The following is a 226,114-nucleotide window of genomic DNA, read 5'->3' as shown; positions in this document are numbered from 1 at the left end:
GCACCGCCGTAGGTTTTAGCCAGTACGGTGGTGATTGCAGCGGTCAGGGTAGTTTTACCGTGGTCAACGTGGCCGATGGTGCCGACGTTAACGTGCGGTTTTGTACGTTCAAATTTTTCTTTAGACACGGCTATATTCCTTACTATAGTGCTCTCCCCTATGGAGAGAGCACGGGACTTAGGTTTTAATCCTGTGGCTTATTTACCACGGGCTTCAATAACGGCCTGAGCAACGTTGTTCGGCGCATCGTCGTACTTCAGGAACTCCATGGAGTAAGAAGCACGGCCTTTGGTCAGAGAACGCAGCTGGGTTGCATATCCGAACATTTCAGACAGCGGAACTTCAGCATGGATAACAACGCCAGTGACGTTGGATTCCTGACCACGAAGCATACCACGACGGCGGCTCAAGTCACCGATAACGTCACCGGTGTTCTCTTCCGGAGTCTCTACTTCAACCTTCATGATAGGCTCAAGCAGAACTGGTTTCGCTTTCTTAAAGCCATCTTTGAAGGCGATAGAAGCGGCCAGTTTAAACGCCAGCTCAGAGGAGTCAACGTCATGGTAAGAACCGAAGTGCAGACGCACGCCCAGATCAACAACCGGGTAACCAGCCAGCGGGCCAGATTTCAGCTGTTCCTGGATGCCTTTATCAACGGCCGGGATGTATTCGCCAGGAATTACACCACCTTTGATGTCGTTGATGAACTCGTAGCCTTTCGGGTTTGAACCCGGCTCCAGCGGGTACATGTCGATAACAACATGACCGTACTGACCGCGACCACCAGACTGCTTAGCGTGTTTACCTTCGATATCGGTAACTTTCGCGCGAATCGCTTCGCGGTAAGCAACCTGAGGTTTACCGACGTTCGCTTCAACGTTGAATTCACGCTTCATACGGTCAACGATGATGTCGAGGTGCAACTCACCCATACCAGCGATAATAGTCTGGTTAGATTCTTCGTCAGTCCATACGCGGAAAGACGGGTCTTCTTTAGCCAGACGGCCCAGAGCCAGACCCATTTTTTCCTGGTCAGCTTTGGTTTTCGGTTCTACCGCGATGGAGATTACCGGCTCAGGGAATTCCATACGTTCCAGAATGATCGGGTGATCCGGGTCACACAGAGTGTCACCAGTGGTCACGTCTTTCAGACCGATTGCAGCAGCGATATCGCCCGCGCGAACTTCTTTGATCTCTTCACGTTTGTTGGCGTGCATCTGAACGATACGGCCAAAACGCTCACGTGCAGTTTTCACGGAGTTCAGGATGGTGTCACCGGAGTTAACCACACCAGAGTACACACGGAAGAAGGTCAGGTTACCCACGAACGGGTCGGTAGCGATTTTGAATGCCAGAGCAGCAAACGGCTCATCATCGCTAGCGTGACGCTCAGCCGGAGTATCTTTACCGTCGTCCAGAATACCGTTGATCGCAGGTACGTCGACTGGGGATGGCAGGTAATCAATTACCGCATCCAGCATCGCCTGAACACCTTTGTTCTTAAACGCAGAACCACAGGTTACCAGGATGATTTCGTTGTTCAGAACGCGCTGACGCAGAGCTTTTTTGATCTCTTCTTCAGTCAGTTCTTCACCACCCAGGTATTTCTCCATCAGCTCTTCTGAAGCTTCCGCTGCGGACTCGATCAGGTTCTGGTGCCATTCGTCAGCCAGTTCCTGCATGTCAGCCGGGATATCTTCATAAGTGAAGGTTACGCCTGCATCTTCTTCGTTCCAGTTGATGGCTTTCATTTTCACCAGGTCAACAACACCGGTGAACGCTTCTTCAGCGCCAATCGCCAGCTGCAGCGGAACAGGGTTCGCGCCCAGACGGGTTTTGATCTGACCAACAACTTTCAGGAAGTTCGCACCCATACGGTCCATTTTGTTAACGAACGCAATGCGCGGAACTTTATATTTGTTTGCCTGACGCCATACGGTTTCAGACTGAGGCTGAACACCACCAACTGCGCAGTAAACCATTACTGCACCATCAAGCACACGCATGGAACGTTCTACTTCGATAGTGAAGTCAACGTGCCCCGGGGTGTCGATGATGTTTACGCGATGCGGTTCATACTGCTTAGCCATACCAGACCAGAATGCAGTAGTCGCTGCGGAGGTGATAGTAATACCACGCTCCTGCTCCTGCTCCATCCAGTCCATGGTGGCTGCGCCGTCATGAACTTCACCGATTTTATGGTTTACACCGGTGTAGAACAGAATACGTTCGGTAGTAGTGGTTTTACCGGCGTCGATGTGCGCACTGATACCGATGTTACGGTAGCGCGCGATGGGTGTTGTACGAGCCATTTGATTCCTCGTTTATCTTTTAGGCGTTCAATTTAAGTAGCCCAAAGCGGGCTGCTTACTGGAAGCGCCCGCCTGGTGACTAAAACTCCGAAGGGATTACCAACGGTAGTGTGCGAACGCCTTGTTGGCTTCTGCCATACGGTGAACGTCTTCACGTTTCTTAACTGCAGTACCTTTGTTTTCTGCAGCATCAGAAAGTTCGTTCGCCAGGCGCAGAGCCATGGATTTATCACCGCGTTTACGAGCAGCTTCAACGATCCAACGCATTGCCAGGGCATTACGACGGACCGGACGGACTTCAACTGGTACCTGATAAGTAGAACCACCAACGCGGCGAGACTTAACTTCGACAGTCGGGCGCACGTTTTCGAGAGCTACTTCGAAAGCTTCCAGTTCGTTTTTACCAGAACGCTGAGCCAGGGTCTCCAGCGCGCTGTATACGATAGTTTCGGCAGTAGATTTTTTACCATCTACCATCAGGATATTTACAAATTTAGCCAGCAGTTCTGATCCGAACTTCGGATCCGGCAGAATTTTACGCTGACCAATGACGCGACGACGTGGCATGGAAATACTCCGTTGTTAATTCAGGATTGTCCAAAACTCTACGAGTTTAGTTTGACATTAATATAAAACGTTTGGCCTTACTTAACGGAGAACCATTAAGCCTTAGGACGTTTCACGCCATACTTGGAGCGTGATTGCTTACGGTCTTTAACGCCGGAGCAGTCAAGCGCACCACGAACGGTGTGGTAACGAACACCCGGGAGGTCTTTTACACGACCGCCACGGATCAGGATCACGGAGTGCTCCTGCAGGTTGTGACCTTCACCACCGATGTAGGAAGTCACTTCAAAACCGTTAGTCAGACGAACACGGCAAACTTTACGCAGTGCGGAGTTCGGTTTTTTAGGGGTGGTAGTATATACACGAGTACATACGCCACGTTTCTGCGGGCATGCTTCCAGCGCAGGCACGTTGCTTTTTGCAACTTTGCGTGCACGTGGTTTGCGTACCAGCTGGTTAACTGTTGCCATTAAATAGCTCCTGGTTTTAGCTTTTGCTTCGTAAACACGTAATAAAACGACCTCATACAATATGAGGACGCAGAATTTTAGGTCGGTGTCGAAAAGGTGTCAAGAAATATACAACGATCCCGCAATTACCAGGACATCTGGTTGGGATGCTTCACCGTAAGTCTGACGAAGTCAGTATAGCTAACCCTGACGACACTGTCTGAAATTTGACCATCTAACCCGCGAGCTTTAATGTCTTCTTCCAGTACAGAGACCTTAATGGAGGCATTTTGCAGACTTTCAAGGAAACGGCTTCCTTCTATTGCGGCAGTCACGCCATCCTGGAGCAGTAAAAGCTCATCGTCTTTTTCAATCAAGCGAAGAAGAGAGGAGAAATCAGTAAGCCACGCGGAGCGGTGTAGTGTGTGCAGCATGAGAGTCTCAAAATCTTAAAATGACGTCATAATTGCCTAGCTCACGGCGCAAATCTTCAGGTTCCAACGGCGTGGCATCAACCACAAAATTAACACCCTGCTGAAGACCCCGCTCACGTAATGAGGCGGCACAAAGCCAACATTGATCGATATCGTACAACTCCAACAGCTTGAACGTTGCGATATAGTTGCGAGCCAGAACGACATCCGGTTGTTGACCCTGGAGGATCTGAAACACGCCATCGCCGATAAAAAACACGCCGAGACCTTCCGTTAGCGCAGATGTCGCCAGTAAGGCATCTAACCCTTCACGGCCGGATGCGCTGCCGTGCGGCACGGTAGAAAAGACAAAAGCAACCCGTTTCATTAAAACTGCACCACGCGATCGCAGGTCAGGGACGCCTCAGCCAGCGAACCCAGCCCGCTGAGATTGAAACCTGATTGTAGATTAGCACCTGCCAGCCCAAGCCGCTTTGCTTCAACTTCATCAACAACGCCGCGGCGCAACGCCGCTGCAACGCAGATATTTAGCGTCACGCCATGTTGTTGGTTCAGCTGCTGCCAGGCTCGTACCAGATCATACTCATCGCTGGCGGGCGAAGTCAGGAAGTTGGCGTTATACACCCCTTCACGATAGAAAAATACGCTGCTTAACTCATGCCCTTCCTTGAGTAGCGCGTGGGCAAATTGCAACGCGCTACTCGCCTGCTGTGTACCATAAGCAGGTCCTGTCACCATGATGGTAAAGCGCATTACTTGTCTTGCCCCTGGAAATCGCCGCTTTTGAACTGGCGAATATAGAGGTAGACCGTGTGCTTGGAGATATTCAGCCGATCGGCGACCTGGTTAATCGCATCTTTAATATCGAAGATACCTTTCTCATACAGATTCAGGACAATCTGGCGGTTTTTCGCATTGTTGGATACATTGCGATCGGCATTCACTTCTTCGATCGTGAATTCCAGCGTCTGGGTGACCAGATCTTCGACTGAAGAAGCAAAGTTCACGGCAGAGCCCACTTCCGGGGTTTCCGGTGGGATAAAGGTATTCATTATCTGCGAGAATGGCACATCGAGGTTCATGTTGATGCACAGCAGACCAATCACGCGATGCTCTCGGTTACGAATGGCAATCGTCACCGACTTCATCAAGACACCGCTTTTCGCACGTGTGAAGTAACACTTCGACACGCTGCTATCCGCACCCGTCATATCATGCAGCATACGCAAAGCAAGGTCGGTTATCGGTGAGCCAATTTTACGGCCCGTGTGTTCACCGTTCGCAATGCGGATAGCTGAGCATTTCAAATCCTGCAAAGAGTGCAATACGATTTCACAATGGGAACCAATGAGCATCGCCAACCCGTCCACTACCGCTTCATAGGATTTAAGGATATCGAAGTCAGTTTGATCGAAAGGACGTTGATCCAGTAAATCTAGCTCACTGGTTTCGTTGGTTAAAAGCGACCTGGACATGAAAAAAAGCACTCCTTTTCAGGAGCCTGTCGTTATGTTGTCAGGGCAGGCTCATCACTATTATAGGGGCATCTAAAGTAATACAGCGCACAAGGCGCTTTCCAGTATTAAAAAACCCGCCGCCCTGTGGGCGGCGGTTACTGTTCGCTTACTTTTTGCTGCTATCTGCAGCTTTATCGGCCGGTGCAGCATCTGGCTGCGCCTCGGCTTTCGGTGCCGGTTTGACGTCTAACAGTTCAACATCAAAGACCAGCGTAGAGTTGGCCGGAATACCCGGAACCCCGGTTTTGCCGTAAGCCAGATCCGGTGGGATAACCAACTGAATTTTACCGCCTTTCTTGATGTTTTTCAGACCTTCGGTCCAGCCAGGGATAACACCATCAAGACGGAAAGAGAGCGGCTCGCCACGGGTGTAGGAGTTGTCAAACTCTTTACCATCAATCAGCGTACCTTTGTAGTTTACAACCACGGTATCGCTGTCTTTCGGCGCAGCGCCGGTACCTTCTTTCTCTACTTTGTAGATCAAGCCGGTGGAAGAGGTTTTAACGCCTTTCTCTTTAGCAAATTTCTCGCGGTAAACTTTACCTTTGGCTTCATTGTCAGCCGCGTCTTTTTCCATTTTCGCCTGAGCGGAGCTCTTCACGCGCGCTTCAAACGCCTGCAGAGTTTGTTCGATTTCCTGGTCAGAGAGCTTGCTCTTGTCAGCAAACGCATCCTGAACGCCAGCGATCAGCTGATCTTTATCCAGTTTGATGCCCAGCTTTTCCTGCTCTTTCAGGGAGTTTTCCATATAACGACCCAGTGACGCGCCCAGCGCGTAAGCGGATTTTTGGTCGTCATTCTTGAATGCTGCTTTGCTGTCAGCAGTAGCGGCTGGTTTCGCAGCATCAGCAGCGAAGGTGATCGGGGCATGCAGAGCAACAGCCATTGTGGTCGCCAGCAGCGTTACTTTAAACAGTGATTTCATCCATATCTCCAGGGCCGGGGCATCTCACCCCAGGGTTATCTAACATAAAAATGTACTATAAAGCGTTGCAGAACAAATCAACATACAGGCACGCCCTATTATCACCACTTTTCAGACTCTTTTTGTTTAAATTAGTTTCGTTGCCGAAGATTGAGTGCTGTGCAAACAGGCAAAGTTAAGTAGAATTCGCCGCAGTCCGCGATCTGCCGGAGAAAAAAGAAAGAGGTGAATCATGCAGGATACAACATTGGAAACTCGCCTGGCCGAGCTGGAAAGCCGCCTGGCATTTCAGGAAATCACCATTGAAGAGCTCAACGTGACGGTAACTGCGCATGAACTGGAAATGGCTAAACTACGCGATCATCTGCGTCTGCTGACTGAGAAGCTGAAAGCCACGCAGCCGTCCCACATCGCGTCGCAGTCCGAAGAGACCCCACCGCCGCATTATTAAGACGTAAAAAAAGCGGGGATATCCCGCTTTTTTGTGCCCGATGGCGCGAACGCTTAGCAGGCCTACTCACATATACCCAAAGGATTTCAAATCACAGCAAGGCGGCAAGCTTGAGGAAGTCCCGGGAGCATAGATAACTATGTGACCGGGATTTGAAAGCGCAGCCAACACCGCTGTGGGTTGAAAGACGAAGGGTATTAGTGGCAACCGCAGCCGCCGTTACCTTTACCGCCACCGCCGCAGCAGCCTTCGCCACCGTGCTCGTGACCATGGTCGTGGCCGTGACCACCGCAGCAACCATCGTGACCGTGGTCATGATCGTGGTCGTGACCGTGCGCGCCGTGAACGTGACCATGAGCCAGTTCTTCTTCGGTCGCTTCACGAATCGCTACAACTTCTACGTTGAATTTCAGGTTCTGGCCAGCCAGCATGTGGTTACCGTCAACCACAACGTGGTCGTCTTCCACTTCGGTAATTTCTACCGGTACTGGACCCTGGTCAGTTTCAGCCAGGAAACGCATGCCAACCTGCAGTTCGTCAACGCCCATGAAGACGTCTTTAGGAACGCGCTGCACCAGGTTTTCGTCGTACTGACCGTAAGCGTCGTTTGCGCCAACAGCAACGTCGAATTTGTCGCCAACTTCATGACCGTCCAGCGCTGTTTCCAGGCCAGAAATCAGGGAACCGTGACCATGCAGGTAGTCCAGCGGTGCACTCACCGGAGACTCATCAACCAATACACCGTCTTCTGTACGTACCTGATAGGCCAGGCTGACCACCAGGTCCTTTGCTACTTTCATGATATCTCCTGAGCATGGAAAGAATAGTGGCGCAGATTGTAGCGGAATTCTGCACCCGTGTACCCTCTAGCTTAAAAAAAGCTGCGCCATATCGCTAGTCCGGATGAAAAATCCCGATCACTTGCTCTTCTTTGCGAACATGTTCGCGCGCCTCTTTATCGGCTTCCCGCATCTGATGCCCGCACTTAACACACTCAACAATATCGATATTATTTTCGCGCCACATCGCCAGCGTATCCTGCGCCTGGCAGGACGGACATTTTGCGCCTGCAATAAAACGTTTACGAATTGCCATGATTACCTCTACTCAAATTCATCCCAGCCATCCAGCTGACGCCGCTCTTGCTGCATCTCACGTTGGAAAATTTCCTCCAGTTCACGCCGGGCTTCCCTGGCTCGCGAGATTTGTACCGTGTCTGTATGCATGGGAATCAGTTCCCGCAACATGCGCATATCGAGCCGCCGAAAATGCAGCTGAGCGCGCTGAGCCTGGTGCGGATGCATCCCCAACGTGACCAGCGTTTTACGCCCCAACTCCAGCGCACTGGAGAACGTTTCGCGGGAAAACTGCGTCACTCCGGCCTGTAATAACTCATGCGCCTCTACACGTCCGCGCGCTCGCGCAAGAATATGCAAATGCGGAAAGTATTGTTGGCAAAGCTCCACCAGTCTCATGGTGTCTTCGGGTTCATTACAGGTAATGACGATGGATTGCGCCGCCTCTGCCCCCGCAGAACGCAACAGATCCACTTGGGTGGCATCTCCGTAATAGACCTTATAACCATATTTGCGCATCAGATTCACAGCGCTGATATCTCGCTCCAGGACGGTAATACGCATTTTATTGGCCATCAGTAAGCGACCAATAACCTGACCAAAGCGTCCAAACCCCACGACAATGACCTGCGGTTTATCATCCTCCACCCAGGGTTTTTCATCTTCTTCATCCGGGCCGTTAAACTGGCGGGAGAGCCATTTATCAATCAGCTTCATCACCAGCGGCGTGGTCATCATCGACAACGTGACGGTCACCAGTAGTAGCGCCATTTGATCGCCCTGAAACAATCGTTGCGAGGATGCCGTTGAAAACAGCACGAAAGCAAATTCACCGCCCTGGCTTAACACGCCGGCAAACTGCATTCGTTCAGAGCTTCTCATGCCGTTCAGTCGTGCCAGCACATACAGCACCAGCATCTTCACAAGCACCAGCACGATTACGCTCGCCGCTACCCACAGAATATGGGTATAGAGCACGCCGAGATTGAGCGACATGCCGACGGAGATAAAAAACAGTCCGAGCAACAGGCCTTTAAAGGGATCGATTGCCGTTTCCAACTCATGGCGGTATTCGCTTTCCGCCAGCAGCACGCCCGCGATAAACGTTCCCAGCGCCATCGACAATCCCAGCGCATCCATAAATAGCGCGGAACCCAGTACCAGCAGCAGCGTAGCGGCGGTGAACACTTCCCGCACGCCAGAACCCGCAATGAAGCGGAAAACAGGGCGCAGCAAATAGCGTCCGCCAATCAACATGCCGGCGAAAGCCAACACCTTCATGCCCACTTTGATCCAGTCAAAATGTTCATCAGCAGACCCCGCCAGCAGTGGAACCAGCGCCAGTGCGGGGATCACTGCCAAATCCTGGAACAGCAGCACCGAAAAACCCAGTTGCCCGGATTCGCTGCGGTTCATGCCTTTTTCGCGCATCAACTGTAGCGCCATGGCGGTCGATGACATCGCCAGACCAATGCCGCCGACCACTGCCGCTTGCCAGGAGAATGCGGTAAGCATCAGCAAACCAGCCAGTACCACTGCGCTCAACATCACCTGCGCGGCACCGACGCCAAAAATTGAACGCCGCAATTGCCATAACTTGGCCGGGTTAAGTTCCAGCCCAATGATGAACATCAAAAAGACGACGCCCAGTTCGGAAAAGTGCAGGATTTCATCTACATCGCTAATGAATCCTAATCCCCACGGACCGATAGCGATCCCCGCCAGCAAGTATCCTAATACCGGGCCAATACCCAGCCGCGATGCCAGCGGCACCGCAGCGACCGCCGCGAAGAGGAACAACACTCCCGCGGTCAATAAATCAGAACCTTCCATCAGCGGCCTCCCACAGGAATCGGATTCGCCAGCCAGTCACCGTACGCTTTAGCATGGCTGTCCAGCTCCTGCTTCGTTTGCCGCCTTGCCCAGTAAACGATGATTGGGCTCATCCAGTGCATGCGGCACATACCGGCCGTTAGCTCAAAAGGGCGCAGTACATCGCTCATCGGATAACGGTTCAGCGCGTCATAACGGTACGCGCTTTCCGGTTCACCGGTGGTGATGACGCTTCGCCAGTACTTTCCCGCCAGTTGATTCCCTCCGGGACCGCTGGCAAATCCGCGGCTCAGTACACGGTCAAGCCACTCCTTTAACAGCGCCGGGCAGCTATAGGTGTAGAGAGGATGCTGAAAAACAATCACATCATGCTCACGCAACAGCGCCTGCTCATGCGGAATGTCGATGAAAAAATCAGGATAGTGCGCGTAAAGATCGTGCACGGTCACATTACTGAGCTGCATGGCCGGTTTAAGCAGAACCCGGTTCGCGACCGAGTCCTGAGATTCCGGATGGGCATACAGCAGCAACACTTTCGCTGGCTGGAACATCATCCCCCTCCCGGTTTTGTCTTTTGTCTATTTTCGACGTTTTGGGCTACCATGGCGCCTCAGTGCGGCAAACAGCCCACACATTACATTATCATAATGATAAATTAACATAGTCTGAACATACGGCGCCTTATGATTGTTTTCTCATCGTTACAAATTCGTCGCGGCGTGCGCGTCTTGCTGGACAATGCCACGGCCACCATTAATCCAGGGCAGAAAGTTGGCCTGGTGGGCAAAAATGGCTGCGGTAAATCTACTCTGCTGGCATTGCTGAAAAATGAACTCAGCGCTGACGCCGGAGGATTTACCTATCCGGGAAACTGGCAGCTCGCCTGGGTGAATCAGGAAACGCCAGCGTTGCCACAGCCCGCGCTGGAGTACGTGATTGACGGCGACCGCGAGTATCGTCAACTGGAAGCGCAGTTGAACGATGCCAACGAACGTAACGATGGACACGCCATTGCCACCGTCCATGGCAAGCTGGATGCCATTGACGCCTGGACCGTACGCTCACGCACGGCAAGCCTGCTGCATGGCCTCGGCTTCTCCAATGAACAGCTTGAACGTCCGGTCAGCGATTTTTCCGGCGGCTGGCGTATGCGTCTTAACCTGGCGCAGGCGCTGATTTGCCGTTCAGACCTGCTGCTGCTTGATGAACCGACCAACCACCTCGATCTTGACGCGGTGATCTGGCTGGAAAGATGGCTGAAAAGCTATCAGGGCACGCTGATTCTGATTTCCCATGACCGCGACTTCCTCGACCCGGTGGTGGACAAAATTATTCATATCGAACAGCAAACCATGTTCGAGTACACCGGCAACTACAGCGCGTTTGAAATCCAGCGTGCGACCCGCCTCGCGCAGCAACAGGCGATGTACGAAAGTCAGCAGGAGCGTGTGGCGCACCTGCAAAGCTATATCGATCGTTTCCGCGCTAAAGCAACCAAAGCAAAGCAAGCGCAGAGCCGTATCAAAATGCTGGAACGTATGGAGCTCATTGCCCCGGCGCACGTGGACAACCCGTTCCACTTCAGCTTCCGTCAACCGGAAAGCCTGCCAAACCCGCTATTGAAGATGGAGAAGGTCAGCGCCGGCTATGGCGATCGCGTCATTCTCGATTCGATCAAACTGAATCTGGTGCCGGGTTCACGCATTGGCCTGCTCGGTCGTAACGGTGCGGGTAAATCAACCCTGATTAAGCTGCTGGCGGGTGAACTGGCCCCCATCAGCGGTGAAATTGGTCTCGCCAAAGGCATTAAACTGGGTTACTTCGCGCAGCATCAACTGGAGTTTTTACGTGCCGATGAATCGCCCATCCAGCACCTGGCGCGCATGGCGCCGCAGGAACTGGAGCAGAAACTGCGCGACTACCTCGGCGGATTCGGCTTTCAGGGCGATAAAGTCAGCGAACAGACCGCCCGCTTCTCCGGTGGTGAAAAGGCGCGTCTGGTGCTGGCATTGATCGTCTGGCAGCGCCCGAACCTGCTGCTGCTTGATGAACCGACTAACCACCTGGATTTGGATATGCGTCAGGCGCTGACCGAAGCGCTGATCGATTTCGAAGGCGCGCTGGTCGTGGTCTCGCACGACCGTCATCTGATTCGCTCCACTACCGACGACCTCTATCTGGTGCACGACAAGAAAGTCGAGCCGTTTGACGGCGATCTGGAAGATTATCAACAGTGGCTGAGCGATGTGCAGAAACAGGAGAACCAGAGCGACGAACCGGCGAAGGAGAGCGTGAACAGCGCCCAGGCGCGTAAGGATCAGAAGCGTCGCGAAGCTGAACTCCGCACCCTGACGCAGCCGCTGCGCAAAGAGATCACCCGTCTGGAAAAAGAGATGGAGAAACTACAGGCGCAGTTGGCGCAGGCGGAAGAGAAACTCGGTGATAGCGAACTCTACGATCAAAGTCGCAAAGCCGAACTCACTGCCTGTTTGCAGCAGCAAGCGAATGCAAAATCCGGGCTGGAAGAGTGTGAAATGGCCTGGCTGGATGCGCAGGAACAACTCGAACAGATGCTGGCCGACTAACGATGGGAAGACGATGATGAATCAGCTGACGACCAACGATATTACCTTCCGCAAGCTGAGCATCTTCATGACCTTTATGGAGAAGGGTAACATCGCCCGCACCGCCGAGGCGCTGAACATCAGCGGCGTTAGCGTTCACCGGGCGTTACACACGCTGGAAGAGAACGTTCGTTGCCCGCTGTTCGTTCACAAAGGGCGTAATCTTATCGCCCAGCCCGCAGCGTGGACGTTGCTGGAGTACTGCCAGGAAGTCACCCAATTGATGGAACGCGGGCTGGAAGAGGCGCGCAAAACGGCAGGCGTGGGTCAGGGCCGCCTGCGCGTGGGTACGCTCTACTCACTGACGCTGGAGACGGTACCGCACCTGATTATGGGCATGAAGCTGCGCCGACCTGACCTGGAGCTGGATCTCACCATGGGCTCCAACGAAGCGCTGCTGAAGATGCTGGAAGACGGCGTGCTGGACGCCATCCTCATCTCCATTTCCGAAAGCGAAATCGACCGCAACAGCCTCGAAGTGCTGCCCCTGTTCCACGACGATATCTACCTCGCCGCACCGATGTCAGCTACGCTGGACGCCACCATGAAGGCGGACCTGCGCCACTATCGCAATGAGAAATTTGTCTCGCTGGCGGAAGGATTTGCCACCTACGCCGGTTTTCAGGAAGCATTCCATATCGCCGGGTTTGAGCCTGAAATCGTTACCCGCGTCAACGACATCTTCTCCATGCTCAGTCTGGTACAGGCAGGGGTGGGTTTCTGTTTAATGCCGGGGCGAATGAAGAAAATGTATGAGAATACCGTGAAGCTGCAAAAACTGGCTGAGCCCTATCAGATGCAGCAGCTTATCGCGATTGTCTTTGCCCGCAACCGCGAGCGCGACCCAAGCCTGTTAGCGCTGGCCGCCGAAGGGCGCATGTACGCCAGGACGCTGAACCAGAACGTCTGAATCGCCAGATGGCGACGCTTCGCGTCTTATCCGGCCTACATCAGGTGCGCGCCGTAGGCCCGATAAGCGCAGCGCCATCGGGCAATCACATCACGCACGAAGGCGTTTCGCCAGATGCACGGCAACATCGACGCCGCTGCGCTCCAGAGAAATAGACTCCCCTTCCCACGCCGCCTGACGCGTTAAGCAGGTCAGTACGCCACCGGGCGGCATTTCAATCGCCAGCCGCGCTTCACGTTCGTTAGCGGAAATCACCGCCTCCTGCCAACGCACCGTGCGCGCCATATTCATCGCCAGGTCATCAGCAATGCGTTCCGGCTGCCACAGCACGCGTCCGGTACTGCCGCTCAGGTAGGCATAGCGCGGACGGGAAAGCGTCACGCGGCTGAACGCTTCAACCAGCTTTTGCGCGGGCTCGGCCAGCAGTTCACAGTGCGACGGCACGCTCACCGCCAGACGAGAAGCCTTACTGGCCCCTTTGGCCATCGCGCGTTTTGCCACTTCCGCCATCGCTTCATCGGTACCCGCAATCACAATCTGCGTTTCGGCATTCAGGTTGGCAATATAGGTTTCGCTGTCTGCCACCAGGCTTTCCACCTGATTTAACGTTAGCCCCATAATCGCCGTCAGGCCGTAACCATGTGGGTATGCTTGCTCCATTAAGTCACCGCGCAGCGCCACCAGCGTCAGCGCATCGGCAAAATCGAGCGCACCGGCAACCACCGCCGCCGGGTACGCGCCAATGGAGAGTCCACTGAGGATATCGGGCGCGACACCACGACGTTCCAGCTCACGCGCCCAGGCAACGCCGGCAATCAGCAGAGACAGTTGAACGGCTCGGGTATGTTTCAACGCTTCAGGGCTATCCAGCGTATCCACCTCTGCGCCCAGCACTTCACGCGCCTGAGCGAGCTCCGCCCCCGGAAGGTTTTGCAGCATACCTTCGTGCTGTGTCCCCTGCCCCGGGAAGGTAAACAGAATTTTCATGACTCCTCCCTGCCCCACGGTTCGCGCACCAGTTGCGGCCCCTTTGAGGTTTTTAACAGCGCTTTTCCATCACGCAGCCATTCATTGAGGGCAAAGCCGCCGCGCGGAGTATCCACTTGAGTATCTGCCCGGCACAGTTCGCCCGTCAGCTGCTGCTGCCACTTCTCCAGCGCTTGTCGGGAGAGCGGCTGAGGCGCGCGGATCAGCAGATCCAGATCGCTTGCCGCATGGATCACCGGGATCCCGGTCGCCAGCGCATAGCCGGTACTCCCGGTAATGCCCCACGTCCACGGCCACGACTGCTGGGCCAATAATAAAGCCACCTGAAGCGGCGGCTGAGAGATAAAGGGCGAACGCAGCAGCGTCTGCGGGTCCACCAGCGATTCCGGCGAGCAGACGCGAACGACCGCCTCCGCTTTCACCCAACCGGCGGCGCGCTGGTCGCGCTTCATCCCGCGGACGCCCACGGGAATACGCCCCTGCGCATCAACATCACGCCGCACGACCACCGGCAGACCGCTATGCCAGACGGTATCCACCCAGGATTCCGTGACATCCTCGAGCGCGTCGCGTGCGTTCAGCCAGATAAGATCGTGTGGACGTAATGTTGTGCTCATGATTTAGATTCCTGAAGTCAGCGAGATAAACAGCGGCAGCGACAGGATACACAGTACAGAGCTCAACAGCAGCACGGCTTCTGCATCTGGAGACTGCACGCCAAAGCGGTTACCGAACACCACGCCGAAGAAGCCCGCGGACAGTGCAATCATCAGGATGGCAGTGATAGCCACGGAACCATGCAGGCCGAAAATCAGCACGATACCCCAGGCAATGGCCGGTTGAATCAGCAACTTAGCGATGGTGGAAGTAATCACCACGGTATTGATCTGCAGTTTACGCGCAGAGAGGATCACACCGGTCAGGAACAGCGCCGCCGCAGTAGCAGACAGACCCAGCGGTTTGATCGCCGCCAGCACCAGCTCCGGCATTTTAATACCAATGGCGGAAAGGATAACCCCCAACAGCGGGCCCATTACGATTGGCTTTTTAATCGAACGCCACATCAGTACCGGCAGCATAGAGAGCGTAGAACCGGTGTTACCGCCTTCAGCACGTGCTTTTTCACGTTCGAGGATCAGCAGGCAGAACGGTGTCATCAGTACGGAACCGCAGGCAATGGAAACGGCAACGGAAAGCGAGGTGGAAGAGGTTTCACCCAGCACGCTACCCAGAATCGGCAGACCCAGCGCGGCATAGTTTGGCAGCGCAACGGTCAGGGTCAGCACGGCGGCATCCTGTGGAGATTTCTTGAAAACTTTGGTCGCCATAAAGTAGATAGCGGCATAGGTAATCCACATCGCCAGCGTCAACACCACAATCAGCGGTGACTGAGCCACGATACCGGCCCACGGCGTTTGTACCGTGGCGCTAAACAGCGCTGCGGGTAACGCAAAGTCCATCACGAAAATATTGAGCAGGGAGACATTCTTGTTGTCGACCATTTTGGCCTTCCCGGCCCAGAATCCCAGCAACATGATGACGAAAATCGGAGCAAGAGCATGAACAATTACGTAAGTCATATTTCACCTGTAATCTTAAAAGAAGTAGCACTGACGCGATGATTGTTATTTTTCGGATGCAGCGACCCACGCGGGTGCAGTCACTGCACCCGCGGAGCCGTACATCCGGCAGGTCTCTTTTTTTACTTACCAGCTTGCTCGCATGCGTTCGCGTACGAGGGCAGAGCTGCGGCGATTGTCGGCACCCAGACGGCTTTTAAGCGTAGGGTCCTGACGCGCGTCGTTGATGGCCTGTTGCAGGGTGTTTTTCACCAGCGCCAGGTCTTGTGCGGATGGGGCATCCGGGTTGCTGATATCCAGCAGATTTTCCAGCAGGCCCAGGGTGGCGTAGTTGCTGATGTCATAGGCCATCGGCGGAATAGTTGCCGCCAGTTTTTCCAGCGCCTCAACGGTACGCAGGGTAATGCGCGCCGCGGACTCTTTGCCCATCGCGTGAATCAGTACGCCTTTATCGTTGAAGGCGATCAGACGGTTTGCCTGGTAGCCGTGCGCCAGAAATGCCCCGGACATCGCTTTACCGACGATAAGACCAATCACCGGGTGGCCTGCCAGACGCGCATTGGCATACGCCGCAGCTGCGCCAGCCAGCGCCTGATGAATGCCAAAGCCTTCTTCACGACGACCATAGGCCTGGCTGGCGACGTCAATCACCGCCACAATCGGGCGCTTGACGGCTTTATCGGCATCGGCGGCGATGGTTTCACTGACAACTTTCGCAAGCCACCAGCCTTCCAGCAGACCGACTTCACCTTTAGTGGCGCGCGGATAGTGGTTATGGGCATCCGGAACGACGGCGATAAAGCGCACGTTTTCACCGTTCAGCTCGCCATCAGCGGCCTGTACGGACGGGCACAGCCCTGCAATACGTTTGGCGCCTGGCGCCAGCGTTTCCAGCCATAATTCGCCACGGCTAATTACGTTACTCATCATTTCACCTCCCGGGCGAAGAGCGCTCTAATTTGTTCTGAATCGGCCTGTTTGCGGGTATCAAAATGGCTCAGGCGGTCGAGATACCAGTCGTAATTATCGGTGCGATGTTTTGCCGGAACGCCTTTCGCCAGCGCCTCGTTCATGGCGGCTTTCACCGCGTTCACACCGTCGTTGACCAGTGCTTCTACCAGCCCGCTTTCGTAGCGAACTTCACCACCGGTCATGCTCCAGATGAACGGACGGTCGCGGGAGTCATACTCTTCAATCCCGGCTTCCTGTTCGATTACCTGCGGGCCGTTCAGGCCGAGACGCGCTTCGCGGGTCACAATTAGATAGCTACACAGCGCCGCCGCGATGGACATCCCACCAAAGCAGCCCACGGTACCAGCGACAATGCCGACCACCGGGGTATAACGACGCAGGTCAACTATCGCCGCGTGAATATCGGCAATCGCCGCCAGACCGAGGTTCGCTTCTTGTAAACGAACCCCGCCGGTTTCCAGGCTCAGTACCGCCTGAGTAGGAATGCCGTTACGGTTATCTTCCGCCGCCAGCTCCAGCGCCGCTGCCATTTTGGCACCGGACACTTCGCCCATGCTGCCGCCCTGGAACGCGCCTTCAATCGCTACAACAACGGCCGGTTTACCATTGATGGTGCCTTTTGCCACGACCATGCCGTCATCGGCCTGTGGAACAATGCCCTGTGCGCCGAGCCACGGCGACATCACGCCTTCAAACGGGTCGAGCAGTTCACGGTAGCTGCCTTCATCCAGCAGCGCATGCGCACGCTGGCGTGCTTTTAATTCGATAAAACTGCGGTCATCACGCATAGCTCACCTCTTCAAAAACCTGTTCGATACGGATGCGCGCCACGCCCGGCGTCGCGCCGAAGTCATGGATGGTCAGTTTGCCCGCAGGCAGGCTGCTGACCGTCTGCAGACGGTTGAACAGCGCTTCCCAGCGGCGGGTGCTGTTATCGACAGAAGTGGTGATATCAATGGTTAACGTCTGGCCCTGGTCGGCGGTGAATAACACCTCCATATCCCCGGAGCCCACAACGCCTGCCAGCGCTTTGCCGCTTAAGGTGCGGCTGGCCGGTACGGTTAACGTAATGTGTTCCATAACATCCTCTTAATGCTTTAAATACGGCGATTCGACGTAATTTCGACGCGATCGAGAAATAGCGTGGCGGCGAGCAGGTCAGCCGCGCCGCCCGGCGAGGCGTTTAGCGCCAGCATCTGGCTATCCAGTTCCGCTAATGCCGCCTGACCCGCCGGGTGCGCGCTGCCGCCTGCATTCAATACGGCGCGCGCGCCGTCCTGCATGGCATCAAGCCCTTCCAGCCCGGCACGAGAAAGTACGCAGGTATCGGTCAGCGAGGTCATGATGGCCATCAGCGCATCCAGCCTCGCGTGCGTCTCGCTACTACCACGCAGGCGGCTTAAACGCAGCTGCGGCAGCGCGCGCTGCATCACGTGCGGAAACGCCTGCTGCGCTTCTTCACGAGCGCCCGGGACACGATAACGATGCGTCGCGCGAAGCCCTTTGCTGAACACCTTCGGCGCTGCGTCATCCGGCAGCTTCGCCAGTTCCGCTGCGGTAGCGGCTATCTGCTGCGCGCCACCGGCACCACCGTGCATCGCAACGGCGCTCACCAACAACCCCAGCGCCCAAATCGCGCCGCGGTGGGTATTCACGCCGTGGGTCGCGGCCATCATCTGCTGCTCGCCCTCACGGCCGAGTCGCCCTATGGTTTGTCTGAGCGCAATATCCGCTGGACGCTGCCAGCTTTGCTGCGCCAGCGCCTGAAACGTGGGGGTCAGGCTATGTGCGGAGCGCTCCATTAGCGAAAGCGTAAGATCGTGGTGCGCGCCGTTCCCCCGACTGTCCACCAGACCGGGTTTCGGGCTTAATCGTGCTTCGTCAATCAGACACTGCGTGGCGGTTCGCGCCAGCCACTCGGCACCTCCTTCAACCTGAATCTGGGGCAGAAGTTTCATTACCAGCTCCGGAATTTCGCAGGTGGGTTGTAAAGACCGCCGGACCATTCCACCAGGTCAGCGACGCTACCGGCTGCCAGCAGCGAACGGGTGGCATCGGTACGACGAATGCCCATATCTTCCGGATAGACCACCTTGCCGCTCTGACGCAGTTCGGCAACGCGTTTAGCGTCAACGCCCAGGCCGATATCGGTGATACCCGCGACCGCAGCTACCATCGCACGGCGCTCTTCAAGATCTTTGGCGCGGTAGAGGTAGGCGATACCTTCTTCTGTCAGCACGTGGGTTACGTCATCGCCGTAGATCATTACCGGTGCCAGCGGCATGCCGGAGGCTTTCGCCACGTCAACCGCGTCCAGTTTTTCGACGAAGGTTGGCTTCACGCCCGCCTGGAAAGTTTCGACCATCTGCACCACCAGTTTTTTACCGCGCTGCATTGGGTCTGGTTCGGTGATCATATTCAGCCAGGCTGGCGTTGCATGACGACGACCGTGCGGGTCGTGACCCATGTTTGGCGCGCCGCCGAAGCCAGAAAGACGGCCGCGGGTCACGGTGGAGGAGTTGGCGTAGCCATCAACCTGCAGGGTGGAGCCGATAAACATATCTACCGCGTACTGGCCAGCCAACTGGCAGAAGGCGCGGTTAGAACGCATCGAGCCGTCGGAACCGGTAAAGAAGATGTCTGGGCGGGCGCGGATATACTCTTCCATCCCCAACTCGCCGCCGAAGCAGTGCACGCTTTCTACCCAGCCGCTCTCAATTGCCGGAATCAGCGTTGGATGCGGGTTCAGGGTCCAGTGCTTACAGATTTTGCCTTTCAGACCGAGCTGTTCACCGTAGGTTGGCAGCAACAGTTCAATCGCCGCGGTGTTGAAGCCGATACCGTGGTTCAGCGACTGTACCTGATGTTCCGCGTAGATGCCTTTAATCGCCATCATCGCCATCAGGATGTGTTCCTGTTTGATCAGGCGCGGGTCGCGGGTAAACAGCGGTTCGATAAAGAACGGTTTGTCAGCCACCACGACGTAGTCAATCCAGGAACCCGGAATATCCACGCGCGGCAGGTCGCATTCGTCGTCCACCAGCTCGTTCACCTGTGCGATGACGATACCGTCGTGGAATGCAGCAGCTTCCACCAGCGCCGGGGTATCTTCGGTACTCGGCCCGGTGTAGAGGTTACCTTTACGGTCAGCTTTATAACCGGCAATCAGCGCCACGTTCGGGGCCAGGTCAACATAAAGACGGGAATAGAGTTCGATGTAGGTGTGGATGGCGCCGATTTCCAGTTGGCCATCTTCCAGTAGCTGCGAAATACGCAGGCTTTGGGTACCGGAGAAGGAGAAGTCCAGCTTGCGGGCGATCCCTTTTTCAAAGATATCCAGATGCTCGCTGCGCCCGACGCTTGGCATAATCATATGCAGGTCGTGCACAATCTGCGGATTGACTTCAGCCAGCATGCGGGACAGGAAATCTGCCTGCTTCTGGTTATTCCCTTCTAATACCACGCGGTCACCCGGCGCGATCAGTTTTTCCAGCATCGCGGTCAGGTCTGCGGTCGGCAGCACCTTACCCTGCACCGGAACGGAAGCCAGACGGCGCTGTTTTTCCGTGCGGCGGGTGTTCCAGACTCGTGCTGGCGTTTGCCCAGATAACATTATTAACCTCCTGATTCAGCTAATCATTTTGATTGCTTAACACTGGAAAGAGTGTGCACCCTGGTGAGAAAGTCATCAATTAAGCGTAGGAAAGAATCATTAGCTTGAGAGTAATAATTGAAGTAACCATTTGTGACGATGATCAATTCACGCCGGGAGGGAGGAGGAAGCGGGTAACGCAACCCGCTTGCGGAAAACTAGCTTTGTGCCGCCAGGCGCTGGCGGATCTGTTCGAAGTGCTCATGGTTAATCAACTTCCCGTTGAGAAAACGGGTTTTCAGCTCTCCTTCCTGCTCTTGCTCCCAGGTTTGTTCATCATGCAGACGCAATTCTCCTTGCTCATCACGTACTACGCGAAGCAAACCTCGGGCCGAGCGCTTCAAGCCGTTATCGGTTTTCGGCTCTTTAAAAATCGTCCGCCCCTTGTCGTCGACTTCGCCCCACGTTGCCTTCATCGCAAAACCGAAGGTGTCACGCGTGTTGTACTGATAGGTAAAAGAACCCACGCCAAACACCACATTTGAACTGGCAAATCCTTTCGCTTCCAGGCGGCGCAGGATCTCATTCGCCCGCTCAAGAGTGATGGAATCGCCATAAATTAGCCCCACATGTGGGTCGAGCACCTTGTAGCCTTTGGCGTTAACCGTGCCGCCAAATATCTCCCACAGCACCTCCACAGAGCCTTTCTCCTGTGCCGTACGATCGGCTCGTGTATCCTCATCCGCGCCAGTACCGCACAGGATCTCAACCGGATTACCACTGTCCGGGCGGAAAACCACCCGTCCCTCGCGCGCCAGAATGATGTTCTTCAGCTCGCGGGTGTACTCCGTCAGTACCTGCCAGTAATCCCACGTATCAGAGACAATCGACACAAATCCGTGCGGGTAGAGATCGGCAATCAGGCGGCGGAAGGTTTCGATCTCATGTTCACGTTCCCCCATACACATCACGCTGTGCTCGGTCGCCGGAATACTGGCGCCGATAAAATAGGGCTCGCCGTCGGTATAATAATCCCGGGCGTAGAGAAGCGACGGAATACTGTCAGTGCCTTTAAAACTCAACAAGTGGCCGCTGCCCGCCTGCATGGTGTCCTGCAATCCGGCCATACCGCGAAATGAAAAGTCATGGCACTGGAAGTCGAGGTGTGACAGGTCGCTACAGGTTTTCTGTGCCCAGCGCGCGCAAATTTTACGATAGTGATGAGCAATGGTGGCGTTTGTTGACGCCTTCCACAGTTCTGCCGACAGCACGGTCTCCAGGTAATTCACCAGCCAGAAAAACTCAGGTTGGGTGTTGATGATAGTTAAAACAGGCACCGCCATCGGCACCTTGCTGCCTTCATCCAGCGCTTTGATGTGCAACGGCAGATAGCCCAACTGATGCAGGGCGCGGATATGATCAACCGCTACCGCATCTTTGCCGAGATAGCTGTCCATGACCTGTTTGTATTCGCTGACCACCTCGTCTTCCGGACGGGCAAAGAATGCCTCGTTAAACAAATCAACCAGAAACCACTGCAGAAAACCTTGCAGGCCAAAAAACACCAGTTTGCCATCCGCCAACGGCGAGGAGAAAAAGCGATCGCTGCGCGGGGTAAAGTTGGAATACACGCGGCTGGTTCCTTGCGGATACTGTACGCGGTGAGAAACTTTGTAGCCGTCGATAGCCAGAATCGGGTTCATTTTCATAATCAGTATCTCCCTCAGGCGCGGTAAATCGCGTCAATGTCGATAAGCTCAAGCTGCGGATGTTCCAGCGTCGGGGCAGCGAAAGAGGTGGTGGTGTAGATAGCATCAATACCGTTCGCAAACAGGTGTTCGACGCCTTTAGAGAAAATACCGTGGGTGATATACAGGTTGACGCTACGGGCACCTGCATCACGGAGTACCTGCGCAGAACCAATGAACGTACCGCCAGCGTCACACAGGTCGTCAACAATCAGCATATCCCGGCCCCTGACGTCTCCGGCGACTAAAGCAAATCCCGTCAGCTTGCCGCTTGCCACATCGCGTTTTTTGCTCAGGACGGCGTATTCCGCTACACCGACCGCTCTGGCAACGGCATCAATTTTCTTCAGCGATCCGGCATCGGGGGCGACCAGCATTAGCGCTTTTTGTCGGAACTGCCGCTGCAAGGTCGCGCTGTGCAGCAGGCAAGTCTCTTGTGAAATCGCCACAAAATTATTGATAGCTGCCGCCGCCGCGTCACTGTGCGGATCGAGCACCTTCACCCTATCGAATTGCAGCGTATTAAGCTGGCTGGCAAAGACTTTCAGCGCAAAGCTATCACCCACCACCATATGGCGATCCTGACGAGCCCATGGTAACCAGGGAAGTTCGAGATGACTGACCAGCACATCCGTTTGATGGCGAACCGCCTCCACCAGTTGCGCCAACAGCATAAAGTCGTTCATATCGCGCATCGCCGTCGCACGAATGCGCATCAGGCGAGCAAAGGGTGGTAATGCTTCAGTAACCTTCAACCAGACGGCGCCATCAGGAAAAACACCGTGTGTCATTCCGTAGCTCTGGTCGTCCAACGTTAGTGTCAGTTTTATGTTCATCACGCTCACCCTTAATTGTGTCCCTTCGACACAATTAATAATGTCCTTAGGACACATATAAAGCAAGCAAAAATGCATTATTTTTAGGCCATCGCATAATCCACTGATAAATAATAAGAAAAAACGAACCTTGCCCCCCGGTATTGGGCTGGTACACTTGTGGGCGTTGCAAATCATCGTGAGTACCTTATGACCACCGAAGCCGACTACCTGAATCAATACGATGCCCGCCGCTTTCCCACACCACTGGTGACGGTCGATAGCGTGCTGTTTACCCTGCATCAACAGGCGCTGTGCGTATTACTGGTTGAACGAGCAAACCAGCCGCAAAAAGGGCGTTGGGGATTACCAGGTGGCTTCATTGATATCGCGCGCGATGACTCCACTCGCGCCACAGCGCTGCGCAAGCTCACTGAAAAAACAGGGGTTTTGCCTTCGTGGCTGGAACAACTGGATACTTTTTCCGGCCCGGATCGCGACCCGCGCGGCTGGAGTCTGACAGTCGCCTGGTTTGCGCTAATCGCCTGGGTAGACTGTGCGCCGCACATCGCCAGCGTCAGCAATGCCCGTTGGGTGCCGGTTGATGAGCTGAAAAATTATTCACTCGCGTTCGACCACGGAGACATCATTACGGCGGCCCTGCATCGCTTGCGGCAAAAAACGATGTACTCGCTACTGCCCGTATACTGCTTGCCGGAGACATTTACCCATGGGCAACTGCTCGAAGCCACCGAGGTGATCCTCGGTCAGTCGATCCAGCGTAAAAGTCTGATTCGCCGCTTTGAAGCGTCAGGAATGTTTGAAGATACCGGAGAAAGCGTGGCGACAGGGACGCGGAAAGCTCGCCTGTGGCGACGAAAGCCCGACGTCGATTTTCATTTTTTCTCGCGTAACCTGCTGACTGACTAGCGACAAAATCACATATTGGCTAACCCGCAAGCGCTGCGCGCGGTATAGTTATTCTTTCCGATTATTAATTGCTCTGGTGTTATGGTTGAAATCACGTCCACAGAAATGATCCCACCTACTGATGATTCGCGAGAATTCCGCCCTATGCGCGGTATCAGTAACCGCCATTTGCAGACAATGCTGCCGCGTTTAATTCGCCGCAAGGTGAAGTTCGACGCCCATTGGCAGCGTCTGGAATTACCCGACGGTGACTTTGTCGATCTGGCATGGAGTGAAGATCCGCAACAGGCGAAGCACAAACCGCGCCTGGTGGTTTTTCACGGTCTGGAAGGCAGTCTGAACAGCCCGTACGCACATGGCCTGATTGAAGCAGCGCAAAAGCGCGGCTGGCTGGGCGTGGTGATGCATTTTCGCGGCTGCAGCGGCGAACCAAATCGTCTCAACCGTATTTATCATTCTGGTGAAACAGAAGATGGCACCTGGTTTTTACATTGGCTGGAACGCGAGCTTGGTCGTGTGCCGACCGCGGCGGTCGGCTATTCACTCGGCGGGAACATGCTTGCCTGCCTGCTGGCCAAAGAAGGCAACGATATTCCCATTGATGCAGCGGTTATTGTCTCTGCGCCTTTCGTGCTGGAAGCCTGTAGTTACCATATGGAGAAGGGGTTCTCACGCGTCTACCAGCGCTATCTGCTCAATCTGTTGAAAGCTAACGCCTCGCGTAAGCTACAGGCCTATCCGGGTTCGTTGCCGGTGAGTCTGACCCAGTTGAAATCCCTGCGTCGCATTCGTGATTTTGACGATCTCATCACTGCCAAAATCCACGGTTTTGCCGATGCTATAGACTATTACCGCCAGTGTAGCGCCATGCCATTGCTTAATCAGATCGCCAAACCGACGCTGATTATCCATGCCAAGGACGATCCGTTTATGGATCATCACGTGATCCCTGAACCGGAAAACCTGCCCTCACAGGTGGAGTATCAGTTGACTGAACACGGCGGACACGTCGGATTTATTGGCGGCACAGTGCGCCGCCCTGAGATGTGGCTGGAATCCAGAATTCCCGACTGGCTGACAACGTATCTGGAGGCGTCATCATGATTATCCCCTGGCAAGACATCTCCCCGGACGCGCTGGACAATCTGATTGAAAGCTTTGTCTTGCGCGAAGGTACCGATTATGGTGAACATGAACGTTCGCTCGAACAAAAAGTCGCCGACGTCAAACGCCAACTACAATCAGGTGAAGCCGTCCTGGTGTGGTCCGAACTGCATGAAACGGTCAACATCATGCCGAGGAAGCAGATTCACCAGTAATTCGTAGCCGACGGCCGACTATAATAAAAAATCAACCTATTCATGGAGTTGTTATGTCTGCCAAACATCCGGTGATTGCGGTAACAGGATCCAGCGGCGCGGGGACCACCACCACCAGCCTCGCGTTTCGTAAAATTTTCGCGCAGCTAAATCTGCGCGCCGCCGAGGTGGAAGGTGACAGTTTTCATCGCTATACCCGTCCGGAAATGGATATGGCGATTCGCAAAGCGCGCGATGCCGGGCGACATATCAGTTATTTCGGGCCCGAAGCCAATGACTTTGGTCTGCTGGAACAAACCTTCATTGAATACGGCCAGACGGGAAAAGGTCAGTCGCGTAAATATCTGCACACCTACGATGAAGCCGTACCGTGGAACCAGGTCCCGGGAACGTTTACCCCCTGGCAGCCATTGCCTGAACCGACGGATGTCCTGTTCTATGAAGGGCTACACGGCGGCGTCGTCACCCCACAGCAAAATGTGGCCCGGCATGTCGACCTTCTGGTCGGTGTGGTGCCGATCGTTAACCTGGAATGGATCCAGAAACTGACCCGCGATACCAGCGAGCGTGGACACTCGCGTGAAGCGGTGATGGACTCGGTTGTGCGCTCAATGGACGATTACATCAATTACATCACGCCGCAGTTTTCCCGTACGCACATCAACTTTCAGCGCGTACCCACCGTCGATACCTCAAACCCCTTTGCCGCCAAGAGCATTCCGTCGCTGGATGAAAGCTTTGTGGTCATTCATTTTCGTAATCTGGAAGGGATCGACTTTCCGTGGCTTCTGGCCATGCTGCAAGGCTCATTCATTTCCCACATCAATACATTAGTCGTACCTGGCGGCAAAATGGGTCTGGCGATGGAATTGATTATGCTGCCGCTGGTCCAGCGACTGATGGAAGGTAAAAAGATAGAATGATGTACGGGATGTGCCCGATGGCGCTACGCTTATCGGGCCTACGAATCGGTATCGTCCTGTAGGCCCGATAAGGCCAAGCCGCCATCCGGCATCACGTATTACGCAGCAACCACTTCATAGGAGTGGGTAATATTCACTGCCTTTTCCAGCATCAATGCCACAGAGCAATATTTTTCCGCCGAGAGATCAACAGCACGGGAGACCGACGCCTCTTTCAGATCGTTGCCGGTGACGATGAAATGCAGATTGATGTGGGTAAACAAACGCGGCGCTTCTTCACGGCGCTCAGAGGTGAGCTTCACTTCGCAGTTGGTCACATCCTGACGACCCTTTTGCAGGATCGACACCACATCGATAGCGCTACAACCGCCTGCAGCCATTAATACCATTTCCATCGGGCTCGGCGCTTTATCACCGGAGTTACCGTCCATCAAAATTTGGTGGCCAGAGGCGGACTCACCGAGGAAGGTTAACCCCTCAACCCACTTTACACGCGCTTGCATATTTCGTAACTCCAATGTTTCAATTTTCCTGACAGATTACGCGTACATAACAATTCTCGCAACGGAAGGCGACCTGCGTCATGCTGAAGCGAGACACCAGGAGACACACGGCGAAAGCTATGCTAAAACAGTCGGGATGCTACAGTAATACATTGACGTACTGCATGTATGCAGAGGACATCACATTACAGGCTGCAGTATATTTTTAGTAGCCCCCTTCCCAGGTAGCGGGAAGCACATTTTTGCAAACCCAGAGGCAGCGTCGTTTTCTGGCTCTGGAGACAGCTTATAACAGAGGATAACCGCGCATGGTGCTTGGCAAACCGCAAACAGACCCGACTCTCGAATGGTTCTTGTCTCATTGCCATATTCATAAGTACCCATCGAAGAGCACGCTGATTCACCAGGGTGAAAAAGCGGAAACGTTGTATTACATCGTTAAAGGCTCAGTGGCAGTGCTGATCAAAGATGAAGAAGGGAAAGAAATGATCCTTTCTTATCTGAATCAGGGCGATTTTATTGGTGAATTAGGCCTCTTCGAAGAAGGCCAGGAACGTAGCGCTTGGGTACGGGCCAAAACCGCATGTGAAGTCGCTGAAATTTCCTACAAAAAATTTCGCCAATTAATCCAGGTCAACCCGGATATTCTGATGCGCCTGTCTTCTCAGATGGCTCGTCGCCTGCAGGTCACGTCTGAAAAAGTAGGCAACCTTGCCTTCCTCGACGTCACCGGCCGTATTGCCCAGACTCTGCTGAATCTGGCAAAACAGCCTGACGCGATGACTCACCCGGACGGTATGCAGATTAAAATCACCCGCCAGGAAATCGGCCAGATCGTTGGCTGCTCCCGTGAGACCGTTGGTCGTATTCTGAAGATGCTGGAAGATCAGAACCTGATCTCCGCTCACGGTAAGACCATTGTCGTTTACGGCACACGTTAATCCCATCGAAATGGCGCGTTACCCGGTAGCGCGCCATTTTTGTTTGTTCCGATGTGGCGAAGACTGATTTATCACCCCGAGATCAACTACGCACTACGGCAGACGCTGGTGCTGTGTTTACCTGTGGCCGTCGGTCTTATCATTGGTCAGCTTCATCTGGGGCTTCTGTTTTCCCTCGTCCCTGCCTGTTGCAACATTGCCGGTCTTGATACCCCGCATAAACGCTTTTTTAAACGTTTAGTTATTGGCGCATCGCTGTTTGCCGGTTGCAGCCTGATCATGCAGTTACTGCTGGCGCAAAATATACCACTGCCGCTCATCCTCACCGGCCTGACGCTAATTCTTGGCGTAACCGCCGAGCTAAGCCCGTTGCATGCGCGACTGCTGCCAGCCTCACTCATCGCGGCAATTTTCACGCTAAGCCTTGCCGGGAACATGCCCGTCTGGGAGCCATTGCTGATCTATGCACTGGGTACGTTGTGGTACGGTCTGTTCAACTGGTTCTGGTTCTGGATGTGGCGTGAGCAGCCACTGCGTGAATCGCTCAGCCTGTTGTACCGCGAATTAGCCGATTACTGTGAGGCCAAGTACAGTCTGCTGACCCAGCATGCCGATCCAGAAAAAGCGCTGCCTCCGTTACTGGTTCGTCAACAAAAAGCGGTGGATTTGATTACCCAGTGCTACCAGCAAATGCACATGCTGTCGGCGCATCACAATAATGAATACAAGCGACTGTTGCGTGCCTTTCAGGAAGCGCTCGATTTGCAGGAACATATTTCAGTTAGCCTGCATCAGCCGGAAGAGGTGCAAAAGCTGGTCGAGCGAAGCCACGCGGAACAGGTGATTCGCTGGAACGCGCGCACCGTCGCCGCCCGCCTGCGCGTCCTGGCCGATGATATCTTGTATCACCGCTTACCGACCCGTTTCTCAATGGAAAAGCAGATTGGCTCGCTGGAGAAAATCGCCAACCAGCATCCGGATAATCCGGTAGGACAGTTTTGCTACTGGCACTTCAGCCGTATCGCCCGCGTGCTACGGACCCAGCGCCCGCTGTATGCCCGAGATTTGATGGCGGACAAACAGCGGCGGTTGCCGTTGATCCCGGCGCTGAAAAACTATCTGTCGTTGAAATCCCCGGCGCTGCGTAACGCCGGGCGCATCAGCGTCATGCTGAGTATTGCCAGCCTGATGGGCAGCGCCTTACATCTGCCTAAACCTTACTGGATTTTGATGACGATCCTGTTCGTCACGCAAAATGGCTATGGGGCGACCCGGGTGCGTATTTTGCATCGTTCGGTGGGTACGCTCGTCGGACTGGTGATTGCGGGCGTTACATTGCACTTTCATATTCAGGAAGGTTTCACGCTGGCAGGCATGTTGCTGATCACGTTAGGCAGCTATCTGATCATTCGCAAAAACTACGGCTGGGCCACCGTCGGCTTTACGGTTACGGCGGTGTACACCCTGCAACTGCTGACGCTGAACGGGGAACAATTTATCGTGCCGCGGTTTGTCGACACGGTGATTGGCTGCTTAATCGCCTTTGGCGGCACGCTCTGGCTGTGGCCACAGTGGCAGAGTGGTCTGTTGCGTAAGAACGCCCACGATGCGTTAGAAGCCGACCAGGAGGCTATTCGCCTGATCCTCAGCAACGATCCGCAGGCCACGCCGCTGGCGTATCAACGCATGCGGGTCAACCAGGCGCATAACACGCTGTTTAACTCACTGAATCAGGCAATGCAGGAGCCGGGATTCAACGCGCACTATCTGGCGGATATGAAACTGTGGGTCACGCACAGCCAGTTTATTGTCGAACACATCAACGCGATGACCACACTGGCAAGGGAACATACGATGCTGACGCCGGATTTGGCGCAGCGGTATCTGGAGTCCTGCGAAATTGCGCTCCAGCGCTGTCAGCAGCGGCTGGAGTATGACGGACCGGGAAGCTCGGGCGATGTGAATATTCTCGAAGCGCCTGAAATGCTGTCCCACGGCCCATTAAGCACCCTGGAGCAGCATCTGCAGCGAATATTGGGGCATCTGAACACCATGCACACCATTTCGTCGGTAGCATGGCGTCAACGCCCCCACCACGGGATCTGGCTTAGCCGTCGGTTGCGGGACATGAAAGGCTAAGATCGGCTGCCGGATGCGCTACGCTTATCCGGCCTACGAATCACACCTTACCCTGTAGGCCGGATAAGGCGCTCGCGCCGCCATCAGGCAATCAACCAATCAGCCCACCACCTTCGCTACCGCCTGCGCGAAACGCTGCATCCCTTCCTCGATATCCGCGTCTTCCACCACCAGCGACGGCGCGAAACGCATCACGTCCGGCCCGGCATTCAGCACCATCACCCCATCGTGCGCGGCGGCGTAGAGGAAATCGCGCGCCCGGCTTTTAAACTGCGGCTTCAGCTCGGCGCCAATCAGCAGCCCCATGCCGCGAATATCGCTGAAAATATCGAACTGCTGATTAATTTTCTGCAAATGATGCACAAACGTCTGACGTTTGCCCTGAATACCTTCCAGCACTTCCGGGGTGTTGATGATATCAAACGCGGCATCTGCAACCGCACAGGCCAGCGGATTACCGCCGTAAGTGGAACCGTGCGAACCCACGTGGAACGCGGAGGCAATTTCCTGAGTGGTCAGCATGGCGCTCACCGGGAAACCGCCGCCGAGCGCCTTGGCGCTGGTGAGGATATCCGGCGTCACGCCGTAGTGCATATAGGCAAATAAATCGCCGGTACGCCCCATCCCACACTGCACCTCATCAAAGACCAGCAGCGCCTGGTGCTGGTCGCAAAGTTCACGCAGACCTTGCAGGAATGCCGGGGTTGCCGCAGTGACGCCGCCTTCTCCCTGAATGGGCTCCACCACCACCGCGCAGGTGTGATCGTCCATCACCGCTTTTACCGCATGCAGATCGTTAAACGGCACATGGATGATATCCGCCGGTTTTGGTCCAAAGCCGTCGGAATATTTCGGTTGCCCACCAACAGATACGGTAAACAGCGAACGACCGTGAAACGCATTATGAAAGGCGATGATTTTGGTTTTGAACGGGCTGTGGCGTACGCAGGCATAATGACGCGCCAGCTTAAAGGCGGTTTCGTTAGCTTCGGTGCCGGAGTTCATAAACAGCACGCGTTCAGCAAAGGTCGCATCAATGATTTTACGACCTAAGCGCAACGCTGGTTCGTTGGTGAAAACGTTACTGGTGTGCCACAGGGTTTCACCCTGGGTTTTTAACGCCTCAACCAGCGCCGGATGGCAATGCCCTAACGCGGTAACTGCAATGCCGCCCGCAAAATCAACATACTCTTTGCCCTGTTGATCCCAGACCCGACTCCCTTTTCCTTTTACCGGGATAAACTCAGCCGGTGCATAAATCGGCAGAATTACTTCATCGAATGTCGCGCGCGTAATCGCAGTTTGTTCAGTTGCCATGTCATTACCACCCTGTTAAGCAGAAATGCTAGTGAAATTATAATCACAAAATATGAATAAAAAATCACTGAATAGCAACCATAAATCACCGTTGGAGGAAATTATCCAGCAGCTGATGCCCCTGTTCGCTGAGAATACTCTCCGGGTGAAACTGCACACCTTCCAGATCCCACTCGCGGTGGCGAATGCCCATTATCTCTTGTGTTTCACTCCAGGCCGTCACTTCAAAGCAGTCAGGAAGCGTTTCGGGGGCAACCACCAGAGAATGGTAGCGTGTCACGGTTAATGGGTTGGCGAGTCCCTGAAAAACCCCCTGCCCGTTATGCGTAATCGGCGAGGTTTTACCATGCATCACTTTTGCTGCCCGAACCACGGTCGCGCCAAACGCCTGCGCCATCGCCTGGTGACCAAGACATACACCCAGCAGGGGAATTTTGCCCGCAAAATGGCGAATCACATCCAGCGAGATACCGGCATCATCCGGCGTGCATGGGCCTGGGGAAATCACGATTTTTTGCGGATTCAGCGCGTCGATTTGCGACAGCGTCAGCTCGTCGTTACGCCTGACGAGGACATCAGCACCCAATTCGCAGAAGTATTGGTACAGGTTCCAGGTAAAAGAATCATAGTTATCGATAAGCAGGATCATGGCGGCTCCGGTACATAAGAACCGCGCTATTCTACTCAGTTTCCGGGGCTTCGCTTACCACTTTACGAAATATCGCCCGCAGAGCGGTCAGGTCGCCCATCGCCCCGCTCTGGTTCGCCTGGTTCCACTCCTCAACCTGAATGTCATCCCAGCTCAGCATATACCCGGCATGGATCGCTAGCTGTTCGAAGAAAATACGCTGCGCGAGACCGCTACCAATACGAAACGGATGCAGCACATTGATTTCGCAATAATAGTGCGCAAGGCGGTCGACGAATTTTTCTTCCGGCAATCCCACCAGCCAGGACTCCTCTTCCAGGTCCTGCATCAGCGCATTGCCCTCTTTCTCGATATAGGCGAAATGGCAAAAGCGAGTATCGCCCTGGTAGATATCAACTTCCCGCAGTTGTCCCGCCCAGTCGAAAATATCCTGGTATAACTGGCGATGAATGGCGCACAGGTGTGGCAGGCCACGCTTTAAAGGCCCCAACTCAACCGTCGCGGCGCGCAGTGCTGTTAATTCGTATGCCGCTTGTGCCAGACGCTGGGCCTGATGAATCCCCAGGCGGTTACGCATCACATTCAGACCGGGGTACAGATAAGGGTCGCGTCCATCACCGAATTTATCGCTCATAGTGCCTCCTCAACTCATCCAGACGCGCCAGGGCGTCTTCCGCACTCAGAGTAATCCGTGGAATATCCACGCCTTCCAGTCGTCGACTTCCCTGGAAATTGACATTACGCCGTTGCTCCCAGAGCCTGGACTTTTGTTTATCGGTGAGTTTTTTCACGTGACCTCCCTGAATGTAAGCGGCACTTGCCACAAGTATAAGCAGCAATTTCGGGTTACGCAGAGAAGGGAGAGAACGCGGGCAGGAACTGCCCGCGCAAAATACGATTACGGCAGGACTTTAGCAGAAAGGATAACAATCGGTTTTGACGGGACATTCTGGTAAGGACCAACATCATGGGTCTGTACCTGAGAGATCTTATCTGCAACATCCATACCTTTCACAACTTTACCGAACACAGCATAGCCAAAGTCGCGTTGGCCATGATCGAGAAAAGCGTTGTCTGCAATGTTGATAAAGAACTGGCTGGTCGCGCTGTCTTTATCCGCTGTACGCGCCATCGCAATCGTACCGCGGGTGTTACGCAGACCGTTATCGGCTTCATTCTTGATTGGCGGGTTAGGTTTCTTCTGCTGCATCTGCTCGGTGAAGCCGCCGCCCTGTACCATAAAGCCTGGGATCACACGGTGGAACGTGGTGTTGTTATAAAAACCACTGTTCACATAATCGACAAAGTTTTGCACTGAAACCGGGGCTTTCTGGCTGTTCAGCTCCAGCTCGATGTTACCAGCAGAGGTGGTCAGCAGGACATGTGGGTCACCTTTTGCTGCCAGTGCTGCAGGAGAGAGCGCGGAAAGAGCGAGAACAGCTGCAACAGCCGCCAGAGTCGATTTGAGCATGAGAAGTCCTTAACAAGAGCAGAAATGAAGCAAGTGAAGTGATTCTAAAGAGCCTTCAAGGACAAGGCCATCCCTTTACTTAATTTTACGTATCTGAAACAAATGTAACTGCATAACCGGAACACTCATTGTGATCCAGCTCACATACAAAAATGTAACGGAGCAAGTTATTGCCATTAAATATTTAAATACGTCACTAAAACGCCTAAAATCTGCCCGCTCACGGCGCAATCAATGCGTCTTACACTTCTATACAGGCCAGTCATGACTAACAGCAATCGCATTAAGCTCACATGGATTAGCTTTCTCTCCTACGCCCTGACAGGCGCGTTGGTAATTGTCACCGGGATGGTGATGGGAAATATCGCAGATTACTTCCATTTGCCCGTTTCCAGTATGAGTAACACCTTCACCTTCCTGAATGCCGGCATCCTGATTTCTATCTTTTTGAATGCCTGGCTGATGGAAATTGTGCCCCTGAAAACCCAGTTGCGCTTTGGCTTTATCCTGATGGTTCTGGCGGTCGCCGGACTGATGCTCAGCCATAGCCTGGCCTTGTTCTCAGCAGCAATGTTTGTACTGGGGCTGGTGAGCGGTATCACCATGTCGATTGGTACGTTCCTGGTCACGCAGATGTATGAAGGTCGCCAGCGCGGTTCCCGCCTGCTGTTTACGGACTCCTTCTTCAGCATGGCTGGCATGATCTTCCCGATGGTGGCGGCATTTCTGTTAGCGCGCAGCATCGAATGGTACTGGGTTTATGCCTGCATCGGCCTGGTATATGTTGCCATTTTCCTGCTGACCTTCGGTTGCGAATTCCCGGCGCTGGGCAAACACGCGCAGCAGTCAGACGCACCGGTAGTAAAAGAAAAATGGGGCATTGGCGTACTGTTCCTGTCCATTGCGGCTCTGTGCTACATCCTCGGCCAGCTTGGTTTTATCTCGTGGGTGCCGGAATATGCCAAAAGCCTGGGCATGAGCCTGGGTGATGCGGGTAAACTGGTCAGCGACTTCTGGATGTCTTACATGGTTGGCATGTGGGCGTTTAGCTTTATTCTGCGTTTCTTCGATTTGCAGCGCATCCTGACGGTACTGGCGGGTTTGGCCACCGTCCTGATGTATCTGTTTATCACCGGTACGCCGGAGCATATGCCGTGGTTCATTCTGACGCTGGGCTTCTTCTCCAGCGCGATTTATACCACCATTATTACCCTCGGTTCCCAGCAGACGAAGGTCGCCTCACCTAAACTGGTTAACTTCATTCTGACCTGCGGCACCATCGGTACCATGCTTACTTTCGTCGTCACTGGCCCGATCGTCGCTCATAGCGGTCCAATGGCGGCACTGCAAACAGCTAACGGCTTGTATGCCGTTGTGTTCGTAATGTGCTTTATCCTTGGGTTTGTTACGCGCCATCGCCAGCATAACGCGCCGGCCACGCATTAATCTCACGGCCGGATGGTGTCCTCACCATCCGGCATATCCCTGGCGTCCCTTCCTCCATTGGTGATGTAGGCCAATTCATACAAAAACCCCTTAATTTGTGCGCTTTTTATACAAACACGAAAAGCCAGTCAATTCCGTAACTTATAAAAATGTAGGTAAATCAGTTATATACCTCTTAAGGAGTATATGAGGGCGAATTTGATTTGTATCAATAAGCGGGGTAGCTGAATCGTTAAGGTAGGCGGTAATAGAAAAGAAATCGAGGCAAAAATGAGCAAAGTCAGACTCGCTATTATCGGTAATGGTATGGTCGGCCATCGCTTTATTGAGGATCTTCTTGATAAATCCGACGCTGCCAATTTTGATATTACCGTCTTCTGTGAAGAACCCCGCAAAGCGTACGACCGCGTACACCTGTCTTCCTACTTCTCCCACCACACCGCCGAAGAGCTTTCTCTGGTGCGTGAAGGATTCTACGAGAAGCACGGCGTTAAGGTATTAGTCGGCGAGCGCGCAATTACCATCAACCGCCAGGAGAAGGTGATCCACTCCAGCGCGGGTCGTACGGTTTATTACGATAAGCTGATCATGGCGACTGGCTCTTATCCGTGGATCCCGCCGATTAAAGGTTCGGAAACTCAGGACTGCTTCGTTTACCGCACCATTGAAGACCTCAACGCCATTGAGTCTTGCGCGCGCCGTAGCAAACGCGGTGCTGTCGTCGGCGGTGGCCTGCTGGGCCTGGAAGCCGCCGGTGCGCTGAAAAACCTCGGCGTTGAAACCCACGTGATTGAATTCGCTCCGATGCTGATGGCTGAACAGCTGGATCATATGGGTGGCGAGCAGTTACGTCGCAAAATTGAAAGCATGGGCGTGCGTGTGCACACCAGCAAAAACACGAAAGAGATTGTCCAGGAAGGCGTCGAAGCGCGCAAAACCATGCGTTTTGCCGATGGTAGCGAACTGGAAGTCGACTTTATCGTTTTCTCTACCGGTATTCGTCCACGCGACAAACTGGCTACCCAGTGCGGTCTGGACGTCGCTCCGCGCGGTGGGATCGTGATTAACGACACCTGCCAGACTTCTGACCCGGACATCTATGCCATCGGCGAATGCGCCAGCTGGAACAACCGTGTATATGGTCTGGTGGCTCCCGGCTACAAAATGGCGCAGGTCGCCGTTGACCATATCCTCGAAACCGAAAACGCCTTCGAAGGCGCAGATTTAAGCGCCAAGCTGAAGCTACTCGGCGTTGACGTTGGCGGGATTGGCGACGCGCATGGCCGCACACCGGGCGCGCGCAGCTACGTTTACCTCGACGAGAGCAAAGAAGTCTACAAACGCCTCATTGTCAGCAAAGATAACAAAACGCTGCTCGGCGCGGTTCTGGTGGGCGACACCAGCGATTACGGCAATCTGCTGCAACTGGTGCTGAACGCTATCGAACTGCCGGAAAACCCGGACTCATTGATCCTGCCTGCGCACGCGGGCAGCGGTAAACCCTCTATCGGCGTCGATAAACTGCCGGACAGCGCGCAGATTTGTTCCTGCTTCGACGTCACCAAAGGCATGCTGGTTGCTGCTATCAATAAAGGTTGCCACACCGTTGCGGCGCTGAAAGCTGAAACCAAAGCCGGTACCGGCTGCGGCGGGTGTATCCCGCTGGTAACGCAGGTCCTGAACGCTGAACTGGCGAAACAGGGTATTGAAGTTAACAACAACCTGTGTGAACACTTCCCGTACTCGCGTCAGGAACTGTTCCATCTCATTCGCGTAGAAGGCATTAAAACCTTCGAAGAGTTGCTGGCAAAACACGGGAAAGGCTACGGCTGTGAAGTGTGTAAACCTACCGTCGGTTCCCTGCTGGCCTCGTGCTGGAATGAGTACATTCTCAAACCTCAGCACACGCCGCTGCAAGACACCAACGACAACTTCCTGGCGAATATCCAGAAAGACGGCACCTACTCCGTGATCCCGCGCTCCGCTGGCGGTGAAATCACACCGGAAGGTCTGGTGGCCGTGGGTCGTATCGCACGTGAATTTAACCTGTATACCAAAATCACCGGTTCTCAGCGTATTGGCCTGTTCGGCGCGCAGAAAGATGACCTGCCGGAAATCTGGCGTCAGTTGATTGAAGCTGGTTTCGAAACCGGTCATGCCTATGCTAAAGCGTTGCGTATGGCGAAAACCTGCGTGGGCAGCACCTGGTGCCGTTACGGCGTGGGCGACAGCGTCGGTTTCGGCGTCGAGCTGGAAAACCGCTACAAAGGCATCCGTACGCCGCACAAGATGAAGTTCGGTGTCTCTGGCTGTACCCGTGAATGCGCGGAAGCCCAGGGCAAAGACGTGGGTATCATCGCCACTGAAAAAGGCTGGAACCTGTACGTTTGCGGTAACGGCGGGATGAAACCTCGTCACGCCGATCTGCTGGCGGCAGATATCGATCGTGAAACGCTGCTGAAGTATCTCGATCGCTTCATGATGTTCTACATCCGCACTGCCGACAAACTGACCCGTACCGCACCGTGGTTAGACAACCTGGAAGGCGGCATTGAGTATCTGAAATCGGTCATCATCGACGACAAGCTGGGCCTGAACGAGCATCTGGAAGAAGAGATGGCCCGTCTGCGTGAAGCGGTGGTATGCGAGTGGACAGAAACCGTTAACACCCCATCCGCGCAGGTTCGCTTCAAGCACTTCATCAACAGCGACAAACGCGACCCGAACGTCCAGGTTGTGCCTGAACGTGAACAACATCGTCCGGCAACGCCTTATGAGCGTATCCCGGTGACTCTGGTGGAGGAGAACGCATGAGCCAGTGGCAAAACATCTGCAAAATCGATGACATTCTGCCTGCAACAGGCGTCTGCGCCCTGTTAGGTACTGAACAGGTCGCAATTTTCCGCCCGTATCACAGTGACCAGGTGTTTGCGATCAGCAACATCGACCCGTTCTTTGAGTCCAGCGTGCTTTCTCGTGGCTTGATCGCTGAGCATCAGGGCGAACTGTGGGTCGCCAGCCCGCTGAAAAAACAGCGCTTTCGTTTAAGCGATGGACTGTGCATGGAAGACGAACAGTTCTCCGTGAAACATTACGAAGCGCGGGTGAAAGACGGCACGGTGCAGTTGCGCGGTTAATTAATTTTGGGAGGCGCAACGCCTCCCCTTTTTTGTATTTTTTTCATTTTAATTGTTATCACAAAATCATTTGTACTGCATCGCGGCGGCAACCGAGCAAATCCCCAGGAGCATAGTTCACTATGTGACTGGGGTGAGCGAGGGCAGCCAACAAAGAGGCAGTGCAAAGGATGAAGTGAGAAAAGGATAATCAAATGTTTACTGACACTATTAATAAGTGTGCGGCTAATGCCGCGCGCATCACACGCCTGTCGGCTAATAACCCGCTCGGATTCTGGGTCAGTTCGGCAATGGCAGGGGCCTATGTCGGTCTCGGCATCATTCTTATTTTCACCCTCGGCAATCTGCTCGACCCGTCCGTACGTCCTTTGGTAATGGGTGCAACCTTTGGTATCGCCTTAACGCTGGTCATTATCGCGGGTTCTGAACTGTTTACCGGTCACACCATGTTCCTGACGCTCGGCGTCAAAGCGGGCACCATCAGTCACGGTCAAATGTGGGCAATTTTACCGCAAACCTGGCTGGGTAATCTGGTCGGTTCCGTGTTTGTCGCTCTGCTTTACAGTTGGGGTGGCGGCAGCTTGTTGCCGGTAGATACCAGCATCGTCCATTCGGTTGCACTGGCGAAAACTACCGCGCCTGCGACGGTACTGTTCTTCAAGGGCGCACTGTGTAACTGGTTGGTTTGTCTGGCAATCTGGATGGCAATCCGTACCGAAGGCGCAGCAAAATTCCTCGCTATCTGGTGGTGTCTGCTGGCGTTTATTGCTTCCGGCTACGAACACTCGGTTGCCAACATGACGCTGTTTGCCCTCTCCTGGTTCGGCCACCACAGCGAAGCTTATACCCTGGCCGGAATTGGTCATAACCTGCTGTGGGTGACACTCGGTAATACTTTGTCCGGTGTCGTATTCATGGGATTGGGTTATTGGTATGCTACGCCAAAATCGGAGCGTCCGGCTCCGGCAAAAATCAATCAGCCAGAGGCTGCTGCCAATAATTAAGGGGTAATGTCGTGGATCATTTGCCTATATTTTGTCAACTACGTGACCGTGACTGCTTGATCGTCGGCGGTGGTGATGTCGCAGAACGCAAAGCGCGGTTATTGCTGGAAGCGGGCGCCCGTTTAACGGTTAATGCGCTGGCGTTTATTCCGCAGTTCACCGTATGGGCAAATGAAGGCATGTTGACGCTTGTTGAGGGACCGTTCGATGAATCCCTGCTCGATCCTTGCTGGCTGGTTATCGCCGCCACCGATGACGATGTCGTCAACCAAAGCGTCAGCACCGCCGCAGAATCACGCCGTATTTTCTGCAACGTGGTCGATGCGCCAAAAGCAGCCAGTTTTATCATGCCCTCCATTATCGACCGCTCGCCGCTGATGGTGGCGGTCTCCTCTGGCGGCACTTCGCCGGTGCTGGCCCGTCTGCTGCGTGAAAGACTCGAATCCATACTGCCTCAGCATCTTGGCCAGGTCGCACAGTATGCGGGCAAGCTGCGTTCCCGGGTTAAAAACCAGTTTGCCAGTATGGGTGAACGTCGCCGCTTCTGGGAAAAATTGTTCATTAATGACCGCCTGGCGCAGTCGCTGGCAAACAACGATCGGAAAGCTGTCGAGGAAACCACCGAGCAGTTGCTCAGCGAACCACTGGATCACCGTGGTGAAGTGGTGCTGGTTGGCGCCGGTCCTGGCGATGCCGGGTTACTAACGCTGAAAGGGCTGCAGCAGATCCAGCAAGCCGACGTAGTGGTTTATGACCGTCTGGTTTCCGACGATATTATGAACCTCGTGCGCCGCGATGCGGACCGGGTATTTGTCGGTAAACGCGCGGGTTACCACTGCGTACCGCAGGAAGAAATCAACCAGATCCTGCTGCGTGAAGCGCAACAAGGCAAGCGCGTGGTACGACTAAAAGGTGGCGACCCGTTCATCTTTGGCCGCGGTGGTGAAGAGCTGGAAACGCTTTGCCACGCCGGTATTCCATTCTCCGTCGTACCGGGTATTACCGCAGCTTCCGGTTGCTCCGCTTATTCTGGTATTCCACTGACCCATCGCGATTACGCGCAAAGTGTTCGTCTGGTTACCGGACACCTGAAAACCGGCGGCGAGCTGGACTGGAAAAATCTGGCGGCAGAGAAACAGACGCTGGTGTTCTATATGGGACTGAATCAGGCGGCCACAATTCAGGAAAAACTGATCGAATTTGGCATGCAGGCCAATATGCCGGTTGCGCTGGTAGAAAACGGTACCTCCGTGAAGCAACGCGTCGTCAACGGTGTGCTGACGCAGCTCGGGGAATTAGCGCAACAGGTTGAAAGCCCAGCGCTGATTATCGTCGGTCGCGTGGTTGGACTACGCGATAAGCTGAACTGGTTCTCGAATCATTAATTGAATGTAAATACATGCCCTGATATTCAGGGCATGTATTTATCATCCTGCAGGAATAAATAATAAACGAAATACGCTACATACTCACTTCAGCAAACCAATTATTAATTAAAATATAACCACCCAGTAATCCAATTCATTAATTATATAATTTACATAAAGCTTGTTATGTCCTTATCCGGACTACTTAAATTTTATTTAAGTTGATATCTTAACCGTCGAGAAATGGATTTCATCCATTTTAAAAATAGGTATCTTACAAGGATTTTAACATGCTGAAATTTGCAAAAATCACCATTGTCGCTGGGGTTCTGGCTACACTGACCGCATGTACGGGTCATATTGAAAACAAAAAAAATAACTGCAGCTACGATTATTTCCTGCATCCAGCAATTTCAATTTCTAAAATTATTGGTGGCTGTGGTCCGGCTGCAGACCAGTAATAGACGTTATTGCGCAGATACAAAAAAACCGGGGATTCCCCGGTTTTTTTGCAACGCAGAAAATATTACGGTCTGGCGACAAAACCAATCGCTTCGTAAACGGCTTTCAGCGTAACAGACGCGCGTGCGCTGGCTTTTTCCGCACCGTCTTTCATTACTTTCTGCAGGAAAGCTTCATCGTTACGGAAACGGTGATAACGTTCCTGAAGCTCGGTCAGCATGCCGGAAACGGCCTCCGCGACTTCACCTTTCAGATGACCATACATTTTGCCTTCGAAGTGCTGTTCCAGCTCGGGAATACTCTGGCCGGTGACGGCAGAAAGGATATCCAGCAGGTTCGAAACGCCCGCTTTTTCTTTCACGTCGTAACGAACAACAGGCGGCTCTTCCGAGTCAGTCATCGCTCGTTTGATTTTTTTGACCACAGATTTTGGATCTTCCAGCAGACCGATCACGTTGTTGCGGTTGTCATCCGACTTGGACATTTTTTTCGTCGGCTCCAGCAGCGACATCACGCGCGCGCCGGATTTAGGGATGAACGGTTCCGGTACTTTGAAGATGTCGCCATACAGCGCGTTGAAGCGCTGAGCGATATCGCGGCTCAGTTCAAGATGCTGTTTCTGATCTTCGCCAACCGGTACCTGATTGGTCTGATACAGCAGAATGTCTGCCGCCATCAGTACCGGATAATCAAACAGACCGGCGTTGATGTTCTCTGCGTAACGCGCAGATTTATCTTTGAACTGGGTCATACGGCTCAGCTCGCCGAAATAGGTGTAGCAGTTCAGCGCCCAGCCTAACTGTGCGTGTTCCGGTACGTGCGACTGAACGAAAATGGTGCTTTTTTCAGGATCGATCCCGCATGCCAGATACAGCGCCAGCGTATCCAGCGTTGCTTTACGCAGTTGCTGAGCATCCTGACGAACGGTAATGGCATGTTGGTCAACGATGCAGTAGATGCAATGGTAGTCATCCTGCATGTTCACCCACTGACGCAGCGCACCCATATAGTTGCCAATGGTCAATTCACCTGAGGGCTGTGCGCCACTAAAAACGATGGGCTTAGTCATTTTTCGATTCCTGATTTTCGCTATGCGGAAGCCCGAGAGCGGGCAGTAGTTCATTAATGCGGTTGTACATGACATCGGGCTCGCTCAATGCGATAGACTCACCGTAGTTGTAGCCATACGTCAGACCAACGGACGGACAACCAGCAGCCTTAGCCGCCTGAATATCATTACGAGAATCCCCTACGAAGAGCATTTGCTCAGGCTTGATGCCAAGCTTACTTGCCACCAGCAGCAACGGATCCGGGTGTGGTTTTTTATTCTGCACGTCGTCACCACCGATGACCACGCTGAAGTATTTGGCGATATCTAACGCCTCGAGCAATGGCGCGACAAACGGGGTTGGTTTGTTGGTCACCAGACCCAGCGGCAAACCTTTAGCATGCAACGCGCCCAGCGTGTCGGCAACATCAGGGAACAGGAATGTCCCCTCTTCTGCGACATCGCCGTAGTACCTGTCGAACAGCTTACGCAAAATACGTACCTGTTCCTCAGCAGGAATATCATCATCAATGGGGGGTTTACCCATCGTTTTACGTAATGTCGCGCGCTCCTGACGAGACCACGCCAGCGCGCGCTCCATCAGTACATCTGCACCATTACCAATCCAGGTGATTACACGTTCTTCACCAGCAACCGGCAGTTCCAGCGCATACAGCGCCATATCCACCGCTGCGGCTAATCCCGGCGCGCTGTCGACCAGCGTGCCGTCGAGGTCAAAAGCGGCGCCCCGAATATCCTGAAACTTATCCATGACTTACCTTCGCCAGTTCATTGCGCATTTCATCAATGACTTTTTTGTAGTCTGGTTGGTCGAAAATAGCGGAGCCTGCAACAAACATATCTGCACCCGCCGCCGCGATTTCACCGATGTTGTTCACCTTGACGCCACCATCAACTTCCAGGCGGATGTCATAGCCAGATTCATCAATACGACGACGCACTTCACGCAGCTTATCCAGCGTTTGCGGGATGAAAGACTGTCCGCCAAAGCCTGGGTTAACGGACATCAGCAGGATCACATCCAGCTTATCCATGACGTAGTCCAGGTAGCTCAAAGGCGTTGCCGGGTTAAACACCAGGCCCGCTTTACAGCCATGCTCTTTGATCAGTTGCAAGGTACGATCAACGTGCTCGGAGGCTTCCGGATGGAAAGTAATGATGCTGGCGCCAGCGGCGGCGAAGTCAGGGACAATACGATCGACCGGTTTCACCATCAGGTGAACATCAATCGGGGCGGTGATGCCATATTTACGCAGCGATTTCAGAACCATCGGTCCGATGGTCAGGTTCGGTACGTAGTGATTGTCCATGACGTCGAAGTGTACTACATCGGCACCGGCAGTCAGCGCTCTCGCGGTGTCTTCGCCCAGGCGGGCAAAATCAGCCGACAGAATTGAGGGGGCGATCAAATACTGTTTCATCCGCTTCTCCTTGAGAATTATTTTTTCGCAGGCGTTGCGACTCCTGGTTTATACAGCGCCAGCAGTTCGTTCACCTTTTTACGCGTGCCGCCATTGCTGCTGATGCTGCGCCGCACTTTGACCTGAAAATGTTTCGCTGCCCGGTACCACTCACGAGTATCGGGCGTGTCATGGTTCGAAATTAACACCGGAATCTGCTTACTGACCAGCTTTTCTGCCATCTCGGCCAAATGCGCCTGCTCTTTCGGGCTAAAGCTGTTGGTGTGATACGCGGTGAAATTTGCCGTCGCCGAAAGCGGTGCATAAGGCGGGTCACAATAGACTACGGAGTTGGTATCCGCACGGTCCATGCACTCTTCATAGGAAAGGCAATGGAACTCCGCATTCTGCGCTTTTTCAGCAAAATGGTATAACTCGGCTTCCGGAAAATAAGGTTTTTTATAACGACCAAACGGTACGTTAAACTCACCGCGCAGGTTATAACGGCACAACCCGTTGTAACCAAAGCGGTTCAGATACAGGAATAGCACTGCGCGGCGGAACGGGTCCTGGCAGGTATTAAATTCTTCCCGGAACTGGTAGTACACCTCAGCCTGATTAGTTTCAGGCATAAACAGCTCGCGCGAAGCCTGCACGTACTCATCGGTACGGGTCTTCACGATGTTATAGAGACTGATGAGGTCGCTGTTGATATCGGCAAGAATATAACGAGAAAAGTCGGTGTTGAGAAACACCGACCCGGCCCCTACGAAGGGTTCAATCAGACACTCACCCTGGGGTAAATGCCGTTTGATATCATCAAGCAGGGGGTATTTTCCCCCTGCCCATTTCAAAAAAGCGCGATTTTTTTTCATGCTGACTAACTAATTACACCTTCTCCGGCTGTGGAGAAAGCTCCGACAGCATCCTGCGCTTTAGTCTTTGTCCCGCAATTGGGCGAAACAGCAAACCATTGCAGAACATATCCTATCTTACTTCAAATCGGCCTGAACCTGGTGCAGCGGTTTTGCCCACGGATTTTTCGCCTGAATATCGGCGGGTAACGTAGACACTGCACGTTTCGCATCTTCTTTAGACGCATACACGCCCGTCACCAGAACATACCACGGTTGACCGTTACGCGTCGTCTGATACACCACGTAGTTCTTCAGGTTTTCTTTCTTCGCCCAACCGTTCAGGTTGTCGTAGTTAGAAGAACTGCTGAGCTGCAGCGTGTAATGGCCGGACGGCGCAGATTTTAACGCGCCAACATTTCCTGTACTTTTCGCTCCGCCAGCCACAGGCGTTGCCGTCGCGGTTGGCGCAGGTGTTGCAGTTTGTGCAGGCGTCGTCGTCGCGGTTGCTTTCGGTTCTGCTGTCGCTTTTGGCGCAGCGGTTACCACAGGCGCTTTGGTTGTAGTCGTCGGCGCAGTCGCGGTTGGTTTTGCCTGAGCAACAGGTTTCGGCTCTGTCGTCGTCGCTTTCACCGTGGTCTGCGGTTTGCTCTTCGGCTCAATGACGGCCTGTTTACGTTCCTGGTGCGTAGCAGCAGGACGTTCAACCGTTTCCGTTTTGGCAGTCTGGCGCGCAGCAGTACCATTACGAACGGGTGCGACGGTCGCGGGTTCGGTCGGCAGCGTAGAGTTCACCACGACGTTGTTAACCTGCTCCTGACCTTGCGGTTGCGTCAGCGCATTGTTCAGATCGCCCTGCACTTCAACACGCTGCTGACCTTCAGTTGCCGCAGGCGTCTGGCCTTGAGTTGGGGTAGAGGAAATCGGCGGCAGGGAAACATCCTGCTGGGTATTGCCCGCAGTCTGCTCAGCGCCCGTTGCAGGCGTATTCGTGTTCGCCTGATCCGTCGCATTGCTGCCAGAAAGATCGATGCTCTTCTCGCCAGACGCCGTCTGTTCACTGGAAGAAGATGAGGGGGCTTTCAGCGCAGAACCAATACCGATGATCAACAGCAGCAGCACCAGCACGCCCACACCCATCATCATATACTGACGAGAGGCAGGTTTACTGACCGCTTTCTTACGCTTGCGCGGACGACGTTCTACACGCTCTTCATCCACCGCATCGTCATCAGATTCATAGTCTTCTTCGATGTCCCGCTCTTCTTCACGCTCTTTACGTGCGCGCGCAGGACGGCGATCGTCAGCATCCAGATCAACATCATCAAAATTGATTTGCGGCTCATTATCGCGTTCAGACGATTGACGAGAACGACCAGTACGACGATCGCTGGGATCGGGTTTCAGCTCGTCTTCTGGTTTGAATTCATCCATTTAACACCCCACTCAAAGGTTAATGCTTACAACTTTGCACGTAACCTGAAGCTAAAAGACCTACGTTTCGCAACGTACGTCGGACCTTTCTTGTTGTTACGCCTGCTGGCAATTAGCAATAGCGTTAAGAACCACCTCGTGCGACACTCCGCCGCGCACTTCACTCTTCCCTATTGCCTGCGGAAGCACTAAACGAATCTCTCCCGCTAACACTTTTTTATCTCGCAGCATATGCGGCAAATAGGCCTCGGTGGACATTTCACGTGGCCCATTAACCGGTAAGCCTGCTCGCTGTAGCAGCGTAATGATGCGCTGCGTATCCGCAGAGCTAAACTGACCCAGACGTTCTGACGTACGAGCAGCCATTACCATACCTGCTGCGACGGCTTCACCATGTAACCAATTGCCATAACCCATTTCAGCTTCGATCGCATGGCCGAACGTGTGTCCCAGATTCAGTAAAGCACGTAAGCCCATTTCGCGCTCGTCTGCTGCGACAACTTCTGCTTTCAGCTCACAACAACGGCGAATACAGTACGCCATTGCCGGACCGTCCAGACGCAATAACGCGTCCAGATTGTCTTCCAGCCAGTTGAAAAACTCACCGTCAAGAATGATGCCGTATTTGATGACTTCCGCCAGCCCCGATGCCAGCTCACGCGCAGGAAGCGTTTTCAGACAATCGAGATCCACCACCACGGAGGCTGGTTGGTAAAACGCGCCAATCATGTTTTTACCGAGGGGATGGTTTACGGCGGTTTTGCCGCCGACGGAGGAGTCGACCTGCGACAACAGAGTTGTCGGAACTTGAATGAAACGAACACCGCGCTGGTAGCTGGCTGCCGCGAAACCGGTCAGGTCGCCAATCACGCCGCCGCCAAGTGCGACCAACGTGGTATCGCGACCGTGCGGTTTTTGCAGTAATGCGGTGAAAACCGTATCCAGAACCGTCAGGCTTTTATACTGTTCGCCATCGGGAAGGATAACGCTATCAACGTTAACACCCGCCTGTTCAAGTACGCCGCGAACCTTATCGAGATACAGGGGAGCCAGGGTTTCGTTGGTCACCAACATAACCTGATCGCCCGATTTCAGCGGTAAGAATGAAGCTGGCTCATTGAACAAACCAGCCGCGATAGTGATAGGGTAACTACGTTCCCCGAGAGTGACTGTGATCCTCTCCATTACGCGACATCCACCTTAGTTACTTGTACCCGCAGACGAGTGTGTATTCGGCCAGAATTAGTTGCTTTCCAACATATGAATAATCTGGTTTGCTACGACTTTTGCGCTCTGATCGTCGGTGCGAATGGTCACGTCGGCAATCTCTTCGTACAGAGGATTGCGTTCGTCAGCCAACGCTTCCAGAACTTCACGAGGCGGTGATTCTACCTGCAGCAGCGGGCGTTTCTTGTCACGTTGAGTACGCGCAAGTTGTTTTTCAATTGTCGTTTCAAGATAGACCACGACGCCACGCGCGGAGAGACGGTTACGTGTTTCACGTGATTTTACAGAGCCACCGCCAGTTGCCAGCACAATACCCTGTTTTTCCGTCAACTCGTTGATGACTTTTTCTTCGCGATCACGGAAGCCGTCTTCACCTTCTACATCGAAGACCCAGCCCACATCAGCTCCGGTTCGTTTCTCAATCTCTTGATCAGAATCGTAAAATTCCATATTGAGTTGTTGAGCTAACTGCCGCCCAATAGTGCTTTTTCCGGCACCCATAGGCCCAACCAGAAAGATATTGCGTTTCTCTGCCATTTTTTCGGTACTACTAAGACTATTCGTTAATGGTAAACCCGCTTCGCAGACACCCAGCGCAGCAGGACATGAACTGAAACCTCATAAGATATTGCGAGAGTCAGACTGAAAATTATCTCAATACTCAAGCGGGTTTGGCAACTGAATAAATCACCAAACCCTACGCATTTCTGGTCGTGGCAGGCATGCAGCCCTGCAAACATCAGACATGGCGACGTATCGCGTAGTCCAATGACGGCAAAATAAGCCTATGACACACCACCAGAAAGGCAAAGCGTATTCATTGCCGCATAAGTAAAGAAAAGTACCGACGCTCAAATCGGTACTCCTTGTATGCTAAATACACCCCCACGTCAAATCCCTGAAACGTGTTCAGTGCAAAAACAACGGTTTTTCATGCATAAGTTATTCCGTTGACACCAGTCTGGGCGTAATAAAGACCACTAACTCACGACGCTCATCTTCTTTTCCATCGTGACGAAAAAGAGAGCCAAGCCAGGGGATGTCGCCTAACAACGGCACGCTGTCAGCCGCAGATTTATTTTTATGTGAAAAAATGCCGCCCAACGCAATCGTCTCTCCGCTTTTTACCTCAACCTGCGTTTCAATTTCCTGCTTATCGATAGCCAGAACTTCACCATCAGCTTGTTGTAGCACCTGCCCGGGGACATTCTGGCTGATATGCAGTTTCAGCCTGATTCGCCCTTTCTGCAAAACAGTGGGCGTAACCTCCATCCCCAGTACCGCTTCTTTAAACTCGACGGATGTCGCCCCGCTTTCTCCGCTGGAGACCTGATACGGGATCTCGCTGCCCTGCTTAATACTGGCAGGTTGCAGGTGAGAAGCCAGTAATCGCGGACTGGCGATGATATCTAGCTGCTGTTTTTGCTCCAGTGCCGACAGCTCCAGTTCCAGTAACCGACCGTTAATACGACCAATATTAAATCCCACACGGGATGTTGCTGCGGGCACCGACAGATCGCTGGCAAGCGTAGTGACATTCCCCACCGCCCCCGGTTGTTGCGCGTCGGCCAGCGACCATTTAACCCCCAGCTCGCGCAAACTTTTTTCATTAATCGTGACGATATGCGCCGCCAGTTCGACCTGTTCAACGGGTAAATCCATTTGCGCCACCCACTTTTCCAGCGCGTTAAGCACAACGCTATTATCACGTAGCAGTAAGCGGTTGGTTCGTTTATCAACCGTCATGCTGCCTTTAGCGCTCAGCAACTTCTCTCCGGCTTTTGCCAGCTCGGCGGCGTCAGCGTATTGCAAAATGATGCTGCGATGTTCCAGAGGCAGGCTGGCCTGCATTCGTGCCTGCTCATTTTCCTGGCGGGCCGCATTTTCACTCTGCCATTGCATGGAATGCACATGCAGAATGTTGCCCTCCTGGCGTAGCACTAATCCGGCGCTTTTCACGACCGTTTGCAACGCCTGCTTCCAGGGCACATCTGTCAGATGCAGTGACAGCACCCCGCCGACATCCGGTGAAACCACCAGGTTTTTCTTTTCTTGTTCCGCCAGAGCCTGCAAAACCTGCACAACAGGCACATCATCCACCACCAGCGTTACGTTTTGCGGTTTTCCCGCCTGCCCGCTGGACGCCGCGACCAGCAGCATCATGGCTATCCATCTCATCCATCGCTTCATTTACCGCTCCCTGTCGTTGCCACTGCCATTGAGCAGGCTCGCAGCTTTTCTCTGTATTGAGGGTTAAGCTTTCGGCCGTTATCTGCGAAATCGTCCAACCATTTTTCAGGACGTCATTTCGCTCAACTCGCCGCCATTTGTGCTGCCCATCCTGCACGATGCCGATCGGTCGCTCACCCACGCTCACCATCCCCTGATAACGCCACGTCGACCACTCAGCTATCTGGCAAGGGTCTTCCGGCGGTAAGAAGGGATTACGCATACCGGTCAGGATCAGCACGCTGATGCATGCCAACAGCCATCGTTCAACCGTCATTCAGATGTTCCAGTTGTAGCGTTAACAGCAGTTCAGCGCCTTCTACACTGAGAGAAAACCGGCTGACGCTCATCCCTTGTTCCGCCAGTTGGACAAACACCGGCGGGATAGCCTCCCACGCAGGCCTCAGCGTCATCTCCCCGCCCTGAATGGCGGGTTGCCAGTGGACAAGACGTACAAGGGGCGTCTGAAACAGCAACGGAGAGAATGGAATAAACGTCTCTTCAGCCTCTCCTGACGATGACGCCAGCAGATACAGGTTTCGCCATTGCGTCTGAATGGCAGCACGTTGCTGGTTTAGCGCCTCTTGTTGCATATCCCGCTGCCTGGCGGCGGGGTAAAGACATAGCGCTACCATCATAAGCAGCCCTAAAATCCAGCCGCATGCGCACACAAAACGAAAGCGCTGCGACTGCGCGAGCCAGGCATCACAGAGCGTTATCATGCGTGTCACTCCGCGTCAGACGATAGTGGAATTGCCAACGCCCTTGGGCATCCTGCTGCGTTTCGCCGGGACGATTTAGCGTAAACAACGGCTGCTGGCGTAATTGCGTTTCCAGCGCCTTAAGGGCGGCAAAGTTCAGCGTATTTCCCGTCAGTTCCAGCGTCCCTTGCTGCCAGGTCATTTTGGTTAACCACGCCTGCTCCGGGAGTAATTCCGCCAGCTGTTGCAGAATCTGTTGCCAGCTTTGGGTCTGGTCACGCTGTTTGTTTCGCGCTTGTACCTGTTGCCATTGTTGCAGGCGCTGCTGCAAGCGGGGCTTTAGCGCCGTCAGCGCCGCTATGCGCTTATTTTCAGCCTCTACCAGCAGGAGTTCGACCCGGTTTTCCACGCTAAAAACGCTGTTATAGATTAACGTCACGCCAATGCTCAGCAGTAGAGCAGCGCTAAAGAAGACGGCCCAGAAACGCAAACAGGTATACCGCCGAGTCTGACGCCAGGGCAGAAGATTGATGGTCGCTATCATCAATACGTTCCTCCCATGGCCAGTCCTAATGCAATGGTAAAGCGGTAGCTTTGTGGTGGAATTGGCGGCTGGCGAACGGACACGACGTTTAAAGGATCGAATCCGCTGGTGTCGCATAGCGCAATAGCTGTCGGGGAAAGAGATAACGTTGCGGCAAGTTCGTCGAGACGGCCAATATCGCCCGTCAATTTTCGCCCCCATGACGAGCGGGTCGCCCATAGCCACTGGGTCTCATCACGCCATACCAGACACTGTTGATGTTCGGGTAAATAAGGAATAAATCGTTGCAAGGCGCTAGCGTCCGGCGTAATCGCTTTAACCTGTACTTTCAGCGCTTGTATTAACGTCAGTAGCGTTGAAATCTCTTTGCTTTGCGCGGCAGTGACGTTAAACGCCGGGCTCAACGTGTCTTCGCTATAATCAAAATGCAGCGCATCCTGCGACATATCCAGTTCACGAGCCATCAAACCGGACAACCATGCGGTTTGCTCTGGCTCTCGCAAGGTCATTGCCGGACGAGGAAACTTTTTTTGTAACGTCCTGTTGGCGGGAAAGGAGAGATAAATATGATGTCGGCGAGGAAGCTCACGGCTCCACGGCAGTAGCGTTGCGACAAGCTGTTCTGGCTCGCGAATGTGACCATCAACGATAACCTGAGGTGCCAACGGCATACGCCACCAGCGCTGTAGAAACCAACCGGTCGCGTCGCGAACGACAGCGACAGCCAGCGCTTCATGTTGCTGAATATGCAGACCAATTTTCCAGATATTAAAAGCCATTGCTGATGATCTCCGTATCACCCGTTGCTTTAACGGGTATATCAATGCGTCTGGCTTGCCTTTATACTACCGCGCGTTTGTTTATAAACTGCCCAAATGCCACTAAATGGGAAATCTCCAGTGAAGTTCGTAAAGTATTTATTAATCCTTGCAGTATGTTGCATCCTGCTGGGAGCAGGCTCGATTTATGGCCTCTATCGCTATATTGAGCCGCAATTACCTGACGTCGCGACGCTCAAAGATGTGCGTTTACAGATCCCGATGCAGGTTTACAGCGCTGACGGCGAGCTGATCGCGCAATATGGCGAGAAACGTCGAATCCCGGTCACGCTGGATCAGATGCCGCCAGTGATGGTCAAAGCTTTTATCGCCACAGAAGACAGCCGCTTTTATGAGCACCACGGGGTCGACCCGGTGGGGATCTTCCGTGCAGCCAGCGTCGCATTGTTCTCCGGTCACGCCTCACAAGGGGCGAGTACCATTACCCAACAGTTGGCGAGAAACTTCTTCCTGAGCCCGGAACGTACGCTGATGCGTAAGATCAAAGAGGTTTTCCTGGCGATCCGCATTGAACAACTGCTGAGTAAAGATGAAATCCTCGAGCTGTATCTGAACAAGATTTACCTGGGATATCGCGCCTATGGCGTGGGGGCGGCCGCGCAGGTCTATTTCGGCAAGACGGTCGATCAGCTCAGCTTAAGTGAGATTGCGGTGATTGCCGGTCTGCCAAAAGCGCCGTCAACCTTCAACCCCCTCTATTCGATGGACCGGGCCACCGCGCGACGTAACGTCGTGCTGTCGCGTATGCTGAGTGAAAATTACATTACGCAGGCCCAGTACGATCAGGCGCGCGGCGAGGCCATTGACGCCAACTATCACGCGCCGGAAATCGCCTTCTCTGCGCCGTATCTGTCTGAGATGGTGCGCCAGGAGATGTATAACCGCTATGGCGAGAAAGCCTATGAAGACGGGTATCGCATCACCACCACCATTACGCGCAAAGTGCAGCAGGCGGCCCAGCAGGCAGTACGTAACAACGTGATGGATTACGACATGCGCCACGGCTACCGCGGCCCGTCAAACGTGCTGTGGAAAGTGGGCGAAAGCAGTTGGGACAGCAAGAAAATCACCGATACGCTGAAAGCGCTGCCAACATATGGACCACTGCTGCCGGCGGTTGTCACCAGCGCCAATCCGCAGGAAGCTATTGCCGCGCTGGCGGATGGCACATCAGTTTCATTACGGATGGATGGCATGCGCTGGGCGCGTCCTTACCGCTCGGATACTCAGCAAGGTCCGACGCCGCGTAAAGTGACAGATGTGGTACAGACCGGGCAGCAAATCTGGGTGCGCCAGGTTGGCGATGCCTGGTGGCTGGCGCAAGTGCCGGATGTTAACTCCGCACTGGTTTCTATTAATCCGCAAAACGGCGCGGTGTTGGCGCTGGTAGGGGGTTTTGACTTCAACCAGAGCAAGTTTAACCGTGCGACCCAGGCGCTACGCCAGGTAGGTTCCAACATCAAACCATTCCTCTATACCGCCGCAATGGATAAAGGTCTGACGCTGGCGAGCATGCTCAACGATGTGCCGATCTCCCGCTGGGATGCCGGTGCCGGTTCTGACTGGCAGCCGAAGAACTCACCGCCGCAGTATGCTGGTCCTATCCGTTTACGTCAGGGGCTGGGCCAGTCGAAAAACGTAGTGATGGTACGCGCCATGCGTGCTATGGGCGTGGATTACGCAGCAGAGTATCTGCAACGTTTCGGCTTCCCGGCACAGAACATTGTGCACACTGAATCGCTGGCGCTGGGCTCCGCCTCGTTCACGCCATTGCAGGTGGCGCGCGGCTACGCAGTGATGGCGAACGGCGGCTTCCTGGTCGATCCGTATTTCATCAGTAAGATCGAAAGCGATATGGGCGGCGTTATCTTCGAAGCGAAGCCAAAAATTGCCTGCCCGGATTGTGATATTCCGGTGATTTATGGCGATACTCAGAAATCTAACGTGCTGGAAAACAGTAATGTAGAAGATGTCGCCGTCTCGCAGGAGCAGCAGAATGCCGCCGTGCCTATGCCACAGCTTGAGCAGGCCAACCAGGCGTTGGTCGCGCAGAGTGGAACGCAGGAGTACGCTCCGCACGTGATCAACACGCCGCTGGCGTTCCTGATTAAAAGCGCGCTGAACACCAATATCTTTGGGGAACCAGGCTGGATGGGGACCGGCTGGCGTGCGGGCCGCGACCTGAAACGTCACGATATCGGCGGAAAAACCGGGACTACCAACAGTTCTAAAGATGCGTGGTTCTCCGGTTACGGACCAGGCGTAGTGACATCAGTATGGATCGGCTTTGACGATCATCGCCGCAATCTGGGTCACACGACTGCTTCCGGGGCGATCAAAGATCAAATCTCCGGCTATGAAGGCGGCGCGAAGAGCGCGCAGCCTGCGTGGGATGCTTACATGAAATCCGTGCTGGAAGGTGTGCCCGAGCAGCCGCTGACGCCGCCGCCGGGTATCGTGACGGTCAATATCGATCGCAGTACCGGTCAACTTGCGAGCGGCGGTAACAGCCGCGAAGAGTATTTCATTGAAGGTACTCAGCCAACGCAACAGGCGGTACACGAGGTGGGGACAACCATTATCGATAATGGTGAGACACACGAACTGTTCTGATCAAAAAAGGCGCTTCGGCGCCTTTTTTATTGTTTGCGTATTAGTGGGATAGATATTAAAGCCGTCCCTGCCCTTTCAGCCATTCACGTACGAGGAACAACGCGCTCACATTACGCGCTTCATGGAAATCAGGGTCTTCCAGCAAATCCATCATATGCGCGAGCGGCCAGCGTACCTGTGGTAATGGCTCAGGTTCATCCCCTTCCAGCGATTCAGGATAAAGATCCTCTGCCACCACAATGTTCATTTTGCTGGAGAAATAAGACGGCGCCATGCTGAGTTTCTTCAAAAACGTCAGATCTTTCGCGCCAAATCCCACCTCTTCTTTCAGTTCCCGATTCGCCGCCTCAAATACGCTTTCACCGGGATCGATTAATCCTTTGGAAAAACCCAGTTCGTAGGACTCGGTCCCGACCGCGTATTCGCGGATAAGGATCAGATGGTCATCCACAATCGGCACAATCATTACCGCTTCACGCGTGGAGGGCCGCATACGTTCATAAACGCGGCGTACGCCGTTGCTGAACTCAAGGTCCACGCTTTCGACCTTAAACAGCCGGGATTGGGCGACGGTTTCCACTTTCAAAATCGTGGGTTTTTGTAATGATTTGCTCATTGTGAGGGTCTTTGCTGTGAAATCTGGGGTCATTGTGCGATATACCGCACGGTTTCGGCAACGTGAATTGCCGTTTATTTACATTTATGTAACGTACTAAAAGTTAATCCCTATTTCAAATTAAAAGTCAATAGGTTGAAATAACTCCAGGAATTTGCTGATATTCCATTTTTAGTGATTTTGCTATGATTCGCATTTACTGGGCTGCGCTTTAAGATGCTCAAGTTCAACTCCACACTTGCCGATAGCCAACTAAAGAATCACGAATATTGAACAGGGTGCGACTGACCACGCCTGACAGACTAAGTAAGATGGGGAAAGCATGAGCACCATTCTGATTTTTTTAGCTGCTTTGCTGGCCTGCTCATTGCTTGCAGGGTGGCGACTCAGAACGAAATCCAGACGGAAAAATTTACCTTTGAGCAACGTCTTTTCAGACGCCTCTAAGCGTAAGCTTACGCCTGAAGAACGCAGCGCTGTCGAAAACTATCTCGAAAACCTTAGTCAAATTCAGCAAGTACCAGGTCCAACTGGCGCCAGTTCTGCGCCAGTATCGTTAACACTTAATGCCCAAAGTAACAGCGTTATTGTGCTTACGCACGCGATTACACGTTACGGTATTACCACCGACGATCCTAACAAATGGCGCTATTATCTTGATTCCGTTGAGGTGCATTTGCCGCCTTTTTGGGAACAATACATCAATGACGAAAACAGCGTTGAGTTGATTCACACCAATACGTTACCGCTGGTTATTTCGCTAAACGGCCACACCCTGCAGGAATATATGCAGGAAGCGCGTGGCTATGCGTTACAGCATACCGCCTCTACCCAGGCGTCCATTCGCGGTGAAGAAAGCGAACAAATCGAACTGCTGAATATTCGTCAGGAAACCCATGAAGAATATGCGCTCAGCCGCCCTTCTGGATTACGCGAAGCGTTACTGATCGCCGCATCATTCCTGCTGTTCTTTTTATGTTTAATCATCCCGGATACGTTTGTTCCGTGGGCAGTCGGTGGCGCGGTGCTGTTGCTCGGTGCAGGTCTGTGGGGGCTGTTCGCTCCGCCATCTAAAACCGCCCTGCGAGAAATTCATTGTCTGCGCGGGACGCCGCGTCGCTGGGGTTTGTTTGGCGAGAACGACCAGGAGCAAATTAACAATATTTCTCTGGGTATTATTGATCTGATCTATCCCCCTCACTGGCAGCCTTACATTGCGCAGGATCTTGGTCAGCAAACGGATATCGATATTTATCTCGATCGCCACGTTGTACGCCAGGGGCGTTTTTTATCCCTGCGCGACGAGGTTAAAAATTTCCCGTTGCAACACTGGCTACGCAATGCCGTTATCGCAGGCGGTTCGCTGTTAGTGCTGCTGATGCTGCTGTTCTGGATCCCGTTGGATATGCCGATAAAATTCACCCTTTCCTGGATGAAAGGCGCGCAGACTATCGAAGCCACCAGCGTGAAACAGCTTGAGAACGCGGGCGTCCGCGTGGGGGACACACTACACCTGAGCGGCACAGGTATGTGTAACATTCATACCCAGGGGAGCTGGAATACACAGCCCGCCACGCCGTTCATGCCTTTTGATTGCACGCAAATTATCTGGAATGACGCGCGCGCGCTACCGCTTCCTGAATCCGCTCTCGTGAACAAAGCCACCGCGCTCACGCAGGCCGTAAGCCGCCAGTTGCACCCCAAACCAGATGATGATTCCCGCGTCAGCGCGTCATTACGTTCGGCAATCCAAAAGTCCGGCATGGTGTTACTGGACGATTTTGGTGAAATTGTCCTGAAAACAGCCGATCTGTGCGCAGCCAAAGATGAATGCGTGCGCTTAAAAAATGCGCTGGTTAACCTCGGTAACAGTAAAGACTGGGCCGCCCTGGTGAAACGCGCTAACGCCGGAAAACTGGATGGCGTAAATGTGCTGCTGCGTCCGGTAAGCGCCGAGTCGCTGGATAATCTGGTCAATACCTCTACGGCGCCGTTTATTTCACGCGAGACGGCGCGAGCGGCCCAGGCGCTAAATAGCCCTGCCCCCGGCGGTTTTCTGATTATCAGCGACGAGGGCAGCGATCTGGTCGATCAGCCCTGGCCGTCGACCTCTCTGTATGACTACCCGCCGCAAGAACAGTGGAACGCCTTCCAGCGTCTGGCCCAGATGCTAATGCAAACACCATTTCGCGCGGAGGGGATCGTCACCAATATCTCTACCGACGCCAACGGTACCCAGCACATTGGCCTGCACCGAATCCCGGATCGTTCAGGATTATGGCGCTACCTTGGCACGACGCTGCTGATGCTCTCCATGCTCGGATGCGCTATCTATAACAGCGTTCAGGCATTCAGACGCTACCAGCGTCATCGTTCGCGCATCGCGGAAATTCAAAGCTATTACGAAAGTTGCCTCAACCCAACGCTGATTGACGACCCGGAAAGCCTGATTCGATAACACGCTCGCGCGCCAGGATATGCTACCCTGTCGCGCATCATGTTTTCTTCTGGGGGGTTTCCATGCATATCAATATTGCCTGGCAGGATGTCGACACCGTGTTGTTAGATATGGACGGCACGCTGCTCGATCTGGCATTCGATAACTATTTCTGGCAAAAACTGGTGCCGGAAACCTACGGCGCGAAGCAGGGCATCTCTCCCCAGGAAGCCCAGGACTATATTCGCCAGCAGTATCATGCCGTGCAGCATACGCTAAACTGGTACTGCCTGGATTACTGGAGCGAGCGCCTGGATCTGGATATTTGCGCTATGACAACGGAACAAGGAACACGCGCCGTTTTGCGTGAAGATACCGTACCGTTTCTTGATGCCTTAAAAGCCAGCGGCAAGCGCCGTATTTTGCTCACCAACGCGCATCCGCATAACCTCGCGGTGAAGCTGGAGCATACCGGCCTGGCCTCGCACCTTGATTTATTACTTTCCACCCACACATTTGGTTATCCCAAAGAGGATCAGCGGTTATGGCACGCTGTGGCTGAAGAAACGGGAATGAGTGCAGAGAAGACGCTGTTTATTGACGATAGCGAACCCATTCTCGACGCCGCTGCTCTGTTCGGCATTCGTTACTGTCTCGGCGTAACCAATCCCGACTCAGGTATTGCGGAAAAACAGTACGCACGCCATCCGTCATTGAATGACTACCGCCGACTGATCCCCTCACTGATGTGAAGGAGACGCCATGAAAGAAAAGCCCTCTGCTGAAGTCAGGTTGGATAAATGGCTATGGGCTGCGCGCTTTTATAAAACGCGTGCGCTGGCCCGTGAAATGGTTGAAGGCGGTAAGGTGCATTACAACGGCCAACGTAGTAAGCCGAGCAAGATTGTCGAGCTGAACGCCACCCTCACCCTGCGCCAGGGAAATGACGAGCGGACGGTCATTATCAAGGCCATTACCGAGCAGCGTCGCCCGGCCACGGAAGCCGTTACGCTGTATGAAGAAACCGCGGAAAGCGTAGAAAAACGCGAAAAAATGGCGCTGGCGCGTAAACTTAACGCGTTAACCATGCCGCACCCGGACAGACGACCGGACAAGAAAGAACGCCGCGACCTGTTACGATTTAAACACGGCGACAGCGAGTGACTGTCACCTGCAAGAGAGATGATTATGCCGCAACATGACCAATTACATCGTTATCTGTTTGAAAACTTTGCCGTGCGCGGCGAGCTGGTGACCGTTTCGGAAACCCTGCAACAGATCCTCGAAAACCATACTTACCCGCAGCCGGTTAAAAACGTGCTGGCTGAACTGCTGGTCGCCACCAGCCTGCTTACCGCTACGCTGAAGTTTGCTGGTGATATCACCGTACAGTTGCAGGGCGATGGTCCGCTGAGCCTGGCCGTCATCAACGGCAACAACAATCAGCAGATGCGCGGCGTGGCCCGCATGCAGGGTGATATTCCTGAAGGCGCGGATCTGAAAACGCTGGTAGGCAACGGCTACCTGGTGATTACCATTACGCCGGAAGAAGGCGAGCGTTATCAGGGTGTGGTCGGTCTGGAAGGCGACACGCTGGCCGCCTGTCTGGAAGATTACTTCATGCGTTCTGAACAGCTGCCGACACGTCTGTTTATCCGAACTGGCGACGTCGATGGCAAACCCGCAGCTGGCGGAATGCTGCTGCAGGTGATGCCGGCGCAAAACGCGCAGGCAGATGATTTTGATCACCTGACCGCCCTGACCGAAACCATCAAAACTGAAGAGCTGTTGACGCTGCCAGCCAACGAAGTACTGTGGCGTTTGTACCACGAAGAAGAAGTTACCCTCTACGATCCGCAGGACGTTGAGTTCAAATGCACCTGTTCACGCGAACGCTGCGCAGGCGCACTGAAAACGCTGCCGGACGAAGAAGTGGACAGCATTCTGGCGGAAGAAGGCGAGATCGATATGCACTGCGATTACTGCGGTAGCCACTATCTGTTTAACGCAATGGATATTGCCGAGATCCGCAGCAACGCTTCCCCGGCAGACCCACAGGTCCATTAAGTTTATCAGCCCGGTAGTGTCCTCTGCCGGGCTAACTCCCGCTTACTCAGCGTAATAATGCCTCTTTAGCCGTTCGCCAAGAATCACGATAACCCGCCACATTCTGGGCGCTGAATCCAGTGACTGATTCGCTACCGCCTGCCGCAGGCCAATAGATTCCATGCCCCAGCGAGTAGTTTGTGAACGTTCAACACTAACCATGTCGTCATTCAGCATCAACAGAAAGCCTCATATCGCATCAACTTCACAATTTTGAATATTGACTGACCTTTTTCGGGCCATGACGACGGGAAGTGAATCGATATTGTTTATGTATGAGTTACGTATTTTTCTTACATGAATGCGATTACACTCACAAGATTTCCGCCAAAAACACTCTCCATTAACGTTTTAAGAACATTTTCCACAACAAAAAAGGGTTTCCTGCCATAATATCTGCCTCTTTGTGACAGGAGTCGCAGCGCATTCGGTCACCTGTGATTTTGCCCGATGCGTAAATCTATGAGCCTTGTCGCGGTTAGCAATCCCAAAAAAACCTTACTATTCCAGGTAATACATATTGGCTAAGGAGCAGTGAAATGCGTGTGAACAACAGTTTAACCCCGCAAGATCTCAAGGCTTATGGTATCAATGACGTTCAGGATATCGTTTACAATCCAGACTACGACACGCTTTTCCAGGAAGAACTTGATCCTTCCCTTCAAGGTTATGAGCGTGGCGTATTGACGAATCTGGGCGCCGTTGCAGTTGATACCGGTATCTTTACCGGACGTTCGCCAAAGGATAAGTACATTGTCCGTGACGACACGACGCGTGATACGCTGTGGTGGTCCGACAAAGGTAAGGGTAAGAACGACAACAAACCGCTTTCCCCGGAAACCTGGCAACATCTGAAAGGGTTAGTCACCCAGCAACTTTCCGGCAAGCGCCTGTTTATTATTGATGCTTTCTGTGGCGCAAACGCCGATACCCGTCTTTCCGTGCGCTTCATTACCGAAGTTGCCTGGCAGGCGCATTTTGTCAAAAACATGTTCATCCGCCCAAGCGACGAAGAACTGGTTGATTTTAAACCTGATTTTATCGTGATGAACGGCGCTAAATGCACCAACCCGCAATGGAAAGAGCAGGGTCTGAACTCAGAAAACTTCGTGGCATTCAACCTGACTGAACGTATTCAGTTGATTGGTGGTACCTGGTACGGCGGCGAGATGAAAAAAGGTATGTTCTCCGTCATGAACTACCTGCTGCCGCTGAAGGGCATCGCCTCCATGCACTGCTCGGCAAACGTCGGGGAAAAAGGTGATGTGGCGGTCTTCTTTGGCTTGTCCGGCACCGGTAAAACCACGCTGTCCACCGACCCTAAACGCCGCCTGATCGGTGATGATGAACACGGTTGGGATGATGATGGCGTGTTTAACTTCGAAGGCGGTTGCTACGCTAAGACCATCAAGCTGTCTAAAGATGCCGAGCCGGAGATCTACAACGCGATCCGTCGTGACGCGCTGCTGGAAAACGTCACCGTGCGCGAAGATGGTTCTATCGACTTCGATGACGGTTCCAAAACCGAAAACACCCGAGTTTCCTACCCGATTTATCACATCGAGAATATCGTTAAGCCGGTGTCAAAAGCGGGTCATGCCACCAAAGTGATCTTCCTGACCGCTGACGCGTTTGGCGTGCTGCCACCGGTGTCTCGCCTGACGGCAGATCAAACGCAGTACCACTTCCTGTCTGGCTTCACTGCCAAACTGGCCGGTACCGAACGTGGCGTTACTGAACCTACCCCAACCTTCTCTGCCTGCTTTGGCGCAGCATTCCTGACGCTGCACCCAACGCAGTACGCTGAGGTGCTGGTGAAACGTATGCAGGCGGCAGGTGCGCAAGCGTATCTGGTTAACACCGGCTGGAACGGTACTGGTAAGCGTATCTCCATCAAAGATACCCGCGCGATTATCGACGCCATTCTGAACGGTTCACTGGACGACGCAGAAACATTCCGTCTGCCGATGTTTGACCTGGCTATCCCAACCGAACTGCCGGGCGTGGATACTCGCATTCTCGATCCGCGTAACACCTACGCGTCACCGGAGCAATGGCAGGAAAAAGCCAACGCACTGGCGAAACTGTTTATCGAGAACTTCGAGAAGTACACCGACACCCCAGCAGGTGAAGCGCTGGTTAGCGCCGGGCCGAAGCTGTAATTGACGTTGCCGGAGGGCGGTTTCGCCTTATCCGGCCTGCAACAACAAAAAGGGAGGCATTTCGCCTCCCTTTCTTATGCGTCTTTCGTGGTGCCCTGCGCACGAGTGAAGGGAACCGGAAGCCAGGCGCGAATCGACAACCCACCCCGCTCGCTGGTGCCAATTTCCAGCATACCGTTATGGTTATCAATAATACGCTGCACAATCGCCAGCCCCAGGCCCGTACCACTGGTACTACGCGCGCTGTCGCCGCGGACAAACGGCTGGAACAGATGTTTACGCTGTTCCGGCTTGATGCCCGGACCATCATCTTCCACCTGGAACCAGGCGCGATGCGGCTCCATACCGCTACTGACCTTAATCCAACCGTTACCATAGCGGGCGGCATTAACCACCATATTGGCAACCGCACGCTTGATCGACAGCGGATGCATCTTCACCTGAATGTTGCCCGGCAGCAGCGCAGTCTCAATTTCCCGCTCATAGCCGCTTTCCGCCGCGACCACTTCGCCTAACACCGAGTTCAGATCCGCCATCTCCATCGGCATCTCCTGACCGGTACGCAGGTAATCGATAAACTGCTCGATAATAGCGTTACACTCTTCGATGTCCTTATTGATGGACTCTGCGAGATAACCGTCTTCCTCGCCCATCATTTCCGTCGCCAGACGGATACGCGTCAGTGGAGTACGTAGATCGTGACTCACCCCCGCCATCAGCAGCGTACGGTCATCGGCCAGTTGCTTCACGCCTGCCGCCATATGGTTAAAGGCACGGGTAACGGAACGCACCTCAGAAGCGCCATACTCACGCAACGGCGGCGGAATAATACCCTTCCCCACCTGCAACGCCGCATGTTCAAGATCCACCAGCGGTCGGTTCTGAATACGAATAAACAGCCATGCGCCGCCGATGGCCAGCAGCATGATCGCCAACGTATAGCGGAACAGCGGCGAAAAATCACCCTGATGGATCTCAGTCAGCGGCACACGTACCCAGATATTGGGCGACAGCCAGGTTTTCAACCACACGACCGGCGAGCTTTTGTTGACCTCAACGCGGACTTCGGTCGGACCACCCAACTGCTGCGCCATCTGGTGGCTTAAGAATTCATAGTGTTGCGCCCAACGCAGTCCGGCCTCTTCAGCGGCCTCGTTGGAATAGAGGGAAATACCCAACTCACGATAAATTTCCCGGCGGAACGCGGGCGGCACCACCAGTTGCGTGCCGTCCTCCAGTTGCAGTTTATCGGTCATCAGCATACGAACTTCGTAAGCCAGGACCTTATTAAACTGCTGGAGGCTCGGCAAAATCGCGAAGTTCAGCACGACCAGGTAAGTCGTCACCAGGCTGGCAAACAGCAAGGTGACGATGAGCAATAATGTGCGGGCAAACGAACTTCGTGGTGAGAAGCGCATTCGCCTCATGCTTTAGAACCGTCCGGAACAAAAACGTAACCCAGACCCCATACGGTCTGGATATAACGCGGATGCGCCGGATCTTCTTCCACCATACGGCGCAGACGAGAAATCTGTACGTCGATGGAACGTTCCATCGCCGAGTATTCACGACCACGAGCCAGGTTCATCAGCTTGTCGCGAGACAGCGGCTCACGCGGGTGGCTTACCAGCGCTTTCAGTACCGCAAATTCCCCGCTGGTGAGCGGCATCGGTTCATCTTCGCGGAACATTTCACGCGTACCGAGGTTCAGTTTGAACTTACCAAAGGCAATAACCGCTTCTTCCTGAGAAGGTGCGCCCGGCAGTTCGTTCGCCTGACGACGCAGTACGGCACGAATACGCGCCAGCAGTTCACGCGGGTTAAACGGTTTCGGAATGTAATCGTCAGCGCCGATTTCCAGCCCTACGATACGATCAACTTCTTCACCCTTCGCGGTCACCATAATGATCGGCATCGGGTTGCTTTGGCTGCGCAGGCGACGGCAAATAGACAGGCCGTCTTCACCCGGCAGCATTAAATCCAGCACCATCAGGTGGAAGGACTCACGGGTCAGCAGACGATCCATCTGCTCAGCGTTTGCGACGCTTCGAACCTGGAAGCCCTGCTCGGTCAGATAACGTTCCAGAAGCGCACGTAAGCGCATGTCGTCATCGACCACCAGAATCTTATAGTTCTCTTGCATTGTTATTACTCCCAAAGGTTCGCAACAATTAAGTGTATATTCTTAAGAAAGCTCACGTGAGTCACCAGCGAATTCTGGTATGAATTCCAGGCTAAATTGTTACAAAGCATATTAAACAGCAGCTTAAGTATACAATGTTTCTCGCAATACATTATTTATTCTGTTGATATGCTCACGTAATACTAATTGTGCGCATCATCACAGAGTCGAAGGTAAAACAATAAGATGAAAACGCCCCTGATAACCCGTGAAGGGTATGAAAAACTCAAACAAGAGCTGAATTATCTCTGGCGTGAAGAGCGCCCGGAAGTCACCAAAAAGGTCACCTGGGCCGCAAGTCTGGGTGACCGCAGCGAAAATGCCGACTACCAGTATAATAAAAAGCGCCTGCGCGAGATCGACCGCCGCGTCCGTTATTTGACCAAGTGCATGGAAAATCTGAAAATCGTCGATTACTCCCCGCAACAGGAAGGGAAAGTCTTCTTTGGCGCATGGGTCGAGATTGAAAATGACGATGGCGACATCCGCAAATTCCGCATTGTCGGTTACGATGAGATCTTCGGTCGTAAAGATTACATCTCTATCGATTCGCCAATGGCGCGGGCGCTGCTGAAAAAAGAGGTCGGCGATCTCGCGGTAGTAAACACCCCAGGCGGCGAAGCCAGTTGGTACGTAAACGAGATCGAATACGTTAAGTGAGACCGGAACAATCCGAAGCCCCCGTAGATGACTGGCATTTTTGCCAGTCAATCCGTATAACTATCCCCTGATTTTTTATCCTATAGACGAAGCTATCCATGATGAATGATTCTTTCTGCCGCATTATCGCAGGTGAAATTCAGGCTCGTGCTGAACAGGTAGAAGCTGCCGTTCGCCTGCTTGATGAAGGGAACACCGTGCCGTTTATCGCACGTTATCGTAAGGAAATCACCGGCGGTCTGGACGATACGCAATTGCGTAATCTGGAGACCCGTCTGGGATATCTGCGTGAACTGGAAGACCGCCGTCAGGCGATCCTGAAATCTATCGGCGAGCAAGGCAAACTGACCGACGATCTGGCGAATGCGATCAACGGTACGTTAAGTAAGACCGAACTCGAAGATCTCTATCTGCCGTACAAACCCAAGCGCCGCACTCGTGGGCAAATCGCCATTGAAGCCGGGCTGGAGCCGCTGGCTGACCTGCTGTGGAACGAACCCTCCCACGACCCGGAAACGGAAGCCGCCAAATACCTCAACGCCGAAAACGGCGTGGCGGACACCAAAGCCGCTCTCGACGGCGCGCGCTACATTCTGATGGAGCGTTTCGCAGAAGACGCCGCGCTGCTGGCAAAAGTTCGTGATTACCTGTGGAAAAACGCGCATTTGGTTTCTACCGTGGTCAGCGGTAAAGAAGAGGAAGGGGCGAAGTTCCGTGACTACTTCGACCACCACGAACCGATTTCTACCGTGCCATCCCACCGCGCGCTGGCCATGTTCCGTGGTCGTAACGAAGGCATGTTACAGCTTTCATTGAATGCCGATCCGCAATTCGATGAGCCGCCAAAAGAGAGCCACGGCGAGCAGATTATCCAGGAACATCTGGGACTGCGCCTGAATAACGCACCTGCCGACAGCTGGCGTAAAGGCGTGGTGAGCTGGACGTGGCGCATCAAGGTGCTGATGCACCTTGAAACCGAGCTGATGGGTACCGTGCGCGAACGTGCGGAAGATGAAGCGATTAACGTCTTTGCCCGCAACCTGCATGACCTGCTGATGGCCGCCCCAGCCGGACTGCGCGCCACAATGGGCCTCGATCCGGGTCTGCGTACCGGGGTAAAAGTGGCTGTGGTTGATGGTACCGGCAAACTGGTCGCTACCGATACCATTTACCCGCATACCGGTCAGGCCGCCAAAGCCGCCGTCGCCGTTGCGGCGTTGTGTGAAAAATACAACGTTGAGCTGGTGGCGATTGGTAATGGTACGGCGTCGCGCGAAACCGAGCGTTTCTTCCTCGACGTACAGAAACAGTTCCCGCAAGTCACCGCGCAGAAAGTAATCGTCAGCGAAGCCGGGGCGTCAGTGTACTCCGCTTCTGAGCTGGCGGCGCTGGAGTTCCCGGACCTTGATGTTTCGCTGCGTGGGGCGGTGTCTATCGCCCGTCGTCTGCAGGATCCGCTGGCTGAGCTGGTGAAAATCGATCCGAAATCTATCGGCGTAGGCCAGTATCAGCACGACGTAAGCCAGACGCAACTGGCGCGTAAGCTGGATGCGGTAGTGGAAGACTGCGTAAACGCCGTCGGCGTGGATCTGAACACCGCCTCCGTACCGCTGCTGACCCGCGTGGCGGGCCTGACGCGCATGATGGCGCAGAACATCGTGGCCTGGCGTGACGAGAACGGCCAGTTCCAGAACCGTCAGCAACTGCTCAAAGTCAGCCGTCTGGGCCCTAAAGCCTTTGAACAGTGCGCGGGCTTCTTGCGTATCAATCACGGCGATAATCCGCTGGATGCCTCCACCGTTCACCCGGAAGCCTATCCGATTGTGGAACGCATTCTGGCCGCCACCGAGCAATCGCTGCGCGATCTGATGGGCAACAGCAGCGAACTGCGCAATCTGAAAGCCGCCGATTTTACTGACGAGCGCTTCGGGGTACCGACCGTCACCGACATCATCAAAGAGCTGGAAAAACCGGGTCGCGACCCGCGCCCTGAATTCAAAACCGCACAGTTTGCTGATGGCGTAGAAACCATGAACGATCTGCAACCGGGGATGATTCTGGAAGGGGCCGTCACCAACGTCACCAACTTCGGCGCGTTTGTCGATATCGGCGTACACCAGGACGGTCTGGTGCATATCTCTTCACTGTCGAATAAGTTCGTCGAAGATCCCCACACCGTGGTGAAAGCGGGCGATATTGTGAAGGTGAAAGTGCTGGAAGTAGACCTGCAGCGTAAGCGTATCGCGCTGACTATGCGTCTGGATGAGCAGCCAGGTGAAACCAACGCGCGTCGCAGTGGTGGAAATAACGATCGTACTCAGGGCAATCGCCCGGCTCCAAAAGCCGCGAAACCTCGTGGGCGTGACGCTCAGCCTGCGGGCAACAGCGCGATGATGGATGCGCTGGCAGCGGCAATGGGTAAAAAGCGCTAAGTTTAAACCATATGCCGGATAGCGGTGTAAATACCGTATCCGGCATATTTACTATATTAACTTCTCTCTTCCTCATTATATTTATCACTTCATTAACAGATGAAACCTTAATTAAACATTAAGGATTTCAATAATTGCTAGCGCGAATCATTCGTCCCCAACCAGAATAAATATTGAGGAATATCAAAATTGGCTCAAATTATTATCTAATTGTACATTCCGTCACACTTATTCTATTGATGATAGAAACCATTCTCATTATCATTGGTTTGTTGATTATTTACTCTTTCCTTACGTTGGCTAATCATCTGGTCTCATGCCGCCCTGTCGCCCCATGAGGTAATCACCCAGTTAGCGAGATATAAGTAGGTCCCTATGCAATTCACTCCTGACAGTGCGTGGAAAATTACCGGTTTTGCCCGTGAAATCAGCCCGGCTTATCGTCAGAAACTGTTGTCACTTGGCATGCTACCCGGCTCATCCTTCAACGTGGTTCGCGTCGCCCCGCTCGGCGATCCTATCCATATTGAAACGCGTCGCGTAAGTCTGGTATTGCGTAAAAAGGATTTGGCGTTATTAGAAGTGGAAGCGGTGTCCTGTTAATACAGTGAGTCTATAAAAATGAAAAAACTAACCATTGGTTTAATTGGTAATCCTAATTCCGGCAAGACAACCTTATTCAACCAGCTCACCGGCGCGCGTCAGCGTGTAGGCAACTGGGCTGGCGTTACCGTTGAGCGTAAAGAAGGTCATTTCGCCACGACGGACCATCAGGTCACGCTGGTCGACTTACCCGGCACCTATTCACTGACGACAATCTCATCGCAGACCTCTCTTGATGAGCAAATCGCCTGCCACTACATTTTAAGCGGCGACGCGGATCTGTTGATCAACGTGGTCGATGCCTCAAACCTTGAGCGCAACCTCTACCTGACGTTGCAACTGCTTGAGCTGGGCATTCCCTGTATCGTCGCTCTGAACATGCTGGATATTGCTGAGAAACAGCAAATCCGTATCGATATCGACGCCCTCTCCGCCCGTCTTGGCTGCCCGGTGGTTCCGCTGGTCTCCACCCGCGCCCGCGGCATTGAAGCGTTGAAGCTGGCGATCGATCGCTACAAGGAAAACGACACCGTCGAACTGGTGCATTATGCCCAGCCGCTGCTGCAGGAAGCCGATTCCCTCGCCGATGCGATGGCCAAAGATATGCCGCTAAAACAACGCCGCTGGCTGGGCCTGCAAATGCTGGAAGGCGATATCTACAGCCGTGCCTACGCCGGTGAGGCCGCGCAAAACCTCGATGCCGCCATTGCGCGTCTGAGTGAAACAATGGACGATCCGGCGCTGCATATCGCCGATGCGCGTTACCAATGCATCGCCGCAATCTGCGATACCGTCAGTAATACCCTGACGGCAGAGCCGAGCCGTTTCACCACCGCGGTGGATAAAATCGTCCTTAACCGCTTCCTCGGGTTGCCGATTTTCCTGTTCGTGATGTACCTGATGTTCCTGCTCGCCATTAACATTGGCGGCGCACTGCAGCCGTTATTCGATGTGGGTTCCGTGGCGCTGTTTATTCATGGTATTCAATGGATTGGCTATACGCTGCACTTCCCGGACTGGCTCACTATCTTCCTGGCGCAAGGTCTTGGCGGCGGGATTAACACCGTGCTGCCGTTGGTGCCGCAAATCGGCATGATGTACTTGTTCCTCTCTTTCCTTGAAGACTCCGGTTACATGGCGCGCGCTGCGTTTGTGATGGACCGTCTGATGCAGGCACTGGGACTGCCGGGCAAATCGTTTGTCCCGCTGATAGTCGGCTTTGGCTGCAACGTACCGTCGGTGATGGGCGCCCGTACGCTGGATGCGCCACGTGAACGTCTGATGACCATCATGATGGCGCCGTTTATGTCCTGCGGCGCACGTCTGGCGATTTTCGCCGTCTTTGCCGCGGCTTTCTTTGGTCAGAACGGCGCGCTGGCGGTCTTCTCGTTGTACGTACTGGGTATCATCATGGCGGTGCTGACCGGCCTGATGCTCAAACACACCATCATGCGTGGCGAAGCAACACCGTTCGTCATGGAGCTGCCGGTGTACCATGTGCCGCACATCAAGAGCCTGATTATTCAGACCTGGCAACGTCTGAAAGGCTTCGTGCTGCGTGCCGGTAAAGTGATTATCATCGTCAGTATTTTCCTCAGCGCCTTTAACAGCTTCTCGCTAAGCGGGAAAATCGTCGATAACATCAACGACTCTGCTCTGGCTTCCGTCAGCCGCGTCATCACCCCAGTCTTCAAGCCGATTGGCGTCCACGAAGATAACTGGCAGGCAACCGTCGGTCTGTTCACCGGTGCGATGGCAAAAGAGGTGGTTGTCGGTACGCTGAACACGCTTTACACCGCAGAAAACATTCAGGAAGAAGAATTCAATCCGGCAGATTTCCACCTCGGTGACGAGCTGTTCAGTGCGGTGGATGAAACCTGGCAAAGCCTGAAAGACACCTTCAGCCTGAGCGTGCTGGCCAACCCTATTGAAGCCAGCAAAGGCGACGGCGAGATGGCTACAGGCGCAATGGGCGTGATGGGCGAGAAATTTGGCAGCGCCGCCGCCGCGTACAGCTACCTGATTTTCGTGCTGCTGTATGTCCCGTGCATTTCAGTGATGGGGGCTATCGCACGTGAATCCAGCCGTGGTTGGATGGGCTTCTCGATCCTGTGGGGCCTGAACATCGCCTATTCACTGTCAACGCTGTTTTATCAGACCGTCAGTTACAAAGCGCATCCGACTTACAGTCTGGTCTGCATCTTAGCCGTCATTCTGTTTAACATCGTGTTGCTGGGTCTGCTGCGCCGTGCCCGCAGCCGGGTGGATCTCTCACTGCTGTCAACCAACAGAACGGCTAGCTCCTGCTGTTCCAGTACCACTGGCGATTGCCATTAAGGTCGTCAACGATGGCATCGCTTATTCAGGTTCGTGATTTACTGGCGCTGCGGGGGCGTTTGGAGGCAAAGCAAATTAGCCACACGCTGCATACCCCGCAGCCAATGATTGACGCCATGCTGAATCAGTTAGAAAAGATGGGCAAAGCGGTGCGGATTCAGGAAGATGCCGATGGGTGTCTGTCCGGAAGCTGCAAGAGTTGCCCGGAAGGTAAAGCCTGCCTGCGCGAGTGGTGGGCTTTGCGCTAGTTTGCCGCTCCTGCCGGATGGCGCTACGCTTATCCGGCCTACAAATGGCAGCAAACATCCAGGCCATATTTTGGCTGCGGGCCATAAGAAACTACCGTTGGTGATCCCCATACTTTTTTATCATGGCACCGTCAGCCCATATCCATATTCACTCTGCTGGCTGGACGAATTTGACGACCCGGAGGCAGCCAGACCACTTTATGCCACAGCATTTCCATTGGTCGATATCACCGTTGTGCCCGATGACGAGATCATGCAGCACCGCCGGATGGCGCTGTTGGAGCTCATCCAAAAGCATATTCGTAAACGCGATTTGATGGGGTTAGTTGAAAAACTCGCCATCCTGCTTGTTAAAGGACATGCTAATGACAACCAGTTGAAAGCCCTGTTTAATTACCTGATGCAGGCCGGTGACACCGCGCGTTTTAGCGAATTTATTCACCAGGTCGCCGAACGTTTACCTCAACATAAGGAAAAGTTGATGACTATTGCCGAAAGATTACGTCAGGAAGGGCACCTTAATGGTCTTCAGGAAGGTCACAGGAAAGGGTTACGAGAGGGTTTGCAACAAGGCAAACGAGAGGAAGCTCTACGCATTGCAACAACCATGTTGGCTGATGGCACAGACCCGCTGACCATCTGCAGAATCACCGGCCTGACCGCTGAGGATCTGGCTACGTGCAGCCATTAATCACCAGCCCGGCAGTATGATTCCACCGGGCAAAACAGCGGATTTATAGCCGCTGTTTTAACGCCACCAGCACCGAGCAGAACTCCGTCGGATGTGAGATAAACGGCGCATGCGCCGCTTTGGCAAACACCAACGACTCGCTCTGTGGCCACAGGGTATCCAGCATCGGGACGACTTTGCGCGGAACCAAACCATCAAGATAACCGTACATCCGCAGGAAAGGTATATCCACAGAACATAACGGCTCACGCAGATCGACCGTTTTCAGAATCTCCAGCCCGCCGTTGAGCACATCGACGTCCGGCATGGGTAAAGCCAGCACCGTTTTCTTCAACGCTCGCGCATCCTGACGCGCGGTTTCCGTACCCATCGTTTGTAACGCCAGAAAACGTTCCACCGTCCGCTGGAAATCTTCGCTCAACTGTTGCTGGAAACCGGCCAGTACTTCCGGCTTAATGCCCGGCCATTCGTCGCGCGCGCTAAAACAAGGTGAGGATGCCACGGTAACCAGCGCCTGAACACGCTCAGGATGCGTTAACGCCACCTGACTGGCGACCAGCCCCCCGAGACTCCAGCCGAGCCAGATGGCTTTCTCCGGCGCCTGTTTTAATACCCGCCCGGCCATCTCTTCCAGCGACATTGCGCCGAACCCCTGGCTGCGACCAAATCCCGGCAAGTCGACAAGATGCAGCGTGAAATGCGAGCTCAGTTCCTCACTTATGCAATGCCATACTTCCGCGTTCAGTCCCCATCCGTGCAGCAGCACAAGATGGCAATTTCCCGAACCCTGAGTCTGCCACCAGATGTCATTCATCAGTTATTGTTCTCTTTTAGCCTGAAAGGATGCATCTATGCTAACAGTACCAGGATTGTGCTGGCTATGCCGAATGCCGTTGACGTTGGGGCACTGGGGGATCTGTTCGGTTTGCACGCGGGCAACGCGTCAACCTCTCTGCCGGTGTCCTCAATGCGGACTCCCCGCCGCACATCCTTCGCTTCCCTGCGGTCGTTGCCTGCAAAACCCCCCGCCGTGGCAGCGTCTGATCGCCGTCAGCGACTATATTCCTCCGCTGAGCGGACTTATCCACCAGTTTAAGTTTTCACGCCGCAGCGAAATGGCCAGTGCTCTTTCACGTTTACTGTTGCTGGAGGTATTACAGGCCCGGCGCGTCAGCGCTCTTCCTCTGCCGGACAGAATAGTTAGCGTCCCGCTCTGGCAACGCCGACACTGGCGCAGAGGATTTAATCAGAGTGATTTACTGTGTCGCCCTTTGGCGCGCTGGCTTGGATGCGACTGGGACAGGCAGGCCATCACACGGGTTCGGGCCACCGCCACACAACACTATCTCAGCGCCAGATTACGCAAACGTAACCTGAAAAATGCCTTTCGCCTTGAATTGCCGGTGCAGGGACTCCATATGGTTATTGTGGATGATGTCGTCACTACCGGAAGTACCGTCGCGGAAATCGCGCAGCTGCTTTTACGCAACGGCGCGGCGACTGTCCAGGTATGGTGCCTGTGTCGAACCTTGTAGAGCCTCGATGATGGGCGTATTATAACCAAGTAAAATAGTCAACTATTAGGCCATTACTATGATCCATATTTCCGATGCTGCACAAGCGCACTTTGCCAAACTGCTGGCAAATCAGGAAGAAGGGACACAAATTCGCGTATTTGTGATTAATCCCGGCACGCCTAACGCTGAATGCGGCGTTTCTTATTGCCCGCCCGACGCCGTGGAAGCAACCGACACCGCCATTAAATTTGACCTGCTGACCGCATATGTTGATGAACTAAGCGCACCGTATCTGGAAGATGCAGAAATCGATTTCGTTACCGACCAGTTAGGCTCCCAGCTGACGCTGAAAGCGCCAAACGCCAAAATGCGTAAAGTTGCCGATGATGCGCCGCTGATGGAACGCGTAGAGTACATGCTGCAATCGCAGATCAACCCACAGTTGGCAGGCCATGGTGGCCGCGTCTCTCTGATGGAGATCACCGATGAAGGCTACGCCATTCTGCAATTTGGCGGCGGCTGTAACGGCTGTTCAATGGTAGATGTAACGCTGAAAGAAGGTATCGAGAAACAGCTGCTGGCTGAATTCCCTGAACTGAAAGGCGTTCGCGATTTAACCGAACACCAGCGTGGTGAGCACTCTTACTACTAACGACCAGACCTGCAAGGCCCGATCAGGCGCATCCGCGTCGCCATCGGGCATTGATGCCGGATGGCAGCGTAAACGCTTTATCCGGCCTGCACCCTTACATTTCTCTGCATGTCCCCTGCAACAACGCCGCTATAATTTGACCCGCCTCTCATAATTTAAATTTTGCCTGCTCAGGTGATTTTCAAGCGCCGCATGTTACCCGTATCATTCATATCAGCACCTAACACACCCATAACAGCCAGCTAAACTAATTAGTTTTGACGGTAATCAGCATTGGTGCTGTGAATACTCGGTTCCCGGTCGGGACAATCGGAATTTGTCATCTAAACACTGACGTTACCCATAACAAAGTAAAGGCCAGGTAAATCATGCCATTAGTCATCGTTGCTATCGGTGTAATCTTGTTACTTCTCCTGATGATCCGTTTCAAAATGAACGGTTTCATCGCTCTCGTCCTGGTGGCGCTTGCTGTCGGATTGATGCAAGGGATGCCGCTGGATAAAGTCATCGGTTCTATTAAAGCCGGCGTCGGCGGAACCCTTGGCAGCCTAGCCCTGATTATGGGTTTTGGCGCCATGTTGGGCAAAATGCTGGCGGACTGCGGCGGCGCACAGCGCATCGCCACCACGCTGATTGCTAAATTCGGCAAAAAACACATTCAGTGGGCGGTAGTATTAACCGGTTTCACCGTCGGTTTTGCCCTGTTCTACGAAGTCGGCTTCGTACTGATGCTGCCGCTGGTGTTCACGATTGCCGCGGCGGCAAACATCCCGCTGCTGTACGTTGGTGTCCCGATGGCTGCTGCGCTGTCCGTCACGCACGGTTTCCTGCCGCCTCACCCGGGTCCGACTGCTATCGCCACCATTTTCCACGCAGATATGGGTAAAACCCTGCTGTTTGGTACGATTCTGGCCATCCCGACCGTTATTCTCGCCGGTCCGGTGTACGCGCGCTTCCTGAAAGGCATCGATAAGCCAATCCCGGAAGGTTTGTACAGCGCAAAAACCTTCACCGAAGAAGAGATGCCAGGCTTTGGCGTCAGCGTCTGGACCTCTTTGGTTCCGGTTATCCTGATGGCGATGCGCGCCGTCGCGGAGATGATTCTGCCTAAAGGTCATGCTTTCCTGACGGTTGCAGAATTCCTTGGCGACCCGGTCATGGCTACGCTTATCGCGGTGCTGATTGCGATGTTCACGTTTGGTCTGAACCGTGGACGTTCGATGGATCAGATTAACGACACGCTGGTGTCCTCAATCAAAATCATCGCGATGATGCTGTTGATCATCGGTGGTGGCGGTGCCTTCAAACAGGTTCTGGTTGATAGCGGCGTGGACAAATACATCGCCTCCATGATGCACGGCTCGAACGTTTCTCCGCTGCTGATGGCATGGTCTATCGCTGCGGTCTTGCGTATCGCGCTGGGTTCCGCAACCGTTGCAGCTATCACCGCAGGTGGGATAGTGGCGCCGCTGATTGCGACGACCGGCGTAAGCCCTGAGCTGATGGTTATTGCAGTCGGTTCCGGCTCCGTCATTTTCTCCCACGTGAACGATCCAGGCTTCTGGCTGTTCAAGGAGTACTTCAACCTGACTATCGGTGAGACCATCAAGTCATGGTCAATGCTGGAGACCATTATCTCCGTCTGCGGTCTGGTAGGTTGTCTGCTGCTGGGCATGGTGGTCTGATAAAACGGTGCCGGGTGGCGCTTCGCTTACCCGGCCTACCGCAGTCATTGTAGGCCGGATAAGACGCATTCTGCGTCGCCATCCGGCCAACTAACACTATTTCTTCTTCGCAGCGGCTTTTCGGCGTTTATCCAAATCCTTAATCAGCTTGTTCACCCCGTCATCGGCGAACATCTGCTCCAACGTAGCGGTGAGCTTACGCCGCCAGTTTTTGTACTGGTCGCTGGTCCCCGGGATGTTGACCGGATCCGCCATTCCTAACCAGTCCTCCGGTTGCAGGCCCAGCAGCGCACTGTTGCTGTCAGCGATGTAGCGTTGCATGCCACGATTAAGCATCGGCGTCATCGACATCAGCGAGGCCTTGTGACCCGCGCGTTTTGGCAGACAGCCATATTTGTGCAGCGCGTCCAGCAGCCCTTGTTTCGCCAACTCCCGGTCCTGATATAACCCTCGTAGCACAACCTCATCCGGGTACAGACCCAGCGCTCTACCCAGCGTCAGATCGCCGCTATCCCAATAACCTTTAAGCGTAGGAAGGTCATGCGTCGCCGCGACTGCCATTGATTGTTCCGGGTACGCTTTCGGCGCACGGAAGTTTTTCTCATGGTCATTCTCAAAATAAAGCACTTTGTAGGAGTACACGCCGCTATCGCGCAGCTTGCTAACGATCTCCACCGGCACCGTACCCAAATCTTCACCAATCACCATGCAGTGATGACGTTTACTTTCCAGCGCCAGAATTGAAAGAAGATCGTCGACCGGATAATGCACGTAGGCGCCGTGATCGGCCGTTTCACCGTAGGGGATCCACCACAGACGCAGCATCGACATAACATGATCGATACGCAATGCGCCGCAGTTCTGCATATTGGCGCGCAGCAGCTCGATAAACGGTTCGTAAGCGCGGGCTGTGATGATGTGCGGATCCATCGGCGGCAGCCCCCAGTTCTGACCCAGCGGACCGAGAATATCCGGCGGCGCGCCAACCGAGGCTTTCAGGCAGTACAGCTCACGGTCGCACCAGGTTTCCGCCCCCCCTTCTGCCACGCCGACCGCCAGATCGCGATACAGCCCGACAGGCATCGCAAAACCCTGACTCGTTTCCCAGCAGTCAGCGAACTGGGTATACGCCAGCCACTGAAGCCACAGGTAGAAGTCCACGTCATCACGATGCGCTTCGCAGAACTGTTTGACCTCTGGCGAGTCCACCGACTGGAAAGCCTCTGGCCACACCGGCCAGCCCCAGCGCAATGCGTCTTCTTTCACCTGATGCGCATGCAGGGCGTCAAAGGCCGCCTGCCAGTACAGGCTATCGCCTTCCTGAGCCACAAACTGGCGAAATGCCGCCATCTGCTCATCATCACGCGCAGAGAAGCTTTTCCACGCCATACGTAGAGCCGTCATCTTCAGTGTGGTAACGGTAGAGTAATCCACCCATACGGCATCTCGCGCCTTTTGCAGGGCTTGCTGAGTCGTGGGTTTCTGCCACCAGGCCTGTGCCTCTTTACTGTGGTGGAAATCGTCTACTGCGTTGACATCAATATAAATAATATTCAGCCAGCGACGTGACGACGGGCTGTATGGACTTGCACTTTCCGGGTTCGCCGGATACAGCGCATGAATAGGATTCAGGCCGATAAACGCGCCGCCGCGTTGTGCCACATCCACCAACATGGCGCGGAGATCGCCAAAGTCGCCAATCCCCCAGTTTTTTTCTGAACGTAGGGTGTAAAGCTGAACGCATGCCCCCCACAGCTTCTGCCCGGCCAACAACGCCTGCGGTTCGTAACAGCGCTTCGGCGCCACGATGATACGGCAATGTGTACGCAACTCCCCCTGAGTCAGGGTAAGCGTGTGATACCCCTCCGGCAGCTTCGCCGGAAGGTTGAAAGATTTACCGCCGACGGCATGCCCTTTGTGCTGCACACCCTCTTCGGTGGTTAGCAGCCAGGTAAACTCTCCACTTCCCTCAACCGCCAACGGCATTTTTTTGCCCGCGGTATAAACCATGACGTTCGGCACCGGGGTCACCGCCACCTTCGTGGCGGCGGTGGTGCGATGCATGGCGTCAAGCAAACGCCGCTTGGTTTCGGCGCCAATAGACTGCGGTTTACCGTGGGCATTAATGTAATGTGGGCTGATCCCCGCCGCCAGCGCGGCATTATCCAGACGTTTGCTTTCCATCGCGCTTCCTTAACGTTCCGCCTGCCAGATACGAGCCTGATAATCGCGAATAGAGCGATCTGAACTGAACATGCCGCAACGTGCGGTATTCAGAATTGCCGCCCGGGTCCAGGCGTCCTGGTCACGGTACAACACGTCAACCTGCTTCTGGGCTGCAACGTAGGCCGCGAAGTCCGCCATGACCAGATACGGATCACCGCCCTGCTTACCAATACTGTGCAGCATCTGGTCAAAGGCATGTTTATCGCCGTCGCTGAATTTTCCGCTTTCCAACTCCTTCAGAACAGCATCCAGCACCTTATCTTTCTTACGCCATTTCACCGGGTCATAGCCTTTCGCTTTCAGGGCTTTCACCTCTTCCACGGTATGACCAAAGATAAAGATATTTTCGTCGCCCACCTTCTCGGCAATTTCGACGTTGGCGCCATCCAGCGTACCGACGGTTAACGCGCCGTTCAGCGCCAGTTTCATGTTACCGGTGCCGGAAGCCTCTTTGCCCGCGGTTGAGATCTGCTCAGAGATATCCGCCGCCGGAATCAGCATTTCCGCTGCCGAGACACAATAATCCGGCAGGAAGACGACTTTCAGCTTGTCGCCGATTTTCGGGTCGTTATTGATGATTTCCGCCACCTTGTTGATAGCGAAGATAATATTTTTCGCCAGGTAGTAACCCGGAGCGGCTTTCGCGCCAAACAGGAAGACGCGCGGCACGCGATCCGCCTGCGGGTTTTCACGAATTTCTTTGTACAGCGCCAGAATATGCAGCAAGTTCAGATGCTGACGCTTGTACTCATGCAGACGTTTGATCTGAATATCAAAGATTGCCTGCGGATTGATTTCAATACCTGTCCGTACTTTCACAAACTCTGCCAGGCGCTTTTTATTCGCCAGCTTAATGTCACGATAAGTCTGACGGAACTTCGCGTCTTCGGCGTATTTTTCCAGGTTAATCAACTGGTCGAGGTCGTTGGCCCACTCTTTTTTCAGCGATTTATCCAGCAGCGCGGCAAGCGCCGGGTTGCACTGTTTGATCCAGCGACGCGGGGTAATCCCGTTGGTGACGTTATGGAATTTGTTAGGCCAGAGCTGGTGATATTCCGGGAACAGATCTTTCACCACCAGATCGGAGTGCAGCGCCGCCACGCCGTTAACTGCAAAACCGCTGACCACGCACATATTGGCCATACGTACCTGTTTATTATGCACCACCGCCAGTTTCGCCCACACTTCAGCATTACCCGGCCAGGTTTTATCGACCAGTTTCTTAAAGCGATCGTTAATCTCTTTGATGATTTGCATATGGCGCGGCAGTAGCGCTTTCACCAACTTCTCATCCCAACACTCCAACGCCTCCGGCATCAGGGTATGGTTGGTGTACGCAAAGGTTTTGCTGGTAATGGCCCACGCATCGTCCCAGCTCATCTGATGCTCATCAATCAGCACACGCAGCAGCTCAGGGATCGCGATGGTCGGGTGAGTATCGTTCAGCTGAATCACTTCGAAATCGGCCAGCTCATGCAGTTTACGCCCGGCCAGATGATGGCGGCGCAGAATGTCGGCTACGGAGCAGGCGCACTGGAAGTACTGCTGCATCAGGCGCAGCTTTTTACCCGCGGTGTGGTTGTCGTTCGGGTACAGCACCTTGGTTAGTTTCGCAGCGTCGATACCCTGCTGCTCAGCGCGCAGGAAATCACCGTCATTAAATTTGGTCAGGTTAAACGGATGCGCGTGGCTGGCCTGCCACAGACGCAGCGGTTGCGCCACGCCGTTACGGTAGCCGAGAACCGGCAGATCCCAGGCCTGACCGGTGATGACAAATCCCGGCTCCCAGTGTCCCTCTTTGGTGACTTTACCGCCAATGCCTACCTGCACATCTAACGCCTCGTTGTGACGGAACCACGGATAGCTACCGCGATGCCAGTCATCCGGGGCTTCCATCTGCTGACCGTCGGCAAAAGACTGGCGGAACAGGCCGTACTGGTAGTTGAGACCATAGCCCGTCGCCGACTGACCGACCGTCGCCATCGAATCCAGGAAGCAGGCCGCCAGACGCCCCAATCCACCGTTACCTAACGCCGGATCGATCTCTTCTTCCAGCAGATCGGTCAGGTTGACGTCGTGCGCTTTCAGTTCATCGCTCACCGCCTGATACCAGCCCAGATTGAGTAAGTTGTTGCCGGTCAGACGACCAATCAAAAATTCCATCGAGATGTAGTTAACATGGCGCTGATTTTTTGCCGGTTTCACCGCTGGCTGGGCGCTGAGTAACTCAGCCAACGCCCCACTCACTGCCTGCCACCACTGGCGCGACGTCATTTCGTGAGCCGACAGTAAACCGAAACGCTGCCACTGACGCGTCAGGGCTGCCTGAAATTGATCTTTGTTGAAGGTTGGCTGTGACATAGGGATTCCAGGTCCTTAGGTAATAAAACAACGTTATCGCTAGTTTGCCAGGCTCGTTGTTGACCTTCCTCATCCTGGCACGGATTAGGGAGGGAGGAGGAGCGGGGATGAGCATAAAAGTGTGATCGCCGCCACTTAAAGCAGAGAGGCATTGCCGGTCAATACGTAGGTTTCCCCCGCATCCCCCTGAAATGCATCACGGTTTCGCATTAACCTAAAGAGATTAGCCAGACAATATCAAACAGTAAGATGATATTTAGAAAAAATATGTAAACAGAGAAATAGTTTCTCACCTGAAATACGCATTCTGCTTGAGTTATTTCACATGAAAGTTTTAAGTCGAGCACAAAACTCATCGTCTTTTTATTAAACGTTACAGTAACAACATAAAAAAGTGGAATCTTTCCGCTGGGTGAAAGTCACGCTGGATCCAGTCGCCACGCCTGTTGCGACTCTTTAAAGAAATTATTGCAATAGATGTATAGATTTGTGACATAGTGCAAAATCAGACACACAAAAAGCCCGCTTAGCTTGCATAAAATACCAATCTGGCCGACCTTATATCTATTAATTACGAAGCGCAAAAAAAATCATTCTTCCCCATTTTCACACAGTGAAGTGACTAACTTATGTTGATTCCGTCTAAATTAAGTCGTCCGGTTCGTCTCGACCATACGGTGGTTCGTGAGCGCCTGTTGGCTAAACTTTCCGGCGCGAACAATTTCAGGCTCGCCCTGATCACAAGTCCTGCTGGTTATGGAAAAACAACGCTTGTTTCACAATGGGCGGCGGGGAAGACCGAGTTAGGTTGGTACTCTCTGGATGAAGGCGATAACCAGCAGGAGCGCTTTGCCAGCTATCTGATTGCCGCGATCCAGCAGGCAACCGCTGGGCATTGCACCACCAGCGAAGCGATGGTGCAGAAACGCCAGTATGCCAGCCTGACCTCACTGTTTGCGCAGCTTTTTATTGAACTGGCCGAGTGGCATCGTCCACTCTACCTAGTGGTGGATGATTATCACCTGATCTCCAATCCAGCCATTCACGAGGCAATGCGCTTTTTTCTGCGTCACCAGCCTGAAAATCTCACACTGGTCGTTCTGTCGCGTAATCTGCCGCAGTTGGGCATTGCCAACCTGCGGGTGCGCGATCAGTTGCTGGAAATCGGCAGCCAACAACTGGCCTTCAACCATCAGGAAGCGAAACAATTTTTTGATCGGCGTTTATCCTCCCCGATTGAGGCGGCTGAAAGCAGCCGAATGTGCGATGACGTTGCGGGCTGGGCCACAGCGTTACAACTGATCGCCCTTTCCGCCCGCCAGAACAATAACTCTGCGCACCAGTCGGCACGACGCCTCGCGGGGATCAACGCCAGCCATTTATCCGACTACCTGGTAGATGAAGTGCTGGATAGCGTTGACCTCGGCACCCGTCACTTTCTGCTCAAAAGCGCCATCCTGCGTTCGATGAACGATGCGCTGATCGTTCGGGTCACCGGCGAAGAAAACGGGCAAATGCGACTTGAGGAAATTGAGCGTCAGGGGTTATTTCTGCAGCGGATGGATGACGTCGGCGAGTGGTTCAGCTATCACCCGCTGTTTGGCAGCTTTTTACGCCAGCGTTGTCAGTGGGAACTGGCGAGCGAGCTGCCTGAAATACACCGCGCGGCCGCAGAAAGCTGGATGGCGCAGGGTTTCCCTAGCGAAGCTATCCACCACGCTCTGGCGGCAGGCGACGCCCATATGCTGCGCGATATCCTACTTAATCATGCGTGGGGCCTGTTTAACCACAGCGAACTGGCGCTATTGGAAGAGTCGCTGAAAGCCCTGCCGTGGGAAAGCCTACTGGAAAATCCGCGTCTGGTTCTGCTGCAAGCCTGGCTGATGCAAAGCCAGCACCGCTACAGCGAGGTTAATACCCTGCTGGCCCGTGCGGAACAAGAGATGAAAGGCGACATGGAGCCGACGCTGCACGCTGAATTTAACGCGCTGCGTGCGCAGGTAGCGATTAACGACGGTAACCCTGACGAAGCAGAACGTCTGGCAAAACTGGCGCTGGATGAATTACCCATCGCCTGGTTCTATAGCCGTATCGTTGCCACCTCGGTGCATGGTGAAGTCCTGCATTGTAAGGGTGATCTCACGCGTTCACTGGCGTTGATGCAGCAAACCGAGCAAATGGCGCGCCATCATGATGTCTGGCATTACGCGCTGTGGAGTCTGATCCAGCAAAGCGAAATTTTATTTGCCCAGGGCTTTTTGCAGGCCGCCTGGGAGACGCAGGAAAAAGCGTTCCAGCTGATCAAAGAGCAGCACCTGGAACAGCTGCCGATGCATGAGTTCCTGGTACGTATCCGCGCGCAGTTACTGTGGGCATGGGCACGTTTGGACGAAGCTGAAGCGTCTGCCCGCATGGGCATTGAGTTGCTTTCCACATTCCAGCCGCAGCAACAGCTACAGTGCCTGGCGCTGCTAATTCAGTGTTCGCTGGCCCGGGGCGATTTAGACAACGCGCGTAGCCTGCTCAACCGTCTGGAAAACTTATTGGGCAACGGTCGCTATCACAGCGACTGGATCTCAAACGCCGATAAAGTCCGGGTGATTTACTGGCAAATGGTGGGTGACAAAAACTCGGCCGCCAACTGGCTACGCCACACGCCGAAGCCGGAGTTCGCTAATAACCACTTCCTGCAAAGTCAGTGGCGCAACATCGCCCGCGCGCAGATCCTGCTGGGTGAGTTTGAACCGGCGGAAATCGTACTGGAAGAGTTAAATGAAAATGCGCGTAACCTGCGCCTGATGAGCGATCTGAACCGTAACCTGTTGCTACTTAATCAGTTGTACTGGCAGGCAGGACGCAAAAATGACGCGCAGCGCGTCTTACTCGAAGCGCTGCAACTGGCGAACCGTACCGGATTTATCAGCCACTTTGTTATCGAAGGTGAGGCGATGGCGCAGCAGTTGCGCCAACTGATTCAGCTCAATACGCTGCCAGAACTCGACCAGCACCGCGCCCAGCGCGTTTTGCGGGAGATTAACCAGCACCACCGCCACAAATTCGCCCACTTTGATGAAGGATTCGTTGAGCGACTGCTTACCCATCCGGAAGTGCCGGAGCTTATCCGCACCAGCCCGCTGACCCAGCGCGAATGGCAGGTTCTGGGGCTGATTTATTCAGGTTACAGCAACGAGCAGATCGCCGGTGAGCTGGCCGTTGCAGCCACGACCATTAAGACGCACATCCGCAATTTGTACCAAAAACTCGGCGTCGCCCACCGCCAGGATGCGGTGCAGCATGCGCAGAAACTGCTGAAGATGATGGGCTATGGGGTATAGTTAATGCCTGATGCGCTACGCTTATCAGGCCTGGAGTTAACTTAACACAGCTCTAACTGAATATGGTGGTCGGCAATAACCTGCATCACGCCAGTTGGCGGCAGCGTGTCGGTATAAACCGCATCCACCATGCTAATGCTGCCCATATTCACCATCGCGTTACGTCCGAACTTCGAGTGATCCACCACCAGCATGACGTGACGTGAATTCTCAATGATCGCGCGTTTGGTGCGCACTTCGTGGTAATCAAACTCCAGCAGGGAGCCATCGCTGTCGATACCGCTGATCCCCAGGATGCCGAAGTCCAGACGGAACTGGGAAATAAAGTCGAGGGTCGCTTCGCCCATAATGCCGCCGTCACGGCTACGCAGTTCGCCCCCGGCCAGAATAATGCGGAAATCCCCTTTCGCCATCAGCGTGTTTGCCACATTGAGATTATTGGTCACAATACGTAAGTTGCTGTGATTAAGCAGCGCATGCGCCACCGCTTCCGGTGTGGTGCCGATATCAATAAACAGCGTTGAACCGTTAGGGATCTGCGTGGCAACTTTGCGCGCAATGCGCTCTTTCTCCGCCGTCTGCGTCGCTTTACGGTCATGCCATGGGGTATTGACCGAGCTGGATGGCAACGCCGCGCCGCCGTGGTGACGCAAAATCATATTTTGATCGGCCAGGTCATTCAGATCCCGGCGAATCGTCTGCGGGCTGACGGAGAAATGCTCCACCAGCTCCTCGGTACTGACGTATCCCTGTTTTTTTACCAGCTCAATGATCGCGTCATGTCGTTGTGTTTGCTTCATTATTGTTCCCTGGAATTTTGCCGGATGCGCTGACGCTTACCCGGCCTACAAATTGGTCCAAACGCACACCGCCTTCCGGCACCACAAAACTTGAGTCAAGTTCGTTTTCGCACATGAATAGTATCGGCAAACGCCATTGCCAGACCCACGGCCAGCCCGGCGATATGTGCGCCGTTCGCCATCGACATGCCGAACAGATCAAACCAGCCGGCAACAATCCAGATCAAGGCAAAGATAATCAAACCACGCTGCAGGAAAATACCGCTTTGCGGATCGCGCTCACCGCGCAACCACACGTAGCCCATCAGCGCATATACCACGCCAGACAGCCCGCCAAACCACGGGCCGCTAAATTTCTGCTGAACATAACCGCTCAGCAAGGCGCTGATCACAGTAATGACAATCAGCTTTCCGCTGCCCAGGCGCTTTTCAACCGCGCCGCCGAGATACCACCACCACAGCAGGTTGAACAAAATGTGCATGAGCGAGAAATGCATAAACGCGTGGGTGAAATAACGCCAAAACTCAAATTTCAGCGAAGGATCGAACGGCCAGGCCAGCCAGAGCATTACCGCCTGGTCGCCCAGCACATTCATCGCGATAAACACCAACACACACGCCGCCATTACCGCCCAGGTCACCGGGCCGGCACGTTCGCGCAATGTGGCCAGAAACGGATAACGTTGATAGCGCAGACCGCTGTCGGTATGACCTGACTGCCAACTGGCCGCGAGGTAACGCGGATCGCCCGGGTTATCGAGAAATCGTGCCAGTTCAGCACGCACGCGTTCAGCCTGGGACTCATCCGCCAGCCAGACATCCGTTTGCTGATGTTGTTGAATCGTCAGGATAACGCCCTGCGTCGCCATATAATCAACAAATGCCTGCGCCACGCGGGGGTTAGCAAAAGAGGTAATCATCAACATTATTGCTGTCGCTTATTCCACACAAAAGAGGACAGTATATATATCCTGTCCGTTTCAGGCTGCATCTTTGTTAGCTTACGAACCGTATGTCACTTCTGCAGGAAAATGTCGATGCCAGGCATCGAAGCCGCCGTCAACGCTGTAAACCGCATCATAGCCCTGCTGAAGAAGATACTGCGCCGCGCCTTTACTGCTATTGCCGTGGTAACACATCACCATCACGGCAGTATCAAAATCATGCTCACGCATAAACGTCCCCAACGTGTCGTTCGTCAGATGAAAGGCCTGCGGCGCGTGGCCCATCGCATAGCTTTGCGGATCGCGGATGTCCACCAGCACCGCCATTCCGTGCAGGAGTTTCTGATGGGCTTCTTCGACATTAATACACTCAAACTGATCCATGGCGTTCTCTTGTTAAGTTCTACTTATATTCTGGCAGGTAACCAATACTACCCTCCAGTGTACGTTGCCTGCGCAGGTAAACGCCATAATGTTATATGTATCACTGTAAATTGTTTATCCAATGTTACCAATGGCGCAATTCTTTGCTATTATGCTCGATAACGAACATTAATGAGCTATAACGAAAGTGCGAGAGGCCAGCATGGAAACCAAAGATCTGATTGTGATAGGTGGAGGCATCAACGGTGCCGGTATCGCGGCAGATGCCGCTGGACGCGGTTTATCCGTGCTGATGCTGGAGGCACAGGATTTAGCCTGCGCCACCTCCTCCGCCAGCTCCAAACTCATCCACGGTGGCCTGCGCTACCTGGAACACTACGAATTCCGCCTGGTGAGCGAGGCGCTGGCAGAACGTGAAGTGCTGTTGAAAATGGCACCGCATATCGCCTTCCCGATGCGCTTTCGTCTGCCCCATCGCCCGCACCTGCGTCCGGCATGGATGATCCGTATTGGTTTGTTTATGTACGATCATCTGGGCAAACGCACCAGTTTGCCGGGTTCTACTGGTTTGCGTTTTGGCGCGGATTCCGTAATGAAACCTGAGATTGTGCGCGGTTTCGAATATTCTGACTGCTGGGTAGACGATGCGCGTCTGGTTTTGGCAAACGCCCAAATGGTCGTACGCAAAGGCGGTGAAGTATTAACCCGCACCCGTGCCACCTCCGCTCGCCGTGAAAACGGCCTGTGGATTGTTGAAGCCGAAGATATCGATACCGGTAAAAAGCACACCTGGCAGGCCCGTGGTCTGGTCAACGCCACCGGACCGTGGGTGAAAGAGTTCTTTGATGACGGCATGCATCTGCCTTCGCCGTACGGTATTCGTCTGATTAAAGGTAGCCACATCGTGGTGCCGCGCGTACATACCCAGAAGCAAGCGTATATTCTGCAAAATGAAGATAAACGTATTGTGTTTGTTATCCCATGGATGGACGAATTCTCGATCATCGGGACGACTGACGTCGAATACAAAGGCGACCCGAAAGCAGTGAAAATTGATGAAAGCGAAATCAATTATCTGCTGAAGGTCTACAACGCGCACTTTAAGAAACAGCTTGGCCGTGACGATATCGTCTGGACTTACTCGGGCGTGCGTCCACTATGTGATGACGAGTCCGACTCGCCGCAGGCTATTACCCGTGATTACACGCTGGATATCCACGACGAAAACGGCAAAGCGCCGCTGTTGTCGGTCTTTGGCGGTAAGCTGACAACCTACCGTAAGCTGGCCGAGCACGCGATGGAAAAACTGTCGTCGTACTATCAGGGCATTGGCCCGGCATGGACCAAAGAGTGCATCCTGCCTGGCGGTGATATTGGCGGCGATCGCGAAGATTACGCGGCAAAACTGCGCCGTCGCTATCCGTTCCTGACCGAATCGCTGGCGCGCCACTATTCGCGTACCTATGGCAGCAATACTGAATGGATTATCGGCGACGCCACGTCAATCGCCGAGTTAGGCGAAGACTTCGGCCATGAGTTCTATGAGGCCGAGCTGAAGTATCTGGTTGAGCATGAGTGGGTGCGTCGCGCAGAAGATGCGCTGTGGCGTCGTACGAAAGAAGGCATGTGGCTGAATGCCGAACAGCAGTCCCGCATGACCCAATGGCTGACGGAGTATGTCGAGAAGCACCAGCTGTCGCTGGCCTCCTGATAAAAATGCCGGATGGCGGCTAACGCCTTATCCGGCCTACAAGAGTGCATAAACATAGGCCGGGCAAGCGAAGCGCCCCCGGCCTCGGATGTTACAACCGCACCGAATCAATATGCCAGATGTTCTCGGCATACTCTTTGATCGTCCTGTCCGAAGAGAAGTACCCCATATTGGCGATGTTTATCATCGACTTCGTGGTCCACTCTTCCGGATGGCGATACAGCTCATCAACCTTATCCTGGCAATCGACATAGCTGCGATAATCCGCCAGCACCTGATAGTGGTCGCCAAAGTTAATCAGCGAATCGACCAGATCACGATAACGTCCAGGCTCCTCAGGGCTGAACACGCCGCTGCCAATCTGCGTCAGCACCTGATGCAACTCTTCATCTTTCTCGTAATACTCACGCGGCTTGTAGCCCTGAATGCGTAAAGCCTCAACCTCTTCCGCCGTATTACCAAAGATAAAGATATTCTCCGCACCCACATGTTCCAGCATCTCAACGTTGGCGCCATCCAGTGTCCCGATGGTCAGCGCGCCGTTGAGCGCGAATTTCATATTACTGGTTCCGGAGGCTTCGGTCCCGGCCAGAGAAATCTGCTCAGACAAGTCGGCGGCAGGAATAATCACCTGCGCCAGACTGACGCTGTAGTTGGGGATAAACACGACCTTCAATTTATCGCCAATCTGCGGATCGTTGTTGATCACCTTCGCGACATCGTTGATCAAATGAATGATGTGCTTCGCCATGTAATAGGCTGAAGCCGCTTTACCCGCGAAGATATTCACGCGCGGCACCCACTCGGCGTCTGGATCGGCTTTGATGCGGTTGTAGCGGGTGATCACATGCAGCACATTCATTAGCTGACGTTTGTACTCGTGAATACGCTTGATCTGCACATCAAACAGCGATTTCGGGTTCACTACCACGTTCAGCTGCTGGGCGATGAGCGTTGCCAGTCGCTTTTTGTTCTCCAGCTTCGCACGACGCACAGCCTGATTCACTAACGGGAAATCACAGTGCTGCTCAAGCTCGCTGAGCTGGCTGAGATCGGTACGCCAGGTGCGGCCAATGTTCTCATCCAGTACGTCAGAAAGCGATGGGTTCGCCAGCGCCAGCCAGCGACGCGGCGTCACACCGTTGGTCACGTTGCAGAAGCGAGTCGGGAAAATCTTCGCAAAGTCAGCAAACAGCGACTGCACCATCAGGTTGGAGTGCAGTTCAGACACACCGTTAACCTTGTGGCTCACCACCACCGCCAGCCATGCCATACGCACACGACGACCGTTTGATTCATCGATAATCGACGTCCGTCCCAGCAGAGCGGTATCGTTCGGATACTGCTCCTGCAGCGTCTTCAGGAAGTAGTCGTTAATCTCAAAAATGATTTGCAAATGGCGCGGCAGGATTTTGCCCAGCATATCCACCGGCCAGGTTTCCAGCGCTTCACTCATCAAGGTGTGGTTGGTATACGAGAAGACCTGACAGCACACCTCAAACGCGTCGTCCCAACTGAACTTGTGTTCATCGATCAGCAGGCGCATCAGCTCAGGGATCGACAGCACCGGGTGGGTGTCGTTAAGGTGAATGGCGATTTTATCGGCCAGGTTGTCGTAGGTTTTATGCAGTTGATAATGGCGGTTCAGGATGTCCTGCACCGTTGAGGAGACGAGGAAATACTCCTGGCGCAACCGCAGTTCGCGTCCCGAATAGGTAGAGTCATCCGGATACAGTACGCGGGAGACGTTCTCGGAGTGGTTTTTATCTTCCACCGCCGCAAAGTAGTCGCCCTGGTTAAATTTACCGAGGTTGATTTCGCTGCTGGCCTGGGCATTCCACAGGCGCAGCGTGTTGGTGGCGTCAGTGTCATAACCGGGGATAATCTGGTCGTAGGCCACTGCGAGGATCTCTTCGGTCTCAATCCAACGCGTTTTCTTGCCTTCCATCTGTACGCGGCCGCCAAAGCGCACTTTGTAGCGCGTGTTGTGGCGTTTGAATTCCCACGGGTTACCGTATTCCAGCCAATAGTCCGGGGACTCTTTTTGTCGACCATCGACAATGTTCTGTTTAAACATGCCATAGTCATAACGAATACCGTAACCACGTCCGGGCAGACCCAGCGTTGCCAGTGAGTCGAGGAAGCAGGCTGCCAGGCGTCCGAGGCCACCGTTACCGAGACCGGGGTCATTCTCTTCGTCGATCAGATCTTCCAGATCTAATCCCATACCTTCCAGCGCACTTTTAACATCGTCGTAAATCCCCAACGATAACAGCGCATTGGAAAGCGTGCGCCCAATCAGAAACTCCATTGACAGATAATAAACCTGACGGGTTTCCTGGGATAATTGCGCACGGTTAGAACGCAGCCAGCGCTCCACGAGACGATCGCGCACCGCGAATAACGTGGCGTTCAGCCACTCATGTTTGTTGGCAATGACCGGGTCCTTACCAATCGTGAACATCAGTTTGTAGGCAATAGAATGCTTAAGTGCCTCGACGCTGAGTGTGGGCGATGCATAAGTAAATGGAGCGTTCATATAGGTGATTCCTGGATATCTATTTCAAGCGGTAGTAAAGCTCGCGGTAAGACTTCGCCGCGACTTGCCAGCTAAAATCCATGGTCATGGCCTGGCGTTGTACAAACCGCCAAAGCGAAGGCCGGGACCACAATACGAAAGCACGCCGGATCGCGCGTAGCAGCGACCAGGCATTACTGTCTTCAAAGACAAACCCACTGGCGATACCGTCCGCCAGGTTTTCCAGCGAACTGTCAGAGACCGTATCCGCCAGCCCACCGGTACGCCGCACCAGCGGCAGCGTGCCATACTTCAGCCCATACAACTGCGTTAAGCCGCACGGTTCAAAACGGCTGGGTACCAGAATGACGTCGGCCCCGCCCATGATGCGGTGCGAGAAGGCTTCGTGATAACCAATTTGCACCCCTACCTGTCCGGGATGTTCCGCCGCAGCGGCCAGGAAGCCTTCCTGTAATACTGGGTCGCCCGCGCCAAGCAGCGCCAGTTGCCCCCCCTGCTCTAACAGACCCGGCAGAGCCTCCAACACCAGATCCAGCCCTTTCTGACTGGTCAGACGGCTCACGACAGCAAACAGCGGCACTTTATCGTTAACCTTAAGTCCCATCGCAATTTGTAGCTGACGTTTGTTCTCCGCCTTCTCATCCAGCGTGTCGCGCGTATAGCGCGAGGCCAGTAGCAGATCGGTTTCCGGGCTCCAGATTTTTTCATCAACGCCGTTCAGCACGCCGGAAAGTCGCCCTTCCCGATGACGCTGTTGCAACAGACCTTCCATGCCGTAGGCAAACTGCGGCTCGGTAATCTCCCGCGCGTAGGTCGGACTCACCGCCGTGATGTGGTCGGCGTAGTACAACCCGGCCTTCAGGAACGAAATCTGCCCGTTAAACTCCAGCCCGTGCACATTAAAGAACGACCATGGCAATTGGATGTCATCCATATGCTTTGCATAAAACATGCCTTGATACGCCAGGTTGTGGACGGTGAACACCGATTTCGCCGGATGGCCGCGGGCCGCCAGATACGCCGGGGCCAGACCGGCATGCCAGTCGTGCGCATGCACCACATCCGGGCGCCAGAATGGGTCAAGGCCGCAGGCCATTTCACATCCGGCCCAGCCGAGCAACGCAAAACGCAGGACGTTATCGGTATAAGCGAACAGGTTGGTGTCGTGATACGGACTACCCGGACGGTCATAGAGATGCGGCGCGTCCACGAGGTAAATGCCGACGCCGTTGTAATGCCCGAACAGCAGCGTAATTCTGCCTGCAAAGGTATCGCGACGCGTCACCACCTGAGCATCAGGAATGCCGCGACGGATATCCGGAAACGCCGGGAGCAGCACGCGGGCATCTACACCGTCGGCAATTTGCGCGGCCGGTAACGCCCCAAGAACATCCGCCAGTCCCCCGGTTTTAAGCAGGGGGAACATCTCTGAACATACGTGTAAAACCTGCATTATCGCTCCTGTTTGATTTGCAGTTTGCGCAGCATTTCACGCGTGACCAGCACAATGCCTTCTTCTGAGCGGTAGAAGCGACGAGCATCCTCTTCCGCATTTTCACCAATCACCATGCCTTCAGGGATAACGCAGGCGCGGTCAATGATACAACGACGTAACCGGCATGAGCGTCCTACCCATACTTCAGGCAACAACACTGCCGAATCAATGTTACAGAATGAATTCACCCGCACTCGCGGGAACAGAACGGACTGCACCACCACCGAACCAGAAATAATACAGCCGCCGGAGACCAGCGAGTTCAGCGTCATTCCGTGGCTACCGGAACGGTCCTGCACAAATTTCGCCGGCGGCAGAGACTCCATATGCGTACGGATTGGCCAGTCCTGGTCGTACATATCCAGTTCAGGCGTCACCGAGGCCAGATCGAGGTTGGCCTTCCAGTAAGCTTCCAGCGTTCCCACATCGCGCCAGTACGGCTCGGATTCCGGGTCAGACTGTACGCAGGACAATGGGAAGGGATGTGCATACGCCATGCCAGCTTCGGTGATTTTTGGGATGATGTCTTTACCGAAATCGTGACTGGAGTTTTCATCGAGGTCATCTTCCGCCAGTAATTCATACAGGTAATCGGCGTTAAAAACGTAGATCCCCATGCTGGCAAGAGATTTGGTCGGGTCACCCGGCATGGCTGGCGGGTTGGCAGGTTTTTCAACGAACTCGATAATTTTGTCGCTGTCGTCCACGTCCATCACACCAAACGCGCTGGCCTCTTCGATAGGCACCGGCATACAGGCCACGGTGCAACGCGCCCCCTTCTCGACGTGGTCGATCAGCATACGCGAGTAGTCCTGCTTATAAATATGATCGCCTGCAAGGATCACTACATATTCCGCTTTGTAGCGGCGAATGATGTCCAGGTTTTGGGTTACCGCATCCGCCGTGCCGCGATACCAGTTTTCACCCTGCATTCTCTGCTGCGCAGGCAGCAGATCGACAAACTCGTTCATCTCTTCGCTAAAGAACGACCAGCCGCGCTGAATATGCTGTACCAGCGTGTGCGACTGGTATTGCGTGATCACGCCGATACGGCGGATGCCGGAGTTAATACAGTTGGATAAAGCAAAATCGATAATGCGGAATTTACCGCCAAAGTGCACGGCCGGCTTGGCACGTTTATTGGTCAAATCTTTCAGGCGGGTACCGCGGCCACCGGCCAGGATCAGGGCAACAGATTTTAATGGCAGCTGGCGCGCCAACATAACACGATCGTTCTTCTCTAAACTCACCATGACTAACTCCTTTTTTATCCTCTATGGAACACACACAGTCCGTGCGCAGGTCCCTGCCAGACAGCCGTAAGCACCGGATTGTCCTCTCCGGCAAATGGGGGAATAGCTCGCCATTCCCCTTCAGGTAAAACGATATCTGTCACCTCAAGCGTGGCGTTTATTGCAATCAGGAAACGGTCGGAAAGCAGGATTTGCATCTGCCTCGGGCCGTTTTGCCACTCATCCGCACTTAAGGGTTGTGCGTACTTATTCAGCCAATGAACATTGCCATCGCCCTCTTCCCACCAGCAATCGCCCGTTACTGCGGGAATTTGCTGGCGAAGATGAATCAACGCGGCGGTAAAGGTGGTTAGCCCACCGTTTGCCTGCTGCCAGTCCAGCCAGGTTAAGGCGTTATCCTGACAGTAAGCGTTATTGTTGCCGTGCTGGCTATGGCCATGCTCGTCACCGGCCAGCAGCATCGGCGTCCCTTGAGAGAGCAACAGCGTACTCAACAGCGCATGAATGCTGTCGCGCCGCCGTTCAATCAGGTCCAGCGAACCGCCTAACCCTTCTTTACCATGATTATCACTGTAGTTATTGCTAGTGCCGTCGCGATTTTCCTCACCATTCGCTTCATTGTGCTTATTTGTGAAGCACACACAGTCACGTAGGGTAAAACCGTCGTGCGCGGTCACCAGATTGACCGTGGCGCTGGGTTTGCGGCCATTGCGTTTAAACACGTCGCTGGATGCGGCAAAACGCCCGGCGAATTCTCCTAAAGAGAGATTACGCTGGAGCCAGAAACGTCGCGTCGCATCGCGAAAATGGTCATTCCACTCGGCAAACGGCGGTGGAAAGTTCCCCACCTGATACCCGCCTTCACCGATATCCCACGGTTCCGCAATCAGTTTGACGTGTGAGAGCAGCGGACAGTTTTGGATTGCAGTGAACAACGGCGCATCCTGACGAAACGTAGGCGTACGTCCCATAACCGACGCTAAATCAAAACGAAAACCATCCACGTGGCAAGTTTCAACCCAGTAACGCAGGCATTCACACGCATACTCGACAACGCCGGGATGGCTCAGATTGAGGGTGTTCCCACAACCCGTCCAGTTGTAGTAATCGCCATCATCCCTGATCCAATAATAGCTACGGTTATCGATTCCGCGCAGCGAGAAGACGGGTCCTTCGAGATCCAGCTCGGCGCTGTGGTTCAAAACGATGTCGAGAATGACCTCAATCCCCGCTTTGTGCAGCGCTTTCACCGCATCACGGAACTCATCCAACGCGCTCTCCGGCGAGCAGGCGTAAGCCGGATGCAACGCGAACATAGCGACCGGGTTGTAGCCCCAGTAGTTCGACAAGCCCAGCCGCTGCAGACGCGGTTCGCTGGCGAAATGCGCCACCGGTAGCAGCTCAAGCGCAGTAATGCCAAGGCGCTTGAAATAGTCGATCATCACCGGATGACCCAGCGCTTTATAGGTCCCGCGAAGTTCTTCCGGCAGCTCAGGATGCAGATACGTCAGTCCTTTCACATGCGCTTCGTAAATCACGGTATTGCCCCACGGCGTGCGCGGCGCGGCATCGTCTTCCCAGTCATAATGGTCAGACACCACCACGCCCTTCAGCGCGATGGCGGCATTATCATGATGATCAGGTTCATTTAGCCCGCCGTGCAGCAGCGGGTTATCTTTTAACGCGCCATCCACCCGGCGCGCATAAGGATCGAGCAGCAGTTTCGCCGGGTTAAACCGGTGGCCCTTCTCTGGTTGCCACGGACCATGTACGCGATAGCCATAGCGCAGGCCCGGACGGGCGTTGGCCAGATAACCGTGCCAGACATCGCCGCTACGTCCCGGCAGGTCGTAGCGGAGTTCACAGCCTTGCTCATCGAATACACATAATTCAACGCGCTCGGCGTGGGCCGAGAAAAGCGTGAAATTAACGCCATGGCCGTCATACGTTGCACCATGCGGGGTGGCGTTGCCGGTTGCCAGATGCGTCATTACCCCTCCCGAACCAGCCAGATCGTCGCCAACGGCGGCAACGTCAGGCTCAGTGAGTGCTGGCGGCCATGACTGGCGATTTCATCGCTATGCACCGCGCCGCCGTTACCGGTATTGCTACCGTGGTAATGCATCGAATCGGTATTGAGGATTTCACGCCATTTGCCCGGCTGATTGATACCGAAGCGATAGCCGTGGCGAGGTACTGGCGTAAAATTGCTGATAACGATAATTTCGTTGCCGGCCTTGTCACGACGAACAAAAATCAGCACCGAACGTTCTTTATCGTCAACTACCAGCCATTCAAAACCATAGCTGTCAAAGTCGAGCTCATGCAGCGCCTTGTGATGGCGATAAGTATGGTTCAGGTCACGCACCAGACGTTGCACCCCGTGGTGCCAGTTATCGCCGCCTTCCAGTAAGTGCCAGTCCAGACTGACGTCGTGATTCCATTCACGCCCCTGAGCAAACTCGTTGCCCATAAACAGCAGTTTCTTACCCGGGAAGGCCCACATCCAGCCGTAGTAAGCGCGCAGGTTGGCAAACTTCTGCCATGCGTCTCCCGGCATGCGGTCGAGAATGGATTTTTTACCGTGCACCACTTCATCGTGCGACAGCGGCAGCACAAAGTTTTCGGTGTAGTTGTACAGCATGCCGAAGGTCAGCTTGTCGTGATGATACTGACGATAAACCGGATCCAGTTTCATGTAGTCCAGCGTGTCGTGCATCCAGCCGAGGTTCCACTTATACCAGAACCCTAAACCGCCCATGTCCTGCGGTCTTGATACGCCGGCAAAGTCGGTTGACTCTTCCGCCATGCTTACGGCGCCGGGCACCTGCTCGCCAAGAATACGATTGGTATTGCGTAAAAATTCAATCGCTTCGAGGTTCTCACGACCACCAAATTCATTCGGGACCCATTCCCCTTCTTTGCGGCTGTAGTCGCGATAAATCATCGACGCCACGGCATCCACGCGCAGCGCGTCAATCCCAAAACGTTCAATCCAGTACAGGGCGTTACCCACCAGATAGTTGCTGACCTCACGGCGGCCGTAGTTGTAGATCAGCGTATTCCAGTCCTGGTGATACCCTTCACGCGGGTCACTGTGCTCATACAACCTGGTGCCATCAAACTCCGCCAGACCAAAATCATCTGACGGGAAATGGCCCGGAACCCAGTCCAGAATGACGTTCAGCCCCGCCTGATGCGCGGCATTCACAAAATAGCGGAAATCATCACGCGTCCCGAAACGACGGGTCGGCGCATACATGCCGGTTGGCTGGTAGCCCCAACTGCCGTCGAACGGATGCTCGTTAATCGGCAACAGTTCGAGATGAGTAAAGCCCATCCACTTGGCGTAAGGAATCAGTTGATCCGCTAGTTCGCGGTAGCTCAGCCAGAAGTTGTTATCAGTATGACGACGCCATGAACCCAGGTGCACCTCGTAGATAGAGATCGGCGCATCAAACTGGTTGGCTTTTTTGCGCTCCTCGCTTTGCACCACTTTTTCGGGCAGGCCGCAGATAAGCGACGCGGTTTCCGGGCGCATCTGCGCTTCGAAGGCGTAAGGGTCGGCTTTAATGCGCAGCTTACCGTTAGCATCGATCATCTCGTACTTATACAGCTGACCATGCTGTGCGCCGGGGATAAACAACTCCCAGATACCGCTCTCTTTACGCAGACGCATCGGGTGGCGACGGCCATCCCAGTAGTTGAACTGCCCGACCACCGAAACACGTTGGGCGTTGGGCGCCCAGACTGAGAAACGCGTACCGGTTACGCCATCCATGGTATCCGCATGCGCGCCCAGCGTTTCGTAAGGACGCAGGTGCGTACCTTCAGATAACAGCCAGGCATCCATATCCTGGATTAGCGGACCAAAACGATAAGGGTCATCAATAAGATTCTGCTGGCCATGCCAGACAACGGCTAACTGATAACGAAAGAAATTTTTACGGCGGGGAAGTACAGCACAGAAAAAACCGCGAGAGTCGAGGCAGTCCAGCTTGCCGACTTTACGTCCGGTTTTGGGTTCGATCACCCACACTTCTGTGGCGTCTGGAAGTAAGGCGCGGACTTCAAGTCCCGCGTCAGTTTGATGCATACCGAGTACGGAAAAAGGATCCGCAAAATGGCCTGCAATTAGCGCATTAATCACGTCTCTATCGATACGAACGGACATGGTTGTCATCCTGTTTTATGGTGTCACGCCTTCCAACTGATTTTCGACATCAGGTAGTGACACTTTTTTTGACCTGAACGGCGCAGCACAATTGTGCATCCTCTCTGCGTCGTCCCACCTTCAGGCAACAACTTAATACCTCCGGTATTAAGTCACCCTTAAAGAATAGCCAATGCTTTATCTTACTCCTGGTAAAAAATGAAACATCTGCGCTTACTCCTGTATTACGCAAAAAAATGGGTGACTCAGCACCCATTGATAAAACACGGAACCACTGTGCCGGATGGCGGCATTGCCCGATCCGGCCTGGCGGTTCGCGTCGTTTGTAGGCCTGATAAGCGTCGCGTCATCAGGCAGTCCAACATTACGCCAACTGGCGCAGCATGCGGCGCAATGGCTCCGCAGCACCCCACAGCAACTGGTCGCCCACGGTAAAGGCAGACAGAAACTCCGGTCCCATATTCAGCTTACGCAGACGGCCTACTGGCGTGGTCAGCGTACCGGTAACGGCCGCCGGGGTTAACTCACGCATGGTGATCTCCCGATCGTTTGGCACCACTTTGGCCCACGGATTGTGCGCCGCCAGCAGCTCTTCCACGGTCGGAATAGACACATCTTTTTTCAGTTTAATGGTGAACGCCTGGCTGTGGCAGCGCAGCGCGCCGACGCGCACACACAGACCATCAACTGGGATCACGGCAGACGTGTTGAGAATTTTGTTGGTTTCCGCCTGTCCCTTCCACTCTTCACGGCTCTGGCCGTTATCGAGCTGTTTGTCGATCCACGGAATCAGGCTCCCGGCCAGCGGTACGCCAAAGTTATCAACCGGCAGTTCGCCGCTGCGGGACAGGGTCGTCACTTTACGTTCGATATCGAGAATAGCAGAAGAAGGGGTCGCCAGTTCATCGGCCACATGGCCATACAGATGGCCCATCTGGGACAGCAGTTCACGCATGTGGCGCGCGCCGCCGCCGGAAGCCGCCTGATAGGTCGCCACGGAAACCCAGTCGACCAGGTCGTTGGCAAACAGGCCGCCGAGGGACATCAGCATCAGGCTAACGGTACAGTTACCGCCGACAAAAGTCTTAATACCTTTGTTCAGACCGTCGGTAATCACATCCTGGTTAACCGGATCGAGAATGATGATGGCATCGTCTTTCATGCGCAGCGAAGAGGCCGCGTCAATCCAGTAACCCTGCCAACCGCTTTCACGAAGCTTTGGATAGATTTCGTTGGTATAATCGCCGCCCTGACAGGTCACGATGATATCGAGCGCCTTCAGCGCGTCCAGATCAAAAGCGTCCTGAAGCGTGCCGGTCGCGGTTCCACCAAACGTCGGTGCCGCCTGCCCGAGCTGGGAAGTAGAAAAGAAAACAGGGCGAATGGCGTCGAAGTCACGCTCCTCAACCATGCGTTGCATGAGAACAGAGCCGACCATACCGCGCCAGCCGATAAAACCAACATTTTTCATAGCGTTTTTTTCCTGCGAAGATGTGTGCTGTGTATGTATGCCAGTGTCCTGGTGGCATATCCTTCACCATACAAAATGCAGCCAAAGTCGCAAGTGAAATTAATCAATGATAGCGAAGCCATCAGTAATGCGACTTATCCCGCTGCGCAAGCAAGCAGAAAGTCCGCGGTAATTATCAGGGAATTTGAGTTATGAATGAAATCATTTCAGCGGCAGTTTTATTGATCCTGATTATGGATCCGCTCGGAAATCTGCCCATTTTCATGTCCGTATTGAAACATACCGAACCAAAACGCCGCCGCGCGATTATGATTCGCGAGCTGTTCATTGCGCTGTTGGTGATGCTGATATTCCTGTTTGCGGGCGAGAAAATTCTGGCATTTCTTAACCTGCGCGCAGAAACCGTCTCGATCTCCGGGGGCATCATTTTGTTCCTGATCGCCATTAAGATGATTTTCCCCAGCGCCACCGGGAACAGCACCGGCCTTCCGGCAGGCGAAGAGCCGTTTATCGTACCGCTGGCAATCCCGCTGGTGGCCGGGCCGACAATCCTGGCCTCGTTGATGCTGTTATCACATCAGTACCCAAATCAGATGGGGCATCTGGTGATTGCGCTGCTGATCGCCTGGGGCGGGACATTTGTGATTCTGCTGCAGTCGTCGCTGTTTTTACGCCTGCTGGGCGAGAAAGGGGTGAACGCGCTGGAGCGTCTGATGGGATTGATTCTGGTGATGATGGCAACCCAGATGTTCCTCGATGGCGTACGGATGTGGATGAAGGGGTAATTTCTCTTTATTTGGATCAAATAGCATGTTACCCGGAGAACAGTTCCGTTCACGTTATGTTCATTGCTTCTCTGAGATCTCGTCACCAGTGAACGTGTTAAGGGGGCTACGCAGCCCCCTTAACAATCCCGGCTCTCCGGCAGGAAAATCACCGCGTCGCGGTTCCCTCGCCTTATTCCTCCAGGCTACCCGGCCTACGATGTGGTTCTGTGCCCGTTTCCAGGCCCGGTAAGCGCAGCGCCACCGGGCAACAAGACTCAGCTCAGCAGTTGGAAAGCAATCATACCGACAATCGCGCCGACCGTACCGAGGATGGTTTCCATCATCGTCCAAGTCTTCAGCGTTTGCGCTTCGGTCGCGCCGGTGAATTTCCCGAACAGCCAGAAACCGGCGTCGTTAACGTGGCTGACGACGATTGAGCCGCCTGCGATACAGATAGACAGCGCCGCCATCTGCGCGCCGGAGTAGTTCAGTTGCTCAATCACCGGCATGACCAGACCGACCGCCGTTAAGCAGGCCACGGTCGCGGACCCCTGAATGATACGTACTGCCGCCGCCAGCACGAAGCAGGTAATGGCAATGGGCAGCCCCATACCGGTTAACGCTTCACCCAGGGCCGGGCCAACGCCGGAATCAACCAGCACCTGCTTGAACACGCCGCCCGCACCAATCACCAGCAGAATAATCCCCGCCGGTTGCAGCGCGTGACCACAAATCTCCATCACCCGATCTTTTGCCATGCCCTGGCGCACTGCCAGGCCGTAAATCGCCACCAGGCAGGCAACCAGAATCGCGGTAAACGGGTGACCGATAAACTCGAACCATTCGTAGGTTGAAGAACCGACCGGCACAAAGCGCGCGGCGATAGTTTTCAGGCCAACCAGTACTAACGGCAACAGGATCAGCGCCAGACTGAAGCCAAAGGAGGGCATTTTGCCTTCACCCAGATGCGGCTCGGTAATGTCTTCTGGCACATGCAGTTCAACGTAACGGCTGATGAAATTGCCCCACAGCGGCCCGGCAATAATCATGCCCGGAATGGCTGCGCACAGGCCAATCAGGATCATCCAGCCAAAGTCAGCGTGCATTTGGGATGCCAGCAGCATCGGCGCAGGTCCCGGCAGCAGGAACGCCGCAGCGGCCGCCACCCCCGCAAACAGCGGAATAACCAGCTTCACCAGGTTCGTTCCGGTGTGACGCGCCATTGAGAACGCCACGCTTATCAGCAGCACAATCGCCACTTCAAAGAACAGCGGTAGCGCGCAAATCAGGCCGGCCAGACCAATCGCATAATGCGCGCGGCTGTGACCGAAAGATTTCAGCATCTTGACGGCAATCTGATCGACCGCGCCGGTCTCATGCAGAATCTTGCCAAACATCGCTCCCAGCGCCACCACAATCGCCAGAAAGCCGAGCGTGCCTCCCATCCCTTTTTCCATGGTCGCCGCGATTTTATCAAGCGGCATACCGGAAAAGAGACCTGCACCAATAGACACCACCATCAAAGCAACAAAGGCATGCATACGCGCCTTCATCACCAAAAACAGCAGTAATAAAACAGACCCTACTGCTGTTAAAACAAGCGTTAATGTAGTCACTACTTACTGCCCTGGTTAATCACTTCAATGGTGCTAGCTACCACACCGTCCAGCGGCTGATCGATATCAACCACCAGAACATCTTTTTCATTCGCATCCGGTTCTTCCAGCGCTTCGAACTGGGTTACCAGCATTTGCGTTTTGAAGAAGTGCCCTTTACGTGCCTTCAGGCGGCTTTCGATTACGTCAAAATCGCCCTTCAGGTAAATGAATGAGAGGTTCGGGTTACCGTCACGCAACTGATCGCGATAGACTTTCTTCAGCGCGGAACAGACGATCAGCGACACCTTATTGGTACGCTGCATCGCAAAGGCGGCGTCATTCAGCGCCTGTAACCACGGTTTACGGTCGTCATCGTTGAGTGGCTCACCGGAAGCCATTTTCATGATGTTGCTGCGCGGATGGAGAAAATCGCCATCAAGAAACGCGGCCTGCAGTTGATGCGCCACTTCACTTGCGACAGCAGATTTACCGCTGCCTGATACGCCCATCAGAACGTAAACGTGGTGATCATGATTAGTCGTGCTCAAAGCGTTGCCCCCACTGGTACAAGAATCAGGAAATTGTTACGGGTAACTGTTATCGGTAACATTGTCCAGCCGGATAAATAGAGAAGCAATATCCATTCGTGCCCGAAGTGTATAAGTGTGAGCTACTTCAAAGTTGTTGGCTTAAATAGATCCACCCGGTGACAAGGTGAAACCTAAATCTAACATTTTAGGTGTGACTGCTTCACCTCGGATGCGCGCCAGCAGGCGTTCTGCGCCAATGCTGCCCATTCGTTCACGCGGCGTGAGCACACTCGCCAGACGCGGTTCCATTACCTGACCGATATCATGGCCGTGGAAACCGGCAATCGCCATATCGTCAGGGATTCTCAGCCCTAAACGCTGACATTCAAATGCCGCCCCTACCGCCAAGTCATCGTTGGTACAGAACACACCATCCAGTTGCGGATATTCACGCCGCGCCTGACGGATAAGTTCAATACCGGATGAGTAAGATGAAGACTGCTCCACCATCACGCTGTACGGCACCAGATTGGCATCGCGCATAGCCTGTTCGTAGCCCCTCTGTTTGATGATAGTACGTTCATCAAGACGCGCGCCAAGATAAGCAACATGACGGTGTCCACGGGCGATGATAGCGGCGGTCATCTGACGTGCGGCTTCGAAGTTATCAAAACCGACGGCGATATCCAGACACGGGGACTGACTGTCCATCAGCTCGACGACCGGGATACCCGCGACTTCGATCATTTTCAGCGTACGGGGTGTATGGCTACGTTCAGTGAGGATCAGACCATCGATATTCCACGACAGCATCGACTCCAGACGCTCTTGCTCCATTTCGGGCTTATAGCCGTAGTGCGCCAGCATGGTTTGATAACCATGCGCGTCGGTGACGGCCTCAATGCCGCGTAACACTTCCGCAAAAACCTGGTTGGTGAGAGACGGTAACAGCACGCCGATAGCGCGACTGGTGGCGTTAGACAGGATATCAGGTGCGCGATTGGGAATATAACCCAGCTCATCAAGTGCAGCGGCAATTTTTCCCCGCAGCGCCACGGAGACCTGCTCCGGGTTACGCAAAAAGCGACTGACCGTCATTTTGGTCACGCCCACGCGGTCGGCTACATCCTGAAGTACGGGTCTTTTCTTTTTCATCGTCCTGAAGCGTTAAAAAGGGATAGATTTTCCCAGTTTACCACGGACGTGCGTGAACCTTCGCAGAGAAAAAAGGAGTTTTTGATTGTGAGAAATACACAAAATCATTCGAGTTGCATCAAGGCGGCGACGCAGTGAATCCCCGGGAGCGTACATTAAGTACGCTCCCGGGGTGAGCGAGGAAAGCCAACACAGATGCGGCTTGAAGGATGACGTGTATTTTTAGACTGGCGGCAGGTCAAACAACAACACTTCGCTGTCGCTATCGGCATGAATCGAAATTGCCTGCTCATCCCAGATTGCCAGACCATCGCTGGTGGTGGCTTTAGTTCCGTTAATGGTGACATTGCCTTTTACCACCTGGATCCAGACGCGGCGCTCGGCGGCAATCTGATGCACCGACTGCTCATCTTTGAGCAGCGCCCAGCGGTACAACTCCATATCCTGGTACACTTTCAGCGAACCATCGCGGGCATCCGGCGACAGCACCAGCTGTTTGCCCTGCACCGCATCGAAACGGCGCTGTTCATAGCGTGGCGTAATCCCGTTTTCCTGCGGCATGATCCAGATTTGATACAGGTGTAGTTTCTCAGTATTGCTCGGGTTGTACTCCGAGTGTCGGATCCCCGTCCCGGCGCTCATAATCTGGAATTCACCGGCCGGAACCTGCTCTTTGTTGCCCATGCTGTCCTGATGCTCCACCACGCCTTCCAGTACGTAGGTCAGGATTTCCATGTCTTTATGGGGGTGAGTGCCAAAGCCCTGACCTGCGTCGATCACGTCATCGTTAATCACGCGCAGTGCCGAAAACCCCATAAAGTTCGGGTCATAGTAGTTAGCAAAAGAAAAGGTATGCCAGGAATCGAGCCAGCCATGATTCGCATGACCACGGTCGTTCGCTTTGCGTAAATAGATCATTATGTTCACCCCCAGATGTTTTCGATGGAGTAAGTGTGGACCCAATCCGTCTGGGATCATAGAGGGTGAAAATTGACTCCTCTGTTCAAAAAATATGAACAACCTCAGAGGAGTCGGTAAGAGCTATTTGGCGAGGGTTATCGTCGCGGGAGACGCCTGTTCGAAGGCCCGTTCGAGGATTTCCAGGTTAGTAAGAACTTCAGATTCCTTGACGTAATTAGGCGTACCGACGGTCAGCGTCTGGTACAGCGCATCATAGACGCGACCGTAGTCCCCCACTTCCGGTTTCACCTCTTCTTTCACCGTAACGCCATCATCATTGACATACTCCAGCACACCAACAGAATCGTCAGCGGCGAAACCGGGTTCGCCGGGCATAATATTGGCCTTCAAGCTGGTTTCCTGCTGGTCGATACCGTACTTCACAAACGAGCCTTTGGTGCCGTGAACAATAAACTTCGGATAGTCGATTTTCACCAGATGGCTGGTTTTCACAATGGCTTTCAGGTCACCGTAGAACAACTGCGCTTCAAAGGTATCATCCGGGTTCGCCTTGTTGCGCAGACTGCGAATGTCATAGGCTACATGGTCGGGACGCCCGAACAGCGAGATAATCTGATCCATGGTGTGTACGCCCAAACCATAGAATGCGCCGTCCTGCGGCAGGCCCGGTTTGGTTTCCGCCACGGGTCGGTAGTAGTCAAAATGGCTTTCAACTTCCACTATTTCACCCAGTTTGCCGCTCTCAATCGCTTTTTTAGCCGTGAGAAAACAGGAATCAAAACGACGATTCTGATACGGAGTGACGGTCAGTCCTTTGCTTCGCGCCAGTTCGAACAACACTTTTGCTTCCGCCAGCGTCGGCGTGAACGGTTTCTCAACCAGCACGCTTTTACCCGCCTCCAGCGCGCGTTTGGCATATTCAAAATGGCTATCAGCATGTGTACAGACGATCACCAGTTTTACCTGTGGATCGCCCAGCACCTCATCCAGATCGCTGGTGAAGTGAATGTGGGAATAGATCGGCGCCTGCTCTTCCGGTTTAGCGTGACGACGGAAAATATGCGCGACATGCCAGGTATCTTTACGATTCAGAACGTAAGGGAGATGGTAACGGGTGGTGCTTTTACCGAATCCAATAAATGCGCAGTGTAAGGTCATGAGACGATCCTTTTGAAGGTGATTGTTTACACCATAGCGCAAAGCGTGAGGAGACTGAATGTTGGATTCTTTGCCGGGGACAAAATGGCAAGTAAGCCAGGCTGAAACAAAACCCAAAAAAAAGCCAGCAAAAGCTGGCTAAAATAATACTGGAAGCAATGTGAGCAATGTCGTGCTTTCAGGTTCTCCGTAGGGGTTCCCCTGAACGCAGAGCAATAATAATCATTCTCATTCGCACTTGTCTACTTCTTTTTGCAAAAAAATGCAGTTGACGGAGTTTTCTTTCTCAGCGAGTGTAAATGCTTAATTAACCCTGCAGGAGATAAGGAATGAGTGAGATAGTGATACGCCACGCTGAACCGAAAGATTACGACGCCATTCGTCAGATTCACGCCCAGCCGGAGGTGTACCACAACACGCTACAGGTTCCTCATCCTTCCATGGAGATGTGGCAAACGCGACTTGCCGATCAACCGGGGATCAAACAGTTGGTGGCCTGCATCGATGATATCGTCGTGGGACATCTTTCCATTGCAGTTGCCCAGCGCCCGCGCCGCAGCCACGTCGCTGATTTCGGTATTTGCGTTGACGCTCGTTGGCAAAACCGCGGCGTCGCCAGCGCGCTGATCCGCACCATGATCGATATGTGCGACAACTGGCTGCGCGTTGACCGCATTGAGCTAACGGTATTTGTTGATAATGAGCCCGCCGTGGCGGTCTATAAGAAGTACGGCTTTGAAATCGAAGGCACTGGTAAGAAATACGGCCTGCGCAACGGTGAGTATGTTGATGCCTACTTTATGGCGCGCGTGAAATAAATCTCAGGGCGAATTTTTCGCCTTGCTTATTGAAAGGACGCAATAGTGAAAAAGTACCTTCTCCTGGTTTTGCTGGCCTCGCTCTCCCCTGCTTTTGCCACTACCGTACAAAATCTCGATTCCGTACCCAGTGCAATCCAACATCCTGAAGGTAAACAAATTTTCGCTGAGCAAATGGCGGGAGCAACACCAGCGAAAGGATTTGGCGAGCTTCCACAGGGATTATCTGAGAACCAGTGGATTGCCTGGGTTGCGCCGAATGAAGATCCTGGCAACCTGATCCTCACGGGTGCCAAAGCCTGGGGCAAAGACGGCAAATATATTGGCGTCGCCTGTTTCGCTGACAATCAGGCCGATGCCGGGCAGGCAAAGAAATACGCAGATAACAACTGCCCGGAAAACTACAGCAACGGACGCGCTAATAAATTATATCTCGGCGTTTTTTCCTGGCAGAACCAACGGCTAACACCGATTGCTCGTTCGGAAAAACCGTTAAACCAACTCTCGGGGTGGAATAAAGCCGCCGAAAAAGAGAGCGATGATGAGTCCGCCAGACCGCTGGCTTATTATACAAAACTGGATCTGGCACCGTACCGGATAGCACCCGATACACTGGCATTCGGGGTGCGGGGTGGATACTCTGATGCGTATTCCGGCGGTGGCGCATTTTATGAAGTACTGGAACTCTATGCGATCAAAGACAACAGGATAATCAACATATTTTCTGACCTTGTTTATCAATATACGGACATCGCTGGAGACTGGAATAAAGATGGCACAAGGCAGCATGACATCGACGAAAGTAAGTACATTCTCAAAATGCGCTCGGCAAAGACGCACGGATTTTATGATTTAGAACGCGTTAACCTGCAGGATAAAAGCAGCCAAATATTCCACTGGTCTGAATCACTTCAGGGATATGTGCCATAACCACTCCACCTGGCCTACATCATTCAGAATACTGTAGGCCGTTATTCTTAATTTCCCGCCGTTAAATCCAGAAACGGAAGCGCCACCCTGTCCTGAAATAAAGTTATTGATTGCTGCCCATCTTCTCACCGCCGTCATGCTCAGGCCCAACAACCCTCTGAATTATATGGCTATTCACTTTTTATCTTCATCTCTATTTTTCGTAACCTTAATAAAATTAATATTACATTTTTGTTTTTTTTTGGTTTCTGCCGTCACTTTATGGTGACAATCACAACAATATACTTCCCCTGGGACTAACTTAACCACGGTGAGGTAAAAAATGAAATTTGAACGCCATCATAGAATATTGAAGGAACTCAGTATTTCGGGAGCTGTAAAAGTTTCAAATCTGGCGAAATGTCTCAAGGTAACAAAGGAAACTATTCGTTCAGATCTCAATGAACTTGCCGGACAGGGATATCTTACTCGCTGTCATGGTGGTGCATTTATTACCCTTGATTCTCTTGATAACGTCGCAAAAAATGAAATTGCTTATGTGCTAGAAAAATATGAATCAGCACAGAAAATAAAAAAAGGTCTCTCTGCCATGAAAAATAATGTATGTGTTATTGGCTCGTTCAATGTTGATATTATCAGTTATCTACCGAGATTACCCTCAACGGGAGAATCATTGCTTGCCGATAAATTTATTTTTTCACCCGGCGGTAAGGGATGTAATCAGGCATTAGCCGCGAGCTATGCCGATTCTGATGTGCATTTTATTACTAAAGTAGGTTCAGACCATTTTAGTGATTACGCCATTAATTTTATAAACTCATCAAAAATCCATAAAAGTGTTATCTACCAGACCAAAGAAACACAAACAGGTACAGCAACCATCATGGTGAATGGAGATACCGGAGATAATGTCATCGCTATCTACCCTGGCGCCAACATGACAATTTCCCCTGATGAAATCACCATTCAGAAAGAAGCCATTGTTCATTCAGATATTGTTCTTGTACAACTGGAGACGAATTACGAAGCACTGCAGCAAACAATTCGTCTCGCACAAAAAAATGACATACCAGTCATTATCAATCCAGCGCCATACAATGACATGGTTAACACCATCATTGATAACATTGACTATATTACGCCGAATGAAACGGAAGCGGGCCTGCTGGCCAATATGGCGGTTAATGATATCGAATCAGCCAAATGCGCAGCCAAAATTATTCATCAGAAAGGCGTCAAAAATACCATTATTACGTTAGGTAGCAAAGGTTCTCTCGCTTATGACGGAACACAATTCATCTATTCCCCGGCATTTCCGGCAGTAGTAAAAAACACCGCTGGCGCTGGCGACGCTTTCAATGGTGCTCTCGCCTCTGGGCTTGCTAAAGGAAAATCACTGGCATCCGCATTGTGCTACGCCAGCGCATTTGCCTCGCTTGCGGTTGAAACACCGAATGCGTCTGATATGCCGGAAAACGAATCCGTTCTTCATCGCATTCAGGGTTCACATTACAAACAAACTATCTCTACTCACTAAATCAAGGGGCAGACTATGAACAATACGCAGAAAAAACTAAATGTGCTCTTTATTGGAGAATCCTGGCATATTCACATGATTCATTCAAAAGGTTATGACAGCTTCACTTCCAGTAAATATGAAGAAGGCGCCACATGGTTACTGGAATGCTTGAGGAAAGGCGGCGTTGAAATTGATTACATGCCTGCCCACACGGTACAAATTTCATTTCCAGAGAACATTGATGAGTTAAACCGTTACGATGTTATTGTTATTAGCGACATTGGTAGCAATACCTTCCTGTTGCAAAATGAGACATTTTATCAGCTAAAAATAAAGCCAAATGCCCTGGAATTAATTAAAGAGTACGTCAAAAATGGCGGTGGACTACTCATGATTGGCGGCTATCTGTCATTTATGGGTATTGAGGCAAAAGCCAATTATAAGAACACCGTTCTTGCTGAGGTTCTGCCAGTTATTATGCTTGATGGCGATGACCGGGTAGAAAAGCCAGAGGGTATCTATGCTGAGGCCGCCTCACCTGAACATCCTGTTGTTAACGGATTCTCAGATTATCCGGTATTTCTGGGATATAACCAGGTCGTCGCCAGAGACGATGCCGATGTTGTCTTAACAATAAATAATGACCCATTGTTAGTGTTCGGTGAATACCAACAGGGTAAAACCGCCTGCTTTATGAGTGACTGCTCCCCACACTGGGGAACCCAGCAGTTTATGTCATGGCCATTTTATACCGACCTGTGGGTCAACACGCTTCAATTCATCGCCAGAAAATAAAAAACAATGGAGTAACGAAAGTTACTCCTTTTATAAAATATAAGGATTGATGTATGAACAAGAATAAGTACTCAACCCCCTTACTGATGCTTGCCACCATCTTAGCCGGTATGCTTTCCCCGATGCAGTCTGCCGTTAATGGGCAGTTAGGACACTGGTTACAAGACGGTAATGCTTGCGCAGTAATCTCGTTTGCCAGCGGTCTGGTTGTCATGTTTTTTATTATTATTGCGCGCAAAGAAACACGCCAGCAATTCGCCTCAATACCCACTCTGATTAAAAAGAGAAAAATCCCGCTATGGAATTGGTTTGCAGGATTATGCGGGGCGATGGTCGTATTTTCTGAAGGCGCATCCGCCAGCGCGCTGGGCGTTGCCACCTTTCAAACGGCATTAATTTCCGCCCTGCTCCTTTCCGGCCTGCTGTGCGACCGTTTTGGCGTCGGTGTGGATGAGAAGAAATATTTTACGCCATGGCGCATTACTGGCGCATTGTTCGCAGTTATCGCCACAGTTTTTGTCGTGTCGCCACAGTGGCACTCCACCTCGTTTATCCTGCTCGCTATCCTTCCCTTTTTGGCAGGGTTACTCGCTGGCTGGCAGCCTGCGGGGAATGCTAAGGTCGCCGAGGCAACAGGCTCCATGCTGGTGTCCATTACATGGAACTTCATTGTCGGCTTTTGTGTCCTGGGCGCGGCGCTGGCGATCCGTATCGCATTAGGCCATGTCACCGTCCAGTTACCCGATACATGGTGGATGTATCTCGGTGGTCCTCTCGGTCTGCTGTCCATCGGGCTAATGGCGATTCTGGTGAGAGGCTTAGGGCTATTGATGCTGGGCGTAGCGTCAACAGCGGGCCAACTGCTTGGCTCTGTGCTAATTGATGAATTGATCCCTTCATTAGGCAATACGGTCTATCTGGTCACCATCATCGGTACGCTGTTCGCGTTAGTCGGTGCGATTGTTACCACCATACCTGAATACAGAGCATCCAAAATGGCGCAAAAAATGGAGGTGTCAGGATGAAAGGTTTCCTGCAAACCGTAACTGGCCCGGTGGCGAATACTGATATGGGTCTGACGCTACCGCATGAACATCTGTTTAACGATCTGTCATCGGTCGTTGACGAGCCACATTATGCTTTTTCACAGCAACTGGTGGGAAAGAAAGTCAGTGCTGACCTGCAGTGGGGGCTGAAACACGACCCCTACTGCTGCGCCGATAACATGGACCGAAAAGAGATTGATGATGTTATCTTTGAAATCAATAACTTTATGTCCCTGGGCGGCAGGACGATTGTCGACGCCACGGGATCAGAATCCATTGGGCGGGACGCCTCAGCGCTACGAGAAGTTGCCTTAAAAACGGGTTTGAATATCGTTGCGTCATCGGGGCCTTATCTGGAGAAATTTGAAAGCACCCGGATCCATAAACCTGTCGAGCTGTTAGCCTCACTCATTGATAAAGAACTGAATCAGGGTATTGGCGAGACGGATATTCGTGCTGGCATGATCGGTGAAATCGGCGTATCACCTGCTTTTACCCAAGCGGAGCGTAACAGCCTGCGAGCAGCGTCTCTGGCACAATGTAACAACCCCCACACGGCGATGAATATCCATATGCCGGGGTGGCTGAGACTGGGGGATGAGGTGCTGGATATTGTGCTGGAAGAAATGAACGTCTCTCCGGCAAAAGTCTCGCTGGCGCATTCGGACCCTTCAGGAAAAGATGTCATCTATCAACGTAAAATGCTCGACCGCGGCGTATGGCTTGAATTTGATATGATTGGTCTGGACATTACCTTCCCAAAAGAAGGTGTCGCGCCGGGCGTTCAGGAGACAGCTGATGCGGTAGCACATCTGATTGAGTTAGGTTATGCCGACCAAATCGTTTTAAGCCATGACGTTTTTCTCAAACAGATGTGGGCGAAAAATGGCGGAAATGGCTGGGGGTTTGTACCGAATGTCTTCCTCGCCTATCTGGCTGCCCGTGGAGTAGACAAAGATACTCTTCGCAAACTCTGTATTGATAATCCAGCTCGATTACTCACGGCATAATCTGCAAATAGCCCGGTGCCTGACACCGGGCCTGGTAGTAAAAATCAGTACCCCGCCGTTAAATCATCTACGGAACGCGGGTCGGACGCGCCATACAGGGCGCCATCCGGCCCAACCATAATACTTTGCGTGCTGCCCATCGCCTCTTTCAGCGCCACTTTCTGTCCTTTTTGCTCCAGCAACTTAAGCGTGTCCGGGCTGAAGCCCTTCTCGACGCGAAGCTCATCCGGCAACCACTGATGATGGAAGCGCGGCGCGTTGGTCGCTTCGGCGACGTTCATTCCGAAATCAATGCTGTTCACTACCATTTGCAGCACGGTAGTGATGATTCGACTCCCGCCTGGGCTGCCGGTCACCAGCCAGGTTTTCCCGTCTTTTACCACGATAGTCGGCGACATCGACGACAGAGGACGCTTCTTCGGCCCGACCGCGTTGGCATCGCCGCCCACCAGTCCGTATACGTTCGGCACGCCCGGCTTGGCAGAGAAATCGTCCATTTCATTATTGAGCAGAATACCGGTATTACCCGCCACAATCCCGGTGCCGAAGGTTGTATTCAAGGTATAGGTCACCGCCACGGCATTGCCGTCTTTATCCACCACCGAGAAGTGGGTGGTCTGGTTGCTTTCATACGGGGCGAGCTTGCCCGGTTTTATCTGGCTGGAAGGTTTGGCCTTGTTGATATCAATTTGATCGGCCAGTGTTTTCGCATAGGCTTTGTTGGTCAGCGCCTGCCACGGCACTTTCACAAAGTCCGGGTCACCCAGATACTCTGAACGGTCGGCATAGGCGTATTTTTCCGCTTCCGCCATGATTTGCATAGCATCGGCGCTGCCAAAGCCGTACTTCTTCATGTCGAAGTTTTCAAGAATATTGAGAATTTGCACGATGTGAATACCGCCCGAGGATGGCGGCGGCATGGAGAAGACCTGATATCCGCGATAGTCACCACTGATTGGCGTACGCTCAACGGCTTTATAGCTGGCTAAATCCTCTTTGGTCATCAGACCGCCGTTCTTCTGCATTTCCCCGGCAATCTGGTCGGCAATCGCCCCTTTATAAAACGCATCCGGGCCGTTTTCGGCAATCATTTCCAGGCTTTTCGCCAGATCCTTCTGGACCAGCTTATCGCCCTTCTTCAGCGGCTCGCCGTCTTTCCAGAAAATGGCTTTGCTGTTCTCATGATTAGGGATCACTTCGCTGCCGTAAGTTTTTAAGTCGTCGGCCAGCGCATCGTTAACCACAAAACCCTCTTCCGCCAGCTTCATCGCCGGACGCACTACTTTATTCAGCGGCATCGTGCCGTATTTCTCCAGCGCCAGCGAGAAACCCGCCACGGTACCCGGCGTACCGGATGCCAGATGCGACGTCAGCGACTTTTTCGCATCGGCGTTACCCTGATCGTCGAGGAACATATCACGGGTCGCGGCAGCAGGCGCCATTTCACGAAAATCAATCGCCGTAGTGTTACCGTCTTTGGTGCGCAGCAGCATAAAACCACCGCCGCCCAGGTTCCCCGCCTGCGGATGCGTCACCGCCAGCGCGTAACCAACGGCGACGGCGGCATCAACGGCATTGCCCCCCTGTTTGAGGATATCCACCCCGACCTGGGTGGCTAACGCATCCACCGAGGCCACCATTCCCTGCTGCGCACGCACGGGATGGAACACATCTTCCTCGACACCGTAGGATACCGGCGGTGGCGCTGCCGGCGCGGCAACAACGCTAAAACAACTTCCTGAGAGCAGAGCAGCAATGGCTACCCGGCGTAAAAACGTCGGTTTTATCATCGTTATTCTCCAGATGTATGGGGTCGGCCCCCACTAAGCCTGGTGCATAACTCTGAAATAATCATCGTAACGGCGAGAAAGGAGTAAACTTAAGCGATCCCCGAGAGGAGAAAAGCGATGAAACGACTCTTACTTTTAGCCATGCTATTGCCGTTTGCAGGCTTTGCACAGCCCATCAACACCATGAATAACCCGAATCAACCGGGTTACCAGATCCCGAGCCAGCAGCGTATGCAAACCCAAATGCAAACGCAGCAAATTCAGCAAAAAGGGATGCTCAACCAGCAGTTGCAAACGCAAACCCGCATGCAGCAACAGCATATGGAAAACCAAATCAACACCAATTCCCAGCGAGTCCTTCAGTCCCAGCCTGGAGAGTTGAATTCGGGTCAACAGCAGATGCTGCCCAACAGCAACGGTGGCATGTTGAACGGAACCCGCAACCCGGACAGTTCGCTGAATAAACAGCAACATATGCTGTCAGAGAAAAAGAACGGCGACATGCTGAAGCCCTCCAGCACGCCGCAGCCTAACGTTCCGTTAAAAACGATTGGGCCTTAATAGGGTTGAAAATCCGGTCCTATCGTATCAATAGCATCGGTACAGATGCAGTCCACTCCCCAGCGCAGCAGCTCTGCCGCGCGCTGGGGTCGGTTGACGGTATAAACCAAAATACGTAGCCCCGCGTCGCGCAACGCATCCACGCGCGCTTCATCCAGCAGCTTATGATTAAGATGAATCGAGACGCAGCCGAGCCGGGTAGTGAGTTCGCGCCAGTCGTCACGCCATTCATCAAGCAGTAAACCGCGCGGCAGTTCAGGAACCGCCTGCTGCGCCGCTTCAAGCGCGTCAATTTCAAAAGACGACAACAGCGGCGGCGTCATTCCCGCCCACAGTTCACGCGCGGCCAGCGCCACGACTTTGCCGGTTAGCGTTCCGGTGCCGGTAGTGGGTTTAATTTCAATATTCGCCATCATGCCGTGCTGACGGCAGCGCGCGGCCACTTGCGAGAGCAGCGGCAGCGGTTCGCCTTTAAACTCGCCGCTAAACCAACCGCCTGCGTCCACGCGTAATAGATCCTGCCAGTTCAGTTCACCCGCCACGCCCCAGCCGTTACTGGTCCGTTCGAGATTGTCGTCGTGCAGCAAAAAGATCTCGCCGTCTTTCGACAACTTAGCGTCAAACTCAATCATGGTATGCCCGTATCGCGCCCCCACGTCGATCGCCGCCAGGGTGTTTTCCGGAGCCAGCTTACCGCCGCCGCGATGGGCGACAATGTGGGGATAAGGCCAGTTACTCATACGCGTTGTCCTGTTTCGCCATCAAAAAGATGCAAATGATTTTCTGGCAGATGCAGCCACAGCGTGCTGCCTGCCGTCGGGCGATGCTGATGCGCCAGTCGCACCACCAGCTTTTGCTCGCCCCAGCGCCCGTGCGCGAGGTTATCCGCACCCAGCATTTCCAGCGTGTCGACAACCAACGGCACACCGCCATCGGCCTGCGAGCTTAACGCAATATGCTCCGGGCGGATACCCAGCGTCATGTTACGCCCAATACACTCCCGGACGCTCCTGCCGATGGGCAAAGCCATGCCGTCATCCAGTTCAAAATGCGTACCCGAAGCGCTAATACGCCCATCCAGCAGGTTCATCGCCGGGCTGCCGATAAAGCTCGCCACAAAGCGGCTGGCAGGTTTCTCGTACACTTCAACCGGCGTACCGATCTGCTCGGCAATGCCTTTGTTCATCACCATCACCCGCTGGGCAAGGGTCATCGCTTCAACCTGATCGTGCGTCACATACAGCGAGGTGGTTTTCAGTCGGCGATGCAGATGTTGTAACTCCAGACGCATCTGGACGCGCAGCTTGGCATCGAGGTTAGAAAGCGGCTCATCGAACAGGAATACCGCCGGATCGCGAACAATCGCCCGTCCCATCGCCACGCGCTGACGCTGGCCGCCGGAAAGTTCGCGTGGGCGACGTTTGAGCAGTTCACCCAGTTCGAGAATACGTGCCGCCTCTTTCACCCGCTCAGCAATATGCTCCTTACCCATTCCACGGATCTTCAGCCCCCAGGCCATGTTTTCTTCTACGCTCATATGCGGGTAGAGGGCATAGTTCTGGAACACCATCGCAATGCCGCGATCTTTCGGCTCCATCTCGGTGACGCGCTTATTATCGATCCAGATATCGCCGTCGCTGACCCGCTCCAGCCCGGCCACCATCCGCAGCAGCGTAGACTTGCCGCAGCCGGATGGCCCGACCATCACGATAAACTCCCCGTCCGCAACGTCCAGCGTCAGCGGTTTAATCACCTGGGTTTTGCCGTCCCAGCTTTTGGTTACTGCCTGTAGTTTGAGTCCTGCCATTTTATTTCTCACTGTCCACTAAACCACGCACAAAGGCACGCTGCATGGCTAACACGATGATTACCGGAGGGATGAGCGTCAGCAGCATGGCTGCCATCACCTGATTCCATTGGGTGGTACCTTCGCCGGTGGCGATCATGCCTTTGATGCCCGCTACCGCAGTGCCCAGGTTGACATCGGTAATAATTAACAACGGCCACAAATACTGGTTCCAGCCGTAAATAAAGGTGATCACGAACAGCGCCGCCAGATTGGTTTTTGACAGCGGTAGCACGATATCGCGGAAAAAGCGCATCGGTGACGCGCCGTCAATACGCGCCGCTTCAACCAGCTCATCCGGCAGGGTCATAAAGAACTGACGGAACAGGAAGGTCGCGGTAGCCGACGCCATCAGCGGCAGCGTCAGGCCCGCGTAGCTGTCGAGCATTTTCAGGTTGGCGATCACTTCTACCGTCGGGAAAATACGCACCTCAACCGGCAGCATCAGGGTGATAAAAATCATCCAGAAGAACAGATTGCGCAGCGGAAAGCGAAACCAGACGATGGCGAATGCGGAGAGTATAGATACGGTGATTTTCCCCACCGTAATACTGAACGCCATGATGAAACTGTTGAGCATCATCAGCCAGAACGGCGCACTGTTGACGCCCACGCCGTTGACCCAGATGTATTTCATGTTTTCCAGCAACTGCGTGCCGGGAATCAGCGTCATCGGCGTTTCAAATACCGCTTTGTTGTCCAGCGTCGCCGCGACAAACGCGACGTACAACGGGAACAGGATCACCATGATTCCCAGCATCAGCATGGTATGGCTGAATATTGTCAGCCCACGACGGTTCTCAATCATTGGTAACGCACCTTACTTTCCACATAGCGGAACTGCACCACCGTCAAAATAATGACCAGGAACATCAGCACCACCGACTGCGCGGCTGACGCAGAGAGATCCAGGCCGACAAAGCCTTCACGATAGATCTTATAAATCAACGTCGTGGTCGCCTGTACCGGCCCACCTGCCGTGGCGGCGTCGATCACCGGGAAGGTGTCAAAGAAGGCATACACCAGATTCACCACCAGCAAAAAGAAACTGACCGGCGCAATCAGCGGCAGCGCTAATTTAAAGAAGCGGCGAACCGGTCCTGCGCCATCAATCGCGGCGGCTTCGATCAACGACCGGGGAATAGATTGCAGTGCGGCAAAGAAGAACAGGAAGTTGTAACTAATCTGCTTCCAGACCGACGCGAACACCACCAGAAACATGGCCTGACCGCTGTTTTGCGCGTGATTCCAGTCATAGCCAAACTCAGCGAGCAAATGGGTGATCAGCCCGCGACCCGGGTTAAACAGGAAGATCCACAGTACGGCGGCAACGGCGGGCGCAACAGCGTAAGGCAACAGCATCAACGTCTGGTAAAAACGGCTACCGCGCACGACATAATTCACCAGCGCAGCAAAAAACAGCGACACCAGCAGGCCGCTTACCGTAACCAGCGTACTGAACTTTATCGTCGTCCAGAACGAATCAAGGTAGTACGGGTCATGAAACAGCGCGACAAAGTTTTCCAGTCCGACAAACTGGCTGGAAAGGCCAAAAGGATCAACGCTTTGTAGCGAGTACCACAGCGCTTCACCGGCGGGCCAGATAAAGAAAATAACGGTGATAACCAACTGCGGGGCCACCAGTAAATAGGGAAGCCAGCGCGAGCGAAACACCGGACGGGATGAGGACATTGAGGTTTGATTCCTGAACAGCGCCAGATGGCGCTACGCTTATCCGACCTACGCGCATTTGTAGGCCGGGTAAGGCGCAGCCGCCACCCGGCATTTCACATTACGATTTGGTCGATTGCTCAAAGCGGCGCAGTAACTGATTGCCACGCTCAACCGCGGCATCCAACGCCTGCTGTGGGGTTTTCTTTCCAGTCCACACGCTTTCCAGCTCTTCATCCACGATGGTACGGATCTGCGGCATGTTGCCCAGACGCAGCCCTTTAGTGAACGGCAACGGCGGTTTGTTCAGCATCTGACGGGTGGCGATATCGGCCCCGGGGTTCTTATCATAGAAGCCCTGCTCGCGAGTCAGATCGTACGCGGCGGTGGTGATCGGCAGATAGCCGGTCTTCTGGTGCCATTCGGCAGCAATCTCTGGTTTCGCGAGGAAGTTAAGGAATTGCGCCACGCCTTCGTAGGTGGCTTTGTCTTTGCCCTGCATCACCCACAGACTGGCTCCACCGATAATCGCGTTCTGCGGTGCGCCCTTCACATCGGCATCGTACGGCATCATGCCAACGCCATAGTTGAATTTGGCGTAGTGGCGGATGTCGGCCAGAGAACCTGAAGAAGCGGTGGTAATGGCGCAATCCCCGTTGTAGAACTTCTCGGTGGATTCATCTTTACGTCCAAAGTAGCTGAAGTCGCCCTTTTTATTCAGCTCTTCCAGTAGTGCAATGTGTTTCACCTGCTCCGGTTTATTGAACTCCAGCACCGCATCAGTACCGTCAAAACCGTTGTTTTTGGTGGCGACCGGCAGGCCGTTCCAGGCGCTGAAGTTTTCAATCTGGATCCAGCCCTGCCAACCGCTGGCATAGCCACACTTCATACCTGCGGCTTTCAGCTTCGCGGTGTATTCCGCCAGATCCTGCCAGGTTTTTGGCGGCTGCTCAGGATCTAAACCGGCTTTTTTGAAGGCATCTTTGTTGTAATACAGCACCGGCGTGGAGCTGTTAAACGGCTGGGAGAGTAAATGTCCGCTTTTCGAGTCAGTGTAATAACCGGAAACCGTCGGCACGAACTGAGATTCATCAAAGTTAATACCGGCCTCTTTGAATACTTCATAGACCGGTTTAATGGCTTTCGAGGCCATCATCGTTGCCGTCCCCACTTCATAAACCTGCAGCAGCGCAGGCGCGTTTCCGGTACGGAAGGCGGCAATACCTGCGCTCAGGCTTTGCTCATAGTTGCCTTTATACTGTGGAACAATTTTGTAGTCGGGATTGGCGGCATTAAAACGTTGCGCCAGTGAATCAACTTCTTTACCCAGTTCGCCTTCCATTGAGTGCCAGAACGGGATGGTGGTGACTGCCAGCGCCTGACCTGCAAATGCCAGGCTAAGTGCCAGTCCTAAAGCTGTATGTCGTAACGATATCATCGGTTATCTCTCTTGTTGTGCCGGATGCGCGATATCACGCGTTTTATGCTCGCGGGGGTAACATGACATGCTCGAATGACAGAAAAATAACTTTTTTATTACAAAAAAAAGATAGTAAGGCGACAAACAGATGGCAAGGCGGTGAAAGCGGAGTGACAGGAAAATGCGGGGTGGAGCACAACAAAGCCGGGGAGGTGCCTTACCCGGCCCATAAAAAGATTTGCCGTACAGATGAGATCACTCAGGCTGTGCGAACGTAAACTCCAGCGCCAGTCCCAGGACCTGCATACCGTGGATATTATCTTCCGGCGATATCGCCGCCAGACTTTCCAGAAACTTGAGCCGTCGCGACTGGGCGTTAATGATGAGCTTTCCTCGTAACGCAGGAAGCTTCAGCGAAGTGATGGGATAAACCACACGGCCAACGACTTCAACCGGCAGCTTGCGTAAGTCGACCTGCTGCAGCACACCAACAGAAGAGTACAGCAATGCAACAGGCGTAACGGCAAGCAACGGCGCGCTACTGATACTCACGAAATCCAGAAGTAGCTCGGGGCGCAGATAGTGCAGTCCATTAAAAGAGACCGTAACACCGTCTATTGCGGGCATGGGCAGCACGTCAGTTTGACGCGGTAAATCATTCATTCAATTACCATTGACTCAAGATATACATCAAGCCGTTGATTATGCAGCAAATAACCTATACTTGCTGGGACAAGGCTCGCAATACCTGCAGATTTAGCTAGCGACGTTACCTGACACGCTGCCCATTGACTCCGGTAACGTTAATCCCGACGCCAGCGTCGCTCAAATTCATTCTGTAAACGCTGCTGTTCCCGCCGCTCACGTTCACGTTGGATATCTGATTTTTCATCTTCCCAGCCAGGGCATACCGAGCTGGTGAATACTTCGCAGGGCGAGCTGGATTGTGCCAACGGGTTGGCCGGTTTCTCTTCCCAGATAGATGGATCGCGCGGGTCGAACGTTTGCGGTTCCAGTGCCTGAACACCAGATGCAAACGCCAATAACAGAGTTCCAATCATCATGCAGGTACCTGAACGTATCATCCTTTCTCCATGTTCATGTTATTATTGATAACCATTCTCAATAATAACATAACGCGATAAAAAGGGGCCATCAGGCCCCTTAGCTCTTAAGAGAAATCTTAACCGCCCAGATAAGCGCTACGCACCGCTTCATTCGCCAGTAGCGCATCGCCGGTGTCTTCCAGTACCACATGACCGTTTTCCAGCACGTAGCCGCGGTCGGCGAGTTTCAGCGCCTGGTTGGCGTTCTGCTCGACGAGGAAGATGGTCATCCCCTGCTCGCGCAACTGCTCGATGGTATTAAAGATCTGCTGGATGATAATCGGCGCCAGACCCAGCGACGGCTCATCAAGCAACAATAGCCGGGGCTGGCTCATCAGCGCACGACCTATCGCCAGCATCTGCTGTTCACCGCCGGACATGGTACCCGCACGCTGAATGCGACGCTCATGCAGGCGCGGAAACAGGTCATACACCCATTTGATACGTTCCTGAAACTGGTCCTTCTCGGCAAAGAAACCGCCCATCGCCAGGTTCTCTTCCACCGTCATGCGCGAAAACACACGACGCCCTTCCGGGACGATCGCCACCGCTTCACGCATGATTTTAGCCGTTTGCCAGTCGGTAATGTCTTTACCATCAAAGACAATGCGTCCGCTGGTCGCGCGTGGGTCGCCGCATAACGTACCGAGCAGGGTGGTTTTCCCCGCGCCGTTGGCACCGATAAGCGTTACGATTTCACCCTGATTGATATACAGGCTCACCTCGTGCAGCGCCTGAATTTTGCCGTAGTGGGCGCTGACTTTATCGAACGATAACATCGCCTTATCCATATTATGCCTCGCCCCCATTATGCTTCACCTAAATAGGCGCGGATCACGTCCGGGTTATTACGAATCTGTTCCGGCGTCCCGTTCGCCAGCGGCGTGCCCTGGTTTACCACGTAAATACGGTCGGAAATGCCCATCACCAGTTTCATATCGTGCTCAATCAACAGAATGGTGGTGTTGTGATGATTGCGCAGTTCGGCAATCAGCTCATCCAGCTCTTTGGTCTCTTTCGGGTTGAGACCAGCGGCAGGCTCGTCAAGCATCAGGATCTCAGGCTGCGTCACCATGCAGCGGGCGATCTCCAGGCGACGCTGGTCACCGTAGGCGAGATTACTGGCCTGACGGTTGGCATGCTCCAGCAAACCAATACGCGCAAGCCAGGTGGCGGCGCGATCCAGGGCTTCACTTTGCGCGCGACGGAACGACGGCGTTTTTAACAGGCCGGAAAAGACACCGGTTTTCAATTGCTGATGTTGCGCCACCAGCAAGTTTTCAATCACCGTCATTTCGCGAAACAGGCGTACGTGCTGGAAAGTACGCACCACGCCCATACGCGCGATTTGCTGACCCGGCAGCCCTTCCAGATGCTGGTCACGCAGCTTAATCGTCCCACCCGTCGGTTTATAAAAACCGGTCAGGCAGTTAAAGACCGTGGTTTTTCCCGCGCCGTTCGGCCCGATTAACGAGACGATTTCCTGCGGTCTCAGTTCCAGCTCAACGTTGTTCACCGCCAGCAGACCGCCGAAGCGCATCATCAGGCCGTTAACGGATAATAATGGCTGACTCATGCCTGCTCTCCTTTTGCTTCCCCGTTTTTCAGCTTCAACTGCGGACGGGTCATCGGTAACAAGCCCTGCGGACGCCAGATCATCATCAGTACCATCAAACCACCCAGCATTAACATGCTGTATTCATTGAAATCACGCATCAGTTCGCGTGACACCACCAGCAGGATAGCTGCGAGAATGACCGCAAACTGCGAGCCCATTCCACCCAGTACCACAATCGCCAACACAAAGGCCGACTCGGCAAAGGTGAACGATTCCGGGCTGACAAAACCCTGCCGCGCGGCAAACAGCGTGCCGGCAAAACCCGCGAACGCGGCGCTGATGGTAAAGGCGGTCAGCTTGATGCGTGTAGGATTTAAGCCCAGCGAACGGCAGGCGATTTCATCTTCACGCAGCGCTTCCCACGCACGTCCCAGCGGCATGCGCAGCAGACGGTTGATGACAAACAGCGAGAACACCACCAGCAGCAGCGCCACCAGATAGAGGAAAATCACGCGATCGGACGGGTCATACTTCACGTTAAAGAAGTTGCTGAAGGTATCCCAGCCGCCTTCACGCGCGCTGCGGCTGAACTCAAGACCGAAAAAGGTGGGTTTCGGGATCTGGCTAATACCGTTCGGGCCGCCGGTGATTTCGGTGTTGTTGAGCAGCAGGATACGGACGATTTCGCCGAAGCCTAAGGTCACAATCGCCAGATAATCACCGCGCAGACGCAGGACCGGGAAGCCGAGCAGGAACCCCGCAGCGGCAGAAACCAGCCCCGCCAGCGGCAGACAGGTCCAGAAACCGAGGCCGTAATAGTGGTTCAGCAGCGCAAAGGTGTAAGCGCCGATGGCATAGAAGCCGCCGTAGCCCAGCACCAGCAGACCGGAAAGCCCCACCACCACGTTTAAGCCGAGGCCGAGGATGATATAAATCATCGTCAGCGTGGCGATATCGACCGTGCCGCGCGAGACCATAAACGGCCATGCCACGGCAATCACCAGCAGCGCCACCAGAAACAGTTTCTGTTTAACGGTGGAGCCGTCAATCGCTGGCAGAATAAACTTCGGCCCGGAGACGCTCTTCAGACCTTTCTGGAACGCCGGACGCAACAGTTGGAAAAGAAACACGACGCCAGTGCCGATAAACACCCACTGCCAGCGGATATCCGCAGCGGTGTCCACCACCAGTTTGGTGCCGTCCAGCTCTAACTGGACGCCCATGAAGACGCCCGCCAGGATGAAGAACATGGCGGCAGAGAGCAGCGCCATTGCAAAATGCATCGGTTTCATACTTTCTCTACCTCCGGACGACCCAGAATACCGGTCGGCATCACCAGCAGTACCAGAATCAGCAACGCGAACGACACCACGTCTTTGTATTCCGTACTCAGATAAGCAGAGGAAAGCGCTTCGGCAACGCCCAAAATCAGGCCGCCAATCATCGCGCCAGGAATGCTGCCAATGCCGCCCAGTACCGCCGCGGTAAAGGCTTTCATCCCGGCCATAAAGCCGATGTAAGGGTTAATTACGCCATAGAACTGACCGAGCAGCACGCCCGCAACCGCCGCCATTGCCGCACCGATCACAAAGGTCAGCGCAATCACGCGGTCGGTGTTAATGCCGAGCAGGCTGGCCATTTTCAGATCTTCCGCACAGGCGCGGCAGGCACGTCCCATACGCGAATAGCGGATAAACAACGTCAGTGCCAGCATCGCGAGGAAGGTTACAATCCAGATAACCAACTGCATAGTGGTGATAGATGCAGAGAAGTTATCACTACTGCCGACAGTCCACTGGCCGTTAAACAGGCTGGGCAGCGCCACGTCGCGTGAACCTTCCGTCAGGCTGACGTAGTTTTGCAGGAAGATGGACATCCCGATAGCGGAAATTAGCGCGATCAAGCGCTTGGAGCTGCGCACGGGCCGATACGCCACCCGTTCAATACTCCAGCCGTAGGCGCTGGCAATCACAATCGCGCCGACGAAACCCGCCGCGACCAGTAGCCAACTGGAATCAATCCCCATCATCATTAGCGCAGCGATGATCATAAAGGAGACATAGCTGCCGATCATATACACCTCGCCATGGGCGAAGTTGATCATGCCAATAATGCCGTACACCATCGTATAACCGATGGCGATCAGCGCGTAGGTGCTTCCCAGCGTGACGCCGTTAAACATCTGCTGCAAGAAATAGAGGAACTGCTCGGACATAAGGTAACCTTTCTTAACCCGCCCGTTTTGCACGGGCGGTGGGATAACTCGTCTTCAGGTATTACTTCGCGACGGTTGATGAACCATCTGCGTGCCACTGAAAGACACCAAACTCAAATCCCTTCAAATCGCCTTTTTCGTCCCATTTCAGCGGCCCAATCACGGTATCAGCCCCGTGTGCTTTCAGATCTTTCACCAGATCCAGCGGCTCTTTGCTTCCGCTGCGATCCATTGCGCTCGCCAGTGACTGGACGGCTGCATAAGTGATCCACACGTACGGTCCGGTTGGATCTTTCTTGTCAGCTTTGAGCGCATCGACAATTGCTTTATTCGCCGGATCCTGGTCATAACGTTTTGGCATCGTCACCAGCATGCCTTCTGCGGCATCACCGGCGATGTTAGACAGAGATGCATTACCCACACCCTCTGGCCCCATAAACTGCGTTTTCAGGCCAACGGATCGCGCCTGGCGCAGCATTTGCCCCATTTCCGGGTAGTAGCCGCCGTAATAGACGAAGTCGATATTTTCTTTCTTCAGACGGGCAATCAGCGCAGAGAAATCTTTTTCCCCGGCGGTGATCCCATCAAAGAAGACGATGTTGGCTTTGCCCGCTTTCAGGCTGTCCTGCACCGAACGCGCCAGGCCTTCGCCGTATTGCTGTTTATCATGGATGATGGCGATGCGCTGCGGCTTCACCTTCTCCAGAATGTATTTCGCGGCGGTTGGTCCCTGAGAGGAGTCCAGACCCGCAGTACGCATAATGTGTGCGTAACCGCGCTGGGTCAGTTCCGGGTTAGTGGCGCCCGGGGAAATCATCAGGATCCCTTCGTCTTCATAGATGTCTGACGCTGGCTGAGTCGAAGATGAGCACAGGTGGCCAATAACATACTGAATACCGTCGTTGACGATTTTGTTTGCTACGGCAACGGCCTGTTTTGGATCGCAAGCATCGTCATATTCCACGGCCACCAGCTTGTCGCCTTTGATCCCGCCTTTGGCATTGATATCTTTAATGGCCTGACGTGCTCCATTAAATTCCATATCACCCCACTGCGCGACCGGACCCGACATCGCCCCGACAACAGCCACCTTGATATCTTCTGCCATGACAGCATGCGACATTGCCAGTGCTATCACCCCTGCGATGATTGTTTTCGCATTCCGTTTCATTAACTGAATCCCCATTCGTGACGTAATTAATATTTTGTATTTATGTGGTTAAAAAGCAGACTGTGCTTTTTTTGAACTGCACTATTTTTACCAGTCTCATTAATGGGTTAGCGCAGTTTTTTAAGCAAAATCAGACTAAAATCTCTATATTTCAGTCGATTAAGAAAAGATAATATTCTGCTTTTCACTATAGATAAACAAAAAAAAGCACGTTTGTCAGCATAAAATAACGGTACAAAGAGCGGAATAAAATGCTGCATTCCAGGGTATTATCCTGCCTGTTTTTCAATCTCTAATGTTTCAAACTGTCATTACCGTTGTCGCAAAACTATTAACCTGGTTAATCGCATAAAAAAGAGAAAGCATCCGGGTGAATTATTTCGGTACACTGATCTCATCTTTTGTGATTTGGACATGCTGCTAATGAAGCTGACCATCGTTCGTTTAAACAACTTTAGCGCCCAGGATCTGATTGATCTGGGCAAAATCTGGCCGGAATATTCCGCCTCATCATTAAGCGTAGATGAAACGCACCGGATCTACGCCGCGCGTTTTAACGAGCGTCTGTTAGGCGCAGTACGTGTCACCCTGAGCGGCACACAAGGTGCTCTGGATTCGTTGCGCGTACGTGAAATCACCCGTCGTCGCGGCGTCGGGCAGTATTTGATCGAAGAGGTGATCCGTGAAAACCCAAGTGTGAGTTCATGGTGGATGGCAGATGTAGGCGTTGAAGACCGCAGCGTGATGGCCGCGTTTATGCAGGCGTTAGGCTTTACAGCCCAGGCAGATGGCTGGGAAAAAAGATAAAAAAGCCGGATGGCGCTGACGCTTATCCGGCCTACATGCTGGGAGCAAAAAATAAAAAACCACCTCGCAATTTTCCAGGTATGTAGGCCGGGTAAGGCGAAGCCGCCACCCGGCACTCAATTACTTGGCGTCGGTCGCCGTCCCATTAGCATGCCAGTCAAACACGCCGAATTCGAAGCCTTTCAGATCGCCCTTCTCGTCCCAGGACAGCGGCCCCATTACGGTTTCTACTGAGTTTGCTTTCAGGTACTTGGCAATTTCAGCCGGATCGTCAGACTGGTTCAGGCCGGCCTGCAAGGATTGCAGCGCGGCGTAAGTGGTCCACACGAATGCGCCACTCGGATCCTGTTTCTTGGCCTTGATAGCATCCACAATCGGTTTGTTCGCTGGCACCTGGTCGTAGTTCTTCGGCTTGGTTACCAGTAAGCCTTCCGCAGACTCACCCGCAATGTTAGACAGCGACACGTTCGCTACCCCTTCCGGACCCATAAACTGGGTTTTCAGACCTGCGGCACGAGACTGACGCAGGATCTGCCCCATTTCCGGGTGATAACCACCGTAGTAAACGAAATCGATATTCTCTTTCTTCAGGCGCGCCACCAGCGTCGAGAAGTCTTTTTCACCGGCGGTAATTCCGTCAAAGAACACCACGTTAGCGTTGCCTTTCTTCAGGCCGTCCTGCACCGCACGCGCCAGACCTTCGCCGTACTGCTGCTTATCGTGAATGATGGCAATGCGTTGCGGCTTCACTTTTTCCAGAATGTATTTGGCGGCAGTTGGCCCCTGATCGGAATCCAGGCCGGTGGTGCGCATCACCAGCTTATAACCACGCGCGGTCAGCTCCGGCGCCGTCGCTGCCGGGGTGATCATCAGAATGCCTTCATCTTCATAGATATCTGACGCGGGCTGGGTAGACGATGAGCACAGATGGCCGATAACGTATTTAATCCCGTCGTTGACCACTTTGTTCGCGACCGCTACCGCTTGTTTCGGGTCACAGGCATCGTCATATTTCACCACGACCAGTTTGTCACCTTTCACCCCGCCCTTGGCGTTGATATCCGCAATCGCCTGCTCTGCGCCAGTAAACTCCTGATCGCCATACTGCGCTACCGGACCGGACATTGCGCCGACAACGGCCACTTTAATATCCTTAGCAAACGCCATATTGCTCAAAGACAGGGCGATACATCCTGCCAATAACGCTTTACCCTTCATATTCATCCTGACAATCCCCATTATTGTGGTTATTACGTGTGTTGTGATGTTGTTGTTCAGCACTTTATTTCGATTATTGGATAGCCACCCGTGCTTTAGCAGCATACTCTGCTAAAACATACCCGATTTTTATTATTTTGGAATAGCTAAATTTACATCCAGATAACAAATTCGTGTCTGGGGAGGGGAGGAAAGGTCGTAGGCCCGATAAGCAAAGCGCCATCGGGCAAAGGTGTTGCCGGATGGCAGCGTACACGCCTTATCCGGCCTACAAAAAACAAAACCCCCGAATTCACATTCGAGGGTTCATTGGCAATGCGCGAAGATTACGCTTCGATTGCCGCGCGCAGTTTTTTCATGGCGTTCTTTTCAAGCTGACGAACACGTTCAGCGGAAACGCCGTAGCGATCGGCCAGTTCCTGCAACGTCGACTTGTTGTCTTCGTCCAGCCAACGGGCGCGGATGATATCCTGGCTACGTTCGTCCAGACCTTCCATGGCGTGAGTCAGTTTGTTCGCGGCCTGATCTTCCCAGTTATCTTCTTCAATGCCATCGGCAAAGTTAGAGGATTTATCCTGCAGATACAGAACCGGCGCCATCGGCTGGCTGTCAGACTCGTCGTCTGAAGACATATCAAACGTCATGTCCTGCGCCGCCATACGGGATTCCATTTCGCGCACGTCTTTGCTGGAAACACCCAGCTCACGAGCCACCATTTCAACTTCGTCCTGGTTGAACCAACCCAGACGCTGCTTGGTTTTACGCAAGTTAAAGAACAGCTTACGCTGTGCTTTAGTGGTCGCGACTTTCACGATACGCCAGTTACGCAGAACGTATTCATGGATCTCAGCTTTGATCCAGTGCACGGCGAAAGAAACCAGGCGCACACCCACTTCCGGGTTGAAACGGCGCACGGCTTTCATCAGGCCGATATTACCTTCCTGAATCAGATCCGCCTGCGGCAGGCCATAGCCCGCGTAGTTACGAGCAATATGAACAACAAAGCGCAGGTGAGACAGGATCAGCGTTTTAGCTGCTTCCAGATCGCCCTGGTAATGCAGCTTTTCAGCCAGCGCCCGCTCCTCGTCAGCCGACAACATCGGCCACGCGTTCGCAGCCCGGATGTAAGACTCCAGGTTACCAACAGGGGCTAAAGCTAAATTTTGCATTTCTTTGGTCATTCAAATCCTCTCAATCTTTTCATCTGGCGCGTTGGCAAAAACTAATTAACAAAAACCAGTAGCAACAACCATGCCAGAGCTTATGAGCAACGAGAATATCATTCAATCTTTTATCAGACAGTGATTTTATCCACAAGTTCCATGTCGTAATGTGTATAGATTACGCACAAAATGTGACATCACAATGAATACGCCGGGAAGAGATAACAGGGACTCTTTCCCTGCAGAGCGAACTACTCAGTGCAGGGAAAGATTATACCAGAGATTTTTTAATCGGGGGTAAAGTGGCGTAAATGTTGAACCGTGGCAAGCCAGGCTGCCACCCAGCCGATCATTGAGCACACCAGCAGTAACAACAGGCACTCGTCGAATGATAAACCATTGATATCAAACTTAGTTCCAAATACCTGTGCCACTTCAGTCACCGCTGACGACAGACGCATCACCAAAATTTCTGACAAAATCAGTGAAAGAAATGCGCCGGAAAAACCGAGCAGCGCGCCGCCGTAAAGGAATGGGCGCAGGATAAATCCGTCGGTTGCGCCAATCAGCTTCTGCACGTTAATGGTATCGCGACGCGCAAAAATACTCAGGCGCACGCTGTTACCAATGACGAGGAAGACCGCCGCCACCATCAGCACGCCAATCATCGCGGATACGCGCCCCACGAGTCCCGTCAGCGCCGCCAGACGAGCAAACCAGCTGTCATCCATCCGCACTTCATCAATACCGTTGATTTGTGCAATACGGTCGCGCAGGGTGTTCAGCGACTCCGTCCCCTGGAAGTCCAGTTTCGGGATAACTACCGCTACGGCAGGAAGCGGGTTCTCTTCCAACATGTCCAGCGCGCCGCCAAAACCGGACCAGTTACGGAATTCGCCCAGCGCATCTTCGCGGGAAAGATAATTTACTTTCTCAACGCCCTGTTCGGCCTGCAACTGACCAACCACCCGCGCCGCCGCGTCATCATCCAGCGTTTTTTGCAGATAGACGGTGATTTGCGGCGAAGGATAATACTGGCTTGCCGCCTGGTTTACGTTTTTATAAACCATGTAGCACACGCTTGGCAGCGTCAGGGAGATGGCGATCACCATTACCGTGAGGAACGTCGCCAACGGCTTACTTTTCAAGTCCTGCAACGCGCCATGGAACGCATAGCGCACCTGCTCGTTAAAAACGTTGGTTTTACGTGAGTTCGGTTTTGGCGCGGCTTTCGCTCGTTTTGGCGCATTGCGACCACCGTCACCCGGCGCGCCGCCTGATTTACGAAAACGATCCAGTCGGCCACCGAACTGTTTAATTTGATTGATAGCGTCACGTCTATTCATGCGCCAGGCCTCCATGCAGGTGTCCATCACTCAGGACCAACTGGCGGTAGGAGCGACGGGAGATCAGTCCAATGTCATGCGTGGCCATTAATACCGTGACCCCGACGCGGTTAAACTCTTCGAACAGGCGCAGGATCCCTTCCGACAGCGCGTCATCCAGGTTCCCCGTCGGTTCATCCGCCAGCAGTACCGCAGGTTTATTCACCACCGCGCGGGCGATACCCACGCGCTGTTGTTCACCGCCAGAGAGCTGAATCGGGAAGTTTTTCGCTTTGTCCAACAGCCCGACCTTATCCAGTGCCGCTGACACGCGACGACGAATATCGTCCCCGCTGGCGCCCGCGATGATCAGCGGGATTGCCACGTTGTCAAATACGGTTCTGTCCATCAACAGGTGGTGATCCTGAAAAATCATGCCAATCTGACGACGCAGAAACGGCACTTCACGGTTTTTCAAACGGCTGATGTCATGCCCGCTGAAGTAGATTTTCCCGGCGCTGGGCCGTTCAATTCCACAGATCAGCTTCAGCAGGGTACTTTTACCCGCACCAGAGTGGCCGGTCAGAAACGCCATCTCGCCAGGCTGCATATGGAAGGTCACTCCCTGCAGCGCTTGTCTCCCACCGAGATAGGCCTTGCTGACATGTTCAAAGCGAATCATTGTTAATCCTCTCGGGCAAAAAGTGCCTCTATAAAATCGTCCGCTTTAAACGGACGTAAATCCTCGATACGTTCGCCCACACCAATATAGCGGATAGGGATGCCAAACTGATCGGCAACCGAGAAGATGACCCCACCCTTCGCCGTACCGTCCAGCTTGGTCAGGGTGATACCGGTTAAGCCCACCGCTTCATGGAACAGTTTGGCCTGGCTTATCGCATTCTGCCCGGTACTGGCGTCGATAGTCAGCATAACTTCATGCGGTGCCTCTTCGTCGAGCTTCTTCATAACGCGAACGATTTTTTTCAGTTCTTCCATCAGGTGCGATTTGTTCTGCAAACGCCCTGCGGTATCAGCGATCAGCACGTCTACGTTACGTGCCTTCGCGGCCTGGATGGCATCAAAGATAACGGAGGCGGAATCCGCACCGGTATGCTGTGCAATCACCGGAATATTGTTACGCTGACCCCAGACCTGTAACTGCTCTACCGCTGCCGCACGGAAGGTATCGCCCGCCGCCAGCATCACCGTTTTACCCTGCTGCTCAAACTGACGCGCCAGCTTACCAATGGTAGTCGTTTTACCCACGCCGTTTACGCCAACCATTAAGATAACAAATGGCGTTTTACCCTCGACGTTCAGCGGCTCATCAACCTTCGCCAGAATCTCGCCCATCTCATCTTTCAGCAGACCATACAGCGCTTCAGCATCTTTGAGCTGCTTGCGGCTAGCGCCTTCCGTCAGATTCGCAATAATCTTACGGGTCGTTTCTACGCCCACATCAGCAATCAGCAACTGCTCTTCCAGCTCTTCAAACAGATCATCGTCGATCTTTTTACCGCGGAACAGACTGATAAATCCGGAACCGAGGTTTTCTTTTGTTTTCAGCAGACTGCGTTTCAGACGCGCAAAGAAACCTTCTTTAGTTGGTTTTTCCTGCTCCTGGACCGCCTCTTCTTCTACCGGTTTTTCAACGGCAGGTTCTTCAACCGGCACCACCATGACGGCTTCTTCCGCCGCCTCGGCAGCCAGGGCCTGCGCTTCCAGTTCTTCGTCAGTCAGTTGCGGTTCGTTTTCGGCTTCTTCTTCAACCGCCTCGACGATTTCGACAGTTTCCGCTTCAGCCTGCCACTCTTCGGCAGAAACATCTGCGGTTTTCACCTCTTCCGGCAGCGGCAATTCTTCGCGTTCGATAACCGCCGCCGCAGGGGTTTCCACTTCAGGTTCAACAGTGGATTCAGCAACCGCCTCAGCCTCCGGCTGCGGTTGCCCGGCAACAGGCGCTGCTTCCGGCTGCAGTTTTTCGATTTCAGCAACTTGTTCCGTGACTTCAACAACTTCAGCAGCAAAGGCTTGTGTTTGTGCCTCGCTACGGGTTTCCTCGGCGCGCGGCTGTTCGTCAACGACGGTAGTTTCTTCAGCAACCGGTTGTTGTTCTTCGTTTTTTAGTTCTGTCTCGTTTTCCGGTGCCTGCTCTTTTTGACCAAAGCCCAGCCAGGAAAAAAAGCCACGTTTTTTCTCTTTCGCCATTTGCGACTACACTCCCCCGCTGTTGCTTCATGGCACAGCGTCAACGCTATGTACATAGCAGCTAAAAAAATGATGAAATAGTCTATCACTTATACCCAATGAATTTCGAGTTACGTCAAGGCGGCAAGCGCACGAATCCCGATGAGCTTACTTTTAGTAAGTGATTCGGGTGAGTAAGTGCAGCCAACGAAGAGGTAACTTGAAAGGCGACGGGTTAACTTAACTCACATCACCGCCTGGCATGACATGCTATAGGCGGATTGAGCAATAATAGAAATGAAAAAACCGAATCACTCTGGTAGCGGCCAGATCCGCATTATTGGCGGGCAATGGCGTGGCCGTAAACTCCCGGTTCCGGACAGCCCCGGCCTGCGCCCGACCACTGACCGCGTACGCGAAACCTTATTTAACTGGTTGGCCCCGGTAATGGTCGATGCACATTGCCTGGACTGCTTCGCCGGCAGCGGCGCGTTGGGGCTGGAAGCTCTCTCTCGCTATGCGGCAAATGCGACGCTTCTGGAGATGGATCGCGCGGTATCGCAGCAGTTGCAAAAGAATCTTGCTACGCTGAAGGCAAATCATGCCCGCGTCGTCAACACCAATACGCTGGCGTTTCTGGCCCAACCTGGTACGCCGCATAACGTGGTGTTCGTTGATCCGCCGTTTCGCAAAGGATTACTGGAAGAAACTTTAACGCTTCTGGAAACCCATGGTTGGCTGGCAGATGAAGCGTATATTTACGTTGAGAGCGAAGTCGAAAACGGCCTGCCGCCGGTTCCGGTAAACTGGTCGCTATACCGTGAAAAAGTGGCAGGACAGGTCGCCTACCGCCTGTATCAACGTGAAGCACAAGGAGAGCACGATGCTAATTAATCTGGGACGTCTGTTGATGCTCTGCGTCTGGGCATTTTTATTACTGAATATTTTCCAACCCTTCCCACGCCCGCTTAACATCTTCGTTAACGTCGCGCTGATCTTTATGGTGCTGATGCACGGCATGCAATTGGCGCTGCTAAAAAGCACCATGCCAAAAGATGGCCCGCAGATGACCAGCGGGGAGAAAATCCGCATTTTCCTGTTCGGCGTCTTTGAGCTGCTGGTCTGGCAGAAGAAGATTAAGGACCAGTTGAAGAAGTAACTGGGATGTTTTCGCCCGGCGGCGCGTTGCGAGCCGGGGCGACAAAATTTGTAGGCCGGATAAGGCGTAACCGCCATCCGGCATCAGTCAGATGAAACCTTAGCGTTCAGCCGTAAAATCAATAAAACGCGAACCTTTATAACTCAGCGTGCCCTTGTCTCCGACCGTTAGCGCATGGTACTGCCGGGCATCCAGGCGAAACGTCTGCTCCAGACCGCCGCTTTGCGGCTTAAAGCTGGCTTCATAGCGCATGCTGGTTCCTGCCGGGCTCACTTCCTGTTGACGGGATCGCCGATCGTTAAGTGGTTTTTCCCGCTTATTACTCACTACCACCTGCTTTTGCACCAGCGGTGCTGCATCGTTATCCGCTTTTTCACGCCGCTGCTGGACAAAGCGAAACGACGCGGCGACAACAATTAAGACAATGATAACAATGAAAAAAAGCGGCGGTTTGCTCATAGTATTAACCCATCAGAAAATGCGGAAATAAGCATACATTGCCTGTTATGGTGTTGTCATCTGGCAGTGTCGACCTCTACACTGAACAATAGAGCCGTAAGCACCCCGCTTACGAAAAAATAACGAATTCAAGGAACTAAGATGCTTTGGTCGTTTATCGCTGTCTGCCTTTCCGCATGGTTGTTCGTGGATGCTTCCTATCGTGGGCCCGCCTGGCAACGCTGGGTCTTTAAACCCCTCACTTTACTCCTGCTGGTGCTGCTGGCCTGGCAGGCGCCAATGTTTAACGCCATCAGCTATCTGGTGCTGGCAGGGCTGCTTGCCTCACTGCTGGGCGATGCGCTGACGCTGTTGCCGCGCCAACGTCTGCTCTACGCCGTGGGGGCGTTTTTTCTCTCGCACCTGCTGTATACCATCTACTTCGCCAGCCAAATGACGCTGTCGTTCTTCTGGCCTTTGCCATTGGTATTAGTGGTGCTGGGGGCGTTGCTGATCGCCATCATCTGGACACGGCTGGAAGAGCTGCGTTTAGCCATCTGTACTTTTATCGGCATCACGCTGATGATGGTCTGGATGGCGGGCGAACTGTGGTTCTTCCGTCCCACTGGCCCCGCGCTGTCGGCATTCCTCGGCGCCTCATTATTGTTCATCGGTAATTTTGTCTGGCTGGGTAGCCATTATCGCCGCCGCTTCCGCGCCGATAACGCCATTGCCGCCGCCTGCTACTTCGCCGGACATTTCCTGATTGTTCGTTCGTTGTATCTCTAATATCGCTTGACTCTGGAGTCGACTCCAGAGTGTATCCTTCGGTTAATACGAAATGATTATTAACCGGAGGATGCCATGTCGACGCCCGATGCCCCTGGCAAAAAAGCCCCACAATTTTCTTCTTTCAAGCCAGCGCCAGCCCCACAAAAGGCGGACGACTGCTGCTGCGAAGGAAGTTGCTCCACCCCAACCACCGTATCCGAAAGCGTAATGGGCACCCGTTATTCCTGGAAAGTGGCAGGAATGGACTGTGCCGCCTGCGCCCGAAAAGTGGAAAATGCGGTCCGCCAGGTGAGCGGCGTCAACCAGGTCCAGGTGCTGTTCGCCACCGAAAAACTGGTCGTCGACGCGGGTTTTGATATCCGTCAGCAAGTTGAAAGCGCGGTACAAAAGGCAGGTTATACCCTGCGCGATGAACAAGCGCCGGAAGCCGCCCCCGAATCACGTCTGAAAGAGAACCTGCCGCTGATTTCGCTGATAATCATGATGGCGATTAGCTGGGGGCTGGAGCAGTTCAATCATCCTTTCGGTCAGATAGCGTTTATCGCCACCACGCTGGTCGGCCTGTATCCCATTGCCCGCCAGGCCCTGCGTCTGATGAAAACCGGCAGCTACTTCGCCATTGAAACGTTGATGAGCGTGGCCGCGATTGGCGCACTGTTTATCGGCGCGACGGCGGAAGCCGCCATGGTGCTACTGCTGTTTTTAATTGGCGAGCGCCTGGAAGGGTGGGCCGCCAGCCGCGCCCGCAAAGGTGTCAGCGCATTGATGGCACTCAAGCCAGAAACCGCCACGCGCCTGCGTAATGGCGAACGCGAAGAGGTCGCAATCAATACGCTCCGGCCTGGCGATGTTATTGAAGTTGCCGCCGGTGGACGTTTACCCGCCGACGGTAAGCTGGTCTCCGGTTTTGCCAGCTTTGATGAAAGCGCCCTGACCGGCGAATCGATCCCGGTTGAACGCGCCACCGGCGAGAAAGTCCCGGCGGGGGCCACCAGCGTGGATCGTCTGGTTACGCTGGAAGTGCTCTCCGAGCCGGGCGCCAGCGCTATCGATCGCATTCTGAAGCTGATTGAAGAAGCGGAAGAACGCCGCGCCCCCATTGAGCGCTTTATTGACCGTTTCAGCCGAATTTATACCCCCGCTATTATGGCGGTTGCGCTGCTGGTTACCCTCGTCCCGCCGCTGCTGTTTGCCGGCTCCTGGCAGGAGTGGATTTATAAAGGACTGACGCTGTTGCTGATTGGCTGCCCGTGCGCGCTGGTTATCTCAACTCCCGCAGCGATTACCTCTGGTCTTGCGGCCGCGGCGCGTCGTGGCGCGTTAATCAAAGGCGGCGCCGCGCTGGAACAGTTGGGCAGAGTCACGCAGGTGGCGTTTGATAAAACCGGCACCCTGACCATCGGTAAACCGCGCGTGACGGCGATCCATCCGGCAAGCGGTATAAATGAGGCTGAACTGCTGGCGCTGGCAGCGGCGGTAGAGCAAGGCGCGACGCACCCACTGGCGCAGGCGATTGTTCGGGAAGCGCAAACGCGCGAGCTGACTATTCCTGTCGCGAAAGAACAGCGGGCGCTGGTTGGCTCCGGAATAGAAGCACTGGTCAACGGCGAGCGCGTGCTGATTTGCGCCGCCGGTAAGCAGCCTGCCGAAGCCTTTGCCGGACAGATAAGCGAGCTGGAAAGCGCGGGCCAGACTGTGGTGCTAGTGCTGCGTAACGATACCGTTCTCGGCGTACTGGCCCTACAGGATACGTTGCGCGACGACGCCCGCACTGCCATCAGCGAGCTCAATCAGATCGGCGTGAAAGGGGTGATCCTGACCGGTGATAACCCACGCGCGGCAGCAGCCATTGCCGGGGAGCTGGGACTGGAATTCAAAGCAGGATTAATGCCGGAGGATAAGGTGCGGGCCGTTACCTCTCTCAACCAACAGTCGCCGCTGGCAATGGTCGGCGACGGCATCAACGACGCCCCGGCGATGAAAGCGGCGACCATCGGCATTGCCATGGGTAGCGGAACCGACGTCGCCCTGGAAACCGCCGATGCCGCCCTGACCCACAACCGTCTGCGTGGCCTGGTGCAAATGATTCAACTGGCGCGCGCCACCCATGCCAATATTCGCCAGAACATTGCGATTGCGCTGGGTTTGAAGGGGATTTTCCTCGTCACCACGCTGCTCGGGATAACCGGACTGTGGCTGGCGGTGCTGGCTGATACGGGGGCGACGGTGCTGGTGACCGCGAACGCGTTGCGGTTGTTGCGTAAAGGATAATGTGTGTGCCGGATACGGCGTTGCCTTATCCGGCCTACAGGTTACACCGTCTTTGTAGGTGGCGCTTCGCTTAATGACCTTTGCGCACTAAATAGCGGTAAGGCAGCGAGTCGGTCTCTTTAGCTACCAGTTCATGCTCCATAAAGGTACAGAAGCCGGGAATGTCGCGGGTTGTCGCCGGATCGTCGGCGACAATCAGCAGCGTTTCACCCGCCTGCATACCGCGCACAGTTTTACGCACCATCATTACAGGTTCCGGGCAGCGTAGTCCCTGAGCATCAAGCGTATGGTCGGGAGAGGTAAACAGATCGCTCATCGTAGTCTCATTCATGCAAAAACGGCGTTATTTTACGCTCTGTTGTGGCGTAAGCCAATCAGGTTAACGATTGCGTGAAAAACAACCATTGCAATGTGCTCTTAAAGCAGTATCATGCGACGGTTTTTTATTGGGTTCCCTCACCCCATCCAACAAAAAGGTCACAATATGACTCCGTTTACACAATCTCAGCGCGTAAAAGCGTTGTTTTGGCTATCGCTATTTCATCTGCTGGTGATCACCTCCAGCAACTATCTGGTACAGCTACCGATCTCCATTTTTGGTTTCCATACCACATGGGGCGCTTTTAGCTTTCCGTTTATTTTCCTCGCGACCGACCTGACCGTGCGTATTTTTGGCGCGCCGTTGGCACGACGTATCATCTTTGCGGTGATGATCCCCGCGCTGCTGATCTCCTATGTTGTTTCATCACTGTTCTATATGGGATCGTGGCAGGGATTCGGCGCGCTGCTGCACTTTAACCTGTTTGTCGCCCGTATCGCCGCCGCCAGCTTTATGGCTTACGCGCTGGGACAAATTCTGGATGTACATGTCTTTAACCGCCTGCGTCAGAGCCGTCGCTGGTGGCTGGCGCCGACGGCTTCCACGCTGTTTGGCAACATCAGCGATACGTTGGCCTTTTTCTTTATCGCTTTCTGGCGCAGCCCGGATGCCTTTATGGCCGAGCACTGGATGGAAATCGCGCTGGTCGACTACTGCTTCAAGGTACTGATCAGCATTATTTTCTTCCTGCCGATGTACGGCGTGCTGCTGAATATGTTACTGAAAAGGTTGGCAGATAAATCTGAAATATCTGCATTGCAGACGAGTTAAAGGTTCATTTTCCGAGTTGTGATAATATGGTCGAATGAGCCGTTATGGCCGTTTATCGAAAGGAAGAAGTCAATGCGCAATCTGGTTAAATATGTCGGTATTGGCCTGCTGGTTATGGGGCTTGCGGCCTGTGATAATAGCGATACAAAAGCGCCAGCAGAAGGTGCTGCCGCAGAGAGTAGCGCCACCGGACAACCGGTCAGCCTGCTGGACGGCAAACTCAGTTTTTCCCTGCCAGCGGATATGACCGATCAGAGCGGCAAGCTGGGTACCCAGGCAAACAATATGCACGTATATTCTGACGCAACCGGCCAGAAAGCGGTGATTGTGATTGTCGGCGACAATACCAACGAAGATCTTGCCGTACTGGCAAAACGTCTGGAAGATCAGCAGCGTAGCCGCGACCCGCAGTTGCAGGTCGTCACCAATAAATCTATTGAGCTGAAAGGCCACACGCTGCAACAGTTAGACAGCATCATCTCGGCCAAAGGCCAGACCGCTTACTCTTCCGTGGTGCTGGGTAAAGTGGACAACCAACTGCTGACGCTGCAAATTACGCTGCCTGCTGACGATCAGCAAAAAGCGCAAACGACCGCAGAAAACATCATTAACACGCTGGTTATCCAGTAACGGTTAAGACGATGACTCGGCCTCCGGTGACGCCACCTGAGGCCGTTTTTTTAGCCGCCAGGTTAGCAGTAGCGCCACCGCCACCAGCCCGGCCGCCGCCAGGTAGATAACCGGTACGCCCGCCCACGTCATGACCAGCCCGGCCAGCGGCCCGGTAACGCCCAGCGATAAATCCATAAACACCGTATAGGTCGCCAGCGCGGCGCCCTGATTTTGCTGCGGGACGGCTTTTACCGCCACCACGCCCAGCGCCGGGAAGACCAACGAGAACCCGGCACCTGCCAGCAGAACGCCGATTTTAGCCATCCACGGCATGGAGGCCATGCCCACCAGCAGCAGTCCAACAATCTCGACGCTAAAGCAGATCATCGCGACATTGAGCCCACCTAACCGGTTGATACCATTTGGGAATAACAAGCGAGTACCCACAAATGTACAGCTAAAAAGTGTCAGCGCAAAAGCTGCGCCGTCCCAGCCTTTAGCATCATAAAACAGCGTGATAAAGGTGGCGATCACACCAAATCCGGCGGAGGCCAGCGCCAGCGCCATCCCGTACAACCAAACGCGCCCGAGCACAGCGCGAAACGGTAACGGCTTGCCTTTGCTGGCCTTCACCGCCGGTCGAGGGAGCGCCAAAAGTATCGCCAGCAGCGCCACGCCCATCACGGTCAGCGCCAGTCCCTGTAAGCCACCCCAGGCGTAACACAATACGCCCAGCGGAGCGCCTATCGCCATCGCGCCATAGGTCACGATGCCGTTCCACGAAATCACCCGTCCGATATGCATTGAGCCAACAACCCCTACGCCCCATAGCGTAGAGCCGGTACCGGCAAAGCTTTGCCCGATGCCCAGAATCACCCGCCCGATGCATAACAGCAACAAACTTACCAGCGGCCAACCTTGGGTTGAGCCTGCCAGCAGGTAACCCAGGCCACTTAAAAAGCAGCCGCACAGTCCGAATACCACGATTTTTTTCGGCCCCAGCAGATCGGCATAGCGACCGGCATGAGGGCGGCTCAGCAGCGTGGCGAAATATTGCAGGCTGATGACCAGTCCCGCCCAGAAGGCGCTAAATCCCATCACATCATGGACATAGCCGGGCAATACCGCGAGCGGCAGGCCGATGGTCAGATAGCTGGCGAAGTTAAACATCACCACCGAAACAATGCGCAGATTAAGGCGCAAACCGCTTAACGTCGGTTCAGCGACGGGTTCGGGCATGGAAGGTCACCACATTTTCACAACAGTGTTTCATTTCTACCATGTTGCAGACCATAAATCAGCAGCCAGTTTAGGAATAACAGACGCAAGCCAACCGCTACACTTAATGCAAAAACGCAAACAGGAAGAAAACATGACAACCGCTCAGCCCGATAAAACGGGTATGCATATTCTGCTCAAACTGGCCGCTTTGGTGGTGATCCTCGCGGGCATCCATGCCGCGGCGGATATCATTGTGCAACTGTTGCTGGCGCTCTTTTTTGCCATCGTATTGAACCCGCTGGTCACCTGGTTTATTCGCCGGGGTGTGCGTCGCCCGGTAGCCATTACGTTAGTGGTCGTGGTAATGCTGATTGTTCTTACGGCGCTGGTTGGCGTGCTGGCATCGTCGATCACTGAGTTCATGGCCATGCTGCCAAAATACAATAAGGAGCTGACGCGCAAAGTTCTGTATCTGCAAGAAATGGTCCCCTTTCTGAACCTGCATATGTCCCCGGAGCGCATGCTGCAACGGATGGACTCCGACAAACTGATGACCTTCACCACCACACTAATGACGAGTCTTTCCGGCGCCATGGCCAGCGTCGTCCTGTTGGTAATGACGGTCGTCTTTATGCTGTTTGAAGTGCGCCATGTTCCTTATAAGCTGCGCTTCGCGTTAAACAATCCGCAAATTCATATTGCGGGGCTGCATCGGGCGCTGAAAGGCGTTTCACACTATCTGGCGCTGAAAACGTTACTCAGCTTATGGACCGGCGCCATTGTCTGGCTGGGGCTGGCGTTGATGGGGATTCAGTTTGCTCTGATGTGGGGCGTGCTGGCATTCCTGCTAAACTACGTGCCCAACATTGGCTCGGTCATTTCCGCCGTCCCGCCCATGATTCAGGCGTTGCTGTTCAACGGCATTTACGAATGCGTGCTGGTTGGCGCGCTGTTTCTGGTCGTGCATATGGTGATTGGTAATATTCTCGAACCCCGTATGATGGGGCACCGCCTGGGATTATCGACGCTGATCGTCTTTCTCTCCCTGTTGGTATGGGGATGGCTGCTCGGCCCGGTCGGCATGTTACTCTCCGTGCCGTTAACCAGCGTGTGTAAAATCTGGATGGAAACCACCAAAGGCGGCAGCAAACTGGCAATTTTGCTCGGACCTGGCAGGCCCAAAAGTCGATTACCGGGATAAACTTGCAAATGGCACGTGAAGAATGATACACAACCCCATTATTACTAAAGGTTAGTCCTGATATGTATCAGCTCGTTCTTGGGAAAGTTTCTGTTTTAAGCGCTGGCGAACTGCCTGCCGCGATGAAAGAGCAAGCGCCGCAAGGTGCTCGCCGGGCACGCTGGCTGGCAGGCCGTGTGCTGCTTTCCCATGCCCTTTCGCCATTGCCGGACATTGTCTACGGCGAGCAAGGAAAACCCGCCTTTCCCGCTGATACGCCGCTGTGGTTCAATCTCAGCCATAGCGGCGATGACATCGTCCTGCTGCTCAGCGACGAAGGGGAAGTCGGCTGCGATATTGAAGTTATTCGCCCCCGCGATAACTGGCAGTCGCTGGCAAATACGGTATTCAGTCTTGGGGAACATGCTGAAGTTGAAGCCGAACGCCCGGAGCAACAGCTGGCGGCGTTCTGGCGCATCTGGACGCGCAAAGAAGCCATAGTAAAACAGCGTGGCGGCAGCGCCTGGCAAATCGTCAGCGTCGATAGCACCGCGCTGACCTCCTCACTCTCCGTCAGCCAGTGCCAGATCGATACCCTGAGCCTGGCGGTGTGCACCCCCACGCCATTTACCCTGACCGCCGACGCCGTGCAGCGTCTGGAAGCCTTAGCGTAAATCTTCCGGGAAGTTTTTCGGCAACTCACTCGCCGCGCAGGCAATCACGTCGTCATTATCTGCCCCGCAGTCGCGCACGAAGGTGATGGTCGCGAACTCATCAATCACCTCGGTTGGATACGCCGGACCCGCATCGCGATACGACATCATCAGCGGAATATGATCATTCTGGAAGCACACCGTTTTTTCCGGATTGTTGATCACCCAGCGCGGGAAAAAGATGGTGCCGTGAAAGAGTTTGTCACCCAGGTTTACGATCAGGCTGACGTCGGTCCCGGTCGGTTCGGTCCAGGAAATTTTATAAACACTCGCCCCTACCCGCACAATATACGCCCGCTGATCTTTCACCCAACGATTACCCACAATACCGCTGTGAATGCGGTAATCCAGCGTGGTCTCATTTTTTACGTAAATCTCGTAATTCCAGCCATTATCGTAGGTATAGACCAGATGTTTGCCGACAAATCCGCTCAAATCATGTTTATCAAAAGCGCTCATATTCGTTCTCCTCTTACTTGATGCGAGGATCTTAACGCTTCAAAAATTGGATGAATAACGCTATGTTTACATCATATTCATTCAATTTTTAGATGAGTTATGCACAAAACAACCCTTGAGCAATGGGCCCTGTTGGAGAAAGTGGTGGAACTGGGCAGCTTTGCGAAAGCCGCGGAAGAGACCAACCGTAGCCAGTCATCGGTAAGCTACAATCTGGCGCTATTGCAGGAGCGACTCGGCGTGACGCTGCTGACGCCGGAAGGCCGCAGGGCGGTGTTGACCCCGGCGGGCGAGCTGTTGCTAGCTCAGGTCAAACCGTTACTGAAGGCCTTTTTATGGGTGGAGACCCGGGCAGCAACGCTGCAAAACGGCACGCGAACACGGCTGGATTTGCTGGTAGATAGCATCTTCCCACGCAGACGCCTGTTCGCAATCCTCAAACAGTTTCAGCAGGCGTGGCCGCAAACGCAGGTGCGGCTGACCGAGGTACTGGAAAATGCAGACGACAGGCTGGCAGCGCATGCCGATGCGGACGTAATGGTCCTGACCCGGCGTCAGGATGTGACCGGGCGTGGTGAATGGCTGATGAACATTGACTTCGTGGCCGTTGCCCATCGCGATCACCCACTCTGCACGCTGAATGCGCCGCTGGATGAAGACGCATTACGCGCGTGGCCACTGATTCGCATTGCCGATCGCGACAACCCGCAGCAACCGGTTCGCGATGCCTGGACCTTCTCTACCATTGATGCCGCGATTGATGCAGTGATGTATCAGGTCGGTTACGGCTGGCTGCCTGAGGAGCGTATTCAGACGCAACTGGCCCAGGGGCTTTTACGTCCGCTGCCGTTAAGCCATGGCGCTCGCCGCGCCACGCCGCTGCATCTGATCGTTAAAGATACTCTCGCGCCGCTGGATGAGCAGGTGAGCACGCTACTGCGTTTATTGCGGGAGCATTAACCTTTTCCCCAGAGGCCGAACGTGTGTTACAAAATACGCTAATTCCCGCATTCTCTGTGCGTCAACGCGCCACATGAAAGGTTAATTGCAGATGCAACGAGTCACCATTACCCTCGATGACGATTTACTGGAAACGCTCGACGGCCTGAGCCAGCGCCGTGGCTACAACAACCGTTCCGAAGCGATCCGCGATATTCTGCGCGGGGCGCTGGCGCAAGAAACCACCCAGGAGCACGGCACCCAGGGCTTCGCGGTACTCTCGTATGTTTATGAGCATGAGAAGCGCGACCTGGCGAGCCGTATTGTTTCCACCCAGCACCACCACCATGATTTATCGGTCGCCACATTACATGTGCATATCAACCATGACGACTGCCTGGAAATCGCCGTGCTGAAAGGCGACATGGGCGATGTACAGCATTTTGCCGATGACGTCATTTCCCAGCGCGGCGTACGCCACGGTCATTTGCAGTGCCTGCCGAAAGAAGAGTGATTGCCTGTTTCGTTGCCGGATGGCGGCTGCGCCTTATCCGGCCTACAGACGGTAACGGACGTAGGCCGGGCAAGCGAAGCGCCCCCGGCAATGATGATTACGCCATCGTGCCGATCGTCTTGCGAAAACGCAGCAGCGCTATCAGGAAGAACGCACCGCCAATCGCCAGCAGCGTCAGGAACTGCGGCCAGACGATGCTAAACCCGGCCCCGCGATAAAGTATCGCCTGCGCGAGGCTGACAAAGTGGGTGGTCGGCATGGTCAACATAATGTCCTGCACCGCCTGCGGCATGCTTTCACGCGGCGTGGAGCCGCCGGAGAGCATCTGTAACGGCAGTAGCACCAGAATCATCAGCAGCCCCAGTTGCGGCATGGAACGCGCCAGCGTACCCATAAAAATGCCGATCGAGGTGGTGGCGAACAGGCTCAGCGCCACGCCCAGCATAAACAGCGGTATCGAGCCTTCAATTGGCACCCCGAGCACGCCTTTTACCATCAGCATCAGCGACAGACCGGAAACCACCAGCACCACCAGTCCCATCGACCAGATTTTCGCCATCATTATCTCAAACGGTGTCACCGGCATCACCAGCAGGTGCTCAATGGTCCCATGTTCGCGCTCGCGGATCAGCGCCGACCCGGTAAGCACAATCGCCAGCATAGTGATGTTGTTGATGATCGCCATTACCGCGCCAAAGCGGGCTGGCTCCAGATTGGGGTTAAAGCGCATTCGCATTTCCAGCGCCACCGGCGGCTCATTATTGTCGCGGTAACGCGCCACAAAACTATTCACTTCACCGCTAATGATATTCTGGATATAGCTGTTGCCGGTGAAGGCCTGGCTCATCCGCGTGGCATCGACGTTGACCTGGATATCCGGCTGTCGCCCGGCCAGCACATCACGCTGAAAATCAGGCGGAATGTTCACGGCGAAGGTGTAGCGACCGGCATCCAGCCCGGCATCCATCTCATCGGCGGTGATCATCTCCGGCGGCAAAAACCACGGGCGATAAAAGCTGTTCACAATCCGGTTCGACAACTGCGACTGGTCCATATCCGCGATGGCAATCGGCGCCAGATGCAACGACCCCGGCAGGACAGTTGCGGAGGAGTAAACCGAAATCGTGAAGGCGAAAACGATCAGCGTCAGCATCGCTTTGTCACCCAGCAGACTGCGTAACTCTTTGATGCCAAGGTTATAAATATTGCGTAATCGGCGCATCACCCCTCCTGTTTTTTCAGCAGTAATACGCTCAGACCAACCACTACCGGAATGGCGATTGCCAGCGGGATAAATAGCTGCCAAAGATCCGCCAGATCCAGCGCTTTAGAGAACGTCCCGCGCGCAATGGTCAGAAAATGGCTGGTCGGATAAATTTCACCAATCCAGCGTCCCGGCCCTTCCAACGAGGCCACCGGATCGATCATCCCGGAAAACTGCGTCGCCGGGATCAGCGTAATAATCGCCGTACCAAAAATGGCGGCGATCTGGCTTTTCATAAACGTAGAGATTAACAAGCCCAGTCCGGTAGCAATGGTGACGTACAGCAGCGCGGCCAGCGTCAGCGTTAAAAAGCTGCCCTTATGTGGGACGCCGAAGACAAACACCGACAGCGCACATAGCAGCAGGAAGTTCAGCATTCCCAGCACGATGTAAGGCAACTGTTTGCCGAGCAAAAACTCGCTGCGGGTGGTGGGCGTAACGTACAGGTTGATAATCGACCCCAGCTCTTTTTCGCGCACCACACTGAGTGCGCTGAGCATGGAGGGAATCATCATCAACAGCAGCGGGATCACCGCCGGAACAATCGCCGGCAGGCTCTTCACATCCGGGTTGTAACGATAGCGCGTCTCGATGGTCATCAGCCCGTTTTTTCCACTGGCATTGGGCTGACGCGCCATCACATCCTGCAGCCAGGTCTGGTGCATCGCCTGTACATAGCCTCTGACCGTTTCTGCGCGGCTCGGCATCGCCCCATCAACCCAGACGCCAATCTTCACCGGCGTTCCACGCGCGATATCGCGGCCAAAATTGGGCGGGATTTCAATGGCTACCGCCACCTCGCCCGAACGCATCCGTTTGTCCAGTTCGTCATAACTGGTGAGCGGCGGCTGCTCGATAAAATAGCGCGACCCCGCCAGATTCAACGTCCACGCCTGGCTACTGACGGTCTGGTCACGATCGAGCACCGAAAAACGCAGGTTTTCCACATCCATACTGATGCCGTAGCCCATAATCAGCATCAGGATCACCGTCCCCATCAGCGCCAGCGTGGAGCGCACCGGATCGCGTCGCAGCTCCAGCGCTTCACGCCGGCTGTAGCTGAACAAACGCCGCAGGCTAAAGCCCTGGCGTGGCGGCTGATTATTTTCATGTACCACCGGCGCATCCGCTTGCGAAAGCGTCGTCTCCGGCGCCGGGCCTGCGGCCTCCTGTAACCAGGAGATAAACGCCTCTTCCAGACTGGCGGCACCGCGCTGCTTCACCAGTTCCTGCGGCGTGCCGCTGGCCAGCACTTTTCCGGCGTGCATCAGCGACATGCGATCGCAGCGCTCCGCTTCGTTCATAAAGTGGGTGGAGATAAAAATGGTCACTTTATCCTGCCGCGACAAATCGACCATCAATTGCCAGAACATGTCCCTCGCCACCGGATCGACTCCGGAGGTCGGCTCATCAAGAATGAGCATTTCCGGGCGATGAATCACCGCCACCGCCAGCGACAGGCGTTGACGGATCCCCAACGGCAGCGCGCCGGGCAACGCGTCTTCGACATCGGTCAGGCTAAAGCGCTCGCTCATCTCTTGTACGCGCTCAGGGATTTCTGCCTCAGGGATATGGAACAGCCGCGCGTGTAGTTCGAGGTTTTGCCGCACGGTCAGCTCGCTGTAGAGCGAGAACGCCTGTGACATATAGCCTACCCGGCGGCGGGTATCGATATTCTTCGGATCAACCGCTTGCCCAAACAGCCATGCCTCGCCTTCGCTTGCGGGCAGCAGTCCGGTGAGCATCTTCATGGTGGTAGATTTGCCGCAGCCATTGGAGCCGAGAAAACCGAAGATTTCCCCGCGCGGAATGCGAAAGTTAACGTGGTCAACGGCGACGAACTTGCCGAAGCGCATGGTCAAATCTTTCGCCTCAATGGCAATCTCTTCCCGCTCAGCGTGATACGGCGGGATCACCACCGGTTTGTGTGCCTGACGCTGGGCTTCAGGTAACAGCGCGATAAACGCCTGCTCCAGCGTGTCGCTGGCGGTTTTTTCGCGTAGCTGCTGCGCGCTCCCGGTGGCTAACACTTCCCCGGCGTTCATCGCCACCAGCCAGTCAAAGCGCTCGGCTTCTTCCATGTAGGCGGTCGCAACCAGCACGCTCATGTTGGTCTGGCGCTGGCGAATACTGTCAATCAGATCCCAGAACTGAGCGCGGGACAGGGGGTCGACCCCGGTGGTGGGTTCATCGAGAATTAATAGCTCCGGGTCGTGGATCAACGCGCAGCACAGCCCCAGCTTTTGTTTCATCCCCCCCGAGAGTTTCCCGGCAGGACGATCGCGAAACGGCGCCAGACCGGTACTGTTCAGTAGCTCGGTAATCCGCGCTTCGCGCTCCGCTTTATCATGACCAAACAGGCGGGCAAAGAAATCAACGTTCTCATACACCGACAGCGTGTGGTACAGGTTTTTCCCCAGCCCCTGCGGCATCCAGGCAATGCGCGGGCAGACATCCCGGCGGTGCTGCGGGTCGCGCATATCGCCGCCCAGCACCATCACGTTGCCGTGTTCAATGACCCGCGCGCCGGAGATGAGCGACAACAAGCTCGATTTCCCCACGCCATCCGGGCCAATCAACCCCACCATGCAACGGGCGGGAATATCCAGCGTGATATTGTTCAGCGCGACCGTTTTCCCGTAATGCTGACTCACGCCGTCAAGGTGCGCCACGGGAGGAACAGGAACCAGCGCCAGATGCGTCATTGCGGCAACCTCACCATCAGGTCGTCAGGCCAGGCGCGATTTTCATCGACACGCACCCACGCCATGCCCGGCAGACCGGTTTTCACGTACTCGAGATGCTGCTGCAACAGCTCTGGCGGGATACGCGCTTTGACGCGAAACATCAGCTTCAGCCGTTCATCGCTGGTTTCCACCGTTTTCGGCGTGAACTGCGCGACGCTGGCCACAAAGCTGATGGTCGCCGGAATGCGCAGATCCGGCGCGGCATCCAGCACCAGTCGCGCTTCGCCGCCAATCTTCAGTAAGCCAGCCTGTTCGGTAGGTAAGAAGAACGTCATGTAGACATCGCTGAGATCGACCATATTCAGCACGCGCCCACCCGCGGAAAGCACTTCGCCCGGTTCGGCTACGCGATACTGTACGCGACCGTCGCGCGGAGCTTTCAGCTCGCTGTCATCAATATCAGCGGCAATGCGACGTTCGGTAGCCTGCGCGGCTTCTACGCGGGTCTGCGCCTGAATGATGCTGGTACGAGCGGCTTCAATCGCCGCTTTGGCCGCAGAGACCTGCGCCTTTGCCGACTCCAGCGCGGCGCGTGCGCTTTCTGCCGCGGCCCGATCGTCATCCAGTTGTTGCTCGGACACCGCCCCTCGCTGGGATAGCGAACGGGAACGCACGTGACGTTTAGAGACCGACTGCAGTTCCGCCTCACGCTGTTTTACCACCGACTGCGCGGCGCGCATTTCACTTTGCCGCTGTTCCAGCAACGCCCGCGCCGCCGCCACCGCGCTTTCGGCTTCTTTGATTTGCGCGATCGCCTCCAGCCGCTGTTCCTGCAGCACGCGGGTATCCATTTTCGCCAGCACCTCGCCCTGACGGACAAACTGCCCTTCCGAAACGAGGATGGTATCAATACGCCCGGCAATCTTAGTGGCAATATCCACTTCGGTGGCTTCAATTCTGCCGTTGCTGGCTGCAAACCCCTCCGGTATTCCCGCAGGGCGCAGCGTCCACCAGGCTATCGCGGCCACCACCACAAGAACACCCGCTCCCCACCACATCAGATGACGCTTAAACTTATCCATATTCGACCCGCCGTAATCCCTGTTATCAAACGTTGCGTGTCACAAAGCCCACTGAACAGCTATTCAGCGGGAGATTCCATCCGGGATGAGAAGGAATGAAAAACAATGGCCATTGAGCGAGCAGGCGTTAAGGCAACGCGCGCCACGAAGGAAGTGAATGACGAAAATGCTGTGAAATCGGGTAGTAATGTTGTCATCATCAGCGTTCCTGGCCGGAAATGAAACACGCATACTCATAACTGCTGTCTATTGAATACTAACACCTGGATTCAAGATGTCTATTCGGTTGTAGTGGGGATATCGCCGCCGACCAAGCATGTCCAGTGATCCGCTCACCGGACACGTTCTGGGTTTAATAAACCTGCTGGTAAAGCCGCAACGCATCATCTTCATTAAGCGTAACGGGATTATTGCCCAGCAAGCGGGTCTGCTGCATGGCATCCTGCGCCAATATCGCCAGACCGTCTGCGGGAACACCAACGTCACGCAGCCTGTTGGGCGCCCCGGTTGCCGCAATAATGCTTACCATCCCGGCAATAAACGACTGGGCATCGATATCCACGTTTCCTGTCACCTGTGCCCCAATGACGGGAGCCAGCTCGGCATAAAGTGGGGCCGTTACCGCCACGTTAAACTGCAGCACCGGAACCAACATTAGCGCATTCGACAAGCCGTGCGGGATATGGTGTCTGGCACCCAAGGGATAAGCCAGTGCATGCACCGCCGCCACCGGAGAGTTAGCGAAAGCCTGTCCTGCCAGCATCGCGCCCAGCAGCACATTTTCTCGCGCTTCACGGTTGTGCCCGTCACGACATGCGGTCACCAGATGGCGACTGATTAAACGTAACGCTTCGCGGGCCAGCGCGTCCGAGAGTGGGTTTTTCTTATGCTTGCCGGTATAGGCCTCAATCGCATGCACCATCGCATCTATCCCGGCGGCGGCAGTATGGACAGGAGGAAGTCCCAGGGTCAGTTGCGCATCCAATAGCACCAAATCACCATACAGTTGCGGGGAGACAATGCCCATTTTGCTGTCATCGTTGGTCGTCAAAATTGCAATATTGGTAACTTCAGACCCGGTGCCGGCGGTGGTGGGAATGTTAACCAGCGGTAGACGTTTCCCGGCGACCTTGTCGATGCCGTAAAGCTCCGGCAGGTCTTGTTCAGAGTTGATTAATACAGCCACCAGCTTTGCGACATCGAGCGAGGAGCCGCCGCCCAGACCAATAACCATTTCGCAGTTACCGTCGCGGGCAACCTGTAAAGCTTCGCGAACGAGGCGCTCGTGTGGATCGGGCTGGACCCGATCATACAGCGTCACCTGAAACCCTGCGTTGTGCAGACTGTGCAGAACCGGCGGCAAAACCCCAGCCTTGACCAGACCGGGATCGGTCACCAGCAATACACGACGTGCGCTAAACCGTTGCTGAAGAATCTCCCCTAACCGTGACGCACCCGCCCACTCGACGATGATTTCCGCTACCGTCGTAAACGCAAAATCCTTCATGACATTTTTCATTGGGGTATTCCTTGCAGTAAAAATGGACAGCTTTTAGCAATGCGGTTCATCAGGAGGAATGTGAAAGCTTTTCACCTCTTTACGCTCCAACATCGGGGCAATAATGCCAGTGCCAATTCGTTGAAAATGTTCCGTTTTCCGGTGAAGTTCGAGCCCCTCTGCGCAACGATAGGTTTCAAGAATCACAAAGCGATCGCCGTCTTCCGTGGAACGGAAAAACTCATACGATATATTTTCAGGCTCCTGACGCGTTGCCTCTGCCAGTATTCTGAGCGCGTCGTTAACTTTGTGACCCATCGTCGGTTGGGCAAAATAATGTGCAACGACAAACAGCTGCGTGTTTTCCATTTTTGGCTCCCGGTGGTTTAACGTAGCAAATTCACATCCCATAACGCGCTGTCGCTGCTTGATACAGCTATCGCGCCGTGCAACAGCGCCGTCCGGGCATGTTCCTCATTGCAGACAAACCCGGAGGCCACAATCGGCGGCAACACATTACGATCGGCCTGCGGCAGCAACGGCAGCATCTGCGCAGGCATCAGTTGCACATAATCGGGTTCGCTTTGCTCCACGGCTTTCAGGCTGCGTAGCCAGGTAGAGCGGTCGGTGACGAAGATTTTCTGCATGGTGATCAACCCGCATTTTTTCGCGCGCTGTACGGTTTGCAGACGCGTGGAAAGCAACCCCATCGCCCCCGTTTCGGCCACATAATCAATGCCGCCTTTATCCTGGGACAGCCCATTACAACTGTCGATATTCACGATGACGTACTTTCCCGCCTTCGACAGCAGTTCGATCACCGGCTGGAGCTTAATCAGATCGATATTGGCAATGATGCAGACTTCAGCTGTGCTGGACAGTGCGGTTTTCAGTTGCTCAATGCCGTAAATCGCCATGATGACGGGCTGGCGTGCCAGGAGCACGCCAAGGTTTTTTATCATGATTGACCTGCCTGATGTGCGTAAAGCTGAGCGCTTAAGCCCAGCTTGCCCGGGTTAAGGATATTTTGCGGATCCAGCGCTTTTTTAATATCAGCCAGAACCGACAGCGATTCACCTAAAGAAGCCTGCATGTAGGGGGAACGGAGCAGCCCGACGCCATGGTGATGGCTAAGGGAAGTATTGTGTTTAATCAGCACCGCATTTGCCGCGTCCCAGGCCGCACGATACCAGGCCGCACGCTGCTCGACGGGCACATCGCCACGCAGTGAGAAGTAAAGACATGCGCCGTCGACGTAGGCATGGGACTGATGCGCTGACCCCGCCAGCGTGCCCGGTACGGCGTTGATCGCTGCCACCACATCATCATAAACCGCGCTGAGATCGCGCCAACGCCCCACCATTTCCAGCGTATCCGCCACCAGGCCGAGGCTTTTCTTAAAGCCTTCGGCGCTTTTTCCCGTCAGATACCGGGTATCCAGCCAGCGCTCAAAGATAGATTCACCGTCAAGTTCTTCTCCGCTTTGCTGACAAATACGTTCACTGATCGCCAGCACCGCGTCGACAATGTCGGGTTCTCCCTCATCCGCAATCAACAGGACGTTGGTCTCGGGCAGGCCAAACTGCACGCCGCTTTCCAGGTTATCGTACAAGCGCAGTGCCGCTGGATTAGCGCCATGCTGTAAGATTTCGCGACACGCCTCCAGCCCACTAGCGAAGCTGGAAAAACCCCAGGCGATAGCGCGGCCATAATCCGGCAGACGATGTAGCTTCAAACGCACACGTACTATCACGCCCAGCGTACCTTCCGAACCGATAAACATTTGCTGTAAATCAGGTCCGATAGCGCTGCGTGCATAACCGCCAACGGTGATTAAGCGCCCATCGGCCAGCACCACATCCATGCCAAAAACCATATCTTCAATTTTTCCGTAGCGGGTAGAAAGCTGTCCCGCACCGCGACAGGCGACCCAACCGCCGACGGTACTGATCCCAAACGATGACGGCCAGTGCCCCATGGTCATGCCATACTCTTTTTGGATAGTTTTCTCGAAAATATCGCCAAACATGCCGGCTTCTACCTCAACAATCTGGCTTTGTGGGTCAAAATCGAGCAATTTGTTGAGTTCGCAAACGTCGAGCACAATCCCTCCGCGCAGCGGCAATGCGGCTCCGGTAACGTTACTTCGCCCGGCAGAAACTGTAACAGGAATAGCGGATTCACTGGCGAGGCGCATGACGTCCTGAATCTGTTCTACGGTAGAAACGCGTACAATCACGCCTTTTGAGGTGGCAGGCGCGCCCTGGGTTTCCGCAATCATTGAACCGGCCCACCAGTCGCGGGTCCAGGTAATCACATCGGACTCTGACGTCAGCACCTCATCAGCAATCACCCGCAGCCGGTCAAACGTCGCTTCGCTAATCGCAACGGGATCTACCTGCATTCCTCTTGCGCCATTGCTGCTGGTGATCTCTGTTGCCCATGCGGGGCGAGTATGTGCGCCAATGGTATAGTTTCCACGGTTATAACCACGTTTAATCGCTTCTTTACTGATCATTCTGATGTCCCCATAAGCATTGATTTTTCATGTTTAATTGCGGCCTGATAGCTGGCTACCTGTTTTGCCACCTGTTCAGGCTGTAACCGGAGTTCTTGTTGCAGTATTTCCCCAACGCGTTCTGCGGCAATGGCTGACGCATCGCGTGCCATCAGGCGCGCGCGAATTCGACGCGACAGCACATCATCAACGGTGCTGGCAAGCTCATGGCGTACGGCATACACCACTTCCGCTTCGGTGTAGGGAAGCCCTTCCACGATAGGTTTAACCAGCGAGGGATCGGCCTGAATAATGTCACTGACAAAATGCGCTTCAGTGCCATAGCGCTCGCCCAGATGCGCAGACAGGCCGCCAGAGGCCAGAATGGCCTGTGGGTCATAGCCAGCCGCGCCCAGCAAATACGCAGTTTTCGTTGAGCAGGCTTTTTTACGGCCCAGTATTTTGCTGGCCGCATCAATGGTTTCTTCCGCCATGTGGCGCGATGTCGTCAGTTTGCCGCCGACAATGGTAATCAGTCCGTCCGCTGCAACCCTGATCTCATGGTTACGCTTCATCTCAACGGTTTTGCCGCCCGCGGTACCGACAAGCGGGCGGCAACCAGCGATACTTCCCACCACATCTTCCGGGCGCAGATCCGTTTTCAGCGCCGAGTTTGCGCCTTCCAGCAGAAAGTCCAGTTCAGTACGATTGCAGTGAACATCGTTCAAATCGCCCTGATAGTCTTCATCCGTGGTGCCCAGATAGGAGACGTTGCCCCAGCGCGTAATGGTCGCGCGCCGACTGCGTCCGGCCACCGGAATGGTCACCGTGCAATCATTGCGAATTTTCATCCACGGGATGGCGACATGAACCCCCTTCGCCGGACGGATATTCAGCGGCGATGATTCCCCTTTTTTCAGCCCACTCCAGTCACGCAACCAGACACCCGTCGCCATAATGACCACTCGCGCTTTGACCCGGATTTCCCTGCCATCGGCATACACGATGCCCCCATTGACCTTGCCATGCTGGTCGCGTGTGGTTTCGATGACTTCGGCATGATTTGTTACCGTCGCCCCATGAAACGCCGCCGTCCGCACCAGGGCCAGCGTTAACCTGGCGTCATCAACACGGGCATCGAAATACATAAAGCCGCCGGAGAGTTGCTCTTCATTCAGCGTTGGGCAGTGCGATAACACTTCCGCCGGAGTTAATTTTTGGTGAAGAATACCTTCCCTCCATCCCCCGGCGAGATCGTAGGTCCAGAGCAGACTTTCAAACGCAGAGGACATGCGTTTATCAAACACGCCATTCTTATCGAGTACCGGAAATAAAAAGGGCAGCCGCTGCACCAGATGGCGAGCATTGCGGCGCATGCGCTGGCGCTCGAGCAAAGAATGACGTACCAGTCCGAGGTTCCCTTGCTCGATGTAACGCAGGCCGCCGTGCACCATTTTTGATGACTTGGATGACGTCCCCGAGGCAAAATCACTCTTCTCAATTAACGCGACCCGATAGCCGCGCAAGCTGGCATCCAGCGCCGCATAGGCCCCCGTCACTCCGCCGCCGACAATCAGAATGTCGTAGGTTTCGCTTTCCAGTCGGTCCAGTTGCTCAGAACGCTGAATACGCAACGGTTCGGCGCCGTACATATCACTGCGTGTTTTGTTTGGCTTTCGCGAAGGGAAAAACTTCATGAGTCGGCGTGCTCCTGATTAGCGGTAGTGAGGCTGCTGGCGGTTTCCATTTCGAGCGCAATACGCATCTCCCAGCGGTTGATTTTTTGTTCGCGAAGGTCATGACTGATTTTGGGTTCAAACAGACGCGCCGTTTTCAGCGTGGCGCAGGCATCAGACAACGAATCCCACAGCAGCCCATCGGCTCCCGCCAGAAACGCCGCGCCGCGTAAGCTGGCCCTCGCCGTTTCGGCCATCCGCCGTACGGGGATCCCGCTAACATCGGCCTGGATTTGCAATAACGTGTCGCTATTGGACAACCCGCCGCCTACCACCAGCTCTTGCGTTGCGATGCCGGTTGCCGCTTCATTGGCGCGCATACAGGCGGCTACCGAATGCGCAATGCCTTCCAGAATGGCGTAGGCCACCTGCGGACGTGTGGTCGAGATTGAAATACCGTTAAGCGAGGCGCGGGCATGCGGCTGCAAATGAGGAACACGCAGCCCCGTTAATGCTGGAATGAAACTCACGCCGCCAGAATCATTAGCCTGTGCAGCCAGCTCGCTGATTTGCTCGGGTGAGTCGAACCAGCGCAGCTTTTCGCACACCCAGTTCAGGGCCGAACCGGTCGTCGGGACGAATGTTTCTACAGAGAAATGCGAGCGTCCTTTTTGTCGGCGCGCGGTCATGGTGAGCGTACTTTCACAGCTTTTTTTCAATGTCGGCACCGTCGGCCCCATCATTAAATCAACAAAGCTGCCGGTCCCATGCATACACAACGCCTGCCCGCGCTCAGTGCAACCCAGCCCAATAGCCCCCGCAAACTGATCCCCGGCGCAAGCCCGAATCGGGACGCTGATCCCGAGGATATCTTCACGCGTAGAGCCAAAATCATCGGTATCATCGTGCAATTCAGGCAGCAATGACGTCGGGAACTTCAGCGTCTGCAGCCATGGCAAATGGTACTGATGCTCGTTGAGGCAATACGCGCCCGCAGAGGTGGCGTTGGTGGGGGTAGTGACACATTTTTTTTCTTCCGCCAGATGCCAGAGCAACCAACTGTCAACGGTGCCAAAAACCAGGGTTCCAGCCTGGTGCGCCCTCTTCACTGCCGGTGTATTGGCGATATGGTATGACGCCCAGAGGTAAGGTGAACGTATCCCAACCGGTCGTCCAATTACTGGCAGCAGTTTCGCATCCCATTCGGGGGCAAGTCGCGCCAGCTCATCCGTAAAACGCGCATCCTGCCAGACCATCGCAGGCACCAGCGCCTTGCCAGTGATTGCATCCCAGAGCACCGCCGTTGAACGTTGCGTCGCAATCGCCAGCGCCACAATACGCATCTTGCTGTGCTGCGCATTGGCAATCGCTGTACGACACACCGCAATAGTGGCCTGCAAAATTTCATCAGCATCTTGTTCAACAACGCCATGGCGCTGGCTACTGACCTGAAGCGGCTGGTATTCAAGACAGTGGACCTGGCTATTTCGCCCCACCACTGCCGCACGCGTACCTGATGTACCTTCATCAATAGCCAGAATGACATCTTCATATTCAATCATTTCGTACTCCTGTTTGATTCTGGGGCCATCGACTCAGGATAGGGTGAATGGGGTGATTCGAACTGCGGGGCGCCAGGCTCGTTATCCGGCTGAATCGTGGTGCGAGTGGGATCCCATGGGATCACAAAGCAGACGATGCTGGCGAACAACGGCACGGCGGACATGATCAGGAAGGTCGTTTGCAGGCCGTAGAGATCACGGAAAACGGGGAAGATAAACAGACCGAGCGCCGCACCTATTGCCCCGAGCGCACCGACCACGCCATTTGCGCCTGCCCGCAGTTCACTGCGAAAAGAGAGGGATGAAAGGCTTTTCCCGTTTGCACCGGGTCCACCTGAGTGACAAAGAATAAACAACGCGGGGACCAGCAAAGAGGCCCACAGCGGCATACTGTCGCTGAACAGTCCCAGCGTGAGCAGTACGAGAAAAGCCACGGCAAAACCGATCGCCGAAGAGCGGCGCAAGCCCAGACGACGACCGATTGCAGGAGACAAGAAACCGCCAACAATACCAAATACGTTAAAAAATAGTGAACACAAGGTTGCGTACACAAAGTTTTTACCGAACATCGCGGCACTAATAACCGGCAAATACCAGCCGACGCCAAAATACTGGATTGACTGGCAGATCTGAACCGTAGAAGCCAGAATCGTACGCGGTAAATATACGCCACGGAATATTAGCAGTACATTTCTCGCTCCTTTTTCTGCTTGCCCAATGACAGGTTTTTGCTCCGCTTTTGACGCCAGAATAAAATTATCACCGTATATTTTATTCATAGCGATCACAGCATCAGAAAGCCGTGATTTTCTCGCCAACCATACCGGACTTTCTACTAAATAACGGAACTGGAAAAAAAGTACGATGAGTCCACATAACGCTGTCACGGCAATAGAATAACGCCAGATAGCATCCCCAACATCCCAGGAATAAAACATCAGCGCTAATGCCAGATTTAAACAAACCGCAACATACCAGACCCCTTGCCAGGTGTTTAAACGGCTTTTTAGTTTCACTGGCGTGAACTCTGCCAGCATCGCCATGGCCACGGCAAAATCCATCCCGTAAGACACGCCAACAAAGAAGCGGCCCACGATTATGGTGCTGAAACTGGAGGATGACATCACTAACAGCGCACCAATCACCGCCATTATTTTGGCGATTATCAGCGGTGGTACACGTCCCCAGCGATCGGCAATCCAGCCGCCAATGGGATTAAATAATATAGCAACCCACGATGAAAATGAGGTAAGTAACGCAACTTCAGTTGCGCTCAGATTTAAATTGCGGGTCATTGGATTTAATCCAGCACTAAGAGCTGAATTTGAAAAAGCATCAAGGAACAGGCCACCTAATGCCAACCACCAAATAACACCGGCTCTGCCACTGATTTTTCCGCGAGAGTCGATGCAATTGATAACATCATCAACGCCACGGATTTTTATCGGATTTGAGAATGAGCATGCGGACATGGCTTTCCCCTTCATAATATTCGGAAGAAGGTCGCCATTAGCTAAAAAAATGCAATAAGAGACCATCTTAATTTCACAGATAGTCTCTTATCTAAAATCTGTATTTTTCCACTCTAGAAGGTAAGGGAAAGCGTGTCAAAGCGACTTTTTGCCCCATCGTTGATTCTGTGACTTGTAGCACATATGTTAATAAATCATTACAAAAACAGGTCGCCATGAGCCATTTTTCCGTTCTCAGCGGATGGGAGCGCCGCTGTGAGTGTACGTAGTCGATGCGCTGGTGGCTGATTTACGCTGAACGATCGCAGATCTTCCTGTGCAACGTTATTGCAATATTCATCAAAAATGGGTGTTGAATACGAAATTCGCTTTTACTCTAAACTCCACCACCAAAATAAAAGTATTAAAATTCATATAGATAACAGCAAAAACATTTGATATTAATCATTTAAAAAACTTATTTTTCGTTATGTTGATCACATTAACATCAAAAGAATGGTGATCTTAAAATAGGTTTTAAATATTGTGGTCAGGCCGCTAGACCACAATAAGAGGATATATCATGAAAAGAAAAACAATGGGATGGCTTATCGTTTTTCTTCTTTTTATAGTTTACATGCTTAACTATATGGATCGTTCAGCATTGTCGATCACTGCTCCACTCATCGAAAAGGAATTAGGATTCAATGCTGCTGAAATGGGTATGATATTCAGCGCATTCTTTGTTGGTTATGCTCTATTTAACTTTATCGGTGGCTGGGCCAGTGACAGATTTGGCCCCAAAACAGTATTTCTGGTCGCCGCGTTACTCTGGTCATTATTTTGTGGGATGACCAGTCTGGTTACTGGCTTATGGACTATGCTGGCTGTTCGCGTGTTATTCGGCATGGCTGAAGGACCGGTCAGCGCGGCCGGAAATAAAATCATCAATAACTGGATTTCACGCAAGGAATCTGCAACTGCGATTGGTATTTTTAGCGCAGGTTCACCGTTAGGTGGCGCGATTTCTGGTCCGGTAGTTGGCATGCTGGCGCTTTCATTAGGCTGGCGTCCGGCATTCGGTATCATTTTCCTGTTCGGTTTAGTCTGGGTATTACTATGGTATTTCACTGCCAGTGATAAACCTTCAAAAAGTAAACACCTCGCCCCGGAAGAACGTGTCGATTTTGAAAACCATGATGACATCATTTTAGCGGATGACGGTAAAGCGATGCCTTCTCTCGGTTACTACATAAAGCAGCCTATGGTGTGGGCAACGACACTGGCCTTCTTCAGTTATAACTACATACTCTTTTTCTTCCTGACCTGGTTTCCAAGCTATCTTAACCACTCTCTACACCTTGATATTAAAGAAATTAGTATTGCAACCGTCATCCCGTGGGTAATTGGCGCGATCGGTATGGTATTGGGCGGAGTATGTTCTGATTTTATCTATCGCATTACAGGAAATGCCCTACTTTCTCGCCGTCTTATTCTCGGTGTTTGCCTGGCTGGCGCGGCGATCTGTGTGGCGGTTTCAGGAACGGTTACGACTATCGGCAGTGCCGTTGGACTGATGTCAGTCTCGTTATTCCTGCTGTATTTGACTGGACCTATATATTGGGCAGTTATTCAGGATGTCGTGCACAAAGATAAAGTGGGCAGCGTCGGTGGTGCCATGCATGGACTGGCAAATATATCCGGAATTATTGGCCCTCTGGTCACCGGGTTTATTGTCCAGTTTAGCGGTAAATATGATTACGCATTCTATCTGGCTGGGGCTATTGCGATTGTTTCCAGCTGTCTGGTATTCGTATTTGTCAAAAATAAAGGATTAAAAACAAATGAAAGTCAAAGCTGTTTACATCAATAAACCTGGTGAAATTGAAACCCGTTGGGTTGATTATCCGGAAAAGAAAGATAATGAAGTACTAATAAAAGTTGATGCTGCTGGGATATGTGGCTCTGATATTGGTGCATTTCGTGGTACTAACCCATTAGTAACCTATCCACGTATTATTGGACATGAAGTCACAGGCATTGTTATTAAACAAGGCAAGGGCATGCCAGCAAATATTAAAGAAGGTGATCGCGTTATTGTTGATCCTTATATTTATTGTGGTCATTGCTACCCTTGCTCAGTAGGCAGAACAAATTGTTGTGAAAATCTAAAAGTAATTGGTGTGCATATTGATGGCGCAATGCAGGAGGTGGTTGCTCACCCCGCACATTTAATTCACAAAATCCCTGATGATGTCGCCTCAGAGATGGCTCCGCTAGCTGAACCACTGACTATCGCACTGCATGCGCTACATCGCGCCAAACTGACGGCCGGAGAGCATATCGCCATTATTGGTGCCGGTGCGATTGGCCTGATGGCGGCACTGAGCGCATTGCGCTACGGTGCGACACCCATTCTGATCGATATCGTGGACGAACGACTTCAGTACGCAAAATCACTGGGCGTGCCTTACGTCATCAATCCGTCGAACATCCGGGTTATTGAGGCGATCAAAGAGATCACGCAGGGGACGATGGCGCAGGTTGTAGTCGAAGCATCTGGCGCCAACAGTGCAATTCGCGAAACTCTGGATCTTGCGTCATTTGCAGGTCGTATTGCTTTCACCGGCTGGCCAAAACAGGAGACATCGTTACCCACTAACCTGATCACGTTTAAGGAACTGGATCTGCGCGGATCGCGTACCAGTGCAGGTGAATTCGAAGAGGCGTTACAAATGCTGGCCACGCTGAACATTAATCCCGCGGATGTCGTCAGCAAGGTAGTGAATATTGATGATGTGCCTGACGCCGTGAAGGAACTTGATCAATACCCGGAACGCTATCTGAAGATCAATGCGACCTTTCATTAATTTTTCCAGGAGATAAAGCGATGGAACAAACCTGGCGTTGGTATGGCCCAAACGATCCCGTATCGTTGTCCGATGTTCGTCAAGCTGGTGCAACGGGTGTGGTAACTGCGCTGCACCATATTCCAAACGGTGAAGTCTGGTCCGTAGAAGAAATTCTCAAACGCAAAGAGATCGTAGAAAAAGCCGGTCTGGTCTGGTCGGTCGTGGAAAGCGTGCCGATCCATGAAGACATCAAGACCCACACGGGCCAGTACGATCTGTGGATCAAGAATTACCAGCAGACGCTGCGCAATCTCGCCCAATGCGGCATCTTTACTGTGTGCTACAACTTCATGCCGGTTCTGGACTGGACCCGTACCGACCTGGAGTATGTGCTACCCGACGGTTCAAAGGCTCTGCGCTTTGACCAGATTGAGTTTGCCGCATTTGAATTGCATATCCTCAAGCGCCCTGGTGCGGAAGCGGACTACAACGCGGAGGAAATTGCCCAGGCTCACCAGCGTTTTGCGGATATGAGCGAAGAGGACAAAGCCCGGCTGACGCGCAATATCATTGCCGGTCTGCCAGGTGCCGAGGAAGGATATACCCTGGACCAATTCCGTAGCCACCTTGCAACCTATAAAGATATCGACAAAGCGGCCCTACGGGAAAATTTCGCCTGGTTCCTGAAAGCCATTATCCCAGTCGCTGAAGAGGTAGGAGTACGAATGGCGGTTCATCCTGACGATCCACCGCGCCCGATTCTTGGCCTGCCGCGCATCGTTTCTACTATAGAAGATATGCAGTGGATGGTGGATACCGTAAACAGTGCGGCCAACGGCTTTACGATGTGTACCGGATCTTACGGCGTCCGCGCAGACAACGATCTGGTTGAGATGATCAAACAGTTCGGTCCGCGAATTTACTTTACGCACCTGCGTTCCACACAACGCGAAGAGAATCCCAAAACCTTCCATGAGGCAGCGCATCTCTCCGGTGATGTCGATATGTACAGCGTAGTGAAAGCGATAGTCGAAGAAGAACAGCGGCGTAAAGCTGAAGGCAACGCCTCACTTATCCCCATGCGACCCGACCATGGTCATCAAATGCTTGATGACCTGAAAAAGAAAACTAACCCAGGGTATTCCGCTATTGGTCGCCTTAAGGGCCTGGCTGAAGTACGCGGCGTTGAACTGGCTATCCAGCGCGCCTTCTTCAGTCAGTAACCACATTGCCGCATGGTATCCCCGCCATGCGGTTTTCACTTTCAGTCAGCACCAGTCTTTGATAGCGCATTATCAAAGAAGATCATCAATGACAGGAGTTTGTCATGGACAATAATCTCGCCACTGCACAGATTTCCACCCCACGCCCACGCAGGGATCGTTCACGCCTCGTTTCGCGCATCGTGCATCTTGGTTGCGGCGCTTTTCACCGCGCCCATCAGGCACTCTATACACATCATTTGCTGGAAAGCAGTGACAGCGACTGGGGCATATGTGAGGTCAACCTGATGCCCGGAAACGATGCCACACTGATTCAAAACCTGAAGGCGCAGGATCTGCTGTACACCGTTGCCGAACGCGGCGCACAAACGACAGAGCTTAAAATCATTGGCTCGATGAAAGAAGCGCTGCATCCTGAATTTGACGGTTGTGAAGCCATTATCCACGCAATGGCACGTCCAGAAACGGCCATCGTTTCGCTGACCATCACCGAAAAAGGATATTGCACAGATGCCGCCAGCGGCGAGCTGGATCTGAATCATCCGTTTATCCAGCACGACATTGCCCACCCACAGTCCCCCAAATCAGCAATTGGTTATATCGTTGAAGCCCTCGCGCTACGCCGCCAGCAGGGATTGAACGCTTTTACTGTGCTGTCCTGCGATAACGTGCGGGAAAATGGCCACGTCGCAAAAACCGCTGTCCTGGGTTTGGCCGCCGAGCGCGATCCGCACTTGGCTGAGTGGATTGCCGAACAGGCAACGTTCCCATGCACAATGGTAGACCGCATCGTTCCAGCAGCAACAGAAGAGACGTTAGCGCAAATCGCCGAGCAGCTTGGCGTTTACGATCCCTGTGCCATTGCCTGCGAGCCATTCCGCCAGTGGGTTATCGAAGATAACTTTGTTAATGGACGTCCGGACTGGGATCGCGCGGGCGCACAGTTTGTGGAAGATGTGGTGCCGTTTGAAATGATGAAACTGCGTATGCTCAACGGCAGTCACTCATTCCTCGCCTACCTCGGTTATCTGGGCGGCTATGAGACGATTGCCGATACGATGACAAACCCGGCGTATCGCAATGCTGCGCTGGCGTTAATGCTTGACGAACAGGCCCCAACGCTGTCGATGCCTGAAGGTACAGACCTGGCAGGTTATGCGGAATTGCTTATCGCGCGCTTTACTAATCCATCACTGAAGCACCGAACCTGGCAAATTGCGATGGATGGCAGCCAGAAATTACCGCAGCGTTTGCTGGATCCCATTCGGCTGCATCTGGCACGAGGGGAAGATTACCGTCATCTGGCTCTGGGTGTCGCAGCCTGGATGCGCTACGTCAGCGGTGTGGATGAAAAAAACAATCCGATTGATGTGGTGGACCCTCTGGCGGCACGGTATCAGGCGATAAATCAGCAATATCTGTCACCTGAAGAGCGTGTGCGGGCGCTGCTGACAATCGACACCATTTTTGGGACGGATTTGAGCGATAACACAGACTTTATCAAACGCGTAACCGCTGCCTGTCAGCAATTGCACAGCGTAGGAGCACGTGCAGCGGTAGCCGCTCTAAATCATTAAATATTTTACTTCAAAGACCCACGATCTGTCTGACATAAGCCAGATGTTCCAGTGATTTTTGGTAAGCACCGTCAGCATCAGCCTGGCGGATCGCATCCACAATCGCTTTATGCTGAGTATTCATGCTGGTTAATACATCCCGATTGCCGGAACGCTTGTCCAGTCCGGCATACGGGATGTTAACGCGTTGTTCCCACAGCATTCGCGACATATCAAGCAGTACGCGGTTCTGGCTGGCTTCAGATACCGTTAAATGGAACTGCTTATCGAGGGAGTAAAAGCCATGGACATTGTTTTCACTAATGGCTTTTTCCATGCTGAGGTGCAGCGCTTCAAGCTGACTAATAAGTTCATCTTTGCCTGCTTCTGCAGCAAGACGCGCGCAATGACTGTCAACCAACTCTCGCGAATAGAGTATTTCTTCAACCGTATAATCACTGGCGGAATGCTTTTTATCAGTAACAATAACGCCATTACCGGACTGGATGGTGATCCATCCTGAGATCTCCAGCACAATCAGCGCTTCTCTGAGCGAGGCGCGACTCACGCCAAGTTGCTTCGCCAGTTCACGTTCAGGGGGCAAGAAGCTTCCTGGCGGAAAAATACTATCGTTGATGAGCTTAATGATGAGATTGGCTATCTTTTGATAGAGCCGCTCCTGTTTTACCTCAGGAATAACCATGTGCCTCCCGTTCTCTTATCTGTGCGATTTTTAACTGATTATCTTATCATTCCCGGAGTTAAGAAACGCATGCCTGAGTCAGTTCCTTGTAACAGCGGTAAACAAATTCACTCACCAGAGACCAAATCCTGCGCGCACGCCCAGGCGCTCGACCATGCCCACTGGAAGTTGTATCCACCCAGCCAGCCGGTGACGTCCATCACTTCACCAATAAAATAGAGTCCTGGCACTTTACGGGCTTCCATCGTGCGCGATGACAGCTCGTTGGTATCCACGCCGCCCAGCGTGACTTCAGCAGTACGATACCCTTCCGTACCGTTCGGCTGCACCCGCCACTCGGTCAGGGTCTCCACCAGCGTTTGCTGATCGCGCACGTTAAGCTGTTTCAGCGAGACATCCGGGATTTGCCCTAACTGCTGTAAACATTCCACCAGGCGTTTTGGCAACTGCATAGCAAGCGTATTCTTTAAGCTCTGATTAGGGTGGGCGCTGCGTTGTTCATCCAGGAAGCTCGCAAGGTCAACATCCGGCAACAAATTAATGCTGACAAATTCACCTGGCTGCCAAAAACTGGAAATCTGCAGCACGGCCGGACCAGAAAGCCCGCGGTGCGTAAAGAGCAGGTTTTCACGAAATACGGTGCCGTCCTCGGCGGTGATAACGGAGGAAACGGATACGCCAGAGAGCACCTGAAGCTGCTCCAGCAGCGGCTTGTGTAAGGTGAAAGGCACCAGACCTGCGCGCGTCGGCAACACGTTCAGACCGAATTGTTCGGCAATTTTATAGCCAAACGGCGTCGCGCCCAGACCCGGCATCGAAAGACCACCAGAGGCGATAACCAGCTTTTTCGTGCCGACAGTCATGCCGTTCAGCGCCAGGATGAAATCTTCCCCCTCACGCTCAACGCTGAGGACTTCGCTACGTAACCGCATAGTTACGTTACCTTTTTCACACTCGTCCACCAGCATATCGACAATTTGCTGGGCGGAATCGTCGCAGAACAGCTGACCCAACGTTTTTTCGTGCCAGGCGATGCCGTGCTTGCCCACCAGATCGATAAAATCCCACTGCGTATAACGCGCCAGCGCCGATTTGCAAAAATGTGGGTTTTGACTCAAATACGCGGCAGGTTCGACATAAAGGTTGGTAAAGTTGCAGCGTCCCCCGCCAGACATGAGGATCTTGCGTCCCGGCTTTTTACCATTATCAATCAGCAGTACCCGGCTACCTGCTTGTCCTGCCTGCGCGGCACAAAACATACCCGCTGCGCCAGCGCCTATAATAACGGTATCAAACCTTTCCACGTTGCGATCCTCTCTAAAAAGCGGGGGTGAATTGTAAAGATTCCTCAGTGGTCGCACCAGCACCAAACTACCGATAAAGGGTATTTATCTGAAATATATAGGATAATTCTTTAGTGGTGTAAAACAAAGCAGGAGACAAATCAAAAAAACTCTATATTTCACTTTGCCCGCGCCGCCAAAGTCACTGATAATGCGCCGCGTTCATGTCCTCAAAATGGCGTAACGTCCTATGCTACATTTGTTTGCTGGCCTGGATTTACATACCGGGCTTTTACTATTGCTTGCTCTGGCTTTCGTGCTGTTCTATGAAGCAATTAACGGCTTCCATGACACAGCCAATGCTGTCGCAACCGTGATCTATACCCGTGCAATGCGTTCGCAATTGGCGGTGGTCATGGCTGCGTTGTTCAACTTCTTTGGTGTTTTGCTGGGTGGTCTCAGCGTAGCGTATGCCATCGTGCATATGCTGCCAACGGATCTGCTGCTAAATATGGGATCGTCACATGGCCTCGCCATGGTGTTCTCCATGCTGTTGGCGGCAATTATCTGGAACCTGGGTACCTGGTACTTTGGTTTACCTGCATCCAGCTCCCACACGCTGATTGGCGCGATTATCGGTATTGGTTTAACCAATGCGTTGATGAACGGCACCTCGGTGGTGGACGCACTTAACATCCCGAAAGTGATGGGTATTTTTGCCTCGCTAATCATCTCGCCGATTGTCGGTCTGGTGGTTGCTGGCGGCCTTATATTCATTCTGCGTCGCTACTGGAGTGGTACGAAAAAACGTGCCCGTATCCACCTGACACCGGCAGAACGTGAAAAGAAAGATGGCAAGAAAAAGCCGCCGTTCTGGACGCGTATCGCACTGATCCTCTCCGCTATCGGCGTGGCGTTTTCTCACGGCGCGAACGATGGCCAGAAAGGCATTGGTCTGGTGATGCTGGTGCTGATTGGCGTAGCGCCTGCAGGCTTCGTGGTGAATATGAATGCTTCCGGTTACGAAATTACCCGTACCCGCGATGCTATCAATAACGTCGAAGTCTTCTTCCAGCAACGCCCAGACCTGCTCAAGCAGGCGACTGGCGTAGACCAGTTGATTCCGTCCCCGACGGAAACGGTCACAACGGCATCGACAGAGTTCCATTGCCACCCAGCGAATACCATCAACGCGCTTGAGCGTGCGAAAGGTATGCTGGCGAATCTGGAAACCTACGACAAGTTAAGCGTTGAACAGCGTGGCCAGCTGCGCCGTATTATGCTGTGTATCTCTGATACCACGGATAAAGTGGTGAAATTGCCTGGCGTAAGCGCTGACGATCAACGTCTGCTGAAAAAACTGAAAGCTGACATGCTGAGCACCATTGAGTACGCGCCTATCTGGATCATTATGGCCGTCGCACTGGCGCTGGGTATTGGTACGATGATTGGCTGGCGTCGCGTAGCTACCACCATTGGTGAGAAAATCGGTAAGAAAGGCATGACCTATGCCCAGGGGATGTCGGCGCAGATGACCGCCGCAGTCTCTATCGGTCTTGCCAGCTACACCGGTATGCCCGTTTCCACCACCCACGTTCTCTCCTCTTCCGTTGCGGGAACGATGGTTGTTGATGGCGGCGGTTTACAGCGTAAGACGGTAACCAGCATTCTGATGGCCTGGGTCTTCACCCTGCCGGCGGCGATTATTCTTTCCGGGGTGCTGTACTGGCTCTCCCTGAAGCTTATCTAAGCGGATGCACGGTAAAAAAGCGGGTCAGGAAACTGACCCGCTTTTTTTGTATCTGTCGTTGGTAATCAGTGCCAGATAATCAGCGCAACCATGCTGATTAGCACCAGTCCGCATAACGCGCTGGTAAGAATGAACTGACCGCGAACCCGCTCACAGCGGCGAATAAATTCATCATCATGGTGATCGCGGTAACGCTGAGCGTAGATATACCACACCAGACGCATCTGCTTGTTGGGTTGCCCATGCGAGGTAAAAAATCCCCCACCATCGACATACTGGTAAAGTAATGGATCGCAACCACGAAGTACCACTAACAGTGCGCGTAACGAAGAAAAATAGCGCGCCATATTAACAATGCAAACGACACACAAAGCCCAGAACAACGCAATGGTGCTTATCATATCTCCTCCCCGGCGACCCGCCCACGGAACTCCTTTCCGGGACTACCGCTCCCCGATACCCTACCAATCATTCAGTGAAGAGTGCTACCGAAACCGCTCGTGTTAGTATCACGCATCCGAGCGCCTCTCTAAATAGTGTAGGAGATTAGTTAATTTTTTTGCCAGAAGGTTAATCGCTATCAATGCAATTAACTAAAAAATTTGTTTAACTGCTTGGCAAGCAAGGCGGATTGACGGATTATCCAGGTCGCTATAATGTAAGGATAGTCCTTATATGGTACGTTTTTACGACTGGGCTAGCCCCGCGCATAAGGTTCGCAGGACGCGAATGACGCGGCGGCAAATAAACGCCAGCAGGCTAGTCATCGACAACTTATGGAAGGAGTAACACTATGGCTTATAAACACATTCTTATCGCGGTTGATCTTTCTCCGGAAAGCAAAGTTCTGGTTGAAAAAGCGGTCTCTATGGCGCGGCCTTACAATGCTAAAGTCTCCCTTATCCACGTTGACGTAAACTATTCCGACCTGTACACCGGGCTAATCGACGTGAATCTGGGCGACATGCAGAAACGTATTTCTGAAGAAACCCACCACGCGTTAACCGAGCTGTCCACCAATGCAGGCTACCCTATCACCGAAACCCTGAGCGGTAGCGGCGACCTGGGCCAGGTTCTGGTTGATGCCATCAAAAAATACGACATGGATCTGGTCGTTTGTGGTCACCACCAGGATTTCTGGAGCAAACTGATGTCCTCCGCACGTCAACTGATCAACACCGTCCACGTCGACATGCTGATTGTTCCGTTGCGTGACGACGAAGAAGCATAAAATGCTTGCCGCCGGGAGATAACCCGTCCCGCAGCAAACAGTAAAGCCTGTAAACGCCCGCCCGCGCGGGCGTTTTTGTTTTTATCATTCGGACACAATTAGTACATCAACCCAACAAATAAATCATAATTAGTGTGATCAACTAATTGGATCGAAAACTATCTGTATAATACTCTACCCGCACGGCTAATCGCCGCAGTCTATAACAAAATAAGACTTTTCGGCGCGTTTAAGTATACGCGTTCATACTTTTCGGGATGGCTTTGAAAGGCGATGGAATATGAATAAAACTGCACCTACGGGCTTGCTGCAGCAACCTCGTCCGTTCTTCATGATCTTCTTTGTGGAATTATGGGAACGATTTGGCTATTACGGCGTTCAGGGCATCCTGGCGGTATTTTTTGTTAAGCAACTCGGTTTTTCTCAGGAACAGGCATTCGTCACCTTTGGTGCTTTTGCCGCACTGGTCTACGGCCTGATCTCGATCGGCGGCTACGTCGGCGACCACCTGTTAGGGACCAAGCGCACGCTGGTACTCGGTGCGATTGTGCTGGCGATCGGCTACTTCATGACCGGGATGTCGCTGCTCAAGCCCGATCTGATCTTTATTGCTTTAGGTACCATTGCCGTGGGTAACGGGTTATTTAAAGCCAACCCGGCAAGCCTGCTGTCAAAATGCTATCCACCGAAAGACGCCCGACTGGATGGCGCTTTCACCCTGTTTTATATGTCGATTAACATCGGTTCGCTGCTGTCGCTGTCGCTGGCGCCGGTGATTGCCGATAAGTTTGGCTACGCGGTGACCTACAACCTGTGCGGGGCCGGGCTTATCGTCGCGCTGCTGGTCTACTTTGCCTGCCGTGGGATGGTGAAGAATATCGGTTCTGAGCCAGATCATAAGCCGCTGAATTTCCGTAATCTATTCTGCGTGCTGGCCGGTACGGTAGTGACGATATTTATCTGCGCCTGGCTGATGCATAACGTGAAGATTGCCAACCTGGTGCTGATTGTCCTGTCGATTGCCGTGACGATCATCTTCTTCCGCCAGGCCTTCAAACTGGATAAAACCGGGCGTAACAAAATGTTCGTGGCTTTTATCCTTATGCTGGAAGCGGTAGTGTTCTATGTGCTGTACGCACAGATGCCAACGTCACTTAACTTCTTTGCTATCAATAACGTACACCATGAAATTCTTGGTTTCGCCATCAACCCGGTAAGCTTCCAGGCGCTGAACCCGTTCTGGGTGGTAGTGGCAAGCCCGGTACTGGCCGCAATTTATACCCGTCTGGGAAACAAAGGTAAGGACCTGACCATGCCGATGAAGTTTACGCTCGGTATGTTCCTGTGCTCGCTGGGTTTCCTGACCGCCGCCGCCGCCGGGATGTGGTTTGCCGATGCGCAGGGACTGACGTCGCCGTGGTTTATCGTGCTGGTGTATCTGTTCCAGAGTCTGGGTGAACTGCTGATTAGCGCCCTGGGACTGGCGATGGTCGCCGCGCTGGTACCGCAGCACCTGATGGGCTTCATTCTTGGGATGTGGTTCCTGACCCAGGCCGCTGCTTTCCTGATGGGAGGTTATGTCGCGACGTTCACCGCAGTACCGGAAAACATCACCGACCCACTGCAAACGCTGCCTATCTATACCAATGTCTTCAGTAAGATAGGCCTGGTGACGCTGGCGGTAACGGTAGTGATGGCGATTATGGTGCCATGGCTGAACCGAATGATTAATACGCCAAGTACCGAACAGTAATACTCAGTGCCGGATGCGGCTACCGCCTTATCCGGCCTACATTCAACAAGCCCGATTACCTCGCGCTATAGGGCATTTTCACTCACTACCCTTTGCGCGCGTCTATCCACTCCTGCACTTCCACCACAAAGGTGTCCGGTGCTTTGCGGTACATTTTGCGCGCCAGGTCCAGAATCGTATGCTGGCCGAGCGCTTCTTCCATTCGCTGCTGCGCCATATCCATCACCGAACGCACACCGCAAATGCCTTCACAGGCCCACTGCGGTGGATGCTCCTCAAATACCGCCAGCCGCTGACGGATCTCGCGGCACTCAAAGATGCGTTTATCGCCGTCAATGGCGTTGGCCACGTCCAGCACGGTGATCTCCTCCGCCGGTTTCGCCAGTTGGAAACCGCCGCCCTTCCCTTCGCTGCTCCGTACCAGCCCGGCCTTCGACAGACGGGTAAAGATTTTGGCCAGATAGTCATACGGTACGCGCTGCAGCTCGGCGATTTCGCGCACGCTCATATCACGTGCGTCGCCTTTGCTGTCCACCATACACATCAGGCTATGGATGCCGTACTCAACCCCGGAACTGTAAAATGCCATGCTCTTATCTCAGCCAAAACGAATCTGAGTATATTGTAGCTTTTTCGCATCACGCATTCCAGATACCGGATAACACCTGCAAATAGATTAAAATTAAAAACTATATTTATCATAAAGATAATAACAAAGTGCCGGACTCAATCCGCGACAGGACTGAAATCTCATTGCAATCTATAACTACGACCAATAAAATCCGAGTAAATAAATCGGAGTCACCAGTGAGATAAGCATCATGCAAAAACAAATTCTGATCGTGGGCGCCGGCTTTGCCGGGATGTGGGCAGCGCTGAGCGCCGCGCGTTTAGCGGATAAAAATCAGCAACATATTGATATCACTGTGATTGCACCGCAGCCCGAGCTGCGCGTGCGTCCACGCTTTTATGAAAATGCCGTTCAAACGTTGGTCGCTCCGCTACAGCCGCTGTTCGAGGTCACTGGCATACACTTTTTACAAGGGCATGTAGAACAGATTCTGCCAGGATCCCGCGAAGTTAGCTGGCAAGATACCAACGGAGAAAACCATCTGCATCGCTATGACCGCCTGGTACTGGCCAGCGGTAGCCACGTTAACCGCGACGCCGTTTCCGGTGCCGCCGAACACGCCTTTGATCTCGACCAACTGGAGAGCGCCGCGGTGCTTGAGCAGCACATTAAAGATCTGGCCTTACAGCCGGAGAGTGAGGCCCGCAATACCGTGGTAGTTTGCGGCGGCGGCTTTACCGGAATTGAGATGGCGCTGGAATTACCCGGCCGTCTGCGCGAAATTTTAGGGGCTGATGCTAAGACCAGAGTAGTCGTAGTTGAACGCAGTGCACAACCGGGCGGACGCTGGAGTCAGGCGCTGCGCGATGTGATTATCGACGCTTCCGCCGAGCTGGGCGTGGAGTGGCTGGTCAACGCGGAAGTAGAGAGCGTCGACGCGGCTGGCGTAACGCTGAAAGATGGGCAGGTTATCGCTTCACAAACGGTGATCTGGACCGTCGGCGTCCAGGCGAGCGACCTGACCGCACAGATTAACGCCCCACGCGATCGTCAGGGACGCCTGCATGTGAACAAGAACCTCCAGGTACTGGGTCATGAGGATATCTACGCCACCGGCGACGTCGCCTATGCGGCTACCGATGACAAAGGCAATCATGCGCTGATGACATGCCAGCACGCCATTCTGCTGGGGAAATTTGCCGGTAATAACGCGGCGGCGAGTCTGCTGAACGTCGCGCCGCTGCCGTATCGTCAGGAGATGTATGTCACCTGTCTGGATCTCGGCGCGTGGGGGGCGGTATACACCGAAGGATGGGATCAGCAGGTGAAACTGACGCGTGAAGAGGCGAAAAAGCTGAAGTTATCGATTGTCAGCGAGCTGATTTACCCGCCGAAGGCGGAGCGCGAAGCGGCGTTTGAGATTGCGGACCCGCTGGCGCCGTTTGTTTAAGCCGTAATGCCGGGTGCGGCAACCGCCTTATCCGGCCTACAAATAATTGAGAATCGTAGGCCCGATAAGCGTAGCGCCATCGGGCAATCCGTTACTCCGTCAGAGGGGTTCCGGCATAAATATCAAACCGATGCCCTTTGGTCACCACCGCGTTAGGCGTGGCCACGTCAGCCAGCGGCGGCGCGTAGTCCGGGCGTTTCACTACCACACGTTTAGTCGCTAGCTGACGCGCCGGTTCCAGCAAGCCGTCAGCGTCGAGATCCGGCCCCACCAGCGACTGAAACACGCGCATCTCTTTCTTTACCAGCGCGCTTTTTTGCTTATGCGGGAACATCGGATCGAGGTACACCACCTGCGGGCGTGGGGTAATATCGGTTAACGCTGTCAGACTCGAGGCATGAATCAGCTGTAAACGTTCCTGAAGCCAGCCGCCAATTTCCGCATCGGCATAGCCGCGCGCCAGGCCGTCATCGAGTAACGCGGCGACCACCGGATTGCGTTCCAGCATCCGCACACGGCAGCCGACGGAGGCCAGCACAAACGCATCGCGCCCCAGCCCGGCAGTGGCATCGACCACGTCCGGCAAATAATCGCCTTTAATGCCGACGGCTTTCGCCACCGCTTCGCCGCGACCGCCACCAAACTTGCGCCGGTGCGCCATTGCCCCGCCGACAAAATCGACGAAGATGCCGCCGAGTTTCGGTTCGTCTCGCTTACGCAATTCCAGATGTTCCGGCGTCATCACCAGCGCCATCAGGCTGTCTTCATCATGCTCCAGCCCCCAGCGGGCGGCCAGAACAGATAAGGCGCCGTCTCCGGCGCCCGTTTCATCCAGTAAACAAATTTTCACGCGAACAATCAGCCCTTGATGCCGTAATGCGCCAGCATGGCGTCGAGCTGAGGTTCGCGGCCACGGAAGCGTTTGAACAGCGTCATCGGCTCTTCCGAACCACCGCGAGTCAGGATGCTATCGAGGAACGACTGACCGGTTTCACGGTTGAAGATGCCCTCTTCTTCAAAGCGGGAAAATGCGTCCGCCGCCAGCACGTCGGCCCACAGGTAACTGTAGTAACCCGCTGCGTAGCCGCCAGCAAAAATGTGGCTGAAGGCGTGCGGGAAGCGGCCCCAGGTTGGGCCCGGCACCACGGCGACCTGTTTCTTAATTTCGGCCAGCGTCTCAAGGACTTTCGCCCCCTGCTCTGGGTTAAACTCCGCGTGCAGGCGGAAGTCGAACAAGCCGAACTCCAACTGACGCAGAATAAACAGCGCTGCCTGATAGTTTTTCGCCGCCAGCATTTTATCCAGCAGTTCCTTCGGCAGCGGTTCGCCGGTTTCATAATGGCCGGAGATAAACGCCAGCGCTTCCGGCTCCCAGCACCAGTTTTCCATAAACTGGCTTGGCAGTTCGACCGCATCCCACGGCACGCCGTTAATACCGGAAACACCGGCAGTTTCGATGCGGGTCAGCATGTGATGCAGGCCATGACCAAATTCGTGGAACAGAGTGATCACTTCGTCATGGGTAAACAGCGCCGGTTTGCCGTTCACCGGGCGGTTGAAGTTACAGGTCAGATAGGCAACCGGTTTTTGCAGCGTGCCGTCTGATTTACGCATCTGGCCGACGCAGTCGTCCATCCACGCCCCGCCGCGTTTGTGTTCGCGGGCGTACAGGTCGAGGTAGAAGCTGCCGCGCAGTTCGTTGCTTTCGTCATACAGTTCGAAGAAGCGCACTTCCGGATTCCACACGTCAACATCGGTACGCTCTTTCGCGGTGATACCGTAAATACGTTTTACCACTTCAAACAGGCCGTTAACGGCTTTGTTTTCCGGGAAGTACGGACGCAGTTGTTCATCGCTGATGCTGTACAGATGCTGTTTTTGTTTCTCGCTGTAGTACGCGATATCCCACGGCTGCAGCTCTTCAACGCCACATTCGGCTTTGGCGAAGGCGCGCAGCTGGGCCAGCTCTTTTTCCCCCTGCGGACGGGCGCGTTTCGCCAGATCGGTCAGGAAGTCGAGCACCTGCTGCGGGTTTTCCGCCATTTTGGTGGCCAGAGATTTAAAGGCGTAGCTTTCGAAGCCCAACAGTTGCGCCAGCTCGTGACGCAGTGCGAGGATCTCTTCCATCACCGGGGTGTTGTCCCACTTGCCCGCGTTCGGCCCCTGATCGGAGGCGCGGGTGGAGTAGGCGCGATACAGCTCTTCACGCAGCGCCTGGTTGTCGCAGTAGGTCATGACCGGCAGGTAGCTTGGGATATCCAGGGTTAGCAGGTAGCCTTCCTGCTCTTTGGCTTCGGCCTGCGCTTTCGCCGCCGCCAGGGCGCTTTCCGGCATGCCGGAGAGTTCAGCTTCGTCGGTCACCAGCTTGCTCCAGCCCATGGTGGCGTCGAGCACGTTGTTGCTGTACTGGTTACCCAGTTCGGACAAACGGGTGGCGATTTCGCCGTAGCGCTGCTGTTTCTCTTTCGGCAGGCCGATACCGGACAGTTCAAAATCACGCAGCGCGTTATCGACCGCTTTTTTCTGTGCAGTGTTCAGGGTGGCGTAATGGTCGCCATCACGCAGGTCGCGGTACGCTTTGTACAGACCTTCATGTTGCCCAACCCAGGTGCTGTACTCGGAGAGCAGCGGCAGTGTTTGCTCGTAGGCTTCACGCAGTTCCGGGCTGTTTTTCACCGAGTTCAAGTGGCTGACCGGAGAGAAAATACGCCCCAGCACATCGTCCACTTCCGCAAGCCTCTGGCAGAGATTTTCCCAGGTGTACGGCGCGCCCTGCGCAACGACTCGCTCAACGTTTTCGCGACAATCGTTCAGCGCCTTAGTAACGGCAGGCACAACATGTTCGGGCTGAATTTTAGAAAATGGCGGCAGTTCGAAGGGAGTCAGCAATGGATTGGTCATTAGCGCGGTCCTGTTGAAAAGAGTGAATGAAGCGCGTATCCGGCGCTGTGCATATTAATTTGTACAATGGGGTTAAGTGTAGAGGATTTCAATGCTAACCGTGACGGAAAGACGCCCGGTGGCGCTGCGCTTACCGGGCCTGCGGGTAATCTGTGCCGATCTGCTGTAAACTGTGGCAAATCGTCATTTCAGCGGAATTTCATTACCCATGCTCAGTTATCGCCACAGTTATCACGCAGGCAACCACGCCGACGTCCTTAAACACACCGTTCAGAGCCTGATCATTGAATCACTCAAAGAGAAAGAAAAACCGTTTCTCTATCTGGACACCCACGCTGGCGCTGGCCGTTATCAGCTGAGCAGTGAGCATGCCGAACGTACCGGTGAATACCTGGAAGGTATCGCCCGTATCTGGCAGCAGGACGATTTGCCTGCCGAACTTGAACCCTATATTTCCGTGGTGCAGCATTTCAACCGTAGCGGCCAGTTGCGCTACTACCCGGGCTCTCCGTTAATTGCTCGTCAGTTGCTGCGCGAACAGGACAGCCTGCAATTAACCGAGCTGCACCCAAGCGACTTTCCTTTGCTGCGCGGCGAATTTCAGAAAGATGAACGCGCACGTGTGGCCAAGGCTGACGGTTATCAACAGCTAAAAGCAAAATTACCGCCGGTTTCCCGCCGCGGGCTGATCCTTATCGATCCGCCATACGAAATCAAAACCGACTACCAGGCGGTAGTGACCGGCATTAATGAAGGCTACAAACGCTTCGCAACGGGCACCTATGCGCTGTGGTATCCGGTGGTCCTGCGCCAGCAAATCAAGCGCATGATCCACGATCTGGAAGACACCGGTATCCGCAAAATTCTGCAAATTGAGCTGGCGGTGCGCCCGGACAGCGATCAGCGCGGCATGACGGCGTCCGGCATGATTGTGATTAACCCGCCGTGGAAGCTGGAGCAGCAGATGAACAACGTCCTGCCGTGGCTACATAGCAAGCTAGTTCCCGCAGGAACCGGCCACACTTCCGTAAGCTGGATCGTGCCGGAGTAATCGCAGCCATCGGTGGAACCTTTTAATTTCAGGTATACAATCGCGAATATTTTGGCGGATGGCGTAACGCTTCTCCGCCCTACAATGAACATGAAGGAGCGGTCATGACCAAGCACTATGATTACATCGCTATTGGCGGCGGCAGCGGCGGTATTGCCTCCATTAACCGTGCGGCAATGTACGGCCAGAAATGCGCACTGATTGAAGCCAAAGAGCTAGGCGGCACCTGCGTTAATGTTGGCTGCGTACCGAAGAAAGTGATGTGGCATGCCGCACAAATCCGTGAAGCGATTCATATGTACGGCCCGGATTACGGTTTCGATACCACCATTAATAAGTTCGACTGGGATAAACTGATCGCCAGCCGTACCGCCTATATCGATCGCATTCATACCTCGTACGACAACGTGCTGGGTAAAAATAACGTTGATGTGATTAAAGGCTTTGCCCGCTTCGTTGATGCCAAAACCATTGAAGTGAACGGTGAAACCATTACTGCCGATCATATTTTGATCGCTACCGGCGGGCGCCCGAGCCATCCGAACATTCCAGGCGTGGAATACGGTATCGACTCCGATGGCTTCTTTGAGCTGCCAGCGCTGCCAAAACGTGTAGCCGTTGTTGGCGCAGGTTATATCGCCGTTGAACTGGCGGGCGTGATTAACGGCCTGGGCGCAGAAACTCACCTGTTCGTGCGTAAACACGCGCCGCTGCGCAGCTTCGATCCGATGATCGTCGAGACGCTGGTCGAGGTGATGAACACCGAAGGTCCGACTCTGCATACTCACGCAATTCCGCAAGCGGTCATTAAAAACGCCGACGGCAGTCTGACCCTGCAACTGGAAGATGGCCGTAGCGAAACGGTGGATTGCCTGATTTGGGCGATCGGTCGTGAACCAGCCACGGATAACTTTAACCTGGCCGTTACTGGCGTGAAAACCAACGAAAAAGGCTACATCATCGTTGATAAATACCAGAATACCAGCGTGCCGGGGATTTATGCCGTTGGCGATAACACCGGTGCTGTTGAGCTGACGCCGGTTGCCGTTGCCGCGGGTCGTCGCCTGTCCGAGCGCCTGTTTAACAACAAGCCGGACGAGCATCTGGACTACAGCAACATTCCGACCGTGGTCTTCAGCCACCCGCCAATTGGCACCGTGGGCTTAACCGAGCAGCAGGCTCGCGAACAGCACGGCGATGACCAGGTGAAAGTGTATAAATCCTCGTTTACCGCGATGTACACTGCCGTGACTTCACACCGCCAGCCGTGCCGCATGAAGCTGGTTTGCGTGGGTCCGGAAGAGAAGATTGTTGGTATTCACGGCATCGGTTTTGGCATGGACGAAATGCTGCAAGGCTTCGCGGTGGCGCTGAAAATGGGCGCGACGAAGAAAGACTTCGATAACACCGTTGCGATTCACCCAACGGCGGCAGAAGAATTCGTCACAATGCGCTAATCGCACAGGTGTAGACGCTATTCACTACATGCTCAAGTCACACCCCTCCGGCAACTGGAGGGGTGTTATGTCACCTCCGCCCGCGCTATTCGGCCAACGCACGCATCTCTTTAATCAGATCAGATTTCCCTTCAAAACCGATGCCCGGCAGTTCTGGCATGACGATATGACCCTCTTCCACCTTCACTGAATCCGGGAAACCGCCGTACGGCTGAAACAGATCCGGGTAACTTTCATTCCCACCAAGGCCAAGACCCGCCGCAATGTTCAGCGACATCTGGTGACCGCCATGCGGTATGCAGCGTGATGGAGACCAGCCAAACTGCGCCAGTACGTCCAGGGTACGCAGATATTCGACCAGACCGTAGGAAAGCGCACAGTCAAATTGCAGGTAGTCGCGATCCGGGCGCATGCCGCCGTAGCGCAGCAGGTTGCGCGCATCCTGATGAGAAAAGAGGTTTTCACCTGTCGCCATCGCGCCTGGGTAAAATTCTGACAGCGCGGCCTGGAGAGAATAATCCAGCGGGTCGCCGGCTTCTTCGTACCAAAACAATGGATAATCTCGTAGCATTTTGGCATAGGCAATACTGGTTTCCAGATCAAAGCGGCCATTGGCATCGACGGCAAGACGCGCTTCGTCGCCAATTTCAGTCAATACCGCTTCGATACGGCGACGGTCCTCTTCCAACGATGCGCCGCCGATTTTCATTTTAACTACGTTGTAGCCGCGGTTCAGGTAGCCTCGCATTTCCTGACGCAGCGCGCTCAGGTCTTTACCCGGATAATAGTAACCCCCCGCCGCGTAGACAAAGACGCGTGGATTCGCCTCAACGCCCTTCATCTCAGCCAGCAGACGGAACAACGGCTTGTTGGCAATTTTGGCAACGGCATCCCAGATAGCCATATCCAGCGTACCAACAGCCACCGAGCGCTCACCATGGCCCCCCGGCTTTTCATTACTCATCATGACGTCCCAGATTTTATGCGGATCCAGGTTATCGCCTTCGGCATTCAGCAGACTTTCCGGGTCAGCGTCCAGAATGCGGTTACGGAAGCGTTCGCGGATCAATCCCCCCTGGCCGTAACGACCATTAGAGTTAAATCCGTATCCCACCACGCGACGACCCTCTATCTCAACGTCAGTCACAACGGCCACCAGACTGGTCGTCATCTTGCTGAAATCGATATAGGCGTTACGAATAGGGGAAGCGATGGGTTTGGTAATTTCTACAACATCGAGGATACGCATGTTTTCTCCGGCGGGTTCTTAGTCAGTTATGCTCGCACTTACACGCCTGTAAAAAGTGATAACTCATGCCGGTTTATTATTGGCATAATGCATCCAGGCAGCATTTAAGGACGCCATCGTCCTGTATTTCTCCATCTTAAGCAGTGCTCATTTACTGATCTAATGCCAAAGAGGCTGGCTGTAATGCAAAATCGGCATCACCTGGAACTCACCTGGCTTGAAGACTGCGTTGCGCTGGCGCAGTCACTCAATTTCTCCCGCGCAGCCGCTTCCCGATATGTGACGCAGCCCGCATTCAGTCGGCGCATTGTCTCGCTGGAAGAGTGGCTGGGAACGCCGATATTTGAGCGTAACCGCCGTGGCGTTAGCCTGACTCGTGCGGGGGAAGTTTTCGTCGCTCAAGTGCCCGAACTGATCCGGGCGCTATACACCCTGAGAAATGAAACCATTGAAGCGGCGGGAAATACACGACCGGATGTTATTTTCTCCGCAACGCACTCCCTGTCGTTCTCATTTTTTCCGGCGCTGATGCGTAATAACGAAAAAATCGCCCGTTTCGGCTCATTTCGCCTGCTGTCAGACACGCTCAGCGCCTGTGAAAGGATGATTGAAAATGGGGATGCGCAGTTTCTGCTGTGTTATTACCACCCTCACATGCACATCAATCTTGATCAGACGAAATATCTCAGCGTTCGCCTTGGACAAGAAACGTTATTACCCTACTCCAAATGTGATCCCGGCTCTCATCAGCCGCTCTGGCAGGCTACGGGGGGCAAAAAATTTCCGTTCCTCTCCTTCTCTGCAGAATCCGGTCTGGGGAGGATCCTCTCGAACACGTCACCGGTGAATCATGCCCGACGCGGTATGGACATCGCCTTCACCGCCGATCTGGCCGCCACGCTGCTGGCGATGGTCAAAGCCGGGGACGGCATTGCCTGGCTGCCGGAAAGTCTGGCGGCTCCGGATGTTCAGGCCGGGACGATTGCCGCGGCGGCCCCACAAAAGAGCGGATTATGGATACCCATTGATATCCGACTGTTTCGGCCTGCGGGCAGAATGTCCAGAGCGGTAGAAGAATTGTGGGAAATATTCGTGGGCGAGCAGAGGTAACAAAATATCCGGATGGGAGGAAACGCGCCCATTTTGCATACAAACGAGCGCGTTAAACAACCGATCTTAGTAGGTATTAAAATAATGCTGAATGAGCTCAGGATTTTTCGTTTTTGTCAGGGCTGTCATCAGCAAAACCCGGGCTTTCGCAGGATTTAATGAATCAGACACCAATCCCGGCTGCCCTTTATCCTGTGGAACAATGCCGTTACCCGTTCGGGATGCACGCACCACAATGATTCCCGCTTTCTCTGCTTTTTTAATTCCAGCTTCACTTCTGACAGAAACCGACCCGGCACCGGTTCCGGCATAGACAATCCCATCTACATGATGCGCAATTGCAGCATCATACATATATTCAGGATCGTCCTGGTAACCATAAATAATCGCTACCTGCGGCAGCTTTTTAAGATTTCTTACATCAAAAACGGAACGCAGGGTATGCGTCTTTTCAATGCGAGTTTCAAACTCTGGTTTGCCATTGACGATAACCCCTAAATACCCTTGCTCAGGGGCTTTGAAGGTATCCAGCGTGGTCGCGTTTGTCTTGGTCACAAACCTTGCAGAACCTATGCGATCATTTAAAACCACCATAACCCCCCGACCCCTTGCATTCGGATCGGCGGCCACCGTGACCGCTTCCAGCAGATTCATTGCACCGTCTGCGCTAATGGCCGTCGCGGGTCTCATCGCCGCAGTGAACACCACGGGTTTATCGCTCTTAACCGTCAGATTGAGAAAGTAGGCCGTTTCATCAAGCGTGTCGGTTCCGTGGGTAATAACGATACCGTCAACGTCATCACGCGCGAGCAGCGCATTCACCTGCTTAGATAGCTTTAAAATAATGTCACTGGTCATGTTTTCGCTGCCGATATTAGATATTTGCTGACCATCAACACTGGCAATCTTATTAATTTCAGGCACCGCTTTAATTAATGTCTGAACACCTATTTCACCAGATTTATATCCCGATGTTTGGGTGTTATTTTCAGCGGTACCAGCGATGGTTCCTCCCGTCGCCAGAATTATTATGTGAGGTTGCGTTATCGCACTAAAAACGTTTGAACTGATAAATAACATCGCCGCCGCGATGAATATTTTAATATTCATTTTCACCCTCTGAATTTAATTAATTAGGGATACAGGAAATGCTTCAAAAAAATCAAGCCAGGATTATTTTCCCGATAATAAGGCCAACGACGACAGCAACAATAACATTCACTAAACCAGGCCGCATAAAACTATGGTTAAATACATATTTGCCTATGCGCGTAGTTCCCGTGTCATCAAAAGCAAGCGCAGCCAGACATTGACCCGCCACCGGAATGAAGAAATATCCATTCACCGCAGGCCATGCACCAATGAGCGCATATGCAGGTAAGCCTAATGCCAGCCCCAACGGTAGAAGAATGAGCGTTGTTGCCGCCTGGCTACTGACCATCGCAGAGACAAAAAACATCATGATGGCAATTAACCAGGTATGTTGCTGTAATAGCGTCTGAACCTCTGCCTTAATCAGATCAATATGCCCATTGACGAAGGTTTCGCTCATCCAGGCAAGGCCAAAGGCGCAGACAATCGCCAGTGCCCCCGCGCGAAACACAGTCCCGCTGATAATTTGGTCCACCGGAGGTCGGCATATCAAGACTATCAGACAGGCAAAAGAGAGCATTGTTATCTGGATCGCTGCCGACATCGATAACGGTTGCAGCCCTTTTGCCGTTTCCACTACCGGTCGTAATTGAGGAATAATCCCTAAGAGCACAATCACCACGGCACTCATCAAAAACAGTACGACAGAGAGCTTAGCGCGAAAGGTAACTTCAGTTTTATCGTGTTGTTTCTGAGCAGGCTTTATTAAACCCTCCGCAAGCCTGCGTTGATACTCTGGGTCATCTTTTAGCTCTTTGCCTTTATTAAAGGTCGCTAAGGCCCCCATCGCGACACCCACTAACGTAGCGGGAACACAGATCATCATAATTGTAGAAATGGATATCCCTAATGGGGCCATTAAACCAATCATTGCCGCCATCGCCGCCGATATTGGACTGGCTGTGATAGCCTGCTGCGATGCAATAACAGAAATGGATAATGGCCGCTCAGGACGGATCCCCGAATCACGAGCGACTTCAGAAATAACCGGTAATAAACTATAAACAACATGCCCCGTTCCGGACATAAAAGTGAAGATATAGCAAATAAAAGGCGCCAGCAGCGTAATATAACGAGGATGACGGCGCAGAATTTTCTCTGCCAGTTTAACCAGTAAATCCAGACCACCGGCGGCTTGTAATGACGAGGCAGCTAAAACAACCGAAAGAATAATAAGAATAACGTCAATCGGTGGCGTTGATGGGGTCAGGCCAAAAACAAATACCATGACGCCAACACCGAGTCCACCGACCATGCCTAAAAACACACCGCCAATCCTGGCGCCAACCATTAAGGCTAAAAGAATAAAACACAATTCCGTCCAAAACATACTTCCTCCTGGCTTATCTGGAGTGAATGTTGGGTTACATGAGTGGAACAGCGTTAACAGGGTTAATACGGTTTACCAAAACCGAATGCACCGTAATCAGACAAAACATTCGCTGCAGATTTACCACCAGCCTGCATGGCGCACAGCACCCTTTCTCGATCGGGCTCAGCTGTACCTGATTGGATAATGGAAAGCATAAATCCGGTTAAAAACGCATCACCTGCCCCCAGGGTATCTACTGGCTCAATATATTTCGGCGTCCAGTCAAGAAAACCACCAGCGGAAAAATAATAAACACGTTCATGCCCGCAGGTTGCAATAATATGTCGACAACCGTATTGGTAAAGCTTATTTATTTTTTCTTTGGTTTCATCTGGTGAGATGCCACTACAGGAAATGAAGCCATAATCTACCCATGGGCATACTCTTGCGAAATAATCATCGGTGCCACGTCCAGAAAAATCGAATGATATCATGATATTTTTCTGTTTTATTTTTTCCAGCTCACTTTCCAGATAACCATTAATACTGGTGTGAACTAAGTCAAAACTGGCAATGTATCGCAGATCATCCACCGTCAGCATGAAGGGATGCTCGCGTAAAACACCATTTTTATTACTGGTGACAAACTCACGATCGCCATTATTGAGGCGAATACAGGCGTAACCGTTCTCCCCCTCATAATGTCGACTATGGGTAATATCTATCTGTAACTTATGCAATACATCTTGTATATGTTTTGCCGCGTCATCATTCCCAAACGCCCCCATGAAGGCGCTTGAAGCACCGGCTTGCTTTGCGTAGACGGAAAAATTTAAGGCATTGCCACCTGGATACATCATTCCAGAATGAAGGTATTTATCGACGACATTGTCACCTATACCTATTACGCGAATACTCATAATAATACCCTGCTCTATAAAATCTTAAAAAGCGTCCCTGCTTTTACCTTAATCCTTTAGTAATCAGTATGCTACTTTCCACATATAGCGACGTGTAGTGAGCGGATGCTGGCGAGCTTCAGCAAGCGCTCGGTTGTAGACAGGGTAAACATTATTGAAGAGAGAATGGTTAAAGTAATCAATAACCGTAGTTTTGATAGTCGACAACCCTAACTCTTTCGCGTCTATCACTTCAATTCGCTGACCATATTTTTTCAGAAAATCTAATGCACGCTCATCGACCGGGCGGGTACTACCTTCAGAAAGCTGTACGAAAAATGGTGTATTAGCATCCGTAATTTCGAACGGTCCGTGGAAGAATTCACCGCTGTGAATACAGGCTGAATGAATCCACTGCATTTCCATAAATATGCAGATACTTTGTAAATATGACGCGCCATAGCCCGCCCCACTGGCAACAGTATAAATAACTTTATCGTCTTTATATTCTTGAGCAAATGCTTGTGCCCGTTCAGCCACATGCTCGCAAGCACGATATACAATACGGTTAATTTTACTGACGCCATCCAGGAAATCGTCATAGTGAACATAGCCTTCTGTTTGCTGAAGAAGCTCTACCGCGGTAAGCAAACATTGTATCGTCTTCTCTTCAGCGACATCTTTTCCCTCGCCAAAGGTATAGGTCTCAACATAATCACAATGCGCAACCAAAGGTGAATCCATAACCCAGGTCAGCCCAATAACGGTCGCGCCATGCAGGCGTGCAATTTCTGCCGCCTTCGTGGTTTCAGGGGTATTGCCTTTATGCGAAGCAACAACAACGACGGCATTTTCACCCAGCGCAACAGGCGGGTTACTGATAAATTCCCCACTGTTGTAAAGGCCCACGCTCAGCGTTTTTGACTCTTTTTCTAAGAATGCTTTTGCCGGGTAGAACGCGGCATAAGACCCACCACAGGCAACATAGTAAACATGTTTAGTCCCCCCTTTTTCCGCCTGGCTGGCCACAATATCGTTCACAATTTCTTTAATGCTCATTATGGTTCCCTCTGGTTCAATCAATCATACAGGCGGATATCGCCTACAAAATGACTCTTAATGTATTGGTGTTTTTATAATACATTTAAAGACATTTGATCAACGTAAGAACCATAAAAAATCGGGATCCGCGACACGGATCCCGATTTTAGCCAGTATCAAAGATGTAAGAGGAGGACCTATACGGTGAATCGAATCTTGTCGCCAACGATCAACTGACGGGACACACAAGATAATTCTCCTTTGTTATCAATCATTTCACTCTTAATTAAAATCAGAGGATAATTTTCACTCACCCCAAGATAGTGAGCAACCTCAAAGCTTGCATACACTAGCTCAATCATTTTGCGCGAATGGGTAAACCACAGCCCATATTTTTCACGTAAGCAAGCGTATAACGAATGATTATTGAGGTCCTCTTGCAGCAGAAAGGCAAAACGAGGAGGTAACTGGATGGTTTCCAGCGAAACGGGAATATCGTCAGCATAACGAATACGTTCAATGACTACCGCTTTCTCTTTTTCAGCCATTCCCAGCGAGGCGCTGGTCTCGTTATCCACCGATTCAAAAACCGATTTGATAGTTCGGGAGCCAGGCCGCCGCCCCTGGGACTGACACAACTCGCTAAAGCTCATAATCCCGGTCATGCTGCGCTGAAATTTTTCATTGCTGACAAACGTTCCCTTGCCAGAAACACGCGTCAGAAGATTTTCACGCGTTAGAGCATCCAGAGCTTTACGCACCGTTACACGACTAACCTGCCACTGGCTACTGAGTTCATTTTCTGTGGGGATCTGCTGACCGGGCTTGTATTCACCGCGCAAAATCGCCTCTTTCAAGGATGCCTCAAGCTGTTTATAGAGAGGTTTTGCGCTATTGCTGTCAGGTTGCTCCATCATTTGTATCCGTTTGTATTATTAGAATACCATGACATGTATTATAACTATTTACCTGACATTTGCTGGCATAAAAAAAAGAAAATCGGCCACAAAATCAATCTGGTGACCGATTTATCATATTGAAATTACTGATGGTTCTGCATATACGGCGTATAAACCCCGTTCAGACTTTCTAGGAACGCCACGATATCGTCGATATCTTCCTGCGGCAGTTCCTTACCCACCTGATAACGCAGCATCAGTTTGACCGCACCATCGAGCGTAGGCACATCACCGCGATGGAAATAAGGCGCAGTCAGCGCAACGTTACGTAATCCAGGGACTTTCTGACGTAGCTTGTCACGTAGCTCATTGGTAACGTTCATCCGGCCAATATCTGCGGCAGTGACTTCGCCGAAATTAAAGTCCTTTTTCAAACCTAATGGTTCAAATGAGCGTCCGCCTAAAATAATACCGCCATGACAGGTCGCGCACTTATTTTCCTTAAACAACTGATAGCCATGTTTTTGCTGAGCTGTTAACGCCTCCTCATCACCACGTAACCACTTATCAAACGGTGAATTTGGCGTGATCAGCGTTTTCTCAAATTCAGCAATCGCATCGGTAATATTATCTCCGCTGAATCCCTGTGGATAAACCGCAATAAATTCTTGCTTCAAGAGCGGATCTTTATCCAGCTTCTGGATAATTTCATCCCAGGATTTAGATGCCATTTCAATCGGGTTCAACGGCGGACCACCTGCCTGCGCCTGCAATGTCGGCGCACGGCCATCCCAGAACTGTTCCACGTTGAAGACTGAGTTAAACACCGTTGGCGCGTTGATCGGCCCGACCGCTCCGCCTACGCCAATTGACGTTTTCCGGCCATCCACACCACCCGCATTCAGGGCATGACAGTGCGCGCAAGAGATCGTGCTGTCGCCGGAAATACGCGGATCGTGATAAAGCGTAAAGCCAAGCGCCACCTTCCGGGCATCAGTCGGGATGCTTTCTGGTATTGGCTGTACGGGTTCATTACGATGCTGCGCGGCGGTATCTTTACTGGCGTAATACTGCTCACGCTGTTTGGCGACCCAGCCCAGAATGTCTTCGCGCTCCGCATCGCTCACCTTACCGGCCCAGTGCAGCGCGGTATAACGCGTCGGCGGCATGGTTTCGTACTGCATCACCCATTCAATTTTATTCAGGTCGCTTTGCGAAATGGGTTTATCCGCGACCAGCGCCGCACGAACGGCCTCAAGATTGAAGGATTTATATCCCAGTTGAATGTCGTAATTCATCAACTGCTTAGCGACAGGAAAAGAAGAATAGAAAGGTAATTCAGCCGAAGGGGTGTGACAATAATCACATCCTTTTTCGCGCAAGAATCCTAAAACTTTATTATTTGCTTCCAGCGAAGAGGCCTGAACATCAGCCTGTTTGCTCCGTTGATTATCGTGATACCACACATAACCGGATAATCCAAAATAACAAATCACGATGCCAGCTATGGCAATCGCGGTAAGACGGGTAATGATTTTCATTATTTTACCCTCACCGTTGTGAGTTATTGTGACCCAGAAAAATTAGAATAATTAATGCACAGTCTTTGTCAGACTTGACCATCATAGGAAATGAGGGGATTACTATTTTGATAAGTATCAAGCAATTACATGGAGGAGAACTATCAATAGAATAGCCTGTGCCTATTATAGCGTTAAGCCATTAGCAGGTTTCGTTCACACCTCGTTGCAATCGAATGTTCTGAAAATGGAATATCTTCAGGTCGCGCACGATTCTGAATTATTCATTATTATCATTGGGATAGTTTATTTTTTTAAATAATGCTCAACACTAAAACGTGATCAACCGCACGCTTTACTCAGCCAATACCGAAGCGAATGTCTACGCTTAACTGACGACCGGGCAACAGCCTTACTATTTCAACGTCCATCGGAGGTCTTTCTCATTATGCTCAACCAGAAACTACCCCACGCCCCTTCTGAAGAACTGACGATCGACATCGATCTGCTTTATGAAATGGATCCGTGCGAGTTAAAGCTGGATGAAATGATTGAGGCAGAGCCTGAGCCGGAGATGATTGAAGGGCTGCCCGCCTCAGATGCGTTAACCCCGGCCGATCGTTACCTTGAGCTGTTCGAACATGTCCAGTCGTCGAAACTGTTTGCCGATAGCAAAACCTTCCCCGACTGTGCACCCAAAATGGACCCGCTGGACATTTTGATCCGTTATCGCAAGGTCAAACGCCATCGGGACTTTGACCTGAAACGCTTTGTTGAGAACCATTTCTGGCTCCCGGAAACGCCCTCCAGCGAATACGTTTCTGACCCGGAAAATTCGCTGAAAGAGCATATCGATCAATTGTGGCCAGTGCTGACGCGCGAACCGCAGGACCACATTCCCTGGTCCTCGTTGCTGCCGTTACCGCAGTCATATATTGTGCCTGGCGGACGTTTTAGCGAAACCTACTACTGGGATTCCTATTTCACCATGCTGGGTCTGGCAGAGAGCGGTCGCGAAGATCTGCTGAAATGTATGGCGGATAACTTTGCCTGGATGATCGAAAATTATGGTCACATCCCAAACGGTAATCGAACGTACTACCTGAGCCGCTCGCAGCCGCCGGTCTTTGCGCTGATGGTGGAACTGTTTGAAGAGGATGGCGTACGTGGCGCGCGCCGTTATCTTGATCATCTAAAAATGGAGTACGCGTTCTGGATGGATGGCGCCGATTCGCTGGTGCTCAACCAGGCCTACCGCCACGTAATCAGAATGTCGGACGGATCCTTGCTCAACCGCTATTGGGACGATCGTGATACGCCGCGCGATGAATCGTGGCTTGAAGACGTCGAGACCGCCAAGCATTCAGGTCGACCGCCCAATGAGGTGTATCGCGATTTGCGTGCAGGCGCGGCATCGGGATGGGATTACTCCTCACGCTGGCTACGCGATGCAGGCCGCCTTGCCAGCATACGCACGACACAATTCATCCCAATTGATCTGAACGCGTTCCTCTACAAGCTGGAGAGCGCCATCGCCAATATTTCGGCGCTGAAAGGTGACAAAGAAGCTGAAGCGCTGTTTCGCCAGAAAGCCAATGACCGCCGCGATGCGGTGAATCGCTACTTATGGGATGATGAAAACGGCTGCTATCGCGATTATGACTGGCGACGTGAACAAATGGCCCTCTTCTCTGCCGCCAGTATCGTACCGCTGTATGTCGGCATGGCAACGCATGAACAAGCCGACCGGCTGGCCAATGCGGTACGCAGCCGCCTGCTAACGCCAGGGGGTATTTTAGCCACAGAACATGAAACCGGTGAGCAGTGGGATAAACCCAACGGCTGGGCGCCGCTGCAATGGATGGCTATTCAAGGTTTCAAATTGTATGGCGACGACCATCTCGGGGATGAAATTGCCCGTAACTGGTTGAAAACGGTGAATCTCTTTTACCAGGAACACCACAAGCTTATCGAAAAATACCATATTGCCGACGGCATGCCGCGAGAAGGCGGCGGCGGGGAATATCCGCTGCAGGACGGCTTTGGCTGGACAAACGGCGTGGTGCGCCGACTCATCGGGCTGTATGGCGAACCTTAGCCGCTGGCGGCCTGACTCCTCAGGCCGTTAGTTAATCGCATCGTAGAGTTCAGAATGAATTTTTTGCCACTTTTTGTTCTCCGGGCTGGGTTCTGCACGAGCGCGGAGCTGAGCCTGCTCAAGATCATAGTGTTGACGTGCGATAACCGCCGGAACCGAACAAAAACTTTGCAGGTAGCTTTTGTGCAAGGAAGTGAGTGACGCCCCATTCGACATGGCATGACTGAGCGTACTCATAAACTGTCTGCAAGGTTTGCTCTCGTTCATCTGCGCAGGATAACGCAGCAGCAGTCTCAACACCTCGGTATTGCCCGCAGCGAATGCTTGTTCCGTCCACGCCAGCTTCCAGTCCATCCCGCCCTGCAGGAACAGTGACGTCACACGGGTATCGTTGCGATCGATAGCCGCGCGCATGTTAAAGGCATCCCAGGTGATACCCATTCGGGTCACAGATTCCCGTGCGGAAGGTGCATCGCGGCGCGGTTCCTCCTGCACGATTTCAACGGATTGTCCGGATGGCGCCTGTGGCGCTGGCGAAGTGAATAACCAGAACGCACCCAGCGAAATCACCAGCACCATCACGCCGACCGCGACCCACAACATGCCTGAAATCAGCTGTTCACGCTCCTCCGCGGTGCGCTTTGCTCGCTTCTCCGGCGGATCAATACTGTCGGCGATTTCCTGTTTGTCGCCCCCCGCCTGCTCATCCTTTTGCTTTGCCATTTCCCAGAACTGGCGGACGGTCGTCTCATCAGACTCCAGATATGACGCGGGATTAACACGCGTACGCCTTTCTGCAAATGCCCGTTGTACAGGGTGAGTAATCTGTCGGTACTGACAATCCAGCAGCATCAGTTGTACTGAGGTCAGCGGCTGCTGCGCGATAACGCCGTTGCGGGCCAGCCGGCAATCATCCAGAAACATACGCAACGTAAGACGTGGTTCGACAAACAACGTCAGCACCGAGGTGTCGTTAAAAATCTGGGTAAAGTGGCGTACAAACAATTTCTTATCCACGACCATAAGCGCCAGCTCGCTAAACATCATGCCGTCCAGCGCATCCCGACTGTCACCCAGTTTTAACCAACGGCGCAGGCGTTCCCCACCGAAGTGCTGTTTCAGGAAGCTGTTGAGTGGATGTTGATCCGGCCATACCCGGGCGATAAGCGATTTGAGCGTTAATTCTATGGCACGAAGCTGACGCTGCGCATGGATCTGTGCTTCCGGCTCTGCACGTTCAATCTCAGTTTCATACTTCAGTATGGGCTGTTGCTGACGCAATTGTTCCAGAGACGCCACGAAGCGTAGCGCAGAAATCAGCTGGTTTTCACTGACGTCCTGGCCATTTTCATACTGCGGCACGCTCTGCTGCAGATGACGCAGCCGCAGAGTGAACTGGCTCAATTGCGCATCATTCATCTGCAAACGTCTGGCGACAGCTCCCCAGCCGCCCAGATTCAATCTGGCCTGGTCAAGCTGCTCAAGGAACCATCGCGGCTCTTTACCCTCTGCGACATGCACGCCTAACAGCAGCAATATTTCTACCGATGCCTGACGGATGATCGCCAGACAACGTTCAAAGGGTGTACATGTCGCTTGTAATGCGCTATTGGTCATCATCTTCCCTAACAGGACCCAAAACGTGCGGCCTCACAATGGTATGTCGTTATTTTCTATAAAAGCAGATGTGTATCGACGTAGACTAAAACACATTCATATAGCAAATAAATCTGTTTTACAGTGACTTCCGCACAATCATGGAAAATTATTCAGGAGATATGTCCGTGCCCGTATTGAAAACATCGCGCCTGATCTGTCGTCCATTGAATATTGAAGATTGGGCGTTCTTTTTAACGTTACAGCAGAACGCTGATGTGATGCGCTTTGTCGCTGATACGCGTACAGAACAAGAGATACAGGCAGCCTTTCATTCACGCTTACCAGAGTGGTCCCCCGGCAGCCCGCACTGGCTTTGCCTGGTGCTGTGCGATAAGGCATCGGGAACGCCGCTGGGGGTGACTGGATATATTCATGATAACAATGAATGTGCCGAGGTCGGTTTTTTGCTTACTCCCGAGGCACAGGGTAAAGGTTATGGCACTGAATCCCTGCATGCCGTTTGCGATTACGCATTTACCCACGGCGGACTCCGCCGGCTGACGGCCTGCGTCACCGCAGGAAACGAAGCCTCAAGACGTCTGCTGGAAAAGATTGGGTTCATTCACGAAGGTACGCTGCGGGAAAGCTATTGGCTACAACAAACCTGGCGCGATGACTGGCTTTTCGGCCTGTTAAAACGTGAATATCAGCCGCCAATGCCATAAGGCGTTTTGCTGTAAAAACTGGCTACATGGCAACTGGCGTAACGGAGTGGATTTCTTAAAATATATCTCTTTACTCAGAGAGTATTATGCCGCTCCGTTCAACGCACTTCACACCCGCCTGTGTCGCATTTATTAAGCAATGGCAAGGCCTGTCGCTGGAAAAGTATCAGGATAAACATGGAATTTGGGTGATAGGTTACGGGCATGAAATTGCCGCAGACGAAACCTTTGATACCCCAATTACGCTAATGCAGGCAGAAGCACTTCTGCTCGCCGATCTGCATCTCTGTGAGGCGTTACTATATGAAAAAAAACCGCAAATAAAAGATCGGTTTCAACAAGAGACGTTAATTGCGTGGATATTCAGCGTGGGAATAACCCGATTTAACATGACAGAAATTTGGCCTTAAGCTATTTCACAGCCAGAAATTTTCTGACTGTGAAATTTACGTCAATTAAATAGCGTCGTTTAACATCATTGCCGCCTGCGTACGATTTTTTACCTCCAGACGCTGGTAAAGCGACTCAAGATGGGCTTTTACCGTTCCGGTACTGATATTTAACAGTCGGCCAATTTGTTTATTCGACTCGCCCGCGGCCAGCATAGTCAGAATTTCTCGCTGACGCGCACTGAGCGATCTTATATTTTGGCGGCTACTCTCAGCCGCTGTAATACAGTCTCTGGGGATAAACATCATGCCCATCGCGACACTATTGAGCGCCAGTGTGAAGGTTTCCGCGTCAGAGTCACGTGGAACAATGGCCAGCACGTTTAAATGCGTGACCTCCTGTAGCCATCTTTTTCGGCAATCCGTTGCTGTTACCAGCACTTTTACCGCCGAATAGCGTTGCGCGATCTGTTGCAGCAAGCTGCGGCAGAACTCAGCATCAAGATCGCCATCCAGCATTACCATTGCATCAGGGTTGTCTTCCAGCTTCTGCCACAGGTCATCTGTCTGACTGACACCCTGAACATCCACTCCTGGAATACGTTGCTGTAAACTTACATTCATTCCATGAATAAATATTGACTGCCTGTCAAACATTATTAACTGCATTATTTATCTCCGTCTGAATAAGATATTAGCCTTAGCGCGCGGAAGGGTATTACCCATAGGGTAAAATAAGAAGTCACCATTTGGCGGGGGGCCATTGTACCGATAGTCGTAGAAGAAAGAAGCAGAAATTATGATTAGTTACAGCTCAATCAACAGAATCACACAAAGAAACAAAAACAGAGAAACATATTAAGTAAATTCTTATATTTTGACGCTCATGTATATTAATTAATATTAATTATATGCAGTCTATATTTTTGTCGAAAAATAAGGAATGCCAACCATCATTCAAATATGTTACAAAATAAAAAATCGCATTAAATGCTTATTCAGCCAATATCTGGCTGAATAAGACACGACGGGTTACAGGAACATTCCGCCGGAGACCTCAATACGCTGCGCCGTCATCCACGCCAGCTCATCGCTGAGCAACGCGGCAGTCGCGTCACCGATATCATCCGGCAAACCAACGCGCCCCAACGCTGTTTGCGAAGCAATGTACGCATTCAGTTGCGCGTTATCCCGCACATTTCCACCGCTAAAATCGGTTTCTATCGCGCCGGGGGCAATAATATTGGCCGTAATTCCGCGCTCCCCCAGCTCTTTTGCCTGATAACGGGTTAACACTTCCATCGCCCCTTTCATAGCCGCGTATGCGCTGTAACCCGGCAGCGCAAAGCGCGCGAGTCCGGTTGAAACATTGAGGATCCTGCCGCCTCTGTTCATCAGCGGTAAAAGGTTCTGCGTCAGGAAAAAAGGACCTTTAAAATGGATATTCAAAAGTTGATCAAATTGCGCTTCGGTGAACGCCGGATACGGCGCGTTAATACCAATCCCGGCATTGTTCAATAAATAATCAAAGGTGTCGCTTTGCCACTGGGTCCGTAAGGTTTCCCGCACCTGTTTTATAAACTGAGGGAATGTTGAAATATCCCCGACATTCAACGGTAATGCCGCTGCTTTACCGCCAGATTGGCGAATTTCATCCACAACCTGCAGCGCTTCTTTTTCATTGCTGTTCCACGTCAGGATGATACCGATTCCTTTGCTTGCCAGCTTAAGCGCCGCGTTTTTACCGAGTCCACGACCACCGCCGGTCACCAATGCGATACGTTGCGTCATAAGAAACCTCATTTCATGTGTAGTGAAGATTGAGACAGAGCTTATTAGGTGGTAGAAAAACAATAAATATCGCTGATTGCGCATTACTGTTTCATACAGAACAACAATAGGGCATGAGAATGGATAAAATTCACGCAATGCAGTTGTTCATCCGCGTCGCAGAACTGGAGAGTTTTTCGCGTGCGGCGGACACCCTTGGACTACCTAAAGGTAGCGTATCGCGACAAATCCAGGCCCTGGAAAATCATCTTGGCACGCAGCTGTTGCACCGCACCACCCGACGCGTCCAGCTCACACAAGACGGCATGATCTATTATGAACGCGCGAAAGATCTGCTAAGCAATCTGGATGAACTGGATGGCCTATTCCATCACGATTCGGCCAGTATCAGCGGCAAGCTGCGCGTGGATATGCCGGTGGGCGTCGCGAGAAATTTGGTGATGCCTCGCCTGGCAGCCTTCTTGCATCAATATCCGGGACTTGAACTCGAACTCAGCAGCAGCGATCGGCTGGTGGACTTGATCCGCGAAGGTTTCGACTGCGTGGTACGCGTCGGTACGCTGAAAGATTCAGGGCTGATTGCCCGTCCGCTGGGTAAACTCACGCAGATTAACTGCGCCAGCCCAGAATATCTGGCCCGCTTTGGCTACCCGGAAAGCCTGGAAGATTTAGCCTCGCATGCGGTGGTGCATTACTCGGTGAACCTGGGAACGCGTGCGCAAGGTTTCGAGGTGGCGACAGGCAACGGTACTCAATGGGTTAAAACCGGCGGCATGCTGACGGTGAACAGCACGGAAACCTATCATGCAGCATGCCTTGCCGGCCTGGGCATTATTCAAGTGCCACGCGTCGGCGTACGCGACGCCCTGCGCGCCGGTACGCTGGTCGAGGTGTTAGGGCAGTATCGTGCCGAGCCGATGCCGGTTTCTCTGCTGTATCCGCATCGCCGCAACCTCTCCCGCCGGGTTCATCTGTTTATGGAATGGCTGACCGGCGTAATGAAAGATTATGTGGACTGACAAGCTATACTGTCTTGAGAATGAACAGAACAAGGAATACTGGCCTGATGACGCAGGAAAAAGAGATAAAACGCCCCATTCAGGAACTTGAGCACGCACCGATCCCAAAAATTGAGCCCCAGGAGCGTGAAAAAACAGAAACCAACGGTACGACCAACCAGGCATTGCAAACAGCCCTGACCCTCGCCGATAAAATTCAACGCCAGCCCGTCATCGCCCATATGATTCGAGCCGCAGAGCGTTTTAATGACCGCATGGGAAACCAGTTTGGCGCCGCTATCACCTACTTCTCGTTCCTGTCGATGATCCCTATCCTGATGGTGTCATTTGCCGCCGCCGGTTTTATTCTCGCCTCCCACCCTACGCTGTTGCAGGATATCTTCAGCAAAATACTGCTTAACGTCAGCGACCCGACGCTCGCCTCCACGTTAAAAAACACCATTAACACTGCCGTTCAGCAGCGAACCACCGTGGGTCTGGTCGGGCTTGGGATCGCCCTTTATTCCGGGATTAACTGGATGGGTAATCTGCGCGAAGCGATTCGTGCCCAGTCGCGAGATGTCTGGGAGCGTACGCCGCAGGATCAGGAAAAAATTTGGGTTAAATACCTGCGCGATTTTGTTTCATTGATTGGTTTGTTGATTGCGCTGATTGTCACTCTGTCCATTACTTCTATCGCCGGTTCCGCCCAGCAGATGATTATCTCTGCGCTATATCTCGACGGCATCGAATGGCTGAAGCCCGCCTGGCGCCTGATCGGCCTGACCATCTCTATTTTCGCCAACTATTTGCTTTTCTTCTGGATTTTCTGGCGACTGCCGCGTCACCGACCACGTAAGAAAGCACTCATTCGCGGCACATTTATCGCGGCGCTGGGGTTTGAAGTTATCAAAATGATCATGACCTACACGCTGCCGTCACTGGTGCAATCGCCGTCAGGCGCAGCGTTTGGTTCCGTGCTTGGACTGATGGCGTTCTTCTACTTCTTCGCTCGTCTGACGCTGTTTTGCGCCGCCTGGATAGCCACGGCGGAATACAAAGATGACCCGCGGATGCCGGGGAAAACGCAATAGCCACCGCCGGATTAGTTGTGAATTGCCGGATGGCGACGCACGCGTCTTATCCGGCCTACGGGTGAGTTTGTAGGCCGGATAAGCGCAGCGCCATCCGGCAATTATAATGCCGCCTGTTCTTACTGATTTAGTGAATAAATCCAACCCGTAACTTTTATTTAACCAAAAACCAGTTTTATCATCCAAGTTTTAAATTATGTGAAGCATTTCATGGAAGTGAAATCTTCAGCCTGAATATTATCCCCTTTTTGCTCTTTTTTTGACCAATTGCAGGGTTTGTTACAGATTGAAATATCGCTTTTGCTGTGCGTAATATGGCCTTTCGTTCGGCCAAAAATAAGAAAATATTATGCAAGCAACAGCCACAACACTCGACAACGAACAGGAACACACCCCGGTCAACTCGCGCAATAAAGTTGTCGTCGCCTCACTCATTGGTACCGCCATTGAGTTCTTCGACTTCTATATCTACGCGACCGCCGCGGTGATCGTGTTTCCCCATATTTTCTTCCCGCAGGGAGATCCGACCGCGGCTACGCTGCAGTCCCTCGCCACCTTCGCTATCGCTTTTGTGGCCCGGCCAATCGGCTCCGCGGTGTTCGGCCATTTCGGCGATCGCGTAGGCCGTAAAGTCACGCTGGTTGCTTCACTGCTTACCATGGGGATTTCAACGGTTGTCATTGGCCTGCTGCCGGGCTATGAAACTATCGGCATTTTCGCCCCGTTGCTGCTAGCGCTGGCGCGTTTTGGTCAGGGTTTAGGTCTGGGCGGTGAGTGGGGCGGCGCGGCGTTGCTGGCAACGGAAAACGCGCCGCCGCGTAAACGCGCGCTGTACGGATCATTCCCGCAACTGGGCGCGCCTATCGGCTTTTTCTTCGCCAACGGCACTTTTCTGCTGCTCTCCTGGCTGCTGACCGATGAACAGTTTATGAGCTGGGGCTGGCGCGTACCGTTCATCTTCTCTGCGGTACTGGTGATCATCGGCCTGTATGTTCGCGTTTCATTGCATGAGTCCCCGGTCTTCGCCAAAGTCGCTGCAGCGAAAAAACAGGTGAAAATCCCGCTGGGTACCTTACTGACAAAGCATATTCGCGTAACGATCCTCGGCACGTTCATCATGCTGGCGACCTATACACTGTTCTATATCATGACCGTCTATTCGATGACGTTCAGTACAGCCGCCGCGCCTGTAGGGCTTGGCCTGCCGCGTAATGAAGTGTTGTGGATGCTAATGATGGCGGTAATTGGCTTTGGCGTTATGGTGCCAGTGGCGGGTCTGCTGGCCGACGCGTTTGGTCGCCGCAAGAGCATGCTCATCATCACCACGCTTATCATTCTGTTTGCGCTGTTTGCCTTTAAACCGCTGCTCGGATCTGGCAATCCGGCGCTGGTGTTCGCTTTCCTGCTGCTGGGTTTAAGCCTGATGGGACTGACATTTGGTCCGATGGGCGCGTTGCTGCCGGAGCTGTTCCCAACCGAGGTTCGCTACACGGGCGCATCATTCTCATATAACGTTTCGTCGATTCTTGGCGCTTCCGTTGCCCCGTATATTGCCGCATGGCTGCAGGCTAACTACGGTCTGGCAGCGGTAGGAACGTATCTGGCATCGATGGCGGCGTTGACATTGATCGCGCTGCTGTTAACCCATGAGACCCGTCATCAGTCATTATGATTCTTTTGCCGGATGCGGTGTAACCATCGCATCCGGCCTGACATCACTTCTTCATTTGCGACAGTATCGCCCGGCACTGGTTGGCTTCCCCTTCGGAAGGAGAAATCAGCGCCAACAGTGCCGCCGCTGGAGTGACTAACGTGGCTAATGCGGCGGCAACCGCACCACGCGCAATCAATGGCCCGGCTTTTACACCTGCCTGCGGGTTCTTGAAGGTCCCGCGAACATACAGCGGCGAACGCAGCGTAATAATACGAATACCTTTGCTCTCTGGATCGATGGTTAAATCCAGTTGCTCAGAGGCAAAACTCGCGGTCCCGGTCACATTGATCACCGCATTTTCCGTATCAAAAGCAAAGATTTGAGGACGCGCCACGCCGTTAACGATATCCAGATTCGCCGCCGCGCAGTTCACCCGGACCTCATCGTCACCAAATATCTGACCAACGAGATAGTTACCCAGATTTAATCCCACAATTTCCATCAGATTCCGGCTGATTAAGCCATCGTTCATCAGCAGCTTCAGGTTGCCATTGCTGTTCCCCAACAGCGCGGCCACCGAGTTTCCGCTGCCGCTAAATTTAGCGTCACCGTTCATTTCACCGAGCGTTTTCTGCATCAGTTCTACATCCGGCATGAGCTCTTTTAGCTTCAGGCGGCGAGCCTGAATATCCGCCTGCCCACGCATCGGCTTTTTATCCCCTTCCAGATGGATTCTGGAAACAATGCTGCCTCCCGCCAGGCCAAATTTCAGCGGCTGCAGGCGCAGGTCGGCATTTTTCAGGATGATATGGGTGGAGAGATCGCTAATCGGTAGGCTGCTGCCGTGTTCAATGCGCCGACCTTTGAAACGTACGTCAGCATCCATCACATTCCATTTGTCAGTTTCGAAACGGTCATACGGTAAGACTTTATCGGCAGGCTGGACGCTCTTCTCACCTTTGCGCTGTTCAGACTGTTTGGCCTTTTCCGCGCCTTTCCCCGAATCCACACCAATCAGCGGTCCCAAATCAGCCAGTCTCAAGTGGCGTGATTCGACGTCCCCTTCCAGTTTCGGACGCGGCTTACCGGTCGTATAAGTTAGCGTTCCATGAATATCGCTGTCGCCAATACGGCCATTAAAATCGCGGTAATCAAAAACAGAGGATTTTTCCGGATCGATTTTCGCCACCAGACGCCCGTCGGTTTCAAACGGCGGCGTATCCGGGAGCAGCACCCCCGTCAAATCGTACAAATCCCCTAGCGAATCACCTGAGAATTTAAGCCGCAGATCCACGCCGCCCATATTCATCGGGTCATTTACCGTACCGGTAAATGCTACGCGCGTATTGCCCGACCGGAAATCAGCCTGCACCGGGAAAGGGGTTCCTTCGCCCCTCAGCGCCAGCATCCCGCCTATTTTTCCGCTACCGCTTAGCGGTTCGTCGTTATAGCGTCCTTTGGCCTGCAAACCAAATACGTAATCCTCAACGCGGGTTTGACTCTCTTTACTTTTTGCGCCCGTCACTTCGCTAAAAGGCAATGGCTTACCCAGTGGATCGACCAGGATCTCAAGCTCCGAGCGGGTCACCTTATCGTTAATAGCGATGCGTCCTTGATCGAAGAGAATATTATCCAGCCGGAAAGACCACGCAGAGGGCGACGCATTAGGATCGCGGTTTTCATCTTCTGCGAGGGTAAAGGTCCAGTTATTGTTTTTTTCCGACAGGCGAATAAGGCGCGCATCAGGCTTTACCAGCTTGACCCACGGTAGCCAGACGGTTTTTGTCAGCAATGCCAGCGGCGCGAGCGTGGCTTCCACACGGGGAAGATGCACCATGGTGACGTCGGGAATGTCCGGCGGGTTGCCAAGGATAATATCCTCGGCATGAACGTGCGGCCACGGAACCCAGCTACGCCAGCCGGTTTCCTGCTTCTGGCGCTCCCAAACCACGCCCAGATCGCCCCGTATGGCGAAGGGCCGGTTGAGTTCTGTAGAGACTTTCTGGTTGATGGTCGGTTTGAGCCGGTTCCAGTCAAATGTCGCAATCACAATGATGAATACGACGATCAACAACAAGAAAACCCCTAATACTGATACGGTTATTTTGCCTGCTTTTGTCATAGTTAGCGTCCTCACTTCCTTCCTTGCCTGTCCTAAAGATAGTCCAGCAGGGCAAAATGAGGGACGCTACATCCGAATCAAAGCGACAGGATCACCTCTTCGAGGGTGTGCAGAGGTACTGGACGAGAAAGAAAATAGCCTTGCGCCGCGAAAGCCGGTGAGTTTTGCACATCACGCCACTCTTCAAGTGTTTCAACACCTTCAACAATCACCCCGCGGCAATAGCGGTTCATCAGCTGTAACAACAACGTGAAGAGATTGCGGCCTTCCGGCGTCTGGCGCAGCATGACAAACAGATCCCGCGCCACTTTAATATAGTCGTAACTCACTTCGCTCAGGGCCGAGAAGTTCGCCATTCCGGTACCAAAATCATCCAGCCAGAGGGGACCAAACTCGCACATTGAGGCGAACGACGACCCCTTCGGCAGGCGGATATGCTCCACCAGCTCAAAACGCAGCCACGGCAGGCATTCGATGATTTTCAGGATTTCAGGATCCTGGCGCATCGCAATCAGCGTTGGGCCATCGACATTCACTGAAGCCAGCAGGTTATTGGCTCTGAAAAAGTCCTTTTTCAGCTCAAGCTGCAGGAGCTGCTCTTTCACAACCTCTATACGGTGTCGGACGGCCACTTCAGCAAAATAGCGATCTGGCGCAATACGTTGGGCAGGATTATCAGGATGGGTCACGACGGTCAGCAGTTCAACGGCCATCAGCCGTCCGTCGGTCTGGTAAATCGGCTGATAGGTGTAAGCACGCTCGCACTGCAGCCAATAGCGTCTCGCCTGCAAGCTTTCGATACTCGCATCGGGCGTAATGAGCTGCTGGGTAACCTGCTTTATCATCAAAGATGTCCTGTAAATAAGAGTGTGACTGACCGGACTCGTCAAAGGTTATCGGCGCTCAGGCGCAGAACTTTACGTTCCGCCGCAGGCAAAATAAAAACCAGGCGGCAAAAAACAACGCAGAACACGTGCTGGCTCAAAAAATAATGGAACGTTGTTTTAATATAGTTGACCACTTAACACCCACAGCGCACACTAACGCTAATTTTTTTCAGAGCAGGTTACGACTATGTCCAGAAAGATTGCCGTGATTGGCGAATGCATGATTGAGCTGTCACAGAAAGGCGCCGACGTTCAGCGCGGATTCGGTGGCGACACGTTGAATACATCCGTTTATATCGCCCGCCAGGTCGATGCGGCGGCGCTTTCGGTACACTATGTGACTGCACTGGGTACTGACAGTTTCAGCCAACAAATGCTGGACTCCTGGCAGGGTGAAAATGTTGACACCTCATTAACCCAGCGTATGGAAAACCGCCTGCCGGGACTCTACTACATTGAGACCGACAGCACCGGCGAGCGCACCTTCTACTACTGGCGTAATGAAGCTGCCGCAAAATTCTGGCTGGAGAGCGAACAGTCCGCCGCGATTTGCGAAGAGCTGGCGACATTTGATTATCTGTATCTGAGCGGAATCAGCCTGGCGATTCTAAGCCCGGCCAGCCGTGACAAACTGCTGACGTTACTGCGTGAATGCCGCGCTAACGGTGGAAAAGTCATTTTTGACAATAACTACCGCCCACGCCTGTGGAGCAGCAAAGAAGAAACGCAGCAGGTTTATCAGCAGATGCTGGAATGCACCAATATCGCGTTCCTGACGCTGGATGATGAAGACGCATTGTGGGGTGAAAAACCTGTAGCCGAGGTGATTGCCCGTACTCACGCGGCTGGCGTTCAGGAAGTCGTGGTGAAGCGCGGCGCAGACTCTTGTCTGGTTTCTATCGAGGGTGAAACGCTGATCGACGTCCCGGCCGTTAAATTACCGAAAGAGAAAGTGATTGATACCACCGCAGCGGGAGACTCCTTCAGCGCCGGGTATCTGGCGGTACGTCTGACCGGTGGCAATGCCGCCGATGCCGCAAAACGCGGTCACCTGACGGCAAGCACGGTGATTCAGCATCGCGGGGCGATTATCCCACGCGACGCTATGCCGCAATAACGTGTTGTTCTTGTAGCCCGGGCAAGCGAAGCACCCCCGGGCTACCCACCCAAGGCCGGATGGCAGCGTAATCGCCTTATCCGGCCTGGAGGTTACTGTACCGGCGGGATATCCGTCACTTCAGGATGTGATTCATCCGTTTCTACCGGCGTTGCCGCCGCGGTAACGGGTGCCATAATGCTATCCCACGTCGCCTGCAGTTCCTTCATATTGAATTCAGGCTCCCCCTTCGGCTGCAGCAGAATTAACGCCATATCTTGCGACAATTGCTGGCGCAGATCCTGATTCAGCATCTCAACGTTCAGACTGTTGAGGAAGCTCTGGCGTAAACGCTGATACTGTTCAGGCGCGATATCCACCACCTGATTTTGCAGCGAGCGCAAACGCTGGCTGATCAAAATGTCGGTATCGGTACGGCCATAGGTGGCAAACAGTTTCTGCAGTTCCAGATTTTTTTGCGCCACCAGCGCATTGAACTCTTCTTCCGGCAGGCCCTTATCACGCACTTTCGCCAGCTCACGCGCAACCGTACCGAGGTTCGCATTCAGCTTACCGTTCGGCGATTCCACGTTGATAGCGCACTGGGCACGCAGAAACAGGACCCGACAATCAAATCCAAGGCCGATATCTTTGGCATTGTTTTTGGTCAGTTCCTGCTGAATATGCCAGAACAGCGCTTCACGGGCTAAATCAGCGCGCCAGTAGCGCAACAGCGCGGCGGATTCACGGATTGGCTGCCATGGCGTGTCCCACATGATGGAAAGGCGATCCTGACGTACCGCATCGGTCATAATGCTCACGGCTTCCGCACGCAGCGGCGAAAGCGTCGGCACCGGCGCTGGGGTTTCCCGTTTTCCTTTTAACTCGCCAAAGGTTTTATTGATTTGTTCAGCCACGCTGCGCGCATCTACGTTACCCACGATAATCAGCGTCATCGCGTCCGGGGTATACCATTTCTGGTAGAAGGAGTGGATTTTCGCGGCATCGACAGGCGTTTTTAGCGGATCAGCTGGATCGTGCCCCAGCAGGGTTGATCCCTTCAGACGGTAACGCCACCACCCCTCTTTGGTATCTGACGGCCAGGTTGCGACCATATCTTCGCTACTCAGCGCATGATTAACCGTTTCAGGAGTGATGCTCAGATTGCCGGAAATATTCGCCAGGTAAGTAAGTGACTCTTTCAGCAAGTCGTTACGGCTGTTAGGCAGACTGAGGTTATATAGCGTGGAATCATAAGAAACGATAACGGGCGGCATGGGACGTTTGGGATCGAACCCCTGCTGCCACAGTGAACGGGCTTGCGTGGCATCAAGGCCACCGCTTTGCGTCAGCGCGATACGCGGGATCGCATGGCTGAAACCACTCTGTTGCGTACTTTCGGTGAGTGAACCGGTATTGACCAGCAGGCGAACCTCAATACGGTCGCTGGGGCGCTGGGGAGTGGCTAGCACTTGCCACTGTAGACCATTTGCCAGCGTGCCCTGTTGCCACGCCGGGTCAGGCTGGAGCGCATCTGCCTGCACATAGCCGGCAGTGGCCATCATCAGCAAGCCGCCCGCTAAAAGTCGAATTTTTGTGCCCTGCATGTGAACCCCTGATCAACTATCCTGGTAATAAAAAGACAGCCCGCGAAAGGACTCTCTGAATATGACGTTAAAAACACTTCGTGTTAGACCGCAAGAACATGAAAATGTCACGGAGGAAGTGAAAAAATCCCGACGCCGCCGAATCGACGGTTTCAGGCACAGGGGGTAATTATGCGCAAACACCCGCAGTCCTGGAAGGGACTACGGGCATAAGTGACGAGATTAAGAGGATAAATCGTGCGTTTTGCCATCCGGCGCACGATTATTCAGCGTGTCATCCAGCTTTTTGGTATCCAATTCTTTCACCCATTTAGCCACAACGACAGTTGCCACACCGTTACCAATCAGGTTGGTCAGCGCACGGGCTTCAGACATAAAGCGGTCAATACCGAGAATTAGCGCCAGGCCAGCGACCGGTAAATGCCCCACCGCAGAGATAGTCGCGGCCAGAACAATGAAGCCACTCCCGGTCACACCCGCAGCCCCTTTTGAGGAGAGCAGGAGCACGACCAGCAGGGTTATCTGATGGAAAATATCCATATGACTGTTGGTGGCCTGAGCGATAAACACCGCCGCCATCGTCAGATAGATGGATGTCCCATCAAGGTTAAACGAGTACCCTGTGGGTATAACCAACCCGACAACCGACTTCCGACAGCCCAGTTTCTCCATTTTATCGAGCATACGCGGCAGTGCGGATTCAGATGAAGACGTACCCAGTACGATCAGCAGTTCTTCACGGATATAGCGGATGAATTTGAAGATGCTGAAGCCAGTCGCGCGAGCAATGGAACCCAGTACCAGAACCACAAACAGAATACAGGTGATGTAGAAGCAGATTATCAGCTGCCCCAGTTGCACCAGCGTTCCGACGCCATATTTACCGATGGTAAAAGCCATGGCACCGAAAGCACCGATCGGCGCCAGGCGCATGATCATATTGATGATGCCGAAAATAACCTGCGAGAAGCTTTCAATTACGTTGAAAATCATCTGGCCTTTGCTGCCCAGACGATGCAGAGCAAAACCAAACATTACCGCAAACAGCAATACCTGCAGGATATTACCGCTGGCAAACGCGCCAATGACGCTCGCAGGGATAATGTCCATCAGGAAACCTACGATCCCCTGGTCTTTTGCCTGTTCGGCGTAAATCGCTACCGCTTTGGCATCCAGCGTTGCCGGATCGACGTTCATCCCGGCACCAGGTTGCACCACGTTGACGATGATGAGGCCGATGATCAGCGCAATCGTACTGACAATTTCAAAATAGAGCAGTGCAACCGCACCGGTGCGGCCTACTGCTTTCATACTTTCCATGCCTGCAATGCCGGTCACGACAGTACAGAAGATGACAGGTGCGATGACCATCTTGATGAGCTTAACGAAAGCATCACCAAGCGGCTTCATTTGGGCGCCTAATTCAGGGTAGTAATGGCCAAGGAGAATACCAATGGCAATTGCTGTCAGGACCTGAAAGTAAAGGCTTTTGAATATAGAGGTCTTCATAGGGTGTCCTTAAAGTAAAAACCACAGGTCTTGTAAGGTTTTGTTTAACCTGCGGCCTTAAAGTAACACCCACTCAACATGACAGAAATGCACCTGGATCATAATTGATACAAAAATGTTAAAAATTTTGAGCTGGCTCGCACAAGCGAGACCTTTTTTAACTTTTGTAATCAGCGCCTTCCGGTGCCAGATAGCGTTCTTCAAAGATATTTGCCGGAACCGGTCGGGCAAACAGGAAGCCTTGCGCCACTTCCACCCCTGCTTGTGATAACCATTCGCGTTGCGCTTCCGTTTCAACGCCTTCGGCGATCATCTGCAAGTTGAGACTGTGTGCCAATTGAATGATGGCGGAGATCATGCTGCAATCTTCGGGCACGCCATCGACAAACATCTTATCAATTTTGAGTACATCCACCGGTAGCGACTTCATATGCTGTAGCTGCCGCAGACCCGCATACCCCATGCCAAAATCGTCCAGCGCGATGCGCACGCCCGCGTTGCGCAGCGGTCGCAAAATGGCCACCGCGGCATTGGGATCGTCAATATGTCGGCTTTCAGTCACTTCGAGGATCAATGTGCCAGGCTTAATGCGATAGCGCGTTAACAACTCCAGCAGATCAGACACCATATTGGGGTGCATCAACTGGAGAGCGGATAAATTCACCGAGAGCGGCAGCATCAGACCGCGTTCTTGCCAAGCTGACAGCTGGCGGCATGTTTCTTCCAGCACCCAATAACCGACGGTCACCATCAGACCACAAGACTCAATTCTGTCGATTAACCCTTCTGGCAGCTCCCAGCTACCGTCCGACTGTTGCATCCGCAATAATGCTTCTGCGCTCAATACCTTGCCGCTGGACATTTCTACCTGGGGCTGCATCCAGAGCGCAAACTGCTGGTTATCCATGGCGGTTAAAATATCGTTCTCCTGGGTTAAACGCTGCTGCGCCTCTTCCATTTGCAACGGATCAAAGAACTGAATTTGGTTTTTACCTTTATGACGCGACGTTAACACGGCGGACAGGGCGCGGCGATAGAGCTGCTCTGCGGTTAAATCACCATAAAACATCGCCACCCCGATGTTGCAGTTCGGACGTAGTTGAATGCCCTGAATCGGTAACCGCTCATTAACGATAGTGAGTACTTGCTGACCTAGCGTAATGGCATGCCAGGGCTCTTTTACACCATGCGCGATGATGGCAAAGTCATAGCCGCTCACCTGGGTAAGCACCATTCTGGGGGCCAATACCGATTTTAGTTTTTCGACTAACGTCAGCAGCAAGATTTCTCGCTGAGTTTCGGTTAACACGCCCGCGGTATCACGCAGGGTTTCACAGGTGACAATCATCAGCGCCGTCGTTTGCTGACGCGTCACCACCTGCTCCAGCAATCCCATTAAAAACGACTTGTTGGGCAATTCGGAAACCGGGAAGCGCATCGAATGGTCGCTTTGCTCTTCGCTATGGCGTTTGATGAGCTGCTGATTGAGGTTGTAGCTACGCACCAGCATACCAATCTCATCATCCTGATGCAGACGTGGTAATGCCAGTTGATAGCCAATCAGATCCTGCTGTTGAATGTCGTTCAGCTCGCGAGCGATTTTGCGCAATGGGTGCACAATCAAACGGTTAATACACCATGAGATGGCTACCGTGAGTATTAACGACAAAAGTAAGTAAATGGTCACTAACGTTGAGAGTGTGCTCATCACAAACTTGTACATGCGGTACGAATCCGCCTGCAGCACCAGATACGCCAGCGGTTGTGGGTTCGCTGAGCGCTCAAGTGAATAGACCGGCAGCGAAATTTGCACCGGAAGCTCAAACAGGCGGGTCACCGTAACGGGAACCGGGCGTTCGGGAATAAAGCTCATCCGCAGCGCCTGAAACTGATTAGGCAGCACCACATCAGCGCGGCTGACCACGCCCGCTGGCCGAATGCTGCGTAAAATGGCTTCCGCTTCGGGAATATCCCCTTTCAGGATAGTGTCGGAAAGAGGTTCACGGACGGAGCGAGCGATACTTTCCAGTTGTGTAGCCGTGTTATAGCGGTTCTGCTGTACCAGATGGAACAACAAAACGGTGCAAAAAATGAAAACAAACACCATGACAACGGCCGCGACCATTGCCATCTGCTTAATTGTTAACGAGCGACTGACACGCAAACTGACTCTCCACGGATAGACGAAACTGCCGTCAGAGTATACCCGATCGTAGCGGTATTAAGAGAGACGGTATCTGAAAACTTCCCAGCGTGCATTATCGCGACAGGATAGGCACCTGACGACGAGATTTATCTGCATTTAAGCCGAAAAAGGCCGCAAGGTCACCCCTGCGGCCTGGTTCGGGCGCATGTTGCCATCACGGCAGGCAGACGCCCACTAAGCGCATTACTTCCTGTTACGTAGCCAGCTCACAATCAGGCTGGCAAAAATGCCAGCGATGACTGGAGCCGCTAAATCGTGCCAGAAGGCTACGCCTAACTGTGCGAGCGTCATATAGCCGCCTGTGTTGCAATGGCAACTGTTCACGGCTATCCTTGAGTTGTTCAGGTTCAAGTTAGCCCCCGTTTTGTTGCCAGGTTTATACCGAACAACGTGCGGGGGTTTTCTCTTTCCAGCAACCGATGCCGCCGGGGATCAAGCCCCCGCAACATTGCGCCTCACCGGGAATTCCCGGCTTGCCGCTGATTCTACGGTAGCCCATTCGCCATATCACTGCGCAATATTCCGCTCTGCGTAGCGCCTCGCACTTCACCCGTTTCTCGCCAGTACGCTGGAAAGATTCTTGCCAGTTGGCAACATTCCTGCCGACTATTAATTCAGGTAAATACATAACTCATTGATATCTATTAATTCATTTTCTGGCACAGCGATTGCTATTTGAGTGTGAGCTGTTCTGTTCCGAATTAAAGGAGATATCATGTCTGACTGTCGTACTTACGGATTCAACACCCAGATCGTTCACGCAGGGCAACAACCCGATCCTTCAACTGGCGCGCTCAGTACGCCTATTTTCCAGACTTCAACGTTTGTATTTGACAGCGCCGAACAAGGTGCCGCCCGCTTTGCGCTTGAGGAGTCCGGGTACATTTATACTCGTTTGGGTAACCCCACCACCGATGCGCTGGAGAAAAAGCTGGCGGTGCTGGAAAGAGGTGAAGCCGGACTGGCAACCGCGTCCGGTATTTCTGCCATCACCACAACGCTGCTGACATTGTGCCAGCAGGGTGACCATATCGTTTCCGCCAGCGCAATTTACGGCTGCACCCACGCGTTTCTGTCGCACAGCATGCCGAAGTTCGGGATTAACGTCAGCTTTGTCGATGCGGCGAATCCTGAAGAAATTCGCGCCGCCATGCGCCCGGAAACCAAAGTGGTGTATATCGAAACGCCCGCCAACCCGACGCTCTCATTGGTTGATATTGAAACGGTGGCCGGTATTGCCCATCAGCAAGGCGCAGTGTTGGTGGTGGATAACACCTTTATGTCGCCGTACTGTCAGCAGCCTTTGCAACTGGGCGCAGACATCGTGGTGCACAGCGTCACCAAATATATCAACGGTCACGGGGATGTGATTGGCGGCATTATCGTCGGCAAGCAGGAGTTTATTGACCAGGCGCGGTTTGTGGGGCTGAAAGATATCACCGGCGGCTGCATGAGTCCGTTCAACGCCTGGTTAACGCTGCGCGGCGTTAAAACACTGGGTATTCGAATGGAGCGTCACTGCGAAAATGCGATGAAAATCGCCCGCTTCCTGGAAGGGCATCCATCCATCACCCACGTTTATTATCCCGGCCTCTCTTCACATCCGCAGTATGAGCTTGGCCAACGGCAGATGAGTCTGCCAGGAGGAATTATCAGCTTCGAAATCGCCGGCGGCCTCGAGGCTGGCAGACGGATGATCAATTCTGTAGAATTGTGCCTCCTCGCGGTCAGTCTCGGTGATACCGAAACCCTCATTCAGCACCCAGCGTCTATGACACATTCGCCCGTTGCGCCAGAGGAACGGCTTAAAGCAGGTATTACCGACGGACTTATCCGTCTTTCTGTGGGTCTTGAAGATCCAGAAGATATTATTAACGACCTTGAACACGCCATCAGAAAGGCAACATTCTGACCACTACAGTCTGAACCGACGCCGATCGGTTCAGACTGTTGAGAATCAAGGCACAACAGTCTGGCTATACGCGCAATCCTTTTCCGGGGAGAGCGTGTATTTTGGGCAGGGGGTTCTATGCAGGACAACACATTACAATTAAGCAACAATACAGCAACCGCCGTACCAATCTCAAAAAAGATACCGTTTACGAAATACGATTTTGGCTGGGTATTACTCTGTATCGGCATGGCAATTGGCGCCGGAACAGTACTGATGCCGGTACAAATTGGCTTAACAGGTATTTGGGTATTTATTGTCGCCTTTATTATTGCTTATCCCGCAACTTATATTGTGCAGGACATTTATTTAAAAACATTATCAGAGAGTGAAACCTGTAATGACTATACCGATATTATAAGTCATTATCTGGGGAAAAATTGGGGCGTATTTCTTGGCGTCATCTATTTCCTGATGATTATTCACGGCATATTTATTTATTCCCTATCAGTAGTATTTGACAGTGCCTCTTATATCAAAACTTTTGGCTTGACCGAGTCCGACCTTTCGCAGTCAATAATCTACAAAGTAGCCATTTTTGCCGTGCTGGTCGCCATTGCATCCGGGGGAGAAAAGCTGCTGTTCAAAATCTCCGGTCCGATGGTAGTAGTAAAAGTGGGTATCATCATCGTGTTTGGTTTTGCGATGATCCCGCACTGGAACTTTAGCAATATCAGCGCGTTTCCTGAAGCCTCGGTTTTCTTTCGCAACGTGCTGTTGACCATCCCGTTCTGCTTCTTCTCAGCGGTGTTTATTCAGGTATTAAACCCAATGAACATAGCTTATCGCAAACGGGTGGCTGACCGGGTACTGGCGACGCGCATGGCGATTCGCACGCATCGCATCAGTTACATTACGCTGATTGCGGTTATTCTGTTTTTCTCCTTCTCTTTTACCTTTTCTATTAGCCATGAAGAGGCCGTTTCGGCCTTTGAGCAAAATATTTCCGCCCTGGCGCTGGCAGCGCAGGTTATTCCAGGACAAATTATTCATATCACCTCAACGGTACTGAATATCTTCGCCGTATTAACGGCGTTTTTTGGTATTTACCTGGGATTCCATGAGGCCATTAAGGGTATTATTCTTAACATCCTGAGTCGCGTCATTGACGTTGAGAAAATTAATCCGCTGGTGCTCACGCTGGGTATTTGCACATTTATTGTGATTACTCTGGTTATTTGGGTGTCGTTCCGCGTATCGGTGCTGGTATTCTTCCAGTTGGGGAGCCCACTGTACGGGATTGTGTCGTGTATTATTCCGTTTTTCCTGATCTATAAAGTGACGCAGTTAGAGAAATTGCGCGGTGTTAAAACCTGGCTGATTCTGCTGTACGGAATTCTGCTGTGCCTGTCGCCATTATTGAAGCTGATTGAATAACCCGTCTAACGCGCCGTCAGCCACTGGCGGCGCTTAACTCACACTCTCCAACTGATAGCTGCGAATTTTATTCAACACCGTGGTATGCGACACCCCCAACGCTTTAGCGATATGCCGCGACGACACATTATCTTCTACCATTTGTTCGATGAGTTGGCGCTCAGCACTAAGCACTTGTTCTTTAAAAGGGCGTTCCGTTGGGGCTTGTTCAACCGCAGGTAAATTCACCATTCCCAGTTCGTCCAGGGTAATGACATCCGATTCCGCCATCAACATCAGACGAATAATGGTATTTTCCAGTTCACGAACGTTTCCCGGCCAGGCGTGATGATGCAAGGCCGCAAAACAGGCTTTATCCAGGATTATCCGGCGCTGGAACTCCTTCGCATACTTCTGCACAAAGTGGTGAATAAGCAGACTAATATCCTGCGGGCGCTCCCGTAAGGGAGGAATGGTGAGTGAAAGTACGTTGATGCGATAATAGAGATCGGCGCGCAACAGACGTTGTTCCACCATCTCTTCCAGATTAGCGTTGGTTGCCACAATAATACGTACATTAACCGGTATAATTTGTGCGCCGCCAACGCGACGAACCCCACCATCCTGAAGCACGCGCAGTAATTTAGCCTGTAAGCTCAGCGACATTTCACCAAACTCATCAAGAAAAAGGGTGCCTTTATCGGCCATTTCAAACAGTCCTTTTTTGCCTTTACAATCTGCGCCGCTAAAGGCTCCTTTCTCATAGCCAAAGAATTCACTCTCCATCAGCGACTCAGGCAATGCAGAGCAGTTGACCGGAATAAACGGATAAAACCGCCGCTTCCCTGAATTATGGATAGCCCGAGCCAGTAGCTCCTTGCCGGTTCCGGTGTCACCGCGGATCAGAACGGTATATTTGCTGTCGGCAATTCTGATCGCCTTTTCGATAAGCAAGCGCATGCTCTGGCTAGTGCAAATAATGTCAGAGAAATAGCGCGGGCGTTCCGGCTCGGACGTTGACAGTTCGCTTATCTCTTCACACAGGTAAGCGACATTAATAATATCGGCTCGCTGGCTCAAACACGTTTGCACGTAGGAAATATCCTGCAGCTGGCGGCACCAGGATTTAATCAGGATCCGTCCCGGTGTGACTTTCATTGAGATGATATTGATATCACAGCAGGAAAATTCCTTCAGGACATCCTCAACCATCGATAGTCGATCAATTGTTTTAATATCCCAGCGTATCGTGACCACATTTGCTCCTGATCGTTAGCAACTGCGAAATCGCTATTTCTGTGACAAAAGGGTATCTGACTACATTTTAGACGCTATGGAATAATGTTCTGCCAGAGGACTCACATTGTGGGCGTAAAAACAAAATATAAAAAAACCGGAGCACAAGGCTCCGGTTATTAGGTCATAACCCACGTTTATCGCTGTGGGTTTTCATCCTGGTCCACGGCGAAACAGGCCACCAGTTGACCGCCATAATCTTTCAACTGCGGCTGAAGCTGGGTACACGGACCAAAACGACGGCGGCAGCGGGCATTGAACGCGCAGCCCGGCGGCGGATTCAGCGGGCTCGGCAGCTCGCCGGTCAGCTTGATACGTTCGCGGCGGTCGTCCGGATTCAGACGTGGCGTGGCTGAAAGTAGCGCCTGGGTATACGGATGACGCGGATTATTGAAGATCTGATCCTTGGTCCCTTTTTCCACACAGCGGCCTAAATACATCACCATCACTTCATCGGCAATGTGCTCCACCACCGACAGGTCGTGCGAGATAAAAACGTAGGACAGTCCAAGATCCTGTTGTAAATCCATCATCAGATTCAGGACCTGCGCACGCACTGAAACGTCGAGCGCCGAGACCGGTTCGTCGGCAATCACCACGTCCGGGTCCAGCATCAGACCACGGGCAATGGCGATACGCTGACGCTGGCCGCCGGAGAACATATGCGGGTAACGATCGTAGTGCTCAGTTTTTAGCCCCACTTTCGCCATCATCGCCAGCGCTTTTTCACGCCGCTGCTCTTTGCTGAGCGTGGAGTTGATCAGCAACGGCTCTTCCAGAATCTGCCCCACTTTCTTACGGGGATTCAGGGAGCCGTACGGGTTCTGGAACACAATCTGGATTTTCTGCCGACGCAGCTTCTGCGCTTGCGGATCGTGCTTGAGCAGATCCTGCCCCTGGTAATACAACTCACCGCCAGTTGGAACTTCAATCATCGTCAACAGGCGGCCAAGCGTGGATTTTCCACAGCCGGACTCACCTACTACCGCCAGCGTTTTACCGCGTTCAAGAGTAAAGGAGACGCCGTCCAGCGCCTTCACCAGGCGCTCAGGGGAAAATAATCCCTTCTTTACCGGGTAGTGTTTTTTCAGATCGATAGCCTGCAACAGTGGCTGTTGCAAGGTGGCCTCATGCGTACTCATAGTGTGGGCCTCCCGGCATCATCAAGTGGGTAGTGGCATTTCGACTGACGACCGCCTTCCAGCAGATTCAGTTCAGGTTCTTCAGCGCGGCATTTGTCGGTTGCATACGGACAGCGCGGGTTCAGCAAACAGCCGTTCGGACGGTCATATTTACCTGGGACCACACCTGGCAACGAAGCCAGACGCGCTTTATCCTGCGCAAACTCTGGTAACGCACGTAGCAATGCCTGGGTATACGGATGACGCGGCGCGCGGAAAATATCCTGCGCAGCGCCAGTTTCCACGACCTGCCCGGCGTACATCACGATGATTTTGTGTGCCGCTTCCGCCACCAGCGCCAGGTCGTGGGTAATCAAAACCAGCGCCATATTCTCTTTTTGCTGCAACTCCAGCAGCAGCTCAATGATCTGCGCCTGAATGGTCACGTCCAGCGCCGTCGTCGGTTCGTCGGCAATTAGCAGCTTCGGACGACAGGCAATCGCCATCGCGATCATCACGCGCTGGCTCATCCCACCGGACAACTGGTGCGGATACACGTCCAGACGCGAGGCCGGATCGGGGATCCCCACCAACGTCAGCAGGTCAATCGCCCGCTGAACGCGCGTTTTTTTATTGCCGCCCTGATGCACCTTGATGGCTTCCATAATCTGATAGCCGACGGTGTAGCACGGGTTAAGGCTGGTCATCGGATCCTGGAAAATCATCGCCACTTCTGCACCGACTAACTGACGACGCTCTTTCTCAGAGATGCGCTTCAGGTCACGACCGTTAAACTCCAGATTTTCGGCCATCACGCGGCCAGGGTAATCAATCAACCCCATAATCGCCAGCGAACTGACAGACTTACCAGAGCCGGACTCCCCCACAATGCCAACCACTTCCCCCTGGTTCACACTGTAGCTAATGCGGTCTACGGCGCGGAACTCGGAGCCTACGTCGCCGAAGTGCACCGATAATTTATCTACATTTAATAACGCCATCTCGAACCTCTTACTGCTTCAGTTTGGGATCGAGCGCGTCACGCAGACCGTCACCCATCAGGTTAAATGCCAGCACCGTCAGCAGGATCGCCAGCCCCGGGAAGGTCACGACCCACCAGGCGCTTTGGGCAAACTGCAGAACGTCAGAGAGCATGGTGCCCCATTCCGGCGTAGGTGGCTGTGCGCCCATCCCCAGAAAGCCGAGGGCAGCCATATCGAGAATGGCGTTAGAGAAACCAAGCGATGCCTGAACAATCAGCGGCGCAAGACAGTTAGGCAAAATATTGACGAACATCTGGCGCATCGCACCGGCACCCGCCACGCGCGAAGCAGTAACGTAGTCGCGGTTGACTTCCACCAGCACGGCGGCGCGCGTCAGACGCACATAGTGCGGTAACGCCACGAACGTCAGCGCCAACGCGGCGTTGCCAATCGAAGGACCAAATACCGCCACCAGCACCAGCGCCAGTAACAGGCTCGGCAGCGCCAGCATGATATCGACCACGCGCATGATGACGTTATCGATAATCCCGCCAAAATAACCGGCGATCAACCCGAGAATTACGCCCATCAGCAGGGAGAGCACTACGACCAGACAGCCGACCAACAGCGACAGACGCGCGCCGTACATCAGACGCGAGAGTACATCGCGGCCCACATCGTCAGTACCAAACAGGTGCGCCATCGTGCCGCCTTCCTGCCACGCAGGCGGCGCCAGCAGCGCATCACGGAACTGCTCAGCCGGATTATACGGGGCGAGAACATTCGCAAAGACCGCAATCAGAATCATGATGACAACATAAACCAGCCCGACAACCGCGCCTTTATTACGCTTGAAATAGTGCCAGAACTCCTGCATCGGGGTCATTGGCACCGGTGCGGCAATAACTTTATTTTCAGTAACCTGTGACATGATGGCCCCTTACTTCTTATGACGAATACGCGGGTTCACCACGCCGTACAGCAGGTCTACCAGCAGGTTGACGAGAATAATCATCGTCGCGACCAGTAACACCCCGCCCTGCACTACCGGATAATCGCGGCGCTGTAGCGCATCGATCAGCCAGCGTCCCAGCCCAGGCCATGAGAAGATAGTCTCAGTCAGGATCGCCCCGGCCAGCAATGTCCCAACCTGCAGGCCGATAACGGTCACGACGGGCAGCATGGCGTTACGCAAAGCGTGAATAATGATGACGCGCATCCGGGTCAGACCTTTGGCACGGGCGGTACGAATGTAATCTTCACCCAGTACCTCCAGCATTGATGAACGGGTCATACGCACAATTACCGCCAGAGGAATGGTACCCAGCACCATCGCCGGCAGGATCATATGCGCCAGCGCATCAATAAAGTTACCCTCTTCGCCCCAGATGGCGGTATCTATCAGCATAAAACCGGTCAGCGGGTTGGAGTCATCAAGGAATACCATGTCGCTCACCCGGCCGGAAACCGGGGTCAGGTTTAACTGCACGGAAACCAGCATGATCAGCATCATGCCCCACCAGAAAATCGGCATAGAGTAACCGGTCAGCGCCAGGCCAACGGCGGTGTGATCGAAAATGGAGCCGCGCTTCACGGCAGCAAGTACCCCCACCGGAATACCTACTGCGACGGCGAAAATCATCGCGCAGACGCCGAGTTCCAGCGTGGCTTTAAAACGAGGCACGAACTCATCCCACACAGGTAAACGGCTTTTCAGCGAGATACCTAAGTCACCATGCATAACCCCCCAGATATAATGGAGGTACTGCTGCCACATCGGTTTATCCAAACCAAGTTCGGCCAGCAGTTGAGCATGACGCTCAGGGGAGATCCCACGCTCACCCGCCATGATCATTACCGGATCGCCGGGGATCATATGGACGAAGGCAAAAGTGAGAAGAGTGATACCGATAAACGTGGGGATGACGAGTCCCAAACGTCGGAGAATGAACTGCAACATAACCCGGATTCTCTCTAATGACGCACGGCCTGGAACCGTGAGTCTGTATTGCTCACAAATCTTATCCCACGCAAACTGCATCGCGGGTAAAGCATTACGCCGGATGGCGCTGCGCTTATCCGGCCTACACAACACCGGGGCGCAGCGCTTCCTTGATTGCTTTTAATTATTCGACAGAGACGTTTTCGAAGTGATGTTTGCCTAATGGATCAACCACATAGCCTTTAACTTCTTTACGCACTGGCTCGTACACGGTGGAGTGAGCAACAATCAGAGCCGGAGCCTGATCGTGCATAACAACCTGAGCTTGTTTGTACAGTTCGATACGCTTGTTGTGGTCGTCGGTGGCACGCGCCGGCTGGATCAAGTCTTCAAACGGCTTGTAGCACCAGCGAGAATAGTTGGAACCGTCTTTCGCTGCCGCACAGCTGAACAGGGTGGCGAAGAAGTTATCCGGATCCCCGTTGTCACCGGTCCAGCCCATCATGACGGCCTGATGCTCACCCGCTTTGGCGCGTTTCAGATACTCGCCCCACTCGTAGGTCACAATCTTGGCCTGAACGCCAATTTTCGCCCAGTCAGCCTGAACCATCTCCGCCATACGGCGTGCGTTCGGGTTGTACGGACGCTGTACCGGCATTGCCCACAGCTCAACGGTAAAGCCTTTGTCCTGACCGGCTTCTTTTAGCAGCGCTTTCGCTTTCTCAGGATCGTAACTGTAGTCTTTAATGTCATCGTTATAGCCCCACATAGTCGGTGGGATCAGGTTCTTCGCGGCCACGCCAGCGCCCTGATAAACGGCTTTGATGATCGCTTCTTTGTTTACCGCGTAAGTCAGCGCCTGACGAACTTTGACGTCATCAAACGGTTTCTTCTCGGTGTTGTAAGAGAGGTAGCCCACGTTCAGACCAGCCTGCTCCATCAGGTTGATGTTTTTATCCTGCTTCATGCGCGCGATGTCTGCCGGGTTTGGATACGGCATCACCTGGCACTCATTCTTCTGCAGTTTGGCGTAACGTACGGAAGCATCAGGCGTAATAGAGAAGACCAGACGGTCGATCTGCGGCTTAGTACCCCAGTAGCCCGGGAAAGCTTTATACAGAATACGGGAGTCTTTCTGGTATTGCTGCAGTTGGAACGGACCGGTACCAATTGGGTTGAGGTCTACTTTCTCCGGGGAACCGGCTTTCAGCATGTTGTCTGCGTATTCTTTAGAAAGAATAGAAGCGAAGTCCATCGCCAGATCGGCCAGGAAAGGAGCTTCCGGACGCGTCAGTACGAACTGAACGGTTTTATCGTCCACTTTTTTCACTTCGGAGATCAGATCTGGCAGACCCATCCCTTCGAAGTATTCATAACTGCCGCCAGAGACTTTGTGGTACGGGTTCTGGGCATTTTTCTGACGATCGAACGAGAACACCACGTCATCGGCGTTAAAATCGCGCGTCGGTTTGAAATCTTTATTGTCCTGCCACTTCACGCCCTGGCGCAGGTGGAAGGTGTAGGTTTTACCGTCTTCGCTGATTTCCCACTTCTCAGCAAGGCCCGGGATCACTTCGGTGGTACCGATTTTGAATTCAACCAGGCGATTATAGATCGGTACGGAGCTGGCATCATAGGTGGTGCCAGAGGTGAAAAGCTGCGGGTTAAAGCCTTCAGGAGATCCTTCTGAACAATAAACCAGAGTTTTTGCCTGTACGCTTGCTGCGACGGTCATGGCCACCAGGCTCAGACCAAGCTTCAGCATCCCTGACTTCTTCAAGGAAATACTCATTCTTCTGCTCCAAATGTGATGTTTGTTGTTTTACCCTTTGCAGTGGGTTTGCACCGCCTGGCCTTTTTTGTTTTTTACCCGGCCGGGTCGGCGTTAAGAGGATGGGGATTCCGTTCACATAAGCGACTGAGTTGCAGTGCGGATTCTCCATGAAATGCCCCTCATGCCCTACAATCTGTCAACAGAATGTGAAAACGTCAATACAGGTAACCGTGATTTACACCAACGGTGAGAATTGACAAACAAAGATTAAAAAAAGTGCAGACGGCTATTTTCAGCAGGGAAATTTGTGCTACGCGCTCTGTACCAGAATAAATATCTTAATATTTAGCAACATTTGGTGATTAACATTTATGCAAATTCTTAAAACTTTCTAAATTAATGCTGCATATCTGAGCGATTAATACCATGAACGTTAAAACGCACAGCGGAAAATGCCAGGTTCAGCCATAAGTAGCGCAAAAAAAGTTTCATGCAAATATAAAAAAAGGCAATGGAATATGTCACAGAATCGTTAACAGTCAGTGAGAAGTGGCGCACAATTTTTGTAGACAAAATGAAGGTCAAAGATGGGGTTGGAAACGCCATACACGCCGGGGTGAAACTGAGCCTGTAGGCCGGATAAGGCGTCCATGCCGCCATCCGCAATATCTCCAATATTGCCTGATGGCGCTGCGCTTATCAGGCCTACAAATGCAAAAAACCCTGCTCGTTGAGCAGGGTTTTGAATTTGGTCGGTGATAGAGGATTCGAACCTCCGACCCCTTCGTCCCGAACGAAGTGCGCTACCAGGCTGCGCCAATCACCGAATGCGGGGCGCATCTTACTGCTCAGCAGCGCGCCCGTCAATCCCTTAGCATCAAAATGGCATTTGATCGGCGAGAAAGTCAGCAGCCTCCGTTACTGGGCTGCAACCTTCTTCGCGTCCGGGATACGGCACCAGTTGTTATTCTCGTTAATACCGCCATTTGGCGAGGTATAACCAAGGCAACCTAAAATAGTGTCGTACAGCTCCACGTGACGACGCGGCACGTTCATATCCGCTTCTTGCTTCAGATGGGCGAACGCCTTCGCATGATCGGGGTCTTCCAGATACTTGTCAGACATCCACACCAGCATAGGAACGCGGAACTGCTCAGGCGGCGCCATTTTACGCGGCGTCCCGTGCAGGTGCTCACGCTCGTTAATTGACTCACCGTGATCGGCAGCGTAGAACACTATCGCTTTCTTATCGCGCAGTTGATCAAATACTTGAGTGATAAAGTGATCAACATAAGTTACCGAGTTATCGAATGAGTTGATCATCTCCGCTTTTGAGCAGCCGCTATCAACATTGACGCATTCCGGCTTCCACTGTGCATATTCACGGGTGTAGCGCTGCGTATAGTTAAAATGCGATCCTTTGGTATGCAGAATAATCAGGTGATTACTACCGTCATCGTTCTGCTGCAGAGACTGCTGCATCTCGGGAATCAACAGCATGTCATCAACGTTTTTGCCACGGTTACGCGGCTCAGCGCCGATCTGCTCACGGTAGGAGATATTCTCCGCCATGGTATTACTGTAAAACCACATCTCGCTTTGCATGGCGTAGAGATCTGTCTTGAACCCTAGCTGAGTAAGCACGGCGAAAACGTTTTGTTCTTTCAGCGTACGCTGCGGATTTTCTTCCGCCCCACCCTCACGGACAAACATGCAGCGCAGAGAAAGTTTGGTTGCCGTATCGCAGGAATATCCGCGGAATGCGGCCAGATTTTTCTCCTGGGCGAGCCTTGGCGTGGTATTTCGCTCATAGCCAAAAATTCCCATATGATCCCAGCGGGTCGTTTCCCCGATAATAAAGACCACATAGGTGTCGTCGAGGTTCTTCGGCGCAACATAGGTAAACTTTTTGGCCGGGTTCATCAGCGATTTGTTATCTGAAGACTCATCCACCTGCGCCCAGGCGTACAGGCCCAACGCTGAGAGCCAGTTTGACGGCAAATAAGAGTTCGCCACAACCCCGCCATAGCTGGGTAGATCGATGCCGGTTTCCCGTTCAACGCTTCTCTGTTGCATGCTCAACAGGCGAATCGGCACCCACACCATCAGGCCTGCCAGTAACACCACCGCCACGCTACGCCATCTCATGCCCGGGGTACGAATCTGTCTCATTAGCGTATAGCGGCAGCGGTTACTCCAAATAAGAACCAACGGCACAATACTGACTGAAACCAGCCACACGATAAAATGCCAGCCGACGACTTCTTTAGATAAATCAATATCCGTGGTCATGACGGAGGCAATAATACCGTAGCCAATTACCACGTTCAGGAAGGTCATATAATAACTGGCGCCGGCAGAACACAGCACCACAAAGGTTGCCAGCACACGCCAGACCCGGCGGCCGAATAAAGAGAGAAGACGTAATAAAAAGAAGGTCACCAGCACAGTGCCAGCTAATTCAACAACCGCAGAGAGTCCTTTCCAGACGGTGAATTCGTGCGCATATCCGCTAAAGCGACGGAAAAATACAGCACAGTTCATAAACAAACCGATATAGATTGCCAGCAAGAAACTGAGTTTCTGCTGCGTCATCGACTTAATGTATCTCATGCAAACAAACCCTGGGGATCGGGATAAAAACTCCCTGTGCAGCGGCCAAACAGACCTAACAGGGGAAAAATGCGACAACAGCAGAGGTGAAATCTACGGGCGCGGGTAAGTAGACCACAGGAGGGAAGAAAAGTGCTTATAGAGAATGCAAATGACGCATATATTTTTGTAAATATATGCGCCAGGTATTAATCAGGCTACTAATAGATTTAGGCGTGCGCCTCAGTATATACGCTACGTTGCGGCTGGCGAATAGTGGTGGAAAGTGCCAGCGAGATGATTAACAGCGCAAAGATAACGCAGAAGGTCACATAGAATCCGCCAAACAGCGAGGCGATAATGGAACCACAAATACTGCCGATACCGAAGCCCAGGTAAATAACCCCGTAGTTTTTAGCCAGGTTATTGAGACCAAAGAACTCACTCACCAGTGACGGGAACACGGTGATGGTGCCGCCAAAGTTAAATGCCACGCAGGCAATCGCCGCAAAGAACGTAACGTCATTGAGCGGGGCGAACAGCAGTGCCGCCATACCGACCAGCGAAACAACCTGACCAATGGTGATAACACGAATACGAGAGATTTTGTCGGACAGAATACCCAGTACCAGACGGCCTGACAGGTTAGCGATGGAGATGACGGTTACTGCATTTGCCGCCGTGGCTACATCCATATGCGCCAGGCTCTGTGCAATATCTTTCGCCACGCCAATTACATACAGCCCGCTCATACATGCAGTCAGGAACATCACGGCCAGCATCCAGTACTGTGGTTTACGCATGGACTGCGCCAGAGTGTAGTCGTTCTCGACCACGCCATTTTTCGCCTTCACTTCCTGATTCGGCGCATCTTTCATCAGCATGGAGCCAAAGACGATCATCACCAGCACAATTGCGCCCCAGATCATAAAGGTTTTTTCCAGACCCACGGTGCTGAGCAGTTGGCTGTCGATAAATTTAAAACCGAGGCTACCCAGGCCATAAGAGCCGATGGCAAAGGCGGAAATCAGCCCCTTACGCTCAGGGAACCATTTTACGCAGTTGGAAAGGGTTAACAGGTATCCTGCGCCATCCGCCAGGCCGACCAGTACACCGGCGCTCAACCACAGCATAATCAGGCTGTCAGAGTGGGCGGTTAAGAAGAAGCCGACGCCCAGTAAGATACCGGAGGCCATGGTGACGCGTTTCACGCCAAAACGTTCTTGCAGTTTTCCGGCGACGGAAGAAGAAATCGCCAACCCCAGGCTCAGCAAACCAAAGGAAAATGCAACCTGACTCACCGGCGCGTCCAGTTTAGAAGAGAGCGCGCCATTAAACAGGCTCCAGGTATAAACAGAACCTAAGGCAAATTGGGTAATGATGGTGCCGATCAGTGTCAGCCAACGGGTACGCTGATAATCAGAAGTTTTCATGGCAGTCTTCCTGCATAAGCAAAATGGGAAATTCTCTGCCAACAACCATACCGAAGCGCCATTTATACCAGGAAAAAACGGCATGAAATGCCGCCAGGACGGAATGAAATGCCTGGATTGCGGAATGAATGACGAGACAAAAAGTCGGGATACTGAATTTTATCGCAAGAGTTAGTACACACTATCGCTGGAAGGCGTGTGATTATTGATCCTAATATGTAACTAAGATGTATAACCAATGATTTCTTTCGTTAAAATTTAGCGCTAACCCCCATGGTGTACATATAGTCGCTATTGTTGGTACTGTTTTCTGCCTGAGAAAGTGCGGCGTAAGCCGCCATATGCGGGTTCAACAGCATATCCGCACCGACGGTAACATCCAGCCAGTTACCGTCCTGTCCTGCTGTCGTCATGCGGCTGAGGCCCGACTGCGCCTTCCAGATATTCTCGCCAAACTGTTGGTTATAGCTGATTTGCGCCCATGGACGCACATCACCGAACTGCGAATTGACTCGCCAGCCTAACGTGCTGACGCTGGCATGCCACAACGGATCGGTCGGTGTTATTGAGGTCGCGCTATCACCAAACTCGTTGTAGGTAGACGTGGTCGAGCCGTCATAATGTAAGGCGGCGACCGGTCCGGTCGTTACCTGTCTGGAAAGCGGAAAGTTCCAGCCCATACTCATGCCGCTGGTCGTATCCATCAGCGTCTGATCGGCCAGATTCACCACCGGACCCGCCACGTTCTGCGTAGAACGAATACGTTCCTCCAGAATGTCGTTATAACGTGGTTGGTGATCGCTGTCCCATGTATAACGTTCAGCCGTATGCCCTGACATCGCATCAACGATATATTCTTGTTGCCAGCCATATGCTGTATTGATGGACAGCGCACAAACTACGACGCTCGCCAGAGTTAACCTTTGGCGACCACTACTGTTTCTTATAATCATCAACGCGACTCCAGAAAAGAGCCGAATTCGGCGATATTATTGTCATTGTGTGTAGGAAATCGGGCCCATCAGGCCCTGTATTAAATATTGTCTTTTTAGCTGGCGCGTCAAGGCGGGCCGAATGAAATTTTTACGCCAGTAAAAACAGCGAGGAAGAATATGCAGCGTTGCGGATGGGTCAGCCAGGACCCACTTTACATTGCCTATCACGACAAGGAATGGGGCGTCCCCGAAACCGATGGCAAGAAGCTGTTTGAAATGATCTGCCTGGAAGGCCAGCAGGCGGGATTATCATGGATTACCGTACTGAAGAAACGGGAAAATTATCGCCACGCCTTCCACCATTTTGATCCGGAAAAAGTGGCAGCGATGACCGAAGAGGATGTGGAAAGGCTGGTACAGGATGCCGGCATTATTCGCCATCGCGGAAAAATTCAGGCCATTATCGGTAACGCTCGCGCCTTTCTGACCATGGCGCAAAACGGTGAACCGTTTAGCGAGTTTGTCTGGTCATTTGTTGATAACCAACCGCAAGTGACCTGCGCCGCCAACCTGAGCGATATCCCCACCTCAACGCCTGCGTCAGATGCTCTGTCTAAGGCATTAAAAAAACGCGGGTTTAAGTTTGTCGGCACCACCATCTGTTACTCCTTTATGCAGGCCTGTGGTCTGGTCAACGACCATATCACCAGTTGCATCTGTTACCCAGGGGCACAACATGATTCGTGAATCTAAAGCTGACGATCTGCCGTCAATTCTGGCGCTGTGGATGGAAAGCACGATCCATGCCCATCCGTTTATCGACGAATGCTACTGGCGCGAAAGTGAACCCGTCGTGCGTGATATATACCTGCCCGCCGCGCAAACCTGGGTGTGGGAAGAAGAAGGTGTACTCAAAGGCTTTGTCAGCGTGATTGACGAACGCTTTCTTGGCGCGTTGTTTGTCGCGCCAGCGGCCATCAGAAGCGGAATTGGCACAGCGCTGGTGCAGCATGTCCAGCAGCGCTTTTCCCTGCTCAGCCTGGAGGTCTACCAGAAGAATCAGTCAGCGGTAAACTTCTACCATGCGCTGGGTTTTCGCATTGAAGACGGCGCATGGCAGGAAGAGACTCACCACCCCACGTGGATTATGGGCTGGCAGGCGGATCAAACGCCGTAAGCGTCAGGGCGGGTCCATTGTATTTTTCGAGCCACGCCAGCGCAGTGTTGCCCGCGCAGCCATTCCCCAGCTTCGAGCTGGGGAGATCTTTGGTCAGCACGTTGACGGCGCCATTTTTACAAATACCACCGGCAGTAAGATCCAAATCAGGCCAGGCGCCTTCATGAATGCAGATGACGCCAGGTTTGATCCCTGTCGTCACGACTGCACCCGCCAGAATTTGCCCACGCGGGTTCCACACCCTCACCGTGTCGCCATGCTTAATACCACGAGCGTTGGCGTCCTGCGGATGGATCGTAACGGGCTCACGATCCGCCACCGCATACTGCTCACGCAACGCACTGTAATTCAACTGGCTGTGCAAACGGTGCGCCGGATGGGCGGAAAGCAGCTGTAACTGACCCGGCTCGGCGTTACCAAACCACTCATCAGGCGCCAGCCACATCGGGTGTCCCGCACAATCCGCATAGCCGTAACCCGCAATCTTCGCGGAGTAGATTTCAATTTTTCCGCTGTCCGTTTTCAGCGGATGCGCCTGTGGATCGCGGCGAAAATCCGCAAACCGAATAAATTGCGCGCTGGCGGGGTTTTCCGACATTTCGATCAGGGCGTTGCGCTGCCAAAACTCGGTAAAGGGCGGCAGAGTAACCTGCTGGCTGGCCCCGCGCTGCCCGGCAATATTATAAAAGGTCTCCAGCCACGCCAGCTCGCTTTTACCTTCGGTGAAGCGTTCATACCCGCCCTTTTCCCAGCGCTCGCTCAGTTCGGCAAAAACATCAAAATCATTGCGCGCCTCATACTGCGGCGGCACAACCTGCTTCATCGGCACCAGGTGCTGGTTGCTGTAATCACCCGTCATGGTGAGGTCGTTGCGCTCAAACGAGGTGGTCGCCGGTAATACGATATCGGCATGCTTTGCTGCGGCGGTCCAGAAACACTCCGAGATAACCACCAGCTCCGGTTTTTGCCAGGCGCGAATCAGACGGTTGGTGTCCTGGTGATGAGTAAAGTTGGCCCCGCCGGCCCACCACAACATGCGGATGTCCGGGAAATGCCGGTCCATTCCATTGTGCTGGTAAAAACCCCCGGGGTTCTCCAGCGCTTCGACAATTCGCGCCACCGGGATTTTATCCACCGCGTCGGTGCCGCCTTTAACGCTGCCCTGCATTGAAGCCAATACAGCGGCACGACGCGTTGGGTTACCGCCGTTGGCAAAATGGTACGACAGCCCAAAGCCACCGCCAGGCGTGCCGATTTGCCCGAGCATGGCGGCCAGGGTGACAATCATCCAGTGTTTCTGCTCGCCATACTGTTGGCGCTGCATCCCCCACCCCGCCATCAGCATGGTGGTGTTTTGGTGAAATATCGCCGCCAGTTCGCGTATTTTTTCCGCTGTTATCCCACAAATTTCAGCAGCCCACTCTGCCGTTTTTGCGACATTGTCAGTTTTACCCAGCAGATAGTCGGCAAAGCGGTCATAACCGGTGGTACAGCGGGCGAGAAAGTCCGCGTCGTGCCAGCCGTTTTCCACCAGCGTATGCGCGATGCCCAGCATCAGCGCCACGTCGGTTCCCATATGCGGGGCGATCCATTCCATCTTATCGCCAAAGAAATCCACGCTTTCCGATCGCATCGGATCGATACAGATCAAACGTTTGCCGCTATCACGCAATGCCTCGAAGTAAACGAGACCCTGTTCGTCGGAAGCATTCCAGGCAATCTTCAGGGTATTCAGCGGATTGGCGCTCCATAACACCACCACATCGCTGTGTTCCAGCACGACAGGCCAGCTGGTCTGTTGCTGGTAAACTTCGTTACCGCCCACCACGTACGGCATGATGGCCTGCGCGGCGCCCGTGGAGTAATCCCCCAGATGCCCGGTATACCCCCCCGCCAACGCCATGTAGCGCTGTAACAGGGTCGCGGCTTTATGTAACACACCGTTGGAGCGCCAGCCGTAGGAACCAGCGAAAATCGAGGCCGGGCCATAGCTGTCACGGATGCGTTTATGCTGCGTATGGATAAGCGTCAGCGCGTCATCCCAACTGACGCGAACAAACTCATCCTGCCCGCGCACGCCTTGTGGGTTTTCCGGCGAGACGAGGAAGCCTTTACGTACCATCGGAAAACGTACCCGCGTTTTACTGTGTACCTGGTCACGCACCACAGTTTGCAAAGAGTTGGGATGAGTGGTGGGCAATGCGCCACGGGAGGAGAAAACGGTCTCGCCATCGGTTTCGACGCGAATAGGTCCCCAGTGGGCGGCGGTTAACACTGAGTAGTGTGCGGGTGAATTAGCCAAGATGGCGCTCCTGAATACGATGTGGCGGCTTATTTATTCTGCCGTTCAATGTTACTTACAAATTTCAGAGTCTTCCCTGGAATTTTCTTCATGTTCACACGTCATAATCAACCGCCACCGTCGCTGTGGCAAAGAAGAATAAGTCATTAAGGAATTGAGATGAAGAAACGTGTTTTTGTTATTGCTGCCATCGTGAGCGGCGCCCTGGCGGTTTCTGGCTGCACAACAAACCCTTACACCGGCGAGCGCGAAGCGGGTAAATCCGGCATTGGCGCAGGCATTGGCTCTCTGGTCGGCGCGGGTATTGGCGCACTCTCTTCTTCGAAGAAAGATCGTGGCAAGGGCGCACTGATTGGCGCAGCGGCTGGCGCGGCCGTTGGCGGTGGTATCGGCTATTACATGGATGTGCAGGAAGCAAAACTGCGCGAAAAAATGCAGGGAACTGGCGTCAGCGTGACGCGTAGTGGCGATAACATCATTCTGAACATGCCAAACAACGTCACCTTCGACAGCAGTAGCGCTAACCTGAAACCTGCCGGGGCTAACACCCTGACCGGCGTGGCCATGGTCCTGAAAGAGTACAATAAAACCGCGGTTAACGTGCTGGGCTTCACCGACAGCACCGGCAGCCAAGATCTGAATATGCGTCTGTCGCAGCAGCGTGCGGACTCCGTCGCCAGCGCCTTGATCACTCAAGGGGTCGCAGCTAACCGTATCCGCACTCAGGGTATGGGTCCGGCAAACCCAATCGCCAGCAACAGCACGGCGGAAGGTAAGGCGCAGAACCGCCGCGTAGAGATCACCTTAAGCCCGATCCAGTAACGTTTTGAGCCGGAGACAGGGTGCGCCCGATCCGGCATGAAGCACTTGCCATCGTTGATTTTCGCGTTAAGGTGTTGTCACCAAATTCAGGGAAATCAGCGATGAGCAAATCAACACGGGCAACCATCAGCGATGTGGCGAAAGCCGCAAAAACCGGCAAGACCAGCATTTCACGCTACCTCAACGGTGAAAAGCACCTGCTTTCCGACGCGCTGCTGGCCCGCATTGAACAAGCCATTGCCGATCTCGACTACCGACCCAGCCTGATGGCACGCGGCCTGAAACACGGTCGCACCCGCCTGATTGGCCTGATCATCGCCGATATTACCAACCCCTACTCCGTCAACGTATTAAGCGGAATTGAAGCCGCCTGTCGCGATAAAGGCTTTACCCCGCTGGTGTGTAACACCAACAATGAAGTGGATCAGGAGTTGCACTATCTTGACCTGTTGCGCAGTTACCAGGTCGAAGGGATTGTGGTCAACGCCGTTGGGATGCGTGAAGAGGGGCTGAACCGCCTGCAACAGTCTGCGCTACCGATGGTACTAATTGATCGTAAAATACCTGATTTCGCCTGTGATATGGTCGGACTGGATAACACCCAGGCCGCAACGATTGCCACGGAACACCTGCTTGAACAAGGCTTTGAAGCCATTCTGTTTCTCAGCGAACCACTCGGCATGGTGAATACCCGCCGCGAACGTTTGAGCGCCTTTCGCGCCACGCTCGCACGCTACCCCGGCGTTATCGCGCAAAATGCCGAAGTTCCGCTAACGGACAATGCGCAACTGGATGACACGCTGCGCCAGTTCCACCAGCAGCATCGAGGCATGCGCAAAGCCGTTATCTCCGCCAACGGCGCCCTCACGCTACAGGTTGCCCGCGCCCTGAAGCGCATTGGCCTCAACTGGGGCAGCGATATCGGCCTGCTCGGGTTTGACGAGCTGGAATGGGCCGAGCTGGCGGGTGTCGGCATTACCACGCTGAAACAACCCACCTGGCAGATTGGCTACACCGCCGTGGAACAGGTTGTACGCCGGATCGATGGCGGTTCTGATGCCATTCAGGAGCAGGTTTTCTCTGGTGAACTGATCGTGCGCGGATCTACCGCCCGTTAAATTTCCTTCGTGATGGTGATCATAAATTCAGCATCATGGGCTTTTCTTTGGAACCGGTTCCATTTAGCGTTATAGCAAGAACGCTGGTTATGGAGTTTCCATGAAAAGAAAAATTATGGTGGTCACCGCCGCCTACGGCTATGAGCAGGTCCGCGCTGCGGGTGGACAAACCGCCATGCTGCCCATCATTGCTGAAGCCGGTGCTGACGGCGTCGAAATTCGCCGCGAGATGTTAACTGACACCGAACTCACCACACTGTCAACGATGGCCTCAGCGATCGAAATCTTCGGCCTGCTGGCCTGTTATTCAGCGCCTGAGCCGCTGTTCCTTGAGGACGGTAACCTCAATCCCCGTCTTCCGGCGTTACTCGCGGAAGCGCAGGCCCTGCAAGCGCTGTGGTTAAAAGTCTCCCTTGGTCATTTTTCCCATACCGGCCAGTTCGACGTTTTACGTACATGGCTGGCTGACAGCGGGATGGAGCTGGTTGTCGAAAACGATCAGACCGCCTGCGGACGCCTGCAGTCGATGCAGTGCTTTAACGAAGCCTGTCAGGCGCAAAACCTGCCGATCTCTCTGACCTTTGATATGGGCAACTGGCTGTGGGTTGGCGACTCCCCGGAAGAGGCGGCGAAAAACCTGGCGCCAACCGTGGGATACATCCATGTCAAAGCCGCGGTTACACATCGCGACAGCTACCGCGCAGTGCCGCCTGATGCCGCCGAACCGCGCTGGCTGGCGCTGTTAAAAACGCTGCCTGACGATGTTCCGCGCGGCATCGAGTTTCCCCTGGAAGGGCAGGATTTGACGGCGGTTACCCGCCATTACGTCGAGCTGTTACGCGAGGAGTAACGCATGAAGAATTCACTGGATGTGGTCACCATTGGTGAAGCGATGGCGATGTTTGTCGCCACGCAAACCGGCGACCTGGCGGATGTAGAGCAATTTATCAAGCGCGTGGCAGGCGCTGAACTCAACGTGGCGACCGGTCTTGCTCGCTTGGGTCTGAATGTCGGCTGGGTAAGCCGCGTAGGTAACGACAGTTTTGGCCGTTTTATTATTAAGTCGCTGGAAAAAGAAGGGATTAATGCGCAGGGAGTCACCCAGGATGAGCGCTTCGCTACCGGCTTTCAGCTCAAATCTAAGGTCGAAAATGGAACCGATCCCATTGTGGAGTACTTCCGTAAAGGGTCCGCAGCCAGCCATCTCAGTATTGAGGATTACCACGAGAACTATTTTGCCAGCGCACGTCACTTGCACCTGAGCGGCGTGGCAGCCGCGCTTTCCGCCAGCTCCTATGAACTTCTGGCGCATACCGCCCGCACGCTGAAAGCCCAAGGGAAAACCATCTCCTTTGACCCGAATTTGCGTCCGGTGCTGTGGAAAAGCGAAGCCGAGATGGTGGAAAAACTGAACCGGCTGGCATTCCAGGCTGACTGGGTTTTGCCAGGTCTAAAAGAGGGAATGATTCTCACTGGACAACAAACACCTGAAGCCATCGCCGACTTTTATCTGCGCCATGGGGTGAAGGCAGTCATTATCAAAACCGGGGCAGATGGTGCCTGGTACAAAACCGCCAGCGGCGAGCACGGCTGCGTCGCACCGGTAAAAGTCGACAACGTGGTTGATACGGTCGGCGCAGGAGATGGCTTTGCCGTGGGCGTGATCAGCGCTCTGCTGGAAGGCCGCTCGCTGCATCAGGCGGTGACCCGCGGCAATAAAATTGGCGCACTGGCCATTCAGGTTCAGGGCGACAGCGAAGGATTACCCACACGTGAACAATTAGGGGAATAACCCCCCGGCCAACTCTGTACCCTACATACAGAGGCGGTGTATCAGCATAATCATAGGGCAGTCTATGAATAGCTCAACCAATGCAGCAAAACGCTGGTGGTACATCATGCCAATCGTGTTTATCACGTATAGCCTGGCGTACCTTGACCGCGCGAACTTCAGCTTCGCCTCCGCCGCAGGCATTAACGAGGATCTCGGCATTACCAAAGGGATCTCTTCCCTGCTGGGCGCTCTGTTTTTCCTTGGCTATTTCTTCTTCCAGATCCCGGGCGCAATTTACGCCGAGCGTCGCAGCGTACGAAAATTGATTTTTATCTGCCTGATCCTGTGGGGGGCTTGCGCCTCGTTAACCGGGATGGTCAGCAATATTCCGATGCTGGCCGCTATCCGCTTTATTCTTGGTGTCGTTGAAGCTGCCGTGATGCCCGCAATGCTGATTTACATCAGCAACTGGTTTACGAAATCCGAGCGTTCACGCGCTAACACCTTCTTAATCCTCGGTAACCCGGTGACTGTCTTATGGATGTCCGTCGTTTCCGGTTATCTCATTCAGGCGCTGGGCTGGCGGGAAATGTTCATCATCGAGGGCTTCCCGGCCATCATCTGGGCGTTCTGCTGGTGGGTACTGGTAAAAGATAAACCGTCTCAGGTCGGCTGGCTGTCGGAATCCGAAAAAGCTGCGCTTCAGGCCCAACTGGAACAAGAGCAACAAGGGATCAAAGCCGTGCGTAACTACGGTGAGGCCTTCCGCTCACGTAACGTCATCCTGCTGTGTATGCAGTATTTCGCCTGGAGTATTGGCGTCTACGGTTTTGTGCTGTGGCTGCCGTCCATCATTCGCAACGGTGGTGCAAATCTGGGGATGGTGGAAGTTGGCTGGCTGTCATCCGTACCGTATCTGGCGGCGACGGCAGCGATGATTCTCGTCTCCTGGGCCTCTGATAAACTGCAAAATCGTAAGCTGTTTGTCTGGCCGCTGTTACTGATTGCCGCTTTCG

205 protein-coding genes, 1 tRNA gene and 2 pseudogenes (1 of these 208 running past the window's edge) are annotated in these 226,114 nt (G+C 53.3%); 80 read left to right on the top strand and 128 right to left on the bottom strand.

Going from position 1 to position 226,114, the window contains the following annotated elements; genetic code table 11:
- From FDX09_RS02140 to fkpA, 9 genes are all read right to left on the bottom strand, one after another.
- Window positions 1-128, bottom strand: a 128-nt coding sequence (locus FDX09_RS02140) for a GTP-binding protein (RefSeq protein ID WP_000031651.1), incomplete at its 3' end; no start/stop codon positions are given.
- A 69-nt stretch (window positions 129-197) separates the two neighbouring features.
- Window positions 198-2,312, bottom strand: coding sequence for an elongation factor G (gene fusA / locus FDX09_RS02135; RefSeq protein ID WP_038634754.1), 2,115 nt, complete (start codon window positions 2,310-2,312; stop codon window positions 198-200).
- 96 nt (window positions 2,313-2,408) lie between these two features.
- Window positions 2,409-2,879 carry a 30S ribosomal protein S7 gene (gene rpsG, locus FDX09_RS02130; RefSeq protein ID WP_003023657.1) on the bottom strand — a complete coding sequence of 157 codons (471 nt, stop codon included), beginning with the start codon at window positions 2,877-2,879 and terminating at the stop codon, window positions 2,409-2,411.
- Window positions 2,880-2,974: 95 nt separating this feature from the next.
- Window positions 2,975-3,349: a 30S ribosomal protein S12 gene (gene rpsL / locus FDX09_RS02125; RefSeq protein WP_003023654.1), complete on the bottom strand. Its 375-nt coding sequence runs from the start codon at window positions 3,347-3,349 to the stop codon at window positions 2,975-2,977.
- Between the two features lie 125 nt (window positions 3,350-3,474).
- Entirely contained in the window at window positions 3,475-3,762 is a 288-nt protein-coding gene (gene tusB, locus FDX09_RS02120) for a sulfurtransferase complex subunit TusB (protein ID WP_038634759.1), read from the bottom strand.
- Between the two features lie 7 nt (window positions 3,763-3,769).
- Window positions 3,770-4,129: a sulfurtransferase complex subunit TusC gene (gene tusC, locus FDX09_RS02115; protein WP_038634761.1), complete on the bottom strand. Its 360-nt coding sequence runs from the start codon at window positions 4,127-4,129 to the stop codon at window positions 3,770-3,772.
- Window positions 4,129-4,515: a sulfurtransferase complex subunit TusD gene (gene tusD, locus FDX09_RS02110; protein ID WP_038634764.1), complete on the bottom strand. Its 387-nt coding sequence runs from the start codon at window positions 4,513-4,515 to the stop codon at window positions 4,129-4,131. The genes tusC and tusD overlap by 1 nt, the downstream gene beginning before the upstream one ends.
- Window positions 4,515-5,237: a transcriptional regulator gene (locus tag FDX09_RS02105; protein WP_003023643.1), complete on the bottom strand. Its 723-nt coding sequence runs from the start codon at window positions 5,235-5,237 to the stop codon at window positions 4,515-4,517. Before FDX09_RS02105 ends, tusD begins: the two co-directional genes overlap by 1 nt.
- Before the next feature lie 148 nt (window positions 5,238-5,385).
- Window positions 5,386-6,204 carry an FKBP-type peptidyl-prolyl cis-trans isomerase gene (fkpA, locus tag FDX09_RS02100; protein ID WP_137346723.1) on the bottom strand — a complete coding sequence of 273 codons (819 nt, stop codon included), beginning with the start codon at window positions 6,202-6,204 and terminating at the stop codon, window positions 5,386-5,388.
- 232 nt (window positions 6,205-6,436) lie between these two features.
- On the opposite strand from fkpA, the gene FDX09_RS02095 reads away from it, so the two are divergent.
- Complete coding sequence (locus tag FDX09_RS02095; RefSeq protein WP_038634770.1) at window positions 6,437-6,655, top strand: protein SlyX; 219 nt, start codon at window positions 6,437-6,439, stop codon at window positions 6,653-6,655.
- A gap of 197 nt (window positions 6,656-6,852) precedes the next feature.
- On the opposite strand, the gene slyD is transcribed toward FDX09_RS02095, so the two are convergent.
- The 4 genes from slyD to kefG all read right to left on the bottom strand — a co-directional run bounded on the left by slyD (window position 6,853) and on the right by kefG (window position 10,115).
- Window positions 6,853-7,455, bottom strand: a complete 603-nt coding sequence (gene slyD, locus FDX09_RS02090) for a peptidylprolyl isomerase (protein WP_006687368.1) — start codon at window positions 7,453-7,455, stop codon at window positions 6,853-6,855.
- A gap of 94 nt (window positions 7,456-7,549) precedes the next feature.
- Entirely contained in the window at window positions 7,550-7,750 is a 201-nt protein-coding gene (locus FDX09_RS02085; protein ID WP_016154768.1) for a YheV family putative zinc ribbon protein, read from the bottom strand.
- Between the two features lie 8 nt (window positions 7,751-7,758).
- Window positions 7,759-9,564, bottom strand: coding sequence for a glutathione-regulated potassium-efflux system protein KefB (gene kefB / locus FDX09_RS02080; protein WP_137346722.1), 1,806 nt, complete (start codon window positions 9,562-9,564; stop codon window positions 7,759-7,761).
- Window positions 9,564-10,115 (bottom strand): glutathione-regulated potassium-efflux system ancillary protein KefG, encoded by a 552-nt coding sequence (gene kefG / locus FDX09_RS02075; RefSeq protein ID WP_003023629.1) that lies wholly within the window; start codon window positions 10,113-10,115, stop codon window positions 9,564-9,566. Before kefG ends, kefB begins: the two co-directional genes overlap by 1 nt.
- A gap of 132 nt (window positions 10,116-10,247) precedes the next feature.
- Between kefG and FDX09_RS02070 the strand changes: the two genes are divergently transcribed.
- A complete protein-coding gene (locus tag FDX09_RS02070; protein WP_137346721.1) occupies window positions 10,248-12,149 on the top strand; it encodes an ABC transporter ATP-binding protein in 1,902 nt (633 codons plus the stop codon).
- Window positions 12,150-12,165: 16 nt separating this feature from the next.
- Window positions 12,166-13,098, top strand: coding sequence for a LysR family transcriptional regulator (locus FDX09_RS02065; protein WP_110498776.1), 933 nt, complete (start codon window positions 12,166-12,168; stop codon window positions 13,096-13,098).
- Window positions 13,099-13,188: 90 nt separating this feature from the next.
- Here FDX09_RS02065 and mdcH read toward each other — a convergent pair whose 3' ends face one another.
- The 10 genes from mdcH to prs all read right to left on the bottom strand — a co-directional run bounded on the left by mdcH (window position 13,189) and on the right by prs (window position 22,813).
- Window positions 13,189-14,085 carry a malonate decarboxylase subunit epsilon gene (gene mdcH / locus FDX09_RS02060; protein ID WP_121529633.1) on the bottom strand — a complete coding sequence of 299 codons (897 nt, stop codon included), beginning with the start codon at window positions 14,083-14,085 and terminating at the stop codon, window positions 13,189-13,191.
- Window positions 14,082-14,702, bottom strand: a complete 621-nt coding sequence (locus tag FDX09_RS02055; RefSeq protein ID WP_137346720.1) for a malonate decarboxylase holo-ACP synthase — start codon at window positions 14,700-14,702, stop codon at window positions 14,082-14,084. Before FDX09_RS02055 ends, mdcH begins: the two co-directional genes overlap by 4 nt.
- Window positions 14,703-14,705: 3 nt before the next feature.
- Window positions 14,706-15,665: an AEC family transporter gene (locus FDX09_RS02050; protein WP_065356474.1), complete on the bottom strand. Its 960-nt coding sequence runs from the start codon at window positions 15,663-15,665 to the stop codon at window positions 14,706-14,708.
- 126 nt (window positions 15,666-15,791) lie between these two features.
- Window positions 15,792-16,592: a biotin-independent malonate decarboxylase subunit gamma gene (gene mdcE, locus FDX09_RS02045; protein WP_069323819.1), complete on the bottom strand. Its 801-nt coding sequence runs from the start codon at window positions 16,590-16,592 to the stop codon at window positions 15,792-15,794.
- Window positions 16,592-17,425: a biotin-independent malonate decarboxylase subunit beta gene (locus FDX09_RS02040; protein ID WP_038634789.1), complete on the bottom strand. Its 834-nt coding sequence runs from the start codon at window positions 17,423-17,425 to the stop codon at window positions 16,592-16,594. Before FDX09_RS02040 ends, mdcE begins: the two co-directional genes overlap by 1 nt.
- The gene (gene mdcC / locus FDX09_RS02035) at window positions 17,418-17,717 is read right to left on the bottom strand and encodes a malonate decarboxylase acyl carrier protein (protein WP_032945188.1); all 300 of its coding nucleotides are present in this window, start codon (window positions 17,715-17,717) and stop codon (window positions 17,418-17,420) included. Before mdcC ends, FDX09_RS02040 begins: the two co-directional genes overlap by 8 nt.
- A 17-nt stretch (window positions 17,718-17,734) precedes the next feature.
- Window positions 17,735-18,595 carry a triphosphoribosyl-dephospho-CoA synthase gene (locus FDX09_RS02030; protein ID WP_069323816.1) on the bottom strand — a complete coding sequence of 287 codons (861 nt, stop codon included), beginning with the start codon at window positions 18,593-18,595 and terminating at the stop codon, window positions 17,735-17,737.
- Entirely contained in the window at window positions 18,595-20,250 is a 1,656-nt protein-coding gene (mdcA, locus tag FDX09_RS02025) for a malonate decarboxylase subunit alpha (protein WP_038634792.1), read from the bottom strand. Before mdcA ends, FDX09_RS02030 begins: the two co-directional genes overlap by 1 nt.
- Window positions 20,251-20,447: 197 nt before the next feature.
- Complete coding sequence (locus tag FDX09_RS02020) at window positions 20,448-21,938, bottom strand: nicotinate phosphoribosyltransferase (protein ID WP_137346719.1); 1,491 nt, start codon at window positions 21,936-21,938, stop codon at window positions 20,448-20,450.
- Window positions 21,939-21,952: 14 nt separating this feature from the next.
- Complete coding sequence (prs, locus tag FDX09_RS02015; protein WP_137346718.1) at window positions 21,953-22,813, bottom strand: ribose-phosphate diphosphokinase; 861 nt, start codon at window positions 22,811-22,813, stop codon at window positions 21,953-21,955.
- Window positions 22,814-23,002: 189 nt separating this feature from the next.
- Here prs and FDX09_RS02010 point away from each other — a divergent pair, with 189 nt between their 5' ends.
- The 4 genes from FDX09_RS02010 (at window position 23,003) to FDX09_RS01995 (ending at window position 25,964) form a co-directional block, all read left to right on the top strand.
- Window positions 23,003-23,722, top strand: a complete 720-nt coding sequence (locus tag FDX09_RS02010; protein ID WP_038642914.1) for an NUDIX domain-containing protein — start codon at window positions 23,003-23,005, stop codon at window positions 23,720-23,722.
- Window positions 23,723-23,803: 81 nt separating this feature from the next.
- Window positions 23,804-24,826 carry a hydrolase gene (locus tag FDX09_RS02005; RefSeq protein ID WP_038634798.1) on the top strand — a complete coding sequence of 341 codons (1,023 nt, stop codon included), beginning with the start codon at window positions 23,804-23,806 and terminating at the stop codon, window positions 24,824-24,826.
- Window positions 24,823-25,041, top strand: coding sequence for a YheU family protein (locus tag FDX09_RS02000; RefSeq protein WP_087856300.1), 219 nt, complete (start codon window positions 24,823-24,825; stop codon window positions 25,039-25,041). The genes FDX09_RS02005 and FDX09_RS02000 overlap by 4 nt, the downstream gene beginning before the upstream one ends.
- Before the next feature lie 53 nt (window positions 25,042-25,094).
- Window positions 25,095-25,964: a phosphoribulokinase gene (locus FDX09_RS01995; RefSeq protein ID WP_003827751.1), complete on the top strand. Its 870-nt coding sequence runs from the start codon at window positions 25,095-25,097 to the stop codon at window positions 25,962-25,964.
- Window positions 25,965-26,062: 98 nt separating this feature from the next.
- Here the strand turns inward: FDX09_RS01995 and FDX09_RS01990 are convergent, their stop codons facing one another.
- Window positions 26,063-26,467 carry an OsmC family protein gene (locus FDX09_RS01990; protein WP_006687378.1) on the bottom strand — a complete coding sequence of 135 codons (405 nt, stop codon included), beginning with the start codon at window positions 26,465-26,467 and terminating at the stop codon, window positions 26,063-26,065.
- 308 nt (window positions 26,468-26,775) lie between these two features.
- Between FDX09_RS01990 and crp the strand changes: the two genes are divergently transcribed.
- Entirely contained in the window at window positions 26,776-27,408 is a 633-nt protein-coding gene (crp, locus tag FDX09_RS01985) for a cAMP-activated global transcriptional regulator CRP (RefSeq protein ID WP_000242758.1), read from the top strand.
- Between the two features lie 51 nt (window positions 27,409-27,459).
- Window positions 27,460-29,547, top strand: a complete 2,088-nt coding sequence (locus FDX09_RS01980) for a YccS/YhfK family putative transporter (RefSeq protein ID WP_137346727.1) — start codon at window positions 27,460-27,462, stop codon at window positions 29,545-29,547.
- 99 nt (window positions 29,548-29,646) lie between these two features.
- Here FDX09_RS01980 and FDX09_RS01975 read toward each other — a convergent pair whose 3' ends face one another.
- The 5 genes from FDX09_RS01975 to ppiA all read right to left on the bottom strand — a co-directional run bounded on the left by FDX09_RS01975 (window position 29,647) and on the right by ppiA (window position 32,984).
- Complete coding sequence (locus FDX09_RS01975) at window positions 29,647-30,864, bottom strand: aspartate aminotransferase family protein (protein ID WP_137346717.1); 1,218 nt, start codon at window positions 30,862-30,864, stop codon at window positions 29,647-29,649.
- An 85-nt stretch (window positions 30,865-30,949) separates the two neighbouring features.
- Complete coding sequence (gene pabA, locus FDX09_RS01970) at window positions 30,950-31,513, bottom strand: aminodeoxychorismate synthase component 2 (protein WP_038634811.1); 564 nt, start codon at window positions 31,511-31,513, stop codon at window positions 30,950-30,952.
- A 31-nt stretch (window positions 31,514-31,544) separates the two neighbouring features.
- A complete protein-coding gene (locus FDX09_RS01965; protein ID WP_069323811.1) occupies window positions 31,545-32,147 on the bottom strand; it encodes a putative adenosine monophosphate-protein transferase Fic in 603 nt (200 codons plus the stop codon).
- Window positions 32,137-32,304, bottom strand: a complete 168-nt coding sequence (locus FDX09_RS01960) for a YhfG family protein (protein WP_137346716.1) — start codon at window positions 32,302-32,304, stop codon at window positions 32,137-32,139. Before FDX09_RS01960 ends, FDX09_RS01965 begins: the two co-directional genes overlap by 11 nt.
- 107 nt (window positions 32,305-32,411) lie before the next feature.
- Window positions 32,412-32,984, bottom strand: coding sequence for a peptidylprolyl isomerase A (gene ppiA / locus FDX09_RS01955; RefSeq protein WP_003023595.1), 573 nt, complete (start codon window positions 32,982-32,984; stop codon window positions 32,412-32,414).
- A gap of 264 nt (window positions 32,985-33,248) precedes the next feature.
- Here ppiA and tsgA point away from each other — a divergent pair, with 264 nt between their 5' ends.
- The 6 genes from tsgA to FDX09_RS01925 all read left to right on the top strand — a co-directional run bounded on the left by tsgA (window position 33,249) and on the right by FDX09_RS01925 (window position 40,399).
- Window positions 33,249-34,430, top strand: coding sequence for an MFS transporter TsgA (tsgA, locus tag FDX09_RS01950; RefSeq protein ID WP_038634817.1), 1,182 nt, complete (start codon window positions 33,249-33,251; stop codon window positions 34,428-34,430).
- Between the two features lie 270 nt (window positions 34,431-34,700).
- Window positions 34,701-37,244 (top strand): NADPH-nitrite reductase large subunit, encoded by a 2,544-nt coding sequence (gene nirB / locus FDX09_RS01945; RefSeq protein WP_061381016.1) that lies wholly within the window; start codon window positions 34,701-34,703, stop codon window positions 37,242-37,244.
- Window positions 37,241-37,567 (top strand): nitrite reductase small subunit NirD, encoded by a 327-nt coding sequence (gene nirD / locus FDX09_RS01940; RefSeq protein WP_042312029.1) that lies wholly within the window; start codon window positions 37,241-37,243, stop codon window positions 37,565-37,567. The genes nirB and nirD overlap by 4 nt, the downstream gene beginning before the upstream one ends.
- 194 nt (window positions 37,568-37,761) lie before the next feature.
- Complete coding sequence (gene nirC / locus FDX09_RS01935; protein WP_137346715.1) at window positions 37,762-38,571, top strand: nitrite transporter NirC; 810 nt, start codon at window positions 37,762-37,764, stop codon at window positions 38,569-38,571.
- A gap of 11 nt (window positions 38,572-38,582) precedes the next feature.
- A complete protein-coding gene (gene cysG, locus FDX09_RS01930; protein WP_137346714.1) occupies window positions 38,583-39,956 on the top strand; it encodes a siroheme synthase CysG in 1,374 nt (457 codons plus the stop codon).
- 272 nt (window positions 39,957-40,228) lie between these two features.
- Entirely contained in the window at window positions 40,229-40,399 is a 171-nt protein-coding gene (locus FDX09_RS01925; RefSeq protein ID WP_006687392.1) for a YhfL family protein, read from the top strand.
- Between the two features lie 65 nt (window positions 40,400-40,464).
- Here the strand turns inward: FDX09_RS01925 and trpS are convergent, their stop codons facing one another.
- From trpS to FDX09_RS01865, 12 genes are all read right to left on the bottom strand, one after another.
- Window positions 40,465-41,469 (bottom strand): tryptophan--tRNA ligase, encoded by a 1,005-nt coding sequence (gene trpS, locus FDX09_RS01920; RefSeq protein WP_038634836.1) that lies wholly within the window; start codon window positions 41,467-41,469, stop codon window positions 40,465-40,467.
- Entirely contained in the window at window positions 41,462-42,220 is a 759-nt protein-coding gene (gph, locus tag FDX09_RS01915) for a phosphoglycolate phosphatase (protein WP_038634839.1), read from the bottom strand. The genes trpS and gph overlap by 8 nt, the downstream gene beginning before the upstream one ends.
- Window positions 42,213-42,890: a ribulose-phosphate 3-epimerase gene (gene rpe, locus FDX09_RS01910; RefSeq protein WP_003023561.1), complete on the bottom strand. Its 678-nt coding sequence runs from the start codon at window positions 42,888-42,890 to the stop codon at window positions 42,213-42,215. Before rpe ends, gph begins: the two co-directional genes overlap by 8 nt.
- Window positions 42,891-42,907: 17 nt before the next feature.
- On the bottom strand, window positions 42,908-43,744 hold the full coding sequence (gene dam / locus FDX09_RS01905) for an adenine-specific DNA-methyltransferase (protein ID WP_085048999.1): 837 nt from the start codon (window positions 43,742-43,744) through the stop codon (window positions 42,908-42,910).
- 117 nt (window positions 43,745-43,861) lie between these two features.
- Window positions 43,862-45,157, bottom strand: coding sequence for a cell division protein DamX (gene damX / locus FDX09_RS01900; RefSeq protein WP_137346713.1), 1,296 nt, complete (start codon window positions 45,155-45,157; stop codon window positions 43,862-43,864).
- 96 nt (window positions 45,158-45,253) lie between these two features.
- Window positions 45,254-46,342, bottom strand: coding sequence for a 3-dehydroquinate synthase (aroB, locus tag FDX09_RS01895; RefSeq protein ID WP_137346712.1), 1,089 nt, complete (start codon window positions 46,340-46,342; stop codon window positions 45,254-45,256).
- A 57-nt stretch (window positions 46,343-46,399) separates the two neighbouring features.
- Window positions 46,400-46,921 carry a shikimate kinase AroK gene (gene aroK / locus FDX09_RS01890; protein WP_003023552.1) on the bottom strand — a complete coding sequence of 174 codons (522 nt, stop codon included), beginning with the start codon at window positions 46,919-46,921 and terminating at the stop codon, window positions 46,400-46,402.
- 405 nt (window positions 46,922-47,326) lie between these two features.
- The gene (gene hofQ, locus FDX09_RS01885; RefSeq protein ID WP_170973221.1) at window positions 47,327-48,562 is read right to left on the bottom strand and encodes a DNA uptake porin HofQ; all 1,236 of its coding nucleotides are present in this window, start codon (window positions 48,560-48,562) and stop codon (window positions 47,327-47,329) included.
- Window positions 48,477-48,890, bottom strand: coding sequence for a HofP DNA utilization family protein (locus FDX09_RS01880; protein WP_038634853.1), 414 nt, complete (start codon window positions 48,888-48,890; stop codon window positions 48,477-48,479). The genes hofQ and FDX09_RS01880 overlap by 86 nt, the downstream gene beginning before the upstream one ends.
- Window positions 48,880-49,335, bottom strand: coding sequence for a hypothetical protein (locus FDX09_RS01875; protein WP_137346710.1), 456 nt, complete (start codon window positions 49,333-49,335; stop codon window positions 48,880-48,882). The genes FDX09_RS01880 and FDX09_RS01875 overlap by 11 nt, the downstream gene beginning before the upstream one ends.
- The gene (locus FDX09_RS01870; RefSeq protein WP_137346709.1) at window positions 49,319-49,858 is read right to left on the bottom strand and encodes a PilN domain-containing protein; all 540 of its coding nucleotides are present in this window, start codon (window positions 49,856-49,858) and stop codon (window positions 49,319-49,321) included. Before FDX09_RS01870 ends, FDX09_RS01875 begins: the two co-directional genes overlap by 17 nt.
- Window positions 49,858-50,637, bottom strand: coding sequence for a DNA utilization protein HofM (locus FDX09_RS01865; protein ID WP_137346708.1), 780 nt, complete (start codon window positions 50,635-50,637; stop codon window positions 49,858-49,860). The genes FDX09_RS01870 and FDX09_RS01865 overlap by 1 nt, the downstream gene beginning before the upstream one ends.
- Window positions 50,638-50,757: 120 nt before the next feature.
- On the opposite strand from FDX09_RS01865, the gene mrcA reads away from it, so the two are divergent.
- Window positions 50,758-53,310, top strand: a complete 2,553-nt coding sequence (gene mrcA, locus FDX09_RS01860; protein ID WP_085049006.1) for a peptidoglycan glycosyltransferase/peptidoglycan DD-transpeptidase MrcA — start codon at window positions 50,758-50,760, stop codon at window positions 53,308-53,310.
- 55 nt (window positions 53,311-53,365) lie between these two features.
- On the opposite strand, the gene nudE is transcribed toward mrcA, so the two are convergent.
- The gene (gene nudE, locus FDX09_RS01855; protein ID WP_038634868.1) at window positions 53,366-53,926 is read right to left on the bottom strand and encodes an ADP compounds hydrolase NudE; all 561 of its coding nucleotides are present in this window, start codon (window positions 53,924-53,926) and stop codon (window positions 53,366-53,368) included.
- 322 nt (window positions 53,927-54,248) lie between these two features.
- Here nudE and igaA point away from each other — a divergent pair, with 322 nt between their 5' ends.
- From igaA to hslO, 4 genes are all read left to right on the top strand, one after another.
- On the top strand, window positions 54,249-56,384 hold the full coding sequence (gene igaA, locus FDX09_RS01850; protein ID WP_137346707.1) for an intracellular growth attenuator protein IgaA: 2,136 nt from the start codon (window positions 54,249-54,251) through the stop codon (window positions 56,382-56,384).
- A 62-nt stretch (window positions 56,385-56,446) separates the two neighbouring features.
- A complete protein-coding gene (yrfG, locus tag FDX09_RS01845; RefSeq protein WP_137346706.1) occupies window positions 56,447-57,115 on the top strand; it encodes a GMP/IMP nucleotidase in 669 nt (222 codons plus the stop codon).
- A 10-nt stretch (window positions 57,116-57,125) separates the two neighbouring features.
- Entirely contained in the window at window positions 57,126-57,527 is a 402-nt protein-coding gene (gene hslR, locus FDX09_RS01840) for a ribosome-associated heat shock protein Hsp15 (RefSeq protein ID WP_003837900.1), read from the top strand.
- 24 nt (window positions 57,528-57,551) lie between these two features.
- A complete protein-coding gene (hslO, locus tag FDX09_RS01835) occupies window positions 57,552-58,430 on the top strand; it encodes an Hsp33 family molecular chaperone HslO (RefSeq protein ID WP_016157640.1) in 879 nt (292 codons plus the stop codon).
- A gap of 42 nt (window positions 58,431-58,472) precedes the next feature.
- Here the strand turns inward: hslO and FDX09_RS23635 are convergent, their stop codons facing one another.
- A complete protein-coding gene (locus tag FDX09_RS23635; protein WP_170973220.1) occupies window positions 58,473-58,646 on the bottom strand; it encodes a hypothetical protein in 174 nt (57 codons plus the stop codon).
- 362 nt (window positions 58,647-59,008) lie between these two features.
- Between FDX09_RS23635 and pckA the strand changes: the two genes are divergently transcribed.
- The gene (pckA, locus tag FDX09_RS01830) at window positions 59,009-60,631 is read left to right on the top strand and encodes a phosphoenolpyruvate carboxykinase (ATP) (protein WP_038634881.1); all 1,623 of its coding nucleotides are present in this window, start codon (window positions 59,009-59,011) and stop codon (window positions 60,629-60,631) included.
- 74 nt (window positions 60,632-60,705) lie between these two features.
- Here the strand turns inward: pckA and envZ are convergent, their stop codons facing one another.
- Both envZ and ompR read right to left on the bottom strand, forming a co-directional pair.
- Window positions 60,706-62,058: a two-component system sensor histidine kinase EnvZ gene (gene envZ / locus FDX09_RS01825; RefSeq protein WP_042311918.1), complete on the bottom strand. Its 1,353-nt coding sequence runs from the start codon at window positions 62,056-62,058 to the stop codon at window positions 60,706-60,708.
- Entirely contained in the window at window positions 62,055-62,774 is a 720-nt protein-coding gene (ompR, locus tag FDX09_RS01820) for a two-component system response regulator OmpR (protein ID WP_001157751.1), read from the bottom strand. The genes envZ and ompR overlap by 4 nt, the downstream gene beginning before the upstream one ends.
- 225 nt (window positions 62,775-62,999) lie before the next feature.
- Between ompR and greB the strand changes: the two genes are divergently transcribed.
- From greB to FDX09_RS01790, 6 genes and pseudogenes are all read left to right on the top strand, one after another.
- Window positions 63,000-63,473, top strand: coding sequence for a transcription elongation factor GreB (greB, locus tag FDX09_RS01815; RefSeq protein WP_003023524.1), 474 nt, complete (start codon window positions 63,000-63,002; stop codon window positions 63,471-63,473).
- A gap of 98 nt (window positions 63,474-63,571) precedes the next feature.
- Entirely contained in the window at window positions 63,572-65,905 is a 2,334-nt protein-coding gene (locus FDX09_RS01810) for a Tex family protein (protein ID WP_085049010.1), read from the top strand.
- 375 nt (window positions 65,906-66,280) lie between these two features.
- Window positions 66,281-66,508 carry a ferrous iron transporter A gene (gene feoA, locus FDX09_RS01805; RefSeq protein WP_003023519.1) on the top strand — a complete coding sequence of 76 codons (228 nt, stop codon included), beginning with the start codon at window positions 66,281-66,283 and terminating at the stop codon, window positions 66,506-66,508.
- A gap of 18 nt (window positions 66,509-66,526) precedes the next feature.
- Window positions 66,527-68,845, top strand: a complete 2,319-nt coding sequence (gene feoB / locus FDX09_RS01800; RefSeq protein WP_038634892.1) for a Fe(2+) transporter permease subunit FeoB — start codon at window positions 66,527-66,529, stop codon at window positions 68,843-68,845.
- 11 nt (window positions 68,846-68,856) lie between these two features.
- Window positions 68,857-69,093, top strand: coding sequence for a [Fe-S]-dependent transcriptional repressor FeoC (feoC, locus tag FDX09_RS01795; RefSeq protein ID WP_069323799.1), 237 nt, complete (start codon window positions 68,857-68,859; stop codon window positions 69,091-69,093).
- A gap of 44 nt (window positions 69,094-69,137) precedes the next feature.
- A pseudogene (locus FDX09_RS01790) lies at window positions 69,138-69,784 on the top strand (Rpn family recombination-promoting nuclease/putative transposase); the annotation flags it as partial.
- Between the two features lie 43 nt (window positions 69,785-69,827).
- On the opposite strand, the gene bioH reads toward FDX09_RS01790, so the two are convergent.
- Window positions 69,828-70,598 carry a pimeloyl-ACP methyl ester esterase BioH gene (gene bioH, locus FDX09_RS01785; protein WP_038634898.1) on the bottom strand — a complete coding sequence of 257 codons (771 nt, stop codon included), beginning with the start codon at window positions 70,596-70,598 and terminating at the stop codon, window positions 69,828-69,830.
- Between the two features lie 37 nt (window positions 70,599-70,635).
- On the opposite strand from bioH, the gene gntX reads away from it, so the two are divergent.
- The 3 genes from gntX to gntT all read left to right on the top strand — a co-directional run bounded on the left by gntX (window position 70,636) and on the right by gntT (window position 73,638).
- Complete coding sequence (gene gntX / locus FDX09_RS01780) at window positions 70,636-71,319, top strand: DNA utilization protein GntX (protein WP_137346705.1); 684 nt, start codon at window positions 70,636-70,638, stop codon at window positions 71,317-71,319.
- A gap of 58 nt (window positions 71,320-71,377) precedes the next feature.
- On the top strand, window positions 71,378-71,953 hold the full coding sequence (gene nfuA, locus FDX09_RS01775; protein ID WP_003023509.1) for a Fe-S biogenesis protein NfuA: 576 nt from the start codon (window positions 71,378-71,380) through the stop codon (window positions 71,951-71,953).
- Between the two features lie 368 nt (window positions 71,954-72,321).
- Window positions 72,322-73,638, top strand: coding sequence for a gluconate transporter (gene gntT, locus FDX09_RS01770; protein WP_003023507.1), 1,317 nt, complete (start codon window positions 72,322-72,324; stop codon window positions 73,636-73,638).
- A gap of 96 nt (window positions 73,639-73,734) precedes the next feature.
- Here the strand turns inward: gntT and malQ are convergent, their stop codons facing one another.
- Both malQ and malP read right to left on the bottom strand, forming a co-directional pair.
- Window positions 73,735-75,822: a 4-alpha-glucanotransferase gene (gene malQ, locus FDX09_RS01765; protein ID WP_087856284.1), complete on the bottom strand. Its 2,088-nt coding sequence runs from the start codon at window positions 75,820-75,822 to the stop codon at window positions 73,735-73,737.
- 9 nt (window positions 75,823-75,831) lie between these two features.
- Complete coding sequence (gene malP, locus FDX09_RS01760; RefSeq protein ID WP_137346704.1) at window positions 75,832-78,225, bottom strand: maltodextrin phosphorylase; 2,394 nt, start codon at window positions 78,223-78,225, stop codon at window positions 75,832-75,834.
- A 629-nt stretch (window positions 78,226-78,854) separates the two neighbouring features.
- Here malP and malT point away from each other — a divergent pair.
- Window positions 78,855-81,560, top strand: a complete 2,706-nt coding sequence (malT, locus tag FDX09_RS01755) for an HTH-type transcriptional regulator MalT (protein WP_087856282.1) — start codon at window positions 78,855-78,857, stop codon at window positions 81,558-81,560.
- A 41-nt stretch (window positions 81,561-81,601) separates the two neighbouring features.
- Here malT and FDX09_RS01750 read toward each other — a convergent pair whose 3' ends face one another.
- The 3 genes from FDX09_RS01750 to glpE form a co-directional block, all read right to left on the bottom strand.
- Window positions 81,602-82,360 (bottom strand): DeoR/GlpR family transcriptional regulator, encoded by a 759-nt coding sequence (locus FDX09_RS01750; RefSeq protein WP_137346703.1) that lies wholly within the window; start codon window positions 82,358-82,360, stop codon window positions 81,602-81,604.
- A 95-nt stretch (window positions 82,361-82,455) separates the two neighbouring features.
- Entirely contained in the window at window positions 82,456-83,286 is an 831-nt protein-coding gene (gene glpG, locus FDX09_RS01745) for a rhomboid family intramembrane serine protease GlpG (RefSeq protein ID WP_038634914.1), read from the bottom strand.
- Window positions 83,287-83,361: 75 nt separating this feature from the next.
- Window positions 83,362-83,688, bottom strand: coding sequence for a thiosulfate sulfurtransferase GlpE (gene glpE / locus FDX09_RS01740; protein ID WP_038634917.1), 327 nt, complete (start codon window positions 83,686-83,688; stop codon window positions 83,362-83,364).
- A gap of 202 nt (window positions 83,689-83,890) precedes the next feature.
- On the opposite strand from glpE, the gene glpD reads away from it, so the two are divergent.
- Window positions 83,891-85,399, top strand: a complete 1,509-nt coding sequence (gene glpD / locus FDX09_RS01735) for a glycerol-3-phosphate dehydrogenase (protein ID WP_038634920.1) — start codon at window positions 83,891-83,893, stop codon at window positions 85,397-85,399.
- A gap of 91 nt (window positions 85,400-85,490) precedes the next feature.
- Here glpD and glgP read toward each other — a convergent pair whose 3' ends face one another.
- From glgP to asd, 6 genes are all read right to left on the bottom strand, one after another.
- Entirely contained in the window at window positions 85,491-87,938 is a 2,448-nt protein-coding gene (gene glgP, locus FDX09_RS01730; RefSeq protein WP_038634923.1) for a glycogen phosphorylase, read from the bottom strand.
- Window positions 87,939-87,957: 19 nt separating this feature from the next.
- Complete coding sequence (glgA, locus tag FDX09_RS01725) at window positions 87,958-89,391, bottom strand: glycogen synthase GlgA (RefSeq protein WP_038634926.1); 1,434 nt, start codon at window positions 89,389-89,391, stop codon at window positions 87,958-87,960.
- On the bottom strand, window positions 89,391-90,686 hold the full coding sequence (glgC, locus tag FDX09_RS01720) for a glucose-1-phosphate adenylyltransferase (RefSeq protein ID WP_006687433.1): 1,296 nt from the start codon (window positions 90,684-90,686) through the stop codon (window positions 89,391-89,393). The genes glgA and glgC overlap by 1 nt, the downstream gene beginning before the upstream one ends.
- A gap of 14 nt (window positions 90,687-90,700) precedes the next feature.
- Entirely contained in the window at window positions 90,701-92,677 is a 1,977-nt protein-coding gene (gene glgX, locus FDX09_RS01715) for a glycogen debranching protein GlgX (protein WP_137346702.1), read from the bottom strand.
- Entirely contained in the window at window positions 92,677-94,860 is a 2,184-nt protein-coding gene (glgB, locus tag FDX09_RS01710; RefSeq protein WP_137346701.1) for a 1,4-alpha-glucan branching enzyme, read from the bottom strand. The genes glgX and glgB overlap by 1 nt, the downstream gene beginning before the upstream one ends.
- A 364-nt stretch (window positions 94,861-95,224) precedes the next feature.
- Window positions 95,225-96,331 carry an aspartate-semialdehyde dehydrogenase gene (gene asd / locus FDX09_RS01705; protein WP_069323790.1) on the bottom strand — a complete coding sequence of 369 codons (1,107 nt, stop codon included), beginning with the start codon at window positions 96,329-96,331 and terminating at the stop codon, window positions 95,225-95,227.
- Window positions 96,332-96,522: 191 nt separating this feature from the next.
- Here asd and yhgN point away from each other — a divergent pair, with 191 nt between their 5' ends.
- Entirely contained in the window at window positions 96,523-97,116 is a 594-nt protein-coding gene (gene yhgN / locus FDX09_RS01700; RefSeq protein ID WP_003023480.1) for an NAAT family transporter YhgN, read from the top strand.
- A 257-nt stretch (window positions 97,117-97,373) separates the two neighbouring features.
- Here yhgN and gntU read toward each other — a convergent pair whose 3' ends face one another.
- The 5 genes from gntU to FDX09_RS01675 all read right to left on the bottom strand — a co-directional run bounded on the left by gntU (window position 97,374) and on the right by FDX09_RS01675 (window position 102,460).
- On the bottom strand, window positions 97,374-98,714 hold the full coding sequence (gene gntU / locus FDX09_RS01695; protein ID WP_032940610.1) for a gluconate transporter: 1,341 nt from the start codon (window positions 98,712-98,714) through the stop codon (window positions 97,374-97,376).
- Window positions 98,714-99,244 (bottom strand): gluconokinase, encoded by a 531-nt coding sequence (gntK, locus tag FDX09_RS01690; RefSeq protein ID WP_038634945.1) that lies wholly within the window; start codon window positions 99,242-99,244, stop codon window positions 98,714-98,716. The genes gntU and gntK overlap by 1 nt, the downstream gene beginning before the upstream one ends.
- Before the next feature lie 141 nt (window positions 99,245-99,385).
- Window positions 99,386-100,381: a gluconate operon transcriptional repressor GntR gene (gene gntR / locus FDX09_RS01685; protein ID WP_038634949.1), complete on the bottom strand. Its 996-nt coding sequence runs from the start codon at window positions 100,379-100,381 to the stop codon at window positions 99,386-99,388.
- Window positions 100,382-100,603: 222 nt separating this feature from the next.
- Window positions 100,604-101,299 (bottom strand): quercetin 2,3-dioxygenase, encoded by a 696-nt coding sequence (gene yhhW, locus FDX09_RS01680; protein ID WP_085049023.1) that lies wholly within the window; start codon window positions 101,297-101,299, stop codon window positions 100,604-100,606.
- Between the two features lie 123 nt (window positions 101,300-101,422).
- Window positions 101,423-102,460, bottom strand: a complete 1,038-nt coding sequence (locus FDX09_RS01675) for an oxidoreductase (RefSeq protein ID WP_137346700.1) — start codon at window positions 102,458-102,460, stop codon at window positions 101,423-101,425.
- Window positions 102,461-102,789: 329 nt separating this feature from the next.
- On the opposite strand from FDX09_RS01675, the gene yhhY reads away from it, so the two are divergent.
- From yhhY to FDX09_RS01640, 6 genes are all read left to right on the top strand, one after another.
- Window positions 102,790-103,278, top strand: a complete 489-nt coding sequence (gene yhhY / locus FDX09_RS01665; protein WP_006687445.1) for an N-acetyltransferase — start codon at window positions 102,790-102,792, stop codon at window positions 103,276-103,278.
- 45 nt (window positions 103,279-103,323) lie between these two features.
- A complete protein-coding gene (locus tag FDX09_RS01660; RefSeq protein ID WP_087856277.1) occupies window positions 103,324-104,208 on the top strand; it encodes a hypothetical protein in 885 nt (294 codons plus the stop codon).
- A 322-nt stretch (window positions 104,209-104,530) separates the two neighbouring features.
- Window positions 104,531-105,745, top strand: coding sequence for a PfkB family carbohydrate kinase (locus FDX09_RS01655; protein ID WP_069323785.1), 1,215 nt, complete (start codon window positions 104,531-104,533; stop codon window positions 105,743-105,745).
- Between the two features lie 15 nt (window positions 105,746-105,760).
- A complete protein-coding gene (locus FDX09_RS01650; RefSeq protein WP_137346699.1) occupies window positions 105,761-106,522 on the top strand; it encodes a glutamine amidotransferase in 762 nt (253 codons plus the stop codon).
- A gap of 53 nt (window positions 106,523-106,575) precedes the next feature.
- Window positions 106,576-107,547: a DMT family transporter gene (locus tag FDX09_RS01645; protein WP_069323783.1), complete on the top strand. Its 972-nt coding sequence runs from the start codon at window positions 106,576-106,578 to the stop codon at window positions 107,545-107,547.
- Window positions 107,544-108,578, top strand: coding sequence for a phosphotriesterase (locus FDX09_RS01640; RefSeq protein WP_137346698.1), 1,035 nt, complete (start codon window positions 107,544-107,546; stop codon window positions 108,576-108,578). The genes FDX09_RS01645 and FDX09_RS01640 overlap by 4 nt, the downstream gene beginning before the upstream one ends.
- A gap of 44 nt (window positions 108,579-108,622) precedes the next feature.
- Here the strand turns inward: FDX09_RS01640 and ggt are convergent, their stop codons facing one another.
- Window positions 108,623-110,368, bottom strand: coding sequence for a gamma-glutamyltransferase (gene ggt, locus FDX09_RS01635; protein WP_137346697.1), 1,746 nt, complete (start codon window positions 110,366-110,368; stop codon window positions 108,623-108,625).
- 117 nt (window positions 110,369-110,485) lie between these two features.
- Here ggt and FDX09_RS01630 point away from each other — a divergent pair, with 117 nt between their 5' ends.
- Entirely contained in the window at window positions 110,486-110,929 is a 444-nt protein-coding gene (locus tag FDX09_RS01630) for a DUF2756 family protein (RefSeq protein WP_038634965.1), read from the top strand.
- Here FDX09_RS01630 and ugpQ read toward each other — a convergent pair.
- The 12 genes from ugpQ to livK all read right to left on the bottom strand — a co-directional run bounded on the left by ugpQ (window position 110,926) and on the right by livK (window position 121,916).
- Window positions 110,926-111,669, bottom strand: coding sequence for a glycerophosphodiester phosphodiesterase (ugpQ, locus tag FDX09_RS01625; protein ID WP_087856273.1), 744 nt, complete (start codon window positions 111,667-111,669; stop codon window positions 110,926-110,928). The genes FDX09_RS01630 and ugpQ overlap by 4 nt on opposite strands.
- Entirely contained in the window at window positions 111,666-112,736 is a 1,071-nt protein-coding gene (locus tag FDX09_RS01620) for a sn-glycerol-3-phosphate import ATP-binding protein UgpC (protein WP_137346696.1), read from the bottom strand. The genes ugpQ and FDX09_RS01620 overlap by 4 nt, the downstream gene beginning before the upstream one ends.
- A 1-nt stretch (window position 112,737) precedes the next feature.
- Window positions 112,738-113,583 (bottom strand): sn-glycerol-3-phosphate ABC transporter permease UgpE, encoded by an 846-nt coding sequence (gene ugpE / locus FDX09_RS01615; protein WP_137346695.1) that lies wholly within the window; start codon window positions 113,581-113,583, stop codon window positions 112,738-112,740.
- Window positions 113,580-114,467, bottom strand: a complete 888-nt coding sequence (ugpA, locus tag FDX09_RS01610; protein ID WP_085049029.1) for a sn-glycerol-3-phosphate ABC transporter permease UgpA — start codon at window positions 114,465-114,467, stop codon at window positions 113,580-113,582. Before ugpA ends, ugpE begins: the two co-directional genes overlap by 4 nt.
- Window positions 114,468-114,567: 100 nt before the next feature.
- On the bottom strand, window positions 114,568-115,884 hold the full coding sequence (gene ugpB / locus FDX09_RS01605; protein ID WP_016154831.1) for a sn-glycerol-3-phosphate ABC transporter substrate-binding protein UgpB: 1,317 nt from the start codon (window positions 115,882-115,884) through the stop codon (window positions 114,568-114,570).
- A gap of 237 nt (window positions 115,885-116,121) precedes the next feature.
- Entirely contained in the window at window positions 116,122-116,529 is a 408-nt protein-coding gene (locus FDX09_RS01600) for a dTDP-glucose pyrophosphorylase (protein ID WP_085049030.1), read from the bottom strand.
- A 140-nt stretch (window positions 116,530-116,669) separates the two neighbouring features.
- On the bottom strand, window positions 116,670-116,951 hold the full coding sequence (locus FDX09_RS01595; RefSeq protein ID WP_069323776.1) for a hypothetical protein: 282 nt from the start codon (window positions 116,949-116,951) through the stop codon (window positions 116,670-116,672).
- Between the two features lie 98 nt (window positions 116,952-117,049).
- Window positions 117,050-117,763, bottom strand: coding sequence for a high-affinity branched-chain amino acid ABC transporter ATP-binding protein LivF (livF, locus tag FDX09_RS01590; protein ID WP_087856271.1), 714 nt, complete (start codon window positions 117,761-117,763; stop codon window positions 117,050-117,052).
- A gap of 17 nt (window positions 117,764-117,780) precedes the next feature.
- On the bottom strand, window positions 117,781-118,548 hold the full coding sequence (livG, locus tag FDX09_RS01585; RefSeq protein ID WP_003827578.1) for a high-affinity branched-chain amino acid ABC transporter ATP-binding protein LivG: 768 nt from the start codon (window positions 118,546-118,548) through the stop codon (window positions 117,781-117,783).
- Complete coding sequence (gene livM, locus FDX09_RS01580) at window positions 118,545-119,822, bottom strand: branched chain amino acid ABC transporter permease LivM (protein WP_038634986.1); 1,278 nt, start codon at window positions 119,820-119,822, stop codon at window positions 118,545-118,547. The genes livG and livM overlap by 4 nt, the downstream gene beginning before the upstream one ends.
- Window positions 119,819-120,745, bottom strand: a complete 927-nt coding sequence (gene livH / locus FDX09_RS01575; protein ID WP_003827575.1) for a high-affinity branched-chain amino acid ABC transporter permease LivH — start codon at window positions 120,743-120,745, stop codon at window positions 119,819-119,821. Before livH ends, livM begins: the two co-directional genes overlap by 4 nt.
- 61 nt (window positions 120,746-120,806) lie before the next feature.
- Complete coding sequence (gene livK / locus FDX09_RS01570) at window positions 120,807-121,916, bottom strand: high-affinity branched-chain amino acid ABC transporter substrate-binding protein LivK (protein WP_038634989.1); 1,110 nt, start codon at window positions 121,914-121,916, stop codon at window positions 120,807-120,809.
- 423 nt (window positions 121,917-122,339) lie between these two features.
- Between livK and panM the strand changes: the two genes are divergently transcribed.
- On the top strand, window positions 122,340-122,723 hold the full coding sequence (gene panM, locus FDX09_RS01565) for an aspartate 1-decarboxylase autocleavage activator PanM (protein WP_038634992.1): 384 nt from the start codon (window positions 122,340-122,342) through the stop codon (window positions 122,721-122,723).
- 120 nt (window positions 122,724-122,843) lie between these two features.
- On the opposite strand, the gene livJ is transcribed toward panM, so the two are convergent.
- The 5 genes from livJ to ftsY form a co-directional block, all read right to left on the bottom strand.
- On the bottom strand, window positions 122,844-123,947 hold the full coding sequence (gene livJ / locus FDX09_RS01560; protein ID WP_139815584.1) for a branched chain amino acid ABC transporter substrate-binding protein LivJ: 1,104 nt from the start codon (window positions 123,945-123,947) through the stop codon (window positions 122,844-122,846).
- A 320-nt stretch (window positions 123,948-124,267) separates the two neighbouring features.
- On the bottom strand, window positions 124,268-125,122 hold the full coding sequence (gene rpoH / locus FDX09_RS01555) for an RNA polymerase sigma factor RpoH (RefSeq protein ID WP_038634997.1): 855 nt from the start codon (window positions 125,120-125,122) through the stop codon (window positions 124,268-124,270).
- Between the two features lie 269 nt (window positions 125,123-125,391).
- Complete coding sequence (gene ftsX / locus FDX09_RS01550) at window positions 125,392-126,450, bottom strand: permease-like cell division protein FtsX (protein WP_038635001.1); 1,059 nt, start codon at window positions 126,448-126,450, stop codon at window positions 125,392-125,394.
- On the bottom strand, window positions 126,443-127,111 hold the full coding sequence (ftsE, locus tag FDX09_RS01545) for a cell division ATP-binding protein FtsE (protein WP_006687468.1): 669 nt from the start codon (window positions 127,109-127,111) through the stop codon (window positions 126,443-126,445). The genes ftsX and ftsE overlap by 8 nt, the downstream gene beginning before the upstream one ends.
- Window positions 127,112-127,113: 2 nt before the next feature.
- A complete protein-coding gene (gene ftsY / locus FDX09_RS01540) occupies window positions 127,114-128,640 on the bottom strand; it encodes a signal recognition particle-docking protein FtsY (RefSeq protein ID WP_085049033.1) in 1,527 nt (508 codons plus the stop codon).
- Between the two features lie 276 nt (window positions 128,641-128,916).
- Here ftsY and rsmD point away from each other — a divergent pair, with 276 nt between their 5' ends.
- Complete coding sequence (gene rsmD, locus FDX09_RS01535; RefSeq protein ID WP_038635007.1) at window positions 128,917-129,513, top strand: 16S rRNA (guanine(966)-N(2))-methyltransferase; 597 nt, start codon at window positions 128,917-128,919, stop codon at window positions 129,511-129,513.
- Window positions 129,503-129,778 carry a DUF1145 family protein gene (locus FDX09_RS01530; protein ID WP_042311836.1) on the top strand — a complete coding sequence of 92 codons (276 nt, stop codon included), beginning with the start codon at window positions 129,503-129,505 and terminating at the stop codon, window positions 129,776-129,778. The genes rsmD and FDX09_RS01530 overlap by 11 nt, the downstream gene beginning before the upstream one ends.
- Window positions 129,779-129,877: 99 nt before the next feature.
- Here FDX09_RS01530 and FDX09_RS01525 read toward each other — a convergent pair whose 3' ends face one another.
- Window positions 129,878-130,237: a DUF2500 domain-containing protein gene (locus FDX09_RS01525; RefSeq protein ID WP_038635012.1), complete on the bottom strand. Its 360-nt coding sequence runs from the start codon at window positions 130,235-130,237 to the stop codon at window positions 129,878-129,880.
- 141 nt (window positions 130,238-130,378) lie between these two features.
- Here FDX09_RS01525 and FDX09_RS01520 point away from each other — a divergent pair, with 141 nt between their 5' ends.
- Window positions 130,379-131,005 carry a lysoplasmalogenase gene (locus FDX09_RS01520; protein ID WP_137346694.1) on the top strand — a complete coding sequence of 209 codons (627 nt, stop codon included), beginning with the start codon at window positions 130,379-130,381 and terminating at the stop codon, window positions 131,003-131,005.
- 75 nt (window positions 131,006-131,080) lie between these two features.
- Entirely contained in the window at window positions 131,081-133,279 is a 2,199-nt protein-coding gene (zntA, locus tag FDX09_RS01515) for a Zn(II)/Cd(II)/Pb(II) translocating P-type ATPase ZntA (RefSeq protein ID WP_137346693.1), read from the top strand.
- 70 nt (window positions 133,280-133,349) lie between these two features.
- Here the strand turns inward: zntA and tusA are convergent, their stop codons facing one another.
- Window positions 133,350-133,595 (bottom strand): sulfurtransferase TusA, encoded by a 246-nt coding sequence (tusA, locus tag FDX09_RS01510; RefSeq protein WP_038635021.1) that lies wholly within the window; start codon window positions 133,593-133,595, stop codon window positions 133,350-133,352.
- Window positions 133,596-133,763: 168 nt separating this feature from the next.
- Between tusA and FDX09_RS01505 the strand changes: the two genes are divergently transcribed.
- Together FDX09_RS01505 and FDX09_RS01500 are read left to right on the top strand one after the other, a co-directional pair.
- On the top strand, window positions 133,764-134,429 hold the full coding sequence (locus FDX09_RS01505; RefSeq protein ID WP_038635023.1) for a 7-cyano-7-deazaguanine/7-aminomethyl-7-deazaguanine transporter: 666 nt from the start codon (window positions 133,764-133,766) through the stop codon (window positions 134,427-134,429).
- Between the two features lie 72 nt (window positions 134,430-134,501).
- Window positions 134,502-135,059, top strand: coding sequence for a DcrB family lipoprotein (locus FDX09_RS01500; protein ID WP_016154847.1), 558 nt, complete (start codon window positions 134,502-134,504; stop codon window positions 135,057-135,059).
- Between the two features lie 3 nt (window positions 135,060-135,062).
- Here FDX09_RS01500 and FDX09_RS01495 read toward each other — a convergent pair whose 3' ends face one another.
- Window positions 135,063-136,280 carry an MFS transporter gene (locus FDX09_RS01495; protein WP_087856265.1) on the bottom strand — a complete coding sequence of 406 codons (1,218 nt, stop codon included), beginning with the start codon at window positions 136,278-136,280 and terminating at the stop codon, window positions 135,063-135,065.
- A gap of 133 nt (window positions 136,281-136,413) precedes the next feature.
- On the opposite strand from FDX09_RS01495, the gene FDX09_RS01490 reads away from it, so the two are divergent.
- The gene (locus FDX09_RS01490; RefSeq protein WP_032940622.1) at window positions 136,414-137,463 is read left to right on the top strand and encodes an AI-2E family transporter; all 1,050 of its coding nucleotides are present in this window, start codon (window positions 136,414-136,416) and stop codon (window positions 137,461-137,463) included.
- Between the two features lie 62 nt (window positions 137,464-137,525).
- Window positions 137,526-138,116, top strand: a complete 591-nt coding sequence (acpT, locus tag FDX09_RS01485; protein ID WP_038635032.1) for a 4'-phosphopantetheinyl transferase AcpT — start codon at window positions 137,526-137,528, stop codon at window positions 138,114-138,116.
- Here acpT and FDX09_RS01480 read toward each other — a convergent pair.
- The gene (locus FDX09_RS01480; RefSeq protein WP_121529659.1) at window positions 138,108-138,614 is read right to left on the bottom strand and encodes a phenolic acid decarboxylase; all 507 of its coding nucleotides are present in this window, start codon (window positions 138,612-138,614) and stop codon (window positions 138,108-138,110) included. The two genes, acpT and FDX09_RS01480, sit on opposite strands and share 9 nt — an antisense overlap.
- A gap of 99 nt (window positions 138,615-138,713) precedes the next feature.
- Between FDX09_RS01480 and FDX09_RS01475 the strand changes: the two genes are divergently transcribed.
- From FDX09_RS01475 to nikR, 3 genes and pseudogenes are all read left to right on the top strand, one after another.
- Window positions 138,714-139,574: a LysR family transcriptional regulator gene (locus FDX09_RS01475; protein ID WP_038635037.1), complete on the top strand. Its 861-nt coding sequence runs from the start codon at window positions 138,714-138,716 to the stop codon at window positions 139,572-139,574.
- A pseudogene (gene nikE, locus FDX09_RS23815) lies at window positions 139,571-139,651 on the top strand (nickel import ATP-binding protein NikE); the annotation flags it as partial. The gene FDX09_RS01475 and the pseudogene nikE, both read left to right, overlap by 4 nt.
- Before the next feature lie 14 nt (window positions 139,652-139,665).
- Entirely contained in the window at window positions 139,666-140,067 is a 402-nt protein-coding gene (gene nikR / locus FDX09_RS01470) for a nickel-responsive transcriptional regulator NikR (RefSeq protein WP_006687486.1), read from the top strand.
- A gap of 97 nt (window positions 140,068-140,164) precedes the next feature.
- Here nikR and FDX09_RS01465 read toward each other — a convergent pair whose 3' ends face one another.
- From FDX09_RS01465 to FDX09_RS01420, 10 genes are all read right to left on the bottom strand, one after another.
- Window positions 140,165-141,289 (bottom strand): ABC transporter permease, encoded by a 1,125-nt coding sequence (locus FDX09_RS01465; RefSeq protein WP_038635040.1) that lies wholly within the window; start codon window positions 141,287-141,289, stop codon window positions 140,165-140,167.
- Window positions 141,289-144,036, bottom strand: a complete 2,748-nt coding sequence (gene rbbA, locus FDX09_RS01460) for a ribosome-associated ATPase/putative transporter RbbA (RefSeq protein WP_137346692.1) — start codon at window positions 144,034-144,036, stop codon at window positions 141,289-141,291. Before rbbA ends, FDX09_RS01465 begins: the two co-directional genes overlap by 1 nt.
- Window positions 144,033-145,100, bottom strand: a complete 1,068-nt coding sequence (locus FDX09_RS01455; RefSeq protein WP_069323767.1) for an HlyD family efflux transporter periplasmic adaptor subunit — start codon at window positions 145,098-145,100, stop codon at window positions 144,033-144,035. The genes rbbA and FDX09_RS01455 overlap by 4 nt, the downstream gene beginning before the upstream one ends.
- A 352-nt stretch (window positions 145,101-145,452) precedes the next feature.
- Complete coding sequence (locus FDX09_RS01450; RefSeq protein ID WP_137346691.1) at window positions 145,453-146,619, bottom strand: iron-containing alcohol dehydrogenase; 1,167 nt, start codon at window positions 146,617-146,619, stop codon at window positions 145,453-145,455.
- Window positions 146,620-146,652: 33 nt separating this feature from the next.
- The gene (locus FDX09_RS01445) at window positions 146,653-146,967 is read right to left on the bottom strand and encodes a putative quinol monooxygenase (protein WP_137346690.1); all 315 of its coding nucleotides are present in this window, start codon (window positions 146,965-146,967) and stop codon (window positions 146,653-146,655) included.
- A 17-nt stretch (window positions 146,968-146,984) separates the two neighbouring features.
- Window positions 146,985-147,560 (bottom strand): glycerol-3-phosphate responsive antiterminator, encoded by a 576-nt coding sequence (locus FDX09_RS01440; protein WP_038635052.1) that lies wholly within the window; start codon window positions 147,558-147,560, stop codon window positions 146,985-146,987.
- Window positions 147,557-149,116 (bottom strand): FAD-binding oxidoreductase, encoded by a 1,560-nt coding sequence (locus FDX09_RS01435; RefSeq protein WP_137346689.1) that lies wholly within the window; start codon window positions 149,114-149,116, stop codon window positions 147,557-147,559. The genes FDX09_RS01440 and FDX09_RS01435 overlap by 4 nt, the downstream gene beginning before the upstream one ends.
- Window positions 149,113-150,792, bottom strand: a complete 1,680-nt coding sequence (locus FDX09_RS01430; RefSeq protein WP_137346688.1) for a glycerol-3-phosphate dehydrogenase/oxidase — start codon at window positions 150,790-150,792, stop codon at window positions 149,113-149,115. The genes FDX09_RS01435 and FDX09_RS01430 overlap by 4 nt, the downstream gene beginning before the upstream one ends.
- Complete coding sequence (locus tag FDX09_RS01425) at window positions 150,789-152,333, bottom strand: FGGY family carbohydrate kinase (protein ID WP_137346687.1); 1,545 nt, start codon at window positions 152,331-152,333, stop codon at window positions 150,789-150,791. The genes FDX09_RS01430 and FDX09_RS01425 overlap by 4 nt, the downstream gene beginning before the upstream one ends.
- Window positions 152,330-153,805 (bottom strand): MFS transporter, encoded by a 1,476-nt coding sequence (locus tag FDX09_RS01420; RefSeq protein ID WP_137346686.1) that lies wholly within the window; start codon window positions 153,803-153,805, stop codon window positions 152,330-152,332. The genes FDX09_RS01425 and FDX09_RS01420 overlap by 4 nt, the downstream gene beginning before the upstream one ends.
- 562 nt (window positions 153,806-154,367) lie before the next feature.
- Here FDX09_RS01420 and FDX09_RS01415 point away from each other — a divergent pair.
- From FDX09_RS01415 to FDX09_RS01400, 4 genes are all read left to right on the top strand, one after another.
- The gene (locus FDX09_RS01415) at window positions 154,368-155,657 is read left to right on the top strand and encodes an MFS transporter (RefSeq protein WP_121529665.1); all 1,290 of its coding nucleotides are present in this window, start codon (window positions 154,368-154,370) and stop codon (window positions 155,655-155,657) included.
- The gene (locus FDX09_RS01410; protein ID WP_085049043.1) at window positions 155,629-156,654 is read left to right on the top strand and encodes an alcohol dehydrogenase catalytic domain-containing protein; all 1,026 of its coding nucleotides are present in this window, start codon (window positions 155,629-155,631) and stop codon (window positions 156,652-156,654) included. Before FDX09_RS01415 ends, FDX09_RS01410 begins: the two co-directional genes overlap by 29 nt.
- Window positions 156,655-156,674: 20 nt before the next feature.
- On the top strand, window positions 156,675-157,859 hold the full coding sequence (uxuA, locus tag FDX09_RS01405) for a mannonate dehydratase (protein WP_038635071.1): 1,185 nt from the start codon (window positions 156,675-156,677) through the stop codon (window positions 157,857-157,859).
- Between the two features lie 104 nt (window positions 157,860-157,963).
- Complete coding sequence (locus FDX09_RS01400; protein ID WP_137346685.1) at window positions 157,964-159,436, top strand: fructuronate reductase; 1,473 nt, start codon at window positions 157,964-157,966, stop codon at window positions 159,434-159,436.
- Between the two features lie 10 nt (window positions 159,437-159,446).
- Here the strand turns inward: FDX09_RS01400 and FDX09_RS01395 are convergent, their stop codons facing one another.
- The gene (locus FDX09_RS01395) at window positions 159,447-160,118 is read right to left on the bottom strand and encodes a FadR/GntR family transcriptional regulator (RefSeq protein WP_069323761.1); all 672 of its coding nucleotides are present in this window, start codon (window positions 160,116-160,118) and stop codon (window positions 159,447-159,449) included.
- 107 nt (window positions 160,119-160,225) lie between these two features.
- On the bottom strand, window positions 160,226-161,422 hold the full coding sequence (locus tag FDX09_RS01390; RefSeq protein WP_137346684.1) for an NAD(P)/FAD-dependent oxidoreductase: 1,197 nt from the start codon (window positions 161,420-161,422) through the stop codon (window positions 160,226-160,228).
- Between the two features lie 229 nt (window positions 161,423-161,651).
- Here FDX09_RS01390 and pitA point away from each other — a divergent pair, with 229 nt between their 5' ends.
- A complete protein-coding gene (pitA, locus tag FDX09_RS01385) occupies window positions 161,652-163,151 on the top strand; it encodes an inorganic phosphate transporter PitA (protein ID WP_038635082.1) in 1,500 nt (499 codons plus the stop codon).
- 65 nt (window positions 163,152-163,216) lie between these two features.
- On the opposite strand, the gene uspB is transcribed toward pitA, so the two are convergent.
- Window positions 163,217-163,552: a universal stress protein UspB gene (gene uspB, locus FDX09_RS01380; RefSeq protein ID WP_003023371.1), complete on the bottom strand. Its 336-nt coding sequence runs from the start codon at window positions 163,550-163,552 to the stop codon at window positions 163,217-163,219.
- 392 nt (window positions 163,553-163,944) lie between these two features.
- On the opposite strand from uspB, the gene uspA reads away from it, so the two are divergent.
- Complete coding sequence (gene uspA, locus FDX09_RS01375; RefSeq protein ID WP_003023368.1) at window positions 163,945-164,382, top strand: universal stress protein UspA; 438 nt, start codon at window positions 163,945-163,947, stop codon at window positions 164,380-164,382.
- A gap of 280 nt (window positions 164,383-164,662) precedes the next feature.
- Window positions 164,663-166,135, top strand: a complete 1,473-nt coding sequence (gene dtpB / locus FDX09_RS01370) for a dipeptide/tripeptide permease DtpB (RefSeq protein ID WP_038635084.1) — start codon at window positions 164,663-164,665, stop codon at window positions 166,133-166,135.
- Window positions 166,136-166,220: 85 nt separating this feature from the next.
- On the opposite strand, the gene FDX09_RS01365 is transcribed toward dtpB, so the two are convergent.
- The gene (locus FDX09_RS01365) at window positions 166,221-166,724 is read right to left on the bottom strand and encodes an Rrf2 family transcriptional regulator (protein ID WP_087857171.1); all 504 of its coding nucleotides are present in this window, start codon (window positions 166,722-166,724) and stop codon (window positions 166,221-166,223) included.
- Between the two features lie 232 nt (window positions 166,725-166,956).
- Here FDX09_RS01365 and FDX09_RS01360 point away from each other — a divergent pair, with 232 nt between their 5' ends.
- Window positions 166,957-168,156 (top strand): FAD-dependent oxidoreductase, encoded by a 1,200-nt coding sequence (locus tag FDX09_RS01360; protein ID WP_087857172.1) that lies wholly within the window; start codon window positions 166,957-166,959, stop codon window positions 168,154-168,156.
- 91 nt (window positions 168,157-168,247) lie between these two features.
- Here the strand turns inward: FDX09_RS01360 and rsmJ are convergent, their stop codons facing one another.
- Window positions 168,248-169,006 (bottom strand): 16S rRNA (guanine(1516)-N(2))-methyltransferase RsmJ, encoded by a 759-nt coding sequence (gene rsmJ, locus FDX09_RS01355; protein WP_110496579.1) that lies wholly within the window; start codon window positions 169,004-169,006, stop codon window positions 168,248-168,250.
- Window positions 169,007-169,014: 8 nt separating this feature from the next.
- Complete coding sequence (gene prlC, locus FDX09_RS01350; protein ID WP_087857173.1) at window positions 169,015-171,057, bottom strand: oligopeptidase A; 2,043 nt, start codon at window positions 171,055-171,057, stop codon at window positions 169,015-169,017.
- 208 nt (window positions 171,058-171,265) lie between these two features.
- Between prlC and FDX09_RS01345 the strand changes: the two genes are divergently transcribed.
- Window positions 171,266-172,108, top strand: a complete 843-nt coding sequence (locus FDX09_RS01345) for a 23S rRNA (adenine(2030)-N(6))-methyltransferase RlmJ (protein WP_038635089.1) — start codon at window positions 171,266-171,268, stop codon at window positions 172,106-172,108.
- Window positions 172,109-172,212: 104 nt separating this feature from the next.
- Complete coding sequence (gorA, locus tag FDX09_RS01340) at window positions 172,213-173,565, top strand: glutathione-disulfide reductase (RefSeq protein WP_137346683.1); 1,353 nt, start codon at window positions 172,213-172,215, stop codon at window positions 173,563-173,565.
- A gap of 85 nt (window positions 173,566-173,650) precedes the next feature.
- Here gorA and FDX09_RS01335 read toward each other — a convergent pair whose 3' ends face one another.
- Window positions 173,651-174,814, bottom strand: coding sequence for a mandelate racemase/muconate lactonizing enzyme family protein (locus FDX09_RS01335; RefSeq protein WP_085049058.1), 1,164 nt, complete (start codon window positions 174,812-174,814; stop codon window positions 173,651-173,653).
- A gap of 183 nt (window positions 174,815-174,997) precedes the next feature.
- Between FDX09_RS01335 and FDX09_RS01330 the strand changes: the two genes are divergently transcribed.
- On the top strand, window positions 174,998-175,924 hold the full coding sequence (locus FDX09_RS01330; RefSeq protein ID WP_087857175.1) for a LysR family transcriptional regulator: 927 nt from the start codon (window positions 174,998-175,000) through the stop codon (window positions 175,922-175,924).
- 66 nt (window positions 175,925-175,990) lie between these two features.
- Here the strand turns inward: FDX09_RS01330 and fraE are convergent, their stop codons facing one another.
- The 6 genes from fraE to FDX09_RS01300 all read right to left on the bottom strand — a co-directional run bounded on the left by fraE (window position 175,991) and on the right by FDX09_RS01300 (window position 182,768).
- Window positions 175,991-177,034, bottom strand: a complete 1,044-nt coding sequence (gene fraE / locus FDX09_RS01325) for a fructose-asparagine asparaginase (RefSeq protein WP_085049060.1) — start codon at window positions 177,032-177,034, stop codon at window positions 175,991-175,993.
- Between the two features lie 52 nt (window positions 177,035-177,086).
- A complete protein-coding gene (locus FDX09_RS01320; protein ID WP_038635104.1) occupies window positions 177,087-178,406 on the bottom strand; it encodes an anaerobic C4-dicarboxylate transporter in 1,320 nt (439 codons plus the stop codon).
- A 62-nt stretch (window positions 178,407-178,468) separates the two neighbouring features.
- Window positions 178,469-179,308, bottom strand: coding sequence for a fructoselysine 6-kinase (locus FDX09_RS01315; RefSeq protein ID WP_038635106.1), 840 nt, complete (start codon window positions 179,306-179,308; stop codon window positions 178,469-178,471).
- A 63-nt stretch (window positions 179,309-179,371) separates the two neighbouring features.
- Window positions 179,372-180,349 carry a 6-phosphofructose-aspartate deglycase gene (fraB, locus tag FDX09_RS01310; protein WP_087857266.1) on the bottom strand — a complete coding sequence of 326 codons (978 nt, stop codon included), beginning with the start codon at window positions 180,347-180,349 and terminating at the stop codon, window positions 179,372-179,374.
- 176 nt (window positions 180,350-180,525) lie between these two features.
- Window positions 180,526-181,245: a GntR family transcriptional regulator gene (locus tag FDX09_RS01305; protein WP_087857176.1), complete on the bottom strand. Its 720-nt coding sequence runs from the start codon at window positions 181,243-181,245 to the stop codon at window positions 180,526-180,528.
- Between the two features lie 125 nt (window positions 181,246-181,370).
- The gene (locus FDX09_RS01300; protein ID WP_137346682.1) at window positions 181,371-182,768 is read right to left on the bottom strand and encodes a cytochrome-c peroxidase; all 1,398 of its coding nucleotides are present in this window, start codon (window positions 182,766-182,768) and stop codon (window positions 181,371-181,373) included.
- Window positions 182,769-183,195: 427 nt separating this feature from the next.
- Here FDX09_RS01300 and FDX09_RS01295 point away from each other — a divergent pair, with 427 nt between their 5' ends.
- Window positions 183,196-184,845 (top strand): alpha,alpha-trehalase, encoded by a 1,650-nt coding sequence (locus tag FDX09_RS01295; RefSeq protein ID WP_069323756.1) that lies wholly within the window; start codon window positions 183,196-183,198, stop codon window positions 184,843-184,845.
- Window positions 184,846-184,872: 27 nt separating this feature from the next.
- Here FDX09_RS01295 and FDX09_RS01290 read toward each other — a convergent pair whose 3' ends face one another.
- On the bottom strand, window positions 184,873-186,462 hold the full coding sequence (locus FDX09_RS01290; RefSeq protein WP_137346726.1) for an STY4199 family HEPN domain-containing protein: 1,590 nt from the start codon (window positions 186,460-186,462) through the stop codon (window positions 184,873-184,875).
- A 167-nt stretch (window positions 186,463-186,629) separates the two neighbouring features.
- On the opposite strand from FDX09_RS01290, the gene FDX09_RS01285 reads away from it, so the two are divergent.
- The gene (locus tag FDX09_RS01285) at window positions 186,630-187,169 is read left to right on the top strand and encodes a GNAT family protein (protein WP_137346681.1); all 540 of its coding nucleotides are present in this window, start codon (window positions 186,630-186,632) and stop codon (window positions 187,167-187,169) included.
- An 86-nt stretch (window positions 187,170-187,255) separates the two neighbouring features.
- On the top strand, window positions 187,256-187,579 hold the full coding sequence (locus FDX09_RS01280; protein ID WP_069323754.1) for a lysozyme: 324 nt from the start codon (window positions 187,256-187,258) through the stop codon (window positions 187,577-187,579).
- A gap of 45 nt (window positions 187,580-187,624) precedes the next feature.
- On the opposite strand, the gene FDX09_RS01275 is transcribed toward FDX09_RS01280, so the two are convergent.
- Together FDX09_RS01275 and FDX09_RS01270 are read right to left on the bottom strand one after the other, a co-directional pair.
- Window positions 187,625-188,227 (bottom strand): response regulator transcription factor, encoded by a 603-nt coding sequence (locus tag FDX09_RS01275; protein WP_087857179.1) that lies wholly within the window; start codon window positions 188,225-188,227, stop codon window positions 187,625-187,627.
- A 363-nt stretch (window positions 188,228-188,590) separates the two neighbouring features.
- Entirely contained in the window at window positions 188,591-189,349 is a 759-nt protein-coding gene (locus FDX09_RS01270) for an SDR family oxidoreductase (protein ID WP_137346680.1), read from the bottom strand.
- 119 nt (window positions 189,350-189,468) lie between these two features.
- Here FDX09_RS01270 and FDX09_RS01265 point away from each other — a divergent pair, with 119 nt between their 5' ends.
- From FDX09_RS01265 to FDX09_RS01255, 3 genes are all read left to right on the top strand, one after another.
- The gene (locus FDX09_RS01265) at window positions 189,469-190,368 is read left to right on the top strand and encodes a LysR family transcriptional regulator (protein WP_038635118.1); all 900 of its coding nucleotides are present in this window, start codon (window positions 189,469-189,471) and stop codon (window positions 190,366-190,368) included.
- 47 nt (window positions 190,369-190,415) lie between these two features.
- Window positions 190,416-191,441: an inner membrane protein YhjD gene (gene yhjD, locus FDX09_RS01260; RefSeq protein WP_137346679.1), complete on the top strand. Its 1,026-nt coding sequence runs from the start codon at window positions 190,416-190,418 to the stop codon at window positions 191,439-191,441.
- 349 nt (window positions 191,442-191,790) lie between these two features.
- Window positions 191,791-193,113: an MFS transporter gene (locus FDX09_RS01255; protein WP_069323751.1), complete on the top strand. Its 1,323-nt coding sequence runs from the start codon at window positions 191,791-191,793 to the stop codon at window positions 193,111-193,113.
- A 43-nt stretch (window positions 193,114-193,156) separates the two neighbouring features.
- Here FDX09_RS01255 and FDX09_RS01250 read toward each other — a convergent pair whose 3' ends face one another.
- Window positions 193,157-195,217: an AsmA family protein gene (locus tag FDX09_RS01250; RefSeq protein WP_137346678.1), complete on the bottom strand. Its 2,061-nt coding sequence runs from the start codon at window positions 195,215-195,217 to the stop codon at window positions 193,157-193,159.
- A 77-nt stretch (window positions 195,218-195,294) separates the two neighbouring features.
- Window positions 195,295-196,062 carry a cyclic-guanylate-specific phosphodiesterase gene (gene pdeH / locus FDX09_RS01245; RefSeq protein ID WP_038635128.1) on the bottom strand — a complete coding sequence of 256 codons (768 nt, stop codon included), beginning with the start codon at window positions 196,060-196,062 and terminating at the stop codon, window positions 195,295-195,297.
- A 229-nt stretch (window positions 196,063-196,291) separates the two neighbouring features.
- Here pdeH and FDX09_RS01240 point away from each other — a divergent pair, with 229 nt between their 5' ends.
- Window positions 196,292-197,221 (top strand): sugar kinase, encoded by a 930-nt coding sequence (locus tag FDX09_RS01240; RefSeq protein WP_038635130.1) that lies wholly within the window; start codon window positions 196,292-196,294, stop codon window positions 197,219-197,221.
- Between the two features lie 92 nt (window positions 197,222-197,313).
- Here FDX09_RS01240 and FDX09_RS01235 read toward each other — a convergent pair whose 3' ends face one another.
- The 5 genes from FDX09_RS01235 to FDX09_RS24005 all read right to left on the bottom strand — a co-directional run bounded on the left by FDX09_RS01235 (window position 197,314) and on the right by FDX09_RS24005 (window position 203,150).
- A complete protein-coding gene (locus tag FDX09_RS01235) occupies window positions 197,314-198,807 on the bottom strand; it encodes a pitrilysin family protein (RefSeq protein ID WP_038635132.1) in 1,494 nt (497 codons plus the stop codon).
- A gap of 222 nt (window positions 198,808-199,029) precedes the next feature.
- A complete protein-coding gene (gene dctA / locus FDX09_RS01230; protein WP_006687518.1) occupies window positions 199,030-200,316 on the bottom strand; it encodes a C4-dicarboxylate transporter DctC in 1,287 nt (428 codons plus the stop codon).
- Between the two features lie 157 nt (window positions 200,317-200,473).
- Complete coding sequence (hmsP, locus tag FDX09_RS01225; protein ID WP_085049069.1) at window positions 200,474-202,480, bottom strand: biofilm formation regulator HmsP; 2,007 nt, start codon at window positions 202,478-202,480, stop codon at window positions 200,474-200,476.
- Window positions 202,481-202,705: 225 nt separating this feature from the next.
- A complete protein-coding gene (locus FDX09_RS01220; protein WP_137346677.1) occupies window positions 202,706-202,813 on the bottom strand; it encodes a type I toxin-antitoxin system toxin Ldr family protein in 108 nt (35 codons plus the stop codon).
- 85 nt (window positions 202,814-202,898) lie between these two features.
- Window positions 202,899-203,150 (bottom strand): hypothetical protein, encoded by a 252-nt coding sequence (locus FDX09_RS24005; RefSeq protein ID WP_137346676.1) that lies wholly within the window; start codon window positions 203,148-203,150, stop codon window positions 202,899-202,901.
- Window positions 203,151-203,237: 87 nt separating this feature from the next.
- Between FDX09_RS24005 and megL the strand changes: the two genes are divergently transcribed.
- The gene (megL, locus tag FDX09_RS01210; RefSeq protein WP_061380953.1) at window positions 203,238-204,434 is read left to right on the top strand and encodes a methionine gamma-lyase; all 1,197 of its coding nucleotides are present in this window, start codon (window positions 203,238-203,240) and stop codon (window positions 204,432-204,434) included.
- A 117-nt stretch (window positions 204,435-204,551) separates the two neighbouring features.
- Window positions 204,552-205,850, top strand: coding sequence for an aromatic amino acid transport family protein (locus FDX09_RS01205; protein ID WP_087857185.1), 1,299 nt, complete (start codon window positions 204,552-204,554; stop codon window positions 205,848-205,850).
- Between the two features lie 33 nt (window positions 205,851-205,883).
- Here the strand turns inward: FDX09_RS01205 and FDX09_RS01200 are convergent, their stop codons facing one another.
- The 9 genes from FDX09_RS01200 to FDX09_RS01155 all read right to left on the bottom strand — a co-directional run bounded on the left by FDX09_RS01200 (window position 205,884) and on the right by FDX09_RS01155 (window position 216,970).
- The gene (locus FDX09_RS01200) at window positions 205,884-207,086 is read right to left on the bottom strand and encodes a sigma 54-interacting transcriptional regulator (protein ID WP_137346675.1); all 1,203 of its coding nucleotides are present in this window, start codon (window positions 207,084-207,086) and stop codon (window positions 205,884-205,886) included.
- Window positions 207,087-207,262: 176 nt separating this feature from the next.
- Window positions 207,263-208,267 carry a dipeptide ABC transporter ATP-binding subunit DppF gene (gene dppF / locus FDX09_RS01195; protein ID WP_038635143.1) on the bottom strand — a complete coding sequence of 335 codons (1,005 nt, stop codon included), beginning with the start codon at window positions 208,265-208,267 and terminating at the stop codon, window positions 207,263-207,265.
- Window positions 208,264-209,247, bottom strand: coding sequence for a dipeptide ABC transporter ATP-binding protein (gene dppD / locus FDX09_RS01190; RefSeq protein WP_087857187.1), 984 nt, complete (start codon window positions 209,245-209,247; stop codon window positions 208,264-208,266). Before dppD ends, dppF begins: the two co-directional genes overlap by 4 nt.
- 10 nt (window positions 209,248-209,257) lie before the next feature.
- A complete protein-coding gene (gene dppC / locus FDX09_RS01185) occupies window positions 209,258-210,160 on the bottom strand; it encodes a dipeptide ABC transporter permease DppC (RefSeq protein ID WP_042311715.1) in 903 nt (300 codons plus the stop codon).
- Between the two features lie 9 nt (window positions 210,161-210,169).
- Window positions 210,170-211,189 (bottom strand): dipeptide ABC transporter permease DppB, encoded by a 1,020-nt coding sequence (gene dppB, locus FDX09_RS01180; protein ID WP_032940634.1) that lies wholly within the window; start codon window positions 211,187-211,189, stop codon window positions 210,170-210,172.
- 166 nt (window positions 211,190-211,355) lie between these two features.
- Window positions 211,356-212,963: a dipeptide ABC transporter periplasmic-binding protein DppA gene (gene dppA / locus FDX09_RS01170; protein WP_038635147.1), complete on the bottom strand. Its 1,608-nt coding sequence runs from the start codon at window positions 212,961-212,963 to the stop codon at window positions 211,356-211,358.
- A gap of 731 nt (window positions 212,964-213,694) precedes the next feature.
- A tRNA-Pro gene (locus FDX09_RS01165) sits at window positions 213,695-213,771 on the bottom strand.
- 92 nt (window positions 213,772-213,863) lie between these two features.
- On the bottom strand, window positions 213,864-215,558 hold the full coding sequence (gene eptB / locus FDX09_RS01160) for a kdo(2)-lipid A phosphoethanolamine 7''-transferase (RefSeq protein ID WP_137346674.1): 1,695 nt from the start codon (window positions 215,556-215,558) through the stop codon (window positions 213,864-213,866).
- A gap of 209 nt (window positions 215,559-215,767) precedes the next feature.
- Window positions 215,768-216,970 carry an MFS transporter gene (locus FDX09_RS01155; RefSeq protein WP_038635150.1) on the bottom strand — a complete coding sequence of 401 codons (1,203 nt, stop codon included), beginning with the start codon at window positions 216,968-216,970 and terminating at the stop codon, window positions 215,768-215,770.
- On the opposite strand from FDX09_RS01155, the gene FDX09_RS23630 reads away from it, so the two are divergent.
- Window positions 216,969-217,145: a hypothetical protein gene (locus FDX09_RS23630; RefSeq protein WP_159121630.1), complete on the top strand. Its 177-nt coding sequence runs from the start codon at window positions 216,969-216,971 to the stop codon at window positions 217,143-217,145. The two genes, FDX09_RS01155 and FDX09_RS23630, sit on opposite strands and share 2 nt — an antisense overlap.
- 76 nt (window positions 217,146-217,221) lie before the next feature.
- Here the strand turns inward: FDX09_RS23630 and FDX09_RS01150 are convergent, their stop codons facing one another.
- On the bottom strand, window positions 217,222-217,923 hold the full coding sequence (locus tag FDX09_RS01150; protein ID WP_038635151.1) for an autotransporter outer membrane beta-barrel domain-containing protein: 702 nt from the start codon (window positions 217,921-217,923) through the stop codon (window positions 217,222-217,224).
- A 159-nt stretch (window positions 217,924-218,082) separates the two neighbouring features.
- On the opposite strand from FDX09_RS01150, the gene tag reads away from it, so the two are divergent.
- Window positions 218,083-218,652, top strand: coding sequence for a DNA-3-methyladenine glycosylase I (tag, locus tag FDX09_RS01145; protein WP_038635153.1), 570 nt, complete (start codon window positions 218,083-218,085; stop codon window positions 218,650-218,652).
- The gene (locus FDX09_RS01140) at window positions 218,642-219,082 is read left to right on the top strand and encodes an N-acetyltransferase (protein WP_038635163.1); all 441 of its coding nucleotides are present in this window, start codon (window positions 218,642-218,644) and stop codon (window positions 219,080-219,082) included. Before tag ends, FDX09_RS01140 begins: the two co-directional genes overlap by 11 nt.
- Here FDX09_RS01140 and FDX09_RS01135 read toward each other — a convergent pair.
- A complete protein-coding gene (locus tag FDX09_RS01135; RefSeq protein ID WP_137346673.1) occupies window positions 219,051-221,384 on the bottom strand; it encodes a molybdopterin guanine dinucleotide-containing S/N-oxide reductase in 2,334 nt (777 codons plus the stop codon). The genes FDX09_RS01140 and FDX09_RS01135 overlap by 32 nt on opposite strands.
- Before the next feature lie 159 nt (window positions 221,385-221,543).
- Between FDX09_RS01135 and FDX09_RS01130 the strand changes: the two genes are divergently transcribed.
- From FDX09_RS01130 to FDX09_RS01110, 5 genes are all read left to right on the top strand, one after another.
- The gene (locus FDX09_RS01130; RefSeq protein WP_003827397.1) at window positions 221,544-222,206 is read left to right on the top strand and encodes an OmpA family lipoprotein; all 663 of its coding nucleotides are present in this window, start codon (window positions 221,544-221,546) and stop codon (window positions 222,204-222,206) included.
- Window positions 222,207-222,307: 101 nt separating this feature from the next.
- A complete protein-coding gene (locus tag FDX09_RS01125) occupies window positions 222,308-223,324 on the top strand; it encodes a LacI family DNA-binding transcriptional regulator (RefSeq protein ID WP_038635169.1) in 1,017 nt (338 codons plus the stop codon).
- A 100-nt stretch (window positions 223,325-223,424) separates the two neighbouring features.
- A complete protein-coding gene (locus FDX09_RS01120; protein ID WP_137346672.1) occupies window positions 223,425-224,174 on the top strand; it encodes a sugar phosphate isomerase/epimerase in 750 nt (249 codons plus the stop codon).
- A gap of 3 nt (window positions 224,175-224,177) precedes the next feature.
- Window positions 224,178-225,116, top strand: coding sequence for a sugar kinase (locus FDX09_RS01115; RefSeq protein ID WP_137346671.1), 939 nt, complete (start codon window positions 224,178-224,180; stop codon window positions 225,114-225,116).
- 64 nt (window positions 225,117-225,180) lie between these two features.
- Window positions 225,181-226,114, top strand: the 5' portion of a protein-coding gene (locus FDX09_RS01110) for an MFS transporter (RefSeq protein ID WP_137346670.1). It continues 347 nt past the right edge of the window; the window shows 934 of its 1,281 coding nt (coding positions 1-934); its start codon is at window positions 225,181-225,183; its stop codon lies off the right edge, out of view.

The organism is Citrobacter sp. wls717, assembly GCF_005280955.1.
GTDB lineage: Bacteria > Pseudomonadota > Gammaproteobacteria > Enterobacterales > Enterobacteriaceae > Citrobacter > Citrobacter werkmanii.
This window is presented reverse-complemented; position numbering and strand designations above follow the sequence as displayed.

Bases quoted from the DNA above. Each gene is read 5' to 3' on its own strand.
- fusA (WP_038634754.1), bottom strand. From the start codon at position 2,312: ATGGCTCGTACAACACCCATCGCGCGCTACCGTAACATCGGTATCAGT.
- rpsG (WP_003023657.1), bottom strand. From the start codon at position 2,879: ATGCCACGTCGTCGCGTCATTGGTCAGCGTAAAATTCTGCCGGATCCG.
- rpsL (WP_003023654.1), bottom strand. From the start codon at position 3,349: ATGGCAACAGTTAACCAGCTGGTACGCAAACCACGTGCACGCAAAGTT.
- tusB (WP_038634759.1), bottom strand. From the start codon at position 3,762: ATGCTGCACACACTACACCGCTCCGCGTGGCTTACTGATTTCTCCTCT.
- tusC (WP_038634761.1), bottom strand. From the start codon at position 4,129: ATGAAACGGGTTGCTTTTGTCTTTTCTACCGTGCCGCACGGCAGCGCA.
- tusD (WP_038634764.1), bottom strand. From the start codon at position 4,515: ATGCGCTTTACCATCATGGTGACAGGACCTGCTTATGGTACACAGCAG.
- FDX09_RS02105 (WP_003023643.1), bottom strand. From the start codon at position 5,237: ATGTCCAGGTCGCTTTTAACCAACGAAACCAGTGAGCTAGATTTACTG.
- fkpA (WP_137346723.1), bottom strand. From the start codon at position 6,204: ATGAAATCACTGTTTAAAGTAACGCTGCTGGCGACCACAATGGCTGTT.
- FDX09_RS02095 (WP_038634770.1), top strand. From the start codon at position 6,437: ATGCAGGATACAACATTGGAAACTCGCCTGGCCGAGCTGGAAAGCCGC.
- slyD (WP_006687368.1), bottom strand. From the start codon at position 7,455: ATGAAAGTAGCAAAGGACCTGGTGGTCAGCCTGGCCTATCAGGTACGT.
- FDX09_RS02085 (WP_016154768.1), bottom strand. From the start codon at position 7,750: ATGGCAATTCGTAAACGTTTTATTGCAGGCGCAAAATGTCCGTCCTGC.
- kefB (WP_137346722.1), bottom strand. From the start codon at position 9,564: ATGGAAGGTTCTGATTTATTGACCGCGGGAGTGTTGTTCCTCTTCGCG.
- kefG (WP_003023629.1), bottom strand. From the start codon at position 10,115: ATGTTCCAGCCAGCGAAAGTGTTGCTGCTGTATGCCCATCCGGAATCT.
- FDX09_RS02070 (WP_137346721.1), top strand. From the start codon at position 10,248: ATGATTGTTTTCTCATCGTTACAAATTCGTCGCGGCGTGCGCGTCTTG.
- FDX09_RS02065 (WP_110498776.1), top strand. From the start codon at position 12,166: ATGAATCAGCTGACGACCAACGATATTACCTTCCGCAAGCTGAGCATC.
- mdcH (WP_121529633.1), bottom strand. From the start codon at position 14,085: ATGAAAATTCTGTTTACCTTCCCGGGGCAGGGGACACAGCACGAAGGT.
- FDX09_RS02055 (WP_137346720.1), bottom strand. From the start codon at position 14,702: ATGAGCACAACATTACGTCCACACGATCTTATCTGGCTGAACGCACGC.
- FDX09_RS02050 (WP_065356474.1), bottom strand. From the start codon at position 15,665: ATGACTTACGTAATTGTTCATGCTCTTGCTCCGATTTTCGTCATCATG.
- mdcE (WP_069323819.1), bottom strand. From the start codon at position 16,592: ATGAGTAACGTAATTAGCCGTGGCGAATTATGGCTGGAAACGCTGGCG.
- FDX09_RS02040 (WP_038634789.1), bottom strand. From the start codon at position 17,425: ATGCGTGATGACCGCAGTTTTATCGAATTAAAAGCACGCCAGCGTGCG.
- mdcC (WP_032945188.1), bottom strand. From the start codon at position 17,717: ATGGAACACATTACGTTAACCGTACCGGCCAGCCGCACCTTAAGCGGC.
- FDX09_RS02030 (WP_069323816.1), bottom strand. From the start codon at position 18,595: ATGAAACTTCTGCCCCAGATTCAGGTTGAAGGAGGTGCCGAGTGGCTG.
- mdcA (WP_038634792.1), bottom strand. From the start codon at position 20,250: ATGTTATCTGGGCAAACGCCAGCACGAGTCTGGAACACCCGCCGCACG.
- FDX09_RS02020 (WP_137346719.1), bottom strand. From the start codon at position 21,938: ATGAAAATGAACCCGATTCTGGCTATCGACGGCTACAAAGTTTCTCAC.
- prs (WP_137346718.1), bottom strand. From the start codon at position 22,813: ATGAACATAAAACTGACACTAACGTTGGACGACCAGAGCTACGGAATG.
- FDX09_RS02010 (WP_038642914.1), top strand. From the start codon at position 23,003: ATGACCACCGAAGCCGACTACCTGAATCAATACGATGCCCGCCGCTTT.
- FDX09_RS02005 (WP_038634798.1), top strand. From the start codon at position 23,804: ATGGTTGAAATCACGTCCACAGAAATGATCCCACCTACTGATGATTCG.
- FDX09_RS02000 (WP_087856300.1), top strand. From the start codon at position 24,823: ATGATTATCCCCTGGCAAGACATCTCCCCGGACGCGCTGGACAATCTG.
- FDX09_RS01995 (WP_003827751.1), top strand. From the start codon at position 25,095: ATGTCTGCCAAACATCCGGTGATTGCGGTAACAGGATCCAGCGGCGCG.
- FDX09_RS01990 (WP_006687378.1), bottom strand. From the start codon at position 26,467: ATGCAAGCGCGTGTAAAGTGGGTTGAGGGGTTAACCTTCCTCGGTGAG.
- crp (WP_000242758.1), top strand. From the start codon at position 26,776: ATGGTGCTTGGCAAACCGCAAACAGACCCGACTCTCGAATGGTTCTTG.
- FDX09_RS01980 (WP_137346727.1), top strand. From the start codon at position 27,460: ATGTGGCGAAGACTGATTTATCACCCCGAGATCAACTACGCACTACGG.
- FDX09_RS01975 (WP_137346717.1), bottom strand. From the start codon at position 30,864: ATGGCAACTGAACAAACTGCGATTACGCGCGCGACATTCGATGAAGTA.
- pabA (WP_038634811.1), bottom strand. From the start codon at position 31,513: ATGATCCTGCTTATCGATAACTATGATTCTTTTACCTGGAACCTGTAC.
- FDX09_RS01965 (WP_069323811.1), bottom strand. From the start codon at position 32,147: ATGAGCGATAAATTCGGTGATGGACGCGACCCTTATCTGTACCCCGGT.
- ppiA (WP_003023595.1), bottom strand. From the start codon at position 32,984: ATGCTCAAATCGACTCTGGCGGCTGTTGCAGCTGTTCTCGCTCTTTCC.
- tsgA (WP_038634817.1), top strand. From the start codon at position 33,249: ATGACTAACAGCAATCGCATTAAGCTCACATGGATTAGCTTTCTCTCC.
- nirB (WP_061381016.1), top strand. From the start codon at position 34,701: ATGAGCAAAGTCAGACTCGCTATTATCGGTAATGGTATGGTCGGCCAT.
- nirD (WP_042312029.1), top strand. From the start codon at position 37,241: ATGAGCCAGTGGCAAAACATCTGCAAAATCGATGACATTCTGCCTGCA.
- nirC (WP_137346715.1), top strand. From the start codon at position 37,762: ATGTTTACTGACACTATTAATAAGTGTGCGGCTAATGCCGCGCGCATC.
- FDX09_RS01925 (WP_006687392.1), top strand. From the start codon at position 40,229: ATGCTGAAATTTGCAAAAATCACCATTGTCGCTGGGGTTCTGGCTACA.
- trpS (WP_038634836.1), bottom strand. From the start codon at position 41,469: ATGACTAAGCCCATCGTTTTTAGTGGCGCACAGCCCTCAGGTGAATTG.
- gph (WP_038634839.1), bottom strand. From the start codon at position 42,220: ATGGATAAGTTTCAGGATATTCGGGGCGCCGCTTTTGACCTCGACGGC.
- rpe (WP_003023561.1), bottom strand. From the start codon at position 42,890: ATGAAACAGTATTTGATCGCCCCCTCAATTCTGTCGGCTGATTTTGCC.
- dam (WP_085048999.1), bottom strand. From the start codon at position 43,744: ATGAAAAAAAATCGCGCTTTTTTGAAATGGGCAGGGGGAAAATACCCC.
- damX (WP_137346713.1), bottom strand. From the start codon at position 45,157: ATGGATGAATTCAAACCAGAAGACGAGCTGAAACCCGATCCCAGCGAT.
- aroB (WP_137346712.1), bottom strand. From the start codon at position 46,342: ATGGAGAGGATCACAGTCACTCTCGGGGAACGTAGTTACCCTATCACT.
- aroK (WP_003023552.1), bottom strand. From the start codon at position 46,921: ATGGCAGAGAAACGCAATATCTTTCTGGTTGGGCCTATGGGTGCCGGA.
- hofQ (WP_170973221.1), bottom strand. From the start codon at position 48,562: ATGAGATGGATAGCCATGATGCTGCTGGTCGCGGCGTCCAGCGGGCAG.
- FDX09_RS01880 (WP_038634853.1), bottom strand. From the start codon at position 48,890: ATGACGGTTGAACGATGGCTGTTGGCATGCATCAGCGTGCTGATCCTG.
- FDX09_RS01875 (WP_137346710.1), bottom strand. From the start codon at position 49,335: ATGATAACGCTCTGTGATGCCTGGCTCGCGCAGTCGCAGCGCTTTCGT.
- FDX09_RS01870 (WP_137346709.1), bottom strand. From the start codon at position 49,858: ATGATAGCGACCATCAATCTTCTGCCCTGGCGTCAGACTCGGCGGTAT.
- FDX09_RS01865 (WP_137346708.1), bottom strand. From the start codon at position 50,637: ATGGCTTTTAATATCTGGAAAATTGGTCTGCATATTCAGCAACATGAA.
- nudE (WP_038634868.1), bottom strand. From the start codon at position 53,926: ATGAGCAAATCATTACAAAAACCCACGATTTTGAAAGTGGAAACCGTC.
- igaA (WP_137346707.1), top strand. From the start codon at position 54,249: ATGAGCACCATTCTGATTTTTTTAGCTGCTTTGCTGGCCTGCTCATTG.
- yrfG (WP_137346706.1), top strand. From the start codon at position 56,447: ATGCATATCAATATTGCCTGGCAGGATGTCGACACCGTGTTGTTAGAT.
- hslR (WP_003837900.1), top strand. From the start codon at position 57,126: ATGAAAGAAAAGCCCTCTGCTGAAGTCAGGTTGGATAAATGGCTATGG.
- hslO (WP_016157640.1), top strand. From the start codon at position 57,552: ATGCCGCAACATGACCAATTACATCGTTATCTGTTTGAAAACTTTGCC.
- FDX09_RS23635 (WP_170973220.1), bottom strand. From the start codon at position 58,646: ATGCTGAATGACGACATGGTTAGTGTTGAACGTTCACAAACTACTCGC.
- pckA (WP_038634881.1), top strand. From the start codon at position 59,009: ATGCGTGTGAACAACAGTTTAACCCCGCAAGATCTCAAGGCTTATGGT.
- envZ (WP_042311918.1), bottom strand. From the start codon at position 62,058: ATGAGGCGAATGCGCTTCTCACCACGAAGTTCGTTTGCCCGCACATTA.
- ompR (WP_001157751.1), bottom strand. From the start codon at position 62,774: ATGCAAGAGAACTATAAGATTCTGGTGGTCGATGACGACATGCGCTTA.
- greB (WP_003023524.1), top strand. From the start codon at position 63,000: ATGAAAACGCCCCTGATAACCCGTGAAGGGTATGAAAAACTCAAACAA.
- FDX09_RS01810 (WP_085049010.1), top strand. From the start codon at position 63,572: ATGATGAATGATTCTTTCTGCCGCATTATCGCAGGTGAAATTCAGGCT.
- feoA (WP_003023519.1), top strand. From the start codon at position 66,281: ATGCAATTCACTCCTGACAGTGCGTGGAAAATTACCGGTTTTGCCCGT.
- feoB (WP_038634892.1), top strand. From the start codon at position 66,527: ATGAAAAAACTAACCATTGGTTTAATTGGTAATCCTAATTCCGGCAAG.
- feoC (WP_069323799.1), top strand. From the start codon at position 68,857: ATGGCATCGCTTATTCAGGTTCGTGATTTACTGGCGCTGCGGGGGCGT.
- bioH (WP_038634898.1), bottom strand. From the start codon at position 70,598: ATGAATGACATCTGGTGGCAGACTCAGGGTTCGGGAAATTGCCATCTT.
- gntX (WP_137346705.1), top strand. From the start codon at position 70,636: ATGCTAACAGTACCAGGATTGTGCTGGCTATGCCGAATGCCGTTGACG.
- nfuA (WP_003023509.1), top strand. From the start codon at position 71,378: ATGATCCATATTTCCGATGCTGCACAAGCGCACTTTGCCAAACTGCTG.
- gntT (WP_003023507.1), top strand. From the start codon at position 72,322: ATGCCATTAGTCATCGTTGCTATCGGTGTAATCTTGTTACTTCTCCTG.
- malQ (WP_087856284.1), bottom strand. From the start codon at position 75,822: ATGGAAAGCAAACGTCTGGATAATGCCGCGCTGGCGGCGGGGATCAGC.
- malP (WP_137346704.1), bottom strand. From the start codon at position 78,225: ATGTCACAGCCAACCTTCAACAAAGATCAATTTCAGGCAGCCCTGACG.
- malT (WP_087856282.1), top strand. From the start codon at position 78,855: ATGTTGATTCCGTCTAAATTAAGTCGTCCGGTTCGTCTCGACCATACG.
- FDX09_RS01750 (WP_137346703.1), bottom strand. From the start codon at position 82,360: ATGAAGCAAACACAACGACATGACGCGATCATTGAGCTGGTAAAAAAA.
- glpG (WP_038634914.1), bottom strand. From the start codon at position 83,286: ATGTTGATGATTACCTCTTTTGCTAACCCCCGCGTGGCGCAGGCATTT.
- glpE (WP_038634917.1), bottom strand. From the start codon at position 83,688: ATGGATCAGTTTGAGTGTATTAATGTCGAAGAAGCCCATCAGAAACTC.
- glpD (WP_038634920.1), top strand. From the start codon at position 83,891: ATGGAAACCAAAGATCTGATTGTGATAGGTGGAGGCATCAACGGTGCC.
- glgP (WP_038634923.1), bottom strand. From the start codon at position 87,938: ATGAACGCTCCATTTACTTATGCATCGCCCACACTCAGCGTCGAGGCA.
- glgA (WP_038634926.1), bottom strand. From the start codon at position 89,391: ATGCAGGTTTTACACGTATGTTCAGAGATGTTCCCCCTGCTTAAAACC.
- glgC (WP_006687433.1), bottom strand. From the start codon at position 90,686: ATGGTGAGTTTAGAGAAGAACGATCGTGTTATGTTGGCGCGCCAGCTG.
- glgX (WP_137346702.1), bottom strand. From the start codon at position 92,677: ATGACGCATCTGGCAACCGGCAACGCCACCCCGCATGGTGCAACGTAT.
- glgB (WP_137346701.1), bottom strand. From the start codon at position 94,860: ATGTCCGTTCGTATCGATAGAGACGTGATTAATGCGCTAATTGCAGGC.
- asd (WP_069323790.1), bottom strand. From the start codon at position 96,331: ATGAAAAATGTTGGTTTTATCGGCTGGCGCGGTATGGTCGGCTCTGTT.
- yhgN (WP_003023480.1), top strand. From the start codon at position 96,523: ATGAATGAAATCATTTCAGCGGCAGTTTTATTGATCCTGATTATGGAT.
- gntR (WP_038634949.1), bottom strand. From the start codon at position 100,381: ATGAAAAAGAAAAGACCCGTACTTCAGGATGTAGCCGACCGCGTGGGC.
- yhhW (WP_085049023.1), bottom strand. From the start codon at position 101,299: ATGATCTATTTACGCAAAGCGAACGACCGTGGTCATGCGAATCATGGC.
- FDX09_RS01675 (WP_137346700.1), bottom strand. From the start codon at position 102,460: ATGACCTTACACTGCGCATTTATTGGATTCGGTAAAAGCACCACCCGT.
- yhhY (WP_006687445.1), top strand. From the start codon at position 102,790: ATGAGTGAGATAGTGATACGCCACGCTGAACCGAAAGATTACGACGCC.
- FDX09_RS01655 (WP_069323785.1), top strand. From the start codon at position 104,531: ATGAAATTTGAACGCCATCATAGAATATTGAAGGAACTCAGTATTTCG.
- FDX09_RS01650 (WP_137346699.1), top strand. From the start codon at position 105,761: ATGAACAATACGCAGAAAAAACTAAATGTGCTCTTTATTGGAGAATCC.
- FDX09_RS01645 (WP_069323783.1), top strand. From the start codon at position 106,576: ATGAACAAGAATAAGTACTCAACCCCCTTACTGATGCTTGCCACCATC.
- FDX09_RS01640 (WP_137346698.1), top strand. From the start codon at position 107,544: ATGAAAGGTTTCCTGCAAACCGTAACTGGCCCGGTGGCGAATACTGAT.
- ggt (WP_137346697.1), bottom strand. From the start codon at position 110,368: ATGATAAAACCGACGTTTTTACGCCGGGTAGCCATTGCTGCTCTGCTC.
- FDX09_RS01630 (WP_038634965.1), top strand. From the start codon at position 110,486: ATGAAACGACTCTTACTTTTAGCCATGCTATTGCCGTTTGCAGGCTTT.
- ugpQ (WP_087856273.1), bottom strand. From the start codon at position 111,669: ATGAGTAACTGGCCTTATCCCCACATTGTCGCCCATCGCGGCGGCGGT.
- FDX09_RS01620 (WP_137346696.1), bottom strand. From the start codon at position 112,736: ATGGCAGGACTCAAACTACAGGCAGTAACCAAAAGCTGGGACGGCAAA.
- ugpE (WP_137346695.1), bottom strand. From the start codon at position 113,583: ATGATTGAGAACCGTCGTGGGCTGACAATATTCAGCCATACCATGCTG.
- ugpA (WP_085049029.1), bottom strand. From the start codon at position 114,467: ATGTCCTCATCCCGTCCGGTGTTTCGCTCGCGCTGGCTTCCCTATTTA.
- ugpB (WP_016154831.1), bottom strand. From the start codon at position 115,884: ATGATATCGTTACGACATACAGCTTTAGGACTGGCACTTAGCCTGGCA.
- FDX09_RS01600 (WP_085049030.1), bottom strand. From the start codon at position 116,529: ATGAATGATTTACCGCGTCAAACTGACGTGCTGCCCATGCCCGCAATA.
- FDX09_RS01595 (WP_069323776.1), bottom strand. From the start codon at position 116,951: ATGATACGTTCAGGTACCTGCATGATGATTGGAACTCTGTTATTGGCG.
- livF (WP_087856271.1), bottom strand. From the start codon at position 117,763: ATGGATAAGGCGATGTTATCGTTCGATAAAGTCAGCGCCCACTACGGC.
- livG (WP_003827578.1), bottom strand. From the start codon at position 118,548: ATGAGTCAGCCATTATTATCCGTTAACGGCCTGATGATGCGCTTCGGC.
- livM (WP_038634986.1), bottom strand. From the start codon at position 119,822: ATGAAACCGATGCATTTTGCAATGGCGCTGCTCTCTGCCGCCATGTTC.
- livH (WP_003827575.1), bottom strand. From the start codon at position 120,745: ATGTCCGAGCAGTTCCTCTATTTCTTGCAGCAGATGTTTAACGGCGTC.
- livK (WP_038634989.1), bottom strand. From the start codon at position 121,916: ATGAAACGGAATGCGAAAACAATCATCGCAGGGGTGATAGCACTGGCA.
- panM (WP_038634992.1), top strand. From the start codon at position 122,340: ATGAAGCTGACCATCGTTCGTTTAAACAACTTTAGCGCCCAGGATCTG.
- livJ (WP_139815584.1), bottom strand. From the start codon at position 123,947: ATGAATATGAAGGGTAAAGCGTTATTGGCAGGATGTATCGCCCTGTCT.
- rpoH (WP_038634997.1), bottom strand. From the start codon at position 125,122: ATGACCAAAGAAATGCAAAATTTAGCTTTAGCCCCTGTTGGTAACCTG.
- ftsX (WP_038635001.1), bottom strand. From the start codon at position 126,450: ATGAATAGACGTGACGCTATCAATCAAATTAAACAGTTCGGTGGCCGA.
- ftsE (WP_006687468.1), bottom strand. From the start codon at position 127,111: ATGATTCGCTTTGAACATGTCAGCAAGGCCTATCTCGGTGGGAGACAA.
- ftsY (WP_085049033.1), bottom strand. From the start codon at position 128,640: ATGGCGAAAGAGAAAAAACGTGGCTTTTTTTCCTGGCTGGGCTTTGGT.
- rsmD (WP_038635007.1), top strand. From the start codon at position 128,917: ATGAAAAAACCGAATCACTCTGGTAGCGGCCAGATCCGCATTATTGGC.
- FDX09_RS01530 (WP_042311836.1), top strand. From the start codon at position 129,503: ATGCTAATTAATCTGGGACGTCTGTTGATGCTCTGCGTCTGGGCATTT.
- FDX09_RS01525 (WP_038635012.1), bottom strand. From the start codon at position 130,237: ATGAGCAAACCGCCGCTTTTTTTCATTGTTATCATTGTCTTAATTGTT.
- FDX09_RS01520 (WP_137346694.1), top strand. From the start codon at position 130,379: ATGCTTTGGTCGTTTATCGCTGTCTGCCTTTCCGCATGGTTGTTCGTG.
- zntA (WP_137346693.1), top strand. From the start codon at position 131,081: ATGTCGACGCCCGATGCCCCTGGCAAAAAAGCCCCACAATTTTCTTCT.
- tusA (WP_038635021.1), bottom strand. From the start codon at position 133,595: ATGAGCGATCTGTTTACCTCTCCCGACCATACGCTTGATGCTCAGGGA.
- FDX09_RS01505 (WP_038635023.1), top strand. From the start codon at position 133,764: ATGACTCCGTTTACACAATCTCAGCGCGTAAAAGCGTTGTTTTGGCTA.
- FDX09_RS01500 (WP_016154847.1), top strand. From the start codon at position 134,502: ATGCGCAATCTGGTTAAATATGTCGGTATTGGCCTGCTGGTTATGGGG.
- FDX09_RS01495 (WP_087856265.1), bottom strand. From the start codon at position 136,280: ATGCCCGAACCCGTCGCTGAACCGACGTTAAGCGGTTTGCGCCTTAAT.
- FDX09_RS01490 (WP_032940622.1), top strand. From the start codon at position 136,414: ATGACAACCGCTCAGCCCGATAAAACGGGTATGCATATTCTGCTCAAA.
- acpT (WP_038635032.1), top strand. From the start codon at position 137,526: ATGTATCAGCTCGTTCTTGGGAAAGTTTCTGTTTTAAGCGCTGGCGAA.
- FDX09_RS01480 (WP_121529659.1), bottom strand. From the start codon at position 138,614: ATGAGCGCTTTTGATAAACATGATTTGAGCGGATTTGTCGGCAAACAT.
- FDX09_RS01475 (WP_038635037.1), top strand. From the start codon at position 138,714: ATGCACAAAACAACCCTTGAGCAATGGGCCCTGTTGGAGAAAGTGGTG.
- nikR (WP_006687486.1), top strand. From the start codon at position 139,666: ATGCAACGAGTCACCATTACCCTCGATGACGATTTACTGGAAACGCTC.
- FDX09_RS01465 (WP_038635040.1), bottom strand. From the start codon at position 141,289: ATGCGCCGATTACGCAATATTTATAACCTTGGCATCAAAGAGTTACGC.
- rbbA (WP_137346692.1), bottom strand. From the start codon at position 144,036: ATGACGCATCTGGCGCTGGTTCCTGTTCCTCCCGTGGCGCACCTTGAC.
- FDX09_RS01455 (WP_069323767.1), bottom strand. From the start codon at position 145,100: ATGGATAAGTTTAAGCGTCATCTGATGTGGTGGGGAGCGGGTGTTCTT.
- FDX09_RS01450 (WP_137346691.1), bottom strand. From the start codon at position 146,619: ATGAAAAATGTCATGAAGGATTTTGCGTTTACGACGGTAGCGGAAATC.
- FDX09_RS01445 (WP_137346690.1), bottom strand. From the start codon at position 146,967: ATGGAAAACACGCAGCTGTTTGTCGTTGCACATTATTTTGCCCAACCG.
- FDX09_RS01440 (WP_038635052.1), bottom strand. From the start codon at position 147,560: ATGATAAAAAACCTTGGCGTGCTCCTGGCACGCCAGCCCGTCATCATG.
- FDX09_RS01435 (WP_137346689.1), bottom strand. From the start codon at position 149,116: ATGATCAGTAAAGAAGCGATTAAACGTGGTTATAACCGTGGAAACTAT.
- FDX09_RS01430 (WP_137346688.1), bottom strand. From the start codon at position 150,792: ATGAAGTTTTTCCCTTCGCGAAAGCCAAACAAAACACGCAGTGATATG.
- FDX09_RS01425 (WP_137346687.1), bottom strand. From the start codon at position 152,333: ATGATTGAATATGAAGATGTCATTCTGGCTATTGATGAAGGTACATCA.
- FDX09_RS01420 (WP_137346686.1), bottom strand. From the start codon at position 153,805: ATGTCCGCATGCTCATTCTCAAATCCGATAAAAATCCGTGGCGTTGAT.
- FDX09_RS01415 (WP_121529665.1), top strand. From the start codon at position 154,368: ATGAAAAGAAAAACAATGGGATGGCTTATCGTTTTTCTTCTTTTTATA.
- FDX09_RS01410 (WP_085049043.1), top strand. From the start codon at position 155,629: ATGAAAGTCAAAGCTGTTTACATCAATAAACCTGGTGAAATTGAAACC.
- uxuA (WP_038635071.1), top strand. From the start codon at position 156,675: ATGGAACAAACCTGGCGTTGGTATGGCCCAAACGATCCCGTATCGTTG.
- FDX09_RS01400 (WP_137346685.1), top strand. From the start codon at position 157,964: ATGGACAATAATCTCGCCACTGCACAGATTTCCACCCCACGCCCACGC.
- FDX09_RS01395 (WP_069323761.1), bottom strand. From the start codon at position 160,118: ATGGTTATTCCTGAGGTAAAACAGGAGCGGCTCTATCAAAAGATAGCC.
- pitA (WP_038635082.1), top strand. From the start codon at position 161,652: ATGCTACATTTGTTTGCTGGCCTGGATTTACATACCGGGCTTTTACTA.
- uspB (WP_003023371.1), bottom strand. From the start codon at position 163,552: ATGATAAGCACCATTGCGTTGTTCTGGGCTTTGTGTGTCGTTTGCATT.
- uspA (WP_003023368.1), top strand. From the start codon at position 163,945: ATGGCTTATAAACACATTCTTATCGCGGTTGATCTTTCTCCGGAAAGC.
- dtpB (WP_038635084.1), top strand. From the start codon at position 164,663: ATGAATAAAACTGCACCTACGGGCTTGCTGCAGCAACCTCGTCCGTTC.
- FDX09_RS01365 (WP_087857171.1), bottom strand. From the start codon at position 166,724: ATGGCATTTTACAGTTCCGGGGTTGAGTACGGCATCCATAGCCTGATG.
- FDX09_RS01360 (WP_087857172.1), top strand. From the start codon at position 166,957: ATGCAAAAACAAATTCTGATCGTGGGCGCCGGCTTTGCCGGGATGTGG.
- prlC (WP_087857173.1), bottom strand. From the start codon at position 171,057: ATGACCAATCCATTGCTGACTCCCTTCGAACTGCCGCCATTTTCTAAA.
- FDX09_RS01345 (WP_038635089.1), top strand. From the start codon at position 171,266: ATGCTCAGTTATCGCCACAGTTATCACGCAGGCAACCACGCCGACGTC.
- gorA (WP_137346683.1), top strand. From the start codon at position 172,213: ATGACCAAGCACTATGATTACATCGCTATTGGCGGCGGCAGCGGCGGT.
- FDX09_RS01335 (WP_085049058.1), bottom strand. From the start codon at position 174,814: ATGCGTATCCTCGATGTTGTAGAAATTACCAAACCCATCGCTTCCCCT.
- FDX09_RS01330 (WP_087857175.1), top strand. From the start codon at position 174,998: ATGCAAAATCGGCATCACCTGGAACTCACCTGGCTTGAAGACTGCGTT.
- fraE (WP_085049060.1), bottom strand. From the start codon at position 177,034: ATGAATATTAAAATATTCATCGCGGCGGCGATGTTATTTATCAGTTCA.
- FDX09_RS01320 (WP_038635104.1), bottom strand. From the start codon at position 178,406: ATGTTTTGGACGGAATTGTGTTTTATTCTTTTAGCCTTAATGGTTGGC.
- FDX09_RS01315 (WP_038635106.1), bottom strand. From the start codon at position 179,308: ATGAGTATTCGCGTAATAGGTATAGGTGACAATGTCGTCGATAAATAC.
- FDX09_RS01305 (WP_087857176.1), bottom strand. From the start codon at position 181,245: ATGATGGAGCAACCTGACAGCAATAGCGCAAAACCTCTCTATAAACAG.
- FDX09_RS01300 (WP_137346682.1), bottom strand. From the start codon at position 182,768: ATGAAAATCATTACCCGTCTTACCGCGATTGCCATAGCTGGCATCGTG.
- FDX09_RS01295 (WP_069323756.1), top strand. From the start codon at position 183,196: ATGCTCAACCAGAAACTACCCCACGCCCCTTCTGAAGAACTGACGATC.
- FDX09_RS01290 (WP_137346726.1), bottom strand. From the start codon at position 186,462: ATGACCAATAGCGCATTACAAGCGACATGTACACCCTTTGAACGTTGT.
- FDX09_RS01280 (WP_069323754.1), top strand. From the start codon at position 187,256: ATGCCGCTCCGTTCAACGCACTTCACACCCGCCTGTGTCGCATTTATT.
- FDX09_RS01275 (WP_087857179.1), bottom strand. From the start codon at position 188,227: ATGCAGTTAATAATGTTTGACAGGCAGTCAATATTTATTCATGGAATG.
- FDX09_RS01270 (WP_137346680.1), bottom strand. From the start codon at position 189,349: ATGACGCAACGTATCGCATTGGTGACCGGCGGTGGTCGTGGACTCGGT.
- FDX09_RS01265 (WP_038635118.1), top strand. From the start codon at position 189,469: ATGGATAAAATTCACGCAATGCAGTTGTTCATCCGCGTCGCAGAACTG.
- yhjD (WP_137346679.1), top strand. From the start codon at position 190,416: ATGACGCAGGAAAAAGAGATAAAACGCCCCATTCAGGAACTTGAGCAC.
- FDX09_RS01255 (WP_069323751.1), top strand. From the start codon at position 191,791: ATGCAAGCAACAGCCACAACACTCGACAACGAACAGGAACACACCCCG.
- FDX09_RS01250 (WP_137346678.1), bottom strand. From the start codon at position 195,217: ATGACAAAAGCAGGCAAAATAACCGTATCAGTATTAGGGGTTTTCTTG.
- pdeH (WP_038635128.1), bottom strand. From the start codon at position 196,062: ATGATAAAGCAGGTTACCCAGCAGCTCATTACGCCCGATGCGAGTATC.
- FDX09_RS01240 (WP_038635130.1), top strand. From the start codon at position 196,292: ATGTCCAGAAAGATTGCCGTGATTGGCGAATGCATGATTGAGCTGTCA.
- FDX09_RS01235 (WP_038635132.1), bottom strand. From the start codon at position 198,807: ATGCAGGGCACAAAAATTCGACTTTTAGCGGGCGGCTTGCTGATGATG.
- dctA (WP_006687518.1), bottom strand. From the start codon at position 200,316: ATGAAGACCTCTATATTCAAAAGCCTTTACTTTCAGGTCCTGACAGCA.
- FDX09_RS01220 (WP_137346677.1), bottom strand. From the start codon at position 202,813: ATGACGCTCGCACAGTTAGGCGTAGCCTTCTGGCACGATTTAGCGGCT.
- FDX09_RS24005 (WP_137346676.1), bottom strand. From the start codon at position 203,150: ATGTATTTACCTGAATTAATAGTCGGCAGGAATGTTGCCAACTGGCAA.
- megL (WP_061380953.1), top strand. From the start codon at position 203,238: ATGTCTGACTGTCGTACTTACGGATTCAACACCCAGATCGTTCACGCA.
- FDX09_RS01205 (WP_087857185.1), top strand. From the start codon at position 204,552: ATGCAGGACAACACATTACAATTAAGCAACAATACAGCAACCGCCGTA.
- dppF (WP_038635143.1), bottom strand. From the start codon at position 208,267: ATGAGTACGCATGAGGCCACCTTGCAACAGCCACTGTTGCAGGCTATC.
- dppD (WP_087857187.1), bottom strand. From the start codon at position 209,247: ATGGCGTTATTAAATGTAGATAAATTATCGGTGCACTTCGGCGACGTA.
- dppC (WP_042311715.1), bottom strand. From the start codon at position 210,160: ATGTCACAGGTTACTGAAAATAAAGTTATTGCCGCACCGGTGCCAATG.
- dppB (WP_032940634.1), bottom strand. From the start codon at position 211,189: ATGTTGCAGTTCATTCTCCGACGTTTGGGACTCGTCATCCCCACGTTT.
- dppA (WP_038635147.1), bottom strand. From the start codon at position 212,963: ATGAGTATTTCCTTGAAGAAGTCAGGGATGCTGAAGCTTGGTCTGAGC.
- eptB (WP_137346674.1), bottom strand. From the start codon at position 215,558: ATGAGATACATTAAGTCGATGACGCAGCAGAAACTCAGTTTCTTGCTG.
- FDX09_RS23630 (WP_159121630.1), top strand. From the start codon at position 216,969: ATGGCAGTCTTCCTGCATAAGCAAAATGGGAAATTCTCTGCCAACAAC.
- FDX09_RS01155 (WP_038635150.1), bottom strand. From the start codon at position 216,970: ATGAAAACTTCTGATTATCAGCGTACCCGTTGGCTGACACTGATCGGC.
- FDX09_RS01150 (WP_038635151.1), bottom strand. From the start codon at position 217,923: ATGATTATAAGAAACAGTAGTGGTCGCCAAAGGTTAACTCTGGCGAGC.
- tag (WP_038635153.1), top strand. From the start codon at position 218,083: ATGCAGCGTTGCGGATGGGTCAGCCAGGACCCACTTTACATTGCCTAT.
- FDX09_RS01140 (WP_038635163.1), top strand. From the start codon at position 218,642: ATGATTCGTGAATCTAAAGCTGACGATCTGCCGTCAATTCTGGCGCTG.
- FDX09_RS01130 (WP_003827397.1), top strand. From the start codon at position 221,544: ATGAAGAAACGTGTTTTTGTTATTGCTGCCATCGTGAGCGGCGCCCTG.
- FDX09_RS01125 (WP_038635169.1), top strand. From the start codon at position 222,308: ATGAGCAAATCAACACGGGCAACCATCAGCGATGTGGCGAAAGCCGCA.
- FDX09_RS01120 (WP_137346672.1), top strand. From the start codon at position 223,425: ATGAAAAGAAAAATTATGGTGGTCACCGCCGCCTACGGCTATGAGCAG.
- FDX09_RS01115 (WP_137346671.1), top strand. From the start codon at position 224,178: ATGAAGAATTCACTGGATGTGGTCACCATTGGTGAAGCGATGGCGATG.